Genomic DNA, 188363 nt, shown 5'->3' with positions numbered 1-188363 from the left:
GGCGTTGCGGCCATTTTTTTCGGCTTTTACTTTGTTTTCAGCAACTTGTCCTGATTGTTCAGGGTTTACCCGCAAGGGCAAGCCCCCAATGACACCCCCCGGCCGCAAAAATACAATCGCGACCATCACCCTGCCGAGCGTACGGTTTCGGCGCGGGGACACAGAGCAATCAAAACAACACAACTGGAGCAAGCAATCATGAGCATGGGACTACAGGCGTTTCTCGCCTTTCTACCGATCCTGCTTTCCGCGCTGTTGCTGGTCGGCCTCAACTGGCCGGCGCGCAAGGCAATGCCGCTGGTTTTCATCGCCACCGCGCTGGTCGCGCTGGTCGCCTGGGACATGAGTTTTAACCGCGTCCTCGCCTCCACCGTGCAGGGCGTGCTGATCACCCTGTCGGTGCTGTGGATCATCTTCGGCGCCATCCTGCTGCTCAACACCCTGAAGCACTCGGGCGGCATTCTGGCGATCCGCGAAGGCTTCGCCAACATCAGCCCCGACCGCCGCATCCAGGCGCTGATCATCGCCTGGCTGTTCGGCTGCTTCATCGAGGGCGCTTCCGGCTTCGGCACCCCGGCCGCCATCGCCGCGCCGCTGCTGGTGGCGATGGGCTTCCCGGCCATGGCCGCCGTGCTGCTGGGCATGATGGTGCAATCGACGCCGGTATCGTTCGGCGCCGTCGGCACCCCTATCCTGGTCGGCCTCAACACCGGCATGGACACCAATGCCATCGGCGCGCAGCTGGCGAGCAACAGCAGCTCCTGGGCCGCCTACCTGACCCAGATCACCGGCAGCGTCGCCATTCTCCACGCGCTGATCGGCGTGCTGATGCCGCTGTTCATGATCGCGATGATGACGCGCTTCTTCGGCCGCAACCGCTCGTGGAAAGAGGGCTTTGAAGTGGCGCCGTTCGCCATCCTCACCGGCCTGGCCTTTACCGTGCCCTACGCGCTCACCGGCATCTTCCTGGGGCCGGAATTCCCGTCCATCATCGGCAGCCTGGTGGGCCTGGTCATCGTGGTCAGCGCCGCCAAGGCTCGCTTCCTGACCCCGAAAAGCCACTGGGACTTCGCCCCGGCCAAGGAATGGCCGGCAGAATGGCTGGGCTCGGTGGAAATCAAGCTGGAAAACATCGGCAGCAAGCGCAGTCTGTCGGTCATGACCGCGTGGGTGCCCTACCTGCTGGTTGCCGCGCTGCTGGTGCTCAGCCGTACCAATGACAGCGTGAAGAACGCGTTCAAGGCCGTGGTCTACAAGAGCGGCGACATCATGGGCGAAGCCGGCATCAGCGCCGCCATCGACCCGCTGTACCTGCCGGGCGGCATCCTGGTGATGGTGGTGATGGCCACCTTCTTCCTGCACCGCATGAGCTGGAAGGAAATGAGCGCCGCCATCGGCGAATCGACCAAGGTGCTGCTCGGCGCCGGTTTCGTGCTGGTATTCACCATTCCGATGGTGCGCATCATGATCAACTCCGGGGTCAACTTCGCCCAGCTGGAGAGCATGCCGATCGCGATGGCACGCTTTGTCGCCGACGCCTTTGGCGGCGTGTACGCCTTCATGGCCCCGACCGTCGGCGCCATGGGTGCCTTCATCGCCGGCTCCAACACCGTCAGCAACATGATGCTGGCCCAGTACCAGTTCAGCGTGGCCGAGAGCCTGGGCATCACCTCGTCGCTGATCGTGGCCGCCCAGGCGGTCGGTGCCGCAGCCGGCAATATGGTCGCCATCCACAACGTGGTGGCCGCCTCCGCCACCGTCGGTCTGCTCGGTCGCGAAGGCGCGACCCTGCGCCGCACCATCATCCCGACCGTGTACTACCTGGTGATGGCGGGCCTGCTGACCAGCGCCGGCATCTTCGGCCTCGGCATCACCGACGCGCTGAACCGCTAAACCGTCGCCAATACGAAGCCGGCCACACCTGCGTGTGGCCGGCTTTTTTGCTTACGCCCCATGCCGGCACCCCGCCCACCAGCCTCGACCCGGTCACCACACCCCGCCTGCGTCACGGCACCCCATGCCAACAGCAACAACCGTGCCGTATATACTCCAGCTATTCCCATCCGATGGTATTGACCCAGCAATGGATACGCTTGTTGCCAGCAAATCAGCCCGGCGATTGCCGTTCACGCCAGCCACCGTCGCCCTGCCGCCCGCCGCCTCCGGCGGCAGGGCACGCGGCCGCTTGCCGGTCAAGCCATGACGCCCCCTCCAAGCACGCCCCCCGCCGCCTCGCCGCCGCCCCGCTTCCGCTGGCGCCGCCGCCTGCTGCTTGCCCTGCTGGCGCTGGCCGTCCTGATCACCGCAGCGGTGGCCGGCACCTACTGGTGGCTGCAGCAACAGGGGCTACAGCTGCAAGGGCTGGGCTGGCGTAACGGCGCCGCCACGGTCGCACAATGGCAATGGCGGCAGCAGGATTGCCTCGCCGCCCAGGGCCGCGGCCTGCGCGTCGAACGCTGGCAACCGCTCACGCTGGCACTACAGCAGCTGAAACTGCAATCCTGCGCCAAACCCGGCCCGCGCCAGCTGCCGGCCCCGCCCCCCGCCGGCCTGCCGCCGTTCACCCTGCGCATCGCCAGCCTGCAGGCCCCCGCGCTGCCGGCGCTGGCCGCCGCCGTCACCCAGCAAGACAACCGCTGGCAGGCGCAGCTGGCACAAGGCGCCGACAAGCTGGCCATCGACTACCGGAGCGACAACGGCCAGTGGCAGGCACAGGGCACCCTGGCCGCCGCGCGGCTGACGCCGCAGCTACTGGGGCAATGGCGGCTGCAGGCCAGCGGTCGCTGGTTGCCGGGCCAGCTGCACGCCCGCGTGCAGGCCGACGGCCGCCAGCTCGGCTACCAGGGCGACGCCCGCCGTGGCGACGCCCGCCTGCTGGCCACGCTGCACGAGCGCCAGTGGCAACTGGACGCCACCCTGCCGCACGCGCTGCCGCTGGCTGCCGGCTGGCTGCTGCAGCCGCGTCGGGTACTGCAGGCCAGCGGCGATCTGGACGGCGTGCACAGCCTGCAGGCCGACCTGCTGGCCAGCGGGCCGCAAGGCAGGCTGCAGCTGCAACTCACGCCGCAGGACCAGAGCCTGCAACGCGGCCGCGGCCTGCTGCTGCTGGACGGCAAGGATCTGCACGCGCGCATTCCGCTGCAATGGGCCAAGCGCCAGCTAACGCTGGCGGCCGGCGAAGCGCGCCTGCCGCAGGGCGTGCGCCTGAGTTGGCCGCAAGCGTGGCAACTGCCGCTGAGCGCCAGCGGCAGCAGCCACCTGCCGTTCCGCCTCGACTACCAGCAGCTGCAGCTGGCCAGCAACGACGGCACGCTGCAGTGGGACGACGGCCGCTGGCAGTGGCAAGGCGCGCTGGCGCTGGCCGGCCGCCATGCCGGCTACCGGCTGGCCGGCCAGTGGCGCGGCCAGCTCGACCCGCAAGGCGCGCGCGGCACGCCGCTGCAACTGAACGTCAGCAAACCGCCACTGGCGCTGGCGATCAGCCTGCCGGTCAACGGCATCGACCCGCGCCAGCCGCGGCTGAACGCCAGCTTTGACGGCCACTACCGGGACTGGCCGCTCAAGGGCAGGTTGGCCGCACGCCAGCAGGGCAATGGCTGGCAAGGCGACCTCGCCGCCACCAGCCGCCTGCCGTTCTACAGCCGCGGCGGCGCGCTGCAACTGGCGGCCAACTGGCACGGCAGCGCCGGCAAGTGGCAGCTGGACAGCGGCAGCAAGCTGAACGTGGCCGAGGGCATCGTCGGCGGCGTGCTGCTCAAGCCACTCAGCCTGCAGGCCGCCAGCGCGCTGCTGACAGACGGCAACCGCGCCCACGGCCAGCTGGCCCTCAGCGCGGACGGCGCCGTGACCAGCCGCTGGACGCTGCCGCCCGCCAACGGCACGCTGCAACTGGCCGGCGAGCAGGCCAGCGCCCGGCTGCAACTGCCGGCCTGGCGCAGCAAGCTGCAGCTGGAAGCACGCCGCCACGGCGCGGGCGTAATCGGCAGCGTGCAGCTGGATACGCCGCTGAGCGCCGCCATGAGCCGCGGCCTGGGCGTCACCCTGCAGCAGGGGCAGCTGGCCGGCACGCTGCAGGGGCAATGGCAACAGCAATGGCAGCTGGACGGCGACGTGCGGCTGAGCGATGTGGCGCTAGACTGGGGCGGCATCCTCGCCAACGGTGGCCGTGGCCGGCTGAGGTTGGCCGCACGCCCCGGCCAGCTGCAGCTGCAAAGCGACGGCCCGCTAGAACTGGCGCAGCTGGATGTCGGCACCCTGCTGCAGGAGGTGTCGCTCACCCTGCGCTCCGACCTGCAGGACTGGCAGCTGGGGGACGTGCACGCCAGGCTGCTGGGTGGCAGCCTGCAGGCCGACAGCCTGCACTGGCCGTCCAGTGCCTTCCAGACCGTGACCGTGCAGCAGCTGGACCTGGCCGCCGTGGCCGCGCTGCAGAACGACCCGCAACCCACGGTACAGCTCACCGGCCGCGTCGGCGGCACCCTGCCGCTGCAGCTGCTGCCCGCCGGCATCGCGCTGCAGGACGGCCTGCTGCGCAACGAGGGCGAGCTGACCCTGCGCGTGCCGGCCAGCGCCGGCGTCAATGCCATGGCACAATCCAACCGCGCGGTGCAGCTGGCACTGGACATGCTCAGCGAGCTGGACGTCAACGACTTCCAGGCCCGGCTGGCCATGCAGCAGAACGGCCTGCTGGACGCCCGCGTGACGCTGAAAGGGGTCAACCCCAGGCAAAACCGCCAGCCAGTCGTCCTGAATTACAGCCATAGTGAAAATGTGCTGGAACTGTTACGCAGCCTGCGTATCGGAGATGAAATATCCCGCCGTGTGCTCAGCCGCAAACCGCCGGCCGTCACGCGCAACCCCACACCGGAGACTTCGCCATGAAACCCGTCTGGCTGATACCGCTCCTGGCACTGGCCGCCTGCACCCCGCGGGTGGCGCTGGAAGTGCCCAAGGAGCCCATCACCATCAACCTCAACGTGAAGATCGATCACGAAATCCGCCTCAAGGTGGAAAAAGACATCGACAACCTCACCACCGACAGCGGACTGTTCTAGGAGCACAGCATGAAAACGGCAGCACGATGGATGGCAGTTGGCCTGCTGGTCTGCAGCAGCCTGGCAATGGCACTGGACGTGGGCGGCGCCAAGGCGCAGGGCCTGGTGGGCGAACAGCCTGACGGCTATCTGGGCGTGGTGAAGGCCACCCCGGAGGCGGTGGCACTGGCGGCGGACATCAACGCCAAGCGCCGCGAGGCCTATGACGCCATCGCCAAGAAAAACGGCACCACCCTGGACCAGGTCGCCATACTGGCCGGCCAGAAAGCCATCGAAAAAACCCCGCCCGGCAGCTACGTCAAGGCACCCAACGGCCAGTGGGTGAAGAAGTAAGCCCCCCCCCGCCGCACCCGGCGGGCAGCTCACCCGGATCGTCACCACCGCCGCACTGCCGGCTCCCCGCCCCGAGCGGGGAGCCGGCATTTGCGGCCAACCTTTGCGCCATGTGTGGCAGCTCATCCCTGCGGCGGGAGAGCAGCCCACCACGGACAAGGTCTTGCCGCCGCGACAGACGGGCCTAACCCGGAAAGGGCAAGCGGCACGCCGCAACGGCAATCACCGCTAGAACGCCCCCTCCGCGCGCAACACCCGTTCCAGCGCGGCAAAGCACTCCGCGTCGATGGCGCTGTGCAGATGCTGGCGCATGATGTCCAGCGTCTTGTCCACCGGCGTGGCCGGGTGATAGGGGCGCTCGGCATTGATGGCGTCGAAGATGTCGGCTGCGGTGATGATGCGGGTTTCCAGCACGATCTGCTCCGCGCGCAGCCCGCGCGGGTAGCCGCTGCCGTCCAGCTTTTCGTGGTGCGCGCCGGCCACCTGTGCCAGCTCGGCAAACTGCGCGATGCGGCGCAGGATGTCCTCGGTGTAGCCGGCATGGCGCTGCACCGCCGCCCACTCGTCGCCATCCAGCCGCCCCGGTTTGTCGAGGATGGTATTGCTCACCCCCAGCTTGCCGACGTCGTGCAGCAGCGCGCCGCGCTTCAGCCAGCGCCGGCGCACCGCATCCATGCCCAGTTCGGCGGCGATGCGCTCGGCGTAATGCCCCACGCGCTGGCTGTGGCCGGCGGTGAACGGGCTCTTGGAATCCACTACCTGGCCAAAGCCTTCGGCGATTTCGTCCAGGTAGTCCTCGTCCAGCGGCACCATGCAGCGTGCCGGCTCCAGCGCCAGCACCGCCGTGTCGATATCGTCGGCCTCCAGCTGCCGCCAGAACGGCTCGTTGTCGCGCAGGCCGTGCACCACCCGTACCAGCGCCGGGTCGAACCAGCCGCCGGCGCGCGCCGCCACTTCAGCCAGCGCCGCCTGGCGGCCATGGGTGATGTGGAATACGTCCAGCACCTGCGACAGCAGCGCGATGCGGGCATTCAGCGGAATCGCCTCGCCCTGCAGCCCCAGCGGCCGGCCGGAGCCATCCCAGTGTTCATCCAGCGACTGGATGCCGCGCGCCACCGGCTCATTGAAACGCAGCTGACGCGCGATATCGGCGCCACGGTGGCAGCGGGTGTTGATCAGCTCGTCGGCCATCTCCTTGCCGTGACGCAGCACATTGAGGATGGATTTCAGCCGTTGCGGCCAACCGCCGGCGTGGGTGCCGGTGTTGCTGAACACGAAGCCCAGCATCTGCGGCAGGCTGGCGCCCACCAGCTTGAAGTCCTGCTTGAACTGTCTATCGTCGGTGAGATACAGCTCGCAGATGCGCGAGGCATTGCTGCTGCAGCCCAGGTCTTTCAGCAGGATGGCGTAGTACAGCTCCCACAGCTGCTGCTCGTTAAGGCCGATGGCGGCGCCGATGTGCATGCCTATCCAGCAACTGCGAATGCAATGCCCCTCCGGCTGGCCCTCGGTGATGTCCAGTGCGTAGCTGAGCGAGCTGATGAGTTCCGACAGTTTCAGGGTGGTGGCCATGCGGTTTCCGGGTGAGATGGGTCGTTTGCGGCCAACGTTGGCCGCACGGCAATGCTGCGCAGGATGCGATAAAAACGGCGGCGGCGATAGCCATCCGCAAACCGATTTCCATAGAAAACCCGAAATGCATCAACGGCGACCCCGGTGGGCGCGGCGTGTCAGTCGCTGCTGACCGCCAGCTCGTGCAGGAATTTCTCCAGCACCAGGTTGGGCCGCCGCCCCCGGCGCGTGGCCACCACCAGCGGCACCTGGTAATGGCGATCGGCCGGTCGAATAGCACGCAGCTTGCCCTGCGCCACCCAGCTGGCGGCAAAGTGGTCCGGCAGGTAGCCGATGTAGCGGCCGGTGAGAATCAGGAAGGCGATGCCTTCGCGGTCGCTGGCGGTGGCGCTGCCGCCCAGCAGCTGCTGGCACTGCTGCGCCTCCGGCGGCAGGCGGAAGCTCGGCTGCACCGCCGGCGCGGCGGCGATGTCGGCGTCGCTGATATCGGCATCGGCACGCCAGAACAGCGGGTGGCCCTGACTGCAGTACAGCAGCGAGTGCTCGTCGTATAGCGGGATGTAGTCCAGCCCGGCCAGCGGGCTGACCAGCGGCACCACGCCGACGTGCAGCTGGCCGTCCAGCACTTTCAGCTCGATGTCGCTGGGCGTCATCATGCCGATATTGATGCGCACCCCCGGCCCCTGTTCGCTCAGCGCGCGTAGCGACTGGGTGATGCGCATGCGCGACTGCGTCACCAGGCTGTTGACGATGCCGATGTTCAGCTCGCCGCGCAGCTGCTGGTGCAGCTGGTTCACCTGGCTGCGGAAGCCTTCGATCGCCGCCAGCAGGCTCTGGCTGGCGTGCAGCACCTCGCGCCCTTCGTCGGTAAGCGCAAAACCGGCGCGCCCGCGCTGGCACAGGCGGATGCCAAGGCGCTTTTCCAGGTCGCCCATGTGCAGGCTGATCGCCGAGCGGCTGATGCCCAGCACGCTTTCCGCCGCCGAAAAGCCGCCGCACTCGGCCACGGTCTTGAACAGGCGCAGCAGGCGGATATCGAAGTCGCTGACCTGGCTCAGGGATGCCTTCTTGCTCATGTTTAATAAATACTCAACTTAACGTGAGAAAGATGTGATTTAACTCACATTTACTCCTGGTGCAAGCTAACACCATCAACACAGCGCTCACAGGAGCCACGTCATGAACAACTGCAACGACCAATTTGCCGTCAGCGATCTGAATCTCGATGCCCAGTGGATGCCGTTTTCGGCCAACCGCGCGTTCAAGCGTGATCCGCGCATCATCGTGGGCGCCGAGAACAACTACTTCATCGACGACAAAGGCCGCCGCATTTTCGACAGCCTGTCCGGCCTGTGGACCTGCGGCGCCGGCCACAACCGTCCGGAAATCCAGGAAGCAGTAGCCCGCCAGCTTGGCACCCTGGACTACGCGCCGGGCTTCCAGTACGGCCACCCGCTGGCCTTCCGCCTGGCCGACAAGATCGCCGGCATCATGCCGGACGGCCTGAACCACGTGCTGTTCACCGGCTCCGGCTCCGAATGTGCCGACACCGCGGTGAAGATGGCCAAAGCCTACTGGCGCCTGAAAGGCCAGCCGAGCAAGACCCGCTTCATCGGCCGCGCTCGTGGCTACCACGGCGTGAACATCGCTGGTACCGCGCTCGGCGGCATCGGCGGCAACCGCAAGCTATACGGCCAACTGATGGACGCCGACCACCTGCCGCACACCCTGCAGCCGGGCATGGCGTTCACCAAGGGCATGGCCGAGACCGGCGGCGTGGAGCTGGCCAACGAGCTGCTGAAGCTGATCGAGCTGCACGACGCGTCGAACATCGCCGCGGTGATCGTGGAGCCGATGTCCGGCTCCGCCGGCGTGATCGTGCCGCCGCAGGGCTACCTGCAGCGCCTGCGCGAGATTTGCAGCCAGCACGGCATCCTGCTGATTTTCGACGAGGTGATCACCGCCTTCGGCCGCATGGGCAAGTGGACCGGCTCCGAATACTTCGGTGTCACCCCGGACATCATGAATACCGCCAAACAGGTAACCAACGGCGCCATTCCGCTGGGCGCAGTGATTGCCTCCAGCGAGATCTACAACACCTTCATGCAGCAGGGCACGCCCGAGCACATGATCGAATTCACCCACGGCTACACCTACTCCGGCCACCCGGTGGCTTGCGCCGCCGGTCTTGCCACCCTGGAGCTGCTGCAGCGCGACCAGTTGATCGAGCAATCCGCCGCGCTGGCTCCGGTGTTCGAGGAAAAGCTGCACAGTCTCAAGGGCAGCCGCCACGTAGTGGACATCCGCAACTGCGGGCTGGCCGGCGCCATCCAGTTGGCTGCACGCGATGGCGACGCCGCCATCCGCCCGTACGAGGCCGGCATCAAGCTGTGGCAGGCCGGTTTCTACGTGCGCTTCGGTGGCGACACGCTGCAGTTCGGGCCGACTTTCAACACCACCGCGCAGCAGCTGGACACGCTGTTCGATGCCGTGGGCGATGTGCTGAACCAGACCGCCTGATCGCCAACCGATTTCCCGCATACCAGAGAGTAAAAACATGACTACCATCGCCCATCTGATCAATGGTGAGCTCGTCACCAACGCTGGCCACACCGCCCCGGTGTTCAACCCGTCCATCGGCGAAGCCGTGCGCCAGGTGGCGCTGGCCGACCAGGCCACCATCCAGGCCGCCATCGACGCGGCCAAGGCGGCGTTCCCGGCCTGGCGCAACACCCCGCCGGCCAAGCGCGCGCAGGTGATGTTCCGCTTCAAGCAGCTGCTGGAAGCCAACCGCGACAAGATCGCCGCCATGATCAGCGAAGAGCATGGCAAGACCATCGAAGATGCAGTCGGCGAGCTGCAGCGCGGCATCGAGAACGTGGAATACGCCTGCGGCGCACCCGAGCTGCTGAAGGGCGAATACAACCGCAACGTCGGCCCGAATATCGACAGCTGGTCCGACCACCAGCCGCTGGGCGTGGTGGCCGGCATCACCCCGTTCAACTTCCCGGCCATGGTGCCACTGTGGATGTACCCGCTGGCCATCGTGTGCGGCAACTGCTTCATCCTCAAGCCGTCCGAGCGCGACCCGAGCTCCACCCTGTTCATCGCCCAGCTGCTGCATGAAGCCGGCCTGCCCAAGGGCGTGATCAACGTGGTGCACGGTGACAAGGCTGCCGTTGACGCGCTGATCGAGGCGCCGGAAGTGAAGGCACTGAGCTTTGTCGGCTCCACCCCGATCGCCGAGTACATCTACAGCGAAGGTACCCGCCGCGGCAAGCGCGTGCAGGCGCTGGGCGGCGCCAAGAACCACGCCGTGGTACTGCCGGATGCCGACCTCGACAACACCGTCAACGCGCTGATGGGCGCGGCGTACGGCTCCTGCGGCGAGCGCTGCATGGCGATCTCGGTGGTAGTAGCGGTGGGCGACCAGGTAGCCGACAAGCTGGTGGAAAAACTGGTGCCGAAGATTACGGCGCTGAAGATCGGTGCCGGCACCTCCTGCGGCCTGGACATGGGCCCGCTGGTTACCGGCGCGGCACGCGACAAGGTGAAGGGCTATATCGACAGCGGTGTGGCGCAGGGTGCCGAGCTGGTGGTGGATGGCCGCCAGCTGTCGGTGGCCGGTTGCGAAGCCGGCTTCTTTGTCGGCGGCACGCTGTTCGACAAGGTCACCCCGGAGATGAGCATCTACCGCGAGGAAATCTTCGGGCCGGTACTGTGCATCGTGCGCGTCGGCAGCCTGGAAGCGGCGATGCAGCTGATCAACGACCACGAATACGGCAACGGCACCTGCCTGTTCACCCGCGATGGCGAAGCCGCGCGTCTGTTCTGCGACGAGATCGAAGTCGGCATGGTCGGCGTCAACGTGCCGCTGCCGGTGCCGGTGGCCTACCACAGCTTTGGCGGCTGGAAGCGTTCGCTGTTCGGCGATCTGCATGCCTACGGCCCGGATGGCGTGCGCTTCTACACCAAGCGCAAGACCATCACCCAACGTTGGCCGCAGCGCGCCAGCCACGAGGCGTCGCAATTCGCCTTCCCGAGCCTGTAACTTACCCTGCTGTTGTTGCTCGACGTTGACACCCTTACCGGCTTGGGATCCGGTAAGGGTTTTTTTACATTCTGCCGGTTTCGGCCGCTTTATCGGGTCGCCGACCGATGAGCAGTGGCATGGCCATGTGCTGCTGATCGCCAGCAGTGCGCCGTCAGTGGGGCTACCCGGATATCCGGCCAAGATGCCTCTTCAAGCTGTTGCTCGGATACCGTCCGCCTTCTCACGTAAAGCAACCGTGTCTTGCTACCCACCGAGGCTGTAACAGATCGGCCAGTCGCGCAAATCCATCTTGATCGCCACTTCAGATCTCAACTGGGCACACACCGGGCACAAAAATGGGCACAGAACAGGTGCTGTGCCCAAACCACGGGTGGAAATGCACAAAACCCCTGATCCAATTTTTCAATTGAATCAGGGGTTTATATGTGGTTGCGGGAGCAGGATTTGAACCTACGACCTTCGGGTTATGAGGCCAAATAATCTGCCGTACGTTACATGCCTCCAAGTTCAAGCCAAGCAGCCTCTCTTTTAAATACAGTAACTTAGGCGAAAATTGGTCGCAGACACCGGTAATGGCACCGAGAAGGCCCTCGCCAAAAACTGTCACAAGATTTTTTGCGTTTTTGCAGGTATTCCCAATGGGATTTGACCTTAACCCATCCCAAGCCGCCCACAATCGTCACACCTTATGTGTTGTAAACAATAAATACAACTTACGTGTTGTATTTATTGTTTACAACTCCTAGCATGTAAGACGAGTCGAATGCGGAGCCTGGCACCATGCACTACCCCATCATCACACCGGAACAATTGCCAGCCATGTTGCGCAGCCTGCGCCAGCGCGCCGGACTGACCCAGACACAGCTGGCCGAGCGGCTTGGCATCAGCCAGCAAAGTTATGCCCGACTAGAAGCCAGGCCCGCTGCGGCCAGTGTTGAGCGGCTGAGCAAGCTGTTGCGGGCGCTGGATGCCGAACTGGTGATCCACACCCGCGATGACAAACCGCCGGCAGTCAGCGACGAGGCTTGGTGAGATGGGCCGTAAAAGTCATCGGCAACAGCTGAATGTGTGGATGAACGGCCTGCTCGTTGGCGAGTGGACACTCACCCGCAGCGGCGAAACCTTCAGCTACCACGACAGCTGGCCCAGTCACCCGCAGGCGCGGCCACTGTCACTGTCGCTGCCGTTTTTACCCGGCAATGCCGCTTATCGTGGAGCAGTGGTCAGTGCCTACTTCGATAACCTGCTACCCGATAGCGATGCCATTCGCCGTCGTCTGGCACAGCACCACCAACTGACCGACAGCGCGCCGTTCACCCTCCTGACGGCACTGGGGCGCGACTGTGTGGGCGCGCTGCAACTGCTGCCAGAGGGCGAAACACCGCAACACCTGCAGAGCATCACCGGCGAGACGCTGGACGAAGCCGCCATCGCTAACCTGCTGCGTCAAACCGTACGCCCAGGCTTACCCGGCCAGACGGATCTCGTCACCGACTTGCGCCTGTCCATCGCCGGGGCGCAAGAAAAAACCGCCCTGCTCTACCATGATGGTCGCTGGCAACGCCCTCTGGGCAATACGCCCACCACCCATATTTTCAAACTGCCACTGGGGCTGGTAGGAGGCATGGCGGCCGACATGCGCAGCTCGGTCGAGAACGAATGGCTGTGTGCACGGCTGGTGGCCGCATTCGGCTTGTCGGTAGCCCGTTGCGACATCGCTCACTTTGAAGAACAGAAAGTATTGATCGTCGAACGCTTTGACCGCCGCCTATCCATCGACGGTAGCTGGTTGATGCGCCTGCCGCAAGAAGACCTGTGCCAAGCCACGGCCACCCCGCCCCACCTCAAATACCAGAGCGACGGCGGCCCCGGCATCGCTCGCATCCTCGACATTCTGGCCGGATCGGAAAGCAGTGAGATCGACCGCCGCCAGTTCTTCAAGGCTCAGGTGGTGTTCTGGTTGCTGGCCGCCACCGACGGCCACGCCAAGAACTTCAGCCTGTTCCATCTGCCAGGTGGCCGCTACCGTGCCACGCCGCTATACGACATCCTGTCCGCCCACCCCATCATCGGCCATGGCGCCGGCAAACTCGCGCCGCAAAAAGCCAAGCTCGCGATGGCCGTACGCGGGCAAAGCAACCACTACTTGATTGATCGCATCCAGCCACGCCACTGGCTGGCGCAAGCGCGCAGCAGCGGCCTGACCGAAGCATGGGCCAAAGACCTGCTTAACGAATTGGCCGACACCACAGACAAAGTCTTACAGGAGGTACAGGCAGGTCTGCCGTCAGATTTTCCAGCCGATGTGGCTGAGGCCATCTTTCATGGCATACGACGACAGCGCGACAAGCTGGCTGAGTCGACCTCAGTTTTGTAGGTTCGCTTATGACTGCGTTCAGATCAGGGAACCGCATTTTTTTGTACGTAGAAAATGGTACGGTTTCTATGACTGCGCCAAGCTGCCCCCTTGGCCAGAGGACGACAAATCATAGACCTGCGGCAGGCCGATGACGCCCTGCCCTGCCCCGCTACACCGCCACCTCCCGCCACAACTGCTCGACGATAGCTTTCAGCTGCAGCGACTCTTGCCAGCGGTCGGTGATGTCCAGCCCGTCGGCACCGGTGATGGCATACGGCGCCGGCCCCAGCTCGCAGGTGAACGACAGCGTGTCGCCCGCCGCCGCGCGCGCGCGCCAGCTGTGCATGCCGTAGCGCCACCAGTCCTGGAACACAGCCAGCCACGGCTGGTGCTGGGCAAAGCGCAGCGGCACCTGCACCTGATGGCCGTTGGACACCCGGCCGTGAAAACCCCAGCTGTGATCCAGAATGGTGTGGATCTGCTGCTGATCCGCCGCCGCCGGCGGCAGCGGCAGCTCGCGCGCCACCACGTAGTGCGACAGGTCGGCCAGCAGCTTGAGGTCAGGCAGCTGTTGCAGCACATCCAGCGTGAACAGCAGATCGTTGGTCAGCCGGTAGCGGTGGGTTTCCACCAGCACCGGGAAATCCACCTGCTCCGCCAGCCGCTGCCAGCCTTCCAGCACCCGCACCGCCTCGCGCAGCGTGCGCGGGCGCAGGTCGGCCTGGATGGTGATGTGGTGGCAGCCGAACTCGCTGCCCAGCTCCAGCGCCGGCTGCAGGCCGTCGATATCGGTGGGGAACACCTGGCCCTCGGCCTGCAGGCCCAGCTCCCGGGCGCTGGTCGCCAGCCGCTGCACGTGCGCGCGCCGGTAGTAGTGGTCGGTAAAGCCGTCGAAGCCGGCGGCGGCCAGCTGCTGCAGGTTGTCCTCCACGCTGGCGGTGTGGCCGTGGGGATGGATGCCTTCCATCGCCCACATCGATTGAAAGATCAGCAACTGCTTAGACACTGGTCACTCCTTTGAGCAGGGATTTCAGGCTGCTGGCCGGGTCGGCCAGCGCGGCGGCGGGCAGCGCCTTGCCGCTGCGGATCAGCATCTCCGCCAGCTTGATGTCGCGGGCGATGCTGTTGCCGGCGCCCCAGCCGCAGGCGCCCTGCAGGCGCTCCGCCGCATCGAGGTAGAACAGCAGCACGCCGTCATCCGGCAGCGCACGGGTCACACAGTTGGCCGCAGCCTGCAGCTGGCCGGCCAGTTGCAGGCTGTGGTCGAACTGGTCGGACCAGAACCACGGCAGCGCGGCATAGGCGTCGTCGGCACCCAGCAGGCTGCGTGCTACGTGGCGGCCCTGTTCCTCAGCATTGCGCCAGGTTTCCAGCCGCTGCGGCTGGCCGCTGACGGGGCAGGGAAACTCGCAGACGTCGCCCACCGCGTAGATGTGCGCGTCGCTGGTGCGCAGCCGGGCATCGACGCGGATGCCGTTGCCCACCGCCAGCCCGGCGGCGGCGGCCAGCTCGGTGTTGGGCTGGATGCCGATGCCGACCAGTACCGTGTCGCAGGCCAGCAGCTCGCCATCGGCCAGCGCCACCGCGCTGACGCTGCCGTCGCCGCGGAAGGCCGCGATCTGGCAGCCAAGGCGCACTTCCACGCCACGCGCGCGGTGCAACGCCAGCAGTTTTTCGGAAATCAGCGGCGGCAAGGCGCGTGCGGCCAACCTGTCGCCGGCTTCCAGCACCGTCACTGCGCAGCCCAGCTGGCGCGCGCTGGCGGCGACCTCCAGCCCGATGAAACCGCCGCCGACCACCAGCAGTCGCTGCCCGGCCTGCAGCCGTGGCTGCAGCGCGGCGGCGTCGTCCAGCGTGCGCAGCAGCTGCACGCCGGCGAGATCGGCCCCCGGCAAACTGGCATGGCGTGCGCGGCCGCCGGTAGCCAGCAGCAGCCGGTGGTAATCCAGCTCGCGGCCGTCGTGCAGGCGAATGCGCCGCGCCTGCGGCTGGATGGCGGCGACGCGCACGCCGGCCAGCCGCTCGATGGCTTGTGCCTGGTACTGTTCGGCGCTGCCGATGTGGCAGGCGTCCGCCGGCTGGCTGTCCAGCAGCAGCTGCTTGGACAGCGCCGGACGCTCGTACGGCAGGTGCGGCTCGTCGCCGATCAGCAGCAGGTGGCCGGCGTAACCCTGTTCGCGCAAGGCCAGCGCGGCGCGGCCGCCGGCATGGCCGGCACCGACGATGATGATGGGGGCGGGATGGCTCATGGTGCGGCTCCGTTCAGGCGTCGGCCAGCGCAATCCACACCCGGCCGCCTTCCAGCTTCACCGGGTAGGTCTGCAGGTTGACGCACACCGGCGCGCCCAGCGCCTTGCCGCTGCGGTAGTCGAAGCGGCCGTTGTGCTTCGGGCATTCGATGATGTGATCCATCACCAGGCCGTCGGCCAGGTGCACCTTTTCGTGGGTACAGGTGCCGGCGGTGGCGTAGAACTGGTCATCCGGCGCGCGGTAGATGGCATAGGTGCGACCGGCGTGGTCGAAGCGCAGCACGTCTTCCTGCTCGATGTCGTCGACATCACAGGCGGCAATCCAGTGGCTCATGGTGGGGCTCCTCGGGGTGGGTGTCGCCGGCGCGGGCCGGCGCGGTTGTCGGTGTTCAGGCGTAGCTGCGCACGGCTTCAGGGTTGGCCGCAACGCGGTGACTGGCCGGCAGTGGCGGCAACTGGCGCGGGATGGTGTAGCCGGGGTCGCTGCGCTGGCGCCACAGGGCCGGAATGATCTCGCGGTAGGCATCGACCAGGCCTGGGTGGGTAGGCGGGCACTGCTCCTTGATCAGCGCGTGCAGCTTGGGCAGGTTGTAGAACGGCACCATCGGGAACATGTGGTGCTCCACGTGGTAGTTCATCTTCATGTACAGGAAGGCGAACAGCGGGTTGAAGATCACGGTACGGGTGTTCAGGCGATGGTCCAGCACGTCCTCGGCGAGGCCGGCGTGCTGGGTAATGTTGAACACCTGCGTCAGCGGCGAGCCGTAGAAGCGCGGCAGCACGATGAACATTGCCGGCAGGATGCTGCCGCTGTAGACGCAGGCGGCAATGGTGGCGGCGAAGATCAGCGTGTAGACCTGGCTGGCGCGGATCATGCGGCCGATTTCCGATTCCGGCACAAAGGAGCGGGTGGCGGCGCTGACGCTGCCGAAGGCGTGGCGCACGGTGCGCGCCAGCTCGATGCTGCCAGACTTGAGGAAGAAGAAATCGGCCAGCAGCCCGGCCAGTTTTACCGGGCGCGGGAAGGCGATTTCGCGGTCGTTGCCGACGATGATGGTGTCGGTGTGGTGGCGGGCGTGGCTCCAGCGCCAGAACACGGTTTCATGCAGCGCGAGGAAAGAGGTGAGCTGGAAGAAGAAGGTGTTCAGCCATCCAGTGCGAAACGGCGTGCCGTGCGACAGCTCATGTGAGCCGTGCTCGCCGGCGGCATATAGCAGGCCGTACAGCAGAAAGGCCGGCAGCGCCCACGGCGTGCCCCAGGCGTGAAAGGCCAGCACGCCGCTGCCGATCAGCAAAAGCAGCCAGCTGCCCAGGTATTTCAGCGCCTGCCAGTCGTCGCGCTGCATCAACTGCTTCATCTGCTTGCGGTCCACGCTGCAGGCAAACCACTGTGCCGACACCAGGCCGCGCGCGGCAGCCTGCTGGCCGCAGGGGCCATCGAGACTGTAATCCCGGACTTGCTTGTTTTCTATCATTTTCTATCATCCTATGATGTGTTGTATCGTGATACTCCTGCTGGCGTTTACTTGTTGGCAATCAAGTGGCTACAGGATGTAATCGAGTATAATCAGCCAGCGCCAGCGTACAATCCGGCCGCTTCACTTGGCATCAATAGCTATCATTTGATGGTGAAAATTGAATGATAGAAACTATCAATACAAGGTATGAAAATGGGACCGACAATGACGGATGTGGCCCGCGAGGCCGGGGTGGGAGTGGCCACGGTGGACCGGGTGATCAACAAGCGCGCCAGCGTCAGCCAGGAGACGGCGGAGCGGGTGCTGGCGGCGGCCGAGAGGCTGGGTTTTCGCCGCGCCGGCCTGATCCGCAACCGGCTGGACGAGCGCACCGCCGGCTACCGGCTGGGCTTTATCCTGCAAAAGAGCAGCACCCATTTCTACAGCGAGCTGGGCAGCGTGCTGGAGGCGGCGACCCGGACGCAGATGCAGCCCGCCGGCAAGGCGCTGGTGGCGTTTCTCGACGAACTGACGCCGGAACACGTGGTGGCCAAGCTGTACGAACTGAGCAAAAAGGTTGATGCCATCGCGCTGGTGGCGGCCGATCACCCGCTGGTCAGCCAGGCCATCGACGACATCACGGCGCGCGGCATCCCGGTGTTCGCGCTGATTTCCGACCTCACCGCAGACAGCTGCAGCGGCTATGTCGGCGTCGACCACCGCAAGGTTGGCCGCACCGCGGCGTGGGCGATTGCCGAGCTGGCGCCGGCGCCGGGCAAGGTGGGGGTGATCGTCGGCAGCCACCGCTACCTGTGCCAGGAGCAGAGCGAGATGAGCTTCCGCTCGTATTTCCGTGAATTCGCGCCACAGTTCCAGCTGCTGGACACGCTGATCAGCCTGGAGGACATCCACCTGGCGCAGTCGGCGACGCTGGAATTGCTGAAGCAGCACCCGGACCTGACCGGCATCTATATTGCCGGCGGCGGTATCGAGGGCGTGCTGCAGGCGCTGAAGGACGGCAATCCGCCGCCGGGACTGGTGACGGTGTGTCTGGACCTGACCGCGGTGACGCGCCAGGCGCTGATCGAACGGCGCGTCAGCATGGTGCTGTCGCACCCGCAGGAGTGGCTGGCCAGCCGGCTGGTGGAGGCGATGGTGGCGGCGATCCAGAACAAGACCACCCGTGGCTCGCTTCAAAGCAGCCTGCCGTTCATCACCTATACCCCGGCCAACGTGTAGCGAACCCTGGCCGACAAGCCCGGCCGGCCTGTCACCGCGCCGCAACGGCCACCGCATCCCGCCGCACGACGCGGGCGACCAAGCGGCGGGCCAGATGCTGGCGCCAGCGCGGACGTCGGCACCCGCAAAAAAGGGCACCCCATCGGGGTGCCCAGGCTTACCAAGCGGGAGACAACAACTGCCAACGACACCAGCACCAGCCGCCGCGCTGGCGGGCATGGTGCCGCTCGTCAATTACGACTCTGGTAGCTCTTGTAGTTGGCCGCGGTCACCAGCTCGTACGGCACCCAGATCATGCTGGGCACCTTCTCGCCGGCCGCCAGCCGGATCGCAGCATCCACCGCGCCCTTGCCCTGGGCTGCGGCGTCCTGGAATACCGTTACCTTCATGTCACCAGTCTTCATCGCGTTCAGCGCATCCTGGGTGGCGTCGATGCCGGCGACCACGGTCTTCTCCAGCTTGCCGGAAGACTTCAGCGCCTGGATCGCGCCCAGCGCCATTTCGTCGTTATTGGCCACCACGGCATCGAACTTCAGGCCGGCGGTCATCCAGTTCATCACCAGATCGCGGCCCTCGGTGCGCGACCACTTGGCGGTCTGCTTTTCCACCACCTTGATGCCATTGCACGGCGCCTTGGCCATCACCTCTTCCGCGTACTTGGTGCGCAAGCGCGCCTCCTGCGTGGCCAGGTCGCCCATCATGATCACCACACTGCCCTTGCCGTTGAGCTGGCGGCACACCTCTTTCATCTGGATGGTGCCGGACACCGAATCATCCGAGCCGACAAACGCCACTTTCGGCGGCAGGGTCTTGTCGGTGGGCATGCGGTTGACGAACACCAGCGGGATGCCGGCTGCCTGCGCCAGCTTGGTGATCTTGGGCGTGGTGCTGGTATCCACCGCGCTGACCACGATGGCGTCCACCTTCTGCGCGATGAAGTTCTGCACCTGGCTGATCTGGCGGCCAACGTCGTTCTGCGCGTCCTCCAGCTGCAGGTTCACCCCCTTCTGGCTGGCGGCGTAACTCTTCATGTTGTTGCGCAGAATGGTCAGGAAATTGTTGTCGAAGGTAGCCATGGTCACGCCCAGCCGGGCGGCGGAGGCCGGCATGGCCTGCATGGCAAGGGAAACCAGCACCACAGAACCAGCATGTTTGATGAAACGTTTCATTGGTGTATCTCCTGTGTTTTATTTAAGTACCACCGAATTACCTGCCGCCTTCCCGCAGGAAGACCGCCGGAAAATGACGCTGTTTCAGACTGCTACTGCGTTGCCCGTCCGCGCCGGCAACAGGCACCGCATGGCCAGCGGCGCGGACGGACGGTTATGACTACTGCGGTGAGCACTAGCGGCCGCGGATGTCGGCCAGCGCCACCGGGCGGCGCTCGGTCACCGAGGCAATGCAGGCCAGCGCGATTTCCAGCGCCGCCTTGGCATCCGCCCCGTCCGGGCCGCTGTTGCGGCCGTTGCGCACCGAGGCCACGAAGGCGTGCAGCTCGGCGGTGTAGCCATCGATGAAGTGGTCGGTATCCAGCCGCCAGGTATCGTTGGAAACACCATCCTTGTCGAACAGCGTCATGCTGGAGCGGCGCACATCGCCCATGCTGATCATGCCGCCGGAGCCGAATACCTCGCCACGGATGTCGTAGCCATAGGTGGCGCAGAAGTTGGCCTCCGCGACTGCCACCGCACCATTATCAAAACGGATAGTAACCACCGCGGTATCCAGAAAACCCTTGTCCTTGAAGTCCGGGCGCACCAGCGCGTCGGCCACTGCGTATACCTCAGTCGCGCGGGCACCGGCGTTCAGCCACAGCAGCGTGTCAAAGTCGTGGATCAGGGTTTCAAAAAACACGGTCCACAAAGGAATGCGAGCCGGATCCCCACCAAAGGGGCCTGGGTCACGGGTCAGCGAGCGCAGCAATTGCGGCGTACCCACCTTGCCGGACTCGATCGCCGCCTTGCCCTCGGCAAAAGCCTGATCCCAGCGGCGATTGAAACCCACCTGCAGCGGCACGCCGGCCTCGCGGGCAGCCGCCATGGCCAGTTCGGCATCTGCCAGCGTCAGCGACATCGGCTTTTCGCAGAACACCGCCTTGCCGGCACGGGCGGCGGCTACCGCCAGGTTGGTATGGAAACGTGCCGGTGTGGCAATGATCACCGCCTCAATATCCGGGTTGGCCAGCAGTTCATCGACATCGGTATAGGTCAGCGGGCATTCCAGCGTGTCCGCCAGCCTGGCGGCTGCTCCAGGCGCCGGGTCGGCGATGGCGGCCAGGGTGGCGTTTTTCAGGCGGCGGGCAACGATCTCGGCATGCGAGGCGCCGATGCGGCCGGCGCCAATCAGCGCCACGGCGACAGGTTTGGTGGAAGACATGTCTCACTCCTTATGTTGTGGGGGATGAATGCAGCAGCTGGCTCAGGCCGGCAGCGTGAAGGCGTCGCGGAAACGGCGCAGCGCCAGCTCGTCGTCGCCGGAGGCAAACGCCTCCAGGCCGATACTGCCGCGGTAGCCCAGCGCCTGCAGCGCCCGGGCGATGGCCGGATAGTTGATCTCGCCGGTACCCGGCTCGCAGCGGCCGGGTACGTCGGCGACCTGGATTTCGCCGATATGCGGCGCACACTTGTGCAGCAGCTCGATCAGGTTGCCCTCGCCGATCTGGGCGTGGTACAGGTCCAGCATCAGCTTGAGGCCGGGGCGATTCACCGCCGCCACCAGCGCCAGGCAGTCTTCGGCGCGGGCAAACGGCACGCCGGGGTGATCCACCGCGGTATTCAGGTTTTCCAGCACGAAGGTCACCCCTTCGCGCTCGCCCAAGTCCGCCAGCTGATTGAGGGTGTCGCGCGCCTGCAGCCACATGGCGCCGCTGACGTGGTGCGCCGGCTGCACCGGCAGGCCCTTGTTGTCCAGCCCGGTGCCGTGCAGATTCAGCCGCGGAATGCCCAGCGCCTTGGCCACCGGGATCGATTCGCGCGCGGTGTGCAGCAGCTGCTCGGCACCGGCAGCGTCGGCCAGCGTGCCGCGGATGTAGCCGGTCATCGAGGAGAAGGTGGCGCCGGTACGCACCAGCGCATCGATGTCGTGGCGGGTCCAGTCCCAGATTTCCACCTGGAAGCCCAGGTCGTGAATGCGGTGAATACGCTCCACGATGGGTAAATCGCGAAACACCATTTCGGCACATACCGCCAGCGTGAATGGGCTGGCTTGCTGCTGATCCTGACTGCTCATCTCAATCTCCATGTGGGTTTTGTTGTGTCTGCCGCGGCATCCATGCATTGCGACCGCACTTTGCTACCGGTTGCAAAACGATGCATAAAAAAGGGGAACGCCTGACCATGACCAGCTGCCCGCCTTCCCTTTGCCACTAATGCTACCGGTTGCAATTGCTGCTCAAAAAAGGACGGCTTGGATGAGGACTCCGTCACCAGCTTGCCGTCTTCGCTTTGCTACCGGTTGCATTGACGTTACAGTAGTAGCTCGCCATAAACAAAGTCAAGAAAATTTTTCCAATTTTAATTAAAATTGGAAAATATTTTCCAAGGAGACTTCATGAGCAAACCCAGCCGCGCGACGGCAGCAGACGTGGCCCTGGCCGCCGGCGTGTCGAAATGGACGGTGACGCGTGCCTTCACCCCCGGCGCATCCATCGCCGAGCACAGTCGCGAACGCGTGCTGCAGGAAGCCGCCAAGCTGGGCTACCGCCCCAACCTGTTGGCGCGCAGCCTGACGACCAAGACCACCAATCTGGTGGCCATTCTGGTCGACGACTTTGCCAACAGCTACAAACTGCCGGTGCTGGAAGTGCTGACCCAGGCACTGCAGGCCGAGCAGATGGCCGCGGTGCTGATCAACATCAACCAGCACTTCGACCACCTGTCCGCCATCCTGGATGCCGACCAGCGCCAGGTGGATGCGGTGATCCTGGTCGGCACCGACTTCAAGGACGAGGCGCTGAAGCTATCGACCCTGCCCGCCTCGCGCCCGCCGCTGTATGTGCTGGCGCGGGAAAGCACCATCGCGCACATCCCGGCGGTGTCCTGCGACGCCAGGATATCGATGGCGGCGATCAATCAGCACCTGTGGGCACAAGGCTACCGCCGCCCCGGCTTCATGTCCGGGCCGCGCTCGCTGTCCACCGCACTGGGGCGCAAGAACCACTTCATGGCGTTCTGGCAGCAGCAAGCCGGCACCACGGTGCCGGAGCTGGCCGCCGGCAGCTACGACCACCGGGCGGCGGCACAAGCGCTGCGCGCCTACCTGCAGCAGACCCCGACGGCCGAGCGCATCGACGTGCTGATGTGTGAAAACGACGCGCTGGCCATCGGCGTCATCGAAACCGCCAGACACGAATTCGGCCTGCGCGTACCGCAGGATCTGGCTATCGTCGGTTACGACGGCGACGAGCTGGCGGCCACGCCGTCGTTCAACCTGACCAGCTACCGCCAGCCGCTGCAGGAGATGGTCGCGACGCTGATCGCCATGCTGAAGGGCCGCAGCGAAGCGCGCTCGATTAATCTCCCCGGAGAACTGATCATTCGTGGCTCGACCTAGCCGCGCCGGTGCGACGCCGGGCCAAGGCGTGGCGGAAACACAGCCGGCAACGGCCGCCGATGACCGCACTGCGGGCTACCAGCGCTGGGCGCCATCGATGATCAGCTTGACCCCGGCTAGCAACAAGCCGGCATACGACACCCGATAGAACCACTGTCGTTGCAGGCGGCCCGCCAGATAGACCCCCAGCAGCACCCCCGCGATGCCAACCGGCAGCAGCGCCAGCGCCATGTGCATATTGCCGCTGGAGAGCAGGTTCATCTGGTAGTACAGCGGCCACTTCATCACATTCACCATGAAGAAGAACACCGCACTGGTGCCGGCCAGATGGCCGGGGGCCATATTACGCGCCAGGCAGTACATCATCATCGGCGGCCCGCCCGCATGGCAGATAAAGCTGGCAAAACCCGATAGCGCCGCCATCAGCCACGCAATCGGGCGCCAGTGCCAATCGATGCGCCCGGCGGGCAGCAGCCGCTGCAGCAGGAAACACAATGTCATGGCACCGACCAGCACCGACACCACGGCAAGGCTCACCACACTGAGCAGCAGCCAGCCGAGCAGCACACCGCACACCCCCGCTGGCAGGCAGTGCTTCAGCACCACGCCATCCACCGATTTGCGCAGTGAAAACACGCTGACCATGTCCATCACCAGCAGCAAGGGCAGCATCACCGCCGCCGCCTGCGTGATCGGCATCGCCAGCGCCATCAGCGGCGTGGCAAAGGCCCCGAAGCCATTGGCAAAGCCACTCTTGCTCAGCCCCATCAGCAGCACGGCGGCAATGGCTGCCGGTAGCACGTCAGCGAACACGGCTTCCTCCTTCCATCGAGTCCAAGCATCGCGGCGGTGCGTCATCACGCCCTGCCGCCCCCTGCCGCCGGCCCCAAGCGGCACTACAGCTAAAAAAATAGCCACCCCGCAGGGTGGCAAAAACACAAACGCCTTGGGAGAGTTGCGTCCGTCTTACTTCATCGTGGGCATCGCGAATTCGGCGCCGGCGCGGATCCCGGTTGGCCAGCGGCTGGTGACCGCCTTCATGCGGGTATAGAAGCGCACCCCTTCCGGACCGTGCATGTGGTGGTCGCCGAACAGCGACGCTTTCCAGCCGCCGAAGCTGTGGAACGCCATCGGCACCGGCAGCGGCACGTTGATGCCGACCATGCCGACCTGGATGCGGTGCACGAATTCGCGCGCCGAATCACCGTCGCGGGTAAAGATGGCGGTGCCGTTGCCGAAGGCGTGGTTGTTGATCATCTGCACCGCCTCGTTGAAGCTGTCGACGCGCACCACGCACAGCACCGGCCCGAAGATTTCTTCCTGGTAGACGACCATGTCGGTGGTGACGTTGTCGAACAGGCAGCCGCCAAGGAAGAAACCGTCCTCGCAGCCTGGCACGCTCAGGCCGCGGCCATCAACCACCAGCTTGGCGCCCTCTTCCACACCGCGGGCGATATAGCCGCTGACCTTGTCGAGATGGGTGCGTGTCACCAGCGGACCCATTTCCGACTGCGGATCGTTGCCTGGGCCGACTTTCAGCGTCTTGAGACGGGTCGCCAGTTTTTCCACCAGCGCGTCGGCGACATTGCCCACCGCTACCGCCACCGAGATCGCCATGCAGCGCTCGCCGGCGGAGCCGTAGGCGGCGCCCATCAGCGCGTCCACGGTCTGTTCCAGATCGGCGTCCGGCATCACCACCATGTGGTTCTTGGCGCCGCCCAGTGCCTGCACGCGCTTGCCGTGGCGGGCGCCGGTTTCGTAGATGTACTGCGCGATCGGGGTGGAGCCGACGAAGCTCACCGCCGCCACGTCCGGGTGGGTCAGCAGCCCGTCCACCGCCAGCTTGTCGCCCTGCAGCACGCCGAACACGCCGTCCGGCAAGCCGGCTTCTTTCAGCAGCTCGGCAATCAGCAGTGCTGCCGACGGATCACGCTCGGACGGCTTCAGGATGAAGCAGTTGCCGCAGGCCAGCGCCACCGGGAACATCCACATCGGCACCATGGCCGGGAAGTTGAACGGGGTGATGCCGGCAACCACGCCCAGCGGCTGGCGCATGCTCCAGGCATCAATGCCGCGGCCAACCTGTTCGGTGTACTCGCCCTTCAGCAGCTGCGGGATACCGCAGGCGAATTCCACCACCTCTAGGCCGCGGGCGACTTCGCCCAGCGCATCGGAGTGCACCTTGCCGTGCTCGCTGGAGATGATGGCGGCCAGCTCGTGCTGGCGCGCTTCCAGCAATTCCTTGAACTTGAACATCACGCGGGAGCGGCGCAGCGGCGAGGTATCGGCCCAGGCCGGGAAGGCAGCCTTGGCGGCGGCGACGGCGGCGTTGACATCGGCGTTGTCGGCCAGCAGCACGTCGGCTTGCGCCTGACCGGTGGCCGGGTTGTACACCGTGCTGGTGCGGCTGCTGTGACCGGCGGTTTGCTGGCCGTTGATGAAGTGGCTGAGGATGCGGTTCATGTCGTTTGTCCTGTGCTGGCGGGCAAAAGTCTGCCCCGGCAGCCCGCGCGCGGGTCTGCCTGTGGTCTGTTCTGGGTCGTGGGGGTTCGGTTTACGGCTTGGCGATGATCCACTCGTGGGCCGGATCGTTCTTGAAGCACCATTCGCGCTTCGGCCCGGCCATCACGTTGAGGTAGTAGGACTCGTAGCCGTAGGGCACGGTCACCGGGTGGTAGCCTTCCGGCACCATCACCACGTCGTGGTCTTCCACCGCCATCGACTGGTCGATGCGGCGGTCGTCGGTGTACACGCGCTGGAAGGCAAAGCCCTGCGCCGGATTCAGCCGGTGATAGTAGGTTTCTTCCAGCACGCTTTCTTCCGGCAGCGCGTCGCGGTCGTGCTTGTGCGGCGGGTAGCTGGAAGAGTGGCCGGACGGGGTACGCACTTCCACCACCAAGAGGCCGTCGGCCGGCGCGGTCTGCGGCAGGATGTCGGTGACGTAGCGGGTATTGGCGTCCTTGCCGCGCACGCTGCGCTGCATGCTGTCCGGGGTGATCAGCCGTGCAGGATGGTTGCCGGCGGACGGCGCCGAGCAGAACGCCACTTCGGCAGCGCTCTCGGCGGTCACTTCCACCGCCACGCCCGGCGGCGCGTACACCGCGTACGGCGCCATGTCGTCGAACACGCTGTGGCGCTCGCCCAGGTGCGTCCACTGCTGCTCGCCCACCTTGACGCTGGCCTTGCCGGCCAGAATCACCACACAGCACTCGCGGCCCGGCTGCTGCCACACTTCGCACTCCTGCGCGGCCAACCTGACGGCGCGAAAACCGACATGGGTCCAGCCTGCCGACGCAGGAGTCACCTCCACCAGCGGCTTGCCTGCCTGGTCTGCCTTAACCAGCAAATTCATGCCTTCTCTCCTCAGGACAGGCCGGCAACCAGCCCGGACAGGGTGTTGAAGCCTTTTTGCGCGTATTCATAGCTCGGCGCGATGGTCGGGTCCTGCTCCGCCTCCACCACCAGCCAGCCTTGGTAGCCATGCTGCGCCAGACGCGCCAGGATCGGCCCGAACTGGATGTCGCCGTCACCCGGCACGGTAAAGGCGCCGTTGAGCACCGACTGCAGGAAGCTCCAGCTGCCGTTGCGGGCGCGGCGCAGCACTTCGGCGCGCACGTCCTTGCAGTGCACGTGCACCACGCGGTCGATGTGCTTGTTCAGCTCGGTCAGCGGATCGCCACCGGCAAAGTACATGTGGCCGGTATCGAACAGCAGGCCCACGTCCGGACTGGTCAGCAACATCAGCTTGTCCACGTCGGCCGGCGTTTCCACGAACGCACCCATGTGGTGGTGGTAGGCCAGCTTGATGCCGCGCGACGCCAGGTGGGCGGCAAAGGTGTTCAGCTTGGCGGCGTACTGCTGCCACGCTTCCTCGCTGGTAAAGGTTGGCCGCTTGTACAGCGCGGTACCGATCTGGCCCTGGATGGAGCCACCCACCTCGCCGTACACCATCACCTGGCAGCCGCTTTCCACCAGCAGACTCAGATGGCCTTCCACCGCGGCGATTTCTTCCTCGGCGGAGCGCTCGGCCAGATAGCCGGAGTACCAGCCGGACACGCATTCCACGCCGTACGGTGCCAGCACCGCCTTCAGTTCCGCCGCGGTACGCGGAAACTTGTTGCCCAGCTCGAAGCCCTGATAACCGATCTCGCTGCCTTCGCGCAGGATGGTATCCAGCGTGGTTTCACCGCCCAGCGACGGCAGGTCATCGTTGCACCAGGAAATCGGGTTGATGCCGATCTTTACCTTGAAAGTGGAAGTCATAGTGTTGTCCGTGTCTTTGCTTGCTGTTGTCGTTGGCTGCCGTGGTGGCGTACTTTACTGCTGGGCCTGGCGCCGTTGCGCCTGCCAGATATCGATCAGGGTTTCAAAGTTGTGACGGGCGGCAGCGATCAGGCCGGCATCGTCGATCTCGCCGGCCAGCCAGCGCTGCGACGGTTCCTGGAACAGGGTGCGGCCAACCATGAAGCCACGGCAGCTGCGGCTGTTTCGCGCCTGCTCGAAGCCCTTGCGCAACTCGCCCACCGGCGCGTTCAGGCCCAGCAGCACCACGCCGCGGCAGTACGGATCGCGCTGCTCCAGCAGGTTGTCGATGTCCTGCCACTGCTCGGCGCTCATCGACTCCAGCTTCCACCATTCCGGGTAGATGCCGAGGTTGTAGAAGCGCTTCAGCGCGCGCAGCACGGTGTCCGGCTGTTGCGGCAGCTTCCGGGACGGAATCACTTCCAGCAGCAGCTCGTGGCCGCTGAGCTGCGCCATCTGGTACACGGCGCGCACCTGTGCCTCCTGCTCCAGACGGTTGCCGACTTCGTCGTCCGGGTGGTACTGCACCAGGCACTTGATGATGTGTTCCTGCGGCCAGATTTCCAGCCGTGCCGCCAGCGCGCGGCCGTGGTCGAATTCCAGCGGGTTGGAGCCGGGCAGCTCGATCGGGCGGCCGATCCACCAGCCGCGGCCGGTGGCGGCGTACATCGCGTCCTCGCCGTAGCGGTCGTCGACCAGGATGCCGGTGCGCCCCTGCAGGCCGCTGGCGGCCTCGGTCTGCGCCACCGCCTGCACCAGCAGCGTTTTCAGCTGCGAGATGCGGCTCTCCGGCACGCCGTTCTGCCGTGCCAGCTCGAAGAACTGGTTGCGGTGGTCAAAGGCGAACACGCACAGGTTGTCCCACTGCTTGCGCTTGACGCTGACGCGGTGCAGCCGGGCTAGGGTCGGGTCTTCTGCCGGACGCAGCGGCGTCACCGGCAGGCCCAGGAAATAATCTAGCTCTGCCGGGGTCGGCATCGCCACCGAGCAGCCGTGACGCGACACCACCAGCGCACCGCAGGCGTTGGCACGACGGCAGCAGCTGGCGTAGTCCTCGCCGCGCAGCCACGCCGACAGGAAGCCGGACAGGAAGGCGTCGCCGGCGCCCAGCACGTTCATCACTTCCACCTGCGCACCGCTGATGGTGAAGGCGTCGTCGATGTCGGCCGGGATGTCGCCGTCGATCACCGCGCAGCCCAGCGGGCCGCGCTTGACCACCAGCACCGCCTGCGGCGCCAGCTGGCGCACCACTTGCAGGCAGTCCAGCAGCGCCGGCTTGCCGCCGGCGATCAGGAATTCTTCTTCGGTACCCACGATCAGGTCGAACAGCGGCAGCACCGATTGCAGGTGGGCGCTGACGGCATCATCGGCAATGAAACGCTGCTCGCCGTCGCCGCGGCCGGTCAGGCCCCACAGCACCGGACGGTAGTCGATGTCCAGCACGGTGCGCACATTGTGAGCACGGGCAAAGCCGAGCGCCTTGCGGCTGGCGGCGTTGACCTTCTCGGTGGACAGGTGGGTGCCGGTGATCAGCAGACTCTTGCTGCTGGCGATGAAGGCTTCGTCGATATCGTCTTCGCACAGCGCCATGTCGGCGCAGTTCTCGCGGTAGAACAACAACGGAAAGGTGTCGCGGTCCTTGATGCCGAGCAGCACCACGCCGGTCAGCCGCTGCGCGTCGATCTTCACCTGGCTGATGTCACAGCCTTCCTTCTCCAGCGTTTCCAGCAGGAAGCGCCCCATCTGCTCGTCGCCGACCCGCGACAGCATCGCCGACTTCAGCCCCAGACGGGCGGTACCGAAGGCGATATTGGCAGAGGAACCACCAAGGTATTTGGCAAAGCTGCTCGCATCCTCCAGACGTGCACCCAGCTGGCGGGCGTACAGGTCAACTGCCAGTCGCCCCAGGCAAATCACGTCGAGGTTACGGTCGGGTGCAAAGGATGTCTGGTTTTGCATGGTGTCGATTCCGTTGGTTTCAGAAGGTCAGTGGCACCGGCTCCGGCGTCTGCGCAGGGGTGTCGCCGTTGGCTACTGTCTTGCAACAAGATTAATCCTGCCCCGACATGAATGCAACTTTTTTTTCGTATTTATTTTCTACTAGAAATTTATTTCTGAAATATTTTTTTCAAAACACCAGCTTTCGTTTTAAGATGTAGCGGTCAACCTACAAGGTCAAAACAGCATATGAGCAACGGAATCACTGCCGATCAACTCATGCAGCGCATTTCCGAAGAGTACGAAGGCCTCAGCAAGCAACTAAAAGTCATCGCCAAGTACATTGAGGAACACCGCACCACACTGGTGCTGGAGCGCATTACCGACATCGCCCAAGCCTGCGAGGTGCAGCCATCCGCCATCGTGCGTTTTGCGCAACGTTTCGGCTTCAGCGGTTTCAGTGACATGCAGGCGCTGTTCCGCGACTCGTTCGCACCAGTGCAAAGCAACGTCAACAACTACCAGAAGCGCATCCGCACCGTGATCGCCAGCCAGAACACGCCGCTGTCCAATACCGAGCTGACGCAGAACTTCCTCTCCGCCTGCCAGCAGGGGTTGGAAGAGCTGAGCCAGTCGCTGGACCCGGCGGCGATCGACGCCGCGGTGGAGCTGCTGTACAAGGCGGAAAACATCTACGTGGTCGGTGTGCGCCGCATGTTCCCGATCGCGTCCTACGTCTGCTACGCGCTGCAGCACACCCAGAAGCGGGTGCACCTGATCTCCGGCCTCGGCGGCATGTACCACGACCAGGTGCGCAGCATCCGCGAAAACGACCTGATGATCGCGATCAGCTTCCAGCCCTACGGCCGCGAGACCCGCTACTGCGCGCGCGTGGCGGCACAGAACAAGGCCAAGCTGCTGGTGATCAGCGACAGCAAGATGAGCCCGCTGGCGCGCAACGCCAGCACCGTGCTGACGGTCAAGGAAGGCACCGCCTTCGCCTTCCGCTCGATGAGCAGCACCATCAGCCTGTGCCAGGCGCTGTTCATTGCCCTGTCTTACCGGCTGGAACTGGTGATTGAAGAGACGCAGGACGCCGGGGCTTATGACGACTGACCAGGATGGCGGCCAGGATCAGGCCGGCGCCTAGCCACTGCAGCCCCGTCATCACCGAACCGAACCACCAGCTGGCCAGCAGCGCCGTCCACACCGGCTCCAGCAGCAGGATGAAGGCGGCTCGGGCGATCGGCATCTTGCCCTGCCCCCAGTTCTGCAACAAAAAGCGCAGGCAGGTCGCCAAGAGGATGCTGGCCAGCAGCCAGTACCCGCTGGCCAGCAGCGCCTGCCACGACCACGCCTCACTCAGCACACTCCCCAGCAGACACATCGCCCCCACCATCATGAGCTGCAGCGCGGTAGCCGGCAGCGCCGGCACCCGTGCCATGAAGTGGCTATTGAGGCTGAGATAGGCGGCGGAGCACAGCGCGAACGCCAGGAACAGCCAGTCCGACGCGTGCAGGCCGCCGCCGGCGCGCAGCGACATGCAGGCCATGCCCAGGCCTGCCAGCGCCATCGACAGCCACGCGGCCGGGCTCAGGCGCGTGCCTAGCAGCAGGCGGCTGGCGAATGGCGCCAGCACCACGCCCATGCTGCAGATGAAGGCCGCCACTCCGAGGTTGCTACTGTGCTGCAACCCCTTGATCCACAGCATCATCGATACCCCGAACAGCAGGCCACAGCCCAAGGTTGACCGCAATGCCCGGCGCGGCAGCACCGCGCCGCGCCAGCGGCTCAGCACAAGCAGCAGCAGACCGGCCGTGCCGAAGCGCAGTCCCATGAACAGCAGCGGCGGCAGTTGCAGCAATACCTGCTTCGAAAACAGCCAGCCGCTGGCCGCCAGCAACGTCACCAGCAGCAACACCGCATCCGCCGCCACCCCCTTGTTTCCCCGTGCCTGATCCAAGTGCCCATACCCGCAAAAACCCCGCCGCGGCGGGGTGTAGCAATGACAAAGGCCCGGGAAGCCCGGGCCGCGTACAAGGTTGGCCGCACGGCGGCCAACCTTGGTAAAGCAATTAGCTGCGACGATGACGCTGACGATACTGGTCGGCCACCACCGCCACCACGATGATCACCCCTTTGACGATTTCCTGATAGTAGGCATCGATGCGCAGGAAGGTGAAGCCGGAGGTCACCACCCCGAGAATCAGTACACCGATCACGGTACCGGTGATCTTGCCGAGGCCGCCGTTGAGTGAGGTACCACCGATCACTGCAGCAGCAATCGCGTCCAGCTCGTACATCATGCCCATACCGGCCTGACCAGATACGGCGCGGGCGGAGGTCACCACCCCGGCAAGACCGGACAGCAGACCGGCTACCGCGTACACCACCACCAGATGGCGGGCGACATTGATGCCGGACACCCGGGCCGCGGCGCGGTTGGCGCCGATGGCGTAGGTGTACTTGCCATAGCGGGTGTAGCTGAGGATCACATGGAACAGTGCCGCCACACCGAGGAAGATCAGTACCGGGGTGATGCCGCTGCCGATTTCGGCGTAGCTGTCGGACAGCATGCTGATCGGCTCGCCTTCGGTGTACCACTTGGCCAGGCCGCGTGCGGTCACCATCACCCCCAGGGTGGCAATGAATGGCGGGATCGCGGTCTTGGCAATCACGAAACCGTTGAGCAGGCCACAAGCCAGCCCCACCACCAGGCCGGATAGCAGTGGCACCACCATCGGCAGGTCAGTCAGCGACGGAAACACTGCGCGTCCGAATTCAGAGGTCTGCGCCAGACTCGCCGACACCATGGCGGTGAGCGCCACCACCGAGCCGGACGACAGGTCGATACCGCCCATAATGATGATCTGGGTCACGCCGACGGCGATGATGCCGATCACCGACACCTGCAGGATCATCACCAGCAGGCGTTCCTTGTTGGCAAGAAAGCTTTGACCAACCAGGAACCAGCCCAGAATTTCAAAAATCAGCGCCACACCGAGCAGCACCATGAAAATCCGTGCCTCGGCAGGGATCCTGAATTTGCTCAGCGGCCCTTTGTCGAGCTTGTCGATCGTGCCGGTATTCGCGATAGCCATCGTTCCATCCTCCATGTTTGTCTTGTGGCACTGTGTGCAGTGCGTAACTTCTGTTGCCCCTCGCCAGCGCCGGACGCGCTCAGCGGGCGGCCAGTTGCATGATGCTGACCTGGTCCGCTTCGCTGCGGTCCAGAATGCCGGTCACCCGGCCGCCATGCATCACCATGATGCGGTCGCTCATACCCAGCACTTCCGGCAACTCGGACGAGATCATGATCACCGCCACCCCCTGCCCTGCCAGCCTGGAGATCAGGCGGTGGATCTCGGCCTTGGCACCGACGTCGATGCCGCGGGTTGGCTCATCCAGGATCAGGATGCGCGGGTTGGTCAGCAGCCAGCGGCCGATCAGCACCTTCTGCTGGTTACCGCCGGACAGGTTTTCCACCCGCTCGTATAACCCCGGCGCCTTCACCCGCAACGTGGCGGACATGCTTTCGCACAGCTGGTCTATCGTCTTCTGATGCACGAAACCGGCGGTGAGGTGCTCGCCGTTCAGCACCGAGATCTGCATGTTCTCGAGGATGCTGAGGTTGAGGAAACAGCCGGTATCCTTGCGGTCCTCCGTGAGAAAGGCCATGCCCTGCGCCATCGCCACCTGCGGCGAATCGACACATACCTCCTTGCCGAATACGGTGATGCTGCCGCTGCTAGCCGGGGTGACGCCGAACAGCGTCTCCGCCACATTACTGCGGCCGGAGCCGATCAGGCCGGCCACGCCGAGGATCTCGCCCTGGCGCACCTCGAAGCTCACGTCGCTGAACACGCCGTCCAGCGTCAGACCTTGCACTTTCAGCGCCACTTCGCCGATCTTGGCGGGCTCCTTGGGGAACATCTCGGTGACCTCGCGGCCAACCATCATGCGGATGATCTCGTCCCGCTCCAGCCGTTCGGTCTGCATGCAGCCGATGTAGCGGCCGTCGCGAAATACGGTGACTTCGTCGGCGATCTCCGACAGCTCGTTCATCTTGTGGGTGATGTAGATGATGCCCTTGCCCGCCGCGCGCAGCTCGCGAATGATGCGGAACAGGTGCGACACTTCGTGCTCGGTCAGCGCCGAGGTCGGCTCGTCCATGATCAGCACATCGGAGTCGTAGGACACCGCCTTGGCGATCTCCACCATCTGGCGCGCCGAGATACTGAGGTCGATGATGTTGCTTTCCGGGTCCAGATCGATGGACAGTTGTCGCAGCAGTTCGCGCGTCATCTGGTTCATGCGGCCATGATCGACCAGGCCCAGACGGTTCAGCGGCTCGCGGCGGATCCAGATGTTTTCCGCCACGCTCATGTACGGCATCAGGTTCAGTTCCTGATGGATCATGGCGATGCCGTGTTCCAGCGCGTCCAGCGGCGACTTCAGCACAATGTCGCGGCCGCGCAGGCGGAACACGCCCTTGTCCGGCTCGTGCACCCCGGCCAGGATTTTCATCAGCGTGGATTTGCCGGCGCCGTTTTCGCCCATCAGCGCATGTACGGTGCCCGGACGCAGGCGGAAGGAGGCATTGTCCAGCGCCACCACACCCGGAAACGTCTTGCGGACACCTTCCACTTCGATCAGCAGGGTCGCTTCCGGCTGTGATGTTGCGGCGGCCTCGGCAGCCGCGGCGACAACTTTCTCTGGTGCTAAACTCAACATGACTCGTGTTCCTTTGCAGCGCCGCAGCGGGTCGCCTGCCCCCGCCGCGGCAACACAGACAATCAGTTACGCGCTTCGTAGGACTTCAGGTTGGCCGGGGTCACCAGCTCGAACGGGATGTAGTTCATCGACGGCACTTTCTCGCCGCGGCCGAGCTTCAGCGCGGTGTCGATGGCGCCACGGCCCTGGCCGGCGGCATTCTGGAACACGGTCACTTTCAGGTCGCCGGACTTCATCGCGGTCAGTGCGTCGCGGGTGGCATCCACACCGGCGACGATGGTGCCGTTCAGGCGCTTGGCGGCTTTCAGCGCCTGGATCGCGCCCAGCGCCATTTCGTCGTTGTTGGACACCACTGCGTCAAATTTCACGCCGGCGCTGAGCCAGTTCATCATCAGGTCGCGGCCTTCGGTGCGCGACCACTTCGCGGTCTGCTTCTCCACGATCTTGATGCCCTTGCAGGCCGGGGTGGCAATCACGTCTTCCACGTCCTTGGTGCGCATGCGCGCCGCCTGGTTGGACAGGTCACCCATCATCACCACGATGTTGCCCTTGCCGTTCATCTGGCGGCACACCTCTTTCATCTGCAGGGTGCCGGACTCCACCTCGTTGGAACCGACAAACGCCACCTTGGCCGGCAGCACGCGGTCGGCCGGCAGGCGGTTCACGTACACCAGAGGGATGCCGGCAGCCGACACCATCTTGGTGATTTTCGGGGTCACCTCCGTATCCACCACATTGACCACGATGGCGTCCACGCGCTGGGCGATGAAGTTCTGTACCTGGGAGATCTGACGACCGATGTCGTTCTGCGCATCTTCAAACTGGACGCTGACGTCCTTCTGGCTGCCGGCGTGCGACTTCATGCTGTTGCGCAGCACGGTCAGGAAGTTGTCGTCGAAGGCCGACATGGTGACGCCAATCTTGGCGGCAGAGGCAGGCATGGCGGCGGTGGCCAGTGCAACGAATACAGCAGAACCAGCAAGCTTGGTAATACGTTTCATCGGTGTGTCTCCTGTGTTTTTTTGATTTGCTACCGGGCCGTTGAGTGCCGTGTCAGTTACGAGCAACTGCAGCGGCGTCTTCGGCAAATCCGTATTGCTAAGATAAGTGTTGCTGCCGACAATTGCAAATAAAATTTCACATAAAAATTTAAGTAGAAATTTATTTCTACAAAGCTGCCACACCATGCCTCGGGCATCGGCCGGCGCGGCCGCCGACAGCGGTGCCCGGCAGCAGAAAACCGTCCCGCCCGGCCACGTCCGGTCACCACGACAGTGCGTAGGGAGCGGATGTCTCACGGTGACCAGTCACCCGCCACTGCCGCAAGCGCACACCACCACGGCAAGCGCTTGCGGCCAACCTTGTGCCGCCAGGCTTGGCCGCAAAAAACAAGCGGGCCGCCCATCACTGGGCGGCCCACTTAGCGGAACACGAGTACCGTCAGCCGCTGACGGTCAAGCGCACACTCAGACGCGCTGCTGCCGCACCGCCTCCTCGTAGCGTTCACGCGCCGCGTTCACCTCGCTGCGCTCCGACACCTGCGGAATGCCCACCTGCCACCAGCTGCCGCCTTCCGGCGTGCACTGCGGGCCGTCCACCTGCAGGCTGATCAGATAGCTCTTGCTCGACGCGCGCGCGCGCTTCATCGCCGCTTCCAGCTCCGCCACCGTGCGCACCGTTTCCGCCGCCGCACCCAGCGAGCGCGCGTTCATCTCGAAATCGATGCTCGGCGCGCCGTCCGGCCCGGTCAGGCAGTGCTCGTACATATTGTTGAACTGCGCGCCGCCGCAGGCCTGCTGCAGACGGTTGATGCAGGCGTAGCCGGCGTTGTCCAGCAGCACCACGATGATCTTGTGCCCCAGCATCACCGAGGTGGCCAGCTCGTTGTTGAGCATCATGTAGCTGCCGTCGCCCACCATCACGATCACCTCGCGCTCGGGCTGTGCCATCTTGGCGCCCAGGCCGCCGGCCACTTCGTAGCCCATGCAGGAATAGCCGTATTCCATGTGGTAGCCACCGGGGCGGCTGGTCCGCCACAGCTTGTGCAGCTCGGCCGGCAAGGTACCCGCCGCACACACCACGATGTCGTTGGCGACAGAATCGGCCGCCGACGCCTGCACCGCGCCGATGGCTTCGGCGTAGGTCGGCAGCGCCGCGCGCGGGCTGACCACGATTTCCGCCACCTGGCGGCGCCAGGCATCGCACAGCCGCCGTGCCTGCGTGTCCCACACCGCCTCGCTGTGCCAGTCGCCAAGCTCGGCACTCAGTGCTGTCAGGCCGGCCGTGGCGTCAGCCTGGATGCTGCAGCCGCCCCACTTGATGGCGTCGAAGGTATTGACGTTGATCGACAGCAGTCTGGCCTGCGCGTACAGCGTGTGCGAGCCGGTGGTGAAATCCTGCAGCCGGGTGCCGACCGCCAGCACCACGTCAGCGTCCTGCGCCAGCGCGTTGGCCGCCGGCGAGCCGGTGACGCCGATGGAGCCGGCCAGCAGCGGGTGATCCCACGCCAGCGCTCCCTTGCCGCCGTGAGTCTCGCCCACCGGGATACCGTGCTTGTCGGCAAACTGGCGCAGTGCGGCCACGCCGCCCTGGCTGTACAGCACGCCGCCGCCGGTGACGATCAGCGGCCGCTTGGCGTTTTTCAGGATCGCGGCCAGTTCCGCCACTTCGGCGGCCTCGGCCGGCGGCTGGCGGAAGCGGATGGTGCGTTCGTTAAAGAAGCTTTCCGGCCAGTCATGCGCCAGCGCCTGCACGTCCTGCGGCAGCGCCAGCGTCACCGGGCCGCACAGCGCCGGGTCGGTGAGGTAGGCAATGGCGCGCGGCAGCGCGGTCAGCAGCTGTTCCGGCACCACGATGCGGTCGAAGTAGCGCGACACCGGGCGCAGGGTGTCGGCGGCGGAGACACCGCCGTCGTGGAAGTCTTCCACCTGCTGCAGCACCGGGTCCGGCGCGCGGGTGATGAAGATGTCGCCCGGCAACAGCAGCATCGGCAGACGGTTGACGTGCGCGGTGGCCGCGGCGGTCACCAGGTTGTTGCAGCCGGGGCCGATCGAGGTGGTCACCGCCATCATGCGGCGGCGGAAGTGCGCCTTGGCATAGGCAGCGGCAGCCAGCGCCATGCCCTGCTCGTTGTGGGCGCGGAAGGTGGGCAGCGCATCGCGCATCGCGTACAGCGCCTCGCCGAGGCCCGCTACGTTGCCGTGGCCGAAAATGGCCCACACCCCGCCAAAAAGCTGCTCGCGCGTGCCGTCTTCGGCCACCACATACTGCGCGGCCAGATAGCGCACCAGCGCCTGGGCCACCGTCAAGCGTACTGTCTTCACCTTTGTCTCCTTGTCCATGCGGCCTGCCGTGGGCCGTTACGCCGCCGTCAGCGTGCGGCTACCTGCTCACGATATAGGAACGGCGCCTTTTTGCAAAATATTTTCTTAATTTTAAATTGATAGAAATTAATTTCGCAACGTCGATCACGCCAGCGCCCGCCGCCGGCCATCAACCCAGATACGGCTGCTGCCCCATGTTCTCCGGCAGATACAGCCGGAACTCACCGGCCAGCGAGACGGAGGCATCCGCCGGCGCCATCTCCAGCGCCGCCAGCACATGCTGCAGCGCGCGGATCGCCTGCGTGTCCGGGTCCTGGTCGATCACCACGTCCAGCAGCCCCTGCTGCATGTACAGGCGGTGGTCGTCGGAAATCTCGTGCGTCACCCAGCACACCTTGTCCAGCGCAAAGCGGCGCAGCGCCGCCTCGATGCCAGGCGAGCCGGCACCGGTATTGTAGATGCCGGCAATCACGTCGCCGCGCTGGAAGGCCTGGCTCACCGCCCAGTAGCACTTGTCCGGGTCGTCGTGGGTTTCACTGCTATGGGCATCGCACTCCAGCTCCGGAAACTGCGCCGCCAGCACCTCGCGGCAGCCACGGCTGCGTTCGAGGTGGCCGCGGTAGTCGCGGCGGCTGGAGAGCAGCAGGATGCGGCCAACCTTGCGGCACAGCCGCCCCAGCAGATAGCCGGCGGTGCGGCCGGCGGCGTAGTTGTCGATGCCGACGTAAGCCGCGTCCGGCACCTCGTCCACCCGCGTCACCACCATGGCAATGTGCTCGCCGCGCGCGCGCGCCTGCTGCAAGGCGGCCCGCACCGCCGGCGTATCCGGCGCCGCCACGATCAGCGCCTGGCGCTGGTGGCGGCGCTGGGTGATGGCACGCAGCAGCGCCGCCTCGTCCTGGTCCGGCGTCCACAGCCGGTGCACCACCAGCCGCTTGTCCAGCATCGCCACCCCGCGCTGCAGCGCCAGATTGAGGCGCTGGAAGAACGGCGAGCGGTTGTCCGGCAGCACGATGTCGATATGAACCAGCCCGTGGCGGGTGTCCGGCAGCAACCGCGGCACGCCCAGCTGGCGCGCCGCCGCCACCACCTGCGCCCGCGCCCGCACCGACACGCTGCCGCGCTCGTTCAGCACCCGGTCCACGGTGGCGACGCTGACGCCGGCCAGTGCGGCGATCTCGACGAAACGCGCGCTTTTCTTGCGGCGGGGAGGGTTATCCATACGTGCTTCCTTGGTGCTGGTGATGGCGTCATACAACGTTGGCCGCATGGCTTGCGGCGGGATGCGGCCAACCCTTTCTTCAATGTTACGGACAAACTGGCCGCGGATGCGCCTGCGGCTTATCCGGGCTAGCACCCATTTTGACGATTTATCGTCAACAACAATACTGCCATTTCCGTTGACGGCCTCTAGATTTAGCCAACACCAGCCCCCGACACAGGGTGCAGCCAACACTAAAAACCCGAGGAGATCATCATGAAAATTGCACTCGACCCCTATATGCACCGCCACCTCAGCCTGCCGGCGCTGGTGCAGAAAACCGCCGAGCTGGGCTACGACCAGATCGAGCTGTCCCCGCGCGCCGACTTCCTCGACTGGTGGGTGATGCCGCGCGCTCACAAGCAGCGCATCGCCGAGTTCAAGCGCGCGCTGCGCGACCATGGCGTCGGCCTCGCCACCCTGCAGCCGATGTACCGCTGGGCCAGCCCGTTCGAGGACGAGCGGCAGTGGGCGATGAAATGCTGGAAGAAAGCCATCGAGGTGTCGGTGGAAATGGGCTGCCAGCTGATGATTTCCGAGTTCGGTCGTGGCGCCTCGCCGGAACGCTCCGTCGGTCAGGGCGCCGGCGCCAACACCAAAGAGATGTGCGAGGCCGCCTGGTGGCGTTCGATGGAAGAACTGGTGCCGATCTTCGAACGCGAGGGCATCACCCTGTCGGTGGAACCGCATCCGGAAGACTGGGTGGAAACGCTGGCGCCGGCGCTGGATATCGTGCAGGTGCTCGGCTCCAGCAACGTCAAGCTGTCCTACATCGCACCGCACACCTTCTATTACGGTGACGACATGGCCGCCATGCTGCGCGCCTCAGCGCCGGTACTGGCGCATGTACGCGTGGCCGATACCTTCAACCACAAGGCCAGCTCGCAGCTGCGCTACATCGTCAACCCGCCCGGCTCCAGCCACATCCGCGTGCACCAGCACCTGAACATTGGCGAGGGCGAGATCGACTGGGACGTGTTCTTCGCCACCCTGGCCGATACCGGCTTCGACGGCGTGCTGTCGTCCTGCGTGTTCGCCTGGGAAGAACGCGCCGACGAATCGTCGCGCTTCATGCGCCAAGAGATCCAGCGCTACCTGACCAAGTACCAGCGCTAAGCCAGCCTTACCACTGAACTGATTTCAGCCTCCCCGTGCCGCCACGGGGCAGGCCCCGCTTTGCCCAAAAACCAGAAGGAAACATCAACCATGAGCCGCATCGACTTTGCCATCAACCGCATCAGCGCACCGCGCCTGTCGTTCCATGACTACCTGGCCATGTGCCAGCGCCTGGGCGTAGCCACCATCGAGATCCGCAACGATCTGAACGGCGTGGAAATCAGCGACGGCACCGACCCGGCCGCCATCCGCGACGCCGCGCAGGCCGCCAATATCCGCATCCGTTCCATCAACGCGCTGTACCCGTTCGACGTGTTCGATGCCGACCTGCAGGCCCGTGCGGTGAAGCTGGCCGCCTACGCCCGCGACTGCGGTGCCGAGGCGCTGGTGATGTGCCCGCTGAACAGCTGGGAAGACAAGCGCAGCGCCAGCGAGCGCTACCGCGATCTGGTCGGCGCGCTGAAGCAGCTGCGCCCGATTCTGGACGACCACGGCATTACCGGCCTGGTGGAGCCGCTGGGCTTCGAGGAGTGCTCACTGCGCCGCAAGTCCGACGCGGTGAAGGCGATTTTCGACGCCGCCGGCGAGCGCCACTACCAGCTGGTGCACGACACCTTCCACCACCACCTGTCCGGCGAAGACATCTTCTATCCCGAGCTGACCGGCCTGGTACACATCTCCGGTGTGGAATCGACCGAGCTGGCCGACAACCAGATGCGTGACGGCCACCGCGTGCTGGTCGGCGATGCCGACCGCCTGGGCAACCTGCGCCAGCTGGCCATCCTGCTGCAGCGCGGCTACGACGGCGTGGTGTCGTTCGAGCCGTTTGCCGCCGAAATCATGGAGGCATCCGACAGCGAAACCCTGCTGCGCAGCAGCATGGACTACATCCGCCACTCGCTGACCTGAACCGCAAGCCGCACCAGGTTGGCCGCAAGCCATGCGGCCAACCTGAGCCCGACAGCAACAACAGCCACTACATAGAGAGAACAGATCATGACATTGCAAATCGGCGTTATCGGTACCGGTGCCATCGGCCAGGACCACATCCGCAGAATCACCCAGGCGCTGTCCGGCGCCCGCGTGGTGGCGGTCAACGACATCAACCCGCAACAGGCGCGCGACACCGTGGCGCGCTACCAGCTGGACGCCATCGTGCACACCGATGCGCACACCCTGGTAGCCGACCCGGCAGTCCAGGCGCTGCTGGTGACCTCCTGGGGCCCGACCCACGAAGAGTTCGTGCTGGCCGCCATCGCCAAGGGAAAGCCGGTGTTCTGCGAGAAGCCGCTGGCGGTAACCGCCGAAGGTTGCCGCCGCATCGTGGACGCCGAAATCGCCCACGGCAAGCGCCTGGTGCAGGTCGGCTTCATGCGCCCGTACGACGCCGGCTACCGCGCGCTGAAGGACGTGATTACCAACGGCCACATCGGCGCGCCGCTGATGCTGCACTGCGCACACCGCAACCCGAGCGTGGGCGACAGCTACACCACGCCGATGGCGATCACCGACACCCTGATCCACGAGCTGGACGTGCTGCGCTGGCTGCTGGACGACGACTACGTGTCCGCCCAGGTGGTGTTCCCGCGCAAGAGCAGCCACGCCAGCTCGCACCTGGCCGACCCGCAGATCGTGCTGCTGGAAACCACCCGTGGCGTGCGCATCGACGTGGAAATCTTCGTCAACTGCCAGTACGGCTACGACATCCAGTGCTCGGTGGTGGGTGAAACCGGCATTGCCAACCTGCCGGAACCGGCCAGCGTGCTGCTACGCAGCGAAGCGCGGTTGGGCACCACCATCCTCACCGACTGGAAGCAGCGCTTCATCGACGCCTACGACGTGGAGCTGCAGGGCTTCATCAACGGCATCCGCGACGGCGCGCTGACCGGCCCGTCGGCCTGGGACGGCTACGCCGCCGCCGTGGCCGCCGATGCCTGCGTCAAGGCGCAGGAAACGCGTCAGGTCGAAGCCATCAGCATGGGTGCGCGTCCGGCGTTCTACCCGCGCTAAGCAAGAACACAGCCGCCGACTGCCGCACGATCACTGTCAGGGTGACGGCAGCCGGCGCGCTGTTGCAGGCATGGCACAAGCTGGTGCGTCAAAAAATTTTCTAGCAAAATAGTATTTGAGAAATTAATTTCTAATCTTATACTGCGTTGGCAACAGGTCGCCCGCCACGGGCGCCACCAGATCGCCAGCGCTGCCGGTGTGTCCGACAGGCAGGCGACCAACCTACAACACGGAGAACACCATGATCGACGTAGCCCTGTTCGGCGCTGGCCGTATCGGCAAGATTCACGCGGCCAACCTGTTTGCGCACCAAGGCGTGCGCCTGAAATACGTGGTGGACACCCACGCACCGTCCGCCGCCGCGCTGGCCGAACAATACGGCGCCAGCGTCACCGACACCGACACCGCACTGAACGACAACAGCGTCGGCGCCGTCATCATCGCCAGCAGCACCGACACCCATGCCGAGCTGATCCTGCGCGCCGCCGCCGCCGGCAAGGCCATCTTCTGCGAAAAACCGGTCGACCTCGACCTGGCCCGCGCCCGCGACTGCGCAGCCGCGGTGGCTGCGGCCAAGGTGCCGTGCCTGATCGGCTTCCAGCGCCGCTACGACCCGACCTTTGCCGCGGTCAAGGCGCGCATCGACGCCGGCGAGATCGGCAGCCCGGAAATGCTGATCGTCACCAGCCGCGACCCGGGTGCCCCGCCGGTGGACTACATCAAGCGCTCCGGCGGCATCTTCAAGGACATGCTGATTCACGACTTCGACATCTGCCGCTGGATTCTGGCCGATGAAGTGGTAAGCGTGCACGCCAGCGCCAGCGTGCTGACCGACCCGGCCATCGCCGATGCCGGCGACGCCGACTGCACCGCGGTGACCCTGCGCACCAAGAGCGGCCGCCTGTGCCAGATCAACACCACCCGCCGCGCCGCCTACGGCTACGACCAGCGCTTCGAGGTGCAGGGCAGCCTGGGCATGTTGCAGGCCGGCAACCACCGCCCGACCGAAGTCACCGCCTTTGGCAGCAAGCAGGTGGCCACCGACCTGCCGGAACACTTCTTCCTGGAGCGCTACCAGGCCGCCTACGCCGGCGAGATGGCGCACTTCTTCCGCGTCATCACCCAGGGCGAAACGCCGCGCACCACGGTAGAGGACGGCGTGAAGGCACTGGAACTGGCCGACGCCGCCACCCGCTCGTGGCAGGAAGGCCGCGTCATCGCCCTGTAAATCATTGCCAAACCTGCTTGCACCCTCAGCCAAACCCGGGACTATCGCGTGACAGCGGCCTGCATCGCCGCTGAAGGACGATAGGAACGACAGCCCCGGTTTTATCGCAAGCAGGATTGGCGCCCAATTAAGGACCTCCCCGTGAGCACAGTACGTATCGCCATCGTCGGCCTCGGCCGTCTCGGCCGCCGCCATGCGGCCAACCTGCAACAAACCCACGGCGCACAGCTCGTTGCCGCCTGCAGCCCGGTCGCGGAAGAACGCGACTGGGCCGCCACCGCCCTGCCCGGCGTGACGCTGTATGCCGACTACGCCGAGGTGCTGGCCACCCCGGACGTCGACGCCGTGTTTCTGGTCACCCCCACCTCGCTGCACGCAGAGCAGATCATCGCCGCGCTGAAGGCCGGCAAGCACGTGTTCTGCGAAAAGCCGCTGGCGCTGAACGTGGAAGACTGCCTGGCAGTGGAAGCAGAAGCCGCGCGCCACCCGCAGCTGAAGGTGATGATCGGCTTCGTGCGCCGCTTCGACGCCAGCTACCGCGACGCCGCCGCCAAGCTGGCCGCCGGCAGCGTCGGCCGCCCCTACCTGCTGCGCTCGCAGACCTGCGACCGCAACGACGAGAGCGGCTTCTTCGTGCGCTTCTCCGCCAGCAGCGGTGGCATCTTCATGGACTGCAGCATCCACGACATCGATCTCGCGCGCTGGCTGCTGGGCAACCCGCAACCGAAACGGGTATGGGCCACCGGCACCAATGCGCTGCACCCGGCACTGGCCGAGCATCAGGACGTAGACAACGGCGTGGCGATGTGCGAGTTCGAGGGCGGCCAGCTGGCCTGCTTCTACGCCTCGCGCACCCAGGCGCACGGCCACGAGACGCTGACCGAGATCTTCGCCAGCGAAGGCCGCCTCAGCGTGGGCGCCAACCCGCGCGCCAACCGGGTGGAGATCAGCGACGCGCACGGCGTGCGCAACGAGTGCGTGCAGGACTTCTACCAGCGCTTTGCCGAGGCCTTCGTCACCGAGGCGCAGGTATTCGTCGACACCATCCGCGACAACCGCCCGTCGCCGGTGACGCTGGCCGACGCGCGCGAAGCCACCCGCATTGGCCTGGCCATCACCCAGGCGTTCCGCAGCGGCGAGGCTGTAAGTCTGTAAGTAACTTATTTCACTCTCCAATAGAGCCCGCACACAAGAGCACGACCTTTCCGCCTATTGGACGATTCGAGATTTGCTACCAATCAAGTCCTCCCATCCCACGTAAAAAGACGGCTGTTCTCTACGAGAGAACAGCCGTTGGCGTGCACAGCACAGTCTGGGTGCTTCCGGAAAAAACTTACTTCATAACCCTATTTCCCAACCGTGACCGGGATGGCCGACTGCGGCACCACCGCCGTGGCCACCGAGCCCAGCCGCAGCTGGCCGAGGCCGCTGCGGCCGTGCGAGCCGATGATGATCTGGCAACCAGCGCGTTGCAGCCAGGAAAACACAGGCTGATGCCATCTGTATGGCGGATAGTTTGCCAATAACAAACACATCAGACATTTCAGCCCAGCAAAGTCATGTGATCCGACGGGACGTCGCGGGCACTTCATGAGCCATCACCCACCTGCACAACAGGACACAACCTTGGAGATCTGGCTCAGCATGAGAAGGTCTGATTGCGTATAAATACAACACCCGAAGACTAAGCCGTGGCTTCATGAACGGAACAAACGCTAGGGACATTGCCAACTGATCAACAATCCCATACGATTTTTACACCGAGCTGCCGGACTGCAGCCTTTCGACCGCTTTAACTAAACTGAGCCGCATGCCGCAGAGAGATCTGCCCCCTTAACAGCATGCAGCTCATCTCCTGCCCCGTCAGCGAGACACTTCAACGCAGTTCATCCACCCATCGCGTACTCTTTGTATGCTCTCTGACTTCTGCTTAATCAAGCCCATACGCTTTCATGCCGCGTGAACACACCTTGACGCTATCCTCGTCAATTTAATCACGTCTATTCATCAAAGCTGTCATTAACCCCATCGCATTTAGCATTGTGATGTGGTTTACACTTTCTTAATCAGCGCCCCTGATTAATTTCTCACGGAAAAACCATGATCAAACCAAATTTAGCAAGAGAAAAATTCCATGCCATCAAATACTCAGCAACAAATATATTTACTTGAAGCAATTCGCACTCCGAAACATCCACTAATCAATATAGTCTGGAGCTCTTTTGAGAATATTAGCTTTTCGACACCAATCACGGACTGGATTGACCCTACATTACTTTCCCAGCCATATTTCTCAGATATAAAAATTTGGCACCCTACCTCGCAAGGAAAGCCGGAGCTGCTTGCGGGCTTTCGATCCTTTAATATTGCGAAATCTGCTTGCCTAAAGGAAATTACTGCCACTGAATACTACGGAATTAGCGAGGCAGAAGCACTGGAAATATCGATCAGCGATATCTTGTTATCACTATTAAAATGGAGCCATGGTAACAAAAGCAGTAATGTGCAAGTCTATAACTTCTGTAAATACATACGAAAACACCTTCCTGATATTTACCGAAAGCAGTTGCCACGACAAACAGAACTCCGGCACTTGCTAAAAATAAGCGAGTATGTCGGTAAAAAACAACCTGTCACCGCCAGCAAAATAGCCCGGTTGAGACAGACACTCTCCTCTGCGGTAGCGGACGTGAATAATGAGGAGTCGGTACACCATGGCGAAAACTGACTCCCGTTTCGAAGACGACAGCCTTGGCGCATTGTGCCAACTCGTGGTTATCGAACCCGATGCACTCCGGCCATTACTGGACTGGATCAATGCACCACCCAATCTGCAGCAGCTGCGCTCTGTCATCGATAACTTGGTGGAACTGTTCGAAGTTGGTCAGCATTCCCCCCTCCTCCCTGAGTTCGCTCTGGATGAAGCACAAATCGCCTCTTGGAAATCTATCCTGGAGATACTTCAAGCATCCTTACCTACCAAATTGTCTTCAGAGCTGCAGCACCTGAATGCACGGAAGAAAGTTCGACCCGATGGTCTTATCGGTGACTACCCAGAATATGCGTCTCTCGTTGCAAGCGAACCGGGCTACCCGGAAAACGAGATCACTGTGATTCGCTATCTGCATTTCATTGCGTTGGGCGCTGCCGCTGGCTATCGCCAGCAGATTGCATCTGGTGAAGTGAAGCAGCCTACAGGTTGCATTGATACAGGCATGCGCAAGATCCGGGATCTTGCAACCCCCAACAAGCGGCCAGTATTTCCAATCCCCGATCTACGGGCCGAGACAACGCTAAAGGCATGCCAAGCAGCACTTGAAGCGCTGACAAATGCTAACGCTGATAAAGCTAGCCAAGAATGGGGCGACCAAATCCGCGGTCTTTTTCGCGCGTATAGCGAAAAGCGAGAAAGCCAACGAAAACGTTATGAACTGGAGCTGGATAAGATCGGTGAAATCCGCAAAATACCGGCGCAGGAAGACCCCGACTGGGCGAGCGAAACAGGCACCACAGACCAGTCGGCCAACCCGGTTCGTGTCATCACGACCTTTATCAGCCGCCCGGACGAAGCCAGCTGCCGAGAACTGATGAGGCTCGGGCTCTCACCGGAAGAGTGCACAACGCAATCAGCAGTCGCTTTAAATGACCCAGGCGCGCCACGTTTGGCACAGAATGAAGCCCGCCTCAGTCGACTACGAAGCCGTGGGCTGCTGCACGGCATCATCCAGGCCGCACAAGCACTACCAGATAGCTGGGGCACCCCTACCGCTTATGAGATTGAGCGGCTGGTACGCCAGTTGAGCAACGAGCCACAGCCTGACCTCAAAACGGTTCCGCAAGATGAAATGCCAGCTCTGCGAGCCATCCTTCTTCTGCGACTCTGGACCGGCCGTGCACTTGATGACCTACTATCTCTACGTATCGTTTCAAACCCCGAAGACTATGCCTTTAGGGATCAAAACTCGCTGATCTTCATTGAAGATACAGCCACGCTGCTAATCCCCATCAGCTCACCTTCACGAAAACGGGGTATTAATCCGATTGACCAGGCACTGATACAGAGCCCGGAACTGTCCGGGCGGCCAACGTCAACAGAAAGTAGCATTCTGGTAAGTCTGCCCAAAGCAGCCACTTCAATCCTGCAAAACTACTTTCACAACTGGAAGCTGACAAAAAAACGCAAGACGCATCGCCGTCCTTTTGAGCACTGCACTACCGATTTTGCAGCCGGCATCAAAGCTTATCTCGCGCATATCAATGGTCAGCACGCAACGCGCTGGACGGACGCTCGCCTGTCTCACATCATGCGCCAGGCTATTTTTCAAAGCACGGGTGACCAGGTTTTTGTTTACCTGCTCACTAAGCAAGAAACAGGGCATGCCGTCGTTGCTGCACATTACCAGTGTACCGATGTAGCCTACCTGGCCGCGATTTTCCAGCGCGCGCACGCTTGGATCATCTCGACCGTTCGTGACGGTACCGCCCCACACCTGCCCTCTATTGAGTCCCTCCCCCACCCTCTGGCACCCGCTGTCGGCAGCTCGTTGGCGGTGTCAGACACATTTGTCCGCGAACTGTGCAGTCATCTCAAGCTAATCATCCGGTCACAACAACGTCAATCGCCATCGCTTACCACCTGGATTGGTATCCACAATGCTTTGGCTGCGTACATCGCGCACTGGCTGGGTTTCTGTTCCGGCTACCGAGCGGTACGTGACCCACTTCACGACCCACGCGAGCTCGATCAGCAGACCGGCTTGCTGGTCATCAGTGATAAAGACGATGACCATTATCGACACTCGAGAGTGGTCTGCCTGCCGCTCAACTTCGTAGAGCAGATGCATGCATACGTCGAACATCTGCTCAGTCTCGCAACCAAGCTGACCAGCAAGCCCAGTCTGCAAAGCGAGATCCGAGGGCTTTGTCAGCGCTATCGCAACGCGGATACCCGTTGGGATGGTACAGACCAAGCTATGCCTTTTCTGTTTTTTCTGAGCCCGCAGCTACGCGTGCGCAATGTTTCCCCCAGCACGCTTGCAGAGTTCAACCCGACCGAACTGCCCGGCAACATAGACCGGCACTATTTGCGAAGCAAACTCAGTGCACTGGGCGCACCTGGGGAGCATATCGATTACTTCATGGGACACTGGGAGCGGGGAGAAGAGCCTTACCAACAGTACTCGATGGTCAGCCCACTTCAGATTGGCCTGACGCTACAGCCTTACTTGGAAAAAATCAGCAAAGCTTGTGGGTGGTCGGTTCAGATTGGCCTGCGTGGCTGCTAATCCACCCAAGGAAATCATCCTAATGAACGACAACGATATTTGGGCAGGTTGGCCGTTGAGCGCTGCCGAAGCGAGCACCGATATCCATGGGCATACAAAACGAGGGCTAAATCGTCGCAAACAACTCATGCGCGCAGAGATCGCTTTGCTGGGGCATCTGGATCAACTTCGCCCCGGCTCAAGTGCAGGTTTACGAGACTTATCATTTCCCCAGAATTTGCTGGCTGATCTTGAACAATGGCAATTGAATGATAAGGAGCAGACTACACACATCAAAAAGCTACGGTCTTTTCTGCGTCGAGGCTTACTTAACGGGCAGCAAGCGCTGAACTGGAATGTGGAGCTTCCACCTCTAATCATTACCTTGCCTGGCATTAGCAACCCGCTTTCCCCCAAGGCGATCTCTTCCCTGCCTGTCTTCCGCAAGCAGCTTGAGTTGTTCTTGGCGACACTGCAGCCAACGTGGCGTGGATCTGCGCGCGAGCAAGTGGCTATCAAACTGTACTGGGGACGTTTCTTCTTCAGCAGCGTCGCACTTGGCGGCCTGCTGGACAGTGCGGCCTTGCTACAGCTGCCATTCTGCGAAGGCAAAGAGAAGCGCTGGCAAGACCAGGTCTGGATTGAGCTTTTTACAGAAGAATTGCCTCAGTACGTTCAAGTTAAGCGTGCACCACGGCACTGGTTTCCCGACCCGGTCAGTCTCATCCTGTTCAAGCAGCTACCACCGCTACCAGTTGAGCGCTGCCACGACAGAGACAGTACTCGCCGATGGGTATACGGTTGCCTGCATGATTTTTTGGACTACCTCAGCGATAGCCAGCAGGATCAAACTGGCGCTCATCGCTTGCCCCGACATAAGTTGCACCAAAGCGTTCAGCAATGGCTATGCGATGCTACTACGTACTGGCAGCTGATCCTGCCCCCTTTCCTGGTCGACCATAGCCTCGGTCAGAGTGGGGCAACCGCCTGGACGACTTCATGCTGGCAGCGCGTTCTCGAAAAAAAGTCGCCACCATTGGCCGTATCTGGCGAGTCCACGTTTATTCCGTCTGTCATTCAATGCCCGGGAAAGGTGACGCACAATTCGACGGATGACAAGATTCAACAACTCTACAAAGACATCAAGAAGACCCTGCATCAATCCAGCAAGCAGCCCGATCCGACCTGGAAAACCGTTCATGACCGACTCCGATCACTCAGAGATAAAGCGCTCGAAATCAGCGTCGTCATCGGTGGGCTGCTGGACTGGATTCTGTCCCGCTACAGCCAAAAGAAAATCAAACGCAGTACGGCATATCAAGAGCTGACAAGCCTTGGTCGCAACCTGCTCTCGGAGCTGGACGAGGCAATGCTCAGCGACATGGAGGGCGCCGACTTCGAGACTGTTTACGAGACGATCCTGGAGCAGGTAACCAACGCGCAAACACGCTCGCAGAAGGCGGAACAATTACGCCGTTATCACCTGCACATGATGCAACTAGCCGGTTGGCCCAGCTTGTATTTCTCGCTTGACGGGCAAAATGGTAGGCCGCAAGCAGATGCCCATATCCTGATGGAAGAAGAGTATCAAAGTCTCTACTCGGCGCTGTTGGGAGCCAAAGATGATCCGTACTGCCACATGCAGCTGATCTTGCTGATCCTGGGCTTTCGCTGCGGTCTGCGTATCAGCGAAGCCAGGGGACTAAGGCTGGAAGACATCCATTACCGTGGAGCACTAGCGGTGATGAATCTAGGAGCCAACGAACTCGGACGACTGAATGCAACACTGCTGGTAAGACGCAACCCGTTCAGCCGCCTAAAAACGGACAACGCCAAGCGACAATTGCCGCTGAGCCTGCTATTGGCCAATCACGAGTTGGCAGAGCTACTGGGCTACCATCAGCAGCAGCGCTGTCGTGCGGGTAGTCAACGTGGTTGCTACCTGTTTGCTGACATGGCAACCAATACCCGCCCTGTCGATTTAGAACGGGTTCAGCCTTCCCTGCACCATCTCATGCGCCAGGTTACCGGCGATCATGAGATGCGCTATCACCATCTGCGCCACTCATTTGCCACGCATCTGGTTCAACTTTTTACAGGGCAAGACACGCCACTAACCCTGCCAACGCACTGGGCTGCATCCACCAACACTGACGGCTCTCTGCCACGACTCGTTGCGCATGTATCACCCAAGAGCGAACTCAGTCGTAAAAGTCTGTTCGCCATCGTGGAGTGGATTGGGCATGCCAGTCCAGGCACAACACTCTGTCACTACGTGCATAACCTGGATCATCTTTTGAAAAACCAGATGTGGGCGCACAGCTTTGCACACCGACGCAATGGTCTCGGCTTTGCCAGACAGTTCGTTGACCACATCGAACCCGCACGCCATGTCGCAGACCTGCTTGGGCTCAGTGATGAGAATCTACGCCAGCGCAATAGCCGCTACGGACATTTGATGGGCTGGGTACCTGCATTACTTGGCTTGCAAGATCAATCTCGTGACTCAAGCAAAAAGCAGTGGCGCAGACCTGACCAGGTCAATTTGCAGATGAAGAATGTGCACAGCGAGCCGCGTACACTGGCAAACTTTGGTTTTGACGAATGGTGCAGTTTCCTGACCCTCTGGCGCCAAGGCGTTGCCTTACCCCAGTTGGCTCGGATTTTCTATCTGTCGTCTGACAGACTGCCACCGCAGCTAGCCAAGCTACAGAAGCTTTTTGAGCGCAAAGGCAAAAAAGGTGGCAATACGCTGGTTCGCCAACAGCCTATGTCCTCCGTACAACATCTCCCGGTAGTACCACGTAGCCATAAAGAACGAGAATCAGCGCAACGCTACTACCAGTCAATTCAACGCTTGCTGATGACCGAACAAGCCAATGAGTATGTAGAGGGACTGCGTTACTTCGCCACCCAGTATCGCACTTGGAATAACAAGATTCGATGGGAAGAGCTTGATGGCAAGCCAGAACGTCACACCGGGTTAAAGCATTTGATTGGCAAGCTTGTACCCCACGTCCAGTTCCCCCCGCTTCAAGCACATGCGCAGTATCGGCGGAGTGCAGGCCAGATATCGCTGACCAACCCACACACAGGAAAGTCCAGTCATGGGCTGTACTTTGCCCTGCTTGTTGCGTGCATCAGCCAAACAGTAAAAGCATGAGGCCAACTGCGAGTAAGAGCAACCCAACGTCCACCGCATTTCGAGTAGCACTATGCATGCTGATTCCAACATATCGTTGATGACCGATTTTCGGCCAAAGCAGACGGTCACAGACATTGTGACTACGTCCGCTTCAGACTTCAAACGGCTGTTCAAAAGAAAAAAGACCGGCGTTGCTTCTCGTGCGTAGACTGAGTACCAAATATTTGCGCGATTAAAGAAGACTCCGCTCTTTAGCCTGTTGCTACAGCCGGTTTACCATCACATCGCTTTAACTGTGAGTCAGCGCGGGCTGCGGCTTACTCGATCGGTCGACCGGCTGTTTCGCGCACCATCGCCCAGCCAATCAGCGACAGCAGCCCGCAGCCGATGACATACAGCGCCGGTGCATTCGGGTTGTCAGTCAGGCGGATCAGTCCGGTGGCGATGAACTGTGCGAAGCCGCCGAACAGCAGCACCCCGATACAGTAAACCAGTGACATGCCGGTAGCGCGTACCCGCCGCGGGAACAACTCGGGCAGGATGACGACCGTAGGCACAGTGTGTAGCACTTGTATCAGCGCCAGGCCGGCAGTGACTGTCAGTAGGGTTGGTAGTGTGGGATGGGCATTCAACAGCACGAATGCCGGATAAATGATCGCAAGCAGGGCCAGGCGGGGCCACAGGATGGACGGTTTGCGCCCGATGCGATCGGAAAGTATGCCTGCCAGTGGTGCCATCAGCATCGATACCACCGCGCCGGTCAGCCCGGCCCACATTGCCAGCTTGAGCGGCATGCCCAGCACCGTGGCGGCATAGTTGGTCAGGTAGTTGAGGATGATGTAATTAGCGGCGGTGCCGCCAATCACCAGCAGGACGCCGGCTACCAGCTGGCGGCGATACGGCCCGAAGACTTCCGCTACGCTACCCAGTCCTTCGGATGCATTGGAGGTATCGGCGGTTTCGTGCAGATGCCGCCGGATGTACAGGCCGGCCGGTACCACCAGCATGCCCAGTACAAACGGAATCCGCCAGCCCCAGCTTTCCAGCGCCTCGGTTGACAGGAAGTTCGTCAGCGCCAGCCCGCACACCGAGCCCAGCAGAATGCTCAGCGACTGGCTGAATAGCTGCCAGCTGCCGTAGTAGCCGCGGGAGTTGTCGTCGGCATATTCGAGCAGCAGCGATGTCGAGGCGCCAAGTTCGCCGCCAATGGCGAAGCCTTGCAGCAGCCGGCCGACCACAATCAGCACCGGTGCCGCCAGCCCGATCTGTGCATAGCTCGGGGTCACCACGAAAATAGCGGAGCCAAGCGCCATCAGCCAGAGCGTCAGCATGAGCGCCGGTTTGCGCCCGGCACGGTCGGCATAGGCGCCGATAACGATACCGCCCAAAGGGCGTGCAGCGAAGCCGACGCCGAACGTCGCCAGAGACAGCATCAGCTGGCCAAAGGCGGAGTCAACCGGGAAGTACAGCCGGCCGATCAGGGTGGCAAAAAAGGTGTAGACGGTGAAGTCGAAGAACTCCAGGCCATTACCCAGGGTAATGGCGGCGATGGAGCGCACGCTGGCGCGCTTTTTGCCCGGGCGGTCGAGTGTGCGTCCGACGGCTTGAGCCGGCGTAGTGAGGCTGGTAGACATGATGGTAAGTTTCTCTTGGTTGACTTGGGGTCACTGCATTCAGGTGCTTTGTAATTGTTATGGTTGACCGGTCGCGGCTCTTTGGCTGATCCGGTCGGGGTAAAACTGATCAGGCCAGAAACTGCTGGGTGAGCTTGACCCAGTAGGTCGCGCCCAGCGGCAGGATTTCATCGTTGAAGTCGTAACCCGGGTTATGCACCATGCAGCCCCCTTTGCCGTCGCCATTGCCGACAATCAGGTAGCAGCCGGGACATTGCTGCAGCAGGTAAGCGAAATCCTCGCTGCCGGTGAGCTGTGTCATGTTGTCGATCAGGCCGTCTTCGCCCAGCCAGTCGCGTGCCACGGCTTTGGCCAGTTCAGTCTCGGCGGCAGTGTTGACCAGCACCGGATAGCGCCGCTGGTAGTCGACCTCTGCCTGTGCGCCGAAGCTGGCGGCCTGGGCTTCGGCCAGGGCGGTAATGCGCTGTTGCAGCAGTTCGCGCACCGCCGGGTTGAGCGAGCGGATCGACAGCCGCATTTCGGCGTTATCCGGAATCACGTTCGGTGCCTGCCCGGCGACGATCGCACCCACGGTGACGATGGCGGTTTCCAGCGGCGGCACATTGCGTGCCACCACGCTTTGCAGCGCCATGGTCAGCGAGGCGCAGACCACAACCGGGTCCACCGCTTCATGCGGCATGGCGCCGTGTCCGCCACAGCCCTTGATTTTGATGATGGCGCTATCCGACGAGGCCATGAAGGCGCCGGGCAGAAAGCCGAAGCGTCCGGTCGGGTAGCCCGGCATATTGTGCAGGGCAAAGACCGCATCGCACGGGAAGCGGTCGAATAGCCCGTCTTCCAGCATTTTCTGGGCACCGGCCAGGCCTTCTTCCGCCGGCTGGAAAATCAGATTGAGCGTGCCGTTGAAATCACGGTTGGCCGCAAGATACTTGGCGGCGGCCAGCAGGGTGGCGGTATGGCCATCATGGCCGCAGGCGTGCATCTTGCCGGCATGGCGGCTGGCGTAGGGCAGCCCGGTGGCCTCGTCAATCGGCAGCGCGTCCATGTCGGCGCGCAAGCCCAGCCGTTTGTCACCATTACCGTTTTTTAGCGTAGCGACCACGCCGGTGCCACCCAGGCCGCGGTGTACCTGGTAACCCCAGGCACTCAGACATTCGGCGACTAGATCGCTGGTGGCAAACTCCTCGAAACCGAGCTCGGGGTGGGCGTGGATCTGATGGCGCAGTTCGACCATCTCTTTTTCGATGGCACGGATGCCTGGCAGGACCGGGTCTGTCATGTTGTGTCTCCTCGTTGCCGCCACAGGAAAGCGGGGCTGCTGAAAATCATCTTAATTGACGATTTTTTGTTTCGGGAGAACCAGTTTTGTTATCTTGATTACCTAAGGTTGTCAGGGGGGGCGAGATGAAACTTCATCAACTGCAGGCATTGGTGGCGATTGCCGATTGCGGCAGTATCCGTGGCGCGGCGCGCCGGCTTGGCCTGTCGCAGGCGGCGCTGACCAAAGCCGTGCGCGAGCTGGAGGCGCAGCAGCAGTTGCCGCTGCTGATCCGGCATGTCAGCGGTGTGACCTTCACGGAGTTTGGTGCGGCGCTGCTTAGCCATGCCCGGCTTGTCGTCGGCCAGCTGGAGCGGGCCGAGGCAGAGCTGTCGCTGCTGCGCGGCCATGCCGAAGGGCGCTTGAGCGTCGGTGTCACCCCCTTTATCGAGCTGACTTTTCTGCCCGCTGTGGTGCGCCGCTTTCGCGCCAAGATGCCGCATGTGCGGCTGGAGCTGTTCGAAGGCTTGTCGGTGGTGTCGCTGCCCAGGCTGCGCAACGGGGAGCTGGATTTTGTCGTCGCGCCCCACATTCCCGCCATGCCGGCACAGGAGTTCGAGTGCGAAGACTTGCTGCTGTACCAGAATGTGGTGATCGCCCGGCAAGGGCACCCGCTGGAAAACAGCAGCTCGCTGCACCAACTGCTGGAAGCGGACTGGGTGGTGAACTACAGCCCGACTTCCTACGAGCCGTTCATGCACAACCTGTTCTGGCAGCATGGCGCGCAGATCGATGAGCAGCGGCTGGTCAGGGCGCATTCCTTGACCCTGCTGCTATCGCTGGTGCGCCATGCCGACATGCTCAGTTACTGCCCCGAGCCGCTGCTGGTGGCGGAGCCGATGCTGGAGTGGATCCGGGTGATGACGCTGGAGCAGCAGTTCGAAACCGGCAAGCTCGGCATCATCAGCCGGCGCGATACCACCCGCAGTGTGGCGGCAAAATGCTTTGTCGATTGTCTGATCCAGGAAATACGACGCTGCGCGCGCTCCGCAAGCGCGGTCGATTGCCGGCTCAGCGAGAAGCTGACGTTGCTGATCTGACGGGGATCTGCCCGGAGAAAAAACAGGGCAAACCATGACCGGGTTTGCCCTGTTCGTTGCAGGTTGGCCGCAGGCGGCGCGGCTTATGCCAGCTCGAAGCGATCCAGGTGCATGACCTTGTTCCAGGCGGCGACAAAGTCGCTGACAAATTTCTGCCCGGCATCGCTGCTGGCGTACACCTCGGCCAGCGCCCGCAGTTGCGAGTTGGAGCCGAACAACAGATCCACTACCGTTGCCGTCCACTTCAACTCGCTGCTGTGGCGATCGCGCCCTTCCAGTACGCCGGCGGTGCTGCCCGGCTGCCACTTGGTGCCCATGTCGAGCAGGTTGACGAAGAAGTCATTGCTCAGCGTTTCCGGCCGCTTGGTCAGAAGGCCATGCGGGGTCTGGCCGCTGTTGGCGTTCAGCGCGCGCAGGCCGCCGATCAACACTGTCATCTCCGGCGCGTTCAGCGTCAGCAGCTGTGCCTTGTCGAGCAACAACTCGCCCATGACGCCTTCCAGTCCTGGTGCCGCATAGTTGCGGAAACCGTCGGTCTTGGGTTCCAGTACCGGATACTTTTACGGCTGCTTTCAATATGAAAGCAGTCGTCTTTATTTGGGTAAGCGAAAGACAGCTATGGCCGACCTGCCGTCCCTGATTGAATGCAGCGAACGGCGGCTCCATTTGGTTGCCTGCCGGTTTAGCTCTTACGGCTCGACCGGCAGCAGTGGGTCAGGAGTGGGAATTCGCCCGACAGAAAAGCTGCCGTTCAGGGGGATTTGCCGGTGAAGGGCAGCTTATCGGCGCATTGCTGACTGATTCAGCCAACAGGACCAATGACCGCAAAGGCTGACGTTCTACCACAGGTCATGTTGGTTATGGCAGCAGCTCCGCCTTTTCGGCTAATTGCCACATAAGTTAGCCGCGCTGTTTTCTGGCTTGCTTAACCACATACATTTCGCTGTCTGCCAGCTTTATTGCAGCGGTACTATGCAGCCCGAACGGAGCCAGCGCCACCACGCCTACACTAGCACCGCGGTAGGGCACAATCTGCTTGCTCAACTGGTAATCGCCTATGGTGGCATCGGTAAGTCGCTGCTGCAGAACACGGGCTGCGGCAGCTGGCTCGCCATCGGTAATCAGCGTACAAGGCTGGCCCGTGTTGATCCAGTCTGGGCCAGGGCAAATCACCACGAATTCGTCGCCTCCCATGCGCCCCAGCATGTCGCTTGCCCGTAGACCGGTTTGCAGCCGGAAGGACACCGCCTGCAGAAATTCGTCGCCGCTCTGGTGGCCGTACTGGTCGTTGATCTGCTTGAAGCCGTCCAGATCGATTACTCCCACTAGGATGCTACTGCTAGTTCGCACGGCCTGTACTAGCATGCGCTCCAGTTCATCAAAGAGCGCGCGGCGATTGGGCAAGCCGGTCAAGGCATCGCTCAGCGCAAACGAGGCCAGCTGGGTGTTGGCCGCCTGTAGGCTCTGAACCAGCGCTTCCCGCTCGATGAAGTTGCCCACGATATTGGCAAATAGCTGCAGCAGGGTTTCGGTTTCCTGTGGCACGCTGATCTGTCTGGCGCTTGCTGCGCATAGGGTCCCCATCAGACCTCCCTCGGCATTACGCACAGGTGCACTCAGATAACTACGGATGCCCAGCTCGCGCGCGGCGGCGGAGTCGCCCCATATCGTACTGACTTGACTAGTGGCCATCAGCCCCATATCCAGCGAGCGTTTGCACAGCGTGTCTTCCCACGGCACAGAGAGTCCTTCTCTTATCTGCATCTTGCCTGTGTTACGCGCATAGCGAACATGCTGCACGCCATTGCTCAGTTCGATACTAGTAAGGTAAGTGGACTCCATGCCGGTGATCTGGCCGAGCATTTCCAGCAACGGCTGAATCAGCTGATCAACCGTTTTGGCTGTGTTGAGGGAAAAGGAGAGCCGTGAGAGTACCGCGTCCATACCTGCATTTCACCCAAATAACATACAAATAGCGCACTGTAGTGGATCTATAGCTTGCAGCCTAGCTCGTCATGGCTGGCATGCAATGGATTTGTGCCAGTTTTATACTGTTAGCAATCATGGTCTGAATCGCGCCTGATTTTTTAAGATGCTTTAACGGCTGCAATCAATACAGCGGCGGAACTTCAAGATTCTAACTGTGACTGACTGCTCTGGCCGATCTACAGCCAGGTCACCAGTAGCGGCGGCAGATGGTCGGCCAAAGCAGCCACTCACGGTGTAGAGAGGACTCTTACCAAACAGGGGCAATAAGCCCGCTTGCTAGTAATTTGCCTCTAGCGGCTTATCTGTTGATTCCTCTTTAACTATCACAGCGCTATCCAAAAAGTATTTCACATTCAATCAGGCAACCCTGAGCATGCGGCTTACTCCACGCAGAGAACAATCCATTGAAACAGGTTCTTTCTTCCCCACAGAAACTTGGGGTCATGTTTGCCTTTCTGGCCGCCTTCGGCTTTTCCTTCAAGGCCATCTTCGTCAAGCTGGCCTATGCCGCCGCCACGGTGGACGCCGTCACCCTGCTGACGCTGAGAATGGTGTTTTGCCTGCCCTTCGTACTGGTGGCTTGCGTGCCGGTATTACGGGGCATGCCGCGGCTGTCTCGGCGCGATGTCGGCATGCTGCTACTGCTGGGCGGCATCGGCTATTACGGCTCCAGCATGCTCGATTTCTATGGCCTGCAGTACATTTCCGCCGGGCTGGAACGGCTGATCCTGTTCACCTACCCCACCCTCACCATCCTGATCGGCGTGCTGTTCCTGGGCAAGCCGATGGAGCGCAGCATCATGCTGGCCGCGATGCTGTCCTATGCCGGGATTGCGATTGCCTTCGTGCATGACGCCAGCCAGAGCAGCGATGTGCACCGCGTGGCGCTCGGTGCCGGTTTTGTATTTGGCTGCGCGGTGCTGTACGCGCTGTACAGCGCCGGCTCGGAAGTGGCCATCAAGCGGCTGGGGGCAATGCGCTTTTCGCTGCTATCCATCCTGGTGGCGACCGCGGCCGTGGCGCTGCACTTCCTGCTCAGCCGGCCGTGGCAGCAGTTGCTGCTGCCGGCGCCGGTGTATGGCTACAGCCTGGGCATGGCGCTGTTTTCCACCATCCTGCCCATCGTCTGGCAGTCACTGGCGATCCGCCACATTGGCGCCGCGCGTGCGGTGCTGATTGGCACCCTCGGCCCGGCGTTGACTATCTTCTTTGGCTGGTGGCTGCTGGACGAGGCGGTGTCGCTGTCGCAGCTGGCCGGCACGGTGCTGGTGATTGCCGGGGTGCTGCTGGCCAGCCGGCGCTGATCGTTGGCCGCCCAAGGTTGGCCGCAAGCGTGCGGCGCCTCAGCCGTTGGCCGCGCTGTAGCTGCGCACCGTCTCCAGCACCGCGGCGAGCAGATGGTTCTGCCGCTGCGTGTTCCAGGCCATGGCGGTGGTGACCACGTGCAACTCGTCCGCCAGCGGCCGGATCACCACGCTGGCCGGCGCCATGCCCTGCACCGACGCCGGCACCAGCGCCACGCCCTGATTGCAGCCGACAAACGCAATCTGCGACGTCACCGAGCGCACCTCGTGCAGGATGCGCGGCGAAAAGCCGCTGCTGTGGCAGGCCGCGGTCAGCCGGTCGAACGAGATCGGGCTGACCTTGCGCGCGAACATGATGAAATCCTCGCCGGCCAGATCGTGCAGCGCCAGCTGTGTCTGGCCGCACAGCGGGTGTGTCGCCGGCAGCGCCACCGCCAGCCGGTCCGCGCGTAGCGGCAGCGCGCTGATGTGCTCGCCCAGATCGCCTTCCAGCCGCGCAAACGCCAGGTCGATGTCGCCGCTGAGCAGCGCCGGCAGCGCCTCGTAGCTGTCAATTTCCTTTACCGCCACCGTCAGCCCCGGGTGTTGCTGCTTGATCTGTTCGATCAGGCCCGGCAGCACGTCCAGAATCGCCGAGGTGATCGCGCCGATGGTGATGGTGCCGATCTGCCCAGCGGCCGCCTCGCGTACCGCCAGCTCCAGGCTTTCCAGCTGTTCGGCGAATTTCTTCATCGCCGGCAGGATCGCCTGTCCTACCGCCGTCAGCTGCGCGCCGCGGCGCGAACGCTCGAACAGCTTCACTTTCAATGCCTGCTCCAGGATCTGGATCTGCTCGGTCAGCGGCGGTTGCGACATGCCGAGGCGTTTGGCGGCGCGGCCGAAGTGCTGTTCCTCGGCCACGGCCAGGAACAGCCACAGGTGGCGGATGAGACGAAAGTTGATCATGATTTTGATAGGTTTGGCGTATGTAAACGTTACAAATTTCGGAATTTACCTATCGAACTGTAGGGCGGAAAGTAGCGGCACACAAGCCCCCAACAGGAGAGTCCGATGAGCCAGCCTTCTTTACTCGCGCGTTTGCAGCAGCAGGACAGCAACACACTGTCCGACGCGCTCGATTTCCTCAATCTGCCCGGTGCCACCTATGGCCTGCGCCCGCTGTGGGACTGCCCCAAGCTGGTTGGCCGCGCCAGTACCGTGCAACTGGGTCGCAAGACCGATGTGGCGCCGACGGTGCACCTGATCTCGCCGGTGATTGCTGCCATCGACAGCACGGAGCGTGTACTGGTGATCGCCGGCGGCGTGGATGGCATTTCCTGCTGGGGCGACATCCTGGCTAATGCCGCGCAGGTGAAGGGTGTGCGCGGCACCGTGATCGACGGCCTCAGCCGCGACATCGACGGCAGCGCCGACATCGGCTACCCGCTGTATGGCCGCGGCGTCACCATGATCAGCGCGCGCAACCGCGTGATCCAGCTGTCGTCCGGCCAGCCGGTGAATATGGCCGGTGTGCAAGTCGACGAAGGCGACTACGTGCTGGCCGACCGCTGCGGCACGGTGTTTGTGCCGGCGGCACATATCGAGGCGGTGCTGGAGCTGGCGGAGCGGATTGCGCGCCGTCAAGCCGGCATGGTCGCCGCCGTGCGCAGTGGCCGCTCGGTAGAAGATGTCATGCACGACCGGCAATTCGAAGCCATCAAGCAGGAGGGCAGCAAATGAACGCAGTAGATCGTGAACTGGTGGCACTGTTCGCCGGGCTGGATAGCGCCGGCGTATCCGATGCCATGGACAAGCTGGGCCTGCCGGGACAGTGCCTGGGCATCATGCCGCTGGAAAATTACCGCCAGGTGGTGGTGGGGCCGGCGTTTACCGTCAAGTATGTTTCGGCTAGTACGCCTGCCGGCACGGTGGGTGACTTCATTGACGATGTCGCTGCCGGCGATGTGGTAGTGATCGACAACGATGGCCGCACCGACTGCACGGTGTGGGGCGACATCATGACCCAGTATGCCGGGCTGCGGCAGATCGCCGGAACGGTCATCGACGGCGTGTGCCGCGACGTCAACAAGGTGCTGAACGACGGCTATCCGATGTTCTCCAAGGGCCGCTTCATGCGCACCGGCAAGGACCGGGTGCAGGTGGAGGCAGTGGGCGGCACAGTATCGATCGGTACAGCGCGCGTTGCAGCCCGCGACATCGTGGTGGCCGACGCCAACGGCGTAGTGGTGGTGCCGCGTGACCGGGCCGCCGAGGTAGCCGCGCTGGCACACAAAATCGAAGCAGTAGAAGCCGAAATTCGCGATCAGCTGGCACAAGGTAAAACCCTGGCCGCCGCACGCGAAGCCTTGGGTTACCACACCCTGCAAAGGAAAGCATGATGAGCCACTCGGTTATCGATCAAACGTTGGCCGCACGTTGCGCGGCACTGGGGACCGCCACGTTATACGAGGCCAACGGCCAACCTTGCGCGGTGGATCCGCAGATTCGCAGCCTGTGGCCTGGGGCATTCATTGCTGCACCGGCTTATCCGTTGGTCTGCTCTCCTGGCGACAACCTGTCCATCCACATCGCACTAGAACGCGCGCCGCGCGGCAGTGTGCTGGTGGTAGATACCGGCGACTTCATCGCCGGCTACTGGGGCGAGGTGCTGACCGTCGCCGCCGAGGCCGCCGGCATTGTCGGCTTGGTCATCAACGGTGGTGTGCGCGATAGCGCTGCCATCAGCAAGCGCCGCTTTCCGGTGTTTGCCCGTGGCGTATCGGTGCGCGGCACGGTGAAGGCCAGCGCGCCGGCGGTCGGGCTACCGATGATTTTTGGCGGGGTGCCAGTCGCAGACGGCGACCTGGTAGTGGCCGACGACGACGGCGTGATCATCGTGCCAGCTGCCGAAGTGGCGCGCACGCTACAGGCTGGTGAAGCACGCGCCGACAAGGAAAGCGTAATGATGAACCAACTGAGCCAGGGTGCGACCACCCTGGAGCTGATGAGCCTGGGACACTGGCGCGAGAAGGCATGGCCATGACAAAGCAATATCTGAACAAACACCTGGCCACGGCCAAACCTTCCGCTACCTACAAGGTGATGGACCGCGTGGCCGCGCTACGTGCTGCCGGCATCAACATTATCTCGCTGTGTGCCGGCGAACCGGATTTCGATACGCCGGAGCACATCCGTACTGCGGCCATCGCCGCCATCAACGGCGGTCACACCCGCTACACTCAAGTGGCCGGTACCCGCGCGCTGCGCGAGGCGGTGGCCAGCAAGTTCCGCCGCGAGAACGGGCTGGACGTGCAGTGGCAGGACACCATTGTCTGCTCCGGCGGCAAACAGGTGATCTTCAACGCATTGGCGGCGACCCTGAACGAAGGTGACGAGGTGATCGTGCCGGCGCCGTACTGGGTGAGCTACCCGGAAATCGTGCAGCTATGTGGCGCGCGACCGGTGGTGGTGCCTTGCGGCGAGGATAGTGGTTTCAAGCTGACGGCAGAAAAGTTGGCAGCAGCCATTACCCCGCAGACGCGCTGGTTGATCCTGAACTCACCATCCAACCCCACCGGCGCAGTCTACAGCCGTGCCGAGCTGCAGGCGCTGGCGCAGGTGCTGCTGGCGAATCCTCACGTGCTGGTGCTGTCTGACGATATATACGAGCACCTGCTATTTGACGATCAAACATTCTTTACCCTGGCACAGGTCGAACCACAGTTGCAGGCGCGGACGCTGACCATGAACGGGGTGTCCAAGGCCTACGCCATGACCGGCTGGCGCATCGGCTACGCCACTGGGCCGCACTGGCTACTGGAAGCCATGGAGAAACTGCAGGGACAGCAGACCTCCGGCGCCAGTGCCATCTCGCAGCAGGCAGCACTGGCGGCACTGACCGGGCCGCAGGACTTCATCAGCAGCTCGCGCGAGGTATTCGAAACCCGCCGCGACCGCATGGTCCGGCAGCTCAACGAAATGCCTGGACTGTCTTGCGCTCAGCCTGGTGGCGCCTTTTACGTGTTTGTCTGCTGCGAGGAACTACTGGGCAAGACCAGCCCGGCCGGCAAGTTGCTGGCTAGTGATGAGGACGTGGCACTGGCGTTACTCAACGAGGCCGGTGTGGCAGTGGTGCAAGGCAGTGCCTTTGGACTGGCGCCATACATCCGCATCGCTTATGCGCTGGATGATGCCTCGCTGCTACAGGCGTGCGCAGCGATCCGCGAATTCTGCACCGCCGTGATGCACGGCAGCTGATTCTCAACCTGGTGATTGCGGCCAATCTTGTCTCAGGGTTGGCCGCAAATTCCGTTGCTTACCGGAAAACAGCATGACAATCCAACAGTTTGCCAGCCAGCGGCTGGCGTTCGACATCGATGGCGTGGCCGTCGACATCGCCACCCTGCACCGTGATGGCGACAAGGCGCCGATCCTGTTCCTGCACGGCTTTGGCTCGACGAAGGAGGATTATGCCGACATCGTGCTGCATACTGCCTTCGACGGTCACCCGTTTATCGCTTATGACGCGCCGGGTTGCGGCGAGACGGACTGCTCCGATCTGGGCAGGGTATCGATCAACCTGCTATTGCAGACTGCGCTACGGGTACTGGCGCACTATCGGGTGGATCGCTTCCATCTGGTCGGCCACTCGATGGGCGGCCTCACCGCCTTGCTGCTGGCCAGCCAGCTGGGCGAACGCGTGCTCAGCTTTACCGATATCGAAGGCAATATCGCCCCTGAAGACTGTTTCCTGAGTCGCCAGATCGTCGACTACCCCGCTAGCGATGCCGACGTATTCTTTGATGCCTTCATTGCACGCACCCGCCATGCGCCGGCTTACGCCAGCGCCTTGTATGCTGCCAGCCTGCGCCACAAGGTGCGTGCCGGCGCGGTGCGCGGCATTTTCAGATCCATGGTGGAATTGTCGGATCATGGTCAGCTGATGGATAAATTCCTGGCCTTGCCTTGTCGCAAAATGTTCATGTATGGCGAGCAAAACGCTGGTCTGAGTTACCTGGCCCATATCCAGCAACACGGGGTGCGGCTCAGTACGGTGCCACATTGTGGCCACTTTCCCATGTACTCCAACCCTCTATTCATGTGGGGTGAGATTGCCGACTTTGTAAGTTGATAGTTTTATCGCTTCTTTGAAGTGAGTTTCTCTCCATTTGCTAGATACTTTAATGGCTGCTTTCAAAGCGAAAGCAGCCATCTTTCCTTTGGAGAGTGAAGGTCGGCTTTGGCCGACCTGCAGCCGACCAGGTGAGGACTCCGGCAGGTCGTCGGCCGTAGTGGTCGTTCTGACTTTTCAGAAAGCTCTACTGCTTTCCGTTTGAAAGCAGCCTTATCTTACTGCTCCCTGTGACAGGGATATATCAGATTCAGCCAACGAGGTTAATCACCAGACCAATACACAATGGCTGCCTTCACACTTGAGGGTAGCCATTGTGTGGGCGGTTATGCTCGCGCAGGATTGCAAGGCTCTCCTGACAATACCAGCCTGGCAAGCTCAGCAAAATAACGGGCGCCGGTGGTCAGGATGGCGTCATTGAAGTCGTAGCCCGCGTTGTGCAGCGGCGTCGCGCCCTCTTCGCCGGCGCTGCCATTGCCGATGAAGATGAAATTGCCCGGCACCTGCTGCAGGAAGGCGCCGAAGTCTTCGGAGATCATCATCGGCGTCACGTTGTCGTCCACCTGCCGGCTGACCGTATTTGCCGCCGCTACCGCCAGCGCAACGTACTCGGGTGAGTTCACGGTCGGAGCGAATTCGTGGGTGTAGCTGAATTCGCAGCTGGCACCGTGGGCGTGGCAGATGCCCTCGGCCAGCTCCCGCATGCGGCTGGCCAGTAGTGTCTGGATCGTCGGGCTGTAGCTGCGGGTGTCTCCCCTGATGGTGACCTCGGACGGAATGACGTTGCGCAGGCCGTCGGTGACGAACTCGGTGCAGGACACCACCGCCGGCTGGCTGGGGTCGACGTTGCGCGACACCACCGTCTGCAGTGCCAGTACGATCTCGGCGCCGATCACCAGCGGGTCGATGCCCATGTGGGGCCGCGCAGCGTGGGTGCCGCGGCCGCGGATGCGGATGCTGAAGTTGTCCTCGCTGGCCATGATGCCGCCGGCGCGGGTGGCGAAGCTGCCGGCGGCCATGCCCGGCATATTGTGGGCGCCGAAGATGGCGTCCACCGGAAAGCGCTGGAACAGGCCGTCAGCCATCATCGCCTTGGCGCCGCGGCCGTGCTCCTCCGCCGGCTGGAAGATGAAGCGCACGGTGCCGTTGAAGTCGCGCCGCTCACTCAGCAGCCGCGCGGCGCCCAGCACCATGGCCATGTGGCCGTCGTGACCGCAGGCGTGCATCTTGCCGGCGGTGCAGGAGGCGTGGGCACGTGTCGGGACGTTTTCCTGAATATGCAGCGCGTCCATATCAGCGCGTAGGCCGATAACGGCCGGGCCGTCACCGACCCTGAGGTTGGCGACGATGCCGGTGCCGCCGATGCCGGTGTACACTTCCAGCCCCATGTCGCGCAGCAGGCCGGCGACAAAGGCGGCCGTGTTCACCTCCTCGAAACCGGTTTCCGGGTGCCGGTGCAGATGGTGGCGCCAGGCCACCAGCTGTTGTGACAGTGCTTGTTCAGACATGTTGTTTCCTCCGGTCAGTGGTTTACTGCACATGATCGGCCATCCAGCGTGCCTGGCGTTTGGCCACGCTGCTGGCAGACTCCCCGACCAGCGCCTCGTACACGCCCGGCGCCGTGGCGCCTTCGGTGTTGACCACCAGCACCCGCGACTGACCGTTCAGCCCCACCGCGGCAAACCGTGCCGGGTCCGCGGCCAGCACCTGCAGCCCGGCCAGACCGGCGGCGCCGGATTCGCCAGCCACGACGGGCACGTCGCGCGGCGAGCCTGCGGCCAACGTTTGCATGGCACGCACCGCGTCGTCGTCCTGGATGGTGATGAAATCATCGATTGCCTGTTCCAGCACCCGCCACGCCAGCGGCGAGGTCTCGCCGCAGGCAAGACCGGCCATCACCGAGTCCACCGAGCCGGTAGCGCGGGCGGCACGCCCCTGCAGCGCGCTCTGGTACAGGCAGTCGGCCTGCTCTGGCTCCACCACGATGAAGCGCGGGCGCTGGCTGCCGTAGTGCTGCCACAGATAGCTGGCCAGCCCCGCCGCCATGCCACCGACACCGCCCTGCAGCAGCACGTGGGTGAACGGTTCGGCCTGCTGCGCGTCCAGCTGTTCGATGATCTCGGCGGCGATAGTGCCGTAGCCCTGCATCACGTCGCGCGGAATTTCTTCGTAACCGTCGTAGGAGGTATCGGACACCACATGCCAACCGTGTTCTGCGGCCAACCTTGCCGCCTCGGTCACCGATTCGTCGTAGTTACCACTGATGCGCACGATGCGCGCACCGTAGGCGGCGATGGCAACCTCGCGTTCCTGACTAACCTGGGCATGCAACACGATCACGCACTGGCAGCCTACGGTTTGGGCGGCAGCGGCCAGCGCCCGGCCATGATTACCATCGGTGGCGCTGATCACGGTGATGCCGCTGACCTGGCCGCAATTATTGCCGCTTAACAGTTGTGCCGGATCCAGCACCGGGTTCAGCCGCGCCAACAGGTGGATCAGCGCGGCCGGCGCACCCAGTGCCTTGAAGCTGCCCAGTTCGGAGCGGAACGACTCGTCCTTGACCGCCAGTTGCGCAAGGCCCAGCCGGGCGGCCAGCTCCGGCAGCTGCCACAGCGGCGTGGCCTCGCGGCTCAGGCGCTGCCACGGCGCCAGCCAGCGGCGGCTTTCATCGGCGGCGCGGATATTGAGGACGGTTTGCAGCGAGTCAGGATAGGCGCCGTGATTGGCCTTGGGGTTGTGGGTAAGCATCACGCAGAGTCTCCGGGGCAATGATCGAAATGAATGGTGTTGGGGTTCAGGCAAACAGGCGCTTGAGTACGACATCGAGCAGTACCTGCGCGCCCTGCAGCAGCTGGGCATCGTCGGTGTGCTCGCGCGGGTTGTGGCTGATGCCGCCGTGGCTGGGCACAAAAATCATTGCGGCGGGCGCGATGCGGGCCATCATCTGCGCGTCGTGGCCGGCGCCGGAGGTCATGCGCCGGCAGCTCAGGCCGCGGGCAGCGGCGGCGTGCTCGACCTCGGCCACCAACGGTTCGGCAAACGGTACCGGCTCGAAACGGGCCAGTCGTTCGCTGTGGATGCGGACCTGCTCCTGCTGTTCCAGCAGTGCGAGGTAGTCGCGCAGCGCCTGCTCGGCTGCCTGCAGCCGGCTTTCGTCCGGGTCGCGCAGGTCGACGCTCAGCACCGCCTTGCGCGGAATCACGTTGATCAGGTCCGGCTCGAAGTGCAGCGAGCCGACGGTGGCCAGCGTGGTACCGGACTGCGCCGCCAGCTGGCGCACAAAGGTGACGATGGCGGCGGCAGCAAAGCCGGCGTCGTGGCGCAGGTGCATCGGGGTGGTGCCGGCATGATTGGCCTTGCCCTGGATGGTCAGCTGCTGCCAGGAGATGCCCTGCAGGTTGGCCACCGCGCCGATCTGCACGCCTTCGGCTTCCAGCACCGGCCCCTGCTCGATATGCAGCTCCAGATACTCGTGCGGCACGATGCTGCCTGCGGCCAACTCGCCGGCATAGCCGATGCGCAGCAACTCGTCACCCAAGCGCGTACCGTCGGTGCCAATGCTGTCCAGCGCCGCCTGCAACGGCAGGCCGCCGGCGTGCACCAGCGAGCCCATCATGTCCGGCTGGTAACGCACACCCTCCTCGTTGCTGAAGGCGGCCACGGTAATCGGACGGGGTGGCAGCACGCCCGCCTGGCGGAAGGCGCGTACCACGGCCAGCCCGGCCAGCACGCCGTAGCAGCCGTCCAGCGCGCCGGCGTTTTTTACCGTATCGATGTGCGAGCCCAGCATCAACGGGCGGGCATCCGCGCCAACGTTGGCCGCAGGCAGGGTGCCGAAGATGTTGCCGATCTGGTCCACCTGTACCAGCAGATCCAGTTCCTGCATCCAGCGCACCAGCTGGTCGCGGCCGGCTTTTTCGGCGTCGGTCAGCGCGATGCGGGTGCGGCCGCCCGACTCCTGGTCGGCGCCAATCTCGCCAAGCGCCCGGATCTGGCGCAGCAGGGTGTCGCCATCGAGGGGCAGTGTGTCTATCCGTGGGGTCAGGGGCATGTGTCGTCTCCAGAGGGCCGGCATAAGGGCGGGCCAGTAGCGAAATAATATTGCTGAACTGCCGTGAATTTTTCTTAATAATAAGGAGTGGATCGCAAAAATATTGCGTTTATGTACAGGCAGTCGCAAACGGGGACCAACCAATGAATAGCCAGCTGGATAGTTATGACCTGAGACTGCTGGCGGCGGTCCAGCAAGATGCGCGCACGCCGCAGAACGAGCTGGGCGAAGCGGTGAATCTTTCCACCGCCGCGGTGAACCGCCGCCTCAAGCGGCTGGGAGAGGAAGGCGTGATCGAGCGCTACACCGCGGTCATCGCACCGGATGCCGTGGGCTACGGACTGACCATCATCGCCACGGTAGAAGTAGAAAGCGAACAGATTGACCAGCTGGACGCGACCCGCCGCTCTTTCACTGTCTGCCCGCATGTGCAGCAGTGTTACTACACTGCCGGCGAGTGGGACTTCGTGCTGGTTTTTGTGGTGCAGCACATGGAGCAATACAACGAGCTGACCCGCAAGTTGTTTTTTGGCAATGCCAATGTGAAGCGATTCAAGACCCTGGTGGCGATGAGCCGCGACAAGGTGGGCTCGACGCTACCGATAGGAGAAAACTGAACGCAGACTGCTGTTCGAGGAGCTTTATTACACCAAGTGGCCGACTGATGCAGGTTCTAACAGGTTACGACACACCACCGGCCGATATCTATGCTGCCGACCCGGGAAGGCTCAATCTATCGGCCAACGTTGGTCTGTTCCTCTCTTGGGGGGCGATGAGATAAGGCTGCTTTCTCACAAGCAGCTGCCGATGTCTTGAGACATGGATTACGGCTGCTTTGGCCGGAGGCTGTGTGGAAACACAGTGAATGGTTGATACCAAGATGGCTGCGACGGGTTATTTGCGGGTTACCAATATCGGTTGCTGCGCAAACCAGGCTATTTCGATGGATAAAAAAGCCCTTTCAGGGCGCTACTGCCGCCATTAATCCTGCAAATCCGATGATCTTCATGACTCGCTTCAAGTTGTAGGCGAGTACATGCAGACTCATCTCCGTACTGACCCGTCCCAGGCTTCGTGTCAGGAAGTGCGTTGCGCCCATCCATTCCTTTAGCGTGCCAAACGGATGCTCTACCGTCTGGCGTCGCAGCTTCATCATGCCGCCCCGGGTGTCCAGCCGTTTCTGCATCTCTTCAAGCACGTCTTCGTGCTCCCAGCGTGTCACTCGCCGGTATGGGCTGGGCGTACATTGCGCCTTGAGTGCACAGCGAGGGCAGTCAAAGCTCCAATATTTATGGATGAGTGCAGCGCATTCCGTGGTAAAGAAACGCCAGATCAGCCGACTACCGGCCGGACACACGTATTCACCAGCCACCGGATCAAACACAAAGTCTTCTTTGTCGAAATGCCCCTCGGCTTTGGCTGAGGAAGTCATCGGCTTCGAAACCAACGGCACGATGCCGGCTTCAGCGCAGGCCCAGACTTCTTCTCCATGGAAGTAACCGCGGTCTGCAATGGCTTCAAGGTGGGCGGCCTGCATCGCTTCTTTGGCCTGCTTGGCCATCTTTGCCAATTGGCGCCGATCACTGCCCTGGTTGGTGACTTCGTGCGCCACGATAAGGTGGTGCCGGGTATCAACAGCCGTTTGCACGTTGTAGCCAACCAGCCCACGACTCGTGCTGGTCGCCATGGCTCAGGCATCGGGATCTGTCAGCGAAATTTGTCCTGACGGTTCTTGCTCAAGCTGGGCCTGGAGATGCTTGAGCTTTTCCAGTCGGGCTTTCAGCGTGGCCATTTTCTGCTTCAGCCGGGTTGTTCTGGCTTCAGCGATTTCAGCTGGCTGGCGGTCGGCGGTTTCCATCTCGGAGAGATAGCGCTCGATGCAGTGATCAATTTCCTGCATCCGCTTCTCCAGTTTGCCACGTGTGAAGTTACGGTCATGGGCATTCACGGCTTTGAACTTGCTGCCATCAATGGCGACGACAGCCTGCGTGAACAGATTCAGCTCCCGGCACAGCACGACGAACTGCCGGCAGACATTACGTATACCGGTGCCGTTATCTCGTCGAAAGTCGGCAATCGTTTTGAAGTCAGGTGAGAGCCACCCCAGCAGCCACATCAGCTCGACGTTCCGCTGTGCTTCTCGTTCGAGGCGGCGACTGGATGGAATCCGGTTGAGGTAACCGTAGATGTACAGCTTGAGCAAGATGGCTGGGTGGTAAGACGGCCGCCCGGTGGCTTTGGGATCGACGCCGGCAAAGCCAAGTCCGCGCAGATCGAGTTGCTCGACAAAGGCATCCACAATGCGCACCGGGTTGTCTTCACCGACATAGTCATCAAGCAGCGCTGGTAAAAGTGCGGCCTGAGACCTGTTCTCTCCTTGAACAAACCGTGTCATTGCGCAACCCTCGGCATGCCATTAGGAACATCATAGACACGGGGACGTTTTCACACAGCCTCGCCGAGAACCCGTCTTCTACCAGTTTTGGCCATACGCTTGAACGGTGAGATGTACCCAGTGCAACTCTGTCGGAACAGGAAGCGGTCGCATAAATACGAAAAGAATATCCGCCACTCAGCCAAAGCTGAGTAGCGGCATCGCCATATAAGCAATCTAAAGATCCGCTGTCCTGGATTGCGCCTCGGCCTTCAGTGCTTTGATCAAGAGGCGGTAGCTATCCCCCACAAGCAAGTCCTTTTCTACATTCGCGAGCAAACTCCTTGTGCCATTTCGACCATGATCACGCTTTGCCAGAATGAGAATTTCGGTGACTCGTGGGTAGTCTTGAGCAAGCCTGAATGCTTGCTGACGTACCGCGAGTGGAATCTCCTGATTGGCACCGAGTTCGCGCAGGTACAGGCCGATTTCTAGCATGGCCCATGTATGTCGTAATGCCCGCTCCTCATTAAACCGTTGCATGTTCATCCTCCTTCTGGATCTGGGCAGTTTTCAGTAGCTGCTCGAAGGCTGACCCATCACGGCGAGTAAGGTTAGGTACATAACGCGAATAAACTTTAAATAACATCTCCGTATTGGCATGCCCCATCTGTCGTGCAATCCACTCTGGTGCCTCCCCTGCGGCCAACCAGAGCGTGGCCGCCGTATGCCTGGTCTGGTATGGCCGCCTTCGCTCCAGACCCAATGCTCCTAACAGCGGGTACCAGACACGCTTGGTTACATTGTTGTGCTCGATAGGCAAGCCTTGCAGATTGCAGAAGACGTACTCGGACATGGCACCCGTCGCCCGGTACTGCTTCTGTAGTGCCTCGTAGACTGGCTGACTCATGGCGATGTCTCGCTGCGACGCATCGGTTTTCGTGTAGTCGTCCTCACCGTAGACTATGGTTTCCCTCACCAGGATCTGGCGACGATCAAAGTCCACATACTTCCACTTCAGGCCATCGATCTCCCCTGTACGCATGCCGGTAAAGAAACGCACCGTGTAGTAGTTGCGGAAATCTGGCCGCACGCTATCGATGATCTGCTTGACCTCCTGCAGGGTGAACGGCTGTACATCAGACTTTGGCACCTTCAACGGTTTGATGCGCACATAAGGCGTGGTAAAGTCGTAACGGTCGGCGGCTTCCTCGAAAATGCGTCTCAGCGGATCCATGATCTTGTTGATACGGTTAGCAGATAAGGTTGCATTACCATTCCGGCCAGAAACTTTGGCGAGCGACGACCGGAATTTAAGCAAGTCTGCTCGGGTGACAGCCCCGACCCTGACATTGCCGAATGCTGACAAGTAGTACTTATCGATGTTTCCCCTGATCGTAACCAGATAAGACCGGCGCCAGCCGATGCTGGTCTCAGCTAGCCACTCCTCGATGAAGTCTTTAAAAATTGGCGTCCGCAGCACCTTAGGATCCACTTCTTCTTTCTGCTCAAGAAGAAAACTAGGTACCGAGTCCTCTGAAATACCCTTCTCAGGGAAGAAAGTCTCGTAGCGAAACCGGCCAAGCTGAATCTCGGACTCTATCTGTTGAAGCATCCGCTCAAGTTTTCTTCGATTCGCTGCCGTGTTCTTTAGCTCTGTTTGCTCCCTGCACCGTTTTCCATTCCATCTGAAGTCCAAAAATAACAGCCCTGTCTCTTTTCTTGCTCGTACAACACCCATGATCGCCCCCTAGTCCGCCAAAGGCATGGCAATCGAGTCGGAGTGATTTCGAAGCAGATCCGCTTCGATGGCCTCCCAGATAAAAAGAAACTTTCTTCGACCGAAGGGGCGGACATAGTGCCTGCCCTCAAACAAGCAGTGATCAACTAGCTTGTTACGGATAGTGCGTGGGTCGTAGTGGATGCGGGAAGCCAACTCTTCAGTCGTGATGTAGGTAGAACTCATAGTCTCATTCCTTATGTGCATGTAAACTCAGAAGGTCATTTTTCCCTTTAAGTGGGAAATTTGACCCCCTAGAGATCATTATGCACGCAAAAAGACCTTTTGCAACACCTTTTAATCTATAGAAGATCATTATCATCCGGAGAAAGACATGATCAAATGCCACCTATCACGCATGATGGGAGAGCGACGCCTCAAAATCAGCGACGTAGCAAGAGACACAGGGCTGAATCGAGGTACGCTGACCAGGCTCTACCATGAGACGGCAGAAAGGGTTGAGCTAGATGTGCTGGACACCTTGTGCGCGTACTTCGATTGCCAAGTCAGCGACATCTTCGAGTTCAATCCCAATCTTGTGCCCAAGGGAGAAAACACGTCCCCTTGAGCGCAATGGAATACAAAAAGGACACTGAGCAAAGCCCGAAGATTGATAGCTGGGTGACGTAGGGTTTACCAGTCATTTCAATGCCCTAGCGTGATGCAAAGGTGACTTAACGCTACTTAATGACGATTTCAGACACTTGCACCTTGTGCCCACACTGTGCCCACTGGGCACAAACCGTGCAGAAATCCCAACGGTCATCACCAAACTGCGGGCCCATTCATCCCAAAGGTCAAAACGCCCCGTTCGGGAAACGCTGTGGGCACGGTTTAGGCACAAAAATGGGCACAGAACAGGTGCTGTGCCCAAATCACGGGTGGAAATGCACAAAACCCCCGATTCAATTTTTCAATTGAATCAGGGGTTTATATGTGGTTGCGGGAGCAGGATTTGAACCTACGACCTTCGGGTTATGAGCCCGACGAGCTACCAGACTGCTCCATCCCGCGACTGAATACTGCAAGTATAGATTGTACCGCGAGAAATAACCGGGAAACTCCCACTTATATTTCTCAAGGCAAAACGGTTTAGTCGCCAAACCGTTTTATGAATTCTGGTTGCGGGAGCAGGATTTGAACCTACGACCTTCGGGTTATGAGCCCGACGAGCTACCAGACTGCTCCATCCCGCGACTGAGAAAAGAATAGTACCGCGTATATTGCAGTGCGTCAAGCAAAAAGACAAAAGCCCTGCAAGGCAGGGCTTTGATTGTGGTGCCACGTTCTGTCAGGCGGCGGTCTGTACGTAGGCGTTACCCGAGTAGACCACGCTTTCCAGACCGGCGGAAGTGCGCATCGTCACTTCGTAGCGTCGGCCCAGCGGCTTGACATTGATGACTTCAAAGCGGATTTCTTCACCGCTGTCGGTTGTTTCCAGGATGCTATGGCCTGGCTCAAGTTGGTTGATTCTCATGATTTTTCCTTTTTGTCATTCTTTTTCTGACGATTATCCGGCTTACTGAAACAACATAAGCTCACGCTACGATAACGTGTTTATGTCGCTATTGACTATAGGTAGTTTCACGGAGTTCCCGTAGCACTGACGGCAGCTTAAGCCGCGATTATGAAACTCTGATGAATCCCCGCCATGAAAAATGCCCCGTCGGCGACGGGGCATGGGCGGTGTTGGCAAGCCGGCGGGGCGATCAGCCGATGCGCATGCCCGGTTCGGCACCGTCGTCGGCGTCCAGCAGGAACAGGCCGGAGTTGTCCTCCGGGCCGGAGGCGCACACGATCATGCCCTGCGACACGCCGAAGCGCATCTTGCGTTCGGCCAGGTTGGCGACCACGATCACCTTGCGGCCAACCAGCTTTTCCGGTTCCTGATAAGCAGAACGGATGCCGGAGAAGATGTTGCGCTGTTCGAAGCCGAGGTCGACGGTAAACTGCAGCAGCTTGTCGGAGCCGTCCACGAAGTTGCAGGCCAGCACCTTGCCGACGCGCAGGTCGAGCTTGGCGAAGTCGTCGATCTTGATGGTGTCGGCCAGCGGCTCGTAGTTGGCCGCGGCGGCCGGGGCTTGGGTTTCCATGCTTTGCTTGTTCGCCTCGATGAGTTTTTCCACCAGCACCGGGTCGATGCGCTGCATCAGGTGCTGGTACGGTTTAATGGTGTGGCCCAGCAGCAGCCGGTCGGCGTCCGCCCACTGCAGCGGCGCCACGTCGAGGAAGGCTTCCACGCCTTCGGCCAGCTTCGGCAGCACCGGCTTCAGGTAGATGGTCAGCAGGCGGAAGGCGTTGATCAGCACGCTGCACACCTCGTGCAGGCGCGCGTCCTGCCCTTCCTGCTTGGCCAGCTCCCACGGCTTGTTGGCGTCGACGTAGCCGTTGACGATGTCGGCAATGGCCATCACCTCGCGCAGCGCCTTGGCGTACTCGCGCGCCTCGAAGGCGGCGGCGATGTTCTCCGCTTCACCGGCGATATTGCCCAGCAGGCGGGTTTCGTCCTCAAGGTTGGCCGCAAGCTGGCCACCGAAGCGCTTGCTGATGAAACCGGCGGCGCGGCTGGCGATGTTGACGAACTTGCCGACCACGTCCGAGTTCACGCGCGCGACGAAGTCACCCAGGTTGAGGTCGATGTCCTCGATGCGGCCGTTGAGCTTGCCGGCGATGTAGTAGCGCATCCATTCCGGATTGAGGCCGCAGTCGAGGTAGCTCTTGGCGGTGATGAAGGTGCCGCGCGACTTGGACATCTTGTGGCCGTCCACGGTCAGGAAGCCGTGCGCGAACACGCCGGTCGGCGCGCGGTAGCCGGCGAAGTGCAGCATCGCGGGCCAGAACAGCGCGTGGAAGTACAGGATGTCCTTGCCGATGAAGTGGTACATCTCGGTCTTGCTGTCCGGCTTGAACCACTCGTCGAAATCGATGCCGGTGCGGTCGCACAGGTGCTTGAAGCTGGCCATGTAGCCGATCGGCGCGTCCAGCCACACGTAGAAGTACTTGCCCGGCGCGCCGGGGATCTCGAAGCCGAAGTACGGCGCATCGCGGCTGATGTCCCAGTCCTGCAGGCCGCCTTCGATCCACTCGTTCATCTTGTTCAGCGATTCGGCCTGCAGGTGGGCCTGGCTCACTCCGTCACCGCGCAGGCTGCTGCCGCCGGTCCAGTCCTGGAGGAAGCCGGTGCACTCGCCGAGGCGGAAGAAGTAGTGCTCGGAGGTCTTCAATACCGGCTTGGCGCCGGACACCGCCGAGTACGGGTTTTTCAGTTCGGTCGGGCTGTAGGTGGCGCCGCACTTCTCGCAGTTGTCGCCGTACTGGTCGGCCGCGCCGCACTTCGGGCATTCGCCCTTCACGAAGCGGTCCGGCAGGAACATGTTCTTTTCCGGGTCGTACAGCTGCTCGATGGTGCGGCTGGCGATCTTGTCGTTGGCCTTCAGCGCGAGGTAGACCTGCTCGGAGAACGCCTTGTTTTCCGGGCTGTTGGTGCTGTAGTAGTTGTCGTAGCCGATGTGGAAGCCGCTGAAATCGGCCAGATGCTCGGTGTTCACGCACTCGATCAGCTGCTCCGGGGTGATGCCCTGCTTTTCCGCGGCCAGCATGATCGGGGTGCCGTGGGTGTCGTCGGCACAGACGTAGTAGCACTCGTGGCCACGCATCTTCTGGAAGCGCACCCAGACATCGGTCTGGATGTGTTCAACCATGTGCCCCAAGTGGATGGCGCCGTTGGCATACGGCAGTGCGCTGGTAACCAGAATCTGGCGTTTAGTCATGAAATGCATCCCGATAAGCAATACGAAACCGTCGATTATAACGACAAAGGTTGGCCGCAACAGCGTTGCGGCCAACCTTTATAAGCCGTGTGCGCGAAACATCAGGCTGCCTGCGCCACCGGCGCCGCGCGCAGCTTCATCGCGTGGCGCACCCGCGGCCGGGCCACCAGCACGAACAGCAGCGAGGTCAAGAGCGACATCAGCGCGAAGCCGATCATGCCGCCAGCGATATAGGCGTGGCGGAACAGCTCGATGCCGAGCGCGTAGCCGGCCATCGACAACATGCTCATCGCCGCCGACACCGTGCCCTTGCTCACCGTGCTGGCCATCAGCGCGAAGCGGTACAGCACCGCGAACGACAGCCCCTCGCCGAAGGCCATCAGGCTCATGCCGGCCACCATATAGATGTGCGGCACGCTGCTGAGCTGGATGCCGCCCAGCATCAGCGCCAGGCCGCCGACGATCGGCCACATGCCCAGCAGCACCGAGCGCCCCAGCGCCAGGCGCTCGGTGAGCAACACCAGCGCGAAGTTGCCGGCGATCAGGCCGCCGAACACCGGCAGCTGCCACAGGCCGTACTCGACGGTGCTCATGCCCAGGTCTTCCACCAGCAGCACCGGCGACAGCGCGATCCAGCCCATCAGCGGCATCGCCAGCAGCGGGAGGCACAGCAGCGACAGCACGAAGCGGCGGTCGGCGAGCAGCGCCAGGTAGTCCGCGCCCATGCGGCGCAGCGGTGCGCGCGTGCGGCCAACGTCGACCGTTTCCGGCATCTTCCACCACAGCCCGAGCAGCGCCAGCAGCGACACGCCGGCGATGAACAGGAAGCAGCTGCGCCACGGCGCGAACTCGATCAGCGCGGCGCCGGCCAGCGGGCCGACCAGCGGCGCAATCAGCGCCACGTTGGCCATCAGCGCGGTGACCTTGACCGCGGTCTTCTCCTCGAACGCCTCCTGCACCGCGGCGTAGCCGACGGCGTTGATGAAGCACAGGCCGACGCCCTGCAGCACGCGCAGCGCCATGAAGGCCTCGATCGAGTTCACCAGATAGGTGGCGAGGCAGGCGACGATGAAATACACCACCCCGCCCAGCAGCACCGGTCGGCGGCCGATGCGGTCGGACAGCGGCCCGGTCAGCCACGGCATCAGCGCGCCGCCGAGCAGGAAGGCGGTCATCGCCATCGGCACCCACTCGATGCCGACGCCGAACTCCTGCACCACGCGCAGCATCGCCGGCTGCGCCATGTCGTTGGCGATGTAGACCGCAAATTCAAACAGCACCAGCGCCAGCGGGAACAGCATCCGCGCCGGGGTCAAACGGGAAATCCTGACAAATTCAGACAAAACGTCACCTCGAAAACACCGCCACGGAGCGGTCTGCCATCCCGTGCCGGCTGAGAAAAAAGGCGTCGATTCTACGCCGAATCAGTCACTTGCACCAGCAAATCTGTCTATACCGCCGCCATGACAAAAAAGTAAGCAGCAATCTGCGGCCAACCTTGCTCGCAAGCACGGCATGCACGACGCCGGCGCAGCGCTTATCATGGCGGCTGCGGCCAAAACGGCGGGCAAGCCTGTTCGCCCGCGGCAAACCCGATTAAAATAGTCGGCTATTCATCCCGCTCAAGATCACCATCATGCTTTCCCGACTCGGCAAACTGTTTGGCGTCCAAGGCGACGCCGCTTCCCGGACTACTGACATGGCCCTGACCGACACCGACATTCTCGATGCCATCGCCGACCTGATCGACGAAGACACCCACAAGCCCTACCGCAAAGGCGTCAGCGTGCAGCAAAACGATGCCGCCCACCTCAATGTGCGCGTGGCGCTGCCCTACCCGGCCAAAAGCCGCTTCGCCGCCATCGCCGAGCTGTTCCGCGAGCGGCTGGCGCCGCTGGCCGGCGAGCGCAAGCTGAGCATCGACGTGGTCAGCGAGATCACCAGCCACTCGGTACAGCGCGGCGTGCCGCTGCTGCCGGGGGTGAAGAACATCATCGCGGTGTCGTCCGGCAAGGGCGGCGTCGGCAAGTCCACCACCGCGGCCAACCTGGCGCTGGCGCTGGCGGCGGAAGGCGCGTCGGTCGGCATCCTCGACGCCGACATCTACGGCCCGTCGCAGCCGCTGATGATGGGCCTGCAGGGCCAGAAGCCGGAGGTGATCGACGGCAAGCTGGTGCCGCTGCCGGCGCACGGCGTGCAGACGATGTCGATCGGCTATCTGGTCGACGAGGACCAGGCGATGGTGTGGCGCGGCCCGATGGTAAGCCAGGCGCTGCAGCAGCTGCTCAACGACACACTGTGGAACGAGCTGGACTATCTGGTGATCGACATGCCGCCGGGCACCGGCGACATCCAGCTGACGCTGTCGCAGAAGGTGCCGGTCACCGGCGCCATCATCGTCACCACGCCGCAGGACATCGCGCTCTTGGACGCGAAGAAGGGACTGAAGATGTTCGAGAAGGTCGGCGTGCCCATCCTCGGCATCGTCGAGAACATGGCCATGCACGTGTGCAGCAACTGCGGCCACGAAGAGCACATCTTCGGCCACGGCGGCGCCGAGCGGATGAGCGCGCAGTACGGTGTCGACGTGCTCGGCTCGCTGCCGCTGGATCTCTCCATCCGCCTGGCCACCGACGACGGCCGCCCGACGGTGGCGGCAGCGCCGGACAGCGCACTGGCCGCCCGCTACCAGCAGATCGCGCGCAAGGTGGCGGTCAAGGTCGGCGACAAGGCACGCGACTTCTCTGGTAAATTCCCGAAAATCGTCATCCAGAACAGTTAATCCCTCATGATCGGCATGTTTGATTCCGGCCTAGGCGGCCTTTCGGTGTGGCGCGAGCTCACCGCCCAGCTTCCCGACGAACCGGTGATCTACCTTGCCGATCAGGGCTACTGTCCCTACGGCGGGCGCAGCGACGACGAGCTGATCGCCCGTTCCGAGCTGATCGCCGACTACCTGCTGGCACAGGGCGCCACCCTGCTGCTGATCGCCTGCAACACCGCCACCAGCGCCGCGGCGCGTCACCTGCGGCTGAAGTATCCGACGCTACCCATCGTCGGCATGGAGCCGGCGATCAAGCCGGCGGCGCTGTCGACGCAGAGCGGCAAGGTCGGCGTGCTGGCGACGCAGGCCACGCTGCGCGGCGAGAAATTCCGCCAGCTGGCGGCGCAGCTGCACGACCACGCCGAGATCTACAGCCAGGCCGGCACCGGCTTCGTCGAGCTGGTGGAAAGCGGCGAGCTGGACAGCGACAACGCCCGGCGCACCGTCGCCGCAGCGCTGGCGCCGCTGCTGGCGCACAACGTCGACCACGTGGTGCTCGGCTGCACCCACTACCCGTTCCTGGCGCCGCTGATCCGTGAGCAGCTGCCGCCGCACATCGACATCATCGACCCCACCGATGCCGTGGTGCGCCAGACGCTGCGCCTGCTGCAGCAACACCAGTGCCGCAGCGGCCCGCAGACGCCGCCGCAGTACCGCTTCGTCACCACCGGCGACGATCACAGCATGCAGCGATTCCTGCGGCAGATCCTGCAGCGCGACGACCGCGTCGAGACCCTGTTGCCGGCCTGACATTGCGGCTGACGTTGCGGCCAACGTTGGCCGCAACGTCAGCGCACCAATACCGCCCACCGCCACGCACCAAATCAAGGCAAGCGCCGCCCTCCGCACCACCATCCGGCGCAAGGCATCGTCATGACGCCTTGATGCACAAGGCTGGCGCCCGCTGGCACCCTTTTTGCAAGAAAGCGCCCCAATCACAGGCATTCGTATCCGCAGCGCGCCGTGCCGCACCACGGATACGCACCATTGGAGCGCAGGCATGACGCAAACAAGTGCAAACGACGTACTGTTCTTACTGATCGGGGCCATTCTGGTGCTGGCGATGCACGCCGGCTTCGCCTTTCTGGAGCTGGGCACCGTGCGCAAGAAAAACCAGGTCAACGCCCTGGTCAAGATCCTCACCGACTTCGCCATCTCGGCGCTGGCCTACTTCTTTGTCGGCTACGGCGTCGCCTACGGCGTGCACTTCTTCAGCGACGTCAGCCACATCAGCCAGGCCAACGGCTATGAGCTGGTGAAGTTCTTCTTCCTGCTGACCTTTGCCGCCGCCATCCCCGCCATCGTCTCCGGCGGCATCGCCGAGCGCGCGCGCCTGCACCCGCAGTCGGCGGCCACCTTCCTGCTGGTCGGCCTGGTGTATCCGTTTTTTGAAGGCATCGTGTGGAACGGCCACTTCGGCATCCAGGACTGGCTGGCGGCCAACTTCGGCGCACCATTCCACGACTTTGCCGGCTCGGTGGTGGTGCACGCCGTCGGCGGCTGGATCGCGCTGGCGGCGGTGCTGCTGCTCGGCGCCCGCCGCGGCCGCTACACCAGGGAAGGCCGCGTCAGCGCCCACCCGCCGTCGTCCATCCCCTTCCTGGCACTGGGTGCCTGGATCCTGATCGTTGGCTGGTTCGGCTTCAACGTGATGAGCGCGCAGAAGGTCGGCGGCATCTCCGGGCTGGTGGCGGTCAACTCGCTGATGGCGATGGTCGGCGGCACGCTGACCGCGATGTGGGCCGGCCGCGACGACCCCGGCTTCATCCACAACGGCCCGCTGGCCGGGCTGGTGGCGGTGTGCGCCGGCTCCGACGTGATGCACCCGCTGAGCGCGCTGCTCACCGGCGGCGTCGCCGGCGTCATGTTCGTGTACCTGTTCACCCTCACGCAAAACCGCTGGAAGATCGACGACGTGCTCGGCGTGTGGCCGCTGCACGGCCTGTGCGGCGCCTGGGGTGGCATCGCCGCCGGCCTGTTCGGCCAGCACTGGCTCGGCGGCGCCGGCGGCGTCAGCCTGGCCTCGCAGCTGATCGGCACCGCGGCCGGCATCAGCATCGGCTTTGGCGGCGGCTACCTGGTGTACGGCGTGCTGAAGAAAGTGGTCGGCATCCGCCTCAGCGACGAAGAGGAATTCAACGGCGCCGACCTGTCCATCCACAACATCACCGCCACCCCGGAGCGGGAGAGCAACTGGTAGGCGGAGTGGAAAGAGCCGGGCGGCTTGCCGTCCCGGCAGCTGGATTGGAAGCAAAGAGGCCCCGGAAGGGCCTCTTTTCGTTGGTGGGTCGGTGCGGGGGCGGCCGGGCGACAGGGACGGGGCCTCCCGGCCGGCCCAGAGCCCGTGAGGGAGATCGGCCCAAACGGCCATCCAGTCCCCGCGCCTGCCGTGGCCGATTGTCGCCCGCCGGCAGACACTCATCGGAAGAGAGCGAGGCGACTCACCCGCCAGTTGACACGCCCCCGCTGAACTGCGAACCTTCCCGCCTCAATTTATTTGCCCTTGCCCGCCATGAAAATCACCCAAAACACCGCCGTCACCCTGCGCATGAAAGTCACAGACAGCCAGGGTCTGGTCTACGACGATGGCAAGAACCCGGTCGCCTACCTGCACGGCGATTACGACAACCTGTTCCCCAAACTGGAAGCCGCACTGGAAGGCCAGGAAGCAGGCTTCCAGACCACGCTGGAACTGGCGACCGAAGACACCTTTGGCGAGCGCGACGAAGCGCTGGTCACCACCATGCCCAAGGCCGACTTCCCGCCCGGCATCAAGGTCGGCGGCCAGATCCAGCGCATCGGCCCGGATGGCGAGCCGCGCTACTACTTCGTCACCAAGATCAAGGGCCCGACCGTCTTGCTGGACGGCAACCACCCGCTGTGCGGCAAAACCCTGCGCTTCGCCCTCAACGTTGTGAGCGTACGCGAGGCTAGCGCCGAGGAAATCGCCCACCAGCATGTACACGGCGAGCACGGGCATCAGCACTGACCCCAGCCCACCCTACACAAACAAAGCCCTCCCTTCCGGAGGGCTTTGTTTTGCCTGGCCCCCACCTGCTGTTTGGCGTTGCGGATCGGCGCCCGATCAGCTCGCCAGCTACAAACCCAGTTTCGTGATCCCGACGCGCGCCTTCTCAAGTGGCCACACCTAGTTCACTGGGCTGATAGCGCCCATCCTTGATGACGGCGAATCCGGCTGAAGTTCAGCCATGACAGCCGTTCAGCCCCTCACACCTGAACGGCTGCAGTCGTGAACAGCGCAGCCTCTACGAAACTCGGGCCGATTCGCGTGGCCATTCGCATGCTGGCGCCGGCCTTGCGGCCAACCTTGCCGGCTAATGGCCCAGCCGCGCCGCCTCTATCGCGGCGATGTCGATCCGCGTCATGTCCATCATCGCCTCGAAGGCGCGCTTGGCAGCTGCCGGGTCTGGGTCGGTCACCGCCGCGATCAGCGCGCGCGGGGTGATCTGCCAGGACAGGCCCCAGCGGTCGCGGCACCAGCCGCAGGCGCTTGCCTGGCCGCCGTTGTCGATGATCGCCTGCCACAGGCGATCGGTTTCGGCCTGGTCGTCGGTGGCAATCTGGAACGAGAACGCCTCGCTGTGCGGCATGCCCGGGCCGCCATTCAGGCCCAGGCAGGGGATGCCGGCCACGGTGAACTCCACCATCAGCACGTCGCCCTGCTTGCCAGCGGGGTAGTCGCCCGGCGCATGGTGCACGGCGCCGACGGCGCTGTCGGGGAAGGTGCGGGCATAGAAACTGGCGGCGTCCAAGGCGTCGCCGTCGTACCACAGGCAGATCGTGTTCTTGCTGAGCATCATGGTTCTCCCGGAGGGTTGCGGCGCGTGCCGACCGCTTAAAGCGTAGACCTTGCCGGCACCGGCGGGTACCTGAACGCGCTTTGACAGCCAGCGGGGAGACAAGGCCGGCATCACCCTCTTCCAGGAGGCCAGAAGCCGGTGTCCACCGAGAAAGCAACGCTGCTGCAACGCTTTGCGGCAGTGGGCAAAAGTCATCAGGCGCGATGTGCATACGTTGAGGTTGGCCGCATGAGACCCCAGAACGCCGTGGCATGCCAGGCTGCTGGCGCTGTTGGTTGCCGCCTATGCCTTGCCGCCCCTTGACCCGATTCCCGACTTTATCCCCGTCATCGGTTACCTGGATGATCTGATTGGTACCGCTAGGCGTGTTGCTGGTGCTCCGTCAGAATTTGGTACAAAGCCTTCGCCGGCCCCGGACGCTTGGCGTAGTACGTCATTCCGACTTGAAATATGGGCTGGCTAGCCGGCTCTTGTCGAACGCGTCCGAAGTCTTGTGCAAACCGGTCGTTGTCCTACAAGCAGCGGAAGGACAGCTTCCGCCGACACCCCGTCCCCGCTGCCACGCACCCGGCAGCAGCCCCAAAGCCGGTTTCATCTTCCGCCCTCTCCGTCCGGATGCGCCGGCGCGCGCGCCAGCTGGCGGTAAAGCTGCCAGCCGGCCACCGCGCCGCAGGCGGCCAGCGCGTACCAGATGACGACCGGCGGTGTGCGGCCCGCCGCCCCCAGCAGGCTGCCGATCAGCACGTTGCCCAGCAGCGCCACCACGCCGCCCAGGCTTGCGTAGAAACCATAGTAACTGCCCAGCTGGCCCGGCGTGGCGTAGTGCGGCAGGTGGGCCGAGAACAGCGGGTAGCAGAGGATGGAGCCCAGCGACAGGCCGCAGGCCAGCAGCAAGGTGGCCGGCACCGGCCATGCGGCCAACCACGGGATGGCCAGGTAGCTGCAGCCCATCAGCCCCAGCCCCAGTCCCATCGCGCGCGCGACGCCCAGCCGCCGCTGCACCAGTTGCGTCGCCGGCAGTTGCAGGGTGACGCCGATCAGCGCGGTGACGGTAAACACGCTGCCCAGCAGGCCGGTGGCGTGGTGCTGGCTCTGGATAAAGGCCGGCACCGCCAGATACAGCTGGTGGAACAGCAGCGAGTAGGCGCTGGCGCACAGCGCGAAGCGCAGGAACGGCCGGTTGCGCACGATGGTGCGCCACTGCGCGGTGACGCTTGCGGCGGCCGGCGCCGGCCGGGCCGGTACCGGCTGCGGCGGCAGCATGCGCCATTGCAGCCAGGTCAGCAGCAGGAACACGCCGCCGGACACCACGCCGGTGACGGCGTAGTCCAGGCGGGTGAGCAGCATGCCGGCCAGCGGCCCCAGCAGCATGCCGGCCTCGCTGGCGAGGTTGTGCAGGGCAAAGGCCTGCTGGCGCTGGTCCGCGCTGCGGCACTCGGCGGCCAGGTAGGCTTGGGCGCAGGGGGTGAACAGCGCGCCGGCAAAGCCTGTGAGGAAGGCGGCCAGCAACAGCAGCGGCAGCCGGTCGGCCCAGCCCAGCAGGGCAAAGCCCAGGCTGCGGATCAGGCAGCCCCACACGATGGCCGGGCGGTAGCCGATGCGGTCGCCCAGCGTGCCGCCGAGCAGGAACAAGCCCTGCTGGCTGAACACGCGCATGCCCATCACCAGCCCGGCGGCCCAGCCGGCCAGCCCCAGCGTGCCGCCCAGGTGCTGCGCCAGGTAGGGCATCATCATGTAAAAGCCGAGATTGAACGCCAGCCCGTTGGCCACCAGCAGGCGGGCGGCCGGGCTCAGTTCGCGCCAGCCGTGCAGGCTGGCCTTCAGTGCCGCCAATTAGCGCACCTTGGCCAGCAGCGCGTCGATGCGCTGGCTATTGCTGTCCATGCGGCCCTCTGCATCCTGTCGCTGGCGGCCTGCTTGTTGACGGCCTCGCCGGCCTGTACCGACCCGACCATGCCCATCATCCGGTGTGGCGGGCAGATGAAGTACTGGCCGGGCTGTTGCGGGGTCACGGTAAACGGCTGCTCTTCGGCGCGGCCCCACCGCGTCACGCCATCGGGTGTGGCGTGGCCGCGGCTGGCCGGCTCGAACACCATGGCGGCGGCCGGCAGGCTCAGGCAGGCGCCTGCGGCCAACCTTGGCAGGGTACGGGCAAGGCGGGTCATGCGCAGAGGCTCGCCTGCCTGAGGGTCCGGATATAGGGTTTGCCGTCGCGGTCGCGGTGGATGTCCACCGGCACGCTGTACAGGCGGTGGATCAGCCCGGCGTCCAGCACCTCGGCCGGCGGGCCGAAGGCCTGCAGCGTGCCGCCGGCCAGCACGATCAGCCGGTCGGCAAACTGCGCCGCCAGGTTCAGGTCGTGCAGCACCACCAGGCTGACCCAGTTCTTGGCGCGCGTCTGGTGGTGCAGGTGCTCCATCAGCTGCAACTGGTGTTGCAGGTCGAGCGCGCTGACCGGCTCGTCCAGCATCATGATCTGCGGGTCGCGCAGCAGCACCTGCGCAAACAGCACCATCTGGCGCTGGCCGCCGCTGAGCGAGTGCATGGCGCGGTCGGCCAGATGGGCGATGCCCAGTGCCTGCAGCGCCGACAGCGCGGCCAGGATGTCGTCGTCGGACAGGCGCATGCTCAGGCTGTCGAGACGACCGAGTACCACCACCTCCAGCACGCTCAGCTCCAGCTCCAGCTGGGTGTTCTGCGGCATGTAGCCGAACTGGCGACGCCAGCTGGCCCCGTGCCGCCGCGACAGCGCGTGGCCGCCAAAGCGGATCTCACCCTGCTGCAGCGGCAGCTCGCCGAACAGCGCGCGCAGCAGGCTGGTCTTGCCGGTGCCGTTGGGGCCGATGATCACGTGCAGCTGGCCGGGCTGCAGCTGCAGGCTCAGCTCGCGCACCAGCGACTGCTTGCCGATGGCGAGCGACAGCTTATCCAGTTCAAGCACGTTTGCGCCCCTTCCCCAGGATTAGCCAGATAAAGAATGGCACGCCGATGATGGCGGTGACGATGCCGATGGGGAACAGCGCCCCCGGGATGATGGACTTGGACAGCACCGACGACACCGACAGCATGCAGGCGCCGCACAGCGCCGACAGCGGGATCAGGAAGCGCTGGTCCTCGCCGATCAGCATGCGCGCGATGTGCGGCGCCACCAGCCCGATGAAGCCGATGATGCCGACGAAGCTGATGGCGGTCGCCGTCATCAGCGCCACCAGCACCAGCGTCTTCAGGCGCAGGCGCGTCACGTCCACGCCCAGGCTGCGCGCGCGCGCCTCGCCCAGCCGCAAACAGGTCAGCTTCCACGCGTCGCGGTACAGCAGCAGCGCACAGGCCACGGTCACCACCGCGGTAATCAGCAGCGAATCCCAGGTACTACGCATCAGGCTGCCGAACAGCCAGAACACGATCTGCTGGTTGAGTTCGGGCGAGGACAGGAACTGCAGCAGCGACAGCAACGACTGGAACAGGAACAAGAGCGCGATCCCGGCCAGGATGATGGTCTGGCTGCTCACGTGCTGCATCAGCGCCAGGCCGAACAGCAGGCCTGCGGCCAACATGCAGCACACGAAGGCGCCGATGGGGATGGCGATCAGCGGCGGCAGGCCGAAACCGCCGCTGATCAGCGCCAGCGCCGCGCCGAAACCGGCGGCGGCGGCCAGGCCCAGCGTGAACGGGCTGGCCAGCGGGTTGTCGAGCAGTGTCTGCATCTGCGCGCCGCCCAGACCCAGTGCCGCGCCGACGACCAGCGCCATCAGCGCGATCGGCAGGCGCATATCCATGACAATGGCGCGGGTCATCGCGTCGGCCTCGCCGGGCGACAGCAGCGTGGCGGCGACCTCGCGCAGCGGCAGCAGCGACGGTCCGGTGGCCACATCCAGCAACAGGCTGCCGGCGATCAGCATCAGGAACAGCAACAGGAAACGCCAGCGGCGGTGTTCGCGCTGCCGCTGGCGGCTAAGCGCCGTGTGCAACGCAGTGATATCGGTCATGAGTACGGTCCGTGAAACTATGGCAACCGGGCAGGTGGCTTATCGAATAAATATTTATAATAACCATTCTTGTTTATAAAATATAGGCCAAGCACCGCAACGGCATCCGGCAGACAAAGCAGCATTTCCGGGCTTTTACCGGAAAAAAGGGGAAATCGTGCCCCAATACTGCGCCTGCCCGGCACGAATCCGGCTGACCCAGGATGACGACGGCAACATACCGCCCTCCCGGCTCTACCGCCCAGCCGCCGTATTGCGGCCCGGCCACCCCGGGTGCAGCGGCCGGACATTGACTTTGCAGACACAATTAGCAATCATTTTCATTTTTAAATGAAGAAGGATGCTTATGTCTTGGTTAAGGACGCTGAGCCGCGTCTCGGCACTGTTCGCCCTGTGCGCCACGGCAAGCCTGGCCGTGGCCAAGCCCGTGGTGGTCGAAGACGTGCTTGGCCGCAAAGTGAAGATGGACGCGCCGGCCAAGCGCATCCTGCTCTGCTTTTACATCGAGGATTTCTTTGCGGTCGGCGGCGACAAGTCGTTTGACCGCGTGGTCGGCATGTCCCGCGGCTGGTTCGTGAAGTCGCGCCCGGCCACCTGGGCCATGTACGTGGCGCGCAAGCCGCAACTGGCGCGCGTGCCCGACCTCGGCAACGTGCAGGACCAGACCTTCTCGGTGGAAAAAGCCCTCGCCACCCGGCCCGACGTGGCGATTCTGGCGGACTGGCAGTACAAGGCGCTGGGGCCGGACCTGGCGCGACTGGAAAGCGCCGGCATCCCCGTGGTGGTGATCGACTACAACGCGCAGACGCTGGAACGGCACCTGGCCAGCACCCGCGTGCTGGGCGAGGTCACCGGCGAGACGGCGCGGGCGCAGCGCATCGCCGCCGACTACCGCCAGGTGGTGGACACCATCACCCAGCGCGTTGCCAAAGCCAAACGGCCGCAACCGCGCGTGTACATCGAGCTGGGCGACAAGGGCCCGGCAGAGTACAGCTACACCTACGGCAAGAACATGTGGGGCGCCATGGTGCAGCTGGCCGGCGGCAACAATGTCGCGGCGCCGTTCGTGGAGTCGTGGGGCGCCATCCACCCCGAGCAGCTGATGGCCAGCAAGCCGGAGGTGATCCTGATTGCCGGTTATGAAAACGTGAGCAGCCCGACCGCGATGCAGATCGGCCAGGCCATCCCGGCCGGCAACGTGCAGCAGCGCCTGAAAGGCTTCACCCAGCGCGCGGGCTGGGCCGGACTGCCGGCCGTGAAAAACGGCCGCGTCCATGCCGTGTACCACGGCGCCACCCGCAGCATCATGGATGCGGCGCTGCTGCAGTACCTGGCCAAGACGCTCTACCCCGACCTGTTCAAGGACCTGGACCCGACGGCCACCTACCTGGGCTTCTACCAGCGCTACCTGCCGATCCGCCCGCAGGGCACCTTCATGCTGAGCGTGAACGGCAGCACCAAAGGCTAGGCAAAGGTTGGCCGCACGGCGCCTCGCGCCGCCGGGCCAGTCATGACGGCGGCGGCCCGCCGCTTTCCCCCAAGGCCCTGTCGCATCGCGACAGGGCCCTGTCTGTCCTCCCCGCTCTCCACCCGACGGATCGCCGCGCCTTGCTGGCGACACGCTGCCGCTTGCCGCACAAAACGTTACTGTATATCATTGCGCTCGATAACAATTCTCGATAAGCAGATATCATCATGTTTCCTCTCCGATCCCCCCTGTACGCCGGCAGCCTGCTGCTGGCGATGAGCCTGGCCGCCCACGCCAAACCGCTGAACCTGATCGGGCCGTGGGAAATCCACAGCCTGGACCCGTCGTCCAGCAGCGGCATCCTGTTCACCCGCCTGCAGGTGGCCGAAACCCTGGTCGACGCCGACAACACGGGTACGCTGAAACCCGGCCTCGCCAGCCGCTGGCAGGCCGCGCCGGACCAGCTCAGCTGGCGCTTCACGCTGCGCGACGGTGCCCGCTTCCACGACGGCAGCGCGGTGACCGCGGCCAGCGTGGTGGCGGCGCTGGAACGCGCGCGCAAGAAGCCCGGCATGCTGGAGAATGCCCCCATCAGCGCCATCCGCGCCGACGGCAAGGACGTGGTGGTGGTGCTGGGCAAGCCGTTCGCGCCGCTGCCGGCGGTATTCGCCCACAGCCATACCCAGGTGCTGGCGCCCGCGTCCTACGCCGCCGACGGCAGCGTGACGGGCATCATCGGCAGCGGCCCCTACCGCGTTACCCGGCTGCGGCTGCCGCAGCGGGTGACGGTGCAGGCCTTTGCCGGCTGGCAGGGCAAGAAGCCGGCCATCACGGATGCCAGCTACCAGGCCATCGGCCGCGCCGAAAGCCGCACCCTGACGGCCGAAAGCGGCCAGGCCGACATCGCCTTCGGCCTGGACCCGGTCAGCATTGCGCGCCTGAAAAGCAGCCCGCGCGTGAGCATCGTGTCCGCCACGCTGCCGCGCGCGATCCAGATCAAGTTCAACGCCGGCCACAAATGGCTGAACAGCCCGGCCATGCGTCTGGCCATCAGCCAGAGCATCAACCGCCAGGCCATCGCCACCGCGCTGCTGCGCGATCCGGAGATGGCGGCCAGCCAGCTGTTCCCGCCGACCATGACGGCCTGGCACCAGGCCACGCTGCCGGCGCTGGCCTACCAGCCCGATCAGGCCCGCCGCAGCTTTGCCGCGCTGGGCTGGAAACCCGGCGCCGACGGCCAGCTGCTGCGCAACGGCGAACGTCTGGCGCTGACGCTGCGCACCTACCCGGATCGCCCGGAGCTGCCGCTGCTGGCCACCGCGCTGCAAGACCAGCTGCGCCAGGCCGGCATCGCGGTGCAGGTGAAGGTGGGCAACTCCAGCGACATCCCGGCGGCGCACAAGGACGGCACGCTGGAGCTGGCGCTGTACGCGCGCAACTACGCGCTGGTGCCGGACCCGCTGGTGACGCTGCTGGGCGATTTCACCGACGACGGCGCCGACTGGGGGGTGATGAAGTGGCAGAACGCCGCGCTGTCGCAGCAGTTGGCCGCACTGGGCCGGGGCGGGCTGAGCGCGCCACAGGCCGCGGCGGCGCGCCTGAAGGTGGCCGCCGTCCTGCAGCAGCAGCTGCCGGTACTGCCGGTGGCCTGGTATCGCCAGAGCGCGGCGGTGAGCAAGGCGCTGCGCGGCGTCAGCCTGGACCCGCAGGAGCGCAGCTACCGCCTGAGCAGCATGAGCTGGGGGCGCTAAATGGACCGCGCACGTCAACGCGCGCTGGCGCGCATCTGCGGCCAACGTTTGCTGCAGGCCGCCATCGTCTCGCTGCTGGTCGCCGCGCTCTGCTTCCTGCTGGTGCAGCAATTGCCGGGGGACATGGCCTTCCGCATCGCTGCCGGCCGCTACGGCTATGACTACGTCGATGCCGCCGCCGCCGACGCGGTACGGCAGGAGCTGGGGCTGGCGCGCCCGGCGTGGCAACAGTTTGCAGGCTGGCTGGGCCAGCTGGCGCAGTTGCAGCTGGGGCAGTCGCTGGTCTCCGGCGGCGCGGTGCTGGCCGAAATCGCCCACCACCTGGGCGCCACCCTCCAGCTGGCCGCCGCCAGCGTGGCGCTGGCGCTGGGCGTGGGCCTCCCGCTGGGCCTGGCCAGCGGCCTCGCTCCCGGCGGCTGGGCCGACCGGCTGACCCTGGGCTACAGCGTGCTGCTGCGCGCGCTGCCGCCCTTCCTGCTGGGCCTGATGCTGATACTGGCGCTGTCGGTACAGCTGGGCTGGGCACCGGCCGCCGGCCACGGCGAGGGCGGCAACCTGCTGCTGCCGGCGCTGACGCTGGGGCTGGGCCTGTCCGGCCTCACCGCCCGCATCGTGCGCGACAGCGTGCTGGCGGTGGTGCGGGCCGACTACTACCGCTTTGCCCGCAGCAAGGGGCTGGCGCCGTGGCGGGTCTTCCTGCGCCACGGCCTGCGCAATATCGGCGTCACCGTGGTGGCCTACGCCGGGGTGCAGCTGATCCTGCTGATCGAAGGCGTGGTGGTGGTGGAAAGCCTGTTCGCCTGGCCCGGCGTCGGCCACGCGCTGGTGCACGCCATCTTCTGGCGCGACGTGCCGATGATCCAGGGCTGCACCCTGCTGCTGGCCTGGCTGTTCGTGCTGATGAATACCGCAACCGACCTGTTATGCCTGGCCATCGATCCGCGTGGCCCGGCGGAGTCCTGAATGACACCGTTGACTTCCCGCGCCTGGCCGCAACGGCTGGGTTATGTATTGCTGGCCGCCGTGCTGCTGTTTGCGCTGGCCGGCCCGCTGCTGTGGCCGGACTACGCCGGCCAGCAGCTGATGCGCTTCCTGGAAACCCCTAGCCTGGCCGAGCCGCTGGGCCGCGACCAGCTGGGCCGCAGCGTGATCGCCCGCCTGGCCAGCGCCGCCCGCCTGTCGCTGTGGCTGGCCGGCCTGTGCGTGCTCAGCGCCGCGCTGCTGGGCTGCCTGCTGGGCGTGCTGTCGGCGTGGCGCGGCGGCTGGACCGATACCGTGCTGCGCGGCCTCGCCGACGGCGTGCTGGCGCTGCCCGGCCTCTTGATCGTGCTGATTTTCTCCGCCATGGCACAGGGCGGTTTCCTCACCCTGTATATCGGCCTGGCCCTGGCGCAGTGGGTGGAATACTTCCGCATGACGCGGGCGCGCAGCCGGCTGCTGCTGGCCAGCCCGCACGTGGAGGCCTCGCGCCTGCTGGGCTTTGGTCCGGCCCATATCGTGCGCCGCCACCTGTGGCCGGAGCTGGCCCCCATGCTGCTGACCATGATGAGCTTCGGCCTCGCCACCGCCATCCTGGCGCTGTCGACGCTGGGCTTTGTCGGCGTCGGCATCCAGCCGCCCATGCCCGAGCTGGGCCTGATGATGACCGAGGCGCTGCCGCACTACAGCGAGGCGCCGCAACTGCTGCTGGCGCCGGTCGCCGTGCTGGCCCTGACCTTGGCCGCACTGGTGCTGCTGCGCCCGCTGGAGGTAAACCCATGAGCACGATCCACCTGCACGGCCTGACCGTGTACCAGCAGCAACGCTGCCTGCTCGATCCGCTGGACCTCGGCCTGCACCCCGGCGAGGCGCTGACCGTGCTGGGCGAGAGCGGCTCCGGCAAATCGCTGCTGGCGCACGCCATCATGGGCACCCTGCCCGCCGGCCTGCGCGCCGAGGGCGAGCTGCGCACCGACGGCCGCCGCTACCCGCTGCACGATGCGGCCAACCGCCGCCACCTGTGGGGCGAGCTGCTGGCCATCCTGCCGCAGGAGCCGGTCACCGCGCTGGACCCGACCATGCGCGTGCTGCCGCAGGTCGCCGAAGGCTGGCGCGGCGACGGCCACCTCGCCCGCGACGCCGCCCGCCGGCGCCTGGACAGCCTGGGGCTGCAGGCCGCGGAGCACCATTACCCGCACCAGCTGTCCGGCGGCATGGCGCAGCGCGTGGCCTTTGCCGCCGCCACCCTGGGCGGCGCCCGCCTGCTGCTGGCCGACGAGCCCAGCAAGGGGCTGGACAGCGCCGCCTGCGACACGCTGCGCCGCTTGCTGCAACAGCATCTGGACAGCGGTCAGTGCCTGCTCACCATCACCCACGACATCGCGCTGGCACGGGCGCTGGGCGGGCAGGTACTGGTGATGCAGGGCGGCGAGGTGGTGGAACACGGCCCCGCCAGCCGCATCCTGAGCCGGCCGGCACACCCGTACACCCAGGCGCTGCTGGCGGCCGAGCCGCAGGCCTGGCCGGCCATCGCCCACCCGGCCGCTGGCGACTGGCTGCTGCAGGGCCGTGGCCTCGCCAAGGCCTACGGTAGTCAGCAGCTGTTCCGCGACGTGGACATCGACCTCGCCGCCGGCGAGCGCGTGGCGCTGCTGGCAGCCAGCGGCGCCGGCAAGAGCACGCTGGGCAATATGCTGCTGGGGCTGACCCGCGCCGACCACGGCAGCGTGCGCTACCGCGACGGCCTGCCGCGCACCGCCTGGCAGAAGCTGTACCAGGACCCAGTGCAGGCCTTCGCCCCGCGCGTCCCGCTGCATACCGCGCTGCACGACGTGCTGAAGCGTTGCGGCCAACCCTGGTCCGCGCTGGAGGCGCTGCTGCACAGGCTGAAGCTCGGCCCGGCACTGCTGCAACGCCTGCCCTCGCAGGTGTCCGGCGGCGAGCTGCAACGGCTAGCGCTGATCCGCACCCTGCTGCTGCGCCCGGCGCTGCTGTTTGCCGACGAGCCCACCTCGCGGCTGGACCCGCTCACCCAGCGCGACACCGTGCACTGCCTGCTGGACGAGCTGGGCCGCATCGGCTGCGCCTTGCTGCTGGTCACCCACGACGCGGCACTGGCGGACAAGGCCACCGCGCGCCGGATCAGGCTGTAACCCGGCGCGAGGCAAGGACGCACGGCCTGCCGTCGGACAACCCACCCCCCCGGCGGCGGCACCCATTTTGTGATTCCCTGCCAAACCGATGTTCATTACACTTGCCTGCCCGCTGCCATGCCCAGACCATGGCAGCCCTCACTCCGCCGCCCTCACCGGGCGGCGCCCTGATCCGTACACGACATGCTCGAACTTTTCCTGTTGCGCGACGGCGCGGCCACGCCCTTGCTGCTGGGCAGCTACGATCCCTGGCTGGTGGCACTGTCCCTGCTGATTGCCGTGTTCTCTTCCAGCATGGCCCTGCAGGTAGCGGGGCTGGCCCGCATCGCCCACTCCGCCGCCATGCGCCAGACCGCGCTGCTGTCGGGCTCGCTGGCCCTGAGCGGCGGCATCTGGGCCATGCACTTCATCGGCATGCTGGCGTTCGAGATCTGCACGGTGGTGAGCTATGACGCCAGGCTCACCCTGCTCTCCATGCTGCCGGCCATGCTGGCGTCGTGGGTGGCGCTGAACCTGATTTCCCACCGCGAGATCAATCGCTGGCAATTGGTCATGGGCGGCATCCTGGTCGGGGCCGGCATCGGCACCATGCACTACAGCGGCATGGCCGCCATGCAGATGGCGCCGCTGCTGCGCTATGACCCGCCATGGTTTGCCGCCTCGCTGCTGGTGGCGGTGGCGCTGGCCATCCTGTCGCTGTGGATACGGTTCGGCCTGCGCCGCAGCGGCCGTTTCAAGGTGAACCAGGCCATCCTCCTCGGCGGGCTGGTCATGGGCCTGGCCATTGCCGGCATGCACTACACCGGCATGGCGGCGGCGCGTTTCATCGGCACGCCACAAGCGGACTACCAGCCGGGCATGAACAGCAACGCGCTGCTGGCGGTGGCGGTAGGGCTGATCACGGTCTCCAGCAGCGTGTTCGTGCTGGCCGGCAATGCGTATTTGCGCTATCGCCATCTGTACACCCAGAAGCTGGACAGCGAGAACCGGCTGCGTGCCATCGTCGACACTGCGGTGGACGGCATCATCACCATCAATCACAAGGGCATCATCCAGAGCCTGAACCATTCGGCAGAGCGGCTGTTCGGCTGGCGGGAGAGTGAGCTGATCGGCCTCAACATCAAGCGCCTGATGCCGGAGCCCTACCGTGCCAACCACGATGGCTACCTGGCCAACTACCTGAAAACCGGTGCCGCCAAGATCATCGGTCAGGGACGCGAGGTGACCGCCATGCGCCGCGATGGCAGCCTGCTGCCGGTGCGGCTGGCGGTGGGGCGCGCGGAAACGCCAGGGCAACCGGTGTTTGTCGGCTTTCTCACCGACATCAGCGAACACAAGGCCATGGAGCGCGAACTGCGCGCCCGCGAGGCCCAGTACCGCACCCTGATCGGCAACATCCCCGGCGTGGCCTTTCGCAGCCTGATCGACCACGACTGGAGCAAGCTGTTTGTCAGCGACGCGGTGGAAACCCTGATCGGCTGGGACAAGAGCGCCTTCATGGACGGCCGGCTGAGCTTTGCCGACATCATCCACCCCGACGACCTGGACAGGGTACGCACGGAGGTCGAACAGGCGCTGGCTGCCCGTCGCCCCTACGTGCTGGAGTACCGGTTGCGGCACCGCGACGGCGGCGAGCGCTGGGTGTCGGAAAGCGCCAGCGGCGTCTACGACGAGGAAGGCAAGGTGCAGTGGATAGACGGCGTGATCATCGACGTCACCCGCTCCAAGCTGCGCAACGCCGAGTTCGAAGGCATCGTGCAGGCCATGCGCCAGGCGATGGCGGTGGTGGAGTTCGATCTGGACGGCACCATCCTGGATGCCAACGACAACTTCCTGCGCCTGAGCGGCTACCGGCTGGACGAGCTGCGCGGCCAGCATCATCGCCGCCTGTGCCTGCCGGACGAGGCCGCCAGTGCCGACTACCAGGCGTTCTGGACCACGCTGCGGCACGGCGAATTCCTGCAGGGCGAATACTGCCGGCTGGCGAAGGACGGCCATCGTTTCTGGATACACGCCAGCTACAACCCCATCCTCGATGCCGACGGCAAACCGTGGAAGATCGTCAAGCTGGCCAGCGACCTGTCCGAACGCAAGGCGATGGAGCACGATCTGCTGCTGGCGCGCGACAAGGCCGAGCAGGCCGCCAGCGCCAAGGGCATGTTCCTGGCCAATATGAGCCACGAAATCCGTACCCCGATGAACGCCATCATCGGCTTTACCGAGCTGTTGCTGTCCGGCCGGCTGGACGACGAACAGCGGCGTCACCTGGGGACGGTGCGCCAGTCGGCACGCTCCCTGCTGGGCCTGCTCAACGACATCCTCGACACCGCCAAGCTGGAACGCGGCGCCATCGAGCTGGACTGTGATGATTTCTCGCTGCGCGAGCTCTGCCAGCAGGTGCTGGCCGCGCTGCAGCTGCAGGCCAATCAAAAAGGATTGGCCTTGCGCCTGGACTACCCGGCCAAGCTCGCCGAGCACTATCACGGCGACGCCATGCGCGTGCGCCAGGTGCTGACGAACCTGCTGGGGAATGCGGTGAAATTCACCGAGCACGGCAGCGTCACGCTGCAGGTGCGACAGCAGCAAGGCCGGCTGCAACTGGACGTGATCGACACCGGCATCGGCATCGCGCCGGAGCGGCTGCCGCACATCTTCGCGCCGTTTACCCAGGCCGATGCCAGCATGGCTCGCCGCTTTGGCGGCACCGGGCTTGGCACCACCATCGCCCGCCAGCTGGTGGAGCTGATGGGCGGGCATATCGAAGCCAGCAGCCAGCAAGGCGCCGGCAGCTGCTTCAGCGTGGCGCTGCCCTTGCCGGTGGCACAGGGAAGCAGCCACAGCGCGCCGGCCATTCCCCTGCAGTTGCCGGCCCTGCACATCCTGGTGGCCGACGATGTGCCGCAGAACCTGGAGTTGCTGCAGCTGGCGCTGAGCAGGGACGGGCACCGCGTCAGCTGCGCCCGCAACGGCGAGGAGGCCTGCCAGCAGTACCAGCAACAGCATGTCGACGTGGTGCTGATGGACGTGCAGATGCCGGTACTGGACGGCCTGCAGGCCACGCGCCGCATCCGCCAGCTGGAACGGCAGTTGCAGCGCCCCGCCGTCCCGGTGATCGCGCTGACCGCCAGCGTGCTGGAAAAAGACCGCCGTGAAGCCGGCGCTGCCGGCATGAACGGCTTTGCCAGCAAACCGGTGGACATGCCGCAGCTGTACGCCGAAATCGCCCGCGTACTTCAACTTCAGGGCACGCAAGCCGTGCAGCCCGCGCCGGCCCCCGCCGCGCCAGCGCTGACGGAGATCGACTGGCACGGCGCCAGCCTGCGCTGGGGCAGCCGCGAACAGCTGCTCCCGCACCTGCAGCGTTTCGTGACCGAGTATGCGGACCTGGCAAACAGCCTGCAGCAGGCGCCGGCCAGCGCCCTGTCCGCGCTGGCGCACCGCGCCCGCGGCGCTGCGGCCAACCTTGGGCTGTTGCGGCTGGCCGCCGTGCTGGCCGAGATCGAACGCGAGGGCAGCCTGACCCCGGCGCACCTGGCCGCGCTGAACCCGGCACTGGCCGCCGCCTGCGCCGCGGTAGCCGGCGAGCAGGCGGCCACCGCACCCGCCGGCGCCACGACACCGGTGCCCGAGCAGGCGCTGCGACCGCTGCTGCAGGCGCTGGCCGATGCCTGCCGACACGGAGAATTCGACGAACCCAGCCTCAATGCCCTGGCACCGCACCTGCCGGGCGCGCTGTTCGCGCCGCTGCAGCAGGCACTGGACAGCTTCGACTTTGAACAGGCCCTACACCAGCTGGCGCTGATCGAGCGCCAGCTTGGCACCCCCACCGGAGTTGCACCGTGACCCACAGCACGTTCCTTGCCGACAACCGCCCCACCCTGCTACTGGTGGACGACGAGCCCACCAATCTGCGGATCCTGCGCGCCATCCTGCAGCAGGACTATCGCCTGCTGTTTGCCCGCGACGGCGACAAGGCGCTCACGCTGGCACTCGGCGAGCAGCCGCAGCTGATCCTGCTGGACGTGATGATGCCCGGCCTGACCGGGCTGGATGTCTGCCGCCGGCTGAAAGCCCAGCCGGCCACGTCGGCCATTCCGGTGATCTTCGTCACCGCGCTGGCCGATGCGAACGACGAGGCGGAAGGCTTTGCCGCCGGCGCGGTGGACTACATCAGCAAACCGGTGAGCCCGGCCATCGTGCGCGCCCGGATCAAAACCCACCTGTCGCTGGTGCGGGTGGACGAGCTGCGCGCCACCCGACTGCAGATCATCCAGCGCCTGGGCATGGCGGCAGAATACAAGGACAATGAGACCGGCCTGCACGTGCTCCGCATGAGCCACTACTCGCGGGTGCTGGCGCTGGCTGCGGGCCTGGGCGAGGCGCTGGCCGATGAGTTGCTCAACGCGGCGCCCATGCACGACATCGGCAAGATCGGCGTGCCGGACGCCATCCTGCAAAAGAAAGGCAAGCTGGACGCTGAGGAATGGGCGGTGATGCGCCAGCACGCCACCATCGGCGCCCGCATCATCGGGGACGACAGTTCCAGCCTGCTGCAGATGGCGCGCACGGTGGCGGAGTGCCACCACGAGAAATGGGATGGCAGCGGCTACCCGCACGGGCTGGCCGGCGAAGCCATTCCGCTGGTCGCCCGCATCGTCGCCATCGCCGACGTGTTCGACGCGCTGACCAGCGTGCGGCCGTATAAGGCGGCCTGGCCGGTGGACGAGGCCATTGCCTACCTGCGCGAACAGGCCGGCAAGCATTTCGACCCGGCACTGGTGACGCTGTTCTGCGCGCAACTGCCGGCCGTGCTGGAAATCAAGGAACGCTGGGGCGAGTCCGCCTGATTGCCCCGGCAAGTAGCTGCGGCAAAGCGATCGTGGCATAGATTGTCACTGCCACGCCATGCCAATGCATTCTTTCGCTAGAATTGCCCGACCAAACGACCAAACATTTCATCAATCGTCTGCCAGCGCGACGCCGGCAACGACCGGTATCCGTGCGCAAATCAGGCGGCGGCACTTGAGGGCGAGACAACTGACATGGCAATCACGCTGAAGAACGTGCGCTACTTCGTGGCGGTGGCCGAGGCCGAATCGATTACCGGCGCAGTGCAGGATCTGAACGTGTCGCAATCGGTGGTCACCGAGGCGATCCGCGCGCTGGAGGCCGATCTGGGTGCCACGCTGTTCCAGCGCCACGCGCGCGGCATGATCCTGACCCATGCCGGTTACCAGTTCCTGCGCCATGCACACCAGATCCTGGCGTCGGTACGCAATGCGCGCGAGGCGATGCGCGCGCGCCCCGACACCGTCACCGGTCAGCTCAATATCGGCGTCACCAGCCTGCTGTGCGGCTACTTCCTGCCTTATCTGCTGGACCGCTTCCGCAATACCTTCCCGCTGGTCAACATCCGCGTGGTGGAGGACCAGCGCGAGTACATCGAGCACCTGCTGGTCAACGGCGAGCTGGATGTCGGCGTGCTGATCGTCTCCAACCTGGAAAACCGCCAGGCGCTGGAAGCGGAGACGCTGCTGGAGTCTGCCTACCGGCTGTGGCTGCCGGTGAACCACCCGCTGCTGGAGCTGGGCACGGTGGCGGTGGCGGAAATGTCGCAGCAACCGCTGGTCACCCTGAAGCTGGACGAACTGGAAGACGTGGCGACCGCGTTGTGGCGCAGCCAAGGCTTGCGGCCAACGGTGGCGGTGCGTACCAGCTCGGTGGAAGGGCTGCGTAGCCTGGTGGCTACCGGTGCCGGCCTCGCGGTGATGCCGGACCTGCTGTACCGGCCGTGGTCACTGGATGGCGACCGGCTGGAGGTGCGCCAGTTGATGGACAACACGCCCTCGCTGCAGGTGGGGCTGGCGTGGCGACGCGGCACCAAGGTGGCGGAAACGGCACAGAACTTCCTCACCGTGGCACGCGAGTACACGCGTAGCCACGTCTGATTTGATCCCTCTTCCATTCTGTTTGTCAGATACCTGATAGCAATCAATCTGATTTACCAATAACAAGACCCGAGCAGCAGGCGGTCTTGCCAAGCAAAAGGCATTTTTGCCATTGTGCAGCGCAAAACATCCGGAAAATGCCACACCTCTCGACGAGCATCCGGTTTTTCCGATAGCTCGTATTGGGCAAGTTGCCTTGGTAGTGTCGAAATGCGGTTCCTAGAATGCAGCACACAACTGAAGACGCAATCAATGCGCCGATCTGCAAAGGAGAACTGTGATGAAGCACCGCCTGCATGTCCTGGCTTGCGCCGCCGCCTGTAGCAGCATGGTCGCCACCCCGCTGTTGGCCGCACCGCCGACCGCGCTTGGCAAGCCGGAAGGCAAACTCAACATCATCGCGTGGCCCGGCTATATCGAGCGCGGCGAGACCGACAAGAATTACGACTGGGTGACCCAGTTCGAAAAGAACACCGGCTGCCAGGTCAGCGTGAAAACCGCCGCCACCTCCGACGAGATGGTGTCGCTGATGAACTCCCCCAATTACGACCTGGTGACCGCCTCTGGCGACGCCTCGCTGCGCCTGATCTACGGCAAGAAGGTGCAGGAGATCAACCCGGCGCTGATCCCCAGCTGGAACACGCTGGACCCGCGGGTGAAGAACGGCAGCTGGTACACCGTGGCCGGCAAGGTGTACGGCACACCGTACCAGTGGGGTGCCAACTTCCTGATGTACAACACCAAGCTGTATCCGAGCGCACCGACCAGCTGGGCCGCGGTATTCGAACCGGGCAAGCTGGCCAACGGGCAACCCAACAAGGGCAAGGTACAGGCCTACGATGGTGCCATCTACATCGCCGATGCCGCGCTGTACCTGATGAGCAAGAACCCCAAGCTGGGCATCAAGGACCCGTACGAGCTGAACGAAGCGCAGTACGCCGAGGTGCTGAAACTGCTGCGCCAGCAGAAGCAGCTGACCCACCGCTACTGGCATGACGTCACCGTACAGATGAACGACTTCAAGAAGGAAGGCGTCGCCGCTTCCAGTGCCTGGGGCTACACCATCAACACCCTGCAGGCCGAGAAATTCCCGGTGGAGGGCGTGATTCCGAAGGAAGGCGCCACCGGCTGGGCCGATACCACCATGCTGCATGCCAAGGCGCAGCATCCGGTATGTGCCTACAAGTGGATGGAATGGTCGCTGAACAAGAACCTGCAATCCGGCCTCGCCGAGTGGTTCGGCTCCAACCCGGTGGTGGCCGAGGCCTGCAAGACCAAGGCACCGGGCGGCAGCGATTTCTGCAAGAGCAACGGTTTTGACCGCTTCGCGCAGATCCGCTTCTGGAAAACGCCGGTGGCCAAGTGTGCCAGCCAGGGCAACTGCGTACCGTATAGCCGCTGGACCAGCGACTACATCGCCATCATGGGTGGTCGCTAAGCGCGCCAGCTGAAGGTTGGCCTGGGTTGGCGCCAGCGCCAACCCAGGCCAACCCGCGTCTCAACCGGGCACCGTCATGTCCCACCGGAGGCGGGACGTGGCGGCAGCCCACCCGCAGTACGGCGTGCCCGCCGGGCCGCCCGCCTTGCGTGCTGTTGCCGCGCATTGGAGTACACCATGTCTATTGCCGTTCAGTTTCAACAGGTTAGCCGCCACTACGACAGCGTGCGTGCGGTTGACGACATCAGCCTCGACATTGCCGAGGGCGAATTCTTCTCCATGCTGGGCCCGTCCGGCTCCGGCAAGACCACCAGTCTGCGCCTGATCGCCGGTTTCGAGCAGCCCAGCAGCGGCTCCCTCCGCATCTTCGGCCAGGAGGCCGCCGGGCTGCCGCCCAATCTGCGCGCGGTGAATACCGTGTTCCAGGACTACGCGCTGTTTCCGCACATGAACGTGCTGGACAACGTCGCCTACGGCCTGATGCTCAAGGGCGTGACCAAGAGCGAACGTCACCGCCGTGCCGAAGAAATGCTGGAGATGGTGAAGCTCGGCCAGTACGGCAGCCGCCGCCCATCGGCCTTGTCCGGTGGCCAGCGGCAGCGCGTGGCCCTGGCACGGGCGCTGATCCTGCAGCCGCGCGTGCTGCTGCTGGACGAGCCGCTGGGCGCGCTGGATCTCAAGCTGCGCGAGCAGATGCAGACCGAGCTGAAAACCCTGCAGCGCCAGCTCGGCATCACCTTCGTGTTCGTGACCCACGATCAGGGCGAGGCGATGTCGATGTCCGACCGCGTGGCGGTATTCAACAAAGGCCGTATCGAGCAGGTGGCGGCGCCGCAAGTGCTGTACAACCAGCCGGCTACCGCCTTTGTCGCCGATTTTGTCGGTGCGGCCAACGTGTTCGACGGCGAGCTGGCCAGCACGCTGGTCGGGCATGCGCAGTCGTTCGCGGTGCGCCCGGAGCGCATCCGCCCGGCCGGCCAGCTGGCCGATGATGATGTGGTGCGGGTACCGGGCAAGCTGCTGGACATCCAGTATCTGGGTGCGGTCAGCCGCTACGAGGTGGAAGTGTCCGGCCACAAAGTGGTGAGCATGGTGCTGCCCAATGAAAACGGCAATGCGACGGCACCAGCCGAGATCGGCGCCGCCCTAACCCTGGCCTGGCCGAGCCATGCCATGCTGCCGCTGGCTGGCTGAGGGGGATGCCATGATGAGTATCGCCCTCCCCATCCCGCCTGCCGCCCCGGCCCTTGGCCTGTGGCAACGGTTGGGCGTGACGCTGTACCGCCATCCCGGCCTGCAGCTGGGTTTGCTGCTGGGCCTGCCGCTGCTGTGGTTCCTGGTGGTGTATATCGGCTCGCTGGCCACGCTGCTGGTGCAGAGCTTCTTCACCTTCGACGATTTCACCATGGAGGTCAGCCGCGAGCTGACGCTGGCCAACTACCAGCAGCTGCTGCAGCCGGCCAATTTCGACGTGGTGCTGCGCACGCTGAGCATGGCCAGCGCGGTAACGCTGGCCTCGGCGGTGCTGGCCTTTCCGCTGGCCTACTACATGGTGCGTTACGCCCGTGGCTGGAAAAAGGGCTTCTTCTACGTGGCGGTGATGCTGCCGATGTGGGCCAGCTACATCGTGAAGGTGTACGCCTGGACGGTGCTGCTGGCCAAGGATGGCATCGTGTACTGGGCCTACCAGCACCTGGGGCTGGGCGGCGTGGTGGACTGGCTGATGACCATCCCGCTGCTGGGCGGCAATTCGCTGACCACCTCGCACCTGGGCCGCTTTGCCGTGTTCACCTATATCTGGCTGCCGTTCATGATCCTGCCGATCCAGGCCGCGCTGGAGCGGGTGCCGCTGGGGCTGATGCAGGCCAGCAGCGACCTGGGCGCCAGCGGTGCGCAGACCTTCCGCCACGTGATCCTGCCGCTGGCGTTTCCCGGGGTGGTGGCCGGTTCCATCTTCACCTTCTCGCTGACGCTGGGCGATTACATCATCCCGCAGATCATCGGCCCGTCCGGCCTGTTCATCGGCTCCATGGTCTACACCATGCAGGGCTCCATCGGCAACATGCCGCTGGCCGCCGCCTTCACCGTGGTGCCGGTGGTGATCATCGCGCTATACCTGACCGGCGCACGCAAACTGGGAGCGTTCGATGCACTCTGATCAAGACCGCGCACCCCTGTGGCTGCGCCTGCTGGCCTACGGTGGCATCGGCTTCCTGTTCCTGCCGATCGCCGTCATCATCATCTACGCCTTCAACGCCGAAAGCGCGGGCTACAGCTTTCCGCCCAAGGGCTTCACCCTGAGCTGGTTCGGCGCCGCCTTTGCCCGCAACGATGTGCTGCAGGCCATCGGCCTGTCGCTGCAGTTGGCCGCATTGGCCACCGTGCTGGCGGTGCTGCTGGGCACGCTGGCGGCGGCCGCCATGTACCGCCGCGACTTCTTCGGCAAGAACGCCATCACCATGATGCTGATCCTGCCGATTGCCCTGCCCGGCATCATTACCGGCATCGCGCTGCTGTCGGCGTTCCGGCTGGCGGACATCCCGTCCGGCTTCTGGACCATCGCCATCGGCCACGCCACCTTCTGCGTGGTGGTGATCTACAACAACGTGATCGCCCGCTTCCGCCGCATGAGCTACAGCCTGGTGGAAGCCTCGCAGGACCTGGGCGCCGACATGTTCCAGACCTTCCGCTACGTGGTGCTGCCGCAGATCGCCACCGCGCTCTTGGCCGGCGGCATGCTGGCCTTCGCGCTGAGCTTCGACGAGATCATCGTTACCACCTTCACTGCCGGCAACGAAGTCACGCTGCCGATCTGGATGCTGAACCAGCTTACCCGCCCACGCGATGTGCCGATCACCAACGTGGTGGCCATGACCGTGATGCTGATTACCGCGCTGCCTATCCTGGGCGCGTACTACCTGACCCGCGGCACGGAAGACATCGCCGGCAGCGGTAAATGACCGAGGTTCCTATGGAAAAGACGCTGAATACCCGTTTGCTGATTGGTGGCGAGTTTGTGGAAGGCCAGGGCGAGCGCGAGCGCATCGTCAACCCGGCAACAGGCGAGCTGATCGTGGAAATCGCCGAAGCCAGCGCCGAGCAGGTGCAGGCGGCAGTGGCCGCCGCCCAGAGCGCGTTCGGCAGCTGGGCACGCACCACCCCGCGTGAACGCAGCGAGAAGCTGCTGGCGCTGGCCGAGGCGATCGAGGCGCGCGGCCCGGAGTTCGCGCGGCTGGAGTCGCTGAACTGCGGCAAGCCCTACCACCTGGCGCTGGGCGACGAGATTCCGGCGGTGGTGGATGTGTTCCGCTTCTTTGCCGGCGCGGTGCGCGCCCAGACCGGCGCGCTGGCCGGCGAATACCTGCCCGGCCATACCAGCCTGATCCGCCGCGACCCGCTGGGCGTGGTGGCCTCCATTGCACCGTGGAACTACCCGCTGATGATGGCGGCGTGGAAGATGGCGCCGGCGTTGGCCGCAGGCAATACCGTGGTGCTGAAGCCATCGGAGCAGACGCCGCTGTCCACGCTGAAGCTGGCCGAGCTGGTGGCCGGCATCCTGCCGCCGGGGGTGTTCAACCTGGTGCTGGGCCGTGGCGAAACCGTGGGCAGCCCACTGATCTCGCAGCCGGAAGTGCGCATGATCTCCATCACCGGTGACGTCTCCACTGGCCAGCGCGTGCTGGAAACCGCGTCGCGCTCGCTCAAGCGCACCCACCTGGAGCTGGGCGGCAAGGCGCCGGTGATCGTGTTCGACGACGCCGACATCGCCGCCGCGGTGGAAGGCATCCGCACCTTCGGCTACTACAACGCCGGCCAGGACTGCACCGCCGCCTGCCGCCTGTATGTGCAGAAAGGCGTGTACGAACGCTTCGTCGCCGATCTGGCCGCCACGGTGTCCACCATCAAGGTCGGCCACCAGCATCTGGACGGCGTGGAGATGGGCCCGCTGATTTCCGAACGCCAGCGCAGCCGCGTGGCCAGCTTCGTGGAGCGCGCCGAGCAGCAGCCGCACATCGAAGTGGTAACCGGCGGCGCCATGGGCAGCGGCCCCGGCTTCTTCTACCAGCCGACGGTGATTGCCGGCGCACGCCAGGACGACGAGATCGTGCGCCGCGAGGTGTTCGGCCCGGTGGTGTCCATCACCCCGTTCGACGACACCGCACAGGTGATCGGCTGGGCCAACGATTCCGACTACGGCCTGGCCAGCTCGGTATGGACGCAGAACGTTGGCCGCGCGATGCAGGTATCGGCCGAGCTGCAGTACGGCTGCACCTGGGTGAATACCCACTTCATGCTGGTGAACGAAATGCCGCACGGCGGCATGAAGCGCTCCGGCTACGGCAAGGACATGTCGATGTACGCGCTGGAAGATTACAGCTGTGTGCGGCACGTGATGATCAAGCAGTAAGCGGCAGCCGGTCTGCCGGTGCCATCCGGTTGGCCGCGGGGCCGCGGCCAACCTCGTTCACAGAGGGAGAGACACATGTACCAAGGAATCACCCGGCGCGTTGCCCTGGTTACGGTAGTGGGCGGTCTGATGTTGTCCGCGGCCAGCTGGGCGGCCACGCCGTTGCAGGTGGTGCAGCAATACATGGCGGGCTGGAACGCCCACGACGCCAACCAGGCGGCGATGGCGATGGACCCGGAGGTGGAGTACTACGACGTGACGGTGGGCGAGTCGCAGTATGGCGTGATGGTGGCGCGCGACAACGTGATCCGCTTTTTCATGAACAGCTTCCCGGACCTGAAATGGCAGATGCTGGACAAGCCGGTGGTGACCAAGAACGAGGTGGTGTTCCGCTGGCGTTTCACCGGCACCAATACCGGGCCGAATATCGACGCCACCATCAACGAGGGCAAGCCGACCGGCAAACCGATCAGCTTCGAAGGGCTGAGCCTGATCCGGATCAAGAACAGCAAGATCGTGTATCAGGGCGACTTCTACGACGCGCTGTCACTGAACAAGCAGCTAGGCAATATCAAGTAGTTTGCTTCTCCACGGCAGTTGCAGGCTTGGCCACCCGGCAGCGGGTGGCCTTTTTGCATTCGCTGACCTCCCCGCATTACGGACAACGCACCGCTGACAGCGCGGCACATCTCGCTGCAGCATTACATTCGCAATGCTGTCTTGACCGCCTAAAATACAACCATGACGCACAGTCCAGGTGCCAGAGCCAACCGGCTCGCCCGTCTCACGGAGCACTGAGGCTGCTGGCCGTCTCCCTCAAGGAGCCCACCAACAGCTGGTGCGATTGCGTCTGCCATCCGCACATGGATGACGGCAGCCTCCGCCCTCGTCACCCCTGCCCCATGGCCAGTATCGTCACTGCGGTTTATTTCCTTCGGGAGAACCCACATGCGCCATCTTCTGCTTGCCTTATCCCTGCTGCTGTTCCCGGCAGCCCCTAGCCAGGCCCAGCTCAGCATCGGCATCGGCATCGAACTGCCCGGCATCAGCCTGGGCATCAACCTGCCGGCGTACCCGGCGATGGTGCGGGTGCCGGGCTACCCGGTCTACTACGCGCCCCGCCTCAACCTGAACTTCTTTTTCTACGACGGGCTGTACTGGGTCTACTCCGACGACCGCTGGTATGCCAGCGACTGGTACAACGGGCCGTGGTGGGAGGTGGAGCCAGTCTACATGCCGCTGTTCGTGCTGCGGGTGCCGGTCCGCTACTACCGCCGCCCGCCGATGCACTTCCGCTACTGGCGTGCCGACCGCGCACCGCGCTGGGACGAGCACTGGGGGCGCGACTGGAGCCGATACCATCGTGACTGGGACCGCTGGGACCGGCGTGCGACCCCGCCCCCCGCGCCCCTGCCCGACTACCAGCGGCAGTTTCCGGAGCGCAACTATCCCCACGCCACCGAACAACGGCAGAGCATCCGCGAGCAGTACTACCGCTACCAGCCACGCGAGCCGGTAACGCAGCAGCATTTCCAGCAACGCAGCAGCCCGAACCAGCCCCGGATCGAGCAGCAACGGCGCCCGGAAATGAGGCAGCCACCGGGCCGACCGCCACAGCAGGACATGCCACGGCAGTCTGCTCCGGGCCAGTCGCGGATCGAACAAGCACCGCGCCCCGACGTGCGGCAGCCACCGGGCCGGCTGCCACAGCAGGACATGCAACGGCCGGACCAGCCGCGGATCATGCCGCAGCAGCAACGACCCGACATGCAGCGGCAGCCGCAGGATGGCGCGGACTACCTCCGCACCGAACCGCGACGGCCGCATCCGGAAGGCGGACCGCAGCAACGGCAACCTTCCCGTGGCAAACCAACACCCGAAGAGCTGCTACTTGAAAGGCAACAGCAACGCGACCGCGACCGGCACAACTGAAGCGGCCGCCAGCCGTAGCCCCACGCATACCGCCGCCCTCGCGGCGGTTGGCTTGCCCGCTCCCCTTGCGGCCAAGCTTTGCAGCCTGCGCCACCGCGTCATGAGCCTCAGGTGCCGCGCAGCCGGATCGCCCGGCCTCCCGCCAGCCCGTCAACATGAGCACAGTGCCGGCGCATCACCCGGCCCCGGCCAGCCTGGTTACGGGGGATGTTCAAACCCCGTCGACCTTGTCAAGATAGGCGCTTCGCCATCGAACCGAGGTCGCCATGAGTCTGCAATCCGTCCGTGAGTTTTTTGCCGCCCGCCAGCTGGACATCGCCATCATCGAGCTGGAAACCAGCACCGCCACCGTGGCGCTGGCCGCCGAGGCGCACGGGGTCGAGCCGGGACGCATCGCCAAGACGCTGGCGTTCCGCCTGGGCGACGGCCGGGTGGTGTTGCTGGTGGCGCGCGGCGATGCCCGCATCGACAACCGCAAATTCAAGGAAGCCTTCGGCAAGGGCCGCATGCTGCCGTCTGCCGAGGTGGAGGCGCTGACCGGGCACCCGGTCGGCGGCGTGTGCCCGTTCGGCCTCGCCACCGACTTGCCGGTGTATCTGGACAGCTCGCTGCAGGCCTTCGACGAGGTACTGCCCGCCGCCGGCGACGTGCATACCGCGGTGCGCATCAGCCTGGCTCAGCTGGTCACCGTGGTCGACGGCCACTGGGTGGACGTGTGCCAGCCGCAGGAAACCGTTGCCGCCTGAGTCGCAATAACAACACGGCCCCGAACGGGGCCGTGTTGCCTGTGGCATTGCTGTCTAGCCTGACCTCAGGCCGGCTGCAGCCGGCCGGCCAGCGAAGGCGTGAGCGCCGTGTCGCGTGCCGGCGCGCCGGCGACAGGCAGCGAGAAGAAGTCGATGGCGGCCTTCAGCTCGTGCGCCATCTGTTCCAGCTGGCCGGCCGACGCCGCCGTCTGCGCCGCGGCGCTGCACGTTTCCTCCGACATCTGCGCCACCTGCTCGACATTGCCGGCGATGCCGCTGCCAGCCGCCTGCTGCTGCACCAGCGCCACCGAGATTTCGGCGATGGCGTGGTTGATGCGGCCAACGTTGTCGCCGATGCCGGCCACCGCACCCTGCGCCTGCCGGCTCTGCTGCAGGCCGTCCTCCATCTGCCCGACCGTGCCGTGTATGCCGGCCACCACCCGCTGGCTGTTGTCCAGCATCTCGCCGATGATGCTGCTGATCTCGGCGGTGGAGTGCGCGGTGCGCTCCGACAGCTTGCGCACCTCGTCGGCGACCACGGCAAAGCCGCGGCCCTGCTCGCCGGCACGGGCAGCCTCGATCGCCGCGTTCAGCGCCAGCAGGTTGGTCTGCTCCGCCACGTCGCGGATCACCTGCACCACGTTGGCAATCTGCTGCGACTTGTTGCCGAGCAGGTCCGCCTGGCCGCTGGCGTCGCGCGCCTGCTGCGCCACCTGCTGGATCGCGTACACGGTGCGCTCGATGACGCCCTGGCCCTGCTGCGCCAGGCTGCCCGAGGCCTGCGCGTCGGCGGCGACGTCGCGGGCATTGTCGCTGACCGAGGCGATGCTCACCGACAGCTGCTCCACCGCGGCGGACATCGCGGCGGCGGAGCGGGTCTGCTCCTCGGCGCTGACCGCCACCTGCTCCGAGGCGGCCGCCAGTTCGGACGCGTTCACCGTCAGCCGCGCCACGATGCCATCCAGGTTGCGCACCAGCGCGATCAGCGCCTGCTGCATCTGCGCCATCGAGGCGACGATGCTGTGGCGGTCACCGCTGCGCACCGTCAGCTGCTGGCTGAGGTCGCCGTTGGCGATGTGCCCGGCCAGCGCCACCACGTCGTCCGGCTCGCCGCCCAGCTGCGACAGCAGGCGGCGGATGATGGTGTAGCCCAGCGCCGCGCCCAGCACCATGCCCAGCAGCATCAGCCCCAGCGACACCCGCGCGCAGAAGGCGGCGTCGGCCTCGGCCGCGGCGTACTCCTGTGCCGCCACCTTCAGCTGCAGGTCGATCAGCGCGGAGATGCGCCCGGATACCGGGTCCAGCCCCGGGTACAGCTGTGTGTCATTAAACATCTGCAATGCCGCGTTATCACCGGCAACCACCAGTTCGCGCAGGCGATCCACGCTGTGATCCGCCTGCTTCATGCTGGTTTCGGCATCCTGCGCCAGCTGCAGCTCCTGTGCGGTCAGCTCGGTGGCGCGGTAGGCCTGCCACTGCTGCCGGATCTGCGTGCGGGCCTGATCCAGGTTGGCGAGGAAACCGTCGCGGTTCAGCGCGCCGGCGCGGACCTTGTGCGCGGCGTCGACGATGCTGACCGCGTAGCCGTCCGCCACCAGCTTCAGCTGCTGCAGCGGCACCACGCGGTCGTGGTAGGTTGTTGAAAAATCGGCAAGAATCCTGGACTGGGTATACATGCCGTAGCCGCCGAGGAAGGCGGCGATGGCGAGCAGGACGACGACCAGAAAACTTAAACGCTGACCAATGGTGAGATTGCGCAGCATGGGGGTGGCTCCGGTGGGTTGAGCGCGGCACCAGGGGTGATCCTGATGACATCACTGTTGATGTCTAGTGCCAAGCCGGCCCCATTGCAATGCGATCTTTAAGCAATTGGTATTTTTACCTAGTTGCCAAAAACATAGCCAATAAGCAATTTTATGACGATATTCATCCATTGCAACGCACAATCCCCGAGCCTTGCCCGGCAAAAAGCACCTCAAATCGCCTTTCATGCCAATCCGGAACGATCAAAGCCGCGATACCAGCAGAAAAACACGGCGAAAAATCTGTAACACCATGTCGCAATTGAATAAAAAAAAGCCTGCTCGCGAGCAGGCTTTATATTTCATGCCGATGACAATCAGGCGTAGTTTTCCGGAAACAGCTCGCGTTCCACCGACTCGATCAGGATGTGGATCACCTTGATGTGCAGCTCCTGCACGCGGTCGGCGTACTGGCCGCCCGGGGTGCAGACGTCGATGTCGGCCAGCTCGCCGATCACCGAGCCGGCGCGGCCGGTCAGCGCCACCACCACCATGCCCAGCGCCTTCGCCTCCTTCACCGCCGCCAGCACGTTCTTGCTGCTGCCGCTGGTGCTGATCGCCAGCAGCACGTCGCCCTGCCCGGCGTGCGCCTCCAGATAGCGCGAGAAGATCGCCTCGTAGCCGTAGTCGTTGCCGACGCAGCTGATGTGGCTGGGGTCGCTGATGCTGGCCGCCGGCAGCGCCTTGCGGTTCAGCCGGTAGCGGCCGGACAGCTCCTCGGCAAAGTGCATCGCGTCGCACATCGAGCCGCCGTTGCCGCAGCTGAACACCCGTTTGCCCTGGCGGAAGGCGTTCACCAGCGCATCACCGGCGTCGCCGATGGCAGCCAGCGCCGCCGGATTGGCCAGCAGCGCGTCCAGCGCGTTGCGGGCTTGGTGGAGGGTGTCGAGAATATGCGGCTTCATGGTGCGTTCTTTCTGCAATTATCCGGAAACAGGCGTGGCAGTTTACACCAAAAGCCGCGCCCGGCACCTGTTCCGCCTCAAGCCCGGCATCAGCCAGAAGCGCTACCAGCGCAGCAGCGCCGCGCGATCGACACCCACCGCCAGCCGGCCGCCGCGCTGCGGATACGGCTGCGTGGCCAGCTCGCGCGCCGACAGCGACAGCACCCAGTCGCCGCCGTCGCCGGCCACCACCACGCGACAGCCCTCCACCCGCGGCTCCACCAGCTTCACCGTGCGCAGCGGCTGCCCGCCGCCGAGCAGGAAGGCCGCCGGCGGGATCGCGTGATCGGCGGCAACGTTGTCGAAGCCGACGAAGCGCGCCACCCAGGCGCTGGCCGGCCGCGCCAGCACCTCGCCCGGGGTGCCGACCTGGATCAGCCGCCCGTGCTGCAGGATGGCGACGCGGTCGGCCAGCGCGAACGCCTCGTGGCGGTCGTGCGTCACCAGCAGCGTCGGCACCGCCAGGCTAGACAGCCGCTGGCGCAGGTCGTCGATCAGCTGCTGCTTGAGGTGGGTGTCGAGGCTGGAAAACGGCTCGTCGAGCAGGAACAGCGCCGGCTCGCCGACCAGCGCCCGCGCCAGCGCCACCCGCTGCTGCTCGCCGCCGGACAGCTGGTGGCAGGCGGCCGCGCCACGGCCGGCCAGGCCCACCGCCGCCAGCGCCGCCTCGGCCCGCTGGCGCGCGGCCGCGCGCGGCACACCGCGTTCCTGCAGGCCGAAGGCCACGTTGGCCGCGGCGTCGAGGTGCGGGAACAGCGCGTGGTCCTGGAACATCATCGCCAGCTGGCGCCGCTCCGGCGGCAGGCGGCTGATGTCGCACCCGCCCAGCCACACCTGGCCGCGCTGCGGCCGTAGCAGGCCGGCGATCACCGCCAGCAGGCTGGACTTGCCCTCGCCGGAGGGGCCGAGCAGGGCCACGGTTTCGCCGGCGGCCACCTGCAGTGACAGGCCGTCCAGCACGCGGCGGCCGGCAAAGGCCAGCGCCAGGTCACGAAGTTCGAGCATGGGTCTTCTCCGGCCACTCGATGGCCATGAATGCCAGCAGCGCCAGCAGCAGCAGCACGCTGGACAACACCAGCGCCGCCTCAAGGTTGGCCGCACCCGGGCGGCCCAGATGCTGGTAGATCAGCGTGGTCAGCGTCAGCCACTCCGGCCGCGACAGGAACAGGCTGACCGCGAATTCGCCGACGGCGGTGGCGGCGGCAAACGCCATGCCGCGCCGCAGCGCCGGGCGCATCAGCGGCAGGCTGACGCGCCAGAACACGCGCCACGGCGACGCGCCCAGCGTGCGCGCGGCATTGGGCAGCGCCGCCGGCAAGGCGTCGCGGGCGCTGACCACCGCCTTGGCGACAAACGGGTAGGCCAGGAGCGCGTAGGCGGCCACCAGCAGCGCCAGCGTCGCGCTGTAGGCGGGATAGGCCAGCAGCAGGCCGAAGGCGACGCACACCGGCGACACCATGAAGGGCAGGAACATCAGCGCGCGCAGGCCGGCGCTGCTTCTCGCCGCCAGCCCGTGCAGCAGGCCCAGGAGAGTCGCCAGCAGCAGCGCCAGCAGCGAGAAGCGCAGCGTGTTGCCCAGCGCCAGCTGGGTGTCGTCCTGCAGCAGCACCCGCCACGCGGCGGCATCGGCCAGCAGCGCGCGCAAGAGCACCGCCAGCAGCGGCGCGGCGGCGAACAGCGCCAACAGCAGCAGGCTGGCCAAGAGCAGCAGCCGTTGCGGCCAACCTTGCACCGGCTGGCGCAGCGGCGGGCTGCGCTTGTCCGGCCGCGCCAGGCGACGCTCGATCAGCGCGTACAGCAGCGCGATGACGGCGCCCAGCAGCAGCATCAGCAGCGCCAGCGCGCCGGCATCGGCCAGGTTCAACTCGTAAGCGACCAGCGAGTAGATCTCGACCTCCACCGTGGCGTAACGCTGGCCGCCGAGCAGTAACGCGAGGCCGAAGCCGGAGAAGCAGTACAAGAAGATCAGGCACAGCGCCGACGCCAGCCACGGCCGCACCACCGGCCACTCCACGCGCCAGAACGCGCGCCAGCGCGAGGCGCCCAGCGTGCGCGCCACCATCAGCCGGCTGGCCGGCACGTGGTCGAAGCCGTCCACCGCGGCGCGGATCAGCAGTGGCAGGTTGTAGAACAGGTTGCCGTACAAGAGCAGCCACGGCGTGTCCTGCAGGTTCAGCCCGCTGAGGCCGTGCGGACCGAACAGCGCCAGCACGCCGAGGCCGGCGACCAGCGTCGGCATCACGAAGGGCAGCATCAGCACCCGCAGCAACAGCGCGCGGCCGAGAAACTCGAAGTGCGCCAGCACCCACGCCAGCGGCAGGCCGAGTAATAGCGTCAGCGCGCAGGTGGCCGCCGCCTGCAGCAGCGACCAGCCGAGGCGCCACTGCAGATAGGGGTCGCTGAGCAAGGCCGGGCTGAACGCCAGCCCGCCCTCGTACAGCAGGCGCGACAAGGGCAGCCCGACCAGCAGCAGCAGGAATGACAGCGGCGGCAAGGCCAGCCAGCGAAAATCGGACAAGGACAACACTTTCTGCATCACGACAATGGAAAACGGTAACGGCCGCCGCCGTTACCGTTGCTTGCTACGCCCCGCTGCCGGCGCGCGCCGGCAGCTTGCCGCATCACGGCGCGTTCTTGATCACCAGCCGCGTCCAGCGGCTGACCCAGGCGGCGGTCTTGTGCTGCATCGCCTTCAGGTCCGGGTTGCTGAAGCTGGCCGGCTGCTCGGCGTGCTTGAACACCGGCGCCAGCGCCACGCCGGCCACCGCCGGATACATCCACATGCTGGTCTGCAGGTCTTTTTGCACCGCCTCGCTGCGCAGGAAATCGACGAACTGCTGCGCCAGCGCAGGCTGCTGCCCGCCCTTGACCCTGGCCACGCCCTCCACCTGCATGAACACGCCGCCCTTCAGCGCCAGGTTGGCGGTCGGCGATTCGGCCAGTTTTTCCTTGCTGTAGAACACTTCCGCCGCCGGGCTGGTGGCGTAGCTGACCACGATAGGCCGCGCGCCGCCGTTGCGGGTGAAGTCGGTGTAGTAGGCCTCGCTCCAGCCCTTGGCCACCTTCAGGCCGTTGTCGCGCAGCTTGCCCCACCACTGGAAGGCGCCCTCCTCGCCCTTGCCGGCGATGGTCGCCAGCAGGAAGGCGAGGCCGGGGCTGGAGGTCGCCGGGTTTTCCACTACCAGCAGGTCCTTGTAGGCCGGCTTGGCCAGGTCGTCCAGCGTCGCCGGCAGCGCCAGCTTCTGCTTGGCAAACCAGGCCTTGTCGATGTTGAGGGTGACGTAGCCGTAGTCGATGGCCACCGCGCCCGGCAGGTTGGCCGCGGCCACGCTGCGGCCAACCTTGCTGCTGGTCGGCTCCAGCACGCCGGCGGCGTTGGCCTTGCCGATCAGGGTGTTGTCGATGCCGTACACCACGTCGGCCACCGGATTGGCGCGGGTCAGGATCAGCTTGTTGAGCATCTCGCCGGCATCGCCGCCCTTGATGATGGCCAGCTTGGCGCCGCTCTGTTTCTCGAACTCGGCGATGCGCTCTTTCGGCAGGCTGAACGAGCTGTGCGTCATCACCCGCAGCTCGGCGGCCAGGGTGGTCAGGGAGGCGCCGGCCAGGGCCAGCAGCAGTACGGTCTTCTTGAACATTGCAGACATCCTCTTTTGGTAGTGGCGCCGACCAAAAGAAGAAGCGGGACGCGGACCGGCCGCGCATCACGCTCCCTCCGCTGGCATGACCCAGATCAGGTTCTGGGGTCTCTCTCAGTCTGCCTCGGCAGACACCCCCGGTGATCGAAGCGGCGAGTATAGCGCGTTGCGCGGCATTGCTTAACCGCCGCGGCACGCGGGCGGCGCAAAAAAAATCGCCCGTCCCCAAGGCGGGAACGGGCGTGTCTTGAATGATGCAGACCGAAGCAACGGGACAGACTCTCAAGCGAGGCGCAGCCACCACGGCTACCCTCGCCGAGTATTCAGCAATTGCCGTGCCAGCAAAAAGCACCGCCGGCACTGCCATTTCGCCACTTTGCCGCTATAAAAAGAATCACCACGACATGGCGCATGCACCAGCGCGGCGCAAACCGCACCCGATGCGTGCGGCATGGCAGATGAATAGCAAAAAACTAATACATCAAGAATAACAATCAATTTAACAAATGCACAACCGGTATCCATAATCCAGTCATCAACTGATTTGCAAGCGATCTGCAAGGAGCCACACCATGAAACGTTTCTTCCGCCAACACATCACCCTCGACGACCTGTGGGCCAACCTGGTGTGGATGCAGTAAACCGCAACGTTGGCCGCAACACGCGGCATGGCCCGTACCGGGCCGCCGCCGGCCACGCCGTTCATCCCGAACACTCGAATTAATCCGGACACGCCGCAACGGACGCGCCAGCGCGCGCAATCCGCCGGCCATCAAAATCAACAGGAGAGAACCATGTCGACAGAAGCCAAGTGCCCGTTCTCGGGCAGCGCCGCCCCGCACACCGTAGCCGGCGGCCCCTCTAACGCGGACTGGTGGCCGAACCAGCTCAAGCTCGGCATCCTGCACCAGCACGGCGCCGAGTCCGACCCGATGGGCGAGGCGTTCGACTACGCCGCCGAATTCAAGACCCTGGACCTGGACGCCGTGATCAAGGACCTGCACGCGCTGATGACCGACTCGCAGGACTGGTGGCCGGCGGACTGGGGCCACTACGGCGGCCTGATGATCCGCATGGCCTGGCACGCCGCCGGCACCTACCGCATCGCCGACGGCCGCGGCGGCGCCGGCACCGGCAACCAGCGCTTTGCCCCGCTCAACAGCTGGCCGGACAACGGCAACCTCGACAAGGCACGCCGCCTGCTGTGGCCGGTCAAGCAGAAATACGGTCGCAAGCTGTCGTGGGCCGACCTGTTCATCCTCGCCGGCAACGTGGCGCTGGAATCGATGGGCTTCAAGACCTTCGGCTTCGGCGGCGGCCGCGAGGACATCTGGGCGCCGGAAGAAGACATCTACTGGGGGCCGGAGAGCACCTGGCTGGGCGACAATCGCTACAGCGGCGACCGCGAGCTGGCCAACCCGCTGGCCGCGGTGCAGATGGGCCTGATCTACGTGAACCCGCAAGGCCCCAACGGCAACCCGGACCCGGTCGCCTCCGGCCGTGACGTGCGCGAGACCTTCGCCCGCATGGCGATGAACGACGAGGAAACCGTGGCGCTGGTGGCCGGCGGCCACACCTTCGGCAAGGCGCACGGCGCCGGCGATCCGGCCCTGGTCGGCCCGGAACCGGAAGGCGCGCCGATCGAGGAAATGGGCCTGGGCTGGGTCAACCAGTTCGGCAGCGGCAAGGGCGAGCACGCCATCACCAGCGGCATCGAGGGCGCGTGGAAACCCCACCCCACCACCTGGGACCACGGCTACCTCGACACCCTGTTCGGCTACGAGTGGGAGCTGACCAAGAGCCCGGCCGGCGCGTTCCAGTGGGTGGCCAAGGACGTGAAGCCGGAAGACATGATTCCGGACGCGCACGACCCGAGCAAGAAGCACCCGCCGATGATGACCACCGCCGACCTGTCGCTGCGCTTCGACCCGATCTACGAGCCGATCGCGCGCCGCTTCCACCGGGACCCGCAGGCCTTCGCCGATGCCTTCGCCCGCGCCTGGTTCAAGCTCACCCACCGCGACATGGGCCCGCGCGCCCGCTACCTCGGCAAGCTGGTGCCGGCAGAAGAACTGATCTGGCAGGACCCGGTGCCGGCGGTGAACCACCCGCTGGTCGACGCGCAGGACATCGCCGCACTGAAGGCCAAGGTACTCGCCTCCGGCCTGAGCACGGCGCAACTGGTCGGCACCGCCTGGGCCGCCGCCGCCACCTTCCGTGGCAGTGACAAGCGCGGCGGCGCCAACGGCGCCCGCATCCGCCTGGCACCGCAGAAGGACTGGGCCGTCAACCAGCCGGCGCAACTGGCGCAGGTGCTGCAAACGTTGGCCGCGATCCAGCAGGACTTCAACGCCGGCGCCGCCGGCGGCAAGAAGATCTCGCTGGCCGACCTGATCGTGCTGGCCGGTGGTGCCGCCATCGAGGCTGCGGCCAAGCAGGCCGGCCAGCAGGTGACCGTGCCGTTTGCACCGGGACGCACCGACGCCACCCAGGACCAGACCGACGTCGCCTCGTTCGCGGTGCTGGAACCGCGCGCGGACGGCTTCCGCAACTACGTGCAGCCGGGGCTGGAGGGCGCCGCCGCCGAACTGCTGATCGACAAGGCGCAGCTGCTGACGCTGAGCGCGCCGGAAATGACGGTCCTGATCGGCGGCCTGCGCGTGCTGGGCGCCAACGCCGGCCAGACACCGCACGGCGTGTTCACCCAGCGCCCCGGGGTCCTGAGCAACGACTTCTTCGTCAACCTGCTCGACATGGGCACCAAGTGGCAGAAGTCCGCCACCGACGGCGTACTGGAAGGCCGCGACCGCGCCAGCGGCGCGCCGAAGTGGACCGCCACCACCGTGGACCTGGTGTTCGGCTCCAACTCGCAGCTGCGGGCACTGGCGGAGGTGTACGCCTGCAGCGACGCGCAGCCGAAGTTCGTCAACGACTTCGTGGCGGCGTGGAGCAAGGTGATGAACCTAGACCGTTTCGATCTGGCGTAAGCATCACGTCAGGCTTGGCCGGTGTGACGAGCCGGCTGGTCTGAAAGAGCAAATGGCTGCTTCCGCTTACGGAAGCAGCCATTTTTCATTGCGGTGCTGCTTGGGCTTGGCCGGCGCACAAAGGTTGGCCGCAATTAGAGCAAGGCGGCTTGAATTGACCTCCTCCCTACTAACCGAGGCTCGCACGAAAGCGCGCCTCGGCCTCCCGGAACAGTGACTTTGCGTGCTCAACGTTCCAAGGCTGTTCGATGAGCGTTTCGTGGTCCCATTCACTTCGCGGCACGGGGGGCGCGAAGAAATCACCGCCATAAACGTGTATCGCACAAGTCATCTTCCCTATCGGATTCAGCACCGAGTGGATGACATCGCGGTCGAGCGTCGCTACATCGCCGGCACCCAGCGACTTGGCACCGACTGCCGCGATCGTGGCTCCCGAGCGTTTCCAGAAGACATTGTCCTCGCGCCCTGTGTAGATACCGACAACCGAAAACATCTGGTGATTGTGCGGCATCAGGCTCATGCACGGCGCCCACACAAAGCTGATGACGGTGAGATCAGGCGATCTGAATAGCGGCGTCAGTCCGGCATGTTCCGGCTCGCCAAGCTCGGCCATCATCCCGGCTCTATCCGAAACCGCTTCGGCCACCAGCTCACCAATCGCCTCATGCCCCTCGGAAATGGCGCTCAAACAATCCTGGATAAAACGATCCTTGTTGAACATGACCCCATGCCCTCCCGATCTGGTTCATCGTGCCAAGGAAGCCCCTCGCAACCGGAAGTTTCTTTGGCTACTGACCAAGATATAGCCCAATCCGGCCACTCGGACCGAGACCGCTCTCTGCGAGTTACGGAGAGCCCCCCATCTTTAGAGACAATGCGACCGGGCACTGGTGGCCGATTGCCGCCATGCTGGCGCAGGAGAAGCCGCCGGCCGCTGACGAAGACAACGATGGCGATGCCCCCCGTCGTTTCCTGACGTACAACAGCCAATGGTGTACGCTAGCCGCCACGCACGATTGAAACCATGCCGCCATGTCCAGCCGAAGCCTGAAAACGCCACCGAAAATCGACAAAGCCGCCAGCGAGCCGGAAGCAATCCCATTGCCGTCGCCGGAGGACGAGAGCCATCTTGCCGGGCGCAGCACGCCGCAGGCGGAGCAGCTGATCGCACTGCTCGACGAGGGGGTGCCGATCTACCTGTTCAGCCGCATCAGCAGCGGCCATACCTTCCAGTCCGATTTTTTCCGCATCCAGTTCGTCACCTTCGCCCGCGCCGAGGGTAGTCAGTGGCAGCCCATGCGCGGCGAGGCGTCCGAGTGGATGAACACCCGCAACTGCCTGCAGGTGACGGTCGATCACCCGTCGCACACGGTGTCGTTCGGGCCGAAGTCCGGCTTCAGCCTCAGCCCGGAGATCGCTGGCCTCGGCCTGTCCGGCTACGCCTACTCGCAGGCCATCAACTGGCTGAAACAGCGCTACCCGGACTACCGCGTGCTGCCCAGCGTGCTGCCGGCGCCGGAGGCGGAGGGCGAAGAGGCGCGCACGCACCGCAACAGCCGGCTGGCGGCACACGGCTTCGATTTCGAGTGGGACGACAGCACCCAGGTGCACGGCCGCTACCACAAGGCCCGGGTGCGGCAGCTGATCAGCGGCTGGGATACCGCCAAGGTGACCGAGGTGTCGCTCAACGCGCTGCTGAGCACGCTGTCGCGCCACGACGAGGAGCGCGCCGAGCTGCAGCACAAGCTGCACAGCCTGCAGTCGCAGGAGCGCTCGCTGGAGACCTCGCTGCACAAGGAAAAGCAGACCAACCTGCTGCTGACCGGCATCACCTGCTTCGTGCTGATCTTCAGCCTGCTGGGCGCGCTCGGCTTCTACTGATGAACATCCAGACCTTGCGGCCAACGTTGGCCGCAGCGCCTTCCCCTTACGCCATCCCCACCGACAACAGCGCGCGCACGCGGGCAAACGGATAGCCGGCGAAGCGGCCGAAGCCGGGCAGCCGCGCCGCGCGCAGCGCCGTCAGCCGCGGCAGGGTGATGCCGCACAGGAAACAGGCCGCCAGATGCGCCTCCGCGGTCGCACCCAGCTTGTCGTGCAGCGCCGCCAGCGCGCCGTGCAACGTGGCGGCGTCCAGCGCGGCCTGTTCCGGCGCCGCCGGCAGTCGCGCCGGCTTGCCGCGGCACACCAGGCAATGGCCGCACTCGCGCGGCGCGGCGCTGTCGCCGAAGTAGCTGGCCAGCGCGAAACTCAGGCAGCTTTCCGTTTCGAACAGGCGCAGCATCTGCTGCAGGCGCGCCAGCTCGCTGTCCTCGCGCGCCTGGAACTGGCGATAGAGGCTGGCGGCCAGCGTGGCGACATCGAAGGCGGCGTCGTTCACCGCGTACACCTCGGTCATCTGCTTGCTTTCCAGCGTCAGCCAGCCGCGCTCGTCCATGAATTCCAGCGCCGTCACCGCGCGCTGGCGCTGGCCGGGGAAGGCCTGCAGGAAGCTGTCGAAGTCGAACGCGTACCAGCTGCGCCCGAGCTTGCTGTGCGCCAGCAGCGCGGCGACGAACTCGCGGCGCTCGTCCTTGAAGTGCGCCAGCAGCGCATCTTCGTCCTCGCGCAGCTGGAAGCGGTACTCGCTGTAGTAGCTGTACTGCGCCTGCAGCACGCCCTGCACCTCCAGATACACCAGCAGCGTCTTCAGCGGCAGCTGGCGGATATTGCTGTCCGCCGACAGCCCGTACAGCGTCATCTCCCACTGCCCGTGCTGCGCCTCGTTGCGGATGCGCTGCAACACCAGTTCGATGGCCGCCTGCTGCGGCGTGTCGCCGTAGACGAAGTTCTCCAGCACGTGCAGGCCGTCGCGGTTGCCCAGCAGCGTGCACAGCGACACCTCGCCGTCGCGGCCGGCGCGGCCGATTTCCTGGCTGTAGTTTTCCACCGATTTGGGCAGGTCGTAGTGGATCACCTGGCGGATATTGCCCTTGTCGATGCCCATCCCGAAGGCGATGGTCGCGACGATCACCGGCGTGTCGCCGCCCATGAACTCGTCCTGGATCTGCTCGCGCAGCGCACTGTCCAGCCCGGCGTGGTAGGCGGCGGCACCGACGCCCTGCGCCTGCAGCCGTGCGGCCAACGTTTCCGCGGTCTGCTGCTGGGTGACGTACACCACGCAGGCGGCGCCCGGCGTGCGCGCCAGCAGCTTCAGCAGCATCGCGTCCTTGTCCGCCTGCGCCACCGCGCGCACGTGCAGGTGCAGGTTGGGGCGGTAGAAGCCGGTGACGGTGATGTGTTCGGGCGCGATGTCGAAACGGCGCGCCATGTCCTGCATCACCGCCGGGGTGGCGGTGGCGGTCAGCAGCAGCACCTGCGGGATGGCCAGCTGCCGGCGGTACTGCGGCAACTTCAGGTAATCGGGGCGGAAGTTGTGGCCCCACTCCGAGATGCAGTGCGCCTCGTCCACCACCAGCAGCGACAGCGGCACCTCGGCGATAAAGCGGCGGAAGCGCTCGTTCTTCAGGCGCTCCACCGACACCATCAGCACCTTGATACGCCCGGCGCGCACGTCGGCCATCACCTGCTGCGCCTCGTCGCGGCTCTGGCTGGAGTCGATGGCCGCCGCGGCGATACCCTTCTGCTGCAGGAAGGCCAGCTGGTCGCGCATCAGCGCCAGCAGCGGCGAGATCACCAGCGTCAGGTGCGGCAGCTGCGTCGCCGCCAGCTGGTAGCACAGCGACTTGCCGGAGCCGGTGGGGAAGATCGCCATCGCGGAATGACCGTCCAGCAGCGCCTGCACCACCTCGCGCTGGCCGTCGCGGAAGCCGTCAAAACCGAAATACTGCGCCAGCGCGGCGTCAAGCGGGGAAGGAGGGATCATCGGTAGCTCCGGCGGCAAAGGCGCAAGGAGAACACACTCCCCGGCCGCTGCCAAGGTTGGCCGCAGGCCGCGCCGGTGGCAGCCGCCGCCGGCGTGGCCAGCGGCGGGCACGAACAGGCGGCGCCTAACCGAGGTGGAACCTGGTCACCGACTGGTGCAGCTCGCCGGCGAGGCCGTGCATGCTCTGCGTCGCGTCGGCGGCGGCACGCGCGGCAGCAGCGTTGTCGCTGGCGCTCCCGGCGATGCCCTCGACGTTGACGGCGATGTCGTTGCTGGCCACGCTCTGCTCCTTCAGCGCCAGCGAGATGTCTTCCACCGCGCGCAGCACCGCCGCCGACGCCTGCTCGATGCTGGCGATGGCGTCGCCGCCCTCGTCCGCCAGCGCACGGCCGGCGGCAACGCGTTCCACCGTCTCCACCATCGCCTGGCTGGTATCGGCCGACAGGCGGCGGATCTGCTCGATCTTGTCGACGATGTCGCCGGTGGCCTGCGCGGTGCGCTCCGCCAGCTTGCGTACCTCGTCGGCGACCACGGCAAAGCCGCGGCCCAGCTCGCCGGCGCGCGCGGCCTCGATCGCCGCGTTCAGCGCCAGCAGGTTGGTCTGGTCGGCGACATCGCGGATCACGCCGACGATGGAGGAGATATTGCCGACGTCCTCCACCAGCCGCTGCAGGCTTTGCGAGGCGGTGCCGACCACGTCGCTGATCACCCGCATCTCGTCCACCGCCTTGCGCACCACCGCCGCGCCGTCACGCGACAGCTGGCCGGAATTGCGCCCCAGCTCGTGCGCGTGCTCGGCGTTGGCGGCGATATGGTTGATGCCGACTGTCATCTGCTCCACCGATGCCGCCATCGCGGTGGCGGCCCCGCTCTGGCGGTCGGAACCGGCGGCGACGCGGTCGACGTTGTCCATCAGCCCGTCGGCCACCGACACCAGGTAGTCGGCATTGGTGATCACCTGCCCCACCATGTCGCGCAGGTGCTGCTGCATGTCGGCGATGCTGGCCAGCAAGCTGCCCTGCTCGGCCTGGCGGACATCGACCGCAGTATCCAGCCGCCCGGCGGAAATCGCCGCCACCACCTCCACCGCGTAGGCCGGCTCGCCGCCGAGCTGGCCGACCAGGCGGCGACCGATGACGTAACCGATGGCCAGGAGCAGCAGCAACAGGCCGACCAGGCCGGCGCCGAGGAACAGCGCCTGCCGCCACACCGCGTTGTCGATATGGTCGACGTAGATGCCGGTGCCGATCACCCAGCCCCAGCGCGCCGTTTTCTCGACCACCGCGATCTTGCCCACCGGCTGCGCAAAGCCGGGCTTGGCCCAGTGGTACTCGGCCACGCCGCCGCCGGCCAGCGCCAGGCGGAAGGCTTCACCGAGATTGACGCCATTGGGGTCGACCTGCGTCGTCATGCTGGTGCCGACCAGGTTGCGGCGGATCGGGTGGCCCAGATAGGTGAAGCGCTCGTCGGTGACGAAGAAGTAACCGTCCTCGCCGAAGCGCATCGCCATCACCGCGGCCATCGCCCGCCGCCGCGCCTCGTCCTCGCCCAGCGTCGCCGCCTGCGCCTCGTAACTTTCCACCAGCCTCGCCGCGCTTTGCGCCAGCTGGCGGGTATCGCGTACCGCCTGCTCGGTCAGGGTCTGGCCAAGGTTGAACAGCGCCCAGATCGTCATCAGCACGATGCCGATGGCCGCCGCGCCCACCATGGCCATGAATTGGGCCTTTACCGTCTTGAACATCCATCTCTCCCGTTTGCTGTTTGCTCTTCGTTGCCGTGTGCAGCGTGTTTTTTTTGCCGCTGCTTGTTATGGATATGGTCGTGCCGTCTGTCGCGGGCTGGCCGCCCGTACCTCAACACCCGGTACCGGCACCCGCCCTGCCACGCTGCTTACCGGTTCATGACACAAGCGTCCGAAGCGGCGCAGACTGTCCGCTTTTGTATCGAAATACGATCAAAAACAACGATTGTCTGTTTAAGCAGGTGGTGACCGCATGGTAGCGGCAGCGCGCCCGGCAAACTGTGACAAATCGTAACCAGCGCCGCGACGGCCATGAAAAACGGCAGCCCGCGGGGGCTGCCGTTGTGGCGGATGCGGCCAGGGTTGGCCGCAACGGTGGAGTGGCTTACTTGCGTTCCACCTGCGACACGTCGCGCACCGCGCCGGTGTCGGCACTGGTGGTCATCGCGGCATAGGCGCGCAGCGCCGGGCTGACCACGCGCTGGCGGTCTAGCGGTTTCCACGCCTGCGCGCCACGTGCTTCCTGCGCCGCGCGGCGTGCGGCCAGGGTTTCGTCGGACACCGCCAGGCGGATGCCGCGGTTGGGGATGTCGATCTCGATGGTATCGCCCTCTTCCACCAGGCCGATGGCGCCGCCTTCCGCCGCTTCCGGCGACACGTGGCCGATGGACAGGCCGGAGGTCCCGCCGGAGAAACGGCCGTCGGTCAGCAGCGCGCACGCCTTGCCCAGGCCCTTGGACTTCAGGTACGAGGTCGGGTACAGCATTTCCTGCATGCCCGGGCCGCCTTTCGGGCCTTCGTAGCGGATCACCACCACGTCGCCGGCGACGACCTTGTCGGCCAGAATCGCCGCCACCGCGTCGTCCTGGCTTTCGAACACGCGGGCGCGGCCGGTGAACTTGAGGATGGAGTCGTCGACGCCGGCGGTCTTCACGATGCAGCCGCGCTCGGCGATGTTGCCGTACAGCACGGCAAGGCCGCCGTCCTGCGAGTACGCGTGTTCCTTGTCACGGATGCAGCCCTCGGCGCGGTCGTCGTCCAGCGACGGGTAGCGCATGCTCTGGCTGAAAGCGATGGTGGTCGGCACGCCGCCCGGTGCGGCGCGGTAGAAGCGGTGCACCTCGCTGTCTTCGCCGTGGCGGCGGATGTCCCAGGCCTCCAGACCGGCGCCCAGGGTGGTGCTGTGGATGGTCGGCACCTCGCGGTGGATCAGGCCGGCGCGGTCCAGCTCGGACAGGATGGCGACCACGCCACCGGCGCGGTGCACGTCTTCCATGTGGTACTTCTGCGTCGCCGGCGCCACCTTGGACAGGCAGGGCACGCTACGCGAGATGCGGTCGATGTCGGTCATCTTGAAGTCGACACCGGCCTCGCTGGCGGCGGCCAGCAGGTGCAGCACGGTGTTGGTGGAGCCGCCCATCGCCACGTCCAGGCTCATCGCGTTCTCGAACGCGGCCTTGGTGGCGATGCTGCGCGGCAGCACGCTGAAGTCATCCTGCTCGTAGTGGCGCTTGGTGATGTCCACGATCAGGCGGCCGGCGCGCAGGAACAGCTCTTTCCGATCCGCATGGGTCGCCAGCATCGAGCCGTTGCCAGGCAGCGACAGCCCCAGTGCCTCGGTCAGGCAGTTCATCGAGTTGGCGGTAAACATGCCGGAGCAGGAGCCGCAAGTCGGACAGGCGGAGCGCTCCACCTTGTCCACGTCCTCGTTGGAGATCGCGCTGTTGGCGGCCTCGACCATGGCGTCGACCAGGTCCAGCTTGCGCTCGGTGCCGCGCCAGTTGACCTTGCCGGCCTCCATCGGGCCGCCGGACACGAACACCACCGGGATGTTCAGGCGCAGCGCGGCCATCAGCATGCCAGGGGTGATCTTGTCGCAGTTGGAGATGCACACCAGCGCGTCGGCGCAGTGGGCGTTGACCATGTACTCCACGCTGTCGGCGATCAGGTCGCGGCTTGGCAGCGAGTACAGCATGCCGCCGTGGCCCATGGCGATACCGTCGTCGACGGCGATGGTGTTGAATTCCTTGGCCACGCCGCCGGCTTTTTCGATCTCGCGCGCCACCAGCTGACCCATGTTATGCAGGTGCACGTGGCCGGGCACGAACTGGGTGAAGGAGTTGGCGATGGCGATGATGGGCTTCTGGAAGTCCTCGTCCTTCATGCCGGTGGCGCGCCACAGGGCGCGGGCACCCGCCATGTTGCGGCCGGAAGTCGAGGTCTTGGAACGGTATTGAGGCATGATGTGTCCTTGAATGCAGTAATGGCTTTGTCGCTTTGATCTGGCGGCGCGTCGCGGGCCGGACGGGATATTGCCCGGCCGGTAGAACTTGCGGGTGCCGGCATGTTCTACACATAAGGCGTCGCACTGCGGGTAGCCGCGCGACGTCCGGTAACGCTTTCCGTATAATTTATCCCTATCCTTTTACCGCAAACGCCCATACCTGACAAATGCTGATCCATCCCCAGTTTGACCCTGTCGCCATCCAGCTCGGCCCGCTGGCCATCCACTGGTACGGCCTGATGTACCTCGTCGGCTTCGGCCTGTTCCTGTGGCTGGGCCATGTCCGCATCAAACAGCAGCCGGATTGCGGCTGGAGCGGCAAGGATCTCGACGATTTCCTGACCTGGGCGGTGCTCGGCGTCATCGCAGGCGGGCGGCTGGGCGAGGTGCTGTTCTACCAGCCCGGCTACTACCTGGCGCACCCGGCCGAGATCCTGATGGTGTGGAAAGGCGGCATGAGCTTCCACGGCGGCTTTCTCGGCGTGCTGGCGGCGATGCTGCTGTTCGCGCGCAAGAAAGGCGTCAGCTTCTGGCAGATCAGCGACTTCGTGGCACCGCTGGTGCCGACCGGCCTCGCCGCCGGGCGCATCGGCAACTTCATCAACGGCGAGCTGTGGGGCCGCATCGCCAGCCACGACCTGCCGTGGGCGATGATCTTCCCGCACGTCGACGCCATGCCGCGCCACCCGTCGCAGCTGTACCAGGCGGCGCTGGAAGGCCTCGCGCTGTTCGTGATCCTGTGGCTGTTCTCGGCGCGGCGCCGGCCGCTGGGCCAGGTGTCGGCGGTGTTCCTGATCGGCTACGGCAGTTTCCGCTTCATCGCCGAATTCTTCCGCACCCCGGACGCCGGCATCTTCGGCCAGTCCGACATCATCAGCATGGGGCAGTGGCTGAGCGTGCCGATGATCGTCGCCGGCCTCGGGCTGTACCGCTGGGCCGCGAGGCGCAACGCGGTGCGGCAACACTGAGCCGCCCCTGGCGGCAAGGAGGAGCGAGCATGAAATCCGTTCTGCTCGGCGTGGCGGCGGCGCTGCTGCTCGGCGCCTGCGCCACCTACCAGTGGCGCCACGCCACCCGCTACGACGCCAACTTCGACGAAGACAGCTTCCAGTGCAAGAAGGAAGCGGCGCAGGCCTTCCCGCCGCTGGCCGGCGAGCGCGTCACCCGGGCGCCGCGCTTCGGCCCGTCCTGGTTCTGCTCGCCCGCCGGCACCCGCTGCAGCCGCACGCTGCCGTACTGGCAGGACGCCGAAACCGAGAGCTACGACATCAACGAGCGCGCGCGCGACGACCTGTACCGCAGCTGCCTGCAGGCACGCGGCTGGATCCGCTACCGCGTCGAGTGAACAGCCCCCTCCATGACCTTGCCCGCCGCAAGGTTGGCCGCAAGCGCCCCCGCCGCCAGGATTCCCCGGCGGCGGCGCCTTTTTATGCTGTCGCGATTAGGCGCGCGCGCCGATCCGGCATAAAATACGGCCACTCTGGCGGCTTATCGTCCGCCTGCCCCGAGCAGTCCGCGCGACTGCTTTTTTGATGGTGGCGGCTTGTTGCCCGCCCAACCCGAAGGATGATCCGTTCATGAACATTGCCAAACTGTCCGTGGCAGGCCTGCTGCTGGCCGCCGCCACCCTGTCCCACGCCGAAGCGCTGCTGAAAGTCTCCGCCATTCCGGACGAAGCCCCGACCGAGCTGCAGCGCAAGTTCGCGCCGCTGGGCCAGTACCTGGAAAAAGAGCTGGGCATGAAGGTGCAGTTCGTACCGGTCAGCGACTACGCCGCGGTGGTCACCGCGCTCAACGCCGACCAGATCGACATGGCGTGGCTGGGCGGCTTCACCTTCGTGCAGGCCAGCCAGCGCGGCAAGGTGGTGCCGCTGGTGCAGCGCGAGGAAGACTCGCGCTTCACCTCCAAGTACATCGTCAATGCCGACAGCGGCATCAGCAAGCTGCAGCAGCTGAAGGGCAAGAGCTTTGCCTTCGGCTCCGCCTCGTCCACCTCCGGCCACCTGATGCCGCGCTACTTCCTGCAAAAGCAGCACATCAAGCCGGAAGCCTTCTTCAAGAGCGTCGGCTACTCCGGCGCGCATGACGCCACCGTGGCCTGGGTCTCCTCCGGCAAGGTCGACGCCGGCGTGCTGAACGCCTCGGTGTGGGACAAGCTGGTCGAGGCCGGCAAGGTCGACCAGAGCAAGGTCAAGCTGCTGGGCACCACCCCGCCGTACTTCGACTACAACTGGACGGTACGCGGCAGCCTGGATAAAAAACTGCAGCAGAAAATCCAGCAGGCGTTCCTGAAGCTGAACGCGGCCAACCCTGAGCACAAGGCCATCCTCGATCTGCAACGCGCCAGCCGTTTCATCCCGACCAAGGCCGCCAACTACAAGGGCATCGAAGCCGCCGCCAAGGAAGCCGGCCTGCTGCAATGAGTCTGCGTTTTGACGCGGCCAGCCTGAGCCTTAACGGCCACCGCATCCTGCAGCCGCTCACGCTGCAGCTGGCGCAGGGCGAGCAGGTGGCGCTGATTGGTCCGTCCGGCGCCGGCAAGTCGTCGCTGCTGCTGCTCGCCAATAGCTGCCACCGTCCCGACGGCGGCAGCATACAGCTGCTGGGCGAGGATCCGTGGCAGCTGCGCGCGCCGGCACTGCGCCGGCTGCGCAGCCGCATCGGCAGCGTGTACCAGCATCCACCGCTGCCGGCGCTGCAGCGGGTGGTCACCGCCGTGGGCGCCGGCCAGCTGGGCCGGCTGTCAACGTTGGCCGCACTGCGCCGCCTGCTGTGGCCGCAGGATGTCGCCGCCATCCGCGACGCACTGCAACGGGTGCAGCTGGGCGACAAGCTGTGGCAGCGCTGCGACCGCCTGTCCGGCGGCCAGCGCCAGCGCGTCGGCATCGCCCGCGTGCTGTACCAGCAGCCGGAGCTGTTGCTGGCCGACGAGCCGGTGTCGGCGCTCGACCCGCGCCTGGCCGACGACACCGTGGCGCTGCTATGCGCCGACGCCCGTCAGCGCGGTGCCACGCTGCTGGTCAGCCTGCACTCGGTCGAGCTGGCGCTGGCCCACTTCCCGCGCCTGATCGGCCTGCGTGACGGCCGCATCGCCTTCGACCTGCCGCGCGCCCAGGTCACCCCGCCGCTGCTGGCGGCGCTGTACGCCGGCGAACAGCCGGCCATCGCCGACGAGCCGGCGCTGGGCAGCGGCATCCGGATCGCGCCATGCTAAGCAACAGCCTGCACGACCCGGCCCGCGCGTCGCGACTGGCCGGCCTCATCGCCACGCCGCTGTTGCTGCTGGCGGCGATGGCCTACACCGGCTTCAACCCGCTGCTGCTGGCCGATGGCGACACCGCCGGCACGCTGTGGCGCTTTGTCGCCGACTTCTTCCCGCCCAGCACCGACGGCACCTTCCTGCACGACATGCTGCGCGAAACCGCCACCACGCTGGCGATTGCCAGCAGCGGCCTCGCGCTGGCGGTGCTGCTCGGCCTGCCGCTAGCGCTGCTGACCAGCCGCGCGCTGGACCGCGACACGCTGTGCGGCGAGGCGCCGGCCCGCCCCTGGCAGGCCTTGCAACGTCTGCTGCGCGCCATGCTGATCGTGCTGCGCGGCGTGCCGGACCTGGTGTGGGCGCTGCTGCTGGTGCGTGCCGCCGGGCTGGGCAGCCTGCCGGCGGTGCTGGCGCTGGGACTGGCCTACGGCGGCATGCTGGGCAAGGTCTACGCCGAAATCCTGGAATCGCAGCCGCGCGAGGCCGCGGCGGCGCTGGCCGCCAGCGGGGCGTCGCGGCTGGCGGTGTTCGGCTACGCGCTGCTGCCGCAGGCGGCGACCGAGCTGATCAGCTACAGCGTCTACCGCTGGGAATGCGCGATCCGCGCCTCGGCGGTGATGGGCTTCGTCGGCGCCGGCGGCCTCGGCCTGCTGCTGGATACCTCGCTGCGGATGCTGAACGGCGGCGAGGTCGGCAGCCTGCTGCTGCTGTTCGCCGCGCTGGTGGCGCTGACCGAAGGCGTCAGCCGCGTCAGCCGCGCCGCCATCCACAGCCGCGCCGGCGGCGCCGCGCTGGCCACCGGCACGCTGTCGCTGCTGGCACTGTCGCTGCTGTGGCTGTGGCCGCAATGGCGCGAGGCGCCGTTCGATGTCGCCGGGCTGTGGCGCTTCGCCCAGGAATTCCTGCGGCCAACCTTGCGCGGAGACTTCCTCGTCCAGGTCGGCAGCGGCGTGCTGGAAACGCTGCTGGTCTCGGCGCTGGGCAGCGCACTGGCCTTCATCGGCGGCGCGCTGCTGGCGCTACCGGCCAGCAACCGCGGCCCGCGCTGGCTGCGCGCGCCGGTGCAGTTGCTGCTCAATTTCCTGCGCGGCACGCCGGATCTGCTGTGGGGCGCGCTGGCGGTGCTGGCGCTGGGCCTCGGCCCGGCCGCCGGCGTGCTGGCACTGGCGGTGCACACCAGCGGTGTGCTGGGCCGGCTGTTCGCGCAGACGCTGGAAAACACGCCTCCGGATGCGGAGGCCGCGCTGCGCCACAGCGGCGCCGGCCGCCTGGCCTGCTTGTGCTACGGCCTGCTGCCGCAGGCGCTGCCGCAGTGGCTGGCCTACACCCTGTACCGCTGGGAAAACAATATCCGCATCGCCGCCATCCTGGGCCTGGTCGGCGCCGGCGGCCTCGGCCAGCAGCTGTATCTGGCGCTGTCGCTGTTCCAGCTGTCCAACGCCGCCACGCTGATCCTGGCCATGCTGCTGCTGTCGTGGGGAGTGGAGAGCTTCAGCCGCTGGCTGCGGCAGAGGCTGGGCTGAGGGGCGGAACGTAAACCGTCCCCGGCAATTACGTTATCATGAGCATTGTGCCAACCCTGCCCGTGCCCCCATGTTCAGCCGCCCCGTTCAAACCGCCGACCTGCCCCACATCTGCCGCTTCGCCACCAGTGCCGAGGAGCTGTTTTTCGCCTACCCCAAGGCGCACTATCCGCTGGACGTAACACAGTTGGCCGCAGCGATTGCCCAGCGCACCCACGCCACCGTGATCGAACACGACGGCGCGGTGGCGGCCTTTGCCAATTTCTATCGCTGGGAACACGGCGGCAGCTGCGCCATCGGTAATGTACTGGTTGCGCCGGCGCAGCGAGGTCGCGGTGTCGGTCGCTTCCTGATCGGGCAGATGTGCCAGCTGGCGTGGCAGCACTACGCGGCCAGCGAGGTCACCGTCTCCTGCTTCAACCACAACACCGCCGGCCTGCTGTTTTATCCGCAGCTGGGATTCCAGGTGCACGCTGTCGAGGCACGGCAAACGAGCAGCGGCGAGACCTGCGCGCTGCTGCACTTCCGCCTGCCACGCCCGGCAGCCCCTTAACGCGGCGGCAGCACCGGGCGGTTGCTGAGCGGGGTCGACAGGATGATGCTGGTGCGCGTCTCGCCCAGATCGTTCAGCCGCGACACCAGCAGCTCCAGGTGCGACACGTCGCGCGCCAGCACGCGAAAGACGTAGGAATCGACACCGGTCACGTGGTGGCACTCCTGTACTTCCGCCATTGCGGCCAACCTTTCCAGCAGCACCTTCTTCGCCGGCTGCGGCACGGTGATGCCGACCAGCGCCGACAGCGCGAAGCCGGCCTTCAGTGGGGCCACCACGGCGTGGTAGCCGCTGATCACCCCCGCCTCTTCCAGCCGTTTCACCCGCTCCGACACCGCCGGCACCGACAGGCCCACCGTCTGCGCCAGTTCGGTCAGCGATTGCCGCGCATTGTCCTGCAGCGCCCGCAGGATCAGCCACGATTTGCCATCCACTTCCATTTGCAAGCCTTTCTGCTGTTTGACCTAAGAATATAAACCCGACATCGCATTCTGGCGAAGATCCGTCATGGCGCGCGCGGCGGCGCCGTCGCACACTAGGGCATCACATCGAGGAGCCAGACGTCATGCAAGACAGCCACCTGTTTGTCGAGGCCACCCTCATCGGGCTGGCGATTGCCGCGCCGGTCGGGCCGGTGGGTTTGTTGTGCATCGAGCGCACGCTGCGCCAGGGTGCGGCCACCGGCTTTGTCACTGGACTCGGCGCCGCCACCGCCGACGCCATCTACGCCGCGATCGGCGCCGCCGGCCTCGGCACGCTGATCGCGCTGCTGACGCGGCTGGCGACGCCGCTGGCGCTGGCCGGCTGCGTGCTGCTGCTGTACCTGGGCATCGCCACCCTGCGCCGCGACGCGGCCAGCCACGCCGCCCGTGCCGCCGGCGCGCACAGCCTGCCGCGCGCCTACGGTAGCGCGCTGGCGCTGACGCTGACCAACCCGATGACCATCCTGTCTTTCATCGCCATCTTCGCCGGGCTGGCCGGCGCGCGCACGCCGTCGCTGGCCGACAGCGTGCTGATGGTGGTGGGCGTGTTTGCCGGCTCGGCGCTGTGGTGGTTGCTGCTGGCCTACGGCGGCGGCCGGCTGCTGTCGCGGCTGGGCGCGCGCGGGCAGTTGCTGGTCGACAAGGCCTGCGGCATGCTGCTGATCGGCTTTGCGCTGCTGCTGGCGTGGCGCACGCTGGCGGGATGGCTCTGAGACTATGGAATGGCAGCGAACAGGCGTGGGGCAAGGTCCAGATCAGGGAAGGATGGCGGGTGTCGGTCGGCGACTGATCAGAGCAGCTGCTGCAGGCGGCGGGTCAGCGCGCCGGGCGGCCACTGCCGCGCCGCCAGCTGCCGCAGCGGCCAGATGCCGGCCAGGCTGTTGCAGACGAAGGCTTCGTCCGCGGCCATGACCTCATCCGGTGACAGCCGCGCCTCGCGCACGTGCAGGCCAAGGTTGGCCGCAGTGTCGATCACGCAGGCGCGCATGGCGCCGGACACGCCGCAGCGGTCCAGCAGCGGGGTAATCAGCTCGCCGGCACGCACGATGAACAGGTTGCTCATGGTGCCCTCCACCACCGTACCGTCCATGTCCAGCATCAGCCCCTCGGCGATGACCGGGTCCGTCCATTCGCTGCGCGCCAGCACGTTTTCCAGGCGGTTCAGGTGCTTGATGCCGGCCAGCCACGGCTGGATCGCCAGCCGCGTGTCGCACCAGCGGGCGACGATGCCCTGCTGCGCCCTCTCCGGCGGGTAACCGCCCCAGGCGCTGGCGCTGACGATGCGGGTCGGGCTGCACGCGGCCGGCATCGCGTAGCCGCGCTGGCCGCTGCCGCGGGTGAGCACGATCTTGACCACCGCGCGTTCAAGCCTGGCCGCCACGCTGGCGATCTCGCGCAGCAGCAGCGCCTCGTCCGGACACGGCAGGCGCAGCGCGGCGCAGTCTGCGGCCAACCTTTGCCACTGCCAGTGCCACAGCAGCGGTGTGCCGTGGCGTGCTTCCAGCGTGCGGTAGATGCCGTCGCCGTAGGCCAGGCCGCGGTCGCTGGCGCTGATGCTGTCGCCGGGCGCACCGTTGACCAGCATCAGGCCTGTTCCACGCCCAGCGCGCGCAACAGGCCGCGCGCCTTGTGGCGGGTTTCCTGCAGTTCGCGCTCGGGGTCGGAATCGGCGACGATGCCGCCGCCGGCGCGGAAGCGCAGCTGCTGCCCCTGCTGCATGAAGGTGCGGATCAGGATGTTGAGGTCCAGCGTGCCGTCGCGGTTGAGGTAGCCGAGACTGCCGGTGTAGGCGCGGCGCGCGCTGTTTTCCAGCTCGCGGATGATCTGCATGGTGCGCACCTTCGGGCAGCCGGTGATGGTGCCGCCGGGGAACAGCGCGCGGAACACGTCGACGGTGTTGACGCCGTCACGGATGCGGCCACGGACATTGGACTCGATGTGGTGCACATAGGCGTAACTGGCCACCGCCATCAGCTCGTTGACCTCCACGCTGCCGGGCTGGCAGATGCGGCCGAGGTCGTTGCGCTCCAGGTCGATCAGCATCACGTGCTCGGCGCGCTCCTTGATGCTGGAGATCAGCCGCTGCTTCAGCGCGGCGTCCTCGGCGGCATCGGGCGAGCGCGGGTGGGTGCCGGCGATGGGGCGGGTGTCCACCCAACCGTCGTGCACGCGCACCAGCCGCTCCGGCGAGGAGCTGACGATGTGCGCGTCACCGAAGTCGGCCAGCGCCGAGAACGGCGCCGGGTTGGTGTGGCGCAGCGCGGCGTACAGGTCCGCCGGCCGTACGTCCTCCGCCAGCGTGGCGCGCCAGCCGCGCGAGATGTTGACCTGGAACACGTCGCCTTCGTAGATGTAGTCCTTGAGCTTGACCACCGCGTCGGTGTACCAGTGCGGCGGGTCTTCTTCCAGCGCCTGCAGCACCACCGGGTTGGCCGCAAACGGTTCCGACTCCACCAAGGCCTGTTTCAGCGTGTCCAGCTGCGCCGGCGTTTCCGCCAGCAGCCAGCTTTCCCGCTTCACGCGGTCATGGAGCAGCGCGGCGGGCATGCGGCTGAGCACCGCCAGCGGGAAGCTGTCGCTGATCGCCTGCGGCACGCTGGGCTCGAACTCGGACAGCAGGTCGTAACCGAGATAGACAAACCAGCCGCCGCTGAACGGCAGCCGGTGCGGATTGTCCACCGCCTGCGGCAGCGGCAGCGCGCGCACGTCGTCGAGGAACAGCGCGCCCTCGCCTTCGCGATAAACACGGGTATGCTGCGGCAGGGCCATCAGGATGTCCCAGCCGCTATCACCCGACGACTGCATCAGGTAGGGGAAACGGGCGCGATCGTGGGCGTGCAGGGCCAGCAGATCGGGGGTAAAACTCAGCAGTTCACAGTGCATGGCAGCAGGGCCCGAGGTTCGGTTGCGGCAAGAATGGCGGGGTGGCCGGCCGGGGGCGGGCGGCGGTGATCGACTCCCGCCGACCGCCACCTAATAGGACTATACATCCGCCGCCAAGCCTTGCCAGCGCGGCTACGGCCGCCGGCGCCACCCGCCCTCTCCCGGCAACAGCAACGTCATGTTGGCCGCAAAAAGAAAAGACCGCGCGAGTTTATCGCAGCGGTCTTGGCTGTCAACGGTTTCGACACCGTTGGGCGAGGCTTACACGCGCTTGAATACCAGCGTGCCGTTGGTACCACCAAACCCGAAGGAGTTGGAGATCGCCACGTCGATTTTCATGTCACGCGCGGTGTTGGCGCAGTAGTCCAGATCGCAGCCGCCTTCGATGTCCTGATCGTGCAGGTTGATGGTCGGTGGCGATACCTGGTTGTGCACGGCCAGAATCGAGTAGATCGCTTCCACGCCGCCGGCGCCGCCCAGCAGGTGGCCGGTCATCGACTTGGTGGAGTTGACCACCAGTTTCTTGGCGTGGTCACCGAACGCGATCTTCAGCGCGTTGGTTTCGTTGGCGTCGCCCAGCGGCGTGGAGGTACCGTGCGCGTTCACGTACTGCACGTCTTCCGGATTCAGCTTGGCGTCGCGCAGCGCGTTCAGCACGCCGCGGGCCGGGCCTTCGGCGCTCGGTGCGGTGATGTGGTGCGCGTCGGAGCTCATGCCGAAGCCAACCAGCTCGGCGTAGATCTTGGCGCCGCGCTTGACCGCGTGCTCGTACTCTTCCAGTACCAGCACACCGGCGCCCTCGCCCATCACGAAGCCGTCACGGCCCTTGTCCCACGGCCGCGAGGCGGTCGCCGGATCGTCGTTGCGGGTCGACAGGGCCTTCATCGCGGCAAAGCCGCCCACCGCCAGGCTGGAGATGGTGCCTTCGGCGCCACCGGCCACCATCACGTCGGCGTCACCGTACTGGATCACGCGCGCGGCGTCGCCGATGCAGTGCGCACCGGTGGTGCAGGCAGACACGATGCCGTAGCTCGGACCCTGATAGCCCTTGAGGATGGATACGTGACCGGCCACCATGTTGATCAGCGAGCCCGGAATGAAGAACGGACCGATCTTGCGGATACCGCCTTCGTGGCGGGCGACGCCGGTTTCCTCGATCAGCGGCAGGCCGCCGATACCGGAACCGATGTTGACGCCGACGCGGGTCTTGTCCAGGCCCGGCACGTCGTCGAGGCCGGAGTCGGCCACCGCCTGCAGCGCAGCCGCGATGCCATAATGGATGAACACATCCATGCGGCGCGCGTCTTTCGCCGAAATATACTGGCTAATGTCGAAGCCTTTGACTTCACCCGCTACCTGGCAGGCGATATCGCTGGCATCGAAGCGGGTAATGGTGGTGATACCACTCTTGCCGGCCAGGAGATTGGCCCAGCCGCTCGTCACATCGTTGCCGACCGGGGACACATGGCCCAGGCCGGTCACTACTACTCTGCGTTTTGACACAGGGTATCTCCGCGAAAAAAGGGAGGGAATCTCCCGATAGTCCTGAACGGACGCTGCTTGATGGCGAGCCACCAAATCAAACGCACGTTTCAGGGCCACTACAGCAAAAGACCCCTGCAGGCGAGCCTAGGCTACACCGGCAGAGGTCCTGGTAAGCCCCGGGGGGATTACTTGTTCAGGTGAGCCGTAACGTAGTCTACTGCTTGCTGAACGGTGGTGATCTTCTCGGCTTCTTCATCCGGGATTTCGCACTCGAACTCTTCTTCCAGTGCCATTACCAGTTCAACGGTATCCAGGGAGTCGGCGCCCAGATCGTCAACAAACGAAGAGTCGATTTTAACTTCGGCTTCGTTCACGCCCAGTTGCTCGGCAACGATCTTTTTAACGCGCGCTTCGATGTTTTCCATTTGTTTAAATCCTTTACCTTTCTGTGTACGGGACAACAAAACCCCGCCATTCTACAAAAAAAACCTGCTCAAGCCTACCGCAGTCACATCATTGCCATGATATTGGCCACGAATCGGCAGTCAGTCCGGCTTTTGACCCGCCAGCATGCTCATGCTGCACTGGCAAAAACCCCAAAACCATTCCTTGCCGCTGCCGCTTACGGCATCAACATGCCGCCGTTCACGTGCAGGGTCTGGCCTGTCACGTAAGCCGCGCGGTCGGACGCCAGGAAATCCACGGCATCGGCGATGTCCTGTGCCGCGCCCAGGCGACCCAGTGCAATCTGTTGTACCAACGCCTCACGCTGCGCTTCCGGCAGCGCACGGGTCATGTCGGTATCGATGAAACCCGGTGCCACGCAGTTGACGGTGATGCCGCGGCTGCCGACTTCGCGCGCCATCGACTTGGTGAAGCCCATGATGCCGGCCTTGGCGGCGGCATAGTTGGCCTGACCGGCATTGCCCATCGCGCCGACTACCGACGCGATGTTGATGATGCGGCCCCAGCGGGCCTTCATCATGCCGCGCATCACGGCCTTGGACGCCTTGAATACCGACTTCAGGTTGGTATCCATGATCGCGTCCCAGTCTTCGTCCTTCATGCGCATCAAGAGGCCGTCGCGGGTGATGCCGGCGTTGTTCACCAGGATCGCCACATCGCCGTACTCTTTGCTGATGGTGTCGACCAACGCGTCGATGGCACCGTCTTCACCGACGTTCAGCACCATGCCGACACCGCCCCACTGCGCCAGGCGCTCGCCGATGGCGGCGGCGCCGCTTTCGGAGGTGGCAGTACCGATCACCTTGGCGCCGGCGGCGGCCAGGGTATCGGCGATGGCGGCACCGATGCCGCGCGAGGCGCCGGTAACCAGCGCAACCTTACCTTGCAAACTCATTGTCTCTCTCCTGGTAGGCCGCATGCGGCCAACCTTGTGTCTTTACGCCAGTTCGGCGCGGGCCGCTTCCAGCTTGGCGGCGTCGGTCAGCGCGTGGCAGTTCACGCTGCCGTCGATACGCTTGGCTAGACCGGCCAGCACCTTGCCTGGGCCGCACTCGGCCATCAGCACGATGCCACCTGCGGCCAGCTGCTGGATGGTTTCGGTCCAGCGCACCGGGCGGTATAGCTGGCGCGTCAGCGCGTCGCGGATCTGGTCGGCGTTGTCGTAGGCGGCAACGTCGGCATTATGCAGTACCGGAATCTGCGGCGAGTTGATCTGGATCGTGGCCAGTGCCGCAGCCAGCTTGTCGGCGGCAGGCTTCATCAGCGAGCAGTGCGATGGCACCGACACCGGCAATGGCAGCGCGCGCTTGGCGCCACGGGCCTTGCACAGTTCCATCGCGCGTTCCACCGCAGCCTTGTTGCCGGCAATCACCACCTGGCCCGGCGAGTTGAAATTCACCGGCTCCACCACTTCGCCCTGCGCCGCTTCGGCACAGGCGGCGCGAATGTCGTCGTCGGACAGGTTGAGGATCGCGGCCATCGCGCCCTCACCGGCCGGTACCGCGTCCTGCATCGCTTCGGCGCGCAGACGCACCAGTTTCACCGCGTCGGCAAAATCCAGCGCCCCGGCAGCCACCAGTGCGCTGTACTCGCCCAGGCTGTGCCCGGCGAGGGCAACCGGCAAGGCGCCGCCTTGTGCCAGCCAGGCACGATAGGTGGCCACACCGGCGGCCAGCATCAGCGGCTGGGTATTGACGGTGGCGTTGATCGCCTCCGGTGTTTCCGCCTGCAGCATGGCCCACAGGTCTTCACCCAGGGCGGCCGAGGCTTCATCGAATGTCTGTTTTACTACCGGCAGGTCGGCAAAGCCGTCCATCATTTTCAGGCTCTGCGAGCCCTGGCCGGGAAAAAGAAAGGCAAACGCCATCTCGGGGTCTCCTTTTTGAAACGGGGTGAATAATGACGACTTGCCGGCATTTATGCAAAAAAACGATCAAACAGCCGTATGAATGGAAGTTTGCCGCAGTTGGCCGCCGATCATCGTCAATCAGACGAAAAACGGACACGGCAATGCCGTGTCCGTTTGCTGTTTTTAGTAGCGCAGCAGCAGTGCGCCCCAGGCGAAGCCGCCACCGATGCCTTCCATCAGCACCGTCTGGCCGCGCTGGATCTGGCCATTGCGCACGGCGTGATCGAAGGCCAGCGGGATGGAGGCGGCCGAGGTGTTACCCTGCTCCGGCAGGGTGACGATGACCTTGTCCATCGACAGCTGCAGGTGCTTGGCCGTCGCTTCGATGATACGGACATTGGCCTGGTGCGGCACCAGCCAGTCCACGCTGTCCTGCTGCACACCGGCCTCGGCCAGCGTTTTCTCCGCGATGTCGGACAAGGCCTTGACCGCGAATTTGAACACCGCCGGACCGTCCATGTACAGGAACGGGGTGCCATCCACCTCGCCGCCGGCAATCTGCGCTTCGGTCTTGAGGATGTCGCGGTAGCGGCCGTCTGCGGCCAACTTGGCGTGCAGGATACCCGGTTCCTCGGACGGCCCCACCACCACGGCGCCGGCGCCGTCGCCGAACAGCACGCAGGTGCGGCGGTCGTCCCAGTCCAGCAGGCGGCTCATCACTTCGGCCCCCACCACCAGCACGTTTTTCGCCATGCCGCTCTTGATGTAGCCGTTGGCGGTGGCCAGCGCGTAGACGAAGCCGGCGCAGACGGCCTGCACGTCGAAGGCCGGCACGCCGGGAATGCCCAGCTTTTCCTGCAGGATGCTGGCGGTACTCGGGAACACCATGTCGGGCGTGGTGGTGGCCAGGATGATCAGGTCGATGTCGCTGGCCTGCAGCCCGGCACTTTCCAGCGCACGTTGCGCCGCGATGTAAGCGAGATCGCTGGTTTTCTGATCTTCCGCCGCGATGTGGCGCGCGCGAATGCCAGTGCGAGAGACAATCCACTCGTCACTGGTTTCGATACGCTCGGCCAGCATGGCATTGGTCATGACGGTATCCGGCAGGTAGCTGCCGGTACCGAGAATGCGGGAATAGGTCATGCGCTGTCTTTAGCTTCTGACTCGGATTGCTTGATGTTTTGTAATTGAACGGCAACCCGGTCTGCAATGTGACCAATCACGTTGGCGCGAACTTCCTCGCAAGCCTGCTCCAGCGCGATACGAAACCCCAGCGCATCGGTGCCGCCGTGGCTTTTCACCACGATTCCCCGCAGCCCCAGGAAACTGGCGCCATTGTAACGACGGGGATCCACACGGGCCTTGAACCGCTTGAGCACCGGCATCGCAGCCAGGGCGCACAGCTTGGTCCACCACGTGCGGGCAAACTCTTCGCGCAGGAAGGTAGAAATCATGTGCGCCAGCCCCTCGGAGGCTTTCAGCGCGACATTACCGGTAAATCCATCGCAGACTACCACATCTACCGTCGACTTGAAGATGTCGTTGCCTTCGACGTTACCGTAGAAATTGAGGCCGGATTCGCGCAGCAGCTCTGCCGCACGCTTGATCGACTCGGTGCCCTTGATATCCTCGGAGCCGATATTCAGCAAGCCGACGCTTGGATTCGGGCGATGTTCGAGGCTGGCCACCAGTTCGGACCCCATGATGCCGAACTGCAACAACTGCTCCGGCGAGCAATCGATATTGGCACCCAGATCCAGCACGCAGGTATTGCCCTTGATGCCGGGCATCATCTTGGCGATGGCGGGGCGGTCAATACCGGGAATGGTTTTCAGGACGAATTTGGCCGTTGCCATCAGCGCTCCGGTGTTCCCTGCGGAAACCGCTGCCTGCGCCAGGCCTTCCTTGACCAAATTGATCGACACCCGCATCGACGAGTCTTTCTTGTTCTTCAGCGCCAGCTGCGGCGACTCGTCCATCCCCACCACTTCGGAGGCATGACGAACCGCGATGCGCGCGCGCACGGAATCCGGCAGCGCCATCAGCTCGGCTTCGATTGCCGCCTGATCGCCCACCAGCACAAGATTGACATCGGGAGTGTCGCTAAGGAACTGGACAGATGCAGGGACAGTGACCTTGAGGCCAACGTCACCGCCCATTGCATCGACCGCTACGGTGATAATCATCAACGTGACACGGTAGTTAACCTACCTGTTGTTATGAAGGTAAGGATAATCGTAAGGAGCGATTACTCGCCCTTGGCCTTCACAACCTGGCGACCACGGTAGAAGCCGTTCGGGCTGATGTGGTGACGCAGGTGGGTTTCACCGGTAGTCGGCTCTTTAGCGAGCGACGGAGCGGTCAGAAAATCGTGTGCGCGGTGCATGCCACGCTTGGACGGGGACTTTTTGTTCTGTTGAACAGCCATGGTCGACTCCTAAGGATTCAAGTTAAACGTTCAGGACTTGGATTGCTTCAACGCTGCCAGCACCGCAAACGGATTAGGCTTGTCGGCCTTGGCGCGCTTCAGTTCATCCGTGTCGCAGTCGTCGTGCATCAACGACAGCGGCAAGCCCATGATAATTTCGTCTTCGATCAGTGCGATAACGTCGAAAGTTTCTTCCGCCAGAATGGCGTCCAGTTCGTCATCGGCCTCTACCGCTGCTTCCAGCTTGTCCTCGCGGGTGAACAGAGTAATCACACCCTCTGCTTCCAGTTCGAACGGCATCGGCGTCAGGCAACGCTGACATTCAACGCTGAGCGTGACAGACAGACGGTAGCGCAGCGACGGTCGCAGCAGGCGGTCCTGAAAACCTTCCACGGCGAATTTCACCACGCCAGCATCGGATGCCAGCAGCTCATGTACGCGCTCGGCGAGCGCCGCAACCGGCCGTTCGTTCTGCAACGAAGCGCCATCGCGGGCAAACGCGAGCGGATCAATCAAAATCGGGTTAGACATAAACCCGGCATGATATTATCAGCCCCATCACTTTGTCAAAACAAACCAGCATACTGACTGCGGCAGCGGCGGCAACAAGCCATTGATGCAACAGGCAGCCTGTGCCCTTTTCCCTCGGATGACCGACATGCAGATCGTGCTTGCCTCTACCTCCCCCTACCGCCGCGAAATCGTGGAACGCCTCGGCCTGCCCGTCACCACCGTGGCGCCGGTATGCGACGAAACCCCGCTAGCGGGCGAAACCGCGCTGGACACCGCGGTACGCCTGGCGCGCAGCAAGGCGATGTCGCTGGCGGAGTGCTTTCCCGATGCGCTGATCATCGGCGGTGACCAGGTGGCGCTGCTGGACGGCCAGCAGATCGGCAAGCCCGGCAGCTTCGAGAACGGCGTAGAGATGCTCAAGTGGATGAGCGGCCGCACCGTGGTGTTCCACTCGGCGCTGGCGCTGTACAACAGCAAGAGCGGCCACATCCAGGAAGACGTGGGCATCACCCGCGTCACCCTGCGCCAGCTCACCGAGCAGCAGATCCGCAACTACCTGACCCGCGAACCGGATGCACTGCACTGCGCCGGCAGCGCCAAGAGCGAGACGCTGGGCGGTGCACTGCTGCAGAAGGTGGAAGCCGACGACCCCAACGCGCTGATCGGCGTGCCGCTGTTCGCGCTGGTGACCATGTTGCAGAACGAAGGCGTGGAGATCCTGTGATGGCCGGCACCCTGTACCTGATTCCCACCCCGCTGGGCGACGGCGACACCCCGTGGCTGCCGGAGGGTGAACGCGCCCGCGTCACCCACATCAGCCACTTTGTGGTGGAAGCGGAAAAGACCGCGCGCAAACACCTGAAGCAGCTGGGCGTCAGCACGCCAATCCGCGAGCTGGTGATGCACACGCTGAACGAGCACACCAAGCCGGCCGACGTGGCCGCGCTGCTGGCACCGTTGGCCGCAGGCCAGGACGTGGGGCTGGTATCGGAAGCCGGCTGCCCGGCGGTGGCCGACCCCGGCGCTCAGCTGGTGGCGCTGGCACACGAAAAAGGCTACCGCGTGGAGCCGCTGATCGGGCCATCGTCGATCCTGCTGGCGATGATGGCCAGCGGTGCCAACGGCCAGTGCTTCGCCTTTCACGGCTACCTGCCGGTGGACGCCGCCGAGCGCGCCAAGTCGATCAAGGCACTGGAAGCGCGCTCCAAACAGAACAACGAAACCCAGCTGTTCATCGAGACGCCATACCGCAACAACGCGCTGCTGCAACAGCTGCGCGAGACGCTGGCGCCGGCCACCCGGCTGTGCGTGGCCGCCGACCTGACTGCGCCGACGCAAACCATCGTCAGCCGGCTGGTGAAGGATTGGCCGAAAGAAGCGCCGGACTTTCACAAGCGACCGGCGATCTTCGTGATCCACGCCAACTGACGGCAAAAGGTTGGCCGCAATGCTTGCGGCCAACCTGTCTCACCCTCCTCCCCGACGCTAAACGGCCGGCGGCGCCAACGCCGCAGCCAGCGCCAGCTGCTGTACCTTTGTCAGCCGGCCTGCGGCCAAGCTTGCCGTCGCCCGCCCCAGCGCGCAGTACAGCGCGTCGTCCGTCGCCGACAGCACCTGCCGGTGGCACGCCACGGTGCCGGCATCGCCACGCGCGATGGGGCCGGTCAGCGCCACCTGCGGCCCCAGCGCCAGCGTGTTGTCCAGCGTCTGCCGCATCAGCCCACCCAGCACCGCGGCGGCCACCTCATCGGCCATGCCGGCCTGCGCCGCCACCCGCGCCGCCAGATCGTGCAGCGTCACCAAGTAATTCGAGGCGATCGACAGCGCGGCGTGGTAGGCCGGCTTGCCGCCCGGCGCCAGCACGAAGGGCACGCCGCCGAGGTCTGCGGCCAAGCTTTGCAACAACGGTAACGCCGCCGCATCGCCCTCCAGCGCACAGCGGGTACCGGCAAAGCCGGCCACCGCGCGCGCCGGATCGGCAAAGGAAAACGCCGGATGCAGGCTGGCGCAGTGCACGCCCTGCGCCGCCAGCGGCGCCAGCAGGGCCGCCTCGCCGACGCCGCTGGCGTGACACACCACGCTGCCGGCAGTAATCACCCCCGCCGTTGCCAGCGCGGCGGCCACACCGGCAATCTCGCCGTCCGGCACCGCCAGCAGGGTGATGTCGGCCGCCGGCAAGGCCGCCAGATCCGTCAGCGCCACGCCGGCACCGACAAAGTCACGCGCCGCCAGCGCCGACGCCGGGCTGTGGCACAGCAGCGCGCCGATGCGGTAGCGGCCACTGTCGTGCGCCAGCCGCGCCACGCTCTTGCCCAGACGCCCGCCGCCGACAATATTGAGAGAAATCATCCCACCCCTTTCTTGACACCCGCCAGCGCCGCGGTGACGATGACATCGAATTTCAAAGGACACCCGCCCATGCCATTTTTCCTGTTCGTTTCTGCATTCGTGGTGCTGCTTTTCTACGGCATCCTGCTCTACAACGGCCTGGTCCGCCTGAAGCACGAGGTCAACAAGAGCTGGGCCAATATCGACGTGCTGCTGAAACAGCGCCACGACGAGATCCCCAAGCTGGTCGATGTCTGCCGCCACTACGGCCAGTTCGAGCAGGACACCCTGACCCAGGTGATGGAAGCGCGCGCCGCGATGTCGGAGGCCGCCCGCGCCGGCAACGTTGGCCGCATCGGCGAGCTGGAAGGCCAGCTGCGCGGCCTGCTCGGCCAGATTTTCGCGGTGGCCGAAGCCTATCCGGAACTGAAGGCCGACGTGCAGTTCAGCCACCTGGCACAGCGCATCAGCCAGCTGGAAGACGGCATCGCCGATCGCCGCGAACTCTACAACGAAGCGGTCAACAACAACAACGTGCGCATCGAGCAATTCCCCGACGTGTTCGTCGCCAACCTGTTCGGCTTCCGCACCGCGCGCGCGCTGCGTTTTGCCGAGGCGGAAAAACGCGACGTCGACGTCAAGGCGCTGTTCGAACGCTGAGCCACGCCCATGTTCCTGCTGCAACAGCGCTACGCCTCGTTGCTGCCCTACCTGCTGCTGCCCCTGCTGGCCTGGCCGCTGGATGAGTTGCCACCGCGACTGCTGCCGGCGGCCGGCACGCTGTTCGGCGTGGCGCTGTGGCTGCACTTCTACCGCCAGTACCGCCACGTGGCCGACACCCCGACCACCACCTCGCAGGCGGCGGCACAGGGGTATTGCGAATGCTTTGGCGAGGCCGCGGCGCTGGACGGCCCGCCGCTGGTGACCCCGTTCGGCGGCATGCGCTGCGTGTGGTATCAGGCGGAACGGCGCCCGAACGGTCGCCAGCAAGGCCCGCGACGCAGCGAACGCCTGCGCAGCGACGACTCGTTCCGGCTGCTGGACCGGCGCGGCGAGATCATCGTGCAGCCGGAAGGCGCCAGCGTCGAGGCCCGCCACCAGCGCAGCTGGCACGACGGCGACGACATGCTGAGCGAGCGCTGGATCGCCATCGGCGATCCGCTGTACGCGCTGGGCGAGCTGCGCAGCCTCGGCGGCCAGCCGGACCGGCAGGCCTTCCGCGACGACCTGCAGCTGACGCTGAACGAATGGAAACGGGACCCGGCGCAACTGCTGCGCCGCTTCGACCGGGACGGCGACGGCACACTCAGCAGCGAGGAGTGGGAGCACGCGCGCCAGGCCGCCCACGGCGAGGTTGGCCGCAACCACCACGCGCTGGCCGCCATCCCGCTCAGCCATCACCTGCAGCGCCCCACCGACCGCCGCCCCTTCCTCATCAGCTGGCGCTCGCCACAGGACACCGCCCGCGCCCTGCGCCGGCTGGCGTGGAGCCACGCCGCCTGCGCACTGCTGGCGACGCTGTGGCTGGCGCGCGGCGGCTAGCGCACCGTCTTCATGCGCGCACCGCCTCGGCCAGGTGCTCAATGTTGGTGGCGTAGACGATGGCCCACCCGCCGCACCTCGGCATCCATCACCACCGTGACGTAGCGAGGCTCCTTGTAGAGCACAAACTCGTCCATCTGACCTGCCTCACGGGTCGCATTGCGGGCAAGACACACGCGCAATCTGGCGCGCAGCCGGATGGGCAGGTCGCGCAGAGAGCACCCCCGGTGCTCGGGCACGGCATTACCGACATGCTGGCAGCCACTGGAACGGTGTGAAGTTCGGGTGTCGGTTCCTGCTCGAGAGGCAGGGTGTCGGCCTGGAGCGGGTGACGGTAAAGCCTTCCCGGAAAGGGAGGTAGAACCCATCATCAGACATGAGGGGCGGTGCCGGGCAAACGCTCTGGCTGCACAAACGGCCTACTCTGCACCGCCGCGCCCACGTATGACATGGCGTCAAATTCCCACGATTCCGTGAAAACCTACCTGCTTTATATTGATGTTGGCAATTTGCCGCGCCATCCTGAATTGGACTGGCAGGAGTTGTTCAATGCACCCAATTCACCCGCAGTAGATTCTCCCCAGAGTTGTAGTGGTAATCCAGGTCACCTTTGTAGGCATGCTGAATCGCCTCGCCAAGTTCACGCGTCAAGTGGATTTCTGCCGTGCTGATCATGACGGCATCCGGCTTTTCTTCGATAGCTATGATGGTTTTCAGCGGGTGTTCACTCTTGGCTCGTTCTGCCACATTGCGCAGCAAATTCATGATCTCGGCATGATGCTCCGTCAGAAATGGGCCGGACAGCGACAGGAACCCGGCCGGGTATTGATCATGCGCCCGCTGGCAGGATGGGCAGCGCTGCGCATGGGCACCGGCTGGAGGTGCTGACCACTGCCAACGCCCTTGGTGATAGACCGCATGACAGTCAGGGCACATGGTGGGTTCGGCGTACTTAGCTTCATTGTGATACGGATCGCTACGTCTTTCCTGCAGAGCAGTTCGGCGTTGCTGGTTTGCAGAATGATGTAGCTGCTCTCTGTGTTCGTTCATGGTGTTTCCCCTAAACGATGAGGTATGGAATCCCAGTATAGGCGGTAGTGGCCGTGCGTGTTTGACGTAGCCAATACAGAGCACAAGTACTTGAAATAAAAACAAAAACCAGGAATTGCGGGACAAGAAAACGCCATCAACCGAGACCACCAAGGGTAGCGCCCAGATGGATGGCACCCAGGAAGTTGATGGCGGTTTTGTCGTAGTGTGCGGCGATGGCGGGTATTGTTTCAGTCGAACAATAATGTTCTTGATTGGATGGCGGTCTTGTACAAATACCGGTCATAAAAGCAGATCACGTTTTATTCACTCGTGCTTTATGCACACCCCTGATTACCTTCTGCCCCTTGCTGGTCCAGGGTTTTTTCGTGCAGGCGTGGAGCATTTATGCAAGGCACCTAGAATATTTTTACCGTTATTCACTGCTCTGAGCCGGTTGGAGATCACCAATTGCGTAGCTGACTGCATCCTCAACCCGATCCAGGAAGACGAACGTGAGTCTTTCCCTGGCTTCACGTGGCACGTCCTCCAGGTCTTTCGCATTGCGCCTGGGCAGCATCACGCTCCCGATCCCTGCCCTGAGTGCAGCCAGCGTCTTTTCTTTAACGCCGCCGATTGGCAGGACAAGGCCACGAAGACTGATCTCACCTGTCATGGCTACGTCGGCACGCACCGGCTTTCCCGTAAGCAGAGACAGTATCGCCAAGAACATGGCTACCCCAGCGCTCGGACCGTCCTTAGGCGTTGCACCGGCTGGAACATGCACATGGATGTCGCTCTTCTCCAAGGAATATCCTGTCCAAATTTTTGCAAGGGTCAATGCGGCCTGGGCGGACTCCTTCATGACTTCGCCCAGTTGGCCCGTCAAAATCAGCCGGCCACTTCCGGGCACCTTGCTCGCCTCGACGAAAAGGATGTCTCCCCCCACGGGAGTCCAGGCAAGCCCCGTCGCTACGCCGGGGACGCTGACGCGCGAAGCCATTTCGTTTTCAAACCGTTGGGGACCAAGAATGGCAGGGAGATCGGCGACATCGACCGTCATTCGCTGAGCCTGTCCCTCGGCAATTTTCATTGCCACGCGCCGCAGGGCCGAACCGATCTCACGCTCCAGATTGCGTACCCCGGCCTCTCGCGTGTAGTCCCGCACAATTGCGGATAAGGCACCCTCCGTCAGGGAGGCTTGTTCTTCGCTCAGCCCGTTAGCACGAAGCTGACGCTTGACGAGATAGCGGCGGGCGATCTCGATTTTCTCTTCGTCCGTGTACCCGGGGAGCTGGATGATTTCCATCCGGTCGCGCAGCGGCCCCGGAATGGTATCGAGCACGTTTGCCGTACAAATGAACATGACGCGCGACAGGTCGAAATCCACCGCCAGATAGTTATCGCGAAACTTGTTGTTCTGCTCAGGGTCGAGAACCTCCAGCAGCGCACTGGCAGGGTCGCCGTGGTAGCCTGCCATGCCCAGCTTGTCGATTTCATCAAGCATGATCAGGGCATTACTGGTCCCTGCTTTACGCATGGCCTGGATGATGTTTCCCGGCAATGCACCGATATAGGTGCGCCGATGCCCCCGAATTTCGGCCTCGTCGTGTACCCCTCCCAAGGCAACCCGCTCGAAGACACGCCCCGTGGCCTTGGCTATCGACTGCCCGAGTGAGGTTTTTCCTACGCCAGGAGGCCCGACGAAACAGAGTATTGGACTCTTGCCATCGGGATTGAGCTTGCGAACGGCCAGATACTCGAGAATACGAAGCTTGATCTTGTCCAATCCAAAGTGGTCTTCATTCAATATCCGGCGTGCCTCGTTGATATCGATGGCGGGCTGCGGCACATGCTTCCACGGCAGCTCCGTCAGCCACTCCAGATAGGTACGCAACATGGAGTATTCGGCACTGTTTTCGCCCATGCGCTGCAATCGCTTGACCTCTCTTTGGGCATGGTGGAATACCTCCTCAGGCAGGTCAGCAGCTTCTATCGCCTTGTATAATTCATCAATTTCGGCCCTTTGTTCTTCATCTTCACCCAGTACTTTCTGGATCTGCCGCAGTTGTTCCCGCAGCACATGCTCCCGCTGACGTTCGTCGAATTCCGCCCGTGTTTTTTCGCCAATTTCTTTCGATATCTTGAGGACTTCGATACGGTTGGAGAGCAAGCGGATCATCTTGTCCAGACGCCGCATGAGATCGAATGTTTCTAGAATTTCCTGCTTTTCCTCGGACTTGGCGTCGACAAGACTTGCGACCAGGTCAGCGAGCTGGGCTGGGGACTCCAACCGTTGAACCACGCCGACTAATTCTTCCGGCATGCCAGGTAACAATCCGATAGCCTCGATGGTCTGATCCTTGAGCTGCAGAAACCGTGCCTCGATCTCAGGGGTCTCCACGTGTGGCTGCTCGATCATGGCCACCTTGGCGACCAGGAAGGGCCAGCCATCCAGAAAGGCCAGCACCTGGAAACGGGACTCGCCCTGAACGAATAAGTGGTGTTCTCCTTCTTTCCCGGTGATGTAGCGAACGATCGTTCCTGACGTTCCCACCCAGTAAAGATCGGAAGGGCCAACGTCGGTTTTCCCGGCGTCGCGCTGGAGAAGAAACCCAACCTTGCATTCGCTTTTCACTGCGGTTTGGGCTGCGGCAACGGAACTTGCACGGCCGACGGTGACAGGCGACATGATCCCGGGGAACAGCACCGCGTTGCGCATGGGTATGATGATCAGCGCATCCTCGGGCAAGGGTTTTTCTGCAGCCTCCACCGGTGCAATATCGAGTTTGCCGCCATTCTGGGCCTGGCGATGATTCTCTTCGCCCCGGGTATCCTGACTAGATGGCTCCTGACTCATCTTGTTACCCCACTTTTCTGAACCTTAATACGAGGCAACCATCCTCTAGCTCCTGAGTGACTGGCTCCAGAAACAGCATCGCCAACGGTATATGTCGTTCAAATTTTCCATATGGAATCTCGATGCGATGTATCCGCATGGATTGTGCGGCAGGAAATCTTCGCAGGCCCGAAACGGTAACCCCATCAGGCTGAAAAACTACGGAGATGGTCGCAGCAGACACGCCCGGCAGGGCGACATAGAGAATGACCTCACTCTCGGTTTCCACCGCATCCGCAGGGGGCTCCCAGCAGGGTTGATTGTCGGCATAGCATCGGGAAAACTGCATATGCAGCCGCTCCATTTTTTCCAATAGAGACAAAGCGTCACCCCAAACCCAGTACGATACGCCGCGTGATCTCATGGCATGCATTCTTTCACGGATTGCCTATGCTGCTTTATTGGCCAAGGATCGTTGAGACAGCTACCCGCAGACGGCATCAGTTGTGGAGCGGAAACTTTACACACAGTGCACAAGTCGACAGGGCAACATTGATCCCAGTCTCTTTCCAAAGTATAGAGCGGCTAACGAGACGCAAATGGGCAGTTTCGACATGAACACCCACATCGATGGCCAAGCAACGTGGGTCGGTTGGTCCGGTCACCCCCCTTCAGGCGATACCAATCAAAATCAGGAAGAAGTCCGTCACTGAAGGGAAATGACGGATATTTGATATTTCTTAAAGAAGAACAAACTCACCGAAGAACAGATCATCGGCGTTCTCAAGCAGGCCGCACTGGGCATGACCAACAAAGGTGGGCCGCCGCCAGGGTGGCTTCTCCGACGCAGCCTCGGCGAACTGAGCACCAGGACCCGTGGTCCGTATGCAGCAATCACTGCCATACACTTAACTCTTGAACACTGTTGACAGATAAAAAATCAATGGCTATAATTTTTTCCCTGAGTCGGAGAGGTGGCAGAGTGGTCGAATGTACCTGACTCGAAATCAGGCGTACGTGCGAGCGTACCGAGGGTTCGAATCCCTCCCTCTCCGCCAGACCAGCATCTAAGCCCTTGAGCAATCAAGGGCTTTTTTGTTTTTCCCGCCCCTAAAGCCCCTGCCTCCATCCCTGATTACGTTCTACAAAATCTACAAGCGTTCTACAAAAACCGTTCGCCAACACGTTTTAAGTGTTTGATTTTTTGGAATTTGCCTACTGAAAATCAGTCAGGTGCATTTGTCAGGCACTAACAATGGAAAAAAGCAACAGGTGGCACTCATACTTGCACTGCTTCCCCCAAAGCAAGAGACACATACCGGCGTGCTAGCATGACGACTTTCAGCAAGGAACGGTCAGTAGCCATCTTTGCCACAAGATCATATGGAGTGGCCCTACTCCGGTCTAATATCCATTTCAACGCTATAAAGTCTACTACCCGATATGCCCGAAACCCCAAAACGCCTCGCGCCAACTGCCGAAGTAGTCCGCCGACTGTTTCTTTTATCAGGCAATCAGTGTGCTTTTCCTGGTTGCCAACATCCGATCATTCTGCAGGATGGGTCATACGTGGGAGAACTATGTCATATCCGCGCAGCGGAACCCGGTGGCGAGCGATTCGACGCAACTCAATCAAACGAGGAGCGCCGCACTTTCGAGAATCTACTACTTCTGTGCCACGATCATCACGTTGTGACAAACGATGTCGACCAGTTCCCTGTGAGCAAGATGCTGGAGATTAAGTCGGATCATGAGACAAAATTTGCGCGAGGTCTCGCTGATCTAGAAAGCTCGGTAGGAATCCAGATCACAGATTCGATCATCTCTTTGGGGGGCAGTGGAGGGGCAGCGCCGGGCGCGGGTGGAGGAGGCGGTGGCGCCATTGGACCAGGCGCACGAGGTGGCGACGGTGGACATGGAGGAAGGATATCTAATCTTGGGGACTTAGACGTAGCAGACCTGTTGTCAGCTGCTCCTGATGGATGTCCTCCACCAGGTGTCGGGGGGCCGGAGAGGCTGTGTCCGGACCAAACTCGGTAGGTGGATCAGGTGGGGGCGGGGGCGATTTAGTTATGTCGCGCTTGGACGGTGAGATGCTTCGGCGATTAGGTATCTCAAGAATCAACGTACGTGTTGGCGGTGGAGGAATGCAAGGAGCTGATGGCCAACCATCGGGATATGACCTTATAGACGATCGAGGAAACATCATCGTTTCTGTCAATGCCCCTGGCGGTTACAGCGGAGACAAAGTAAATGTACAGTCGGAAAGCTTAGCGAATGAAATACGAACAGTCGAAACCTCAACGTACGTGAAGGCTGCATTCTTCTCGAACGCGGTTGAGCTGCGTGATGGTCTCTTTTCGGTACTTTCTGGTGGATGGGAGTCGTATACATGTGACTCATTGCCACAGGTCATGCAGTGGCCCTTAACAATGCAAATATCGTTGGGTGGTGTTCGACCCGGTGGATCAACAAAAATCCGAATCATCCTGTTGGATCCAAGTGGAACCGAGACTGAGCTCGACTCCCTTGAGCTTGCCAGGAATAACGTGGCCGGCAATTCGGGTTGGGTCGGCACTTTAATGTTGCACCCGAATATTTCAAGTGCTGGGCTTTGGACGGTCTGCCTTCGAACTCCAGAAGGAGAGCTGTCTAGAATCCCGATAGACGTCCGGATACAGACCACCAGCTGATTACTGAGTCACGATAAAGAGATGGTCCACTTCGGGTCGGTAACGGCCATAAGCGCTTGTTTTGCACAATCAGCCCCTGCCCTTGAGCATAGCTATTTTCCATCCTCCTCACCCCAAGCTGCTAGCGTTCTACTAAATTTCGGAGAAACTAGCATTGGCGCGGGTTTTGAGAGGAAAAATACAACATTTTGTAGAACAAGAAATATCGTAATCCGCTGATTTTTCGAAATTTGCTTACTAACTCGAAATCAGGCGTACGTGCGAGCGTACCGAGGGTTCGAATCCCTCCCTCTCCGCCAGACCAACATCTAAGCCCTTGAGCAATCAAGGGCTTTTTTGTTTTTCCAGTCATCAAAAGCACGCGCTTCCGTCCGCGCAGCCAGACCGGGGCCGGCTCCGGCTTCCACCCCCACCATCTAAAGGCCCTTATGCCTGTCCCGCCGCGCTCACGGCCAGTCGGCGTAGTTGCGGATCGCCAGCGCCTCGTTGCGGCTGACTTGCTGCTTGGCTTCCAGCCGGTAGCGCGCCGGGGTCAGCCCGGTGCGCAGGCGGAAGAAGCGGCTGAAGTGGGTGGTGCTGCGAAAGCCGAGATCGGCGGCGACCTGTTCGATGGTCAGCCCGGAGCGCACCAGCCGCAGGCAGGCCTCATGGGTGAGGCGGTCGTGCAGCAGCTCCAGTGGCGTGCGCTTGAGGGTGCGCACGCAGATGTCGTGCAGGCGGTCGTGGGAGATGCCCAGCTCGGCGGCGTAGCGGGCGATCTTCCAGTGCTCGCGCAGGTGCAGCTCGGCCAGGTGGCGGAAGCGCATCAACAGCGTCGAATTGGTGCTGTGCCCCTGCTGGCTGACATCCTCCAGCCCGGAAAGGCGCCAGCAGTGGATCAGGATCAGCGCGAGATGGGCGGTGAGATAGCTCCATGACGCCTTGCCGCCCAGCTTCAGTTCGCGCTCGATGCTGCGGAACGAGGCGCTCATCTCCTGCACCGCCTCGGCGGCGTCGAGGCGGTTCTGCACGATGCGGCGATCGGCCAGATAGCGCAGCGGCACCGACTCCGCGCCCTGCCCCGCCGCCTCCTTCACCAGCACGTCCGACAGCGACAGCAGGTAGCCGGCGCTGCCGGCGCTGACGCGCAGATGGCTTTGCGGCGGCACGTTGACCCAGGCCAGCGCCGGCGCCGCCAGCTCGATGCTGTCCTTATCCAGGCTGATGCTGGCACTGCCGCTCAACAGCAGGATCGCCGCGCGCGCGGTGTCGTGGCGGCCATTGGCCAGCGCGTAGCGGCGGGTATCGAGCGTGGTGTCGATACGGTGGGCGGCGGCGTTGGCGTTGATGCGCTGGGCAACGGGGGTCATGGGCAGGCCGCGACGAGGATGAACAAACACACATGATAACGGCACTGCGCCGCCATGCAGAGCACGGCGGCGCAGCGGAGAACATCATGCGTGCCGGCTTAGAACGGCAGCGTCATGCGCAGCTTGAATTCGGAACCGCGGGCACGGTTGGCCACCCCGCTTTCACGCTGCCACTTGGCGGTGACGAAATAGCCCTTGCCGTTGTCGTACTTGATGGACGGGCCGATGGCGAAGGCCTTGCCGCGGTTGCCGTGTGCCGGCACGTTCGGCCCGACATCGTCGGTGACCTGGCGATAGGCGTAGCCGCCGACGCCGGCCACCCAGCCATTGCCAAAGCCCCAGCCCAGCGCGTAGTCGGCGTGCACCTCCTGGCCGCTGCGGTAGTCGGTGTCCTTGTTCTTCCAGTTGTAGTCGTACATCAGCTTCACGTCGGCGTTGATGCCGCGAGGCTGCACGTAGCTCACCGCCAGCAGCGGTTCCACGTTCCAGTGGTTGCGGCCAACGTTGACCAGATCATTCTTGTCGAACTGGCCGGTGGGGGCGTTGATGTCCAGCCCGGCGTAGTAGTGCAGCTTGTCGGAGACGTGGTAGGCGGCACCACCGCCCAACACGATGTCACCCAGCTCACGCTTGCGCTGCGACCGGCCGTTGACCGTGGCGTCGAGCTCCACCAGCGGGGTGATGGCGTGCATCGCCAGCTGGCCGCCGGCCAGCGGCAGGTCGCTCACCCAGATGAAGCGCGGCGCCACCGCGTTGACCTGCAGCTTGAAATCGACCGGCAGCTTGTCGCCGTTGTTGTCGCGCAGCGTATCGGCGCGGTAGCTGGAGGCATAACCCAGCACGTAAAAGCCGGGCGGCGGCAAGGCGCCGGTCAGGTAGTTCTCGTTGCCGTTGGGATACATGCCGCCACCGCCCTCGGTGGCCCAGCTGGCAGCAGCCAGCGACAGCAAGGCGCCCGTGGTGACGAGGGTGGTGAGCGCTCTGGATTGTTGCATGATGAATCTCTCCGTTTTATTTGTATGTCATTAACGATGGGTATGAAAAAGCGCTGCCTGCACGACTAGGCAAGCGGGACGGGCAGCGCAGCGTCCCGCTGCCAGGGTTGACCGCACGCCGCGCGTACTTATGGAGACGCGGCGCGTGGCCGGCAGCGACCGGGTAGGCCGCGGCCAGATACTGCTAGAACCTGTTTACGATCTGCTGCGACTGATCCCAATGGGGCGATACGGCGTTAAAAGCGCCTTCGGCATGCTTGTTCATATCCAGTTAAACGTCGCTTCCTCAGCCGTTGTTGTCTTGTCTCGCGTGAGCGCGCGAGATCGTAAAACAGCTTCTTAGATCGGGTACTGCTGTGCGCCGCGCTGGATGCTGATCCAGCGCAACTCGGTAAATTCATCGATCGCGGCGCGACCGCCAAAACGGCCGTAACCGCTATCCTTCACCCCGCCAAACGGGATCTGCGCCTGGTCCAGCACCGTCGGGCCGTTGATGTGGCAGATGCCGGACTCGATGCGGCGGGCGACCTCCAGCGCGCGCAGCACGTCGCCGCCGAACACCGCCGCCGACAGCCCGTACTCGGAGTCGTTGGCCAGCGAGATCGCCTCCTCCACGTCGTCAAAGCGCAGCACAGCCACCACCGGGCCGAACGACTCCTCGCCGTACAGCCGCATCGCCGCGGTGACATGGTCGACCACGGTGGCGGTCATCACGCTGCCGCGCGCATGGCCGCCGGTCACCAGTTCGGCGCCCTTGCCGACCGCATCCTGCACCAGCGCCGTGATGCGTTCGGCGGCGCCGGCGCTGATCATCGGCCCCAGCGCACAGCCCGGCTCGTCCGGCAGCCCGGCCTTCAGGCTCAGCGCCTTGTCGGCGAGGCGTTGCACGAACGCGTCCGCCACCTTGCGATCGACGATGATGCGCTCGGTCGACATACAGATCTGGCCCTGGTTGAAGAAGGCGCCAAACGCCGCCGCCTTCACCGCCTCGTCCAGATCGGCGTCGTCCAGCACCAGCAGCGGCGCCTTGCCGCCCAGCTCCAGCAGGCAGCGCTTCAGGTAGCGCGCGGCGATCTCGGCGATGCTGCGGCCAACCCGGGTGGAGCCGGTGAAGTTCACCCGCCGCACCGCCGGGTGGCGGATCAGCGCCTCCACCACGTTGGCCGCATCGGCCGGCGCGTTCAGCACCACGTTGAGCACGCCCGGCGGCAGCCCGGCCTCGGCCAGCACCTCGCCCAGCAGGCGGTGGGTGTACGGGCACAGCTCGGAGCCTTTCAGCACCACCGTGTTGCCGCAGGCCAGCGGCATCGCCACCGCCCGCGCCGCCAGCAGCACCGGCGCATTCCACGGTGCGAAAGCCAGCACCACGCCCGCCGGCTGGCGCACCACCATCTCGATGGCGCCGGCACGGCTGGACGGTGGCAGCTCGCCCTGGATCTGCGTGACCAGCGCCGCCGCCTCGCGGAAGATGCCCGCCGCCAGCTGGCAGTTGAAGCTGCCCCAGGCCGCGGTGGCGCCGGTTTCCGCCGTCATCGCGGCGCTGAAATCGGCACTGCGCGCCACGATCAGGTCGGCGGCGCGGTCCAGCAGCGCGCGCCGCTGTTGCGGCAGCATCGCCGCCCAGGCGCCGAACGCCACCGTGGCGGCATTCACCGCCGCCAGCGCGCTGTCCACGCTCGCCGCCGCCGCCACGGTGGCGACCTCGCCATTGACCGGGTTGAGACAGTCGAAGGTGGCGCCGTCGGACGAGGCGACATCCCGGTTATCGATGAACAGCTGGGCGTGCAGCATGGCGCTCTCCGCAGGGTGATGGGTGATGCTGCGTTTGTATGCCGGCGCGCGCCGGCCGGCAACTAGCTTTTCGGCGTGGCATCGGCTGCGGGCGCGTCGTCCTCGCCCTGCATGCCCTGCCTGAAGCCGCGTACCGCGCCACCCAGGTCGGCGCCGACATGGCGCAGTTTTTTGGTGCCGAACACCAGCAGCACCACGGCCAGCACGATCAACCAGTGCCACAGGCTGAATGAACCCATTGCGCTCTCCTTGCTGTCGCCACGGCCGGCCTGCGGCCAACCCTGGCCCGGCGATTAACGGTCAGGCCTTCTTGACGTAGACGTTGCACCAGCCCTTGCCGGCGACCTGCTTGCCGGCCAGCATCGGACAGGGCGCGTAGGCGTCGCTGGCCTTGCCCTGGTAGAACTGGCAGTTGCTGCAGGCCTGGCCGGCGGCGTATTTCGGCTGCTTGGCCTTGTCGACCTTGCTGGCGTCGGCGACGTAGCCCAGTGCCACTGCGGTCGGGTCTTTGGCGTCCACTTTCGGGGCGGCGGCCAGCGCGCTGCGGGCCACGGCCAGCGCGGACACGACCCCCAAGCTGTTGATCAGGAAACTGCGGCGTGATTGCATGGTTTGCTCCTTGATGCACCGGCGGCCAGGCCGCCGGCGTACGGCAAGATGAAAAGGATCAGAACGGGTACGGGCGCGGCTGGAACTGCAGCGTCACCCACTGCGCGCGGGTGAACTCCTCGATCGCCCACTCGCCGTTGAAGCGGCCGAGACCGGAGTTCTTCTCGCCGCCGAACGGCGCGTTGGTCTGGTCGTCGACGGTGATGTCGTTGATGTGGCACATGCCGCTGCGGATGCCGCGGGCAAAGTGCAGGCCGCGGGCGTAGTCGCGGGTGAACACCGCGGCAGACAGGCCGTACTCGCTGGCATTGGCCAGTTCCAGCGCGTGCGCCTCGTCGCGGGCCTTGATCACCGGCAGCACCGGGCCGAAGGTCTCGTCCACGGCGATGGACCAGCTGGGGTCGACGTCCACGAACAGGTGCGGCGGCAGCACATTGCCCTGCGGCGCGCCGCCGACCAGCAGCGTGGCGCCATCCTTTTTCGCCTGTTCGATCTTGGTCAGCACGCCGTCCAGCTGCTTGCCGTTGATCAGCGGGCCGACGATGTTGGCCGCATCGGCCGGGTCGCCGTACGGTAGCTTTTCGACGCGCGCCTTCAGCGCGGCAACGAACTGGTCGTGCACCCTGGCGTCGACGATCACGCGGTTGGTGCTCATGCAGATCTGGCCCTGGTGCAGGAAGCGGCCGACTACCGCCGCCTGCGCCGCCTGCTCGATGTCGGCGTCGTCCAGCACCACCAGCGGGGCGTTGCCGCCCAGCTCCAGCGCCACGCGCTTGATGTGCTGCCCGCCGGTGGCGATGCGGCCAACGTTGCGGCCCACCTCGGTGGAGCCGGTGAACGAGATCAGGCTCGGCACCGGATGGGCGACGAAGTGATCGCCGATCTCGCTGCCGGCACCGGCCACCACGCTGAACAGCCCGGCCGGCAGGCCGGCTTCCTCGTAGATCTTGGCCAGCAGCAGGCCACCGGTCACTGGGGTATCGCTGGCCGGCTTCACCACCACAGCGTTGCCCAGCGCCAGTGCCGGGGCGATGGAGCGCGCGGTCAGGTGGTAGGGGAAGTTCCACGGACTGATCACGCCGACCACGCCCAGCGGCGCACGGTAGACGCGGCTTTCCTGATTCGGGATGGCCGAGGCCAGGATGCGCCCCTCGACGCGGTTGCAGAAGGTAGCGGACTCCTGGGTGATGCGGCGCGCGCTGTCCCATTCGATGATGGCCTTCAGCCGCGAGCTGCCGGATTCGCGCACGATCCAGTCCTGGATCTCCTCGGCGCGCGCCAGCATGATCTCCACCGCGCGGTGCAGCACCGCGGCGCGCTCTTCCGGCAGGCGGGCCGCCCACGCCTGCTGCGCGGCGGCGGCGGCGGCGTAGGCCGCGTCCACGTCGTCGCGGCTGGCCAGCTGCAGCTGCAGCAGGGTGTCGCCGGAGTACGGGTTGCTATTGGTCAGCTGCTGGCTGGAACTGCCGCGGCGCCACTGGCCGGCGATCGGCTGCAGTTCGAAGCCGTCGTATGCTTGTTTCGTTGTCATCGCTTGTTTCCTGCCTTAGATGCGGATGCCGGACTTGCCCGGTGCCAGAATGCCGTTCGGGTCCAGCGCGCGCTTGATGGTTTTTTCCAGCTTGCGCTTCACCGGGCCGTAGCTGTTGGCCACCCGTTCCTGGAACGCGGTGTTGACGCGGTACACGGCGTAGCCTTCCTTCTCGAACTCGTCCAGCAGCTCGGCAAAGCAGGCATTGGCGCGCTTGGTTTCCTCTTCGCTGCTGCGGTCGAACAGCACGTCGATCACGTGGTGCATGTCGCGCCAGCCGACGATGAATTCGCCGACGTAGTCGAGGCCGTGCTTGTTGAGGATGGTCTTGGCCAGCTTCACCTGCTTGTCGCACTCGCTGCCGCGCGCCTGGCTGACCGGGGCGAACCACATCGAGCCGCCGCCGCCGCGCCAGTTGTAGAGGCCGAATTCCTGCAGGTTGGGCACGCCGGACATCAGCTGCGCGCGGTACTTGAACGGCTGGGTGTCACCGGCCTCTTCCTGGGTCACGATGCGGCCCTTGCCGGCCTTCCTGATGGTCTCGGTGACGATCTTCCAGTTCACCTCCACCTGCTCCGGCGAGCCGTACAGCGCGGCGTACACGTTCCAGGCGCCGAGGTGCTTGTCCTTCTGGATCTGCTTGACGATGTGGTCCGGGGTGTGGCCGGGGGTGGTGATGTAATCGGAACGACGGGTGTTGCAGGTGGCGGCCTCCCACAGCGTGCCGGCGATCACCACCGCGTTGGGGATGATGTTGGCGATACGCAGCGGGCGCAGCATCTCCACGATCTCGCTAATGTCGGCCTCGTTGTCGAACTTGATCTCGAACGGCTTGAACACCGGCGGCTTCGGCATCAGCCAGAAGCCCATCTTGGTGCAGATGCCGTAGTTGGACTGGGTGAACATGCCGTCCAGCGTCGGGCCGTAACCCCACTTGAACACCTGCCACGCCTTGTCCCCCTTCACGCCGCCCATGCCGGTGCGGTACACGTCGCCGTTGGCCAGCACCACTTCCATGCCGCATTGCATCAGGAAGTGCTCGCCGTACGGGGTGTAGCCGACGCCGCGGTCCATGGTGTTGCCGACCGGGCCGGCGATGGCCGACGGCGCCGAGAACGACAGCATCAGCGGCAGCTTGTTGTCTTCGATGTAGTCGTACAGCTGCTGGTAGGTCACGCCCGGCTCCACCAGTGCAGTGCACAGCTCCGGGTCGATGTGGATGATCTTGTTCATCTTGCGCAGGTCGAGCACGATCTGGCCGCGCTCCACCGGCGCCGCCGAGCCGTAGCCGAAATTGCGGCCGGTGGAGATGGTCCACACCGGGATCTTGTACTCGTTGCAGATCTTCACCACCGCCTGCACCTGCTCCACGGTGGTGGCCATCACGATGGCGGACGGCACGTGCTTTTCGGTTTCCACCGCCATCATCACCTTGGTGTACGGCTGCAGGTGTTCGCCGGAAGTCAGCACGTTTTCCTTGCCCAGTGCGGCGGTGAACTTCTTGATGGCCGCGTCGAAACGGGCCTCGCTGACGCCCTTGGGCAGGGCAAGATATTTACTAGCCATGAGATAACTCCGTTCAGATCACGCAGCAGAAGGAAACGCAGGGGCTGCCCTGCGGATGGGATGCCGGCAGCACGTGCTCCGGGCTGGCCACCAGGGCCTGCCCCAGCGCGGCCAGCTGGGCGGCATCGCCACCCAGGCGCTGGTGCTGTTCGGACAGCACGCGGCCGCCGGACGAGCGCACCAGGTCCAGCAACACGGCGGCGGTGGCGTCATCCACCAGCCCGACCAGCATCGCCGGCTGCGCGTCCTGTGCCAGCGTGTGAATGTGGTTCAGCAAGCTGCCGTCCGGCCCGTTCAGCTGCAGTGCCGGCTGCTGCTGCATGCCATGCTGCCGCGCGGCGGTACTGACACCGGCCAGAAACTGGTGATCCAGTGCGCTGCCGGATACCACGGCGGTCAGCGACAGCGTGGCATTGGCGGCCAGGGTCTTGCCGGCGGGCAGCGCGCTGGCGGCCTGCGCCAGCGAGCCGCCGGTGAAGGCGAGGCCGACGGCGGCCAGGCCCTTGAGCAAAGTGCGACGATCGGTAGTCATGCCAGCTCCTCCCGCTTACGGTTTGGGCTTGGAGTTGGCGAGGTATTTCGCCAGACTCTGCAAGGTGGCGTCGTCGATGTCCGACACGCGGAAGGCCGGCATCGCGCGCAGGCCGCTGCGCGGGATGGTGGTGAAGATCACCTCCGGCAGGCCGCGGCCGAGCAGTACCGGACCGATACCGGTCTCGTGGCACTTGGCGCAGATTTTTTCGTAGTACTGCTGGCCCCTGGAGATCTCGGCCGTGCCTTCGGCGCCGGCGCTCATCGCCGTCACCGCCAGCAAGCCAGCCAGCAGCACGCCCGGCACCGTCCGCGTGCCTATCCTGTTCCCGTTACTCACCATTTTTCTCCTTGTGTGTGTCCGCACTTCACCCGTCCGCCGTCGCGGCGAAACTGTTATGGCCTGCTGATGACGGGGTGAAACCGCCTGCCCACCAGACGCTGTTTTTTTGACCTGATGCAAGGTTGTTGCAACACCGATCTGGTAGTGGTGCCAAAACTCTATAGTCGATGCCGCGGCCCCTCAATATCGTTTTTTGGGTATTTATGGCACTTTTTTGGGAAATGTAGTTTTCGCATTACAAAAATGTGAAACCGCGCTAAGTCACTGACATAAAAAACGATTTTTCACGATGGCATTGAGCGTCCTCTCCCCGCCCGCGCCGCCGGTGGCCACCCCCATCGAAAAGTAGCAGTCAAACGCGGCCACGGTTTCCCTCCCCGTCCCCGCCCTGTTGCAGCCTGCGGCCAACGTTGGCCGCGGCAGGACAGCGGCGGACACTCAGCCGGTACCGCAGTGTCGCCAATTTGTCGCAGCCATCCGTGCGAATCACGCCGCGCAGGCAAGAATTCTCGACATATGTACCAATTGGTACATAATGCGAAAATACACACCCAATAACGGAGGATGGCATGAAGCATTCCATTGCAACCGTGTCCCTGAGCGGCACGCTGCCGGAGAAGCTGGAGGCGATCGCGGCAGCCGGTTTTGACGGCGTCGAGATCTTTGAAAACGACCTGCTCTACTTCGACGGCACCCCGGCCACCGTGCGCCGCATGTGCGCCGACCTGGGACTGGAAATCATGCTGTTCCAGCCGTTCCGCGATTTCGAGGGCGGCCCGCGCGAGCGGCTGGCGCGCAACCTCGACCGCGCCGAACGCAAGTTCGACCTGATGCAGGAGCTGGGCACCGACCGCATCCTGGTATGCAGCAGCGTGGCGCAGGACACCAGCCAGGACGACGCGCTGATTGCCGACGACCTGCGCCAGCTGGCCGAGCGCGCCGCGCGCCGCGACATCCTGGTCGGCTACGAGGCGCTGGCCTGGGGCCGCCACGTCCACTCCTACCGGCACGCCTGGCGCCTGGTGCAGCAGGCCGACCACCCCAACCTCGGCATCATCCTCGACAGCTTCCACACCCTGGCGATCCGGGACGACCTGTCGCTGCTGTCGCAGATCCCCGGCGACAAGATCGTGTTCGTGCAGCTGGCCGACGCGCCGCTGCTAAACATGGACGTGATGGAGTGGAGCCGCCACTTCCGCAGCTTCCCCGGCCAGGGCGATTTCGAGCTGGGCGCCTTCCTCGCGCCCATCATCGCCAGCGGCTACCGCGGCCCGCTGTCGCTGGAGGTGTTCAACGACGGCTTCCGCGCCGCGCCGACGCGGCTGACCGCCATCGACGGCCTGCGCTCGCTGCGCTATCTGGAAGAAGTCACCGCCCGTACCCTGCGCGCCGAGGGCGCCGGCAGCGTGGCCGACAGCCTGTTCTCGCCGCCGCCGGCCGCCGACTACCAGGGCGTGGAATTCCTGGAGTTCGCGGTCGACGACGACTCCGGCGCGCGGCTGGGCAAGCTGCTGCAACAGTTCGGCTTTTCCCGCGCCGGACAGCACAAGTCCAAGGACGTCACGCTGTACCAGCAGGGCGACATCAACCTGATCCTCAACGCCGAGCCGGATTCCTTCGCCCACGCCTTCTACGTGTCGCACGGCCCGTCGCTGTGCGCCGCGGCGTTCCGCACCGACGACGCGCAGCAGGCGCTGACCCGCGCCAAGCTGTACGGCTGCAAGCCGTTCGAAAGCCGCGTCGGCCCCAACGAGCGCCACATCCCGGCGGTGCGCGCGCCGGACGGCAGCCTGCAGTATCTGGTTGCGGCCAACGTTGACGGCGACTCCATCTACCAGTCGGACTTCGACGCCTGCGATACGGCCACGCCTGGCCTCGGCCTGACCGCGCTGGACCACTTCGCCATCGGCCTGCCGGCGGAGACGATGGACAACTGGATCCTGCACTTCCGCGCCATCTTCGACTTTGCCACCGAGCACGAGTGGACGCTGCCGGACCCGTACGGCCTGATGAAGAGCCGCGTGGTGCGCAGCGCCAACAACAGCATCCGCATTCCGCTCAACATCTCGGAAAACCGCAACACCGCCATCGCGCGCTCGGTGTCGACCTACAAGGGCTCCGGCCTGCAGCACATCGCCTTCGCCAGCGACGACATCTTTGCCGCGGTGGTGCAGGCACGCGTGGGCGGCGTGCCGCTGCTGGACATCCCCGACAACTACTACGATGACCTGCTGGCGCGTTTCAGCCTCGACGACGACTTTGTCGCGCGCCTGCGGCAGCACAACGTGCTGTACGACCGCGACGCCGGCGGCGGCGAATTCCTGCACGTGTACTCCGCGCCGTTCGACGAGCGCTTCTTCTTCGAGATCGTGCAACGCCTCGGCAGCTACGACCAGTACGGCGCCGCCAACGCGCCGGTGCGGCTGGCGGCACAGGCACAGCGCCGCAACCGCCAGGGTGGCTAGTTCCCCCCCATCCACTCTCCTTCGGGCGCCGGTCGGCGCCCGTTTTTTTACCCGGCGCCGCTTGGCACGCCCGTTTGCTGCAACGCAGAAAATTCGGGCCTGCCGGCGCTGTTGCGGATCACCACAATCCGCCCGCGCAAGACCTTGATTTGCCTCAATCCGGCATTGACAAAGCGGCGGTGATAGGCCATTCTTTCATTATGTACCAACAGGTACATTTCTAAAAAAGACACAGAGAGATTGAGGAGCACGACATGTTCTTCCCACCATCGCCGGCCGTGGCCGCCCCCCGCCTGGGAGCGCGCTGACATGGCCACCGACATCCTGGTACTGAACGGCCCGAACCTGAACCTGCTGGGCAAACGCCAGCCGGAAATCTACGGTCACGAAACCATCGCCGACGTCGAGCGCAGCTGCCGCAGCGTGGCGCGCGAATACGGCCTCACCATCGACTTCCGCCAGAGCAACGACGAGGCGCAGCTGATCGACTGGATCCACCAGGCGCGCGACCAGCACGCCAGCATCGTGATCAATCCGGCCGGCTACAGCCACACCTCCGTCGCGCTGATGGACGCGCTGTCCGCCTTCCCCGGCCACATCATCGAAGTGCACATCAGCAACATCCACCGCCGCGAGAGCTTCCGGCATCTGTCCTACGTTTCGAAAGTGGCGACCGGCGTGATCTGCGGTCTGGGCACCGCGGGTTACCACCTCGCGGTGCACCACCTTGCCTGCCACCTGAAGAAATAAACGACAAGCCGTTTTCTTGACTGGCAGACCGCTGCTGTCGCGCCCCGGCGCCGCAGCGGTGTGCTGCATGGAGGTTGTGATGGAAAAAGTAATCGACGTATCGATGCAGATACTGAAAGGCATGATGGCCTTGCTGCTGGCCGGCATGGTGGTGCTGGTGTTCACCAACGTGGTGCTGCGCTACAGCTTCAACAGCGGCATCAGCGTGTCCGAAGAGCTGTCGCGCTGGTTCATGATCTGGATGACCTTCCTCGCCGCCATCGTCGGCGTACGCGAAAAGGGCCACCTCAATGTCGACAGCCTGGTCCGGCGCCTGCCGGTTCTGGCCCAGAAGGTCTGCCACGTGTTGATGGAGGGCATCGTGCTGTACCTGCTGTGGCTGTTCGGCAGCGGCAGCTGGCAGCAGGTGGTGATCAACCTTGATGTCCCGGCGCCGATGACCGGCCTGCCGATGGCGACGGTGTACCTGGCCGGCCTGGTGTTCAGCCTGCTGTCCGCCGTCGTCGTCGTATTCGATCTGTACAAGGTGTTCAGCGGTGCGCCGGTGTCCGACGCGCACACCACGCTGAATATCGCTGACTAAGCCCCGGCCGGAGACTTCATCGTGATTCTGACTATCTTCCTTGGCACCCTGCTCGGAGCCATGGCAATGGGCATGTCGATTGCCTTTGCCCTGCTCTTGTCCGGCGTGGCGCTGATGTACCACATGGACATGTTCGACGCGCAGATCGTCGCGCAGAACCTGATCAACGGCGCCGACAGCTTCGCGCTGCTGGCGGTCCCGTTCTTCCTGCTCGCCGGCGAGGTGATGAATGTCGGCGGCCTGTCGCGCCGCATCGTCAACGTGGCGCTGGCGCTGGTCGGCCACGTCAAGGGCGGCCTCGGCTACGTCGCCATTCTCGCCTCCTGCATCCTGGCTAGCCTGTCCGGCTCGGCGGTGGCCGACGCCGCGGCGCTGGCGGTGCTGCTGGTGCCGATGATGGTGCGTGCCGGCCACGACCAGGCCCGCTCCAGCGCGCTGATCGCCGCCGGCGGCATCATCGCGCCCATCATCCCGCCCAGCATCGGTTTCATCCTGCTGGGGGTGGCCGGCAACCTGTCGATCTCCAAGCTGTTCCTCGCCGGCATCGTGCCCGGCATCCTGATCGCCGCCTCGCTGTGCGTGGCGTGGTGGTGGGTGTCGCGCTCGGAAGACATCCAGCCGGCGCCGCGCAAGTCGGCGGCCGAGATCATCGCCGCGGTGCGTGACGGTTTCTGGGCGCTGCTGCTGCCCGGCATCATCATCGGCGGCCTCAAGTTCGGCATTTTCACCCCGACCGAGGCGGCGGTGGTGGCCGCGGTGTACTCGCTGTTCGTGGCGATGGTGGTCTACCGCGAGCTGAAGCCGTCGCAGCTGTTCCATGTGCTGACCGTGTCGGCCCAGACCACCGGCATCGTGATGTTCCTGGTCGCCGCCTCGCTGGTGTCGGCGTGGATGATCACCATCGCCGACCTGCCGTCGCAGCTGATCGAGCTGCTGGCGCCGCTGATGGACGACCCGACGCTCCTGATGCTGGTGATCATGCTGATCATCGTGCTGGTGGGCACCGCGATGGACATGGCGCCGACCATCCTGATCCTGGCGCCGGTGCTGGTCCCGGTGGTGACCCAGGCCGGTATCGACCCGATCTACTTCGGCGTGCTGTTCATCATCAACACCTCGATCGGCCTGATCACGCCGCCGGTGGGCACCGTGCTCAACGTGGTGTGCGGCGCCACCCGCACCAAGATGGGGGCGCTGATCAAGGCGATCAGCCCCTTCCTGATCGCCGAGCTGGCGGTGCTGTTCCTGCTGGTGCTGTTCCCGAGCATCGTCACTGTGCCGGCCGCCTGGTTTGCCCGTTGAGTTTCCGTAGCACCTCCGGGGAGGAGACCCCGGAGTCCAATTCCAACATGGAGAGAGACATCATGAAGTTGAACCACATCGCCGTGCTCGGCACCGCATCCATCCTTGCCCTCGGCCTCGCCGGCCAGGCCAGCGCCGCCGACATCAAGGAACGCACGCTGCGCTTCTCCTTCCTCAATGCCAAGGACCACCCGCAGGGCATGGGTGCCGCCAGGTTCGCCGAGCTGGTGAGCAAGGCCTCCGGCGGCAAGATCACCGTCAAGCTGTTCGGCTCCGGCGTACTCGGCGGCGACGTGCAGACCGTGTCCTCGATCCAGGGCGGCACCCTCGACTTCACCGTGCTCAACGCCGGCCTGTTGTCCAGCCACGCCAAGGAGTTCGTGCTGTTCGACCTGCCCTTCCTGTTCAACAGCGGCAAGGAAGCCGACGCCATCGTCGACGGCCCGATCGGCAACAAGCTGCTGGCCAGACTGCAGGGCAAGGGCATGGTCGGTCTCGGTTACTGGGAGCTGGGCTTCCGCCACCTGACCAACAACGTGCGTCCGGTAGCGAAGATGGAAGACATCGCCGGCCTCAAGGTGCGCGTGGTGCAGTCGCCGCTGTATATCGAGATGTTCTCGGCGCTGGGCGCCAACCCGGTACCGATGCCGTTCACCGAGCTGTACACCGCGCTGGAACAGCGCGCGGTCGACGGCCAGGAAAATCCGGAAGCCACCATCCTGGGCACCAAGCTCAACGAAGTGCAGAAGTACATGACCCTCACCGGCCACATCTACAACCCGCAGGTGCTGCTGGCCAGCCAGAAGCTGTGGGACCAGCTGTCCGCCGACGAGAAGAAGCTGCTGCAGAAGGCCGCGCGCGACGCCACGCTGTACCAGCGCAAGGTCAATCGTGACGGTGCCGCCCAGGCGCTGGCCAAGCTGAAGGCGTCGATGAAGGTGAACGAGCTATCCGCCGCCGAAAAAGGCCGCATCCGCATCAAGCTGCAGGGCGTGACGAAGAAGTTCAGCGAAAACGTCGGCCCGCAGCTGATGGGCGAGCTGAACAGCGAACTGGCCAAGCTGCGCTAACCCACTCCCCCCAAGCCCGGCGCCGCCCGCTGGTCGCGCCGGGAGCCAACCACCGAGGCATGACATGATCTCTGAAGTTTCATCATTCGCAACCGAGCACGGCGTGCCGGACAAGGTGCTGATCGGCCTGATCGGTGCGGATATCCAGCGTTCAAAGTCGCCCTATCTGCACGAGCAGGAAGCGGCCGAGCTGGGCTTCAAGCTGCACTACCAGCTGATCGACCTCAGCCGTATCGGCAAGGGTGTCGAGGCGCTGCCGGCGCTGCTCGCGGCCGCCGAAGCCTGCGGTTTTGCCGGCGTCAACATCACCCACCCCTGCAAGCAGGCGGTGATCCCCTATCTCGATGAGCTGTCGGAAGACGCGCGCCAGATCGGTGCCGTCAACACCGTGGTGTTCCGCGACGGCAAGCGCTACGGCCACAACACCGACTGGTCCGGCTTTGCCGAGCCCTTCCGTCGCCACTTCGCCGACGACGACCTGCAGCGCGTGGTGCTGCTCGGCGGCGGCGGTGCCGGCTCCGCCGTCGCCCACGCGCTGCTGGTGGCCGGCACCCGCGAGCTGGTGATCGTCGACCAGGACGCCCAGCGCGCCGCAACGTTGGCCGCACGCCTGCACGGTTACTTCCCGGAGCGGCGGGTGACGGGTAGCAGCGACGTGAGCCAGGCGCTGCCGGGCGCCAGCGGTCTGGTGCACGCCACGCCGACCGGCATGGACGGCCATCCCGGCCTGCCGCTGCCGGAGACGCTGCTGCACGGCGGCCTGTGGGTGGCGGAAGTGGTGTACTTCCCGCTGGAAACCGAATTGCTACAGCTGGCACGCCGGCGCGGCTGTCGCGTGCTCGACGGCGGCGGCATGGCGGTATGGCAGGCGATCGGCGCCTTTCAGCTGTTCACCGGCCGAGAGCCGGATACCGAGCGCATGGAGCGCCACTTCCGCGGCATGATCGCCGCCCAGGCCTGAACGTTATTCCCCTTTCTCATTGCGTTGCTTGTCTGGCCCGCGCCGGTGTTGTCACCGGTCGGGCCGTTTTTTTGTCCGACGGCACGGCGGTTATGCCGGAAAGGCATTCCTGCACCGCCCGCCATCGCGTATGCTGTCCTGTCCTCCCTTCCGTTTGCCGCGCCGCCATGGACCTGAAACAGATCGAGTATTTCGTCCGCGTTGCCGAGCTGGGCAGCTTCACCCGCGCCTCCATCGTGCTCGACATCGCGCAGCCGGCGCTCAGCCGCCAGATCCGCCAGCTGGAGGTGGAATTGCGCCAGACGCTGCTCTTGCGCAACGGCCGCGGCGTGACGCTGACCGAGGCCGGCAAGCTGCTGCTGGAACACGGCCGCGGCGTGCTGCACCAGGTGGAGCGCGCCAAGGAGGAGCTGGGCCGCGTGCGCGGCGCGCTGGCCGGCAAGGTGGCGCTGGGGCTGCCGCCCAGCCTGTCGCGGGTGCTGTCGGTGCCGCTGTCGCGCGCCTTCCGCACCCGGCTGCCGCAGGCGTCGCTGGCGATCCGCGAAGGCCTGTCGGCCAACATGCTGGAGGCGCTGCGCAACGGCCGGCTCGACGTCGCGCTGCTGTACAACCCGGTGCCGTCCTCCGACATCGACATCACGCCGCTGTGCGACGAGGCGCTGTACCTGGTGGAGCTGGCCGATGGCGACGCGGCGCCGGGCGTGGTGTCGCTGGCGGCGCTGGCCGCCAGGCCGCTGGTGATCCCGTCGCAGCCGCACGCCATCCGCATGCTGGTGGAGTCGCAGCTGGGCGCGCAGGGCTTGCGGCCAACCATTGCGCTGGAGATCGACAGCGTGCCGGCGATCCTGGAGCTGGTCGCCGACGGCGCCGGCTGCGCGGTATTGTCGCGGCTGGCGGTGTCGACCAGCGACAAGGCGGCGCGGCTGCGGCTGCGCCCGATCGGCGAGCCGGGCCTGGTCAGCCGGCTGGCGCTGGCGGTCAGCTCGCACCGCCCCAGCACGCTGACGCAGCAGGCGATGCAGGAGATGGTGCGCGAGATGGTGCCGCCCATCGTGACGGGCCAGGCCTTGCCGGCGGCGTAAGAACCTGCTCAATGTCTGCTGCGCGTCGGCGATACCGCGTTGAAAACGCCTTCGGAATGCTCATTGACCCCATGTCAACTCCGCTTCCTCAGCCGTTTTCGCCTTGTCTCGCTCTAGCTCGCGAGACTTTGAACAGGTTCTAAAGCAAGCCCGGCACACGCCGCCGCGACTGGCGGCTTTTCTCGGATTCAACCCATAGCAAACTGCTATATCTACTAGTTAGCCATCCATATTTTGCAGCATCACCGGCCGGCAGATACTGGCCGCATGCAGACCTCTATCCCTACCCTGTTCATGCGCGGCGGTACTTCGCGCGGCCCGTTCTTCAACGCAGCGGATTTGCCCGCCGACATTGAACTGCGCAACCGCGTGCTGCTCGCCGTGATGGGCTCGCCGGACCGCCGCCAGATCGACGGCCTCGGCGGCGCCAACCCGCTGACCAGCAAGGTCGGCATCGTGGCCCTGGGCACCACGCCCGGCATCGACCTCACCTTCCTGTTCGCGCAGATCACGCCGGACAAGGACACCGTCGATACCACCCCCAACTGCGGCAACATGCTGGCCGCCGTGGTGCCGTTCGCGCTAGAGACCGGCATGCTGCAGCCGCAGGGCGACACCAGCACCTTCCGCGTGCTGACGCTGAATACCGGCATGGCCTGCGACGTGACGGTGGAAACCCCGAACGGCCGGGTGCGCTACGACGGCGACGCCCGCATCGACGGCGTGCCCGGCACCGCCTCGCCGATCACCATCAATTTCCTCGATACCGCCGGCTCGGTGTGCGCCGGCCTGCTACCCACCGGCAAGGTGCGTGACGTGGTGACCGTGGCCGGCATCGGCGACATCGAGGTGACCTGCATCGACAACGGCATGCCGCTGGTGATGCTGCGCGCCGCCGACGTTGGCCGCACCGGCTACGAAACCGTGGCCGAGATGAATGCCGACACCGAGCTCAAGAGCAAGCTGGAGGCACTGCGCCTGCAGTGCGGCCAGCTGATGGGGCTGGGTGATGTCAGCAAGAAAACCTATCCCAAGATGACGCTGATCGCGCCGCCGCGCAGCGACGCCGGTAGCGTGACCACCCGCAGCTTCATCCCGCATGTCTGCCACGACGCCATCGGCGTGCTGGCGGCGGTGACCGTCGGCACCGCCTGCGTGCTGGACGGCGCCATCACCGACGGCATCGCGCGCATCGGCGATGGCCAGCGCAAGGTGGTGTCGGTGGAACACCCGACCGGCGAATTCTCGGTGGAGCTGGAGACCGATGCGGCCAACCCGCAAAACGTGACCCGCGCCGCGCTGTTGCGCACCGCGCGCCTGATCATGAAGGGCGAAGTGATGATTCCGGCTGCCGTCTGGCAGCGTTAAGCCGTATCCACAGATCGATCCTTATACAACAACAGGAGAGGACGATCCCGCCGCCACGCGGCAACCGGCAACCGTTTTACCCAGCCAGACCGCCACAGAGCGGTTCCGAGTCCAAACGCAACATAGAGATAACGACCATGACCAAACCATCTGTTGATGTGCAGGCGTTCATCAACCGCCATCCGTTCTCGCGGTTCCAGTGGATTACCTTCGCGCTGTGCTTCTGCATCGTGCTGCTGGACGGTTTCGATACCGCCGCCATCGGCTATATCGCGCCGTCGCTGATCCAGGAGTGGGGCGTCAGCAAGCCGGCGCTGGCGCCGGTACTCAGCGCCGCGCTGTTCGGCCTCGCCGCCGGCGCGCTACTGGCCGGCCCGCTGGCCGACCGCCTCGGCCGCAAGAAGGTGCTGACCGGCTCGGTGCTGGTGCTGGGCCTGTTCACCCTGCTTTCCGGCTTTGCCGGCGACCTTGAGAGCCTGACCGTGATGCGCTTCATCACCGGTATCGGCCTCGGCGCGGCGATGCCCAACGCGGTGACGCTGATGAGCGAATACTGCCCGACCGCGCGCCGCTCGCTGCTGACCAATGCCATGTTCTGCGGCTTCCCGCTCGGCGCGGCGCTGGGCGGCTTCCTCGCCTCGTGGATGATCCCGCAGTGGGGCTGGCGCAGCGTGCTGGTATTCGGCGGCGTGTCGCCGCTGCTGTTGCTGGTCGTGTTGCTGCTGCTGTTGCCGGAATCGGTGCGCTACATGGTGGCCAAGGGCCATGACCACGCCCGCATCCAGGCCGTGCTGAGCCGCATCTCCGCCAGCGCCAGCGAGGCCGCGTCCTTCTCCCTGTCCGAAACCCGCGCCGTCGCCGCCGGCAAGAGCGGCCTCGCCGTGGTGCTGTCGCCGTCCTACCGCGTCGGCTCGGTGATGCTGTGGCTGGCCTACTTCATGGGCCTGGTGATCTTCTACGCGCTGGTCAACTGGATGCCCATCCTGTTCAAGGACGCCGGTATCGCCCCGAAACAGGCGATGCTGATTTCGGCGCTGTTCCCGCTGGGCGGCATCGGCGCCGTGTTCTGCGGTTACCTGATGGACCGCTTCAACGCCGACCGCATCATCGCCATCGGCTACCTGCTCACCGCCGCGTCCATCTACGCCATCGGCCAGGCGACCGGCAGCGTCGGCCTGCTGGTGGTGGTGGTATTCGTCGCCGGCACCATCATGAATACCGCGCAATCGTCGATGCCGGCACTGGCCGCCGGCTTCTACCCGACCCAGGGCCGCGCCACCGGCGTGGCCTGGATGCTGGGCATCGGCCGCTTCGGCGGCATCGCCGGCTCCTTCCTGGTGGCCGAACTGGCGCGCCGCCAGCTGGGCTTCGACCAGGTGTTCATGGTGCTGGCCATCCCGGGCCTGATCGCCGCCACCGCGCTGTTCATCAAGCTGCGCGCCCATCCTGACAGCGGCAAGGTATCGCTGCAGGCCATGCCGCAAAGCCATTAATCACCGCCGCGGCTGCCGGGGCCCCCACCTGCCCCGGCCCGCGCGCCGCCCCCCTGCTACCGAGAGGAAACCGACATGATCATCGACTGCCACGGCCACTACACCACCGCGCCCAAGGCGCTGGAAGACTGGCGCAAGCGCCAGGTCGACAACCTGGCAACCCCGGAGCTGGGCCCGAAAGTGTCCGAGCTGAAGATCAGCGACGACGAGCTGATCGACACCATCGAGAGCAACCAGCTGCGCCTGATGAAGGAGCGTGGCGCCGACCTGACCATCTTCAGCCCGCGTGCCAGCTTCATGGCGCACCACATCGGCGACTTCAACACCTCGTCCACCTGGGCGGCGATCTGCAACGAGCTGTGTTTCCGGGTTTCACAGTTGTTCCCGGACCACTTCATCGGCGCCGCCATGCTGCCGCAAAGCCCGGGTGTGGATCCGGCCAGCTGCATCCCGGAGCTGGAGAAGTGCGTCAACGACTACGGCTTTGTCGGCATCAACCTCAACCCGGACCCGTCCGGCGGCCACTGGACCAGCCCGCCGCTGTCCGACAAGCAGTGGTACCCGATCTACGAAAAGATGGTGGAGTACGACATCCCGGCGATGATCCACGTCTCCACCAGCTGCAACTGCGCGTTCCACACCACCGGCGCGCACTACCTGAACGCGGACACCACCGCCTTCATGCAGTGCCTGACCTCGGACCTGTTCAAGGACTTCCCGACGCTGAAGTTCGTGATTCCGCACGGCGGCGGCGCAGTGCCCTACCACTGGGGCCGCTTCCGTGGCCTGGCGCAGGAGCTGAAAAAGCCGCTGCTGAAAGACCACCTGCTGAACAACATCTTCTTCGACACCTGCGTCTACCACCAGCCGGGCATCGACCTGCTGACGCGCGTGATCCCGGTCGACAACGTGCTGTTCGCCTCCGAGATGATCGGCGCCGTGCGCGGCATCGATCCGGAGACCGGCCACTACTACGACGACACCAAGCGTTACATCGAGGCGGCCAACCTGACCACCGACGAGCGTCACCAGATCTACGAAGGCAATGCCCGCCGCGTGTATTCGCGTCTGGACGCAGCACTCAAGGCCAAGGGCAAGTAAGGACATCTCCATGACACAAGCCATGAATCAATTAGGCGTGGTCAAGCGCCATATCGAGCGCGCCGATCCGGCCGCCGTCGCCAAGCTGGCACAGTTCGGCGTCGCCACCATTCACGAAGCCATGGGCCGCGTCGGCCTGATGAAGCCGTACCTGCGCCCGGTGTACCACGGCGCCAGGATCTGCGGCACCGCCGTCACCGTGCTGCTGCAGCCGGGCGACAACTGGATGATGCACGTGGCCGCCGAGCAGCTGCAGCCGGGCGATGTGGCGGTCGCCGCCTGCACCACCGACAACGAGGACGGCTTCTTCGGCGACCTGCTGGCCACCAGCTTCCAGGCACGCGGAGCGAAGGGGCTGATCATCGACGGCGGCGTGCGCGACGTGGAAGAACTGGAAAAAATGGGCTTCCCGGTGTTCTCCAAGGCGATCAACGCCAAGGGCACCATCAAGGCCACGCTGGGTTCGGTGAACATCCCGGTGATCTGCGCCGGCGCGCTGGTGAACCCGGGCGACGTGGTGATTGCCGACGTGGACGGCGTGGTGGTGGTGCCGGCCGCCATCGCGCAGCAGGTGGCCGACGCCGCCGAGAAGCGCGAGAGCTTCGAGGGCGAGAAGCGCGCCAAGCTGGCCGCCGGCGTGCTGGGCCTGGACATGTACCAGATGCGCGAACCGCTGGCAAAAGCCGGCCTGCGCTACATCGACTGAAGCGGCGCCACGCCGCAAGGTTGGCCGCATGCGGCCAACCTTGAGTTCAAGGACAGAATCATGCAATTTCAGAAAACCCCGGGCTGGCTGGACTGGTACCAGGGCCCGAGCCAACCCAGGTTCCAGCTGCCGGCCGGCGCGGTGGACGCCCACTGCCACGTGTTCGGCCCCGGCGAAGAGTTTCCGTACGCGCCGGAACGCAAGTACACCCCGTGCGACGCCAGCAAGCAGCAGCTGTTTGCGCTGCGCGACCGGCTGGGCTTTGCCCGCAACGTGATCGTACAGGCCACCTGCCACGGCGCCGACAACCGCGCGCTGGTGGATGCGCTGCTGCATTCCGACGGCAAGGCACGTGGCGTGGCGACGGTACGTCGCAGCGTGAGCGACGAGGAGCTGCAGGCGATGCACGACGCCGGCGTGCGCGGCGTGCGCTTCAACTTCGTCAAGCGGCTGGTGGATTTCACCCCCAAGGACGAATTGATGGAGACCGCCTCCCGTATCGCCCGCTTCGGCTGGCACGTGGTGATCTATTTTGAAGCGGTGGACTTGCCGGAGCTGTGGGACTTCTTCAGCGGCCTGCCCACCACCGTGGTGGTGGACCACATGGGCCGTCCGGACGTGAGCAAACCGGTGGACGGCCCGGAATTCGAGCTGTTCCTGAAGTTCATGCGCGACAATCCGAACGTGTGGAGCAAGGTCAGCTGCCCGGAACGGCTGTCGCTGACCGGCCCGCGCGCGCTGGACGGCGAGCAGGCCGCCTACCGTGACGTGGTGCCATTTGCACGCCGGGTAGTCGAAGAATTCCCGGATCGGGTACTGTGGGGCACCGACTGGCCGCACCCGAACCTGAAGGACCACATGCCGGACGACGGCCTGCTGGTGGACTTCATCCCGCACATCGCCCCCACCGCCGAGCTGCAACACCAGCTGCTGGTGGCCAACCCGATGCGCCTGTACTGGCCGGAAGAAACACAGGAAGCGTAAATCATGGCATTGAACAAACCGTATCTGGACCTGCCCGGCACCACCATTTTCGATGCCGAGCAATCGCGCAAGGGCTACTGGCTGAACCAGTTCTGCATGTCGCTGATGAAGGCCGACAATCGCGCCCGTTTCAAGGCCGACGAGCGCGCCTATCTCGACGAATGGGCGATGAGCGAGGAGCAGAAGCAGGCGGTGCTGGACCGCGACCTGAACCGCTGCATCGCGCTGGGCGGCAACATCTACTTCCTGGCCAAGATCGGCGCCACCGACGGCAAGAGCTTCCAGCAGATGGCCGGCAGCATGACCGGCATGACGGAAGAGGAATACCGCGACATGATGCTGGGCGGCGGCCGCTCGGCAGAAGGCAACCGCTATCTGGGCGAAGACGGCGACGCCCAGCCGCAGCACCAGCCGCAAGGCAAGAGCAAGGGGAGCAACTGATATGGCACGCATTACCGCGAGCGTTTACACATCGCACGTGCCGGCCATCGGCGCGGCACTGGATCTGGGCAAGGCGCAGGAGCCGTACTGGCAGCCGGTGTTTGCCGGCTACGACTACGGCAAGGAGTGGATCAAGGAGCAGAAGCCGGACGTGATCTTCCTGGTCTACAACGACCACGCTACTGCTTTCAGTCTGGATTTCATTCCGACCTTCGCCATCGGCACCGGTGCCGAATACCAGCCGGCCGATGAAGGCTGGGGCCCGCGCCCGGTGCCCAAGGTCATCGGCCATCCGCAGTTGGCGGCCCACATCGCGCAAAGCGTGATCCAGGACGACTTTGACCTCACCATCGTCAACAAGATGGACGTGGACCACGGCCTGACCGTGCCGCTGTCGCTGATGTTCGGCCAGCAGGACCCTCAACATGGCGCGTGGCCGTGCGCGGTGATTCCGTTCGCCGTCAACGTGGTGCAGTACCCGGTGCCGTCCGGCCGCCGCTGCTTCCAGCTGGGACAGGCCATCCGCCGCGCGGTGGAGTCGTTCGACGGCGACCTCAACGTGCAGATCTGGGGCACCGGCGGCATGAGCCACCAGCTGCAGGGCCCGCGCGCCGGCCTGATCAACAAGGAATGGGACAACGCCTTCCTCGACCGCCTGATCGCCGACCCGGCCGGTCTCGCTCAGCTGCCGCACATCGACTACGTGCGCGAAGCCGGCTCCGAGGGCATCGAGCTGGTGATGTGGCTGATCGCGCGCGGCGCGATGAGCGACGTCGCCGGCGGCCCGGCGCCGGAGGTGAAACAACGCTTCTACCACGTGCCGGCATCCAACACCGCCGTGGGTCATCTGATTCTGGAGAACAAGCAATGAGCAAGACCATCAAGGTAGCGCTGGCCGGCGCCGGCGCCTTCGGCATCAAGCATCTGGATGCCATCAAGAACATCGACGGCGTGGAAGTGGTATCGCTGGTTGGCCGCCGTTTCGACGCCACCAAGGAAGTGGCCGACAAGTACGGCATTCCGCACGTGGCCACCGACCTGGCCGAGTCGCTGGCGCTGCCGGAAGTGGACGCGGTGATCCTGTGCACCCCCACCCAGGTGCACGCCGAGCAGGCGATGCAGTGCCTGCGAGCCGGCAAGCACGTGCAGGTGGAGATTCCGCTGGCCGACAGCCTGGCCGATGCAGAGGCGGTGGTAGCGCTGCAGCAGCAGACCGGCCTGGTGGCCATGGTGGGCCATACCCGCCGCTTCAACCCCAGCCACCAGTACGTGCACCGCAAGGTGCAGGCTGGCGAGTTCAATATCCAGCAGATGGATGTGCAGACCTACTTCTTCCGCCGCACCAATATGAACGCGCTCGGTCAGGCGCGCAGCTGGACCGACCACCTGCTGTGGCACCATGCCGCCCACACCGTGGACCTGTTCACCTACCAGGCCGGCAGCCCCATCGTGCAGGCCAATGCCATCCAGGGCCCGATCCACCCGGAACTGGGCATCGCCATGGACATGTCCATCCAGCTGAAGGCGGCCAACGGTGCCATCTGCACCCTGAGCCTGTCGTTCAACAACGATGGCCCGCTGGGGACGTTCTTCCGCTACATCGGCGATTCCGCCACCTACATCGCCCGCTACGACGACCTGTACAACGGCAAGGAAGAGCAGATCGATGTCTCGAAAGTGGATGTGTCGATGAACGGCATCGAGCTGCAGGACCGCGAATTCTTCGCCGCCATCCGCGAAGGCCGCGAGCCGAACGCGTCGGTGGCCAAGGTGCTGCCGTGCTACCAGGTTCTGGCCAAGCTGGAACAGCAGCTGAACGCCGCGCTGTAAGGAAGTACGCCATGCAACAGCGACAACTCGGCCCGTTCACCGTCTCGGCCATTGGCCTCGGCTGCATGAATCTCAGCCACGCCTACGGCACGCCGCCGGCGCCGGAGCAGGCCGAGGCGCTGTTGCTGGCGGCTTTGGACGCCGGCATCACCCTGTTCGATACCGCCGCGCTGTACGGTTTTGGCGCCAACGAGGAGCTAGTTGGCCGCGTACTGGCGCCGCACCGCAGCCGCCTCACCCTGGCCAGCAAGTGCGGCATGACCGGAGTAGACGGTAAGCGGGTGATCGACGGCCGGCCGGCCACGCTCAAACGCACCTGCGAAGACGCGCTGCGCCGGCTGCGCACCGAGGTCATCGACCTGTACTACCTGCATCGCTGGGACAAGCAGGTGCCGATCGAGGACAGCGTGGGCGCGCTGGCCGAACTGGTGCGCGAAGGCAAGATCCGCAGCATCGGCCTGTCCGAGGTATCGGCCGACACCCTGCGCCGCGCCCATGCTGTACACCCGATCGCCGCGCTGCAGACCGAGTATTCGCTGTGGACGCGCAATGCGGAAATCGCCGTGCTGCAGGCCTGCCGCCAGCTGGGTGTGGCCTTTGTCGCCTTCAGCCCGCTGGGCCGAGGCTTCCTGGCCGACGGCCTGCCGGACCTGGCAACGCTGGCGGCGCTGGACGGCAAGGACATCCGCCGCGCCATGCCGCGCTTCAGCAGCGAAAACCATGCGGCCAACCTGGCGCTGCTGTCCGAGTTCCGCGCCATTGCCGCCGAGGCCGGCTGCTCCCCGGCGCAGCTGGCACTGGCCTGGTTGCTGACGCGTGGCGAGCATGTGATCCCGATACCCGGCACCACCAGCATCGCCCACCTGCTGGAAAACGTGGCCGCCGCCGGCATCCAGCCCGGCGTGGATACGCTGCAGCGGCTGGAAGCGCTGTTCGCCCGTGGCGCGGTGGCCGGCGCGCGCTACAACGCCGCTACCCAGGCCGAGATCGACACCGAGGAATTTGCCGGCTGACCGGCCCGTTGTTTTGCTCTGCCTCGCCCGCCATCGGCGGGCTTTTTTACGCCTGCTGGCTATCCGCCAGCACCTCGGCCACTACCTGCTCCAGCTCGCCGCGCAGCCAGCTGTGCGCCGGGTCGTGGCGATGCTTCAGGTGCCAGATCATGTACATCGGCATGCGGCCAACCCTGGCCGGCAGTGGGCAGTGCGCAAAGCCCTGCATCAGGCTGCGTGCCAGCAGGCCGGGCAGGGTGGCCAGCATGTCGCTGCCCTGCAGAAAGGCCGGGATGCCGGCAAACGACGGCACCGTTACCGCAAAGCGCCGCTCAATGCCGCGTGCCGCCAGCTGCTGATCCACATCCAGCATACGGCGCGGGTTGTACAGCACGCTGACGTGCTCGGCCGCCTGGTAGTCCGCCAGCCGCAGCGGCGCCTCGCGCACGGCAGCATCGTAGAACACCCGGTAGTCATCCTCGAACAGCCGCTTGTGCAGGATGTCGCTGGCGTCCGGCGGGCGCGGCGAGATCACCAGCTGGCAGTCGCCCTCGCGCAGCATCTCGGCACGCGGCACGTCGGACGGCAGCACCCGCAGCCGTACGCCCGGCGCCTGCCGGCGGAGCCGCTGCAGCAGCGGCGGCAGCAGCAGATCGCGCTGGAAATCGTTGGCCGCAATGCTGAAGGTGGTATGCAGCGTGGCGGGGTGGAACTCGTCGCCGGCGGCAAAGCGGCGCATGTCGTCCAGCAGCAGCCGTGCGTGCAGCGCCAGCGCCTCGGCGCGCGCGGTGGGCACTATGCCGCGGCCGCATTTCACGAACAGCGGGTCGCCGGTGATCTGCCGCAGCTTGCCCAGCAGGTGCGATACCGCCGACTGCGTCACCCCCAGCCGCTGCGCCGCGCCGGTAATCGATTGCGCCTCGAGAATGGCCAGCAGCAGCTGCAGCAGCTTGCCGTCGAGGTGCGAATAATCGAAATCGCTCATGAGTTCTATGAGAGTCCCTGTGTTTATCCGGGTTATTGCTTTGCGGATACTACGCATCACACCAAGTGGTAACAAGGAGAAACACCGTGACGCAAGCCAGCGGTTTCAACGTGCCGGGCACCTATCTGTTCGATGGGGACATGGCCATGAAGGGCTACGCCCTCAACAAGATGTGCTTTTCCTTCAACGACGCGGCCAACCGCCAGGCCTTCGCCGCCGACGAGGCCGGCTACTGCCGGCGCTACGGCCTGAACGCCGAGCAGTGCCGCGTGGTGCACGAGCGCGACGTGCTGGGCCTGTTGGCGGCCGGCGGCAATGTCTACTACCTGGCCAAGTTCGCCGGCATCCTCGGGCTGGACGTGCAGGACCTCGGCGCGTTGCAGACAGGGATGAGCAAGGAAGCGTTCAAACAGATGTTGCTGGAGGCAGGGAAATAATCATGGCAAAAATCGTAGGCGGCATTACCACTTCACACGTTCCGGCCATCGGCCGCGCCATCGCGCAGAACCTGCAGCAAGACCCGTACTGGAAGCCGTTCTTCGACGGTTTCGCCCCGGTGCAAAAGTGGCTGGACGAGGTGAAGCCGGACGTGGCGATCGTGATCTACAACGACCACGGGCTGAACTTCTTCCTCGACAAGATGCCCACCTTCGCCGTCGGCGCGGCGGCGCAGTACTGCAATGCCGACGAAGGCTGGGGCATTCCCACTCTGCCGCCGTTCGCCGGCGACGCCGAGCTGTCGTGGCGATTGATCAACAGCCTGGTAGCCGACGAGTTCGACATCACCACCTGCCAGGAAATGCTGGTCGATCACGCCTTCTCGCTGCCGATGAAGCTGCTGTGGCCCGAGCACGAGACCCCGCCGGTGCGCACCATCCCGGTGTGCATCAACACCGTGCAGTACCCGCTGCCGTCGGCCGCCCGCTGCTACAAGCTGGGCGAGGCGATCGCACGCGCGGTGGCGTCGTGGCCGGAGGAGCTGAAGGTGGTGGTGATCGGCAGCGGCGGCCTGTCGCACCAGCTGGACGGCGAGCGCGCCGGCTTCATCAACAAGGCCTTCGACCTGCAGTTCATGGACAGCCTCAGCACCGCGCCGAAATGGGCGACGCAGTACAGCAACGAGGAGCTGGTGGAGCAGACCGGCACCCAGGGCGTGGAGCTGCTGATGTGGCTGACCACCCGCGGCGCGCTGCCGGGCGAGGTGGTGGAGCGGCACCGCAACTACCACATCCCGATCTCCAACACCGCCGCCGGGCTGATGCTGTTCGAGTGCCGTTGAGGCGGGGTGAGCCGTAGCCGGCACCGCGCTGACGTCGTAAAAAAAGCACCGTCCCCATGGGGACGGTGTTTTTTCATGGGTGCTTGCCTGGCTCAGGCCGGCGGCCGCAGATAGGCCAGTACCGCCTCCACCAGCATCTTGCGGTGCGATTCGCGCGACGCCTCGCTCACCATGTCGCGGCCGAAGATGGTCTGGAAGGTGTAGCGGTTGGCGACACGGAAGAAGCACAGCGAGCTGATCAGCATGTGCAGGTCGGTGGCGTCGACCTCGGGGCGGAACACGCCCGCCGCCTTGCCGCGCGCCAGCACGTCGTCGAGCACCTCGATGATGCTGCGGTTCAGCGACTTGATCTTCGACGACTGCGCGATGAACTTGCCGTGGTGGATGTTCTCGATGCTGACCAGGCGGATGAAGTCGGTGTGCGTGGCGTGGTAGTCGAAGGTGAACTCCGCCAGCCGGATGATGGCGTCCACCGGCGACAGCTCGGCGAGGTCCAGCCCGGTTTCGATGTCGCGGATCTCGCCGTAGCAGCGCTCCAGCGCCGCGATGTACAGCTCTTCCTTGCTGTGGAAGTAGTACACCACCATGCGCTTGATGGTGCCGGCACGCTCGGCGATGGCGTCCAGCGTAGTGCCACTGAAACCGGTCAGCGCGAACTCGCTCACCGCGGCGTCGAGTATGCTTTTCTTCATGCCCTCCGGGTTGTTCTTGCGCTTTTGCTTGACCACCGCGCCGCCATCCGGCGCCTCGCCACTGTTTTTCATGATCGGCACATCTGTTCCCGGCTGAGTGAACGCCGCGCCGGCAAGGACGGCCGGCACGGACAAGGCCTCCATGCTATCAAAAACCGCCGCCGCTGTATTTGCGCGCCGGGCCGCCGCTTGCGGCCAACGTTGGCCGCAAGCGGCGGCACTCGGCAGGCCGGATGCCAGCCGCTACACTACGGGGCGTCAATCCCCCCGGACTGCCCCGGATGCTCACCATGCCCGACTGCTACCAGCCGCTGCGCCTGCCGCGCAGCGAACATCACCACCTCAACGGCCATCCCTGCCACGTGCTGCGCTGGGGCGAGGCCGACGCGCCGGCGCTGTTCATGCTGCACGGCTGGATGGATTGCGCGCTGACCTTCCAGTTCGTCGCCGACTTGATGCCCGCGTGGCAGATCATCGCCCCGGACTGGCGCGGCTTCGGCGACAGTGGCTGGAACAGCGGCAGCTACTACAGCGCCGACTACCTCGCCGATCTCGACGCGCTGCTGCAGCACTACAGCCCGCAGGCGGCGGCCAACGTGGTCGGCCACAGCATGGGCGCCATGGTCGGCGGCCTGTACGCCGGCATCCGCCCGGAGCGGGTGGCGCGGCTGGCGCTGGTGGAGGGCTTCGGCCTCGCCGACAGCCGCGCACAAGAGGCGCCGGGCCGCTACGCGCGCTGGCTGCGCGAGAAGCAGCAGCCGCCGGCCTACCAGCCGCTGACCTCGCTGGCGGCGGTGGCACGCCGGCTGCAGGAGCGCAACCCGCACCTGAGTGCCGAGCGGGCCGCCTTCATGGCGCGGGCGCTGACCACGCAGCGCGACGGCGCGCTGAGCTACCGCGCCGATCCGCGCCACAAGATGGTCAACCCGGTGCTGTACCGGCTGGAAGAGGCCAAGGCCTGCTGGCGCCGCATCGCTTGCCCGGTGCAGTGGGTGATCGGCGGCGAGATGTGGGATCACCCGATGGCCAAGGGCGTGTTCGACACCCTGGACGAGCGCCGCGCCTGCTTTGCCGACCTGCGCGAAACCGTCATCGCCGACGCCGGCCATATGGTGCAGTGGGAGCAGCCGGCAAGCCTGGCCGCAACGCTGCAATCGTTCTTTGCTCAGGAATAATCCGTCTAAGCCGGCGCTGGATTTCGGGCTGCCCTTAACGTAAGGTAAACGCCATTGTCGTTTTTACCGGAGCCCGCCATGACCCGCTACGCCCGCCATCTGCAACAGCGCACCATCGTCAACCCGTTCCAGGGCCTGCCACGGCTGGAGGCCGCCATCGGCCGCCGCATCGTGTCGCGCATCGGCTCCAACGAGAGCATGCCGATCGCCGGCCACCCGCTGGCGACGCAGTGGGGCGAGGCGCTGTACGAGCTGGCGCGGCTGTATCCGGACCCGTACGCCACCGCCATCCGCGAGCGCGCCGCGTCGCTGAACGGCGTGGACGCGGCCAACGTGGTGGTCGACGCCGGCGCCGACAGCCTGATCGCGCTGTTCCTGCGCGCGCGGGTGTCGCCCGGCGACGTGGTGGTGTGCACCGCCGGCACCTACCCCACCTTCCGCTACTTCGCCGAGGGCGTCGGCGCCGAGATCGTCGAGGTACCGTATACCGAGCAGGACGGCGTGCCGGTCAACGACCTGCCGGCGCTGGCCGCCGCCGCCAACGCGCACCAGGCGGTGCTGGTCTACCTCGCCAACCCGGACAATCCGACCGGCACCTTCCACCCGCGCGACGCCGTCGCCGGCCTGCGCGCCGCGCTGGCCGACGACACCCTGCTGCTGCTGGACGAGGCCTACGTCGACTTCTGCGCCGCCGCCGAGCGCCAGGGCGTGCTGGCCAACACCGTGCGCCTGCGCACGCTGTCCAAGGCGCACGGCCTCGCCGGGCTGCGCGTCGGCTACGCCATCGCGCCGGAAGAGTGGATCACCAAGGCCGACCAGATCCGCACCCAGTTCGCCGTCTCAAGCTTCGCGCAGGCGGCGGCGGTGGCGGTGCTGGACGCGCCGCACTGCGCCGACACCATCATCCGCGACACCTGCCTGCTGCGCGAGCAACTGGCCGGCGCACTGCGTGACGGCGGGCTGACGGTGCTGCCGTCGCACACCAACTTCGTCTGCATCGTGTACCCGGACGCCGACAGCGCGCTGCAGCGGCAAAAGGCGCTGTTGCAGCAGGGCATCGCGGTGCACCGCCCGCCGCATCCGGCGATGCAGCACATCCTGCGCGTCACCGCCCATCCTGACGCATGTCAAGATTCGACCATTGCCCTGCTGCGCCACGGCTGAACACGGGTACACTGTGCGGCATTGCCCTTTGCCCACCCCACCATAAGCAGCCGCAACATGAAGGTTCCCCATTTCGACCAAGACACCACCGCCGCGCTGGTGCGCAACCTGGTGATTCCGCCGCGCCCGGCGCTGCTGGATCAGCTCGCCGCGCTGCGCAGCGATCCGGAGATGAGCCTGCTGGACGTCGCCGGGCTGATCGCCACCGACATCGGCCTGTCGGCGGCCATCCTCAAGGCCGCCAACAGCCCGCTGTTCGGCAGCCAGCGCAACATCACCTCGGTGCAGCAGGCGGTCAGCCTGCTGGGCTCCCGCAACACCATCACCCTGGTCAGCGGCCTGCTGCTGCGCCTGGCGCTGACCGCGGAATCGCCGCCGGCGATCGAGCAGTTCTGGGAGCGCAGCATGCAGGAGGCGGCCATCGCCGCGGCGCTGTGCGAACGCCTGGGCCGGCCGGCGGAGGAGTGCCAGAGCTTCGCGCTGTTCCGCAGCTGCGGCATCGCGGTGCTGCTGATGCGCGATGCGCGCTACGAACGCACGCTGCGCCTGATCGGCCAGGCGCGCGACCGCCAGATCAGCAAGATCGAGCAGGAATTCCACAACACCAGCCACGACATCGTCGGCTACCTGGTGGCGCGCACCTGGAACATGCCGGAGTCGTTCTGCCAGGCCATCCTGCTGCAACACCAGCCGGAGCTGTTCCAGGTCGGCAGCGAGCCGCTGCTGGACCACGAGCACATGATGATGGTGGCGGTGGCGCGCGCGGCGCAGTACGTGTGGCGCACCAGTACCGACCATAATGGCGACGGCGCCTGGCGCGAGCGCGCCGACGATATCGTCGCCTATCTGGGCATGGACACGACCGAGTTCGAGGACTGGGTCGACGGCATGCACCACCAGCTGCACCACTGATGCATGACCGTGTGGGCGTTGCCGCGCGATGGCCATGAAAAAACCGGACGCTGGCGTCCGGTTTTTTTGTGCGACCAAGCTGCGGCTCAGTGGCGCGCTTCGCGCACCGCGGCCATCACGTCGAAGTTGAACAGGCGGTTGACGTCGTCTTCGTCGAACACATAACGTTGGCCGCAATACTCGCAGCCGATCTCGATGCTGCCCTGCTCCAGCACCACGTCGGCCGCCTCCTGGCCGCCGAGCAGCTTCAGCATCTCGCCGACGCGCTCCTCGCTGCAGTTGCAGGCAAAGCTGACCGCTTCCGGATCGAACACGCGCACCGTTTCCTGGTGATACAGCCGGTACAGGATGTCGTCGGCGCCCAGCGCCAGCAGCTCGTCCTGCTGCAGGGTGTCGGCCAGCGCCACCACGTGCGGCCAACCTTCGACGTCGCCGTGGCCGTCCGGCAGGCGCTGCAGCAACAGGCCGGCGGCGGTGTCGTCGTTGCAGGCCAGGATCAGGCGGGTGTCCAGCTGCTCGGAGCGCTGCATGTAGTTCTCCAGCATCTGCGCGATGCTGTCGCCCTCCAGCGCCACGATGCCCTGCCACGGCTCACCCTCTTTCGGCTCCAGCGTCACCACGAAGGTGCCGCCCTCGCCCAGCAGCTCGGCCAGCGGCGCGTCGGTGATGGCCGCGTCGAAGCGCGCGGTGGCGCGCACGGTGCGCTCGTTGGTGCACTCGGCCACCGCCAGGCGCAGCGCGCCCTTGCCGTGCAGCTGCATGATCAGCGTGCCGTCGAACTTGAGGTTGGCCGCGAGCAGGCTGCTGGCGGCGATCATCTGGCCCAGCACGTGGCGCACCGCCGCCGGGTAGTTGTGGCGGGTCACCACCTGTTGCCAGGCGCCGTCCAGGCGCACCAGCGCGCCGCGGACCGGCACACCGTCGAACAGGAAGCGCTGCAGGGTATCGGCTTGGTTCATTTGTCAGAATCCTCATCAATCGAAACAGTGTAGAGCGACATCGGCAACGCGCTGCTGGCGTCGAATTCGGCGCCGGCACGCACCGCCGCCTCGGCGATCGCCTTGGCGTCCAGTGCGCTGTCGTACAGCGCGTGCATCGCACCCATCGCGAACTTGCGGCCGGAGCCGATGGCCCAGAAACGGGAAAATTCGTACACCTCGCGCATCGGGTAGACGCCGAAGATGCCGTGGCCATTGGCGACCAGCACCATCATCTGGCTGGACTCGTACGGGTCTTCCTCGTCTTCTTCCGGGCGCAGGAAAAAGTGGTCTTTCAGCTTGGGGTGGATCTTGCGAAAGGTCTCGAACAGGCCGCTGCGGCTGGACAGGTTGCGCGATTTCAGGCCCTTCAGCGCGCCCTGCAGCACCAGGTCGTGCGCCGCCGAGCCGGCAATGGACAGGTAGCTGTCGCCTAGGCGGAAGATCTTGTCGTGGAACACGTCATAGGCCGCCGGCAAGCGCTGGTCGTCGCCAAACGTGGTCTGGCTGTCTGCCGCGATGGCGATCTGCCCGTTCTTGCGTACTACCACGATGGTGGTCATCGCCATCTCCCCCGGAAAAGAAAGCAAAGGTGGTGATTTTACTGGAAATTGCAAGCCCTGCCTGCATCCGGCGCGGCAACAGGCTTGGCGCACGTGCCGCTGCGTGAAACAATAAGGGCCTGTTCACGCTTATTTCATCGCGGCGGCCGGTTTTGCCCGGATGCTGCGCGCGAAAAACGGCCCGCCGCAGGGTTATTCCCTGCCAGGGGCGTTTGACAAAGCGATGCACAGGGCAAAGCCGGCCCCGAAGGACAGGCCGGATAAGCCATCAACTGCGGCGTTGTCGGGTTTGCGCTTGGAATCACCAAGCGCGGCCCCCTCCGCCTTGCATTTGAAGCCTTCTCCGGCCTGTGCCACGATGAAACAAGCGGGAACAGGCCCTATCCATTACCCGGCAACACCGCAGAAACGGACTCACCATGTGCCAGCTGCTCGGCATGAACTGCAATACCCCGACCGACATCCTGTTTTCCTTCGAGGGCTTCCACCGCCGCGGCGGGCTGACCGACCATCACGCCGATGGCTGGGGCATCGCCTTTTTCGAGGGCAAGGGCGTGCGCCTGTTCATCGACGACAAGCCGTCGGCGGATTCGCCGGTGTCGGCGCTGGTGCGGCAGTACCCGATCAAGTCGCAAAACGTGATCGCGCACATCCGCAAGGCGACGCAGGGCGTGATCAACCTCGCCAACTGCCACCCGTTCCAGCGCGAGATCTGGGGCCAGTACTGGATCTTTGCCCACAACGGCGACCTGAAGGATTTCCACGCCCGCCCCGGCTGCTACTACAACGCGGTGGGCAGCACCGATTCCGAGGCCGCGTTCTGCTACATCATGGAAGCGCTGCGCGCCAAGTGGTGCACGCCGCCGGACACCGCCACGCTGTTTGCCGAGATCGCGCGCCTGACCGCCGAGCTGCACGGCCACGGCGTCTTCAACTTCATGCTGTCCAATGGCGACTGGCTGATCACCCACTGCAGCACCAAGCTGCACTACATCGTGCGCCAAGCGCCGTTCCCGGCCGCGCACCTGGTCGACGAGGACGTCACCGTCGATTTTGCCACCGTGACCACCCCCAACGACCGCGTCGCGGTGATCGCCACCGTGCCGCTGACCGACAACGAACAGTGGACGGCGATGCAGGCCGGCGAAATGATCCTGTTCCGCGACGGCGCGCCGCTGCTGCAACACCAGTCCTGATCCATCCCAACGTTGGCCGCAAGGCCGGAAAGCCCCCATGCCGCACCTGACTACCGAATACAGCGCCAATCTCGATCATGTTGCCATCCGCCCGCTGCTGCACGCGCTCAATGCCGCGCTCATCGCCAGCGGCCAGTTCGAGGCGCTGGACATCAAGAGCCGCGCACTGCGGCTGGACGACTACCTGGTGGGCGAGGCCGACGGCGGCCACGCCTTTGTGCACGTCCGCCTCGACCTGCTGTCCGGTCGCAGCGACAGCGTGAAACAGGCGCTGTCGGCGGCGCTGCTGCAGGTGCTGGACACGCAGGTCGCGGCCCCGGCCGGCGTCGCGCTGCAGCGCTGCGTGGAGGTGCGCGACATCCACCGCGCCAGCTACGCCAAATCGTGCGCCTGAACGGCGGCGGCACACAAAGGAAAAGGGAGGCCTCGGCCTCCCTTTTTTGATGCGTGCACTGCGAAACTCAGTAGGACAGCGACTCGTGACGGGTCGCCACCAGCGCCCCGGCCGACAGCGACATCATCAGCAGCGCGATGCGTTCGTGCATGATCACCGTGTGGCTGTTCCCGGCGAACTGCATGAAACGGCGCAGGTCCTCGCGGACTTTGCGCGAGCCGGTGAGGTCGATGATGATGTCGATGCGTTCGCCCTGCTCGGCCAGCTCGATGAAGTTATCGGTGACCGGCACCCCCGCCGCGCGCGCGATCGCGATGCCCGGCAACGCGAGATTCAGCTCCGCGACACCGACCAGTTCGACAAACGGCGCAGCCAGCAGCTGCTTGAGCAGTGGCGTCCCGGTTTCACCGGCCCCCACCATGGCAATGCGGATTTTTTCCATTGTGACCTCCATGACTGCCTATGACCCAGGCATCGGAAGGCGACACTCTAGCAATCCGCGCCGGCCGGGGAATTGCGCTGGATCAATTCCCCGCCGCATCCTGCGCCGTCAGGAAGGCCTGCAGCTCGGCCAGCGTCGGCATGCCGCCCTGGGCGCCGACCCGGGTCACCGCCAGTGCACCGGCGGCGGCGGCCAGCCGCATCGCCGTCTCCACCCCCTGCGGCAGGAAGGCGGCCAGCGCGCCATTGAAGGTGTCGCCGGCGCCGGTGCTGTCCACCGCCGTCACCGCGAAGCCGCGCTGGTGGTGCAGGCTGCCGTCGGCGCGCGCGTGCCAGGCGCCCTGCTTGCCGTGCGTCATCACCACCTTGCCCGGCAGCGCGGCCAGCAGCGACTCGACACTCTCGCCCTCGCGCCGCAGCAGCAGCGCCAGCTCGTGCTCGTTCGGCGTCAGCAGGGTCGCGCCGTCGATGATGTCCTGCGGCAGGGCCAGCGCCGGCGCCGGGTTGAGGATCACCGGCACGCGGTGCCGCGCCGCCAGCGCCAGCAGCGCGCGCACCGTCGGCAGCGGAATTTCCAGCTGCGTCAGGATCACGTCGGCGGCGGCGATGGTGGCCGCGGCGGCCTCGATATCGGCCGGCAACAGCCGGTGGTTGGCGCCGGGGATCACCACGATGTGGTTGTCGCCGCCGCTGACGGTGATCACCGCCACCCCGCTGGCCACACCGTCGGCCACGCCGACGTGGCGGGTGTCGACACCCTCCGCCTGCAGCCCGGCCAGCAGCTCGCCGCCGAAGGCGTCGCGGCCAACCTTGCCCACCATGCTCACCTCGGCGCCCAGCCGCCGCGCCGCCACCGCCTGGTTGGCGCCCTTGCCGCCGGGCAGGGTCAGGAAGCGCTCGCCGGTGATGGTCTCGCCCGGCTGCGGAAAGCGCGGCGCCAGCGCCACCAGATCCATATTGATGCTGCCTACCACCACCACCTTGCTCATGTGCTGCCCTCGTGTGCTGTCGTTATCGAAAATATCAAAGCGGCGCGCAGTATCGCCGCCATGAAAAAGGCTGCCAAGTGCCCGCCTGACGGCGGACAGCTGGCAGCCCGGTGCCGCGCGGCCCGGCCGCGCTCAGTGCAGACTGGTCTGCGACAGGAAACGGATGTAACCGACGCTCTCCAGCCAGTAGCCGCCGTCGGACAGCGGCGTCGCCTCCTCCAGCTCGGCCACGGTCAGCGTGAACTCGCTGCCGTCGAGCGAGGCCTCCAGCGCCACGTCGTCTTCGTCGGCGTAGTCTTCCGAGGCGTACATGAATTCGGGCTTGATCAACTGGTTGTTGATCTGGATGTAGTCGGACTGATTCAGCAAGCGCAGGATGTTCATGATGGTCTCCTTGGTGCTGCCACGCTCCGTCACGAAAGGCGGGGCCGGGTTACATGCTACAAGCCATGACAAACTTTGCCGCAGCGTGCCGGTAGCCGCAGCCTGCTACATCCAGCCACGCTCCGCGAGGGATTCGGCGTGGCTGCCGGTGACCACAAAATGATCCAGTAAACTGATATCGACCAAGGCCAGCGCCTGCTTGAGGCTGGCCGTCAGTGCCCGGTCGGCGGCGGAGGGTTCCGCCACCCCGGACGGATGGTTGTGCGCGACGATCACGCCGTGGGCGTTGTGCTGCAGTGCGCGGCGCACGATTTCGCGCGGGTAGACCCGGGTTTCGGTGAGGGTGCCCCTGAATAGTTCTTCGACCGCCAAAACCCGGTTTTGTGCCGTCAGGAACAGCGCCACGAACACCTCCACCTCGCGCACGCCGATCGCCAGCCGCAGGTACTGTCGCACCGCCTGCGGGCTGGACAGCGCATCGCCCAGCTGCATTTCCTCCGCCAGCACCCGCCGCGCCAGCTCCTTCACCGCCATGAACTGCGCGTACTTGGCCGGCCCCAGCCCGCTGCCGCGGGCAAAATCGCCCGGCTCCGCCGCCAGCAGCTTGCCCAGGCTGCCGAAGCGCTGGATCAGCTGCCGCCCCATGTCCACCGCCGAACAGCCGCGGATGCCGGTGCGCAGGAAAATGGCCAGCAACTCGGCATCGGACAGTACCGCCGGGCCGCGCTGCAACAGCTTTTCGCGCGGGCGTTCCGCCTCCGGCCAGTGGGCTATCGACATCGCAGACTCCTTCTTGGGCTATAGCATGATATGTAGCAGGTTTTTAATGACATATCACTATTGTGTATTGCCATGCGCGTGCGTCGCGCTGCCGGCGGCGGCGAATACGTTACAATTCGCGCTCTCATGCCAACCAACACAAAGCCGAACCGATGACGCAAAAACGCATCCTGCTGGGCATTACCGGCGGTGTCGCCGCCTACAAGGCCGCCGAGCTGACCCGCCTGCTGGTCAAGGCCGGCCATCACGTCGAAGTGGTGATGAGCGAAGCCGCCACCCGCTTCGTGACGCCGCTGACCTTCCAGGCGCTGTCGGGCAATGCGGTGTACTGCGATGTGTGGGACAGCCGCCCCGACAACGCGATGGCGCACATCGAGATGTCGCGCCGTGCCGACGTGTTCGTGATCGTGCCGGCCACCGCCGACTGCCTGTTCAAGCTGGC

At 64.7% G+C, this 188363-nt stretch carries 169 protein-coding genes, 3 tRNA genes, 2 pseudogenes and 1 riboswitch (1 of these 175 cut by a window edge); of the genes and pseudogenes, 89 read left to right on the top strand and 85 right to left on the bottom strand.

All coding sequences use genetic code 11. From position 1 onward, the window contains the following. Nucleotides 1–198 precede the first annotated feature (198 nt). From IE100_RS01665 to IE100_RS01650, 4 genes are all read left to right on the top strand, one after another. Nucleotides 199–1893, top strand: a complete 1695-nt coding sequence (locus tag IE100_RS01665) for an L-lactate permease (protein WP_189372415.1) — start codon at nucleotides 199–201, stop codon at nucleotides 1891–1893. A gap of 306 nt (nucleotides 1894–2199) precedes the next feature. Next, nucleotides 2200–4881, top strand: a complete 2682-nt coding sequence (locus IE100_RS01660) for an intermembrane phospholipid transport protein YdbH family protein (RefSeq protein ID WP_189372414.1) — start codon at nucleotides 2200–2202, stop codon at nucleotides 4879–4881. Beyond that, nucleotides 4878–5054 carry a YnbE family lipoprotein gene (locus IE100_RS01655; protein ID WP_189372412.1) on the top strand — a complete coding sequence of 59 codons (177 nt, stop codon included), beginning with the start codon at nucleotides 4878–4880 and terminating at the stop codon, nucleotides 5052–5054. The genes IE100_RS01660 and IE100_RS01655 overlap by 4 nt, the downstream gene beginning before the upstream one ends. Nucleotides 5055–5063: 9 nt before the next feature. Next, nucleotides 5064–5387 (top strand): YdbL family probable chaperone protein, encoded by a 324-nt coding sequence (locus IE100_RS01650; protein WP_189372410.1) that lies wholly within the window; start codon nucleotides 5064–5066, stop codon nucleotides 5385–5387. Between the two features lie 228 nt (nucleotides 5388–5615). Here IE100_RS01650 and IE100_RS01645 read toward each other — a convergent pair whose 3' ends face one another. Both IE100_RS01645 and IE100_RS01640 read right to left on the bottom strand, forming a co-directional pair. Continuing rightward, entirely contained in the window at nucleotides 5616–6959 is a 1344-nt protein-coding gene (locus IE100_RS01645) for an HD-GYP domain-containing protein (protein WP_189372408.1), read from the bottom strand. Between the two features lie 158 nt (nucleotides 6960–7117). Further along, nucleotides 7118–8035 carry a LysR family transcriptional regulator gene (locus IE100_RS01640; RefSeq protein WP_189372406.1) on the bottom strand — a complete coding sequence of 306 codons (918 nt, stop codon included), beginning with the start codon at nucleotides 8033–8035 and terminating at the stop codon, nucleotides 7118–7120. 103 nt (nucleotides 8036–8138) lie between these two features. Here IE100_RS01640 and aptA point away from each other — a divergent pair, with 103 nt between their 5' ends. The 4 genes from aptA to IE100_RS01620 all read left to right on the top strand — a co-directional run bounded on the left by aptA (nucleotide 8139) and on the right by IE100_RS01620 (nucleotide 13390). Beyond that, complete coding sequence (gene aptA / locus IE100_RS01635; RefSeq protein ID WP_189372404.1) at nucleotides 8139–9479, top strand: omega-aminotransferase AptA; 1341 nt, start codon at nucleotides 8139–8141, stop codon at nucleotides 9477–9479. Nucleotides 9480–9516: 37 nt separating this feature from the next. After that, nucleotides 9517–11010 carry a CoA-acylating methylmalonate-semialdehyde dehydrogenase gene (locus IE100_RS01630; RefSeq protein ID WP_189372402.1) on the top strand — a complete coding sequence of 498 codons (1494 nt, stop codon included), beginning with the start codon at nucleotides 9517–9519 and terminating at the stop codon, nucleotides 11008–11010. A 783-nt stretch (nucleotides 11011–11793) separates the two neighbouring features. Further along, nucleotides 11794–12045: a helix-turn-helix domain-containing protein gene (locus tag IE100_RS01625; protein WP_189372400.1), complete on the top strand. Its 252-nt coding sequence runs from the start codon at nucleotides 11794–11796 to the stop codon at nucleotides 12043–12045. Then, complete coding sequence (locus IE100_RS01620) at nucleotides 12008–13390, top strand: type II toxin-antitoxin system HipA family toxin (protein ID WP_373295279.1); 1383 nt, start codon at nucleotides 12008–12010, stop codon at nucleotides 13388–13390. Before IE100_RS01625 ends, IE100_RS01620 begins: the two co-directional genes overlap by 38 nt. 151 nt (nucleotides 13391–13541) lie before the next feature. Here IE100_RS01620 and IE100_RS01615 read toward each other — a convergent pair whose 3' ends face one another. Genes IE100_RS01615 through IE100_RS01600 form a run of 4 tightly spaced genes read right to left on the bottom strand, consistent with a single transcriptional unit; the run spans nucleotide 13542 to nucleotide 17096 of the window. Then, on the bottom strand, nucleotides 13542–14378 hold the full coding sequence (locus tag IE100_RS01615) for a sugar phosphate isomerase/epimerase family protein (protein ID WP_229800177.1): 837 nt from the start codon (nucleotides 14376–14378) through the stop codon (nucleotides 13542–13544). Next, complete coding sequence (locus IE100_RS01610) at nucleotides 14371–15621, bottom strand: NAD(P)/FAD-dependent oxidoreductase (protein ID WP_189372397.1); 1251 nt, start codon at nucleotides 15619–15621, stop codon at nucleotides 14371–14373. The genes IE100_RS01615 and IE100_RS01610 overlap by 8 nt, the downstream gene beginning before the upstream one ends. 13 nt (nucleotides 15622–15634) lie before the next feature. Continuing rightward, the gene (locus tag IE100_RS01605) at nucleotides 15635–15955 is read right to left on the bottom strand and encodes a MocE family 2Fe-2S type ferredoxin (protein ID WP_189372395.1); all 321 of its coding nucleotides are present in this window, start codon (nucleotides 15953–15955) and stop codon (nucleotides 15635–15637) included. A gap of 55 nt (nucleotides 15956–16010) precedes the next feature. Beyond that, a complete protein-coding gene (locus IE100_RS01600; RefSeq protein ID WP_189372393.1) occupies nucleotides 16011–17096 on the bottom strand; it encodes a fatty acid desaturase in 1086 nt (361 codons plus the stop codon). Between the two features lie 207 nt (nucleotides 17097–17303). On the opposite strand from IE100_RS01600, the gene IE100_RS01595 reads away from it, so the two are divergent. After that, nucleotides 17304–18317, top strand: coding sequence for a LacI family DNA-binding transcriptional regulator (locus IE100_RS01595; RefSeq protein WP_229800176.1), 1014 nt, complete (start codon nucleotides 17304–17306; stop codon nucleotides 18315–18317). Between the two features lie 230 nt (nucleotides 18318–18547). On the opposite strand, the gene IE100_RS01590 is transcribed toward IE100_RS01595, so the two are convergent. Further along, nucleotides 18548–19486 carry a sugar ABC transporter substrate-binding protein gene (locus tag IE100_RS01590; protein WP_189372389.1) on the bottom strand — a complete coding sequence of 313 codons (939 nt, stop codon included), beginning with the start codon at nucleotides 19484–19486 and terminating at the stop codon, nucleotides 18548–18550. Between IE100_RS01590 and IE100_RS01585 the strand changes: the two genes are divergently transcribed. Further along, nucleotides 19473–19646, top strand: coding sequence for a hypothetical protein (locus tag IE100_RS01585; protein ID WP_189372387.1), 174 nt, complete (start codon nucleotides 19473–19475; stop codon nucleotides 19644–19646). The two genes, IE100_RS01590 and IE100_RS01585, sit on opposite strands and share 14 nt — an antisense overlap. 15 nt (nucleotides 19647–19661) lie before the next feature. On the opposite strand, the gene IE100_RS01580 is transcribed toward IE100_RS01585, so the two are convergent. Together IE100_RS01580 and IE100_RS01575 are read right to left on the bottom strand one after the other, a co-directional pair. Continuing rightward, entirely contained in the window at nucleotides 19662–20693 is a 1032-nt protein-coding gene (locus IE100_RS01580; protein ID WP_189372385.1) for a Gfo/Idh/MocA family oxidoreductase, read from the bottom strand. A 42-nt stretch (nucleotides 20694–20735) separates the two neighbouring features. Beyond that, nucleotides 20736–21545, bottom strand: coding sequence for a TIM barrel protein (locus tag IE100_RS01575; RefSeq protein WP_189372383.1), 810 nt, complete (start codon nucleotides 21543–21545; stop codon nucleotides 20736–20738). Nucleotides 21546–21866: 321 nt separating this feature from the next. Here IE100_RS01575 and IE100_RS01570 point away from each other — a divergent pair, with 321 nt between their 5' ends. Next, nucleotides 21867–22868, top strand: coding sequence for a LacI family DNA-binding transcriptional regulator (locus IE100_RS01570; RefSeq protein WP_189372382.1), 1002 nt, complete (start codon nucleotides 21867–21869; stop codon nucleotides 22866–22868). Nucleotides 22869–22943: 75 nt separating this feature from the next. Here the strand turns inward: IE100_RS01570 and IE100_RS01565 are convergent, their stop codons facing one another. The 5 genes from IE100_RS01565 to IE100_RS01545 form a co-directional block, all read right to left on the bottom strand. Then, nucleotides 22944–23681, bottom strand: coding sequence for a sulfite exporter TauE/SafE family protein (locus tag IE100_RS01565; RefSeq protein ID WP_189372379.1), 738 nt, complete (start codon nucleotides 23679–23681; stop codon nucleotides 22944–22946). Between the two features lie 153 nt (nucleotides 23682–23834). Continuing rightward, complete coding sequence (locus IE100_RS01560) at nucleotides 23835–25331, bottom strand: CoA-acylating methylmalonate-semialdehyde dehydrogenase (protein ID WP_189372378.1); 1497 nt, start codon at nucleotides 25329–25331, stop codon at nucleotides 23835–23837. A 91-nt stretch (nucleotides 25332–25422) separates the two neighbouring features. Beyond that, nucleotides 25423–26220, bottom strand: coding sequence for a 5-deoxy-glucuronate isomerase (gene iolB / locus IE100_RS01555; RefSeq protein WP_189372376.1), 798 nt, complete (start codon nucleotides 26218–26220; stop codon nucleotides 25423–25425). 11 nt (nucleotides 26221–26231) lie between these two features. Next, nucleotides 26232–27131, bottom strand: coding sequence for a myo-inosose-2 dehydratase (iolE, locus tag IE100_RS01550; RefSeq protein ID WP_189372375.1), 900 nt, complete (start codon nucleotides 27129–27131; stop codon nucleotides 26232–26234). A gap of 54 nt (nucleotides 27132–27185) precedes the next feature. After that, nucleotides 27186–29129 carry a bifunctional 5-dehydro-2-deoxygluconokinase/5-dehydro-2-deoxyphosphogluconate aldolase gene (locus IE100_RS01545; RefSeq protein ID WP_189372373.1) on the bottom strand — a complete coding sequence of 648 codons (1944 nt, stop codon included), beginning with the start codon at nucleotides 29127–29129 and terminating at the stop codon, nucleotides 27186–27188. A gap of 258 nt (nucleotides 29130–29387) precedes the next feature. On the opposite strand from IE100_RS01545, the gene IE100_RS01540 reads away from it, so the two are divergent. Beyond that, complete coding sequence (locus IE100_RS01540) at nucleotides 29388–30224, top strand: MurR/RpiR family transcriptional regulator (RefSeq protein WP_229800175.1); 837 nt, start codon at nucleotides 29388–29390, stop codon at nucleotides 30222–30224. Here IE100_RS01540 and IE100_RS01535 read toward each other — a convergent pair. The 6 genes from IE100_RS01535 to IE100_RS01510 all read right to left on the bottom strand — a co-directional run bounded on the left by IE100_RS01535 (nucleotide 30154) and on the right by IE100_RS01510 (nucleotide 38387). Beyond that, nucleotides 30154–31071 carry a DMT family transporter gene (locus IE100_RS01535; protein ID WP_189372369.1) on the bottom strand — a complete coding sequence of 306 codons (918 nt, stop codon included), beginning with the start codon at nucleotides 31069–31071 and terminating at the stop codon, nucleotides 30154–30156. The genes IE100_RS01540 and IE100_RS01535 overlap by 71 nt on opposite strands. 112 nt (nucleotides 31072–31183) lie before the next feature. Beyond that, nucleotides 31184–32209 carry an ABC transporter permease gene (locus IE100_RS01530; RefSeq protein ID WP_189372367.1) on the bottom strand — a complete coding sequence of 342 codons (1026 nt, stop codon included), beginning with the start codon at nucleotides 32207–32209 and terminating at the stop codon, nucleotides 31184–31186. Between the two features lie 79 nt (nucleotides 32210–32288). Then, nucleotides 32289–33842 (bottom strand): sugar ABC transporter ATP-binding protein, encoded by a 1554-nt coding sequence (locus tag IE100_RS01525; RefSeq protein ID WP_189372365.1) that lies wholly within the window; start codon nucleotides 33840–33842, stop codon nucleotides 32289–32291. 62 nt (nucleotides 33843–33904) lie between these two features. Next, on the bottom strand, nucleotides 33905–34843 hold the full coding sequence (locus IE100_RS01520) for a sugar ABC transporter substrate-binding protein (protein WP_189372363.1): 939 nt from the start codon (nucleotides 34841–34843) through the stop codon (nucleotides 33905–33907). 465 nt (nucleotides 34844–35308) lie between these two features. After that, entirely contained in the window at nucleotides 35309–37165 is a 1857-nt protein-coding gene (gene iolD / locus IE100_RS01515; RefSeq protein WP_229800174.1) for a 3D-(3,5/4)-trihydroxycyclohexane-1,2-dione acylhydrolase (decyclizing), read from the bottom strand. Between the two features lie 169 nt (nucleotides 37166–37334). Further along, entirely contained in the window at nucleotides 37335–38387 is a 1053-nt protein-coding gene (locus tag IE100_RS01510; RefSeq protein ID WP_189372360.1) for a LacI family DNA-binding transcriptional regulator, read from the bottom strand. Between the two features lie 255 nt (nucleotides 38388–38642). On the opposite strand from IE100_RS01510, the gene IE100_RS01505 reads away from it, so the two are divergent. From IE100_RS01505 to IE100_RS01485, 5 genes are all read left to right on the top strand, one after another. Further along, nucleotides 38643–39542, top strand: coding sequence for a sugar phosphate isomerase/epimerase family protein (locus IE100_RS01505; RefSeq protein WP_189372359.1), 900 nt, complete (start codon nucleotides 38643–38645; stop codon nucleotides 39540–39542). A gap of 90 nt (nucleotides 39543–39632) precedes the next feature. Continuing rightward, the gene (locus IE100_RS01500) at nucleotides 39633–40451 is read left to right on the top strand and encodes a TIM barrel protein (RefSeq protein ID WP_189372357.1); all 819 of its coding nucleotides are present in this window, start codon (nucleotides 39633–39635) and stop codon (nucleotides 40449–40451) included. Between the two features lie 87 nt (nucleotides 40452–40538). Further along, the gene (gene iolG, locus IE100_RS01495; protein ID WP_189372355.1) at nucleotides 40539–41552 is read left to right on the top strand and encodes a bifunctional inositol 2-dehydrogenase/D-chiro-inositol 1-dehydrogenase; all 1014 of its coding nucleotides are present in this window, start codon (nucleotides 40539–40541) and stop codon (nucleotides 41550–41552) included. 241 nt (nucleotides 41553–41793) lie between these two features. Next, a complete protein-coding gene (gene iolG, locus IE100_RS01490; protein WP_189372354.1) occupies nucleotides 41794–42780 on the top strand; it encodes an inositol 2-dehydrogenase in 987 nt (328 codons plus the stop codon). Nucleotides 42781–42921: 141 nt separating this feature from the next. Further along, nucleotides 42922–43935: a Gfo/Idh/MocA family oxidoreductase gene (locus tag IE100_RS01485; RefSeq protein WP_189372352.1), complete on the top strand. Its 1014-nt coding sequence runs from the start codon at nucleotides 42922–42924 to the stop codon at nucleotides 43933–43935. 191 nt (nucleotides 43936–44126) lie between these two features. On the opposite strand, the gene IE100_RS16385 is transcribed toward IE100_RS01485, so the two are convergent. Further along, nucleotides 44127–44267, bottom strand: a complete 141-nt coding sequence (locus tag IE100_RS16385) for a universal stress protein (RefSeq protein WP_229800173.1) — start codon at nucleotides 44265–44267, stop codon at nucleotides 44127–44129. 647 nt (nucleotides 44268–44914) lie between these two features. Between IE100_RS16385 and IE100_RS01475 the strand changes: the two genes are divergently transcribed. The 3 genes from IE100_RS01475 to IE100_RS01465 are packed head-to-tail and all read left to right on the top strand — an operon-like array spanning nucleotide 44915 to nucleotide 51207. Then, nucleotides 44915–45508, top strand: a complete 594-nt coding sequence (locus tag IE100_RS01475) for a hypothetical protein (protein ID WP_189372348.1) — start codon at nucleotides 44915–44917, stop codon at nucleotides 45506–45508. Further along, complete coding sequence (locus IE100_RS01470) at nucleotides 45495–48065, top strand: hypothetical protein (RefSeq protein WP_189372346.1); 2571 nt, start codon at nucleotides 45495–45497, stop codon at nucleotides 48063–48065. The genes IE100_RS01475 and IE100_RS01470 overlap by 14 nt, the downstream gene beginning before the upstream one ends. Before the next feature lie 22 nt (nucleotides 48066–48087). Beyond that, entirely contained in the window at nucleotides 48088–51207 is a 3120-nt protein-coding gene (locus IE100_RS01465) for a tyrosine-type recombinase/integrase (RefSeq protein ID WP_189372345.1), read from the top strand. 299 nt (nucleotides 51208–51506) lie between these two features. Here the strand turns inward: IE100_RS01465 and IE100_RS01460 are convergent, their stop codons facing one another. Together IE100_RS01460 and IE100_RS01455 are read right to left on the bottom strand one after the other, a co-directional pair. Beyond that, entirely contained in the window at nucleotides 51507–52823 is a 1317-nt protein-coding gene (locus IE100_RS01460) for an MFS transporter (RefSeq protein ID WP_189372343.1), read from the bottom strand. Nucleotides 52824–52932: 109 nt separating this feature from the next. Further along, nucleotides 52933–54102 carry a M20 aminoacylase family protein gene (locus IE100_RS01455; protein WP_189372341.1) on the bottom strand — a complete coding sequence of 390 codons (1170 nt, stop codon included), beginning with the start codon at nucleotides 54100–54102 and terminating at the stop codon, nucleotides 52933–52935. Between the two features lie 125 nt (nucleotides 54103–54227). Here IE100_RS01455 and IE100_RS01450 point away from each other — a divergent pair, with 125 nt between their 5' ends. Further along, nucleotides 54228–55181 (top strand): LysR substrate-binding domain-containing protein, encoded by a 954-nt coding sequence (locus tag IE100_RS01450; protein ID WP_189372339.1) that lies wholly within the window; start codon nucleotides 54228–54230, stop codon nucleotides 55179–55181. Nucleotides 55182–55264: 83 nt separating this feature from the next. On the opposite strand, the gene IE100_RS01445 is transcribed toward IE100_RS01450, so the two are convergent. Continuing rightward, nucleotides 55265–55672 (bottom strand): peroxidase family protein, encoded by a 408-nt coding sequence (locus tag IE100_RS01445; protein WP_189372337.1) that lies wholly within the window; start codon nucleotides 55670–55672, stop codon nucleotides 55265–55267. Between the two features lie 409 nt (nucleotides 55673–56081). Further along, nucleotides 56082–57125, bottom strand: coding sequence for a GGDEF domain-containing protein (locus tag IE100_RS01440; protein ID WP_189372336.1), 1044 nt, complete (start codon nucleotides 57123–57125; stop codon nucleotides 56082–56084). 488 nt (nucleotides 57126–57613) lie between these two features. On the opposite strand from IE100_RS01440, the gene IE100_RS01435 reads away from it, so the two are divergent. After that, nucleotides 57614–58474: a DMT family transporter gene (locus IE100_RS01435; RefSeq protein WP_189372334.1), complete on the top strand. Its 861-nt coding sequence runs from the start codon at nucleotides 57614–57616 to the stop codon at nucleotides 58472–58474. 39 nt (nucleotides 58475–58513) lie between these two features. On the opposite strand, the gene IE100_RS01430 is transcribed toward IE100_RS01435, so the two are convergent. Further along, entirely contained in the window at nucleotides 58514–59419 is a 906-nt protein-coding gene (locus tag IE100_RS01430; protein WP_189372332.1) for a LysR family transcriptional regulator, read from the bottom strand. Nucleotides 59420–59524: 105 nt separating this feature from the next. Here IE100_RS01430 and IE100_RS01425 point away from each other — a divergent pair, with 105 nt between their 5' ends. From IE100_RS01425 to IE100_RS01405, 5 genes are all read left to right on the top strand, one after another. Continuing rightward, on the top strand, nucleotides 59525–60193 hold the full coding sequence (locus tag IE100_RS01425) for an RraA family protein (protein WP_189354871.1): 669 nt from the start codon (nucleotides 59525–59527) through the stop codon (nucleotides 60191–60193). After that, nucleotides 60190–60852 carry an RraA family protein gene (locus IE100_RS01420; RefSeq protein ID WP_189372331.1) on the top strand — a complete coding sequence of 221 codons (663 nt, stop codon included), beginning with the start codon at nucleotides 60190–60192 and terminating at the stop codon, nucleotides 60850–60852. The genes IE100_RS01425 and IE100_RS01420 overlap by 4 nt, the downstream gene beginning before the upstream one ends. Next, on the top strand, nucleotides 60852–61496 hold the full coding sequence (locus IE100_RS01415; RefSeq protein ID WP_189372329.1) for an RraA family protein: 645 nt from the start codon (nucleotides 60852–60854) through the stop codon (nucleotides 61494–61496). The genes IE100_RS01420 and IE100_RS01415 overlap by 1 nt, the downstream gene beginning before the upstream one ends. Next, the gene (locus tag IE100_RS01410) at nucleotides 61493–62710 is read left to right on the top strand and encodes a pyridoxal phosphate-dependent aminotransferase (protein WP_229800172.1); all 1218 of its coding nucleotides are present in this window, start codon (nucleotides 61493–61495) and stop codon (nucleotides 62708–62710) included. Before IE100_RS01415 ends, IE100_RS01410 begins: the two co-directional genes overlap by 4 nt. Nucleotides 62711–62783: 73 nt before the next feature. Then, entirely contained in the window at nucleotides 62784–63584 is an 801-nt protein-coding gene (locus tag IE100_RS01405; protein WP_189372326.1) for an alpha/beta fold hydrolase, read from the top strand. Nucleotides 63585–63910: 326 nt separating this feature from the next. Here IE100_RS01405 and IE100_RS01400 read toward each other — a convergent pair whose 3' ends face one another. From IE100_RS01400 to IE100_RS01390, 3 genes are read right to left on the bottom strand one after another with little or no spacing between them, the layout of a single operon-like run. Further along, on the bottom strand, nucleotides 63911–65092 hold the full coding sequence (locus IE100_RS01400) for a M20 aminoacylase family protein (protein WP_189372324.1): 1182 nt from the start codon (nucleotides 65090–65092) through the stop codon (nucleotides 63911–63913). A gap of 22 nt (nucleotides 65093–65114) precedes the next feature. After that, the gene (locus tag IE100_RS01395; RefSeq protein WP_189372690.1) at nucleotides 65115–66335 is read right to left on the bottom strand and encodes a diaminopropionate ammonia-lyase; all 1221 of its coding nucleotides are present in this window, start codon (nucleotides 66333–66335) and stop codon (nucleotides 65115–65117) included. Between the two features lie 46 nt (nucleotides 66336–66381). Continuing rightward, a complete protein-coding gene (locus IE100_RS01390) occupies nucleotides 66382–67638 on the bottom strand; it encodes a Zn-dependent hydrolase (protein ID WP_189372322.1) in 1257 nt (418 codons plus the stop codon). A gap of 143 nt (nucleotides 67639–67781) precedes the next feature. On the opposite strand from IE100_RS01390, the gene IE100_RS01385 reads away from it, so the two are divergent. Further along, a complete protein-coding gene (locus IE100_RS01385) occupies nucleotides 67782–68255 on the top strand; it encodes an Lrp/AsnC family transcriptional regulator (protein WP_189372321.1) in 474 nt (157 codons plus the stop codon). A gap of 344 nt (nucleotides 68256–68599) precedes the next feature. Here IE100_RS01385 and IE100_RS01380 read toward each other — a convergent pair. The 4 genes and pseudogenes from IE100_RS01380 to IE100_RS01365 all read right to left on the bottom strand — a co-directional run bounded on the left by IE100_RS01380 (nucleotide 68600) and on the right by IE100_RS01365 (nucleotide 71978). Then, nucleotides 68600–70033 (bottom strand): annotated as a pseudogene (locus IE100_RS01380) (IS1182 family transposase). Nucleotides 70034–70249: 216 nt separating this feature from the next. Beyond that, on the bottom strand, nucleotides 70250–70555 hold the full coding sequence (locus tag IE100_RS01375) for a hypothetical protein (RefSeq protein WP_189372319.1): 306 nt from the start codon (nucleotides 70553–70555) through the stop codon (nucleotides 70250–70252). Then, nucleotides 70542–71753 (bottom strand): Arm DNA-binding domain-containing protein, encoded by a 1212-nt coding sequence (locus IE100_RS01370; protein WP_189372317.1) that lies wholly within the window; start codon nucleotides 71751–71753, stop codon nucleotides 70542–70544. Before IE100_RS01370 ends, IE100_RS01375 begins: the two co-directional genes overlap by 14 nt. Before the next feature lie 9 nt (nucleotides 71754–71762). After that, on the bottom strand, nucleotides 71763–71978 hold the full coding sequence (locus IE100_RS01365; RefSeq protein WP_189372315.1) for a hypothetical protein: 216 nt from the start codon (nucleotides 71976–71978) through the stop codon (nucleotides 71763–71765). A gap of 148 nt (nucleotides 71979–72126) precedes the next feature. Here IE100_RS01365 and IE100_RS16570 point away from each other — a divergent pair, with 148 nt between their 5' ends. Next, the gene (locus IE100_RS16570) at nucleotides 72127–72360 is read left to right on the top strand and encodes a helix-turn-helix domain-containing protein (RefSeq protein WP_189372313.1); all 234 of its coding nucleotides are present in this window, start codon (nucleotides 72127–72129) and stop codon (nucleotides 72358–72360) included. A 369-nt stretch (nucleotides 72361–72729) separates the two neighbouring features. Here IE100_RS16570 and IE100_RS01355 read toward each other — a convergent pair. The 5 genes from IE100_RS01355 to IE100_RS01335 form a co-directional block, all read right to left on the bottom strand. Beyond that, nucleotides 72730–72806, bottom strand: a tRNA-Met gene (locus tag IE100_RS01355). A 105-nt stretch (nucleotides 72807–72911) separates the two neighbouring features. After that, a tRNA-Met gene (locus tag IE100_RS01350) sits at nucleotides 72912–72988 on the bottom strand. 95 nt (nucleotides 72989–73083) lie between these two features. Further along, nucleotides 73084–73269 carry a hypothetical protein gene (locus tag IE100_RS01345; RefSeq protein ID WP_189372311.1) on the bottom strand — a complete coding sequence of 62 codons (186 nt, stop codon included), beginning with the start codon at nucleotides 73267–73269 and terminating at the stop codon, nucleotides 73084–73086. 232 nt (nucleotides 73270–73501) lie between these two features. Then, a complete protein-coding gene (metG, locus tag IE100_RS01340) occupies nucleotides 73502–75562 on the bottom strand; it encodes a methionine--tRNA ligase (RefSeq protein WP_189372310.1) in 2061 nt (686 codons plus the stop codon). 101 nt (nucleotides 75563–75663) lie between these two features. Further along, entirely contained in the window at nucleotides 75664–76905 is a 1242-nt protein-coding gene (locus IE100_RS01335) for an MFS transporter (protein ID WP_189372308.1), read from the bottom strand. A gap of 356 nt (nucleotides 76906–77261) precedes the next feature. Between IE100_RS01335 and apbC the strand changes: the two genes are divergently transcribed. From apbC to IE100_RS01315, 4 genes are all read left to right on the top strand, one after another. After that, a complete protein-coding gene (gene apbC, locus IE100_RS01330; protein ID WP_189372306.1) occupies nucleotides 77262–78344 on the top strand; it encodes an iron-sulfur cluster carrier protein ApbC in 1083 nt (360 codons plus the stop codon). A gap of 15 nt (nucleotides 78345–78359) precedes the next feature. Further along, nucleotides 78360–79136, top strand: coding sequence for a glutamate racemase (gene murI / locus IE100_RS01325; RefSeq protein WP_229800171.1), 777 nt, complete (start codon nucleotides 78360–78362; stop codon nucleotides 79134–79136). Between the two features lie 250 nt (nucleotides 79137–79386). Then, complete coding sequence (locus IE100_RS01320) at nucleotides 79387–80586, top strand: ammonium transporter (RefSeq protein WP_189372302.1); 1200 nt, start codon at nucleotides 79387–79389, stop codon at nucleotides 80584–80586. A 312-nt stretch (nucleotides 80587–80898) separates the two neighbouring features. Next, nucleotides 80899–81375, top strand: a complete 477-nt coding sequence (locus IE100_RS01315) for an FKBP-type peptidyl-prolyl cis-trans isomerase (protein ID WP_189372300.1) — start codon at nucleotides 80899–80901, stop codon at nucleotides 81373–81375. 346 nt (nucleotides 81376–81721) lie between these two features. On the opposite strand, the gene IE100_RS01310 is transcribed toward IE100_RS01315, so the two are convergent. Next, complete coding sequence (locus IE100_RS01310) at nucleotides 81722–82207, bottom strand: VOC family protein (protein ID WP_229800170.1); 486 nt, start codon at nucleotides 82205–82207, stop codon at nucleotides 81722–81724. Between the two features lie 208 nt (nucleotides 82208–82415). On the opposite strand from IE100_RS01310, the pseudogene IE100_RS16380 reads away from it, so the two are divergent. Continuing rightward, nucleotides 82416–82590 (top strand): annotated as a pseudogene (locus tag IE100_RS16380) (DUF1232 domain-containing protein); the annotation flags it as partial. Between the two features lie 208 nt (nucleotides 82591–82798). On the opposite strand, the gene IE100_RS01300 reads toward IE100_RS16380, so the two are convergent. From IE100_RS01300 to IE100_RS01285, 4 genes are read right to left on the bottom strand one after another with little or no spacing between them, the layout of a single operon-like run. Next, nucleotides 82799–84040, bottom strand: coding sequence for an MFS transporter (locus IE100_RS01300; protein ID WP_229800169.1), 1242 nt, complete (start codon nucleotides 84038–84040; stop codon nucleotides 82799–82801). Continuing rightward, on the bottom strand, nucleotides 84028–84372 hold the full coding sequence (locus IE100_RS01295; RefSeq protein WP_189372298.1) for a plastocyanin/azurin family copper-binding protein: 345 nt from the start codon (nucleotides 84370–84372) through the stop codon (nucleotides 84028–84030). Before IE100_RS01295 ends, IE100_RS01300 begins: the two co-directional genes overlap by 13 nt. After that, nucleotides 84369–85148 carry an ABC transporter ATP-binding protein gene (locus IE100_RS01290; RefSeq protein WP_189372296.1) on the bottom strand — a complete coding sequence of 260 codons (780 nt, stop codon included), beginning with the start codon at nucleotides 85146–85148 and terminating at the stop codon, nucleotides 84369–84371. The genes IE100_RS01295 and IE100_RS01290 overlap by 4 nt, the downstream gene beginning before the upstream one ends. Then, nucleotides 85141–86193, bottom strand: coding sequence for a FecCD family ABC transporter permease (locus IE100_RS01285; protein WP_189372294.1), 1053 nt, complete (start codon nucleotides 86191–86193; stop codon nucleotides 85141–85143). The genes IE100_RS01290 and IE100_RS01285 overlap by 8 nt, the downstream gene beginning before the upstream one ends. A 346-nt stretch (nucleotides 86194–86539) precedes the next feature. Between IE100_RS01285 and IE100_RS01280 the strand changes: the two genes are divergently transcribed. The 16 genes from IE100_RS01280 (at nucleotide 86540) to IE100_RS01205 (ending at nucleotide 107015) form a co-directional block, all read left to right on the top strand. Then, a complete protein-coding gene (locus IE100_RS01280; protein ID WP_229800168.1) occupies nucleotides 86540–87661 on the top strand; it encodes an ABC transporter substrate-binding protein in 1122 nt (373 codons plus the stop codon). A gap of 227 nt (nucleotides 87662–87888) precedes the next feature. Then, nucleotides 87889–89412 (top strand): ABC transporter substrate-binding protein, encoded by a 1524-nt coding sequence (locus IE100_RS01275; protein ID WP_189372290.1) that lies wholly within the window; start codon nucleotides 87889–87891, stop codon nucleotides 89410–89412. Next, nucleotides 89413–90375: an ABC transporter permease gene (locus IE100_RS01270; protein ID WP_189372288.1), complete on the top strand. Its 963-nt coding sequence runs from the start codon at nucleotides 89413–89415 to the stop codon at nucleotides 90373–90375. After that, nucleotides 90376–91173: an ABC transporter permease gene (locus tag IE100_RS01265; RefSeq protein ID WP_189372287.1), complete on the top strand. Its 798-nt coding sequence runs from the start codon at nucleotides 90376–90378 to the stop codon at nucleotides 91171–91173. After that, a complete protein-coding gene (locus tag IE100_RS01260; protein WP_189372285.1) occupies nucleotides 91170–92543 on the top strand; it encodes an ABC transporter ATP-binding protein in 1374 nt (457 codons plus the stop codon). Before IE100_RS01265 ends, IE100_RS01260 begins: the two co-directional genes overlap by 4 nt. Nucleotides 92544–92726: 183 nt before the next feature. Next, nucleotides 92727–96386, top strand: coding sequence for a PAS domain S-box protein (locus IE100_RS01255; RefSeq protein WP_189372283.1), 3660 nt, complete (start codon nucleotides 92727–92729; stop codon nucleotides 96384–96386). After that, a complete protein-coding gene (locus IE100_RS01250; protein ID WP_189372281.1) occupies nucleotides 96383–97390 on the top strand; it encodes an HD-GYP domain-containing protein in 1008 nt (335 codons plus the stop codon). The genes IE100_RS01255 and IE100_RS01250 overlap by 4 nt, the downstream gene beginning before the upstream one ends. Nucleotides 97391–97585: 195 nt before the next feature. Further along, on the top strand, nucleotides 97586–98491 hold the full coding sequence (locus IE100_RS01245) for a LysR family transcriptional regulator (RefSeq protein ID WP_189372279.1): 906 nt from the start codon (nucleotides 97586–97588) through the stop codon (nucleotides 98489–98491). Between the two features lie 280 nt (nucleotides 98492–98771). Then, nucleotides 98772–99929 carry an ABC transporter substrate-binding protein gene (locus IE100_RS01240; protein ID WP_229800167.1) on the top strand — a complete coding sequence of 386 codons (1158 nt, stop codon included), beginning with the start codon at nucleotides 98772–98774 and terminating at the stop codon, nucleotides 99927–99929. 177 nt (nucleotides 99930–100106) lie between these two features. Beyond that, nucleotides 100107–101123, top strand: a complete 1017-nt coding sequence (locus IE100_RS01235) for an ABC transporter ATP-binding protein (RefSeq protein WP_189372277.1) — start codon at nucleotides 100107–100109, stop codon at nucleotides 101121–101123. A gap of 10 nt (nucleotides 101124–101133) precedes the next feature. Continuing rightward, nucleotides 101134–102087, top strand: coding sequence for an ABC transporter permease (locus IE100_RS01230; protein WP_189372275.1), 954 nt, complete (start codon nucleotides 101134–101136; stop codon nucleotides 102085–102087). After that, nucleotides 102077–102889, top strand: coding sequence for an ABC transporter permease (locus IE100_RS01225; RefSeq protein WP_189372274.1), 813 nt, complete (start codon nucleotides 102077–102079; stop codon nucleotides 102887–102889). Before IE100_RS01230 ends, IE100_RS01225 begins: the two co-directional genes overlap by 11 nt. Beyond that, nucleotides 102886–104337 carry a gamma-aminobutyraldehyde dehydrogenase gene (locus tag IE100_RS01220; RefSeq protein ID WP_229800166.1) on the top strand — a complete coding sequence of 484 codons (1452 nt, stop codon included), beginning with the start codon at nucleotides 102886–102888 and terminating at the stop codon, nucleotides 104335–104337. Before IE100_RS01225 ends, IE100_RS01220 begins: the two co-directional genes overlap by 4 nt. Nucleotides 104338–104412: 75 nt before the next feature. After that, nucleotides 104413–104916: an ester cyclase gene (locus IE100_RS01215; protein WP_189372272.1), complete on the top strand. Its 504-nt coding sequence runs from the start codon at nucleotides 104413–104415 to the stop codon at nucleotides 104914–104916. 369 nt (nucleotides 104917–105285) lie between these two features. Continuing rightward, a complete protein-coding gene (locus tag IE100_RS01210) occupies nucleotides 105286–106269 on the top strand; it encodes a hypothetical protein (protein ID WP_189372270.1) in 984 nt (327 codons plus the stop codon). Nucleotides 106270–106535: 266 nt separating this feature from the next. Next, nucleotides 106536–107015, top strand: coding sequence for a YbaK/EbsC family protein (locus IE100_RS01205; protein WP_189372269.1), 480 nt, complete (start codon nucleotides 106536–106538; stop codon nucleotides 107013–107015). Between the two features lie 65 nt (nucleotides 107016–107080). Here IE100_RS01205 and IE100_RS01200 read toward each other — a convergent pair whose 3' ends face one another. The 5 genes from IE100_RS01200 to IE100_RS01180 form a co-directional block, all read right to left on the bottom strand. Beyond that, nucleotides 107081–108778: a methyl-accepting chemotaxis protein gene (locus tag IE100_RS01200; RefSeq protein WP_189372267.1), complete on the bottom strand. Its 1698-nt coding sequence runs from the start codon at nucleotides 108776–108778 to the stop codon at nucleotides 107081–107083. 356 nt (nucleotides 108779–109134) lie between these two features. Further along, nucleotides 109135–109722, bottom strand: a complete 588-nt coding sequence (locus IE100_RS01195) for an SIS domain-containing protein (protein WP_189372264.1) — start codon at nucleotides 109720–109722, stop codon at nucleotides 109135–109137. 102 nt (nucleotides 109723–109824) lie between these two features. Further along, nucleotides 109825–110766 carry an ABC transporter ATP-binding protein gene (locus IE100_RS01190; RefSeq protein ID WP_189372262.1) on the bottom strand — a complete coding sequence of 314 codons (942 nt, stop codon included), beginning with the start codon at nucleotides 110764–110766 and terminating at the stop codon, nucleotides 109825–109827. Next, on the bottom strand, nucleotides 110750–112297 hold the full coding sequence (locus tag IE100_RS01185) for an ABC transporter permease (RefSeq protein WP_189372260.1): 1548 nt from the start codon (nucleotides 112295–112297) through the stop codon (nucleotides 110750–110752). Before IE100_RS01185 ends, IE100_RS01190 begins: the two co-directional genes overlap by 17 nt. 85 nt (nucleotides 112298–112382) lie before the next feature. After that, nucleotides 112383–113399 carry a thiamine ABC transporter substrate-binding protein gene (locus tag IE100_RS01180; RefSeq protein ID WP_189372258.1) on the bottom strand — a complete coding sequence of 339 codons (1017 nt, stop codon included), beginning with the start codon at nucleotides 113397–113399 and terminating at the stop codon, nucleotides 112383–112385. Nucleotides 113400–113453: 54 nt separating this feature from the next. Then, nucleotides 113454–113548: riboswitch (TPP riboswitch) on the bottom strand. 102 nt (nucleotides 113549–113650) lie between these two features. On the opposite strand from IE100_RS01180, the gene IE100_RS01175 reads away from it, so the two are divergent. Beyond that, nucleotides 113651–113890 (top strand): hypothetical protein, encoded by a 240-nt coding sequence (locus tag IE100_RS01175; RefSeq protein WP_189372257.1) that lies wholly within the window; start codon nucleotides 113651–113653, stop codon nucleotides 113888–113890. 303 nt (nucleotides 113891–114193) lie between these two features. After that, nucleotides 114194–116386 (top strand): catalase/peroxidase HPI, encoded by a 2193-nt coding sequence (gene katG, locus IE100_RS01170; protein ID WP_189372255.1) that lies wholly within the window; start codon nucleotides 114194–114196, stop codon nucleotides 116384–116386. A gap of 169 nt (nucleotides 116387–116555) precedes the next feature. Here the strand turns inward: katG and IE100_RS01165 are convergent, their stop codons facing one another. Beyond that, nucleotides 116556–117107: a hypothetical protein gene (locus IE100_RS01165; RefSeq protein WP_189372253.1), complete on the bottom strand. Its 552-nt coding sequence runs from the start codon at nucleotides 117105–117107 to the stop codon at nucleotides 116556–116558. Between the two features lie 311 nt (nucleotides 117108–117418). Between IE100_RS01165 and IE100_RS01160 the strand changes: the two genes are divergently transcribed. Beyond that, entirely contained in the window at nucleotides 117419–118267 is an 849-nt protein-coding gene (locus tag IE100_RS01160) for a hypothetical protein (protein ID WP_189372251.1), read from the top strand. 46 nt (nucleotides 118268–118313) lie between these two features. Here the strand turns inward: IE100_RS01160 and IE100_RS01155 are convergent, their stop codons facing one another. The 3 genes from IE100_RS01155 to ilvD form a co-directional block, all read right to left on the bottom strand. Further along, the gene (locus tag IE100_RS01155) at nucleotides 118314–120251 is read right to left on the bottom strand and encodes a RecQ family ATP-dependent DNA helicase (RefSeq protein WP_189372249.1); all 1938 of its coding nucleotides are present in this window, start codon (nucleotides 120249–120251) and stop codon (nucleotides 118314–118316) included. Nucleotides 120252–120375: 124 nt separating this feature from the next. Next, entirely contained in the window at nucleotides 120376–121992 is a 1617-nt protein-coding gene (locus IE100_RS01150; protein WP_189372247.1) for a methyl-accepting chemotaxis protein, read from the bottom strand. Nucleotides 121993–122377: 385 nt separating this feature from the next. Then, on the bottom strand, nucleotides 122378–124234 hold the full coding sequence (gene ilvD, locus IE100_RS01145; protein ID WP_189372246.1) for a dihydroxy-acid dehydratase: 1857 nt from the start codon (nucleotides 124232–124234) through the stop codon (nucleotides 122378–122380). Nucleotides 124235–124443: 209 nt separating this feature from the next. On the opposite strand from ilvD, the gene lgt reads away from it, so the two are divergent. From lgt to IE100_RS01115, 6 genes are all read left to right on the top strand, one after another. Beyond that, a complete protein-coding gene (gene lgt, locus IE100_RS01140) occupies nucleotides 124444–125244 on the top strand; it encodes a prolipoprotein diacylglyceryl transferase (RefSeq protein ID WP_189372244.1) in 801 nt (266 codons plus the stop codon). 29 nt (nucleotides 125245–125273) lie between these two features. Next, nucleotides 125274–125621, top strand: coding sequence for a hypothetical protein (locus tag IE100_RS01135; protein ID WP_189372242.1), 348 nt, complete (start codon nucleotides 125274–125276; stop codon nucleotides 125619–125621). Nucleotides 125622–125853: 232 nt separating this feature from the next. Then, nucleotides 125854–126699, top strand: a complete 846-nt coding sequence (locus tag IE100_RS01130) for a putative selenate ABC transporter substrate-binding protein (protein ID WP_189372241.1) — start codon at nucleotides 125854–125856, stop codon at nucleotides 126697–126699. After that, the gene (locus IE100_RS01125) at nucleotides 126696–127490 is read left to right on the top strand and encodes a phosphonate ABC transporter ATP-binding protein (RefSeq protein ID WP_189372239.1); all 795 of its coding nucleotides are present in this window, start codon (nucleotides 126696–126698) and stop codon (nucleotides 127488–127490) included. Before IE100_RS01130 ends, IE100_RS01125 begins: the two co-directional genes overlap by 4 nt. Next, nucleotides 127484–129058 carry a PhnE/PtxC family ABC transporter permease gene (locus IE100_RS01120; protein ID WP_189372237.1) on the top strand — a complete coding sequence of 525 codons (1575 nt, stop codon included), beginning with the start codon at nucleotides 127484–127486 and terminating at the stop codon, nucleotides 129056–129058. The genes IE100_RS01125 and IE100_RS01120 overlap by 7 nt, the downstream gene beginning before the upstream one ends. A gap of 70 nt (nucleotides 129059–129128) precedes the next feature. Then, on the top strand, nucleotides 129129–129611 hold the full coding sequence (locus IE100_RS01115; protein ID WP_189372236.1) for a GNAT family N-acetyltransferase: 483 nt from the start codon (nucleotides 129129–129131) through the stop codon (nucleotides 129609–129611). Here IE100_RS01115 and IE100_RS01110 read toward each other — a convergent pair. After that, entirely contained in the window at nucleotides 129608–130051 is a 444-nt protein-coding gene (locus IE100_RS01110) for an Lrp/AsnC family transcriptional regulator (RefSeq protein ID WP_189372234.1), read from the bottom strand. The two genes, IE100_RS01115 and IE100_RS01110, sit on opposite strands and share 4 nt — an antisense overlap. A 125-nt stretch (nucleotides 130052–130176) precedes the next feature. Between IE100_RS01110 and IE100_RS01105 the strand changes: the two genes are divergently transcribed. Next, nucleotides 130177–130806 (top strand): LysE family translocator, encoded by a 630-nt coding sequence (locus IE100_RS01105; RefSeq protein WP_189372232.1) that lies wholly within the window; start codon nucleotides 130177–130179, stop codon nucleotides 130804–130806. Nucleotides 130807–130883: 77 nt separating this feature from the next. On the opposite strand, the gene pabC is transcribed toward IE100_RS01105, so the two are convergent. The 10 genes from pabC to IE100_RS01055 all read right to left on the bottom strand — a co-directional run bounded on the left by pabC (nucleotide 130884) and on the right by IE100_RS01055 (nucleotide 139734). Continuing rightward, nucleotides 130884–131678, bottom strand: coding sequence for an aminodeoxychorismate lyase (pabC, locus tag IE100_RS01100; RefSeq protein ID WP_189372231.1), 795 nt, complete (start codon nucleotides 131676–131678; stop codon nucleotides 130884–130886). Beyond that, complete coding sequence (locus IE100_RS01095) at nucleotides 131678–132976, bottom strand: aminodeoxychorismate synthase component I (protein ID WP_189372229.1); 1299 nt, start codon at nucleotides 132974–132976, stop codon at nucleotides 131678–131680. The genes pabC and IE100_RS01095 overlap by 1 nt, the downstream gene beginning before the upstream one ends. Nucleotides 132977–133237: 261 nt before the next feature. Next, on the bottom strand, nucleotides 133238–134479 hold the full coding sequence (fabF, locus tag IE100_RS01090) for a beta-ketoacyl-ACP synthase II (protein ID WP_189372227.1): 1242 nt from the start codon (nucleotides 134477–134479) through the stop codon (nucleotides 133238–133240). A 167-nt stretch (nucleotides 134480–134646) separates the two neighbouring features. Then, nucleotides 134647–134886, bottom strand: a complete 240-nt coding sequence (gene acpP / locus IE100_RS01085) for an acyl carrier protein (RefSeq protein ID WP_047965576.1) — start codon at nucleotides 134884–134886, stop codon at nucleotides 134647–134649. 197 nt (nucleotides 134887–135083) lie between these two features. Continuing rightward, nucleotides 135084–135845, bottom strand: coding sequence for a 3-oxoacyl-ACP reductase FabG (gene fabG / locus IE100_RS01080; RefSeq protein WP_373295277.1), 762 nt, complete (start codon nucleotides 135843–135845; stop codon nucleotides 135084–135086). An 18-nt stretch (nucleotides 135846–135863) separates the two neighbouring features. Next, the gene (gene fabD / locus IE100_RS01075) at nucleotides 135864–136793 is read right to left on the bottom strand and encodes an ACP S-malonyltransferase (protein WP_189372223.1); all 930 of its coding nucleotides are present in this window, start codon (nucleotides 136791–136793) and stop codon (nucleotides 135864–135866) included. Nucleotides 136794–136958: 165 nt separating this feature from the next. Further along, the gene (locus tag IE100_RS01070) at nucleotides 136959–137918 is read right to left on the bottom strand and encodes a beta-ketoacyl-ACP synthase III (RefSeq protein ID WP_189372221.1); all 960 of its coding nucleotides are present in this window, start codon (nucleotides 137916–137918) and stop codon (nucleotides 136959–136961) included. After that, nucleotides 137915–138961 (bottom strand): phosphate acyltransferase PlsX, encoded by a 1047-nt coding sequence (gene plsX, locus IE100_RS01065; RefSeq protein ID WP_189372219.1) that lies wholly within the window; start codon nucleotides 138959–138961, stop codon nucleotides 137915–137917. Before plsX ends, IE100_RS01070 begins: the two co-directional genes overlap by 4 nt. A 62-nt stretch (nucleotides 138962–139023) precedes the next feature. After that, nucleotides 139024–139203 (bottom strand): 50S ribosomal protein L32, encoded by a 180-nt coding sequence (gene rpmF, locus IE100_RS01060; RefSeq protein ID WP_017509929.1) that lies wholly within the window; start codon nucleotides 139201–139203, stop codon nucleotides 139024–139026. A gap of 30 nt (nucleotides 139204–139233) precedes the next feature. Continuing rightward, nucleotides 139234–139734 carry a YceD family protein gene (locus IE100_RS01055; protein WP_189372217.1) on the bottom strand — a complete coding sequence of 167 codons (501 nt, stop codon included), beginning with the start codon at nucleotides 139732–139734 and terminating at the stop codon, nucleotides 139234–139236. A 127-nt stretch (nucleotides 139735–139861) separates the two neighbouring features. On the opposite strand from IE100_RS01055, the gene IE100_RS01050 reads away from it, so the two are divergent. After that, nucleotides 139862–140440 carry a Maf family protein gene (locus IE100_RS01050; RefSeq protein WP_189372215.1) on the top strand — a complete coding sequence of 193 codons (579 nt, stop codon included), beginning with the start codon at nucleotides 139862–139864 and terminating at the stop codon, nucleotides 140438–140440. Continuing rightward, nucleotides 140440–141144, top strand: a complete 705-nt coding sequence (locus IE100_RS01045; RefSeq protein WP_189372213.1) for an SAM-dependent methyltransferase — start codon at nucleotides 140440–140442, stop codon at nucleotides 141142–141144. Before IE100_RS01050 ends, IE100_RS01045 begins: the two co-directional genes overlap by 1 nt. A 57-nt stretch (nucleotides 141145–141201) precedes the next feature. Here the strand turns inward: IE100_RS01045 and IE100_RS01040 are convergent, their stop codons facing one another. Then, a complete protein-coding gene (locus IE100_RS01040; RefSeq protein WP_189372212.1) occupies nucleotides 141202–142065 on the bottom strand; it encodes a Rossmann-like and DUF2520 domain-containing protein in 864 nt (287 codons plus the stop codon). Between the two features lie 69 nt (nucleotides 142066–142134). Here IE100_RS01040 and IE100_RS01035 point away from each other — a divergent pair, with 69 nt between their 5' ends. Together IE100_RS01035 and IE100_RS01030 are read left to right on the top strand one after the other, a co-directional pair. Beyond that, a complete protein-coding gene (locus IE100_RS01035) occupies nucleotides 142135–142704 on the top strand; it encodes a LemA family protein (protein ID WP_189372210.1) in 570 nt (189 codons plus the stop codon). A gap of 9 nt (nucleotides 142705–142713) precedes the next feature. Next, nucleotides 142714–143586, top strand: a complete 873-nt coding sequence (locus IE100_RS01030) for a hypothetical protein (RefSeq protein WP_189372209.1) — start codon at nucleotides 142714–142716, stop codon at nucleotides 143584–143586. Between the two features lie 546 nt (nucleotides 143587–144132). Here the strand turns inward: IE100_RS01030 and IE100_RS01025 are convergent. From IE100_RS01025 to IE100_RS01015, 3 genes are all read right to left on the bottom strand, one after another. Further along, a complete protein-coding gene (locus tag IE100_RS01025; protein ID WP_189372207.1) occupies nucleotides 144133–144636 on the bottom strand; it encodes a BCAM0308 family protein in 504 nt (167 codons plus the stop codon). A 415-nt stretch (nucleotides 144637–145051) separates the two neighbouring features. Beyond that, nucleotides 145052–147475 carry an endopeptidase La gene (gene lon / locus IE100_RS01020; protein ID WP_189372205.1) on the bottom strand — a complete coding sequence of 808 codons (2424 nt, stop codon included), beginning with the start codon at nucleotides 147473–147475 and terminating at the stop codon, nucleotides 145052–145054. Between the two features lie 4 nt (nucleotides 147476–147479). Further along, complete coding sequence (locus tag IE100_RS01015; protein WP_189372204.1) at nucleotides 147480–147878, bottom strand: Hsp20/alpha crystallin family protein; 399 nt, start codon at nucleotides 147876–147878, stop codon at nucleotides 147480–147482. A 544-nt stretch (nucleotides 147879–148422) separates the two neighbouring features. Between IE100_RS01015 and IE100_RS01010 the strand changes: the two genes are divergently transcribed. Continuing rightward, nucleotides 148423–148512 (top strand) — tRNA-Ser (locus IE100_RS01010). A gap of 2081 nt (nucleotides 148513–150593) precedes the next feature. Here IE100_RS01010 and IE100_RS01005 read toward each other — a convergent pair. The 9 genes from IE100_RS01005 to IE100_RS00965 form a co-directional block, all read right to left on the bottom strand. Then, nucleotides 150594–151496 carry a helix-turn-helix domain-containing protein gene (locus IE100_RS01005; RefSeq protein ID WP_189372202.1) on the bottom strand — a complete coding sequence of 301 codons (903 nt, stop codon included), beginning with the start codon at nucleotides 151494–151496 and terminating at the stop codon, nucleotides 150594–150596. A gap of 98 nt (nucleotides 151497–151594) precedes the next feature. Further along, on the bottom strand, nucleotides 151595–152491 hold the full coding sequence (locus IE100_RS01000) for a SphA family protein (protein ID WP_189372200.1): 897 nt from the start codon (nucleotides 152489–152491) through the stop codon (nucleotides 151595–151597). A gap of 339 nt (nucleotides 152492–152830) precedes the next feature. Continuing rightward, the gene (locus IE100_RS00995; protein ID WP_189372197.1) at nucleotides 152831–154282 is read right to left on the bottom strand and encodes an aldehyde dehydrogenase; all 1452 of its coding nucleotides are present in this window, start codon (nucleotides 154280–154282) and stop codon (nucleotides 152831–152833) included. Between the two features lie 62 nt (nucleotides 154283–154344). Next, nucleotides 154345–154521, bottom strand: a complete 177-nt coding sequence (gene tatA / locus IE100_RS00990; protein WP_189372194.1) for a Sec-independent protein translocase subunit TatA — start codon at nucleotides 154519–154521, stop codon at nucleotides 154345–154347. Between the two features lie 61 nt (nucleotides 154522–154582). Beyond that, a complete protein-coding gene (locus IE100_RS00985) occupies nucleotides 154583–154891 on the bottom strand; it encodes a high-potential iron-sulfur protein (RefSeq protein ID WP_189372192.1) in 309 nt (102 codons plus the stop codon). Between the two features lie 58 nt (nucleotides 154892–154949). Beyond that, complete coding sequence (locus tag IE100_RS00980) at nucleotides 154950–156422, bottom strand: aldehyde dehydrogenase family protein (RefSeq protein ID WP_189372191.1); 1473 nt, start codon at nucleotides 156420–156422, stop codon at nucleotides 154950–154952. A gap of 15 nt (nucleotides 156423–156437) precedes the next feature. Next, complete coding sequence (locus tag IE100_RS00975; RefSeq protein ID WP_189372190.1) at nucleotides 156438–157988, bottom strand: FAD-binding oxidoreductase; 1551 nt, start codon at nucleotides 157986–157988, stop codon at nucleotides 156438–156440. 13 nt (nucleotides 157989–158001) lie between these two features. Beyond that, nucleotides 158002–158520 carry a hypothetical protein gene (locus tag IE100_RS00970; protein WP_189372189.1) on the bottom strand — a complete coding sequence of 173 codons (519 nt, stop codon included), beginning with the start codon at nucleotides 158518–158520 and terminating at the stop codon, nucleotides 158002–158004. 15 nt (nucleotides 158521–158535) lie between these two features. After that, nucleotides 158536–158862 carry a c-type cytochrome gene (locus tag IE100_RS00965; RefSeq protein ID WP_189372188.1) on the bottom strand — a complete coding sequence of 109 codons (327 nt, stop codon included), beginning with the start codon at nucleotides 158860–158862 and terminating at the stop codon, nucleotides 158536–158538. A 569-nt stretch (nucleotides 158863–159431) separates the two neighbouring features. Between IE100_RS00965 and IE100_RS00960 the strand changes: the two genes are divergently transcribed. Beyond that, the gene (locus IE100_RS00960; protein ID WP_189372187.1) at nucleotides 159432–161327 is read left to right on the top strand and encodes a bifunctional sugar phosphate isomerase/epimerase/4-hydroxyphenylpyruvate dioxygenase family protein; all 1896 of its coding nucleotides are present in this window, start codon (nucleotides 159432–159434) and stop codon (nucleotides 161325–161327) included. A 47-nt stretch (nucleotides 161328–161374) separates the two neighbouring features. Here the strand turns inward: IE100_RS00960 and IE100_RS00955 are convergent, their stop codons facing one another. After that, complete coding sequence (locus tag IE100_RS00955) at nucleotides 161375–161578, bottom strand: hypothetical protein (RefSeq protein ID WP_189372186.1); 204 nt, start codon at nucleotides 161576–161578, stop codon at nucleotides 161375–161377. 58 nt (nucleotides 161579–161636) lie between these two features. On the opposite strand from IE100_RS00955, the gene aroQ reads away from it, so the two are divergent. The 15 genes from aroQ (at nucleotide 161637) to IE100_RS00880 (ending at nucleotide 176011) form a co-directional block, all read left to right on the top strand. Further along, nucleotides 161637–162077 carry a type II 3-dehydroquinate dehydratase gene (aroQ, locus tag IE100_RS00950; protein WP_189372185.1) on the top strand — a complete coding sequence of 147 codons (441 nt, stop codon included), beginning with the start codon at nucleotides 161637–161639 and terminating at the stop codon, nucleotides 162075–162077. A gap of 79 nt (nucleotides 162078–162156) precedes the next feature. Beyond that, nucleotides 162157–162660 carry a TRAP transporter small permease gene (locus IE100_RS00945; protein ID WP_189372184.1) on the top strand — a complete coding sequence of 168 codons (504 nt, stop codon included), beginning with the start codon at nucleotides 162157–162159 and terminating at the stop codon, nucleotides 162658–162660. A 21-nt stretch (nucleotides 162661–162681) separates the two neighbouring features. Further along, nucleotides 162682–163962, top strand: a complete 1281-nt coding sequence (locus tag IE100_RS00940; RefSeq protein WP_189372183.1) for a TRAP transporter large permease subunit — start codon at nucleotides 162682–162684, stop codon at nucleotides 163960–163962. 62 nt (nucleotides 163963–164024) lie between these two features. Then, complete coding sequence (locus tag IE100_RS00935) at nucleotides 164025–165032, top strand: TRAP transporter substrate-binding protein (RefSeq protein WP_229800165.1); 1008 nt, start codon at nucleotides 164025–164027, stop codon at nucleotides 165030–165032. 64 nt (nucleotides 165033–165096) lie between these two features. Then, the gene (locus IE100_RS00930; protein WP_189372181.1) at nucleotides 165097–165993 is read left to right on the top strand and encodes a shikimate dehydrogenase; all 897 of its coding nucleotides are present in this window, start codon (nucleotides 165097–165099) and stop codon (nucleotides 165991–165993) included. A gap of 167 nt (nucleotides 165994–166160) precedes the next feature. Beyond that, nucleotides 166161–167075, top strand: coding sequence for a LysR substrate-binding domain-containing protein (locus IE100_RS00925; protein WP_189372180.1), 915 nt, complete (start codon nucleotides 166161–166163; stop codon nucleotides 167073–167075). A 267-nt stretch (nucleotides 167076–167342) separates the two neighbouring features. Continuing rightward, complete coding sequence (locus IE100_RS00920) at nucleotides 167343–168443, top strand: 4-oxalomesaconate tautomerase (protein ID WP_189372179.1); 1101 nt, start codon at nucleotides 167343–167345, stop codon at nucleotides 168441–168443. Between the two features lie 137 nt (nucleotides 168444–168580). Next, nucleotides 168581–169936 (top strand): MFS transporter, encoded by a 1356-nt coding sequence (locus IE100_RS00915; protein WP_189372178.1) that lies wholly within the window; start codon nucleotides 168581–168583, stop codon nucleotides 169934–169936. A gap of 75 nt (nucleotides 169937–170011) precedes the next feature. Beyond that, nucleotides 170012–171037, top strand: a complete 1026-nt coding sequence (locus tag IE100_RS00910; RefSeq protein WP_189372177.1) for an amidohydrolase family protein — start codon at nucleotides 170012–170014, stop codon at nucleotides 171035–171037. 10 nt (nucleotides 171038–171047) lie between these two features. Further along, entirely contained in the window at nucleotides 171048–171743 is a 696-nt protein-coding gene (gene ligK, locus IE100_RS00905; protein WP_189372176.1) for a 4-carboxy-4-hydroxy-2-oxoadipate aldolase/oxaloacetate decarboxylase, read from the top strand. Between the two features lie 60 nt (nucleotides 171744–171803). Further along, nucleotides 171804–172727 carry an amidohydrolase family protein gene (locus tag IE100_RS00900; protein WP_189372175.1) on the top strand — a complete coding sequence of 308 codons (924 nt, stop codon included), beginning with the start codon at nucleotides 171804–171806 and terminating at the stop codon, nucleotides 172725–172727. Nucleotides 172728–172730: 3 nt separating this feature from the next. Then, nucleotides 172731–173168: a protocatechuate 4,5-dioxygenase subunit alpha gene (gene ligA, locus IE100_RS00895; RefSeq protein ID WP_189372174.1), complete on the top strand. Its 438-nt coding sequence runs from the start codon at nucleotides 172731–172733 to the stop codon at nucleotides 173166–173168. Nucleotide 173169: 1 nt separating this feature from the next. Then, entirely contained in the window at nucleotides 173170–174039 is an 870-nt protein-coding gene (locus tag IE100_RS00890) for a class III extradiol dioxygenase subunit beta (protein ID WP_189372173.1), read from the top strand. Then, nucleotides 174036–174998, top strand: coding sequence for a Gfo/Idh/MocA family oxidoreductase (locus IE100_RS00885; protein WP_189372172.1), 963 nt, complete (start codon nucleotides 174036–174038; stop codon nucleotides 174996–174998). Before IE100_RS00890 ends, IE100_RS00885 begins: the two co-directional genes overlap by 4 nt. Before the next feature lie 11 nt (nucleotides 174999–175009). Next, the gene (locus tag IE100_RS00880; RefSeq protein ID WP_189372171.1) at nucleotides 175010–176011 is read left to right on the top strand and encodes an aldo/keto reductase; all 1002 of its coding nucleotides are present in this window, start codon (nucleotides 175010–175012) and stop codon (nucleotides 176009–176011) included. 46 nt (nucleotides 176012–176057) lie between these two features. Here IE100_RS00880 and IE100_RS00875 read toward each other — a convergent pair whose 3' ends face one another. Beyond that, on the bottom strand, nucleotides 176058–176975 hold the full coding sequence (locus IE100_RS00875; protein ID WP_189372170.1) for a LysR family transcriptional regulator: 918 nt from the start codon (nucleotides 176973–176975) through the stop codon (nucleotides 176058–176060). A gap of 86 nt (nucleotides 176976–177061) precedes the next feature. Between IE100_RS00875 and IE100_RS00870 the strand changes: the two genes are divergently transcribed. Both IE100_RS00870 and IE100_RS00865 read left to right on the top strand, forming a co-directional pair. After that, nucleotides 177062–177412, top strand: a complete 351-nt coding sequence (locus IE100_RS00870; RefSeq protein ID WP_229800164.1) for a protocatechuate 4,5-dioxygenase subunit alpha — start codon at nucleotides 177062–177064, stop codon at nucleotides 177410–177412. Nucleotides 177413–177414: 2 nt separating this feature from the next. Next, nucleotides 177415–178254: a class III extradiol dioxygenase family protein gene (locus IE100_RS00865; protein ID WP_189372169.1), complete on the top strand. Its 840-nt coding sequence runs from the start codon at nucleotides 177415–177417 to the stop codon at nucleotides 178252–178254. 92 nt (nucleotides 178255–178346) lie between these two features. On the opposite strand, the gene IE100_RS00860 is transcribed toward IE100_RS00865, so the two are convergent. After that, entirely contained in the window at nucleotides 178347–179018 is a 672-nt protein-coding gene (locus IE100_RS00860; protein ID WP_189372168.1) for a TetR/AcrR family transcriptional regulator, read from the bottom strand. Nucleotides 179019–179227: 209 nt separating this feature from the next. Here IE100_RS00860 and IE100_RS00855 point away from each other — a divergent pair, with 209 nt between their 5' ends. From IE100_RS00855 to IE100_RS00845, 3 genes are all read left to right on the top strand, one after another. After that, a complete protein-coding gene (locus tag IE100_RS00855) occupies nucleotides 179228–180121 on the top strand; it encodes an alpha/beta fold hydrolase (protein ID WP_189372167.1) in 894 nt (297 codons plus the stop codon). A gap of 78 nt (nucleotides 180122–180199) precedes the next feature. Then, a complete protein-coding gene (locus IE100_RS00850) occupies nucleotides 180200–181285 on the top strand; it encodes a pyridoxal phosphate-dependent aminotransferase (protein ID WP_189372166.1) in 1086 nt (361 codons plus the stop codon). 57 nt (nucleotides 181286–181342) lie between these two features. Beyond that, nucleotides 181343–182197, top strand: coding sequence for an HDOD domain-containing protein (locus IE100_RS00845; RefSeq protein WP_189372165.1), 855 nt, complete (start codon nucleotides 181343–181345; stop codon nucleotides 182195–182197). Between the two features lie 86 nt (nucleotides 182198–182283). Here the strand turns inward: IE100_RS00845 and hslO are convergent, their stop codons facing one another. Together hslO and IE100_RS00835 are read right to left on the bottom strand one after the other, a co-directional pair. Beyond that, on the bottom strand, nucleotides 182284–183156 hold the full coding sequence (gene hslO, locus IE100_RS00840; protein ID WP_189372164.1) for an Hsp33 family molecular chaperone HslO: 873 nt from the start codon (nucleotides 183154–183156) through the stop codon (nucleotides 182284–182286). Beyond that, complete coding sequence (locus IE100_RS00835; RefSeq protein ID WP_189372163.1) at nucleotides 183153–183737, bottom strand: Ntn hydrolase family protein; 585 nt, start codon at nucleotides 183735–183737, stop codon at nucleotides 183153–183155. Before IE100_RS00835 ends, hslO begins: the two co-directional genes overlap by 4 nt. A 419-nt stretch (nucleotides 183738–184156) precedes the next feature. Between IE100_RS00835 and IE100_RS00830 the strand changes: the two genes are divergently transcribed. Together IE100_RS00830 and IE100_RS00825 are read left to right on the top strand one after the other, a co-directional pair. Further along, the gene (locus IE100_RS00830; RefSeq protein WP_189372162.1) at nucleotides 184157–184933 is read left to right on the top strand and encodes a class II glutamine amidotransferase; all 777 of its coding nucleotides are present in this window, start codon (nucleotides 184157–184159) and stop codon (nucleotides 184931–184933) included. A gap of 37 nt (nucleotides 184934–184970) precedes the next feature. Further along, nucleotides 184971–185327: a 5-carboxymethyl-2-hydroxymuconate Delta-isomerase gene (locus IE100_RS00825; RefSeq protein ID WP_189372161.1), complete on the top strand. Its 357-nt coding sequence runs from the start codon at nucleotides 184971–184973 to the stop codon at nucleotides 185325–185327. A gap of 67 nt (nucleotides 185328–185394) precedes the next feature. Here the strand turns inward: IE100_RS00825 and IE100_RS00820 are convergent, their stop codons facing one another. The 4 genes from IE100_RS00820 to radC form a co-directional block, all read right to left on the bottom strand. Next, nucleotides 185395–185769, bottom strand: coding sequence for an oxidoreductase (locus IE100_RS00820; RefSeq protein ID WP_189372160.1), 375 nt, complete (start codon nucleotides 185767–185769; stop codon nucleotides 185395–185397). Nucleotides 185770–185851: 82 nt separating this feature from the next. Further along, nucleotides 185852–186757 carry a ribokinase gene (rbsK, locus tag IE100_RS00815; protein WP_189372159.1) on the bottom strand — a complete coding sequence of 302 codons (906 nt, stop codon included), beginning with the start codon at nucleotides 186755–186757 and terminating at the stop codon, nucleotides 185852–185854. A gap of 132 nt (nucleotides 186758–186889) precedes the next feature. Further along, nucleotides 186890–187141, bottom strand: a complete 252-nt coding sequence (locus IE100_RS00810) for a hypothetical protein (protein WP_047965788.1) — start codon at nucleotides 187139–187141, stop codon at nucleotides 186890–186892. 105 nt (nucleotides 187142–187246) lie between these two features. Continuing rightward, nucleotides 187247–187921: a RadC family protein gene (radC, locus tag IE100_RS00805; protein ID WP_189372158.1), complete on the bottom strand. Its 675-nt coding sequence runs from the start codon at nucleotides 187919–187921 to the stop codon at nucleotides 187247–187249. A 152-nt stretch (nucleotides 187922–188073) separates the two neighbouring features. Here radC and coaBC point away from each other — a divergent pair, with 152 nt between their 5' ends. After that, nucleotides 188074–188363, top strand: the start of a protein-coding gene (coaBC, locus tag IE100_RS00800; protein WP_189372157.1) for a bifunctional phosphopantothenoylcysteine decarboxylase/phosphopantothenate--cysteine ligase CoaBC. The gene runs 883 nt beyond the window's last position; the window shows 290 of its 1173 coding nt (coding positions 1–290); the start codon lies at nucleotides 188074–188076; its stop codon lies off the right edge, out of view.

It is taken from the genome of Vogesella alkaliphila (assembly GCF_014652475.1).
GTDB classification, from domain to species: domain Bacteria; phylum Pseudomonadota; class Gammaproteobacteria; order Burkholderiales; family Chromobacteriaceae; genus Vogesella; species Vogesella alkaliphila.
This window is presented reverse-complemented; position numbering and strand designations above follow the sequence as displayed.

Excerpts from the sequence above, each read along its gene's own strand:
- IE100_RS00935 (WP_229800165.1), top strand. The coding sequence starts at position 164,025 with ATGAAGTTGAACCACATCGCCGTGCTCGGCACCGCATCCATCCTTGCC.
- IE100_RS01610 (WP_189372397.1), bottom strand. The coding sequence starts at position 15,621 with ATGAGCCATCCCGCCCCCATCATCATCGTCGGTGCCGGCCATGCCGGC.
- IE100_RS00915 (WP_189372178.1), top strand. The coding sequence starts at position 168,581 with ATGACCAAACCATCTGTTGATGTGCAGGCGTTCATCAACCGCCATCCG.
- IE100_RS01640 (WP_189372406.1), bottom strand. The coding sequence starts at position 8,035 with ATGAGCAAGAAGGCATCCCTGAGCCAGGTCAGCGACTTCGATATCCGC.
- ilvD (WP_189372246.1), bottom strand. The coding sequence starts at position 124,234 with ATGCCTCAATACCGTTCCAAGACCTCGACTTCCGGCCGCAACATGGCG.
- lon (WP_189372205.1), bottom strand. The coding sequence starts at position 147,475 with ATGAGTCAGGAGCCATCTAGTCAGGATACCCGGGGCGAAGAGAATCAT.
- fabG (WP_373295277.1), bottom strand. The coding sequence starts at position 135,845 with ATGCGGCCTACCAGGAGAGAGACAATGAGTTTGCAAGGTAAGGTTGCG.
- acpP (WP_047965576.1), bottom strand. The coding sequence starts at position 134,886 with ATGGAAAACATCGAAGCGCGCGTTAAAAAGATCGTTGCCGAGCAACTG.
- IE100_RS01510 (WP_189372360.1), bottom strand. The coding sequence starts at position 38,387 with ATGGATAACCCTCCCCGCCGCAAGAAAAGCGCGCGTTTCGTCGAGATC.
- IE100_RS01470 (WP_189372346.1), top strand. The coding sequence starts at position 45,495 with ATGGCGAAAACTGACTCCCGTTTCGAAGACGACAGCCTTGGCGCATTG.
- IE100_RS01230 (WP_189372275.1), top strand. The coding sequence starts at position 101,134 with ATGATGAGTATCGCCCTCCCCATCCCGCCTGCCGCCCCGGCCCTTGGC.
- IE100_RS01055 (WP_189372217.1), bottom strand. The coding sequence starts at position 139,734 with ATGTCTAACCCGATTTTGATTGATCCGCTCGCGTTTGCCCGCGATGGC.
- IE100_RS01265 (WP_189372287.1), top strand. The coding sequence starts at position 90,376 with ATGACACCGTTGACTTCCCGCGCCTGGCCGCAACGGCTGGGTTATGTA.
- IE100_RS01605 (WP_189372395.1), bottom strand. The coding sequence starts at position 15,955 with ATGAGCCACTGGATTGCCGCCTGTGATGTCGACGACATCGAGCAGGAA.
- IE100_RS01195 (WP_189372264.1), bottom strand. The coding sequence starts at position 109,722 with ATGAAGCCGCATATTCTCGACACCCTCCACCAAGCCCGCAACGCGCTG.
- aroQ (WP_189372185.1), top strand. The coding sequence starts at position 161,637 with ATGGCCACCGACATCCTGGTACTGAACGGCCCGAACCTGAACCTGCTG.
- IE100_RS01560 (WP_189372378.1), bottom strand. The coding sequence starts at position 25,331 with ATGAACCGCATCCTCAGCCACTTCATCAACGGCCAGCAAACCGCCGGT.
- IE100_RS01595 (WP_229800176.1), top strand. The coding sequence starts at position 17,304 with ATGACGGATGTGGCCCGCGAGGCCGGGGTGGGAGTGGCCACGGTGGAC.
- iolG (WP_189372355.1), top strand. The coding sequence starts at position 40,539 with ATGACATTGCAAATCGGCGTTATCGGTACCGGTGCCATCGGCCAGGAC.
- IE100_RS01215 (WP_189372272.1), top strand. The coding sequence starts at position 104,413 with ATGTACCAAGGAATCACCCGGCGCGTTGCCCTGGTTACGGTAGTGGGC.
- IE100_RS01135 (WP_189372242.1), top strand. The coding sequence starts at position 125,274 with ATGAAATCCGTTCTGCTCGGCGTGGCGGCGGCGCTGCTGCTCGGCGCC.
- IE100_RS01320 (WP_189372302.1), top strand. The coding sequence starts at position 79,387 with ATGACGCAAACAAGTGCAAACGACGTACTGTTCTTACTGATCGGGGCC.
- apbC (WP_189372306.1), top strand. The coding sequence starts at position 77,262 with ATGGCCCTGACCGACACCGACATTCTCGATGCCATCGCCGACCTGATC.
- IE100_RS01275 (WP_189372290.1), top strand. The coding sequence starts at position 87,889 with ATGTTTCCTCTCCGATCCCCCCTGTACGCCGGCAGCCTGCTGCTGGCG.
- IE100_RS01240 (WP_229800167.1), top strand. The coding sequence starts at position 98,772 with ATGAAGCACCGCCTGCATGTCCTGGCTTGCGCCGCCGCCTGTAGCAGC.
- IE100_RS01410 (WP_229800172.1), top strand. The coding sequence starts at position 61,493 with ATGACAAAGCAATATCTGAACAAACACCTGGCCACGGCCAAACCTTCC.
- metG (WP_189372310.1), bottom strand. The coding sequence starts at position 75,562 with ATGACTAAACGCCAGATTCTGGTTACCAGCGCACTGCCGTATGCCAAC.
- IE100_RS01040 (WP_189372212.1), bottom strand. The coding sequence starts at position 142,065 with ATGATTTCTCTCAATATTGTCGGCGGCGGGCGTCTGGGCAAGAGCGTG.
- IE100_RS00865 (WP_189372169.1), top strand. The coding sequence starts at position 177,415 with ATGGCAAAAATCGTAGGCGGCATTACCACTTCACACGTTCCGGCCATC.
- IE100_RS01210 (WP_189372270.1), top strand. The coding sequence starts at position 105,286 with ATGCGCCATCTTCTGCTTGCCTTATCCCTGCTGCTGTTCCCGGCAGCC.
- IE100_RS01160 (WP_189372251.1), top strand. The coding sequence starts at position 117,419 with ATGTCCAGCCGAAGCCTGAAAACGCCACCGAAAATCGACAAAGCCGCC.
- IE100_RS00970 (WP_189372189.1), bottom strand. The coding sequence starts at position 158,520 with ATGACTACCGATCGTCGCACTTTGCTCAAGGGCCTGGCCGCCGTCGGC.
- IE100_RS01645 (WP_189372408.1), bottom strand. The coding sequence starts at position 6,959 with ATGGCCACCACCCTGAAACTGTCGGAACTCATCAGCTCGCTCAGCTAC.
- hslO (WP_189372164.1), bottom strand. The coding sequence starts at position 183,156 with ATGAACCAAGCCGATACCCTGCAGCGCTTCCTGTTCGACGGTGTGCCG.
- IE100_RS01150 (WP_189372247.1), bottom strand. The coding sequence starts at position 121,992 with ATGTTCAAGACGGTAAAGGCCCAATTCATGGCCATGGTGGGCGCGGCG.
- IE100_RS00845 (WP_189372165.1), top strand. The coding sequence starts at position 181,343 with ATGAAGGTTCCCCATTTCGACCAAGACACCACCGCCGCGCTGGTGCGC.
- IE100_RS16570 (WP_189372313.1), top strand. The coding sequence starts at position 72,127 with ATGATCAAATGCCACCTATCACGCATGATGGGAGAGCGACGCCTCAAA.
- IE100_RS01315 (WP_189372300.1), top strand. The coding sequence starts at position 80,899 with ATGAAAATCACCCAAAACACCGCCGTCACCCTGCGCATGAAAGTCACA.
- IE100_RS01105 (WP_189372232.1), top strand. The coding sequence starts at position 130,177 with ATGCAAGACAGCCACCTGTTTGTCGAGGCCACCCTCATCGGGCTGGCG.
- IE100_RS01050 (WP_189372215.1), top strand. The coding sequence starts at position 139,862 with ATGCAGATCGTGCTTGCCTCTACCTCCCCCTACCGCCGCGAAATCGTG.
- IE100_RS00910 (WP_189372177.1), top strand. The coding sequence starts at position 170,012 with ATGATCATCGACTGCCACGGCCACTACACCACCGCGCCCAAGGCGCTG.
- IE100_RS01000 (WP_189372200.1), bottom strand. The coding sequence starts at position 152,491 with ATGCAACAATCCAGAGCGCTCACCACCCTCGTCACCACGGGCGCCTTG.
- IE100_RS01585 (WP_189372387.1), top strand. The coding sequence starts at position 19,473 with ATGAAACGTTTCATTGGTGTATCTCCTGTGTTTTATTTAAGTACCACC.
- IE100_RS01505 (WP_189372359.1), top strand. The coding sequence starts at position 38,643 with ATGAAAATTGCACTCGACCCCTATATGCACCGCCACCTCAGCCTGCCG.
- IE100_RS01650 (WP_189372410.1), top strand. The coding sequence starts at position 5,064 with ATGAAAACGGCAGCACGATGGATGGCAGTTGGCCTGCTGGTCTGCAGC.
- IE100_RS01025 (WP_189372207.1), bottom strand. The coding sequence starts at position 144,636 with ATGAACGAACACAGAGAGCAGCTACATCATTCTGCAAACCAGCAACGC.
- IE100_RS01395 (WP_189372690.1), bottom strand. The coding sequence starts at position 66,335 with ATGCTTACCCACAACCCCAAGGCCAATCACGGCGCCTATCCTGACTCG.
- IE100_RS01225 (WP_189372274.1), top strand. The coding sequence starts at position 102,077 with ATGCACTCTGATCAAGACCGCGCACCCCTGTGGCTGCGCCTGCTGGCC.
- IE100_RS00965 (WP_189372188.1), bottom strand. The coding sequence starts at position 158,862 with ATGGTGAGTAACGGGAACAGGATAGGCACGCGGACGGTGCCGGGCGTG.
- IE100_RS01440 (WP_189372336.1), bottom strand. The coding sequence starts at position 57,125 with ATGGACGCGGTACTCTCACGGCTCTCCTTTTCCCTCAACACAGCCAAA.
- IE100_RS01570 (WP_189372382.1), top strand. The coding sequence starts at position 21,867 with ATGAGCAAACCCAGCCGCGCGACGGCAGCAGACGTGGCCCTGGCCGCC.
- IE100_RS00880 (WP_189372171.1), top strand. The coding sequence starts at position 175,010 with ATGCAACAGCGACAACTCGGCCCGTTCACCGTCTCGGCCATTGGCCTC.
- IE100_RS01520 (WP_189372363.1), bottom strand. The coding sequence starts at position 34,843 with ATGAAACGTATTACCAAGCTTGCTGGTTCTGCTGTATTCGTTGCACTG.
- IE100_RS00855 (WP_189372167.1), top strand. The coding sequence starts at position 179,228 with ATGCTCACCATGCCCGACTGCTACCAGCCGCTGCGCCTGCCGCGCAGC.
- IE100_RS00885 (WP_189372172.1), top strand. The coding sequence starts at position 174,036 with ATGAGCAAGACCATCAAGGTAGCGCTGGCCGGCGCCGGCGCCTTCGGC.
- IE100_RS01415 (WP_189372329.1), top strand. The coding sequence starts at position 60,852 with ATGAGCCACTCGGTTATCGATCAAACGTTGGCCGCACGTTGCGCGGCA.
- IE100_RS01365 (WP_189372315.1), bottom strand. The coding sequence starts at position 71,978 with ATGAGTTCTACCTACATCACGACTGAAGAGTTGGCTTCCCGCATCCAC.
- IE100_RS01545 (WP_189372373.1), bottom strand. The coding sequence starts at position 29,129 with ATGCAAAACCAGACATCCTTTGCACCCGACCGTAACCTCGACGTGATT.
- IE100_RS00850 (WP_189372166.1), top strand. The coding sequence starts at position 180,200 with ATGACCCGCTACGCCCGCCATCTGCAACAGCGCACCATCGTCAACCCG.
- IE100_RS01220 (WP_229800166.1), top strand. The coding sequence starts at position 102,886 with ATGACCGAGGTTCCTATGGAAAAGACGCTGAATACCCGTTTGCTGATT.
- IE100_RS00975 (WP_189372190.1), bottom strand. The coding sequence starts at position 157,988 with ATGGCTAGTAAATATCTTGCCCTGCCCAAGGGCGTCAGCGAGGCCCGT.
- murI (WP_229800171.1), top strand. The coding sequence starts at position 78,360 with ATGTTTGATTCCGGCCTAGGCGGCCTTTCGGTGTGGCGCGAGCTCACC.
- IE100_RS01165 (WP_189372253.1), bottom strand. The coding sequence starts at position 117,107 with ATGTTCAACAAGGATCGTTTTATCCAGGATTGTTTGAGCGCCATTTCC.
- IE100_RS01600 (WP_189372393.1), bottom strand. The coding sequence starts at position 17,096 with ATGATAGAAAACAAGCAAGTCCGGGATTACAGTCTCGATGGCCCCTGC.
- IE100_RS01110 (WP_189372234.1), bottom strand. The coding sequence starts at position 130,051 with ATGGAAGTGGATGGCAAATCGTGGCTGATCCTGCGGGCGCTGCAGGAC.
- IE100_RS01005 (WP_189372202.1), bottom strand. The coding sequence starts at position 151,496 with ATGACCCCCGTTGCCCAGCGCATCAACGCCAACGCCGCCGCCCACCGT.
- IE100_RS01625 (WP_189372400.1), top strand. The coding sequence starts at position 11,794 with ATGCACTACCCCATCATCACACCGGAACAATTGCCAGCCATGTTGCGC.
- IE100_RS01095 (WP_189372229.1), bottom strand. The coding sequence starts at position 132,976 with ATGCACTGTGAACTGCTGAGTTTTACCCCCGATCTGCTGGCCCTGCAC.
- IE100_RS01390 (WP_189372322.1), bottom strand. The coding sequence starts at position 67,638 with ATGCCCCTGACCCCACGGATAGACACACTGCCCCTCGATGGCGACACC.
- IE100_RS01445 (WP_189372337.1), bottom strand. The coding sequence starts at position 55,672 with ATGGGCGAGTTGTTGCTCGACAAGGCACAGCTGCTGACGCTGAACGCG.
- IE100_RS00900 (WP_189372175.1), top strand. The coding sequence starts at position 171,804 with ATGCAATTTCAGAAAACCCCGGGCTGGCTGGACTGGTACCAGGGCCCG.
- IE100_RS01370 (WP_189372317.1), bottom strand. The coding sequence starts at position 71,753 with ATGGGTGTTGTACGAGCAAGAAAAGAGACAGGGCTGTTATTTTTGGAC.
- IE100_RS01035 (WP_189372210.1), top strand. The coding sequence starts at position 142,135 with ATGCCATTTTTCCTGTTCGTTTCTGCATTCGTGGTGCTGCTTTTCTAC.
- IE100_RS00825 (WP_189372161.1), top strand. The coding sequence starts at position 184,971 with ATGCCGCACCTGACTACCGAATACAGCGCCAATCTCGATCATGTTGCC.
- IE100_RS01125 (WP_189372239.1), top strand. The coding sequence starts at position 126,696 with ATGAGTCTGCGTTTTGACGCGGCCAGCCTGAGCCTTAACGGCCACCGC.
- IE100_RS01260 (WP_189372285.1), top strand. The coding sequence starts at position 91,170 with ATGAGCACGATCCACCTGCACGGCCTGACCGTGTACCAGCAGCAACGC.
- IE100_RS01205 (WP_189372269.1), top strand. The coding sequence starts at position 106,536 with ATGAGTCTGCAATCCGTCCGTGAGTTTTTTGCCGCCCGCCAGCTGGAC.
- IE100_RS01245 (WP_189372279.1), top strand. The coding sequence starts at position 97,586 with ATGGCAATCACGCTGAAGAACGTGCGCTACTTCGTGGCGGTGGCCGAG.
- aptA (WP_189372404.1), top strand. The coding sequence starts at position 8,139 with ATGAACAACTGCAACGACCAATTTGCCGTCAGCGATCTGAATCTCGAT.
- IE100_RS00810 (WP_047965788.1), bottom strand. The coding sequence starts at position 187,141 with ATGAACATCCTGCGCTTGCTGAATCAGTCCGACTACATCCAGATCAAC.
- IE100_RS00820 (WP_189372160.1), bottom strand. The coding sequence starts at position 185,769 with ATGGAAAAAATCCGCATTGCCATGGTGGGGGCCGGTGAAACCGGGACG.
- IE100_RS00890 (WP_189372173.1), top strand. The coding sequence starts at position 173,170 with ATGGCACGCATTACCGCGAGCGTTTACACATCGCACGTGCCGGCCATC.
- IE100_RS01665 (WP_189372415.1), top strand. The coding sequence starts at position 199 with ATGAGCATGGGACTACAGGCGTTTCTCGCCTTTCTACCGATCCTGCTT.
- IE100_RS01405 (WP_189372326.1), top strand. The coding sequence starts at position 62,784 with ATGACAATCCAACAGTTTGCCAGCCAGCGGCTGGCGTTCGACATCGAT.
- IE100_RS01045 (WP_189372213.1), top strand. The coding sequence starts at position 140,440 with ATGGCCGGCACCCTGTACCTGATTCCCACCCCGCTGGGCGACGGCGAC.
- IE100_RS00960 (WP_189372187.1), top strand. The coding sequence starts at position 159,432 with ATGAAGCATTCCATTGCAACCGTGTCCCTGAGCGGCACGCTGCCGGAG.
- IE100_RS01400 (WP_189372324.1), bottom strand. The coding sequence starts at position 65,092 with ATGTCTGAACAAGCACTGTCACAACAGCTGGTGGCCTGGCGCCACCAT.
- IE100_RS01580 (WP_189372385.1), bottom strand. The coding sequence starts at position 20,693 with ATGTCTTCCACCAAACCTGTCGCCGTGGCGCTGATTGGCGCCGGCCGC.
- iolE (WP_189372375.1), bottom strand. The coding sequence starts at position 27,131 with ATGACTTCCACTTTCAAGGTAAAGATCGGCATCAACCCGATTTCCTGG.
- iolG (WP_189372354.1), top strand. The coding sequence starts at position 41,794 with ATGATCGACGTAGCCCTGTTCGGCGCTGGCCGTATCGGCAAGATTCAC.
- IE100_RS01200 (WP_189372267.1), bottom strand. The coding sequence starts at position 108,778 with ATGCTGCGCAATCTCACCATTGGTCAGCGTTTAAGTTTTCTGGTCGTC.
- IE100_RS01190 (WP_189372262.1), bottom strand. The coding sequence starts at position 110,766 with ATGCTCGAACTTCGTGACCTGGCGCTGGCCTTTGCCGGCCGCCGCGTG.
- IE100_RS01465 (WP_189372345.1), top strand. The coding sequence starts at position 48,088 with ATGAACGACAACGATATTTGGGCAGGTTGGCCGTTGAGCGCTGCCGAA.
- tatA (WP_189372194.1), bottom strand. The coding sequence starts at position 154,521 with ATGGGTTCATTCAGCCTGTGGCACTGGTTGATCGTGCTGGCCGTGGTG.
- iolB (WP_189372376.1), bottom strand. The coding sequence starts at position 26,220 with ATGAATTTGCTGGTTAAGGCAGACCAGGCAGGCAAGCCGCTGGTGGAG.
- IE100_RS01660 (WP_189372414.1), top strand. The coding sequence starts at position 2,200 with ATGACGCCCCCTCCAAGCACGCCCCCCGCCGCCTCGCCGCCGCCCCGC.
- IE100_RS00875 (WP_189372170.1), bottom strand. The coding sequence starts at position 176,975 with ATGAGCGATTTCGATTATTCGCACCTCGACGGCAAGCTGCTGCAGCTG.
- IE100_RS01345 (WP_189372311.1), bottom strand. The coding sequence starts at position 73,269 with ATGAGAATCAACCAACTTGAGCCAGGCCATAGCATCCTGGAAACAACC.
- IE100_RS01450 (WP_189372339.1), top strand. The coding sequence starts at position 54,228 with ATGAAACTTCATCAACTGCAGGCATTGGTGGCGATTGCCGATTGCGGC.
- IE100_RS01175 (WP_189372257.1), top strand. The coding sequence starts at position 113,651 with ATGATGCAGACCGAAGCAACGGGACAGACTCTCAAGCGAGGCGCAGCC.
- IE100_RS01630 (WP_189372402.1), top strand. The coding sequence starts at position 9,517 with ATGACTACCATCGCCCATCTGATCAATGGTGAGCTCGTCACCAACGCT.
- IE100_RS01180 (WP_189372258.1), bottom strand. The coding sequence starts at position 113,399 with ATGTTCAAGAAGACCGTACTGCTGCTGGCCCTGGCCGGCGCCTCCCTG.
- IE100_RS01070 (WP_189372221.1), bottom strand. The coding sequence starts at position 137,918 with ATGACCTATTCCCGCATTCTCGGTACCGGCAGCTACCTGCCGGATACC.
- IE100_RS01525 (WP_189372365.1), bottom strand. The coding sequence starts at position 33,842 with ATGTTGAGTTTAGCACCAGAGAAAGTTGTCGCCGCGGCTGCCGAGGCC.
- IE100_RS01295 (WP_189372298.1), bottom strand. The coding sequence starts at position 84,372 with ATGACCCGCCTTGCCCGTACCCTGCCAAGGTTGGCCGCAGGCGCCTGC.
- IE100_RS01285 (WP_189372294.1), bottom strand. The coding sequence starts at position 86,193 with ATGACCGATATCACTGCGTTGCACACGGCGCTTAGCCGCCAGCGGCAG.
- IE100_RS01130 (WP_189372241.1), top strand. The coding sequence starts at position 125,854 with ATGAACATTGCCAAACTGTCCGTGGCAGGCCTGCTGCTGGCCGCCGCC.
- radC (WP_189372158.1), bottom strand. The coding sequence starts at position 187,921 with ATGTCGATAGCCCACTGGCCGGAGGCGGAACGCCCGCGCGAAAAGCTG.
- rpmF (WP_017509929.1), bottom strand. The coding sequence starts at position 139,203 with ATGGCTGTTCAACAGAACAAAAAGTCCCCGTCCAAGCGTGGCATGCAC.
- IE100_RS01015 (WP_189372204.1), bottom strand. The coding sequence starts at position 147,878 with ATGAGATCACGCGGCGTATCGTACTGGGTTTGGGGTGACGCTTTGTCT.
- IE100_RS00995 (WP_189372197.1), bottom strand. The coding sequence starts at position 154,282 with ATGCTGCACGCCCAGCTGTTCATCGATAACCGGGATGTCGCCTCGTCC.
- pabC (WP_189372231.1), bottom strand. The coding sequence starts at position 131,678 with ATGCTGGTCAACGGTGCGCCCGGCGACAGCATCAGCGCCAGCGACCGC.
- IE100_RS01255 (WP_189372283.1), top strand. The coding sequence starts at position 92,727 with ATGCTCGAACTTTTCCTGTTGCGCGACGGCGCGGCCACGCCCTTGCTG.
- IE100_RS01540 (WP_229800175.1), top strand. The coding sequence starts at position 29,388 with ATGCAGCGCATTTCCGAAGAGTACGAAGGCCTCAGCAAGCAACTAAAA.
- IE100_RS01115 (WP_189372236.1), top strand. The coding sequence starts at position 129,129 with ATGTTCAGCCGCCCCGTTCAAACCGCCGACCTGCCCCACATCTGCCGC.
- IE100_RS00925 (WP_189372180.1), top strand. The coding sequence starts at position 166,161 with ATGGACCTGAAACAGATCGAGTATTTCGTCCGCGTTGCCGAGCTGGGC.
- IE100_RS01425 (WP_189354871.1), top strand. The coding sequence starts at position 59,525 with ATGAGCCAGCCTTCTTTACTCGCGCGTTTGCAGCAGCAGGACAGCAAC.
- IE100_RS01655 (WP_189372412.1), top strand. The coding sequence starts at position 4,878 with ATGAAACCCGTCTGGCTGATACCGCTCCTGGCACTGGCCGCCTGCACC.
- IE100_RS00980 (WP_189372191.1), bottom strand. The coding sequence starts at position 156,422 with ATGACAACGAAACAAGCATACGACGGCTTCGAACTGCAGCCGATCGCC.
- IE100_RS01420 (WP_189372331.1), top strand. The coding sequence starts at position 60,190 with ATGAACGCAGTAGATCGTGAACTGGTGGCACTGTTCGCCGGGCTGGAT.
- IE100_RS01430 (WP_189372332.1), bottom strand. The coding sequence starts at position 59,419 with ATGATCAACTTTCGTCTCATCCGCCACCTGTGGCTGTTCCTGGCCGTG.
- IE100_RS01385 (WP_189372321.1), top strand. The coding sequence starts at position 67,782 with ATGAATAGCCAGCTGGATAGTTATGACCTGAGACTGCTGGCGGCGGTC.
- IE100_RS01460 (WP_189372343.1), bottom strand. The coding sequence starts at position 52,823 with ATGTCTACCAGCCTCACTACGCCGGCTCAAGCCGTCGGACGCACACTC.
- ligK (WP_189372176.1), top strand. The coding sequence starts at position 171,048 with ATGACACAAGCCATGAATCAATTAGGCGTGGTCAAGCGCCATATCGAG.
- fabD (WP_189372223.1), bottom strand. The coding sequence starts at position 136,793 with ATGGCGTTTGCCTTTCTTTTTCCCGGCCAGGGCTCGCAGAGCCTGAAA.
- ligA (WP_189372174.1), top strand. The coding sequence starts at position 172,731 with ATGGCATTGAACAAACCGTATCTGGACCTGCCCGGCACCACCATTTTC.
- lgt (WP_189372244.1), top strand. The coding sequence starts at position 124,444 with ATGCTGATCCATCCCCAGTTTGACCCTGTCGCCATCCAGCTCGGCCCG.
- katG (WP_189372255.1), top strand. The coding sequence starts at position 114,194 with ATGTCGACAGAAGCCAAGTGCCCGTTCTCGGGCAGCGCCGCCCCGCAC.
- IE100_RS00830 (WP_189372162.1), top strand. The coding sequence starts at position 184,157 with ATGTGCCAGCTGCTCGGCATGAACTGCAATACCCCGACCGACATCCTG.
- IE100_RS01530 (WP_189372367.1), bottom strand. The coding sequence starts at position 32,209 with ATGGCTATCGCGAATACCGGCACGATCGACAAGCTCGACAAAGGGCCG.
- IE100_RS01235 (WP_189372277.1), top strand. The coding sequence starts at position 100,107 with ATGTCTATTGCCGTTCAGTTTCAACAGGTTAGCCGCCACTACGACAGC.
- IE100_RS00860 (WP_189372168.1), bottom strand. The coding sequence starts at position 179,018 with ATGAAAAACAGTGGCGAGGCGCCGGATGGCGGCGCGGTGGTCAAGCAA.
- IE100_RS01620 (WP_373295279.1), top strand. The coding sequence starts at position 12,008 with ATGACAAACCGCCGGCAGTCAGCGACGAGGCTTGGTGAGATGGGCCGT.
- IE100_RS01310 (WP_229800170.1), bottom strand. The coding sequence starts at position 82,207 with ATGATGCTCAGCAAGAACACGATCTGCCTGTGGTACGACGGCGACGCC.
- plsX (WP_189372219.1), bottom strand. The coding sequence starts at position 138,961 with ATGATTATCACCGTAGCGGTCGATGCAATGGGCGGTGACGTTGGCCTC.
- IE100_RS01475 (WP_189372348.1), top strand. The coding sequence starts at position 44,915 with ATGCCATCAAATACTCAGCAACAAATATATTTACTTGAAGCAATTCGC.
- IE100_RS01120 (WP_189372237.1), top strand. The coding sequence starts at position 127,484 with ATGCTAAGCAACAGCCTGCACGACCCGGCCCGCGCGTCGCGACTGGCC.
- IE100_RS01590 (WP_189372389.1), bottom strand. The coding sequence starts at position 19,486 with ATGAAACGTTTCATCAAACATGCTGGTTCTGTGGTGCTGGTTTCCCTT.
- IE100_RS00920 (WP_189372179.1), top strand. The coding sequence starts at position 167,343 with ATGCAGACCTCTATCCCTACCCTGTTCATGCGCGGCGGTACTTCGCGC.
- IE100_RS01455 (WP_189372341.1), bottom strand. The coding sequence starts at position 54,102 with ATGACAGACCCGGTCCTGCCAGGCATCCGTGCCATCGAAAAAGAGATG.
- IE100_RS00835 (WP_189372163.1), bottom strand. The coding sequence starts at position 183,737 with ATGACCACCATCGTGGTAGTACGCAAGAACGGGCAGATCGCCATCGCG.
- IE100_RS01155 (WP_189372249.1), bottom strand. The coding sequence starts at position 120,251 with ATGATCCCTCCTTCCCCGCTTGACGCCGCGCTGGCGCAGTATTTCGGT.
- IE100_RS01030 (WP_189372209.1), top strand. The coding sequence starts at position 142,714 with ATGTTCCTGCTGCAACAGCGCTACGCCTCGTTGCTGCCCTACCTGCTG.
- IE100_RS01270 (WP_189372288.1), top strand. The coding sequence starts at position 89,413 with ATGGACCGCGCACGTCAACGCGCGCTGGCGCGCATCTGCGGCCAACGT.
- IE100_RS01435 (WP_189372334.1), top strand. The coding sequence starts at position 57,614 with ATGTTTGCCTTTCTGGCCGCCTTCGGCTTTTCCTTCAAGGCCATCTTC.
- IE100_RS01375 (WP_189372319.1), bottom strand. The coding sequence starts at position 70,555 with ATGCAACGGTTTAATGAGGAGCGGGCATTACGACATACATGGGCCATG.
- IE100_RS00945 (WP_189372184.1), top strand. The coding sequence starts at position 162,157 with ATGGAAAAAGTAATCGACGTATCGATGCAGATACTGAAAGGCATGATG.
- IE100_RS01280 (WP_229800168.1), top strand. The coding sequence starts at position 86,540 with ATGTCTTGGTTAAGGACGCTGAGCCGCGTCTCGGCACTGTTCGCCCTG.
- IE100_RS01185 (WP_189372260.1), bottom strand. The coding sequence starts at position 112,297 with ATGCAGAAAGTGTTGTCCTTGTCCGATTTTCGCTGGCTGGCCTTGCCG.
- IE100_RS00985 (WP_189372192.1), bottom strand. The coding sequence starts at position 154,891 with ATGCAATCACGCCGCAGTTTCCTGATCAACAGCTTGGGGGTCGTGTCC.
- rbsK (WP_189372159.1), bottom strand. The coding sequence starts at position 186,757 with ATGAGCAAGGTGGTGGTGGTAGGCAGCATCAATATGGATCTGGTGGCG.
- IE100_RS00930 (WP_189372181.1), top strand. The coding sequence starts at position 165,097 with ATGATCTCTGAAGTTTCATCATTCGCAACCGAGCACGGCGTGCCGGAC.
- IE100_RS01575 (WP_189372383.1), bottom strand. The coding sequence starts at position 21,545 with ATGAGCAGTCAGGATCAGCAGCAAGCCAGCCCATTCACGCTGGCGGTA.
- IE100_RS01500 (WP_189372357.1), top strand. The coding sequence starts at position 39,633 with ATGAGCCGCATCGACTTTGCCATCAACCGCATCAGCGCACCGCGCCTG.